Below are 230,686 nucleotides of genomic sequence, written 5' to 3' on the forward strand. Positions count from 1 at the left end.
TTTCATACTCTAGACTAGCCCCTTTTAGGGGCTTGAAATTTGATTTTCACATTAAAATTCAATAGAAAAATCTTGTGAAATAAACCAAGAAAACCAAAACTGTTGCAAAAATTGTAATTTTTTTAACTAACTTCAAATTACTGTCTAGCTTGTTGAGTCTTGAACTTAATTGAGAGTAGACTTCTAAATATTCAGCTCTATAAGTTGAATCATCCTTTTTAATCATCTCTTCTTCTCTTAAATTAATTTCATTCCTTAATGCTGTCAAAGTACTATATTGATTTGATATCTGCATTAATACGAAAGTACCGAATATAGATATCCCAACGACTATTAAGCTATTTTTAATAAAATCACCAAAACCATTAACCAACACAATTTGCCCAGCCGCAAGAACTGTTGCCAGGGGCAGAGTTAACAATTGGTTTTGCATATCAGAGAATACTTTATTAATTTTAATTGTATATTCTCTACGATCTTCTTCTAATTTATTTTTGAAATCATCGAAGGAAAAGTTATCAATATACAATTGAAAATTATTTCTCACCAAAAGATAAAAAGCTTCAAATTTTTTTAAAAAGGTAGAAAACTCAACATCTTTTTCCAAAAACATTCCATTTAATGCATTACGAATAGAAAGTACTCTGTCTTCATGATGCATTTTATTGAACACATAATCATCAACAAAGAGCATGATTTTTTTAAAATCAACATTTAAATCAGATGCTTTAAATTTAAAATTTAGCTTGAGATTAATTTTCCCAAAGAAAATAATATATGGTTCATTGCCTAAATAGCCTTGAAAGTCAGATATTGTGTTCAACGCATCATATAGCTTAGCAATTTTTATAAAATTTGGTAATTCTTCATCTTTATAATCATAATCCGAAATATAATTAAATTTTTCTTCAAATATATAAAAACTGCTTTTCGGTTTCACATCAACTCTTCTTTCAGGATTTGAAAGATAATCATCTAATGAATAAAATATCCCCGTATTAACTATATCGAAAACTATTTTTCTTTGTTCACGATCACTATCACTTGTATCAAGATTTAGTGATTGGCATGTAGCTTCTAATTCATCATAACTAAACTTAAAATCTAAAGGTACATAACCAGTGAATTTACATTCATCTTTTGAATAATCAAGATTATCTAAAGCCACAAGAGTTGTAGCAAAGAACTCTAGAACATTTATACTTTCTTGATCATTCATATTTAATTCAATAATTTAAGTGAGATTAGCGGCGTTTAAGCTCGTCCAATTGTTCTCCAAATTGCCCATTAGGATCAGCGATAAAAACAAAACCATCTTTAGAGCTCACACTTCCCTTTTCGAAGTCTGCCATATCAAATGAAAGCTTAATAGTCCCAGACTTCACAGTTGCCCTTTTCCACCCCCGCACTGTATCAGCATGAGGTTGAAATTCATCACTAATTTCAATATCAGTTTGTGCACGGATAAAATCATAAAAATCATTTTCAGCAGTCGGATCTATAATTGTAGAAAGTACTTTAAGACTAACTGTAGGTTGCTCTGTTGAATCTTTTTTCTTAGTTATAGCATCAGCGAAATACTGTTGCATAGATTTTTTAGCTTCTTTATATTTTTCATCAGACCATTCATTTGCCTTGGCATAAGATTGAAGTAGAGTATTTATGGCAATCGTATATGTTTTTGAATCTGTATAGTCAAGACAGTCAATTGATTTTGCAAAATAATCGGTAATTTTATCTCGAGATCTTTTAGTAAATGAGATATGAGGCTGTTCTAACGCTTCCCATTTCTTTAGATCAATCCTTGCACCTTCATGAAGTTTATCTAAATCGATAGAGAGAATTTCACTTAAACTAATTGCTGACTTATCAAATGTAATTGCTGATTTTTCCTTAATCATTGAAATCAACAAGTACGATTTCCCAGCCTCTTCGTATTCAACAACAACGACGAGCCCTCCTGTAGCCGCTGGTGATGACTTCAATTCAGTATTCAGACGGTCTAAAAGAAGTGTTGTTAATTTTACAAAGTCTAAATTTCCAGCCCTATATTCTTTTAAGTTGTCCGAAAACTTTGAATTTTCTCCACTTTCAACACACCCATATCCACTTATCGATATATTGTACTTTTGTCTTAATTTTTCAACGAAGGATATTGATACTTCTGAATCTACAGGAAACTCAGTATTAGACTCTAAAACAATTTTCGGCTCAGAATTTCCTTTTCTAGTAGCCGATTCTTTTTCAATCTCATGAATAATAAAATGTGTGAGCTTCACATTAACCCCTATTTTTTAAAAATTATTCCAATCTCTTGATAGTAACTAAGTCACTATTTCTTTTCTAGCCTTAATATTTCATTATTCATCATCATTAGTTGAATTATTTTTTACTTTCTCTAATTCTAAAAATTTCTTAGCTTGCCATGGCTTAACCATAGGCTTGAGAATCATTAGCGCTAACAGGAGACAAGCTATAAACAGAATAAATTGAGAGACAAAGAAACTAAATGGAACTTGATTTAGACCAACACCTGCTTTTATGCACATAAAAGCAATATATGCCATAGGTAATAATGAACCAAAACCTATTGAAAAATATATAATTGTTCCAGCAACATTTAAGCTATTAACAAGCCAGTCTTTGCAGAAACTTTTTAACTTAAACTTCTGTGTAGTTTGATCTTTTTCCAAATAGAAACTTGCTTTTTTATAATAAAATATTGCTAAGTTTTTATTTTCACATGAGAGGATATATTCAAGTAAATCTTTATCATGATGAGAATATTTTAGTAATTTATTGAGTTTGGAAACATCCAAATGATATTGAATTTGGTTTTTATATTTTTCAAAAGATGCATCACTAAGTAGTTTTTCTTGATCTTTAATTTCATCATTTATACGTTGGATCTTATGATCTTGGTGCTCTCGTATGCTGCTTAGAATCCCAGACTTAGCGACAAAGAAAACAATCGCTACGACTAACACAAGAAAAAGAACACTACTACAGATAATTACGCCATATGGGTTATCAATTATTCGTTCTAATAGTGGTGTAAGATTCAATTCTGAGTTTAAATTAGCTGACATTTTGCCCCCATAAAAGATAACAAGATTTTAAACTATATCTTTATTATAAATATAAATTATTAAGCATTAAAAAACCCCAAGCCTTTAATACCAGCTTGGGGTCTTTGAATCTTGGTCCCGAGGGTCGGACTCGAACCGACACGTCATCTCTGACAGCGGATTTTGAGTCCGCCGCGTCTACCAATTTCACCACCTCGGGAAGAGTGCGATGCTTTGTGTTGCGTATAATAACCTGTTTGATTTTATTGTCAAACACTTACTCACGCTTATTGCTCACTTTTAAATCATTCAGATATTTTTCTGCTTATAAACACGTGAACTCAGCGAGAAAACGTAAAAAAGACTATACTACGCCCAATTTTTGCAATGTTTTAGATGTATGCAACTCTCCGACTTTTCGTTTGATCTCCCCGATGAACTTATTGCTCGCTACCCACTAGATAGCCGTAGCGCATCTCGCCTGCTGCATATCGATGCGCAAGGTCAATATCACGACCACGCGTTTACCGATATTCTCGACCTGCTCGAAGACGGTGATTTGCTGGTATTGAATGACACCAAAGTCATGAAAGCACGTTTAAAAGGCAAACGTGCTACAGGTGGAGCAATCGAGGTTCTGGTTGAGCGTATGTTGGATACTCATACTGCGCATTGCCATATTAAATCAAGCAACTCACCCAAAGCAGGCGCAGAACTGTATATCGGTGAAGATGCAGTACCTGTCACCGTACAAGGTCGCCATGAAAACCTATTTGTGGTGAAGTTTTCACAACCAATTTTGTCGGTACTGGATCAATACGGTCAGTTGCCGATCCCACCTTATTTCAACCGTGAAGCGGAAGAGATTGATACCGAACGTTATCAAACCGTATTCCACGATCCAGAAAAAATTGCCAGCGTTGCAGCACCAACTGCGAGTCTGCATTTCGACCAAGGCTTATTAGAAAAACTAGCAGCCAAAGGCGTGCAAAAGACCTTTGTCACGCTACATGTCGGTGCAGGGACTTTTATGCCTGTGCGTACCACTGACATTACCAATCACATTATGCACAGTGAATGGTGTGATGTACCGCAAGCCACGATTGACCTGATTTTGGCGACCAAAGCGCGTGGCAATAAAGTCATTGCAGTGGGAACCACGGCGACCCGTGCCTTAGAAAGTGCAGCACAAGCCAATCAAGGCAAAATTGCAGCTTGGACTGGTGATACGCAAATCTTTATCTATCCAGGTTATCAGTTCTGCATCGTGGATCGTTTGATTACCAACTTCCATTTACCAGAATCGACCTTGTTGATGTTGGTTTCAGCGCTATCAAATCGAGACAATATCTTGGCTGCTTATACCCATGCAGTTGAACAACGTTATCGCTTCTTTAGTTATGGCGATGCAATGTTGGTGGATAAGCTTGGCGCTTAAAACAGATTAATCGACTAAATTACGGTTTAGTCGATTTTCTCAATTAAATGTTTTGGTAAAAGTCACTCATTCAAGATAATAAAACTCAACTAGATTCAGATTATAGACTTCTTAGTTTCTGAAATTTAAAGCATAATTCAAACAAGACCAACCTATTATAATGAAACGATTATTTCCATGCCAATCGACACTGTACAACAAGCGCTGCATATCAGACGTAAAAAAAATGCGCAGGTTTTTCACAATATTGCTCGGCTGTGGGAAGCTGGACAAAAGTCTCATAGCGATCAAGCCCTGCTAGATGCTTTGCATCCATGGCGTGACGATCACAGTCTACGGTTTTTTAATGTGCTGCCCTACTTACTGGGGATGATCAGTGTTGGCACCTTGGTGTTTGGTTATTTTCTACATCCTCATATTCAATATATCTGGAGCCTACTTGGGGCATTTCTGACAGGTTTTCTGGCTTATCTGCTCTATGAACCACAAGAGCCATTAACACGCGTCATTCATTATCTTGAAGAACGCATGACGGTCTTGCGCTATGGTTTACAGTTCCAGCAATTGCCTGCTTACCTACCTATTCAAGCACAGCCACTTTTAGTGATCAGTAAGTTAAAGCAACATTTCCCCTTATTCAATCGCGGCAATGAAGCCAACGAAATTACTCAATATGCATCGACCACGTGGGATGATGGCAACACAACCCACCAAGTCCTGCTATTTCAGTATCACTATGTCAGTGAAATGCCGATCCTTCAGGATCAAAGCAGTGAAAAAAAAATCGTTAAAGAAATCCATAAAGATTTGTGGGGCGCATTTATTTTTCAAATGCCAGCCTTGGGTATTGCCGTAAGCAATCAACGTTCTCGTTTTTTTGAACCTTATACCAGTTCATGGCAAAGCAGCGATATTTTGATTAACCAAGAATTGAATATTTTTGGCTTAGATCAACACCGACTCGCAAAAGAAGTGAGTCCTAGTTTGACCTTAAAGTTACATGATTTTTTTCAACATTTTACAGGTGATTTAATTTATCATCATGAAGAGCAAATCATGTGTTACGTCGGCGAACAAAATCTTTTCCAAACCGCCAGTAAACGTAGTGAAATACAGGATATTCCAGCATTACGTGGACATTTAAGAACCATGACCATGCCGCAATATCAAAAGTTTCAACAGCTCATGCTGAATTTAATTAGCTAGTCATCTAGCGATAACAATAAGGGGAATAGCGATGACAGGTTTACTAATCTTTTTGGGGATTTTTGTGGTACTGATCGTATGGGGCGTTTCTATCCGCAACAACATCGTACGATATTTTAATGCCACCAAACGTGCATGGTCAGAAGTAGCTAACTTCGAACGTCAGAAAGTAAAGACCTTAGAAGCTCTGGAAGCGACACTGGATCAATATACCCAGTTTGAAAAATCCACACTGGAAAAAGTCACTGAGTTACGTCAGCAGATTCTTAATCTCAATGTCAATGACACTGATATTTCTCAGTTACAACAGATTGAGAAAATGAGTAAGGAACTGATTCGTAGCTTGAATGTGGTGGTCGAAAATTATCCTGAACTGAAAGCAGATGCGCTGTATAGCAAGATGATGGATGATATTCAGGAACAAAACGAAAATGTCGGTGCGGCAATCACTATCTTTAACCGCAATGTAGAATTATTTAATAACCAAATCGAAGTGTTCCCAAATAATCTGATCAATACACTGACTTTATCTAAGAAAGCCATTCGCCCGTTTAAGGATAATCTGGCGACTGAAAATTTTGACTATAAGCCGAATTTTTAGTGCCTTAGCGGCGATCACTGTAGTCTATTTTATAAGCGGAAAATCATTCAGCTTGATGCTTTAGATTTACTATCTTACCTCGTAAATCCTCCTCCCTTGCGCTGCTACAACCGCAGCCCACCTTTTAAAAGGAGGGGGAATTTGAGTTTATCTTCAGAAATATTGCCTTTTATCCCCCTCTTTTTAAAGAGGGGTTAGGGGAGATTATTATTTTTTGGTTATGGCTACATTTAGTAGTAGAACTACACGCCATAATCGGGGAAAATAGCCGCTTTCGATCAGCGAACTGTTTTTTCGCCTCCTTGCGCTGCAATCAAAGTAGCACTTCGATCTTGCTCAGGTTATTACATGAAATTTGAAAAATTAGGCCAGTCGGGGCGCGCCCGTCGTGGTCGACTTACTTTAGAACATGGTGTGGTTGAAACCCCTGTGTTTATGCCAGTGGGTACTTACGGTACGGTTAAAGGCATGCTCCCGCGTGACATTGAAGAAATTCAGGCACAGATTATCTTAGGAAATACATTCCATCTCTATTTACGTCCAGGCTTGGAAGTGATTAAAGAGCATGGTGGTCTGCATGAGTTTATCCGATGGGATAAACCTATTTTGACTGACTCAGGCGGTTTCCAAGTGTTTAGCTTGGGCGCAATGCGTAAAATCAAAGAAGAAGGTGTGACCTTCCGCTCTCCGATTGATGGCTCAAAGGTGTTCTTGTCTCCAGAAATTTCAATGGAGATTCAACATGTATTGAACTCAGATATCGTGATGATCTTTGATGAATGTACGCCTTACCCTGCCACCCATGAAGAAGCGCAAAAATCATTGCAGCTTTCTTTACGTTGGGCAAAACGTTGTAAAACCCACCACCATGATGAACTCAAGAATAAAAATGCATTATTCGGCATTATTCAAGGTGGCATGTACGAAGACCTTCGTGACGAGTCTCTCACTGGCTTGTTAGAAGTTGGTTTTGATGGTTATGCGATTGGCGGCTTATCAGTCGGTGAACCTAAAGAAGAAATGATCAAAGTACTTGATTATTTACCTAACAAAATGCCACAGGACAAACCGCGTTATTTAATGGGTGTGGGCAAACCAGAGGACATCGTAGAAGCAGTTCGTCGTGGTGTCGATATGTTTGACTGCGTGATGCCAACCCGTAATGCACGTAATGGTCATTATTTTGTCACCGATGGTCTGGTCAGAATTCGTAATAGCCGCTACCGTCATGATCAAGGTCCTTTGGACCCACATTGTGATTGCTACACTTGTAAAAACTTCAGTCGTGCCTATTTATATCATTTAGAGAAGTGTGGTGAGATGCTGGCATCGATGCTCGGCACCATCCACAACTTGCGTTACTACCAACGCCTGACGCAAGGTATGCGTGATGCTTTGGATAACGGCACATTTGATGAGTACGTTCAGGACTTTTATGCCCGTCGTGGATTAGACGTTCCACCATGTCCAGAAGACTAAGCTGAACGATTTGCATCAAGATTTGCGCCTGATCGCAAGACAAGGTACATTGCAAAACGAATTGGGATTTATTGTTAATTTTTTGCCTTTTAATTTTAGGAAATCGAAATGAGTTTTTTCATCTCTACTGCTCATGCTGCTCCTGCTGCAGCACAAGGTCCAAGCCTCATGGCAAACATCTTGATGATTGCTGTCTTTATCGCAATCTTCTATTTCTTGATCTGGAGACCTCAAGCAAAACGTGCTAAAGAACACCGTTCTTTAATCGAAAGCTTGGGTGTAGGCAGTGAAATCGTGTTTGCTGGTGGTTTAATGGGGAGAATTACCAAGCTTGAAGGTGACTTTGCAGTAGTTGAACTCACTCGCGGAGTTGAGGTAAAAATCCAACGTGCGAGTGTCATTTCAGTATTACCTGAAGGCACATTAAATAACCTTTAATCATAAAATAGTCGTGCCTCAGCACGACTTTTTCATTTAAGAAGAAAGCGAATGCGTTACCCTGCATGGAAATATTTACTGATCCTTGTGGTACTTGTGATCAGTACGTTATATGCACTTCCAAGTCTGTATCCAGATGAACCTGCTGTCCAAATTTCTGGGGCAAAAGCAGGCACCAAAATTGATCAGACTATCGTGCAAAAAGCTGAGCAGATTTTAAAAACTGCCAACATTAGCAGTCACGACAATAGCTTTGCCAACAACGCGGCCTTATTACGCTTAAACTCTTCTGAAGAACAGTTAAAAGCCAAAGAAGTGTTACGCCGTGATTTAGGTGATGACTATGTAGTTGCGCTCAACCTTGCACCGACCACGCCAGAGTGGCTGCAAAAGATTGGGGCAAAACCGATGAAACTCGGTTTGGACTTACGTGGCGGTGTACACTTCTTGCTCGAAGTCGACATGGATAAAGCAATTAGTCAGCGCATGGAAACATCTGCGACTGATTTACGTCGTCAATTCCGTGATAACAAAATCAAATTTAACAACCTTGCATTAAACAACAACACCATTACCATTCAGTTTGCAAGCAATGTAGACCGTGATGCAGCGGCAGATTTTTTACGTCGTAATGGTAATGAGTTTACTCAGCAAGCAGTTGCTACTTCATCTGGTGCAACTTTAAGACTGAATTATACCGACACTCGTCGTCAAGAAATTCAATCTTATGCAGTCAACCAAAACTTAACTACCTTACGTAACCGTATCAACGAACTCGGTGTGGCTGAAGCGCTGGTACAAACTCAGGGTAGCAACCGTATTGTAGTTGAATTACCAGGTGTACAAGATACAGCTGAAGCAAAGCGTGTCTTGGGTCGTACAGCAAACTTAGAGTTCCGTTTAGTTGCGGATAGCAATGATCAATATATTGACTCATATACAGGAAAATATAATGGTCAGCCACTCCCTCCAGGTACTGAAGTCTTTGCTTATCAGTCTTTAGACAGTGGTCGTCAATTGCTGTTACAACGTAACCGTATTTTGACAGGTGAACGTGTTCAAAATGCAAGCTCTGGCTTTAGCCAAGACTCTGGTGGTGCAGAAGTAAACATCACTCTAGATTCTTCGGGCGGTAAGCTCATGGCAGATGCAACGCGTGGTGCTGTAGGCAAACGTATGGCTGTCTTGTTTATCGAGAATAAACAAAAAATCTCTTATGTTGCTGATCCAAATACAGGCGTTCAAACTGAAGTTCGTACCCCATATACAGAGTCTGTCGTAATCAATGCTGCGACGATTCAAGCAGTACTCGGTTCACAGTTCCGTATTACTGGCCTAGATTCACCGCAAGAAGCGGCTGAACTTGCCTTGATGCTTCGTGCAGGTGCTTTGGCTGCGCCAATGTACTTCGTAGAAGAACGCGTTGTTGGTCCAAGTCTTGGTCAAGAGAACATTGATAAGGGCGTGTTATCAACCCAAATCGGTTTCTTACTCGTTGCGATCTGGATGGTGGTGTTCTTCCGTTTATTCGGTTTAATTGCAAACTTTGCCTTGGTGTTCAACCTTGCCATGATCCTAACAGTCATGTCTTGGATTGGTGCCTCCCTCACCCTACCGGGTATTGCGGGTATCGTCATTACCATTGGTATGGCGGTCGATGCCAACGTATTGATCTGTGAGCGTATTCGAGAAGAAATGCTCTGGGGTGCCTCGCCCAAACAGGCGATTGTCGCAGGTTATGATCGAGCCTATAACACCATTCTTGACTCCAATTTAACCACTTTCATTGTTGCGTTTATCTTATTCGCGATTGGTACTGGTCCGATCAAAGGCTTCGCAGTCACCTTGATGATTGGTATTGTTTGTTCGATGTTTACTGCAATTACCGTAACACGTGCAATCGTACAGCTCATTTATGGCAAGCGCCGTAATTTGACCAAGTTGAGTATTTAAGGAGATTCACATGACTGATCTGACTCAACAAGACTCAAAACAATACGGTCGCCCAGATGATCTAAAAATCATCCCGTTTATGAAGATTGCCACACCTGCGGCCATCTTCTCGATCCTGATAACCATTGCCAGTATCTTCTTTATTGTGACTAAAGGTCTAAATCTCGGTTTGGACTTTACTGGCGGTATTTCGGCTGAATTGAACTACAAGCAAGGTGTTCAACCTGCTCAAGTGGTTCAAGCACTCGATCGTGCAGGCTTTAAAGATGCTGTGGTACAAACATTAGGAAGCAGTACTGACCTTATCGTACGTATGCCAGTACAAGAAGACCTGAATGTTGAAGACCTGAGCAACAGCATCACGAAAGCAGTTCAATTACCAAATAACACAGTAGAAGTTCACAAAGTGGACTCTGTCGGTGGTGCAGTGGGTAATGAGCTCTATGTACGTTCTGCAGGTGCCGTTGCACTGGCACTGATCTTAATGTTGATCTACGTCACCGTTCGCTTTGAATTTAAAATGGCAGTCGGTGCTGTAATGTCATTATTCCATGACATTATCATCATTTTTGGTGCTTTTGCGCTGTTCCAGTGGCCATTCGACTTAACCGTACTTGCGGCTGTGCTTGCGGTGATTGGTTTCTCACTCAACGATAACATCGTTGTTTCGGACCGTATCCGTGAAAACTTCCGTAAAATTCGTGGTGCAAGTCCTCGTGAAATCGTAGACATCGCACTCACAGAAACTTTACGTCGTACCATTCACACTTCGATGACCTTATTACTCGTGGTACTTGCCATGATGTTCTTAGGCGGTGATGGCTTACACTGGTTCTCTATGGCAATGTTTGTTGGTATCTTTGTTGGTACTTACTCATCAATCTATATCGGTACAGCATTCGCATTATGGCGTGGTCTGAACCGTCAGGACTTTATTGTTCAAGTTAAACCTGAATTTGAAGAAGACCAGATTCCTTAAATCAGTTCTTCTTTAGATTAAAAAATGCCAGCAAAATGCTGGCATTTTTTATGTTGGTACAAGATTATTTATACATATGCTGAATAATCTGAATCTGTGGAAACTGAAAACCACGACAAGATTGCTCAGCTCGCCACGCTACGGTCAGCACAATATTTTGATTGAGAATAAAATTCTGATAAGCAAAACCTCCAATCAAAGGATGAGAACACATTCCCCCATAATTAGATGGATGGACTTGGGTATTTAAACTATTTAAATCAAGGCGGATTCCAAGTCCCGAAGCTTTAAGAATAGCCTCTTTAGTGGTCCAAACCCGTAACCAATATTCATTGTCTTGATCTTGGTGCTGCCAAGTTTGGTATTCCTCAGGATGAAATGCATGTTGTGCCAAGGCATCAAAGCGCACTTTCCGATCGAGTTCTTCGACATCAATCCCAAGATCTTTTACCCGCTCACTCATGGCCAAGGCATAATATTGCTGGCTATGGGTATGATTAAAATGTAAGGCATGCGAACTTAAAAAAGGCTTGCCATGTTCATGTTTGGAAAAACTGAGTTCCTCAGCATTACATTGCAGCCGCTCAGCCAACAGATCATTACGATATTCCTTTATCTGCTGTTTTTTATAATGATTAAAAGCACTTAAATCAGCAAAATCAGTTTTACTTTGTTCGAGGAGTTGAGCCAATACCTGAACATGGATTTCAATTTCACGTGTTGACATTGGCTTTACTCCCTATAAAAAAGCCCAAAGCAAAGTTTGGGCTTTTGGCATCAAGATCAGCTTAACGCTTGAATTTCTTTTCAGCTTTCTTAAACTTCTGTACATAACGACGTTTACGTGCTGCCACGCGTTCATCCACTTGCGACTTACGTCCTTCAAATGGGTTGTCCGATGTTTTAAAATCAACACGAACAGGTGTCCCTTCCAATTTATAAACTTTGCGGAACACATTCTCAAGATAACGGCGATAGTCCGCAGGTGTTTTATCTACTTTATTACCATGGATTACGATCGTTGGTGGGTTCTGTCCACCCATATGCGCATAACGCATTTTAATACGTTTGCCACCAATCATTGGCGGTTGGTGCGCTTCAGTCGCATCATTTAAGATTTGAGTGAGTTTCGCAGGAGACACTTTTAAGTGTGATGAATCATAAGCACGATGGATAGTTGGGTACATTTCCCCTACGCCTGTGCCATGCAATGCTGAGATTAAATGTACTTTCGCCCAAGGAATAAAATCAAAACGACGGTCAACATCCAACTTACATTGCTTGCGATCATACTCGGTCATGTTGTCCCATTTATTGATCGCAATCACCATGGCACGACCAGCCTCAAGTGCATAACCAATCAAATGTAGATCTTGTTCTACTACACCTTCTCGAGCATCCAGTACCACTACGATGACATGGGCATCTTTAATCGCTTGTAGTGTTTTCACAATTGAGAATTTCTCAATCATTTCCTCTACTTTGCCTTTACGACGTACACCAGCTGTATCGATCAAAGTATATTGACGACCATCGCGCTCATAAGGAATATAAATCGAGTCACGCGTTGTGCCAGGTTGGTCAAATGCAACTACACGGTCTTCACCCAATAGACGGTTAACCAAAGTTGATTTACCCACGTTAGGACGACCAATAATGGCTAAACGTAAACCCGTTGCTTTGTCATGTTCTTCTGGATTTTCATCTTCTGGAACTTCAGCCAACACATCTTCAAGCATCTGCTGTACGCCACGTCCGTGACTTGCAGCAACCTGTAGTGGCTCACCCATACCAAGCTTATAGAATTCAACTAAAGCAGCTTCGGCATGTACACCGTCTACTTTATTGGCAACGAGATATACTTTCTTACCTAAAGTACGAAGCTCACGTGCAATTTGCTCATCCGATGCCAACAGACCAGCACGTGCATCCACAACAAAAACAATAATGTCTGCTTCATGGATTGCAGTTTTCGACTGCTCTGCCATGTAAGAGTCGATACCACCTTCGTTCTCACCAATACCGCCCGTATCGACAACAATGAACGATTTATTTTGATAAACCGCATCGCCGTATTTGCGGTCACGAGTTAAACCAGCGAAGTCAGCAACCAAAGCATCACGACTTTTGGTGATTTGGTTAAATAGCGTTGATTTTCCGACGTTTGGACGACCAATGAGCGCAATAACGGGTTTCATAGATTAACCTTAATTCAGACGAGCCATCGTTGATGACATCGTATCAGAAACAGTATGGAAGATTTTGGTGATCAAGTAATCACAATAAAAATTCGGGGTTTTGTTTAGACAAATACCCCGATCATTCTTTTATTAGCAATAGCTAATTGAGCATTTTACCACAAGCTAAGGCAAAATTAACGATTCTGCCAAATGGTTAATGCACCTTTTCGTGTTGCAACATAAAGCTGATTGTCAATCACACGCAATGAACGAACATCACCACTGGTTTTCGCACGGCCAATCAACTTACCCGAAGCAGGATTAATCAAATGGATCACACCATCTAAATCACCCACGACCAGATTTTGCCCTAACATCACAGGATTACTCAGCTTACGATTTAGCAACTCTTCATTTTGCCAAACCAACTCACCTGTTGCCAAGTTATACGCATTCAACTTACCGTCGGTAGTCGCAACAAAGACTTTATCTTCAGCAACTTCTGCGCTATTGGTACTGCTCGCATCTTCGCTCCACACCACACGTTGTGTCGCAAGATCAGTTACAGTCACTTGGCCTTGGAAGCTCGTCGTCACCAGATATTGACCTGAAACAACTGGGTCTCCAACCACATCGACCAAACGTTGAATGTCTGAACGACCTTCACTAATTGCAACACGGCGTTGGAAACGTGGCACACCACTGATGATATCCAAAGCATAGATATAGGCATTTGCAGAACCAATCAACACGGTACGCTCATCTAAACGAACAGGTGCAGGTTGACCACGCAAACTAAACTGAACATTCGGTAGCTTATACGCCCAAACCTGTTGTCCAGTCACTGCATCATGTGCAAATACAGTACCATCATTGGCAATAGTAATCACACGACCAGACTGAATCAATGATGGAGACAAAATTGCACCGGACAATTTCGCAGTCCATTTTTGCTCACCTGTGGCTTGGTCTAAAGCAAATAGCTGTCCTTTACGATTACCACTCACCACAATCCCTTCACCTGCCTCTACACCAGCGGTAAGTTCTTGTTTGGTAATTTTACTTTTCCAAAGACGCTCTTTACCTTTGTAAGCAGACACTTGACCATCAGGATCAATAGCAAAAACTACACCATTGTCGGTATCCAACTGCAGGCGTAAAGCCTCAGCAGCATTGGTCGACGAAACACTTTGTGAAAACACAAGGTTTAAACTTTGTTCTTGCGTGATCTTTGGCAATGGATTTGGTTTTACTTCTTTTACTTTATTGCTTGAACAACCAACGAGTAAAGCTGAAGCAATTGCAATTGCCAAAGGTAGTTTTAGTTTATTCTGCATTAAGACTCATCCACTTTGGTATCTAAGATCGGGCGCTCAAACTCAGGATCATCTACTAAAACGCCAACACTTTCGAGTTTAATTTGTAAAAGCTGACGCTCTTGTTTACGCTCGAGCAAATTATCCCATGCACTTTGATACGCTTTACGAGCAGATTCATTGTCTTTTTTCGCAACAAAAATATCGCCACGAAGTTCATCAGCAGTCGCCTTGAACGCAGGATCTGTCACGCTAGTTAAGGTTTTTAAAGCTTCATCGTATTTGCTTTGCGCCAATTGCGCATCTGCTAAACGTAATTTAACAATTTGAACCAAACCCGCATCTTTAACTTTTGAAGTTTCAACTTTCTTCAACGCTTTTTCAGCAGCAGCATAATCTTGCTTGTCATACGCAAGTTTCGCCATGATAAATTGTGTTTGAATTGCTTGCGCAGAATCCGCATCATCTTTCACAATCTTATCTGCTGTTTCAGATAAGCTGGCAAAGGCATTTGGTTGACCTGATGCAGCTTTTGCCTCATCCATCAACTTTTGCACCTTCGCAGTTTGGTTCTGGGCTTCAGCAAGATTTTTCTTTTGCCAGTATTCCCATCCGAAAAAGGCAATCAAGGCAATGAGAATTCCGCTAATCATTGCAGAACCATATTTTTTGGCAAACGACTTTAACTGGTCGAGTTGTTCATCATCACTTAAACTCATGTGATTGTCCTTTTCCTAAATTGTGCAATTTATTGTTTAAATTTTTCGATAAAAAATGGCGTCAGTTCAGTTAAAGCCACTTGTGCCTGTTCAGCCGTTGCAAGTTCCTTCACCAGTAACTGCTGAGATTCCCACTCACGCTCACCCAAGATGACTGCATAGATCGCACCTGATTGATCCGCCTTTTTCATTTGGCTTTTCATGCTACCTTGAGATCCAGTCTTTAAGCGGATTGAACTGTTCGCAGCTTCCAACTGGTCACGGATTTGTTCAGCCAATACCAAAGCTTTAGCTTGATACGCAGGTTCAGCCAATAAAAACACTTCACAATCACGTACGTCTTTGGCTTGCGCAACTTGCTCAACCAATAACAACAAGCGCTCCATACCCATGGCAAAACCAACCGCTGGTACAGACTGATCCGCTTTCCCTTTAAGCTGTCCAACCAGACCATCGTAGCGACCACCCGCACAAACAGTACCTTGCGAACCCAACATGGTTGTGGTCCATTCAAATACAGTCTTATTGTAGTAATCCAAACCACGAACGAGCTTTTGGTTAATCACAAACTCAACACCAGCATCAGTTAAATATTGCTGTAATTGTTGAAAGTGATTGATTGAATCTTCTTTTAAGAAATCATGTAGCTTCGGTGCATTTTCCAAAATCTTTTGCGTTGATTCAATTTTAGAATCCAATATACGCAATGGATTCGTCGTTAAACGACGTTGCGAATCTTCATCCAAAGCATCTTTATGCTGGTTTAAAAATTCAACCAAGGCTGCACGATATTCTGCACGTTCATCACTTTCACCTAAAGTATTTAACTCTAAGCGCACATTCGCTGCCACACCCATACGTTTCCATAAACGTGCGGTCATTAAAATGATTTCTGCGTCAATATCAGGTGTTGCTACACCAAAGGTTTCCACACCAAATTGATGGAATTGGCGATAACGACCTTTTTGTGGTTTTTCATAGCGGAACATTGGTCCGAGATACCATACACGCGGTGTTGCACCACGTAGTAAGTTATGCTCTAACATCGCACGTACACAACCCGCCGTTCCTTCAGGACGTAAAGTTAGTGATTCTGGCGGATTACCCTTGTCGAAAAAGGTATACATTTCTTTTTCAACAATATCAGTCGCATCGCCAATGGCACGCTTAAATAAACCAGTTTGCTCAACGATTGGCAAACGGATTTGTTGATAACCATAAGCATCCATCAAAGATGCAAGTTGTTGTTCCAGACTTCTCCAAGCCGCAGTTTGCGTTGGAAGGGTGTCATTAAAACCTTTGATAGCGACAATTGAACTCATGATGAACTACGAATAATGACTTTAGATTTTGCTTCTTCAAGCTCTTGAACACGTTGACGAACCATTGTTTCAATTTCATCAACCAACTGATTTGTGTCGATCAAATGGCTCTTTTCACCATTTCGATAGACTAGTGAACGAGGTGATGCACCTACAATCCCGATATCTGCTTCTTTGGCTTCACCTGGACCATTCACCTTACACCCGATGACAGATAAATCCATCGGGGTACGAATATCTTCTAATCGCTCTTCCAACGCCTGCATCACTTGAATTACATTGAATTCTTGACGTGAGCAGCTTGGACAAGCAATAAAGTTAATCCCATTTGAGCGTAAGCCCAGCGATTTTAAAATATCAAAACCGATTTTAATTTCATCTTCTGGTTCAGCCGCAAGCGAGATACGCATGGTATCGCCAATGCCTTCCATCAACAGCCCGCCCAGAGCGATTGCTGACTTGACTGTACCAGTACGATAAATCCCTGCCTCAGTTACACCCAGATGCAGCGGATTATCAATCTGTTGAGACAATAAGCGATAGGCATCCATGGTTAAGAACACATTTGATGCTTTTACGCTGACTTTAAACTCATGAAAATCTAAACGATCCAGAATGTCGATATGACGCATTGCCGATTCAAGCAAAGCCTGCCCTGTTGGCTCGCCATATTTCACCTGTAGGTCTTTTTCCAATGACCCTGCATTGACACCAATACGAATCGAAATGCCGTGATGTTTTGCCGCAGCAACCACTTCACGCACTTTCTGATCCGAACCGATATTGCCCGGATTGATACGTAAACAGTCTGCGCCATAGTCAGCCACAGCTAAAGCAATACGATGATCAAAATGAATATCTGCCACCAGTGGCACAGAAACGCGTTTACGAATCGCGCCAAACGCTTCTGCTGCTTCCATCGATGGTACAGAAACACGCATGATATCCGCGCCTGCATCTGCACAGCGCTGAATTTGCGCCACAGTTGCATCCACATCACAGGTTTCAGTATTGGTCATACTTTGAACACTGATCGGGGCATCACCACCGACATACACCGAACCGACACGGATTTTTCGTGTTGGGCGGCGCTTAATTGGATTCACAATCATCGTATAGCTCTACTCTTTGGCATTAACGAGACAAACGGAATTCTGCTTTTCCATTGACTGTATATGGAGACAAGGAAATTTGCTCTTGATTTAAAGTCAACGCTACAGCTGTTGCATCATCTAAACGAATTTGAAATGGTGATTCACCACTTAAAGTCAAAGTTGATGCTTGACGACCTGTTGCCAACACTTTACCTGTTGCATCGACAATATGCACAGAAGTTGGTCGGTTAAAGTTCAATACCAACTGGTCACCAGATGTTGCTGTGGTGGCATTGCCCATTGGAAGAATCTGAACTTCAGAGTTCTTAATCTTTGGCACATCTTCATCATCTTTATGACTTGATGTCCAATTTTGTACTGCCATCACTGCGAACCAAGCCAAAATAGCCACTGCAGCCACGATCGCAATACGTTTTAACCAAATACGGTTACGTACACTTTTCGAACCTGATAATTTCCCCATGATTTTAATTGGAGAGTTATTCAAGGCATGACTGGCTTTCAGACCAGTATCATTCACATAAATTTCATCAAAGCGTTGAATGATTGCACTGGCATCTGCATTTAAAAATTTTGCATATGCACGGTAGTAACCTTTGATAAATGTCGCTTCTGGCAATGATTTATAATCATCTTGCTCTAATGCTGTCAAGGTTTTGACAGGCATATTCAATACGTTTGCAATCTCTTCAATTTCTTTCTTTTGTGCAATACGAATTTGACGCAAATACTCACCAGGTCGTTGAATATTTCCTAACGTTGACGATGGCGAGGTTGAGCCAGTTGGCTGATGTGAATTTGGATTTATTTCCATACGGCCTCAGTACTGTACTGTAATTGCAAATAACGTTGATATTCTGGACTATCAGGAAATAGCGCACGTAGTTGGTTCACTAACACTTGCATTCCTAATTGATCCGCATTCGCTCGAGCAATGCGTAGACCAATCCAAAGTGCTCTTGCCCCTTGGTTTTTCTGTCCTACATTACGAACATATTGTTCGTATAGTTGCGATGCATCTCTATTATTTTGTTGCAAATAGAAAATTTCCGCCAACTCTAACATTGAAATAGTTGCGTTTCGATTCGCTTGTAGCGCTTGTTTGAACGATTTTTCAGCATTCGCAACATCGCCCAATCTCAAATAGATTCGCCCTAGGTTTTCCAACGATTGAAACCGCTGTTCATAACCTAAGGTTGCACCCGCACGGGTAAATTGCTCAATCGCTTCATTATAGCGTTGCTGTTGATACAAATATGTACCGTAATTATTACGCGCTTGCGCATTATCTGGTTCTGAGGAAATTGCACGCTTAAAATAAGCCTCTGCTTTTTCCATATTGCTGGCACTGCCTTCCTGTTGTAGCAAGATGCCCATCATCATATTGGCATTGGCATCACGGGAATCAACTTTTAAGGCTTGATCCAGCGAGCGCTTGGCTGAATCTAAATCACGATTACGAATATATTCTGCTGCAAGTTGGGTACGGACCTGCACTGCTTTTTCTGGATCTTTTTTTAATGTTGTAGATGTCGATTGACATGCTGTTAAGCCGAATAAAGTAAACCCAACAGCTATCGCCATAATCGTTTTTGGTCGAGTGGTATTCAACGCCTTTTCCCCAAGTATTATCCTTGTGTGCGCAAAATTTCTTGTTGTTGCGCCACTTTCTTTTTCCATTGTTCAGCACGACGGGTACGGTCAGCAACCTGTCCTACCAACTGTCCACACGCAGCATCAATATCATCACCACGTGTCTGACGAATCGTACACACAAATCCGGCATCCGACAAAGTTTTTTGGAAAGCGATAATACGGTTACGACTCGAACGACCATACGGCGCATGCGGGAACGGGTTAAATGGAATAAGATTGATCTTACTCGGTAGATTTTTTAACAGTTTTAATAACTGTTGCGCATGCTCAGGTTTGTCATTGACACCATCGAGCATCACGTATTCGATCGTAACATGTCGACGAGAACTTTCATTGCCATCTTTTGCGAGATAGCGCTGGCAAGCTGCAATCAATTGTTGTAATGGATATTTTTTATTAATCGGGACCAATTCATTACGGAGCTCATCATTTGGTGCGTGTAAAGAAATCGCCAAAGCGACATCAATATCTTGCGCCAATTGATCGATCTTAGGTACAACACCAGATGTTGATAAAGTTACACGGCGCTTCGACATGCCATAAGCGAAGTCGTCCAACATTAACTGCATTGAACTCAGTACAGCATCATAGTTGAGTAAAGGCTCACCCATACCCATCATGACCACATTAGTCACAGTACGCTCACGTTCAGCGACAGGTACATCTTCCATATAGGAATAGTTTGCCATCCACAATTGACCAATAATTTCTGCTGGCGTTAAATCACGCTGGAAACCTTGTTTACCCGTCGAACAGAATGAACAATCCAATGCACAGCCCACTTGTGACGAAATACACAAGGTCTTACGTGCACCTGTTTTATCTTCCGCAGGAATTAAAACAGTTTCAACCAATGAACCTTCACCATCTCCAACACGGAACACCCACTTACGGGTTCCATCTTTAGAGTAGTTGCGGTGCACCACATCAGGGGCTTTAATTTCACAAATTTTTTCTAATTTTTCGCGTAACTTGCCGGAGATATTGCTCATCTCAGCAAAATCAGTCACAAAATATTGATGAATCCATTTCATGACCTGACCTGCACGAAACTTTTTTTCACCCAAATCTTCGAAGAATTTTTCTAATTCAGCTCGAGACATGCCAAGTAAATTTACCTTTTTCTCGGCAGCATGAACGACAGGCATAGAAACAGACTGTTGTTTTTCATCCAAATTTTCTGATGAAACGACCACTGCAGAACTCATGTACATTTACCTAAACAATATCAGCGCTAAAAACCGCTGTGCATAATTCGCACAACGCAATCTATAAAAAATAAAAAACCAGATAAGTAGTATACCACTTATCTGGCCTGAATACTTTGGATTAACGAGTGCGTGGGCAAATCTCGTTATCAGCAAAGAAGTAAGCAATTTCACGCTCAGCAGAAGCAACTGAGTCAGAACCGTGAGCAGCATTTTCGTCGATGCTTACAGCGAAGTCAGCGCGGATTGTGCCAGGAGCAGCTTCTTTAGGGTTAGTCGCACCTAAGATTTCGCGGTGAGCAAGAACTGCGTTTTCGCCTTCAAGAACTGAAACAACAACTGGACCAGAAGTCATGAATGCAACTAGGTCAGCAAAGAAACCACGTTCTTTGTGCTCAGCATAGAAACCTTCAGCATCAGCTTGAGAAAGGTGTTTCATTTTAGTTGCAACGATTTTCAAACCTGACTTTTCGAAACGAGCAAAGATGTCGCCGATGTGGTTTTTAGAAACTGCATCTGGTTTTACGATAGATAAAGTACGTTCAATCGCCATGATTGACTCCTATTATGGTTTAAACTAAAAAATTTGCCGCATTATACCGATGTCATCGCTAATAATCAGCTTCAATATGCAAAACTTAAGCGTTTTCTGACGAATTTTTAACGAACTTCATCTAGCCATGCCATTTGAATGGCTTCGAGCAAACCTTCAGTTGACTTATTTGGGTCATCACTAAAGTCAGGCAAAGCACAAACCCATGCATGTAAATCGGTAAAACGAATCCATTGTGGATCTACATCTGGGTGTGCTTCGGTGAGTTCAATCGCAATATCAATCGTATCTGTCCAACGTAAGCCCATATGACAACCTAAATAAATATGTGTAATTGAGCGTACTTTAACAAATCATGCAATTTAAGGGATAGTGCTCTATTGCGAAATTCAGCATAAAACACATTACAATGCGATATTAAAGCTGGGTGCCAACAAAATAATCGCACTGGCAACTGATGCACCAATCATCGCACCCACAATCACATCACTCGGATAATGCAGACCTAAGACCATACGTGACAAGGCAACCAAAATGGTGAATGGCAACATTAACAGCAATAGTAGAGGTTGAATATAACCCAAAGTGATGGTCACCATCACTGCATGTAAAGTATGACCTGATGGAAAACTAAAATGATCGAGTGCCCGTTCGCCCAAGACAATCACTTGATGCACCTGATAAGGTCTTGGACGTGTGGTTTTATTTTTCAAAAATTTATAGATCAAGGTTCCGACGGAACCCGCAGCAATCACATACAAAATTTGCAGCCCGTATGCCAAACCTTGCATTGCCCAGACTGATAACAACATGACATACCAAAATGGTCCATCCCCCAAACGACTGATCGTTTTAAAAAATAAAGCGACTCGCTGCGAATGGGAGAGATGATTAAGGTAGACACACCCTTTTAAATCTAAATCAAGTATTTTTATTTTTGCATTTTGAAGATTCATACTTTTTCTCCTCTTATGAGAATACTTTAAGTCGTGGTCATGGGAGACTCCTCACGACTTGATATAGTGCTTGTTCTAATTGTTGTACTGGAAACTGCCAGCTGCTTTGCTGCACACTTTCACTGGCTACTAAACCCATCTGTCTTAATTGTGGTAGTGCTGGTAGTTGGCAAATCGATTGAATGAAATGATCTGTTTGTCCCAGTGGACTCAGCCAGCCTGTCACATTGGGTTGAACATGTTGGTGTGCGCAGACATAATCATAGGCCACTACTGCCAAACCACTGGCAATCGCTTCTAAAACCACATTACCGAAGGTGTCCGCTTGGCTGGCAAAGGTAAATACATCAGCACTGGCATAAGCAGCTGAGAGTTCTCGACCACTCAGACTACCCATAAAGATAATGTCATCCGTTTGTGCCATTTTGCCTAGACGACCACGATCTGGGCCATCCCCAACAATCACAAACTTCACATTTTTGCCCTGCTGCGCCTGTAATGCATGAAAGCTCTTGATCAGCACATCGACTTCTTTTTCTGGCGATAAGCGCCCCACATACAACATCACCCGAGTATTCGCATCGACACCCCATTGTTGGCGCAGTTGTTGTGAACGATGTTTGACTGAGAATTTTTCAGTATCCACACCACGTCCGACCACCACCAATGGGCAAGTCACACCGAAACCACGCAAAGCTTGTTCGGTATATTGACTCGGTACACAGGTCACATCAGTACTATTATGAAACCAAGTCAAATAACGTTGAATCGGCTTGACTAAAAACGCCAAGTCAAAGAAGCGGCTAAAATCATGAAAGGCTGAATGGAAACCACTGGATACTGCTATTTTTCTTGATTTTGCTGCTTGTAAGGCAGTTAAACCCAAAGGCCCTTCAGTAACGATATGCACCACATCTGGAGCAAATTTTTCAAAGGCTTTGGATACTTTAATATATTGCGGCCAACCAAACTGAATACTTGGATATTTGGGAATCGGTTGTGACATCACCAGACATTCTTGTTCAGGATGAAATTCGGTACAGACTGCTTTTTGGGTTGGTCGTACCAATAAAATTTTATGCCCTAGTCGCTGCAAACCTTGGCACAATTGCATCATCGACAAGGCCACACCATTGATTTCTGGTGGCCATGTTTCAGTTACAATGGCAATTCGGAGACGAGGACGAACGAGATCACGAAGCTCAGTCAATTCATCTTGTTTATTTTTGAGTTGTTTCCTTTTAAAGTAAAATTTAAAATTTTCAGGAAACTCTTGCTTGAATAGAGATGTCGCGTATGTACTCTGCATATCGCCATCCATTTGTGTCGTTATTTTCATGCTTTCAGCTTAAAAACATTATTTGACACTTTAATGATCAGTAAATGACAGTTTTTTGACAGTCTTAAAATAAAAAATGCCCGATTTTAGTATGAAAATGGGCATTTAAAAAATATCACAGACTGTTCAAGCCAACGGATTATCTACCGCAAAAATCTGCTGATCTTCCAAACGGAATGCCATCAGTTGCTGCCCCCAAACACAGCCACCATCGACATTTTGAATTTGAGCACTAATGCTCTTACCCTGCAAAGCCGCCCAATGCCCAAAAATTAATTGATGGGTTTGTGCTGCCTGACTTTCAAACTCAAACCAAGGTTGGAAACCTGCTGGCATTGGTGCATCAAGCGCATCTTTAAAATCAAATTCCAAACGCCCTACTGCGTCAGTTAAACGCATTCGCGTGAGATAATTGGTAATACAGCGTAACCGTGCCATACCCGTCAGCTCATCAGACCATAGATCAGGTTGTGAACCATACATCTCGGCAAGAAAACTATCTAAAACCGAAAGATCCTCATGACCCACTACCTGCTGTACTTCTTGTGCCAATGCCACAGTTTGTTCGGCATTCCAGATACACGGCACACCTGCATGGGTAATCAAAGTCTGTGCATTTGGAGATAGGCTTAACGGCTGTTTACGCAGCCAATCAATCAGCTCATCGCCATCAATGGCATCAATCACTTCTTGAGTATGATCTTTGTCTTTGGTCTTTTTAAAACCACGGGCGCAGGCAATCAAGGTCAAGTCATGATTACCTAATACCGTTGCGGCAGCACCACGGTCAGCCAGCTTTTTAATAAAGCGTAAAGCACCCACCGAGTTTTCACCACGTGCAACCAGATCACCCGCAAACCATAAAAAGTCTTGATCAGGATCAAAGCGGACTTCTTTCAGCAACGCTTTCAGTGCTTCGAAACAACCTTGCACATCACCAATGACATAGTTATAGCGTTTAGACATTAAGACACCATCTGATCAGAAAGTGCGACAAAATCAGCCAAGCTCAATGTTTCTGGACGAGCCATCGGATCAACGCCTGCTTTTTCAAAGCCGTCTTCAGCCAACATGCCTTTTAAACTATTACGTAAGGTTTTACGGCGCTGGGTAAAGACATGCCCAACCAAACGCGCCAAAGCTTTCTCATCCTTTGCCACGATTGGCTTGGTTTCATAAGGTTCTAAACGAAACACTGCCGATGTGACTTTCGGTGGTGGATTGAACGATCCGGGTGGTACTTCAAATAAGAAGGTTGGCTTGCAGTAATACTGAATCATCACCGATAAACGACCATATTCTTTGGTATTTGGAGTCGCAGTAATACGATCCACGACTTCTTTTTGCAACATGAAATGCATGTCTTTAACTTTGTCACCAAACTCCAAGAGATGGAACAACAAAGGCGTAGAAATGTTATATGGCAAGTTTCCTACCACACGCAGCGGACGGCCGTCTTGAAACAGCTGAGTGAAATCATATTTCAAAGCATCGGCTTCAATAATCGTTAGGCGCTCAGGATGTGGTACACGTCCCGGTAGGCCTGCTGCCAAATCGCGATCCAGCTCAACCACAGTTAAGGCATCACATTCACCAATCAATGGTGACGTTAATGCAGCCAAACCTGGCCCAATTTCAACAATATTCTCGCCTGTGCGTGGATTCACTGAGCGTACAATTTTGGCAATCACACGCTGATCATGTAAAAAGTTTTGACCAAAACGTTTTCGAGCCTGATGCCCTTCATCTTTAGGGTTTAGGGCATTAATTTGATACATACATTTATACTCAATATTTGAAACGTAATCCCCCCTCTTTTATAAAGAGGGGTTGGGGGAGATTCTTGCTAAATCAAGTGCTAAATCCACTGCAACATGCAAGCTCGATGCTTTTGCTTGTCTAGTGCCTGCAAGAGAAAGTGCTGTACCATGATCGACAGAAGTTCGAATAAATGGTAAGCCTAATGTAATGTTTACTGCTTCACCAAAGCCTTGTGATTTTAACACAGGTAAGCCTTGATCGTGATACATCGCTAAAACAGCATCTGTATCCTTCAGATTTTCAGGGGTAAATAAGGTATCTGCTGGCAAACTTAGACTCATATCAACCCCCTGTGTTCGGTAGGTTTCCAACACTGGATTGATCACTTCAATTTCTTCTCGGCCTAAATAGCCATCTTCACCTGCGTGAGGATTCAAACCACACACCAAAATACGTGGAGCTGTGATTTTAAATTTTGTTTTTAAATCATGAATCAAAATATCAATGACTTGCTGCAAGCGCTCTTTAGTAATGGCATCAGGCACATCACGTAAAGGTAAATGGGTCGTTGCCAAGGCAACCCGTAATGTTTTCGTTGCCAGCATCATCACCACACGATCAATAGCTGCGAACTCTTGGTAATATTCAGTATGTCCGCTAAATGCGATTCCAGCCTCGTTGATAATCGACTTCTGCACTGGGGCAGTTGCTACACCAACACTCTGTCCAGAGATCGCATAATCAGCTGAACGACGTAATTGTTCTAATACATAAGCGGCATTAGCTGAATCCAATTGTCCCAACACAACAGACTTAGCTAAAGGCACATGTTCAACAAAAAGTTGCCCCTGCAAACTGGATTCAGTCTGCCCTTGATAAGCAATCAGCTCAACAGCTATACCTAAAAGATTTGCGCGCTGCTGCAACATCTGCATATCAGCTAAAATAACAATAGGTCGCTCATCTACACGCTCTGCCAAACTTAGACAGATGTCAGGGCCAATTCCTGCAGGTTCGCCTGAAGTGACATATAAAGGGAGCATAGGTATCGCCAGTCTTTTTTGATTCCTATCTAGTGTAACCAAAATCTAAAACGAGCTATAGCCCTTCATTTTTATAATTCACTTTACTTCGGGATTTGTTGTCGCTTTCGGTAAATTCTGTGGAACTAGATTTGAAGGCACAAATTCAACCTTTCGTGTCCATGGATTAATCTTTGGCTGTACTTTCTTCTCTGGCTGCACTACCGCCACTTCTTCTTTTTTCTCAATCACAGCAACAGTACTTGCCGCTTTTTCTGCTAATGGATTCACAGCAGCATCTTTCTTCTCAAGCACTTGAGCGACCTGAGACTCTTTTTTTTCTACAGCAGCTGTTGCAACTACAGCACTTGTAGGTCTCGTATAAGGAGCCGCGATTGAACCCTGTTTCACAACCGTTTGTGTCGCTGGTTGCTGAACAGGATGCGCCATTGAATTTGAACCTTGTCCTTGCAAATTCATTTGGTCGACAGGAATTTCAATCACTTTCATCTCAGCCGTCACTGCCATCGCAGGGTCAACATGATCGTTGCCACGACTCTCCAGTACTTCAAGTTTACGACTAGTACCTTCTTTGGGCTGAAATTCTGAATAATTGGTGACGCTGGTCTGATCTACCCATTTATAAAGTCGTCGTGCATTGGTTTGTGATGAACAAACGCCAATTAATAATGTGACTACAACAATTTTTGTAGAAAACGACAACTTCATCAAATTCCCCAAGAGAAGAGGTAAATACTTCTATTTATTTCAAATATTTGCTATAAAAATAATAGGGCAAATCTAGTCCCCCCTCAAGATAAATAATAGATCATTCAGCTCAGCGCATATTAGTTCCCAAATCAGTCACATTGCAGCAATTTATGACGACTCAGGCGAATTTTTCTTGTGTACTTTTACGAACTCATGTAGAATTCGGTCTCCTTTTGTTTGGACAGATTTTACCGTCCAAACCAACTATAATAGGTAGTGGTTTAAATGAAAACTCTCAGCGCTAAGCCAGCTGAAGTTCAACACGACTGGTATGTTGTTGATGCTTCTGGCAAAACTTTAGGTCGCCTTGCGACTGAAATCGCTCGTCGTTTACGCGGTAAGCACAAGACTTCTTATACTCCTCACGTTGACACTGGCGACTACATCGTTGTGATCAATGCTGAACACGTTCAAGTGACTGGTAACAAATCACTTGATAAGAAATATTATCGCCATACTGGTTTCCCTGGTGGTATCCGTGAGACTAACTTCGAGAAGTTAATTGCTCACAAACCTGAAGCAGTTTTAGAAAAAGCTGTTAAAGGTATGTTACCAAAAGGTCCTCTTGGTTATGCAATGATCAAAAAAATGAAAGTGTACGCTGGTACTGAGCATCCTCATACTGCTCAACAGCCACAAGTTTTGGACATCTAAGGGATACAGCACATGGCTACTAATTATGGTACAGGTCGCCGTAAGACCGCAACTGCACGTGTTTTCTTATCAGCTGGTACAGGTAAACTCGTAATTAACAACCGTACACTTGAGCAATATTTCGGTCGTGAAACTGCTCGTATGGTTGTGCGTCAGCCTTTAGAACTTTTAGAAGTTACTGAAAAATTTGACCTTTACATCACTGTTAAAGGTGGTGGTATTGGTGGTCAAGCAGGCGCTATCCGTCACGGTATTACTCGTGCATTGATCGCTTCTGACGAAACTTTAAAACCTGCTCTTCGTCAAGCTGGTTTCGTTACTCGTGATGCTCGTGAAGTTGAACGTAAGAAACTTGGTTTACGTAAAGCTCGTAAACGTCCTCAATTCTCTAAACGTTAATCGTTTTACGGATTGGACAAAAAACCTCGGATTTTCCGAGGTTTTTTTATTTCTGAATTTCAGTTATTTGTTTTTGTTCTTTTTAGAACAGTCCATCACCGCATCAGCTAAACCATCGGCAGCAATTGATTCAGTAATGGTGCAGCCATTTTCTTGATAAGTTCTCGTAGTCTTGGAAAATTGATGATCTTTTGGAATCGGTGCATTGCACGGTTGGTCGGTTTTCTCATTGACCATCTGAACTGGCCCATCATTATAAATTGTCACCTTACAACCTTTGACCACGTACTGTTTTTTGATTCCGCCATATTGAGAATCATCCTGATCAGCACCAGCCGCAATAGCAGCATCTGTAGCCGCACCACCCTCATCTGCAGATGCAATATCCACCTGATTCGAGATAGTTGGCGTGCTAGTACAACCACCGAGTAATAATGCTGCACAAACCGCAGCAAAGTAATATCGCTTCATACTATTTTTCTCTCTTTGAACTTATTGAATCATAAATCTATTCTGTAACAATCATATTGTTCAGCTTTAAGTGATTTCCAACGTTAATTTTAGTATTCTAAACAGTCAACCATAATTTTTTGGACTTATGTCTTTAGAAAATCCCCCAACCCCTGTTCAAGGCATTACGCTTTATAGTCATGCAGATGATTTCCGCTCACACTGGATTCGTTTTTTACTTGCTGAAAAACAGATCAAATATCAACTGATTATCACAGACCATGAAGATGAGGATCTAGCAGATCTTAATCCTTATAATCAGCTTCCGATGCTGATTGAGCAAAACCTAAAACTATTTTCAGCCAATGTCATTGCAGAATATTTGGATGATCGATATCGCCAAAATAAGCTCTATGCTGATGCACCAATGGCACGTGCCGAGCAACGGCAATATATTTGGCGCTTTGAACAAGATTGGTTCAAACTTGCCGACCATATGTTGAGACATGCAGATACGGTAAACCCGCAACAAAAGCAAAAAGCACAAAAAGAACTTCGGGATACCCTAATTTCGCTCACCCCCTTATTTCAGCATTTTCCATTTTTTATGTCAGAAACCTTTTCAATCTTAGATTGTATGCTCGCTCCAATCTTCTTACGTCTAAAAAGTATGGGAATTGAACTACCTGCACAACACTGTCGACCTATATTCTTGTATTGCCATCGTATCTTTAGCCGACCATCTTTCATTAAATCGATGACAGCTCAAGAAAAAAACAGCTACAATGAATTGATTTCTACGATTTAATAAGTTTTTCAATTATGTCTGAGCAAATAACTTTTACGCCTACACGCCCATATCTTGCTCGTGCCATTTATGAATGGATTTGCGATAACCAACTCACTCCTTATTTATTGGTTGATGCAACGCAACCCCATACTGATGTTCCCCTACAATTTGTGAAGGATGGTCAGATTGTCTTGAATCTTGCCCCTCATGCAATTCATCAGCTGCATATGAGTAATGAGGCGATTACCTTCTCTGCTCGTTTCGGAGGCGTTGCAAAAGAAATTTATGTGCCGATTCGCGCTGTCTTAGGTATTTATGCAAGAGAAAATGGTCAAGGCCTGTTTTTCGATCCTTCTGAATACGCAGAAATTGAAGAGTCGACAGCTGCACCAATCAATGAAACAAAGCAAGAAACTGAACCAACGAAAAAGAAACCTTCACTAAGAATTTTAGATTAAGCGAGGATCGTCACGATGGCATTTGACTTAGTTCAATATTTTTCTGAACAAATTAAAATTCAAAAACCACAACTTTTTGGACAATATTCTCCTAAAGAAAAACAAACATATATTGATGAAGTAAACGTGTTGGCTCTTGGACAACTCATTAGTCTGTGGAAACAAAATCCGCAGAAACTCTATCAAGAAGTTCATACAGCCGATCCACTGTATATTCAAGAGATTGCTCGCCATCTCACTACTTCAGCCCATAACCAATCGACCCTTAAAGCAACTGAATTGGAAAAAAACCTCTCAGATGTTCTGGCCTTACAATTAACGGAATTGAAGCAGCTTGATCAGACTGGTAGTTTTGGGCAGACAGGACTCACAGAACTTTTATTGGGTCAGATTGAACATTTATCTGGACAAGCAGAAGACTGGGTTTGGTCAACCAATCAACTCACCGAATTACTTGGCTCCAAGCCAGTTATTCAGCAAGAAGTATCGCTTGAAGCGACTATGCAAGAATTTAATCAAATGGTTCATCAGGCACAACCTCTTGCGCATGACCACGAGCCTGCTATTGAAGTGGAAACTCCAGAAATCCCAACATGGGCCTATATAGTTTCGCCTTTCGTAGCATTGGTCATTTTGATCTTTTTGTATTGCTCATATTGCCAACTCATTTCAGTTTAATCCTCCTCTAAAATGATAAGGAAAGTACGATTGCTTTCTTTATCATAGACTTAACATTAATTTAATTTTATTTAAAATATCAATTTACCCATATTAAAAAAATTTATTTACATTTATTTACAATCAAAGAGTGCATTTAAATCCCTATATTAATGTGAATAAAATCACAATAAAAACCATTTATTATCCTCAATTAATATTTTTAATTGTTTATTTGACAAAAATTGTCAATTATTAGCACTCCTGTGATTTCAATTATTTTAAAGCATGATTGATTTAATAAAAGAGTTTCCTATAATGAGATTAACTGCTTTTGAAAACTAATCATAAAACAGAAGTGGCGAATATAAATTCATAAACAAAGATGTAATTAGTAGAGATAAAATCATGGCTAAAATTTCATTAGAAAGCTTAACAAATATTGATGGATTCGTTGCGGCAGCGTTAGTAGACACTGAAAGTGGTTTAGCGCTAGCAACTCAAGGTGGGGGCGCAATCGACTTAGAACTAGCAGCAGCGGGTAACACCGAAGTTGTTCGAGCAAAACGCCGTGTTGCAAACTCACTTAAACTTAATGATGATATTGAAGATATCCTGATCACACTTGGTAAGGCATACCACTTAATTCGTCCACTTGAAAGCAATGGCAATTTATTCCTCTATCTCGTATTAGATCGTACTAAATCTAACCTCGCGATGGCTCGCCATGAATTAAAAACATTTGAAAAAGAATTAGACTTCGCTTAATTCAAAATTTCAGTTTATGTAATATATTAGACTTCTTGTGTATTCCTTATATTTTATTTACTATAAAGTATAATAAAATATACAAGAGGTCTATTATTAGTCTTTAGTATTAGACTAATTTTGTGCAGTCCAATATTTTACAAAATATTAAAGTGATACTATGAATGGACATTGCATTAATATCGCAATTTCAGGTATAAGTTTAAAAGTTTCAGATGAATTAAAAATAGAACTTAGAAAAACAATACCTCATGAATTTGGCATTAACTGGATCAACATTGCCGATCCAAATATAGACTTATTATTAATAAATGAAAATTTTTTTGAAACTGAAGGCATTCAACGTATTTTAGAACAAAAACAACTTCCCTGCTTAAAAGTTTCAAAAGGAGAAGGCTCACACCATATAGAAGAACACAATACACTTTATTTACCGTTCCAACATACGGATGCATTAAAAGACTGGATTCATCTTCGCCTTTTAAGTTATCTCACTTATCAACAAGCACAACAACCCAAGACTGAAACCGTTTCTACGCACAATGCAATTAATGAAAAGTATTTAACCGATATGTTAAATCCTGATAATGCCCGTCTTCATTTATTTGATGATCACGGGACTTTGGCCATTATCGATACCCGTAGCCAAATTGCCTGGTTAGAGCCAACCCGTACACAAACACAAACCAATCATAGCTTTAAGTATGAGTTCGCTACGACTTCGAACTTCACGAAAGTCTCTCGAAAAGTTGAATATAACTTGCAAGATTGGTTATGGAACTTATTTTGGCATTCGCTGGAGTTCCAGCGCTTAGCCCCGAATGAAAATGAGTACTATAAAATTGAATATTGGCCTCAGCCAGCCCAAAGCACTGACCGTAAAACGGCCTTATTGCTTTCTGCTTGCTTCATACAAGGAGCTCAGCTGTATCAAGTTGCAACACAATTAAAACTCCCTATTCAAACGGTTCAACAATTTATCGCTGCCTGCATTATTTCGGACAACGGCGGCATTATCCCAGCTTCAGAAAGTCATTATTTACGAACAGAAAATTCTGAGCAAACCACTGAACAACAAGGCTTTTTAAATAAATTTTTCGGCAAGGTTAGACGCCGCTTTGGGCTTTAAGGATTGATATGATTCTCCAACAATATAAAATTGTTTTTGCAGGAAGCATGGGCGCAGGAAAAACGGAAGCAATTAAATCGCTTTCAGAAATCCCTGTCCTCGCAACCGAAGCATTCAATACAGATAGTCAGGCCCATAATAAAATGCAAACTACCGTTGGCATTGATTATGGCGAGATTACATTAGATGACGGTGTAAAAATTGGCTTATATGGCACACCTGGACAATCCCGCTTTGATTTTATCTGGCCTGTGATTTGCCAAGGTGCTTTGGGGGTAATTTTACTGGTGGATCACAACAGTAAGGTACCAATCGAAGAACTTGAAGGGTACTTGGATACCTTCAAAGACTATACTAAAAATATTTCCATTGGCATTACCCATGTCGATGAACATAAAGGACAACCGACCACTATTTATCGTGAATGGTTAATCCAAAACGACTATCAATATCCTTTATTTTTCATTGATGCACGTAAACAAGAACATATCTTGCTGATGATTGAATCGCTCATTGCAGCATTAGAAGTCAATTTAAAAGCAACAAATTAATTACTTTATAAAGAGAAGAATTATGTTCAGTATTCCCAGTCAGCAACGTACTGCTCCCAAAGAGCTAATTCAATTTGCTAAAGCGCAGGCCAATGATGTTTTAACCAACATCCGAGGGGTGGATTATATTATGCTCTGCTCTACCGATGGATTCGAGTTGGCCTCGATTTACAAGAAGAACCCATATAACAGCACTAAACTTGCGGCTGTGAGTAGTTCAATCTTGGCCATGGTCACCGCTTTCCTTAATGAAATCCAGCTGACGGGATGTCAAAGTATTACTTTGGATGCTGAAAATGGCAAAGCGATTTTGACCTCTATTCCAGCCCCACATCACCCGATGGTGATGGTAACGCTAAGCAATAAAGATGTCTTGTTAGGACAGCTTTTATATAGCTTAAAACAAGCCAGCAGTGCAATCGTCGACGCAGACCAAGCTTAATCTTTTTCTCATCAAAAATCTGACAGACCTAGCAAGTCTGTCAGATTTTGTCATTTATAACGTCTATAATAATACTGTACTTTTCAATTTTCATTTCTGAATCACTCTCATTTCTAAATTTCACTAATTAACTGCATCTATTTGTTAAAAATCTCCTAAATAAGTCAAAAATTTAGAATAAAATATTGTTTTTAAAAACATCAGATGAATGGTCATTAATTTAAATGATTTAGCAATATTTTTTCATTATTATAATTTTCGAACAAATAATCATCATAAAATTTTCACAAATGAATAATTTTAATAATGAGCGGTTGTATTTGTTCAAACATTATTAAGCACTATGGAGAGATAAAGATGAAGCTGAAGAGCTTAAAACTAGGCGCAGGGGTCGCGCTCTTAATCAGTGGTTTTTCTACCCAACATACATTGGCTGATTCCTACGTGTTCGTGACCAATACCACGCCACAAACTGTATCAATACAAGTCAATCAAACTGGGGCAAGCTTACAGCAAGGCAATGAATGGGCGCAGGAAGCGACTCAACTAGCCCCCTACGAAACCAAACGGGTGTTACGTATCAACCGTTATACGGGGATCAAATCCGGTAAAACTTATAACTTTGATACCGTTCTCAGCAGCGGTAATTCACAAGTCACTTTAAAACAGACCATGACCGGAACTTGGTCGGGCAGCAATATTAAACATGGTATTCAAACGGCGACCACAACATCACCTTGGTATTCAGATCGTGATGTACACCGCATTAGCACAACTTATGCTGGTTTATCTGCACAAGCAGCGGTGAAAGCTGAATACACTGGTGGTTATGATGATTTCCACTACACTATTCATCAAAACACACTTCAAGAGCCTGTCTCAGCCAGTGCCGATGAGTTAAAAGTACTGACTTATAATATTTATGCTCTGCCAATGGTGGCTAGTAAAATCAGCGAGCGCTTAGCTGAATTACCGAATCATTTAAACGGTTATGATGTGATTATGATGCAAGAAGCCTTTGCTTCATCACGTACAGGTATGCTAAATCAACTGGCTCAACAGTACCCATATCAAACGCATATTCCAGTGGGTTCGGGCTACAACTTATTTGATAGTGGATTGGTGATTGTGAGCCGTTATCCAATCGTCAAAACAGCACAATTGATTTATCCAGATTGTACCGGAACGGATTGTTTTGCGGATAAAGGCGTGTTGTACGCTGAAATCATTAAGAATGGTAAGGCTTATCACGTTACCTCTACGCATACAGCCTCTTTTGATACCGATGCTGCACGAGCATTGCGTCAGGTCCAGTTCAAGCAAATTCGCCAATTGGTGAATCAACAAAATATTCCAAGTTTTGATGCGGTACTCATGGGCGGTGATTTCAATGTCAATAAACTGTTATGGCCGCAAGATTATCAAGACATGTTGACCAATCTGAATGCGACAGCTGCACCGAGCACAGGCTATACTGAATCTACCTTTGACCCACGCGTGAATAAGTTGGCTGGAGCAGCAGGTTCAGGTGGTGCAACAGTGGAATATCTAGATTATGTCGTGGCTTCAAACAACCACCGTCAACCGACTCAGTCTCGTAACGATGTTCGCATCTTACGTACCACAGCTGATCCACTGTATATGACTTGGGATCTTTCTGATCACTTCCCTGTGATGGGGCAATTTAATTATGGTCCATAAACGGAATTCGGTATGAATAAAAGACTATTGCTAACAATTATTATTGTTGTCGTGGTCTTGGTTGGGATTGTAGTTTGGAAGAGCACTGCCTCTTCCGCTGCAATTCAGCACACCAAATCCACTGCATCATCTCAAGATTCATCAACACAGGTGAGTAATGAAGGCATGCCAAACAAAACCAAGGATGAAGTTTTCCAAAACTCGCTATTCAAGCAATTAAAAATGTTACAGCAGCAACCTGGAAATATCACCGAGTTTCTCAATAATTTTAAAGCCAACTGCCCTGTATCCGACTGTAATGCCGCTTTAGCAAAAGCTTTAGCTAATTACCCAGATCAAAACTTTGCACATTTGGTGGAAAATCTAATAAAACGTATGCCGCAATATGAACAACGCATGCAAAACACGGTGTTATCGACGTCGTTATCTCCAAAAGAACGCTTTGATGCCGTGTGGAAGCTAAGAGAACAAACCTTGGGACAAGCCGAAGCGATGCTGGGCTTTGGGCAAGAACGAGGCTATGCAGATTATCGGTTTGCCTACAATGATTTAGCGCAGAATCAAAAACTTAGTGCTGAACAACGCTTAAAAGCATTTGAGCAGCTACAAAAACAGTACCCTGATGCAACTCAACAAGAAAATAAAATGGGGCTTTATGAACAAGCACTCGGTTTAATTAATCAAGGACAGTACAGCCCTGCTGAAACACAGCGCTTAAAACAGATGTTACAACAGCGTTATCTGACTGAGCAGCAACGCCAAGACGTACAACAGCGTGAACAACGTGAAGTTCAACAGCAGCAACAGGTCAATCAATATCAACAGGCCGTACAGCAGTTACAACAGGAGATGGAGCCGTTAAAAGCACAACTCTCAAATGAAGAATGGCAAAAGCAATATCAAAGCCGTTTAGAAAGTCTACGTTTAAAAATGTTTTCTTAATTGCTCATCAACATGGATATTGCTGAAGATCTTTTACTAACCTTCAATAACGAATCAGTCGACCATTTAGGCAAACAATGTGTCGGCTGTAAATAAGAATGCTACTTTGAAAATCATCCGTTCACTTATTTGACAAAGAACATTCCTTCCCGCTAAATAAGCCATTCAATCATTTTAAGATGATGATTTGGCATGAACAGCTTAAAAAATGATAACGTTGGTTGGAGTGGTCAAGCAGCAATTGCTTTGGGGATTGGCGCTTTTCTTGGACAATCAGGAAATAATCACCCTCACCACCACTATGCGCATCAAATCACCATATCATTGAATGCAGATCAACCCGTGCAAGTGATTGCTGATGGTCAACTTTATCAAGCACCGACTTTATTCATTCCCGCCAAGCTAAAGCATCAACTTATAACTGGCGACTATCTGTCGCTTTACATTGATACCTGTCATGCACTCACAGCCAAGTTCAATCTAGAATTTCATGTGCCTACACAGGTATGTGAAGTATCAATCGATCTACAACAACAATTGCAACACAGCTTTAGCTCTAAGATGCCTCTCAATCATGGCTTAGCCCATTTCTTAAAAAATACACAGCTGAGCAATTCGGCTCCCCATGGTAATCCCCAGAAAATTGAACATATTCTAGAATTGCTTTATCAGGGCATCTTGCAAGCCAATATTCCTGATCGTCAATATCTAGCAAAAATTGTAGGTTTATCTGAAAGTCGTTTTTCACACTGGTTTCGTGAACAGGCAGGACTACCTTTACGCAGCTATCGCAAATGGTTACGCCTTATTTGTGGATTAACTCAAATGCAAAAAGGACTCGCATTAACAGATACAGCTCATCAAGCTGATTTTGCTGATCAGGCACATTTCACACGAACTTTTGTTGAGCTATTAGGAGTTCGACCATCTGAATTGAGCCAAATGCAGGGGCAAATTTTCTTTATTGACTAAATAGCTGTTTTGTTCAATTCAATACTGCAACCCCACAGGCATAGTGACTGTTCACTCTTTTGGAACAATACACCATGCCTAAGCCAATCCAGTATCTCATTCGCTATACCTGTTATCCCCTGTTGATGGGGCTTAGCGTGTTTTTTTTATTACCTGTTGCAGCAGGTGAACTTGCCTATTGGCCTTATGTGCCTTTAATCGCAGCCATTGCGATTGGAGCGGTTGCCCTGCTTGAACAGGTTCAACCTTATGAACAAACGTGGTTAACCGATCATGAAGATACGGTTGTTGATATTCTGCATGCCAGTTTTAGTATCATCATGATTTTTATGACTGCTGAATGCATTACCTTATTTCGGCAGCTGATTCATATTCCTAGCTTTTGGCCAGCCTCTCTACCAATCTGGCTACAATTACTGATTGTCGGTCTAGTCATTGATTTTGGATTATGGCTGATGCATTACTTAAGTCATCAAAAACGCTTTCTATGGAAATTGCACGCCCTTCATCACAGTTCTGAACGATTATACTGGCTCAATGGTGAACGTCGTCATCCATTAAGTGCCATTCTACTCGCGGCGCCTGGAATTATCTGTATTACCTTAATCGGTGCACCCGCCAATCTGATTGGGACATGGATGGGATTAACTGCAATTCATTTGGCTTTCCAGCATGCCAATCTGGATTATTCTGTAGGTGTGTTTAGACATTTATTAGGGGTTGCTGAAGTCCATCGCTGGCATCATAAATATGGTTTTGGTCGTAAAAACTTTGGCGAATTCTGGATGATCTGGGATCATCTGTTTGGGACATATTACTATGAAAGCAAATCCGTAAAAGCTGGGCAAGTCGGATTAAGGACTGCGCTACCGAAAACTTATCTCAAACAAATACGGTGGCCATTCGCTAGAAAAAATTAATAAGACGCATAAATTGAAGGAAATCGGCAATGCACTATCCACAATATCAACAAGACCTCAACACCGCACTTGAATCAGAAATATTGGGTGAATTGATTTTTTTAAATGCAGCCAAACATGCACGCTCAATTGAGCAGCAACAAAAATGGCAAACGCTGGCCAAACTGGAAACCCAAACCCTACGCAAGTTACAGCAGTTCTTAACCCAACAAGGTCAAACAGCCACAATTCGTTTGCATATTAAGTTACAAGCCAAGGCATCAGGCATTGCGATGGCCAAACTGCCGTGGAAAGTGTCCATGCATTTGCTTAAACAGGGTACTCAACCGTTTATGGCAACTTTTGAACGGATGCAGCAACACGCAGATACCAACTCTCTGGATTTTCTCCAGTATTTGTTGGCACATGAACAAGCCTTAGCTGAGTTTGCAACACAGGAATTACAGGGTAACTCAGAGCATTCTTTAGATGCGGTGCTGCACTTACTAAAAAGCGAGGCATAACACCTCGCTCTTTAATCTCTTGTATTGCCTTCAAGTCGTGCTGAGGTTCAACAACAATTGACGTTTTTTCACCTGCTGCCCGACTTGACCAATCAACTCCTCGACAACACCATCGACATCGGATTTGATTTGTTGCTGAATCTTCATCGCCTCAAGCACCAATAGGGTTTGTCCTTTTGTTACTGAATCTCCGACATTGACCAGCAAATTCACAATCGCACCGTCCATTGGCGCACGAATTTTACCATCACCTACCACCTCTGCCGCTTCTGGTGCTGCATAGGTAGTATTTTCAATCAGCACATTACCATTAGCTACATCTAAATACAGCTGATCTTGATCAAAGACATAGGCGAGCTTGCGTCGAACACCCTCACAGCTATAAACAATCTGCACATCACTGATGCTTACAATCTTGATTGTCGCTTGTTGATCACAAAACTCTACTTTGACCTGCTGCGGATCATTTTGTACATGTAGCAAGATCTGCTGATCGGCATATTTCAGTTTCAGCGGGAACGGCATACCTATACCCGTTTGCCAAGCCACTTGTTTCTGATTTTTCTGGGTAAATAGTGCTGCTGCCACGGCTAAAGTCTCAAGCGGCAAAACTTGCTGGTGCAGGCTGATATCCTCTTGGAAGTGCTGTTGAATAAATGCGGTGTTGGTATCCCCAGCCACAATGATCGGATGGCGCAATAAATTGACAAGAAACTGCTTATTGCTATTCACACCTAGCAATACACAATCATCAACCGCTTTGGCAAGCAGGCGAATCGCATCCTGACGGGTCTTGCCATAGGCAATCACTTTGGCCACCATCGGATCATAGAACGGACTGATTTCACCGTGTTCTAGCATGCCATGATCAATACGGACATTCTGTAGAGTGCCATCAGCACCCGCTGCTTGCCAACGCAGTACTTTGCCTGTTTGTGGCAGAAAGTCCTGACGTGGATCTTCTGCATATAAACGGACTTCGATCGCATGTCCCTTTAAGGTCAACTCATGTTGTTGTAAAGGCAGGGTTTCGCCATTGGCAACACGCAATTGCCATTCCACCAAATCCAAGCCTGTGATCATTTCTGTGACTGGATGTTCGACTTGTAAACGCGTATTCATTTCCAAGAAATAGAACTCACCCGATTGATCCAGCAGAAACTCGACCGTACCTGCACCCACATAATCACACGCCTGTGCTGCCGCAACAGCTGCTTCACCCATTTTCTGACGTAGTTCAGGTGTCATCACTGGACAAGGTGCTTCTTCGACCACCTTTTGATGACGGCGTTGGATCGAACAATCCCGCTCAAATAAATACACATAATGACCATGCGTATCCCCAAAGACCTGAATCTCGACATGCCTTGGGGCAATCACCGCTTTCTCTAAGATCAGCTCCCCCGAACCAAAGGCATTTTCTGCTTCCGAACGTGCTGTTTTTAATGCCTCTAATACATCAGTAGCATCTTGGACTAGACGCATGCCTCGCCCACCACCACCTGCCGAAGCTTTGACCATTAAAGGATAGCCAATCTTCTCAGCTTGTTGTGCTAGATAATCAAGGTCTTGCTGATCGCCTTCATAACCAGGCACACACGGTACGCCTGCTTGGATCATGGCAATTTTAGAAAGACGCTTACTGCCCATTAGCTCGATGGCAGCAGCGGTCGGCCCAATAAAAGTGATGCCATGATCAAGACAAGCCTGAGCAAAGTCAGTATTTTCAGACAAGAAACCATAACCTGGATGTACAGCATCCGCACCTGTCTTTTTGCAGGCTGCAATAATATTGGCAATGGATAAATAGGATTCTGAAACTTTAGATGCACCGATATAAACCGCTTCATCTGCAAGCTGTACATGACGGGCATTGGCATCTGCATCTGAATACACCGCAACCGTTTGATAGCCCATTGCTTTGGCTGTTTGCATCACACGAACAGCAATTTCACCACGGTTTGCCACTAAGACTTTTGAAAAACTCATTGTTTCATCTCTATTATTAAATTCCCCATCCCCCCATCTAAAGGATAAACGCCCTTCTTTTTAAACAGGGATTAGGGAAATTTCAGTCAAACCAACTCGGATTACGTTTTTGAATAAAAGCCATGGTGCCTTCTTGTCCTTCTGCACCACCGACAGCCTGAGCAAACTGTTGTGCCGCATCATCCAGAAGCTGCTCTAAAGGCTCATTCAGTGTCCGATGCAATAAAGCTTTGGTGGTACGGGAAGCCAATGGTGCAGCACGTTTAATCTGCTGAATGATCTCTGTAAGCTGTTGTTTAATCTCAATATCATCTTGTGCAATTTGGTGAACAACACCCAAATCCAAAGCCGTCTTGCCGTCAAAACGTAAACCCAATAACGCCAAACGACGGGCTTGGGTCAGACCAATCCGCTTCACCACAAAAGGCGCAATCTGTGCAGGCAAAATACCTAAGCCTGTTTCAGGTAGGCCAAACTGAGCTGTATCACGGCTAATCGCGATATCTGACACACAGGCCAGACCAAAACCACCACCGAGTACAGCACCTTCTAAAACAACAACCACGGTTTGGGGAGCCTGATCGACTTGTTCAATCATGGCACCAAAACGACGGTTAAAATCGACATAGGGCTGTAAGCTATCTGTATTGGCTGCTTCAACTCTTAATCCCGCCATATCCTTGATATCACCACCAGCACAGAAATGCCCGCCTTGACCGCGTAAAATCACTGCACGAATGGATAGATCATCAACTATCTGGCTAAACACCTGTTGAATGGCAGTGACCATTTTTAAACTCATGGCATTACGGCTTTCAGGACGATTTAGCCATAGCGTTAAAATGCCACCTTGCTGCTCTAACCGAATGCTGTCATCTAACACTAAGCCTGCAAGAGAAGTTGCAACTGTCATGCTTCTGCTCCTATTTTTTCTGTTTTTTCGGCAAAATATCAGTGAGCTTACAAATGATCCCCAACATAATTTCATCTGCACCGCCACCAATCGAACCTAGACGTCCATCACGGAACAATTGTGATGCTGGGTTATCCCACATAAAGCCATTACCACCCCAATATTGCAGGCAACTGTCTGCCACTTCACGGCTTAAGCGTCCTGCTTTCAGCTTCGCCATTGAGGCCATTAAAGTGACATCTTCACCCGCAATATGCTGTTCACAGGCTTGAAGGGTTAAGGCTTTTAATGCTGCAACTTCTGTCATGAGTTCAGCAAAACGAAAATGTACATACTGGTTATGAATTAAAGGTTGACCAAACGTGGTGCGTTCTCTGGTGTAGTCAATGGTTTGCTGAATGACTTTTTCCATGCCCCCCACCGCATTTATACAAGCCCACATGCGTTCTTCTTGGAACTGCATCATTTGCATCATAAAGCCCATGCCTTCCACCCCAACCAAGTTGCGTTGTGGCACACGCACATTATCGAAGTAGACCTGAGCCGTGGTGGTTGAGCGCATCCCCAACTTATTTAAGGGTTCTGAGAAGCTGATCCCTACTGTCTTGGCAGGAACAATAATCATGGATTTATTGACATGTGGTTTGTCATCAGAGGTATTGGCAAGCAAACAAAAGAAATCGGCTTGCAATGAGTTGGTGATCCACATCTTGCTGCCGTTAATCACATAATCATCACCATCTTTTTTTGCTGTGGTTTTGATGGCTGCCACGTCAGAACCGGCATGCACTTCCGAGACCGCAATCGACGCGACATATTCACCACGAATCGCAGGGTTTAGAAATTCATCTCGCAACTCTTTGCTGCCAAAGCGTGCCAGTGCAGGTGTTGCCATATCAGTCTGTACACCAATCGCCAGTGGTACACCACCACAAGCGGCACGGCCTAACTCTTCTGCCACCACAAGGTTGTACGAATAGTCGAGTCCTAAACCACCATTTTCTTCAGGCTTACAAATCCCCAATAAACCCAAGTCTCCCATTTTCTTAAATACGTCATGAATCGGAAAACGGCCCGCTTCTTCCCATTCGGGGATAAATGGATTTAATTCGTTTTCAACAAACTGACGTGTGGTACGGCGTAAAGCATCATGTTCTGCAGTAAATTTCATTGTTTTTGTTCCTTAAAAATTGTTTCCCCCCTCTCCCCAACCCTCTCCCCAAAAGGGTGAGGGGATCCCTTCTCCCTCAGGGAGAAGGCTAGGATGAGGGTGTTAAAAATTAAAATCTCGACACACCAAATCGTGTTGGATTTAACTCACGTTGCTGTGCTTCATAAATGGTTTGTAATAAAAATATCAATACCTTACGGGTATCTCTTGGATCGATGATGCCATCATCATGCAGCATTGCGGTATTGAATAAAGCCGTCGACTGCTGTTCCAATTTCATTGCCGTACTTTGTTCCAAGAAATCCAACATCTGTGGATTCGGCTCCATCCCCGAGGCTTTTTGTTTACCCTCAGCTACAATACGCAAGACTTTGCCTGCTTGCGCAGCACCCATCACTGCTACATGTGAGTTTGGCCATGCAAAGATAAATTGTGGGGACAAACTGCGACCACACATTGCATAGTTACCTGCACCATAAGAGCCTGCCACCACAATCGAAATCTTGGGCACAGTTGCATTGGCAACTGCTTGGATCAGCTTGGAACCATGTTTAATAATCCCGTTCTGCTCTGCATCGGTTCCGACCATAAAACCTGTGGTGTTATGCAGAAATAACAGCGGTCGTTGGGTCTGCTCACACAGATGAATAAACTGCGCTGCTTTCACTGCCCCTTGAGGTGTAATCGGCCCATTATTAGTAATGATGCCAATATGTAAACCACCCATTTTCGCCCAGCCACATACGGTTAAAGCATCATATTCCTGTTTAAATTCTAGAAAATCTGAATCATCAATAATCCGGGCAATGATATCTTTCATATCAAAAGGTTGTTTTGGATCTTGCGGGATAATGCCCAACAACTCCTCCGCTGAATAACGCGGTTCTTTATAATCATGATTCGAATGAGTGGTCTGTTCTTTCCAATTCAGATGCTCGAAAATCTCACGCGCTAAGCGAATACCATCTGCATCATTTTCAGCTAAATATTCCGCCACACCTGAAACTTGAGTATGCATTTCTGCACCACCTAGTTCTTCCGCAGTCGCCACTTCCCCTGTTGCTGCCAATAATAACGGTGGGCCAGCCAACAACATTTCAGTTTGTTTGCGTACTGCAATCACATAGTCAGACAAACCCGGTTGATAAGCACCGCCAGCAGTTGCATTACCATGTACTACTGCAACTTGCGGAATCCCTGCCGCAGATAAGCGCGCCTGATTGGCAAAAGTCATACCACCATAGGTAAATACCTCCGCCGCATAGTTCAGGTTTGCACCGCCACTTTCAGTTAAGGTCACCATCGGCAACTTTTGTTCTAAGGCGATCTTTTGCAGACGTAGCGTTTTATGTACGCCCATTGGGGACATGGTGCCACCTTTGATGGCGCTGTTACTGGCAGAAACCAGTGCACGTACACCATTAACAAAACCAATGCCAGCAATAATGCCACCACCTGCTTCGGAACCATCTTTATCATCATGCATGTTGTAGCCAACTAAGCCGCACAGCTCGATAAAAGGTGAATCCGCATCTAACAGTAAACGAATACGTTCATGTGGCAAGATTTTGCCTTTCTTATCGAACTTAGGTTTTGCTGCATAGGACTTATCAATACTTTTTTGCTGCACCGCCCGAACTTCAGCCAACTGGGTTAATAACGCCTCTCGATTTTGCTCATATTGTTCACTACCCACTGCAATTTCAGATTGAAGAATACTCATGTTTATTCTCCATCACCGTTATTTTTAAAAATATCAGGGATAAAAGCACGATGGAAACCATTAAAAGCATCATTGTTGGTTGCATCAGCTAGCGGATACATACGCGTCCCTTGGGATGCCGCCCCATCAATACGTAACGTTACACCTGAAACAAAAGCCGCTGCATCCGAAAGTAAATAGCAGATGGCTGAGGAAATTTCTGACTCGGTACCCATTCGTTTTAATGGCACATTACTCGCTAAACTTGGAATGATTACTTTGGCAAAATCACCACTATAGTTATCCATGCCCGAAGAAATAATCCAGCCCGGTGCAACTGCATTAACGCGTACCCCAGATTTACCCCATTCTACTGAAGCAGTTTTGGTCAGGTTATCAACACCCGAACGTGCTGCACCTGAATGGCCCATGCCCGGCATACCACCCCACATATCGGCAGTCATATTAACAATGCTACCACCATGCTTTGCCATCCACTGGTTAAAGGCTTCACGCATCAAATAAAAGGTTGAATGTAGGTTATTACGGACCACGGCATCAAAACCATTGGCAGAAATATTCTCTAATGCAGAAGGAAATTGTCCACCTGCGTTATTGACTAAACCATCGAGCTTGCCAAATTTTTCAAGCACTTCCGCAATCATGCTTTTGACTTGTTCTTCATCACGGTTATCACAAACAATGAAATGGACGTTGCCACCATCTTCCAAAATTTCTTGGCTAACCTTTTCCAATTTTTCTACTTTTCGTCCCGTGATTACCACTTGCGCACCTAAAGAAGCAAGCTCATGTGCAGTACAACGGCCAATACCAGAACCCCCACCTGTGACGATAATGACTTTGTCAGCAAATGCATCTGCCCTGAAAATTGATTGATAACCCATGTTTATATCCTTAATATTTTTCTAACAGTTGTGCTGGTACTTTCACTGGCATATCCAATAATTGCTGTGCAAAAGCCTTACCTTGTGGATCAATTCGCAAGCTGGCAATACCACCACCACCTAATGCATTTTCCAACATAAAATTCAGTGCATGCATCTCAGGCAATTCATAACGAATGACTTTGGATTTCTCAGGATCAAGAACATGCTGCATATATGCTGCAACATTGGCTTCGGTTAATGAGGCACGAATCCACGGTAAATATTCAGCTTTACGTGCAATCACCCCGATATTGCTATGATTTCCCTTATCGCCACTGCGTGCATGTGCTACGTCTATCAAAGAGACTTCAACCTCATCGCCTTGATACGCGGCTACTTCACCAACGGGATGCTGCACATAATCCTGTGAAGCTTGTTCGAAGGGGATCTGAACGGGATAACGCTGTCCTGCAAAGTCGACTTCTAGCTTTAATTGATCTTTATCAATCAAGAATGAAAATAATTTCACCACAGCCGATGCTTTAGGACGCCCTCCGACAATTCCTGCCAATGCAGGTGCCATGCCTGTTGAAGCTTGGGCAATCTCAGAAGCAAAGAAGATACAGGCTTCTTTAAACAGATGCTTTACCGCGATCTTAACCACCACTTCACGGCTATCTTTCACTTTCGCATGTGCACCATAAGTACTTTCAATACCTAGAATCTCAACCGATTTTTCACTAAACGGAGGAACGGAACGTAGCGCCAATACACGTTCACATTTATTGATAATGGCATCAGCAATCACTTGGGCTTTTTCTGGCGCTTCACGACCTGCAATCAAGAAACTAACCAAAACACGATAACCATCCGCATAAGTCGCACTGACTTTATATTGCTGAGTTGGCGCACGGCCTGTGGCACCAGTCACTTTGACTCGATGCTCTCCTACCTGTTCTAAATGCACTTGACTAAAATCAGCGCTCACATCAGCTAAAAGATAGGCTTGTGGATTGCCAATCTCATAAACAATCTGCTCTGCTACAGTCGCAGTTGAAACAAGGCCACCTGTCCCTTGAGGCTTGGTCACAATAAATGAAGCATCAGCGCTGACTTCTACGATTGGAAAGCCCATATTGTCAAAGCCTTGAACCAAGCGCCAATCAGTAAAGTTTCCACCTGTACACTGTGCACCGCATTCAATCACATGCCCTGCCAAAGAACCTTGTGCCAACTTGTCATAATCATCGAGTGACCATTTGTATTCATGCAATAATGGGGCAAGCACAACCGCTGAATCGACCACACGGCCTGTAATCACAATATCTGCACCCAAATCTAAAGCATCACGAATTGCAACAGCACCGAGATAGGCATTACTACTTGCCACATGTGCAGGCAAGGCATCGCCATTAAACATTTCCTGAACATTTTGGGTGAGTAATTCAGGATGCTTAGGCAATACATCATCACCTAACACCACTGCAACTTTTAAATTTAAGCCCTTTTCATCAATGATTTTCTGTAGGGCATCACGACAAGCCAGTGGATTCACCCCACCTGCATTACTAATCACTTTTATTTTTTTCTCAGCAATTTTATTGATCAGGGGGGACATCACCCGACTGACAAAATCCAGCGCATAACCATGACTTGGATCCATCATCATCGCCTTCGCCATAATCGACATGGTAATTTCTGACAGATAATCAAAGACCAAATAATCAATATCACTCAGATGCACCAACTGAAATGCAGCGGTGTTGGTATCGCCCCAGAATCCTGATGCACACCCAATTTTGACTACCCTCTGGTCATCCTGTTTGACAGTTGTCATGCGCTTTCTCATTGTTATTGCTAAAAACGCCTTAACATTACCAAGCAAGTGCTTGGTTTGTAAAGTGCATAATGCTATGCTGTATTGGCAAAAATAGTCAAACTCAAGCAAATGCTTGTTATAAAAAGATAAGACAATGCATCAAATGATTTTTGTTACAATAGACTTTAGATTAAACGGGATAGATGAATAGGCATGATCGCAACCTCAATTGAGCAAATACCCAAGATTGTTTGTTTTGATGACAGTCCACGTGGACGTTTACTGCAAGGTGCTGCCTATCTGTTTTATAAGCAAGGTTATGACAAAACCACGGTTCGTCAACTCGGTGAATTTATTGGCATTCAATCGGGTAGTCTGTTTCATCACTTTAAAAGTAAAGATGAAATTCTGGCGACAGTGATGGAACAAACTATTATCTATAACTTTGCCCGTTTAAAAGAAGCTGCTGAACGTTCAACTGATCCTGAACAACAATTACGCCATCTCATCAAAGCTGAATTACTTTCCATTGCTGGTGATACAGGTGCAGCTATGGCGGTACTGGTGCATGAATGGTTTGCCCTTTCTAAAGAAAAACAAGATTACCTTCTGAAAATGCGTAATGAATATGAGCAAGTCTGGTTGGATGTGATTGAAAAATTGCGTGCTCAAGGCAAAGTGAAACATGATGCTTTTATTTGGCGTCGCTTGCTCGGTGGCTCGATTTCTTGGACGGTGACGTGGTATAGACCAGAAGGCAAAGTCAAAATTGATGAATTGACTGAAATGGTTTGGGAAATGGCTGTTAAATGAGTGCGATCTATTTGCGTAAGCCTCAAATCAGCGATTTAGCTGAAATCAAACTTGCCTACCAAAATAGTATTCAACTACATCAACCGTGGACCTATCTACCAACAGATTTTGAACAATATCTCATACAAGAACATCGTTATTTCGTCTGCTTGAAAGAAAATCATGCCATTGTCGGCACTTTTAATATCTCCAATATCGTTCGAGGTCACTTTCATTCTGCCTATTTAGGTTATGAAGCGTTTTATCCTTATGCAGGACATGGTTATATGCGACAAGGGCTACAACAGGTTTTACACGAAGCATTTCAAACTCTGAACCTACATCGACTAGAAGCCAATATCCAACCAGACAATCTACCCTCTATTCGCCTTGTCGCAAATGCAGGTTTTATAAAAGAAGGCTTCTCCCGCCAGTACCTACGCGTCGGAGGAAAAGAATGGAAAGACCATGAGCGATGGGCAATTTTAAATTCGGATTGGACAGATAAGAAATATCAAGCATTTTAATTATTGCGATATCTGACACATTAAGATAAAAATAAACTGATGCCAATTTTTTAGGCGAAAGATATGCAACGCATAATCTTGATTTTACTTTTCAGCCTAATTCTCGGCTGTACCGATGATAAGGTGACAACCAAGTTTACAGATTTGCAGCATGCTAAAGTTGAACATGCGTTTGAACGCGGTTGGTTACCTCCAATTTTGCCACCCAGTACAAAAAATATTATTGAAATAAATGACCTAGATCTAAGTAGAGGTCATGGCTCTTTTACTTTTTCACCAACAGACCTAAACTATTTCAGCGGTCATGGTGCCATCCCAATTAAAATGAATAATGTGACTCAAAGTAAAAAGAAAGAAATGCAGGATCAGGGATTCCAGTTTTTGGTCTATGCTCAGAATTCATCAATTTGGTATATCGCAGTTCATCCTGAGGGAAAAGGAGCTTATTGGGTTGAACCCAAACGGTAAGCTCCTAGCGATCAGTTTAATAGCCCAACTGCTTACTAATTAAATCCTTCATAATTTCTTCTGCACCACCACCAATCATATTCACCTTCACTTCACGATAGATTCGTTCAGACTTAGTGCCACGCATAAAACCCATACCCCCGAGTGTCTGCACCGCAGCATCGGCACAGAATTGCATGGTTTGAGTAGCAACATTCTTCAACATACAGATCTGGGCAATCAGTTCACTACCCTGCAATTCAGGCTTACCTAGGCGATAAGCGGTATCTTCGAGTAAAGCACGGGTTGCCGTTAGTCGCGTGGCCATATCCACTAATTTATGACGCATGACCTGATGATCAACCAGACGCTTACCAAAGGTTTGGCGTTGCTGTGCCCAATCCAATGCTTCCTCATAACACGTCAGGGCAAAGCCATAACTACTGGCAGCAAGGAAAAAACGCTCCATATTGAAGTTATTCATAATCACCAGAAAGCCCATATTCTCAGGGCCCAATAAATGGTTAGCAGGCACTTTGACATTATCAAAATGCAGATGTGCCGTATCTGATGCCCACCATCCCATCTTATCCAGTTTGGTTTTACTGATTCCTGCACTATGCGCATCGATGAGCAGCATTGAAATACCATTTGCTCCTTTGGCATTTGGATCAGTACGTACTGCCACTGAATAATAATCAGCTCGCATCCCCGAAGTGATAAAGGTCTTTTCACCACTCACCAGAAAATAATCACCGTCACGTACAGCTTTAGTTTTAAGCGAAGCCACATCTGAACCACCGCTTGGCTCAGTAATTGCCAATGCCGAGATCTTTTCACCCGATAAAATCTGAGGGAGTACTTGAGCTTTTACCTCTTCGTTGGCAAAGTGCTGAATTGGTGGCGCACCAATGGTATGCGACAGTAAAGAGGCTGCTAAGCCACCTGAAGCACATTTTGCGAGCTCAATCGAAGATAACAATGTATAAAATGCATCAGTTCCCGCAATCCCCCCATACTGCTCTTCAAAACCGAGTCCCAATAAACCTATATCTGCTGCTTTTTTATAAAGTTCTCGCGGAAAAGTTTCACTCTCATCCCATTCATTGATAAAAGGAGAAATTTCTTTTTCAACAAAGCGTCGAATACTCTTGGCAAATTCAAGATGCTGCTCGCTGTAGTACAAAGGATTGAGGTGCATATTCTGCTTCCTAGCAATTATTGATCATTGTTTATTGAATGAGCACTAAAGTAGCAAAACCAGAAAAACCAAGCAAGCGCTTGGCAAAATTAAAAAGTAAAAAACATGTCTAAAAATGCAATAGAATAGCTGAGCTATATTTTTAAGCGTCCACGAAATCCACGGGTCGCATAATAAGATTGAGCGCCATTATGATAGGTAAAAACACGGCCATAACGGCTATCACAAAAAATTGCACCCCCCAATTTACGCACATCCTCTGGGGTTTTTACCCAACTTGAGGTTTTTAAATCAAAATATTCAACCGACTGTAACTGCCTATATTGTTCTTCTGTGAGCAATTCAATACCAATCTCCTCTGCAACCCCAACCGCATTATTTTCGGGTTTATGTTCTTTACGTGCATCCAAAGCAGCACGATCATAACAAAGGCTTCTACGACCTTTTGGCGTTTCTACCGCACAATCATAAAAGACAATTTCCGATGGTGTGAAATCAAATGATACGATATCTGGCTCTCCACCAGTCTCTTCCATTTGATTGAGTGACCATAGCTTTTCAGGTTTTTGTTTTAACTGATCTTCGATATCAACCCAATTCAAACCGTGATGCCGATGCATATTTGCTTCAAAACGCTTTTTTAGGATCTCGAACAACATGATCGTCTGTTCAGCATCTAACTGTTTTTTCTTGGTCATTTTTATTCTCTAAATTTGAGTGTTAAACCGAACGGCCATCAAAATGATTAATTTTAATGTTTTCCAAATCTAAATCTTCGATACATCTGATATTAATGGCGTACATCTTATTCCCTTTCGGATCAATACCTGTTGCATAAGGATGAATACCACAGATCTTACAAAAATGATGATCAATCACATGCTTATTAAATTGGTAACTAGCTAAAGCATCTTCCTGAACTGTAATATCAACTTTATCTGTAGGCAAGAACCACAACAAAGAACCTTTTCTCTGACAAATCGAGCAATTACATGACAATGCTTCAGTCAAATTACCTTGTGCAACAAAGATGATTTTTCCACAATGACAGCTTCCTTTATATTCCATCTTATTGTCCTTTTTATAATGTTCTACCGTATTAAACAAAGCTGGTTAAATGATGTCCACTTAATTTAGTTATTTCTTGGGTGATATGAAAATGCAAGTTGATGCCGCCATTGATATTCCAATCGAGCCAAAGCACCAACAAAGACCGCCTCCCCAGCAATATGGATCACGGCAAAGATTGTCATTTCCTGCTCGAATCGCCAAAGCATAACCAGACAAACCAAGACCCATATGCTATTTGCAACCACTAAGATATTAATGAGGAACATTGAGCGTTTTTTATAATTGGCTAACGTAAATGAATAAATTGCGTATAAGAGATTCACGCAACCCACGAAAACAATAATCCCCTTGGGTAAATGATAGAGTTGACTTAACCATTGTGCAGTCAACAATACAATCAGTCCAGCAAATGCAGCCGCAGTACAATCTACCCATAAAATATTTTTCTGAATATTCATAACTTCAACGCTCTTTTTATTTTAGTTTGAGCATATACAGATCATTCATGATTTAAAAAATCTTGTTGATTTGCTATACGACATTAACTCCAAAAATGTTGGCAGTGCCGACACTTCATTCCATTTTTATAAGAAAATAATGGAAAACCCAGCAATAGAAAAACCACATAAGCGGGGCGTTTACCTTCTGTATAAGGTTGTATATCTGTACTACCACACTTAGGACAGCTTTCATTTACACCAAACTGTTGTTCTAATTCTTGGCTAAAATCTTGAGCAAGTAATGCTTTAGCTTCTTCTGCATAGCTTTCAGGAACTAACAGTCGCACACCACCTAAAGCATTGGAGTAAAGCCAATCCATATTAATGGTATGTTCATTTTCAATTCGTGCTGGAATCTCAGCTGCTTCCAATTGTGTTTTGGCAATTTGAGCTTCATACGGAAATGAAAAGCTTTGTACTACGATCCAAGTCATATTAGAAAGCCCTTAAAATAACCAGTATATAAAATTCCGTACAATAAAAAACACCCCAACCTCTCTCGAGATTGGGGTGTTTAGATTTAAAAGCTGGCGATGACTTACTCTCACATGGCAAGTGCCACACTACCATCAGCGCTAAGAGGTTTCACTTCTGAGTTCGGGAAGGGATCAGGTGGTTCACTCTTGCTATTGTCGCCAGCAAACTGTTTTGGTTTTGGGTGGTCTTACGTTTTTTGCCACTTAGTACCGAAAGAGTTATTAACGGATTAGTTAATTGAGTCGGTATTGTAACTAGATTTCACACTAAATCAAGTTATGTATTGAATTTATCTTGAATACAACAACTGTTTGGGTGTTGTATAGTCAAGCCTCACGAGCAATTAGTATTGGTCAGCTTCACACGTCACCGTGCTTCCACACCCAACCTATCAACGTCCTAGTCTCGAACGGCTCTTTAGAGGAATAAATTCCTAGGGAAATCTTATCTTGAGGTAGGCTTCCCGCTTAGATGCTTTCAGCGGTTATCCCTTCCGAACATAGCTACCCGGCGATGCGACTGGCGTCACAACCGGTACACCAGAGGTTCGTCCACTCTGGTCCTCTCGTACTAGGAGCAGATCCTCTCAAATTTCCAGCGCCCACGGTAGATAGGGACCGAACTGTCTCACGACGTTCTAAACCCAGCTCGCGTACCTCTTTAAATGGCGAACAGCCATACCCTTGGGACCTGCTTCAGCCCCAGGATGAGATGAGCCGACATCGAGGTGCCAAACACCGCCGTCGATATGAACTCTTGGGCGGTATCAGCCTGTTATCCCCAGAGTACCTTTTATCCGTTGAGCGATGGCCCTTCCATACAGAACCACCGGATCACTAAGACCTACTTTCGTACCTGCTCGACTTGTGGGTCTCGCAGTTAAGCGCGCTTTTGCCTTTATACTCTACGCGTGATTTCCGACCACGCTGAGCGCACCTTCGTACTCCTCCGTTACTCTTTAGGAGGAGACCGCCCCAGTCAAACTACCCACCAGACATGGTCCTCGCCCCGGATTACGGGGCAGAGTTAGAACCTCAACATTACCAGGGTGGTATTTCAAGGACGGCTCCATTGGAACTAGCGTTCCAACTTCAAAGCCTCCCACCTATCCTACACAAGTAAGGTCAAAGTTCAATGTCAAGCTGCAGTAAAGGTTCACGGGGTCTTTCCGTCTAGCCGCGGGTACACTGCATCTTCACAGCGATTTCGATTTCACTGAGCCTCTGCTGGAGACAGCGCCGCCATCATTATGCCATTCGTGCAGGTCGGAACTTACCCGACAAGGAATTTCGCTACCTTAGGACCGTTATAGTTACGGCCGCCGTTTACTGGGGCTTCGATCAAGAGCTTCGCTTACGCTAACCCCATCAATTAACCTTCCAGCACCGGGCAGGCATCACACCCTATACGTCCACTTTCGTGTTTGCAGAGTGCTATGTTTTTAATAAACAGTTGCAGCGGCCTGGTTTCTGTGGCTGCCAATAGCTCAGGGAGCAAGTCCCATCACCGTCAGCAGCGTACCTTCTCCCGAAGTTACGGTACCATTTTGCCTAGTTCCTTCAGCAGAGTTCTCTCAAGCGCTTTGGTCTACTCGACCTGACCACCTGTGTCGGTTTCGGGTACGATTCCTGTGTAACTGAAGCTTAGAGACTTTTCCTGGAAGCATGGTATCAGCCACTTCACTGTACAAGTACAGCTTGCTATCAGTTCTCAGCATAGAGTACCCCGGATTTGCCTAAGATACATGCCTACAACCTTCCACCTGGACAACCAACGCCAGGCTGACTTAACCTTCTCCGTCCTCTCATCGCATTACACAGAAGTATTGGAATATTAACCAATTTCCCATCGACTACGCCTCTCGGCCTCGCCTTAGGGGTCGACTCACCCAGCCCCGATTAACGTTGGACTGGAACCCTTGGTCTTTCAGCGAACGGGTTTTTCACCCGTTTTGTCGTTACTCACGTCAGCATTCGCACTTCTGATACCTCCAGCATACTTCTCAATACACCTTCATCGGCTTACAGAACGCTCCCCTACCACTTGACTAATGTCAAATCCGCAGCTTCGGCACATAGTTTTAGCCCCGTTACATCTTCCGCGCAGGCCGACTCGACTAGTGAGCTATTACGCTTTCTTTAAAGGGTGGCTGCTTCTAAGCCAACCTCCTAGCTGTCTATGCCTTCCCACATCGTTTCCCACTTAACTATGATTTTGGGGCCTTAGCTGGCGGTCTGGATTGTTTTCCTCTTGACTACGGACGTTAGCACCCGCAGTCTGTCTCCCGGATAGTACTCATTGGTATTCGGAGTTTGCATCGGTTTGGTAAGTCGGGATGACCCCCTAGCCGAAACAGTGCTCTACCCCCAATGGTATTCGTCCGAGGCGCTACCTAAATAGCTTTCGGGGAGAACCAGCTATCACCAGGCTTGATTAGCCTTTCACCCCTATCCACAAGTCATCCCCTGGCTTTTCAACGACAGTGGGTTCGGTCCTCCAGTTAGTGTTACCCAACCTTCAACCTGCTCATGGATAGATCGCCTGGTTTCGGGTCTATACCCAGCAACTAAACGCCCTATTAAGACTCGATTTCTCTACGGCTCCCCTATGCGGTTAACCTTGCTACTGAATATAAGTCGCTGACCCATTATACAAAAGGTACGCAGTCACCGAACAAGTCGGCTCCCACTGCTTGTATGCATGCGGTTTCAGGATCTATTTCACTCCCCTCACAGGGGTTCTTTTCGCCTTTCCCTCACGGTACTGGTTCACTATCGGTCAGTCAGGAGTATTTAGCCTTGGAGGATGGTCCCCCCATATTCAGACAAGGTTTCACGTGCCTCGCCCTACTCGTCATCATTGTGTGTGCCCTTTCGTGTACGGGAATATCACCCTCTACGTTCGCACTTCCCAGAGCGTTCCACTAGAACACACACAACTTAATGGGCTGCTCCCCGTTCGCTCGCCGCTACTAAGGGAATCTCAATTGATTTCTTTTCCTAAGGGTACTGAGATGTTTCACTTCCCCTCGTTCGCTTCATAAGCCTATGTATTCAGCTTATGATACCCGCCTTATAGCGGGTGGGTTCCCCCATTCAGAAATCTCCGGATCAAAGGATATTTGCCGCCTCCCCGGAGCTTTTCGCAGGCTATCACGTCTTTCATCGCCTCTGACTGCCAAGGCATCCACCACATGCACTTAATTACTTGACTATACAACCCCAAACAGTCGTTAACACATACAAGTGAGTGTTATCGTTGCAAACTTAATTGCTACTGGTTTGTTGTCTGTGAACTTAATCACCATACAGCTTCAATCTAAATTCATATACCAAAACGCTTGATTCAGTGTTTTTGCTAGTTCTCAATTTCATTCTTTCGAATGAATTGAGTGAACAATTTATTTCAGACTCAATTTTCTAATCTGTTAATGATTAACTACCACCTCGTCGGTGAGTAGTAAACTGTGATAAATCACAGAAGTTAATAAACTAAGATCTTTCGATCTTCTTATTTATTAATTTCTATAAGCTATCTTGGAATTTAACTTTCGTTTTCTACATTACTTCGTAATGTATGGTGGAGACTAGGAGAGTCGAACTCCTGACCTCCTGCGTGCAAAGCAGGCGCTCTACCAACTAAGCTAAGTCCCCAGCTTATCATTTAATGAACGACATATCTTTCAATCTAAGCTACTGCAATCAGATTTGGTGGGTCTGACAAGACTTGAACTTGTGACCCCACGCTTATCAAGCGTGTGCTCTAACCAACTGAGCTACAGACCCTCAGATACATCTTCGAAGAACAACTTGTTGTGGATTCTTACCGATCGTCAATCTTTCGTTAAGGAGGTGATCCAGCCGCAGGTTCCCCTACGGCTACCTTGTTACGACTTCACCCCAGTCATCGGCCACACCGTGGTAAGCGTCCTCCTTGCGGTTAGACTACCTACTTCTGGTGCAACAAACTCCCATGGTGTGACGGGCGGTGTGTACAAGGCCCGGGAACGTATTCACCGCGGCATTCTGATCCGCGATTACTAGCGATTCCGACTTCATGGAGTCGAGTTGCAGACTCCAATCCGGACTACGATCGGCTTTTTGAGATTAGCATCCTATCGCTAGGTAGCAACCCTTTGTACCGACCATTGTAGCACGTGTGTAGCCCTGGTCGTAAGGGCCATGATGACTTGACGTCGTCCCCGCCTTCCTCCAGTTTGTCACTGGCAGTATCCTTAAAGTTCCCGGCTTAACCCGCTGGCAAATAAGGAAAAGGGTTGCGCTCGTTGCGGGACTTAACCCAACATCTCACGACACGAGCTGACGACAGCCATGCAGCACCTGTATGTAAGTTCCCGAAGGCACCAATCCATCTCTGGAAAGTTCTTACTATGTCAAGACCAGGTAAGGTTCTTCGCGTTGCATCGAATTAAACCACATGCTCCACCGCTTGTGCGGGCCCCCGTCAATTCATTTGAGTTTTAGTCTTGCGACCGTACTCCCCAGGCGGTCTACTTATCGCGTTAGCTGCGCCACTAAAGCCTCAAAGGCCCCAACGGCTAGTAGACATCGTTTACGGCATGGACTACCAGGGTATCTAATCCTGTTTGCTCCCCATGCTTTCGTACCTCAGCGTCAGTATTAGGCCAGATGGCTGCCTTCGCCATCGGTATTCCTCCAGATCTCTACGCATTTCACCGCTACACCTGGAATTCTACCATCCTCTCCCATACTCTAGCTTCCCAGTATCGAATGCAATTCCCAAGTTAAGCTCGGGGATTTCACATCCGACTTAAAAAGCCGCCTACGCACGCTTTACGCCCAGTAAATCCGATTAACGCTCGCACCCTCTGTATTACCGCGGCTGCTGGCACAGAGTTAGCCGGTGCTTATTCTGCGAGTAACGTCCACTCATCCTAGGTATTAACTAGAAGAGCCTCCTCCTCGCTTAAAGTGCTTTACAACCAAAAGGCCTTCTTCACACACGCGGCATGGCTGGATCAGGCTTCCGCCCATTGTCCAATATTCCCCACTGCTGCCTCCCGTAGGAGTCTGGGCCGTGTCTCAGTCCCAGTGTGGCGGATCATCCTCTCAGACCCGCTACAGATCGTCGCCTTGGTAGGCCTTTACCCCACCAACTAGCTAATCCGACTTAGGCTCATCATTTAGCGCAAGGTCCGAAGATCCCCTGCTTTCTCCCGTAGGACGTATGCGGTATTAGCATTCCTTTCGGAATGTTGTCCCCCACTAAATGGCAGATTCCTAAGCATTACTCACCCGTCCGCCGCTAGGTTAGGTAGCAAGCTACCCTTCCCCGCTCGACTTGCATGTGTTAAGCCTGCCGCCAGCGTTCAATCTGAGCCATGATCAAACTCTTCAGTTTAAAATCATTAGTAGCTTATGGCTACAAATCTTGGCTCATCAATTTTCTGACTAAAAATTCGCTCAAATAAACTTCGAGAAATTTCTACCATTCAATCAATGAAATATTTTCGATCGATCAATCAGTAAAAATCCACACAAGTTGTTCTTCTATTCTCTTAATGATCTTCTCGATGATTCGTCATCATCAAGCTAGGTCGGCTATATTACTCTAAATTTCTTCAAAGTCAACAGGTAATTTAGATATTTAGCAAACTTATCAATCAAACCAAGAATCTAACCTTTCTAGCCAAATCCTTGTTTCTCAACAAGTTTTTATCTGCATCACCGCCGATGGATGTGCATTCTACAGCATTTCAGGGCAGGTGCAAGCGCTTTATTCAAATTTATTTAAATTATTAAATCGAGTGCCTATTTTTTACACAAATAAGACTGAAAATGTGCGATTTGGTCGATTAATTGTTCAGTTTTATTTTTTTCTTGCCAGTGTAAAGGTCGGCAATCAATATATTCACAATACCCAGACCCCTCATAACTCTGGTTATTCCATAATAATTGATAATTAAAACTCCCGACATAACCCGCAGCTAAGCCAAATTTATAATCGCCTCGACTTTGTGCTTGTAGTTGAAATATGACTTTATCTTTTTCTGAATATTGCCAAATAAATTCTCGAGGCAAATACATTTCACGCCCATTCGGTGTCTGAACTTTTGGATAAACACGAGTGACGTCAAAAATCACTTGATGATCATAAAGTATGGAATCTTGTTCATTCGACTGAATTTCAATTCTGGAAAAAATAATGTTATTCCACTGATTTCTTAACTCAGACAGAATGATCTGCAAATCTGCATTGATCTGAATAATTTGATAAGTAAAAAAATGAAAAGCGATAAAAGGTAAATAGATCGCTCTGGCATGTTTTAGAATTCCTTGCGCCTCGATTTGATATTTTTGTTTTTTATAAATGATTTCACCTTCGCACTGACAGCGAACATACCAATAATCGCCAACCCCCCATTGCAAGGCTGAATGGTTTTCTATTTCAGTGCCAATAATCACTTTAAGCTGGCAACTGAGTTCGTCATCATCACGTTTAAAATAATAATTTGGGAAATCAACTTGGATGTGATCCACATCTAAAAACTGATAACGGTCTTGCTCTAATTGACACTGCTCTTTAGCACTATAACTTTTGAGATGCCCGACAGTTGATGCACTACTACTCACCAAAACAGTCGCGGTATCAATTGCTGTCGTAGCAATTGCACTCGCGTTATAACAAATCGGAATACGGGGTTGTCCAATCAGGCTAATGAAATTTAAATAATGAAAAGGTTCAGGCAAATTAGGCAGGATCAACGCCTGATAGACAATTTTAAAAAGACCTTTGGGCGGATGAAAAGTTAAAGCATCTGACTTATTGAGGTTCAGCTGCTTTAATTGATTGTTATTCATCAATATTGGCATACTGAACCTCCGTATTTTAAGTTGTTATTTTTGCATCATTCTTTTTGGCAAACAACGTCGTTACAAATCCTGAAAGTACATAAAGGATACAGACAATCAGTATCCCTACAGGAATGTTGTACGTGATTGCAGCAAAAATCAAGACCACTGGCAACATCACGACAAAAGGTACACGCTTACGATCCATTTGTTTAAATGAATAGTATTTGATGTTTGAAATCATCAGCAAGCCAACTGCAACCATGACAACCGAGTTAATGACTTGAATGACAATATCTTTTAAATCAAAGATAAATGGATAATCACGACCGACCCATACCAATGAAATAACAGTCACTGCCGCAAGTGGGCTGGCGATACCAATAAAGTAGCGCTTATCCACCACACCAATTTGTACATTGAAACGCGCTAGGCGGAAAGCAGCACAAGCGGTATAAATAAAGCAACATGCTAAACCGATACGTCCAAGATCATGCAAACTCCAGCTATACATCAAAATGGCTGGCGCGACACCAAAAGCCAACAAGTCAGAAAGTGAATCGTATTGCTCACCAAATGCACTTTGTGCACCAATAGCACGTGCTACTCGACCATCCAAGCCATCAAGCAATGCCGCCAAGAAGATGGCATAGATCGCTTGATTAAAATTTCCATTCATACTGGCAATAATTGAATAAAAACCAGAAAGAAGTGCGGCTGTTGTAATTAAATTTGGCCACAAATAAATACCACGGCGTTTCACTTTTTGTCCTTCGTGCGTATGTTCTTCTTCTTCTACTTCAAAAGTGATTCCGTCAAAAGAATGATCTTCTTTGTTCAGATCAGAATCAGGTTTAAGAGAATTTGTCATTATTTTCAATTCCTCGAGAATATTTTGACATTGATGGGTTATTCACCCACCAACCAACGCACAGCTGCATGTCCACCATTCTCACTCATGCGCAAATGTGGAAATAACCATTGTAATGCTTGATCCGCATCTTCGGAGAACTTCCAAGGTGGATTAATTACTAGAAGACCACAACCATTCAATCCGACTGGGGTGTCATCTGGCCATACACAAATTTCACAAATGAGCTGACGGCGAATACCCGTTTTCATCATTTTCTTTTCAAAACGTTCAATCATGGCGCGATCTTTGATTGGATACCAAACTGCGAACACACCTGTTGGCCATTTTTTATGTGCAGCTTGAAGTATTTCAACCAATTGAGGGAAATCTTTACGCTCAATTTCGTAAGGTGGGTCAATCATGACCAATCCACGCTTTTCTTTAGGCGGAATTACACCCATCAAGCCTTCATAAAAATCACGTTCATGCAGACCCGCACGTTTATCACGAATATTAAAATACAATTGCTGAAACACATCACGCTGCATTTCAAATATAGTTGCTTTATCAGTATCACGCATGCCTTCAAGGGCAAACCAAGGAGAACCTGGATAAGCGCCCTTACCCGAACCTGCACGCATATCTTCAACAATTTTAAGATATTGTTTTACGCCTTCAGGCGCATTACGCTTAATCGAATCGTCTAGCTTGACCAAACGATGGATACCCGTTAAGAATTCACCTGATTTTTGTGCTTCAGACGTAGATAAATCATATTTACCTGCACCACCATGGGTATCGATATATCGATAAGGTTTATCTTTAGCATTTAAACGAGCGAGCAGTTGAAGCAAAAGTACATGCTTCATAACATCGGCAAAGTTACCCGCATGGAAATGGTGACGGTAATTCATGTTGACAATTATTCCTCAATTCAGCAGGTAGTTTAACATGAAAGAAAAAAGTATTCTTTAGCGTTGATGTGATCGTCTAAAATTGCCTTGTAATCGAACCTAAGTCACTGGAGTGCTATGCAAGCAACAACTCTCCCACCTGCATTAAATCTTCAGTCTTGGAATTTAGATCAAGTACTGGATGATCTAAATGAATTTGGCTTTGCCTTTATTGATGATGTTTACTCACTTGACTATGTACAGGCATTGGTACATGAATGCACATCGCATCTTGCCGAATTTAGAGCAGCTGGCATACAAAATGGTGTGGTCAGCCATATCCGTAGTGATCATATCTTATGGATTGATGGGCAACTACCGATTGCACAACAGCATTTACAGACCTTAGAACATCTATCTCAAGCGTTGAATCAGGCTTTCTATTTAGGCATTAAAGAAGTCGAAGCACATTTTGCCTGTTATAACGCAGGTGAGTTTTATGCTTTGCATCGAGATAATCCACAGCAAAAAAATGACCGCATGATTTCAACCGTGTTCTATTTGCATGAAAGTTGGCAAGAGGATTGGGGTGGTCAATTACGACTACAGGATAAACATGGTCAATGGCATATCATCCAACCACAACCAAATCGTCTGGCGATTTTTCAAAGTGATGTCTTGCACGAAGTATTACTTTCTAAACAGCAGCGTTTATCCATTACTGCATGGTTACGTAGTGGTGGTTCAATTTGGAATGGTTAGGGTCTTGAAATATCAACAGCCCTTATACCTTTAAATTTCGAAAAACAACCTTATATATCACGCATAACAGACGATTTTGGATCAATGATGTCGAATGAAACTCAACAAGTGATTGCTCGAATTGGTGAAACGGACCAACTCTATTTAGAAAGCAATACTCCCGAACTTGCTTTAGAGCGTGCTGACCTACGTTTGCAATTGGTGGTATTGAGCCATATTCGTCAGGAACAATTGCATTTCTTGCAAGAAGCAATCGTGCTCATTGAACAGGCACGTATTGAATACGATGAAATGCCACTCAGTTTATATTTAAATTTGTCCTTGCATCTAGCCAAAGCCTATATGATTTACTTTGAGTTAACCAAAGAAAAACGCTTTGCCTTAATCACCCAACAAATTTTAAAACCTTTAGCACATCACGATCATTTAGATGTTTATTTCTTTTTGGCCTATGCATCAGCAGCTAAACAAGAACAAGCTTTAACACAACACTGGTTAAAGAAATATGTGTCATGTTTAGAGCATGATTTAGAATTATTACAACTCCATCCTGCATTTAACGCCATACGCCAAGAAGATTGGTTTAAAACATTGATTCAAAAAAAAGCTCACTAATGTGAGCTTTTTATATTTGATTATCTTGTACTATCGACATGCAACTGTTGATTTAACTCATCAATCACGATCGCCCACTCATCGTCTTTATCCCAATGACTTTTTAGAAAATCACGCTGTCCTGCACTCCAAAATTCCGCTTCATGTAATTTTTGATCGGCGGGTAACTGATGCGCTTTCACAAAATTTTCAATTGCAGCATCATCAGCCCCAAGCCCGAGTTGCTCAAATAAAAGTTCCAGTGTCGGTTGCTGTTCAAACATTGTTATTCTCCAAATCATGTCTCTTATAAAAATAATTTAACAGTAAATGCCATTATCATGCAGATGTATGTCTATATTTTCTTGTTGTTTTTTGTTCTTTATCCCATAAAAAAAGCACTCTCAAGGAGAGTGCTTTCAATTTATCAAAAAGATAAATTATTTTACCATGTCAGCAATTGCTGCACGTTCTTCTTCAAGCTCGTTAAGCGTGAAGTTGATACGTTCACGGCTGAACTCATCAATTTCTAAACCTTGAACGATTTTGTATTCACCGTTTTCAGTGGTTACAGGGAAACCGAACATTACGCCTTCCGGAATACCATAAGAACCGTCAGATGGAATACCCATAGTTACCCATTTGCCGTTTGTGCCTAACGCCCAGTCACGCATATGGTCGATTGCAGCGTTTGCAGCTGAAGCAGCTGAAGACAAACCACGTGCTTCGATAATCGCAGCACCACGTTTACCAACAGTAGGAAGGAACACATCTTTGTTCCATGCTGCATCGTTGATTTTGTCTTTTAAGCTTACGCCATTTGCAGTTGCAAAACGGTAGTCAGCATACATTGTTGGAGAGTGGTTACCCCAAACAGTCATGTCTTCGATGTCAGAAACTGCAACACCTGCTTTTTGAGCAAGTTGAGTTAATGCACGGTTGTGGTCAAGACGTAACATTGCTGTAAAGTTTTTCGCTGGAAGATCTGGAGCAGATTTCATTGCGATATAAGCATTGGTGTTTGCTGGGTTACCAACAACCAATACTTTAACGTCACGGCTAGCAACTTCGTTGAGTGCTTGGCCTTGACCAATAAAGATTTCGCCATTTACTTTCAACAAGTCAGCACGTTCCATACCAGGACCACGTGGGCGAGAACCAACTAATAACGCATAGTCAGCATCTTTGAATGCAACTTTAGGATCATCAGTCCCGATCATGCCTGCCAATAATGGGAAAGCACAGTCATCAAGTTCCATCATCACGCCTTTAAGCGCTTGTTGAGCTTTCTCAAAAGGAACTTCAAGCAATTGTAAAATTACTGGTTGATCTTTACCTAACATTTCTCCGCTTGCAATACGGAATAATAAGCTATAACCAATTTGACCAGCAGCGCCTGTAACGGCAACACGAACGGGTTGCTTCATGTGATATTCTCCAATGAGATGCGTTTGCACGATTGAACGCTATTATTATTCAATCGAATTATCATAAACGGCAAAGATTGTACTCTAAAGCGAATACAGATGCATGTAAAAGAGAATGAATTTCAACGAAAGTCTAATAGAAAATACAAATCAAACTAGGTAAATACCTAATAACTTCCTTTAATCGTAAATTCGCTTGGGCAGCCTGTCACTATATGGCTTGCGCATTGTTTATATTGACCATTTTTCTGATAGCAGACGCGTATTTCAGTCAAGACCGAATCAAATCTCGATGACTGGCAAGTAAAGCGAATTCCATTCGGTGGTAATGAAGGATTGAGCTTGGTAAATTGCTGTCTTAAATTTTCTTTTTGTACTTCAATCGTATTTGGGCTGGTCAAATCAGCTGGTATTTTCAAACGTTCAGCAAAATTAATAACCGTTCTAAAATATTGACTGGCATTCATTGGCATACATCCACCAACATCCTGCCACAGCTGTACACGTGCATTTTCATCAGGCATAACACGCGCAACGACTTTGGCTTGTAATGGTGATAATTTTGCAGACGTTTTAGTTGAGCAATCTCGATTTAAAGGCACTTCAGGCAATAAGCTTGCAATCGTGAGCGAATAACCTTCCAGACATTTACGTTGTTTTTGTCTTGATGAATCAAAAGAGCACGCAGCAGGTGTCATTTGCACATGCATAACATAGCCTGCAACTTCTGTATTACTCGCAGCATATAATGGCGCACTAAAAGAGAAGACCAAATAACAAGCCACTGCCTGTAGCGATCTCATCAACTGCCCTTTGAGTAATTCGATTGGTTTCATCAAATGCAAAAACTTCATTGTTTCACTTAAACATCTTGGTGTGTCTTTAAGGCCCACTACGTACAGGAATCGTGCTCATCCGTTTTTCTAACGATTGCGATCCCTGCCCTAACACCACACCGTAATGCGTGGCATTGGTCATGACATGTTTTACATAGTCACGTGTTTCCAATAATGGAATGGTTTCCGTGTACTGATCTGCAGCCATAATCTGAACATCAGGCTGCCAACGACGCGCACGATTTGGACCAGCGTTATAGCCTGCGGTTGCCAACACCGCATTACCACTCAACTGACTTTGAATCATTGAAAGATAATAAGTACCGTAACGGATGTTGGTGTTCATTTCACTTAAGGCTGCTGGGTTGTAAGTTTCACCCATTTGTCTTGCAATCAATTTTGCAGTGTTCGGCATGATCTGCATCAAACCACCTGCGCCAACATGAGAACGTGCAGAAGTCACAAAACGACTTTCTTGGCGCATTAAACCATATGCCCACGCAGGATCAATACCTGCATTGTAACTATGACTGGTCACATTACTACGATGTGGTGTCGCGTAGCGATAAGTATCGTTATGACGAGAAGTAGTACGGTCTGCTGCATAGATTGCACGATCATACCAGCCCATATCATGCGCACGTTTCGCCGCTGCTAAAAGTAGACCATCGTCGTGCTGTAAATAAGCTTGGCGAACTGCCCAATTCCACTCACGATTGGTATAGTTTGCTGGTGCATTCACATCTCTTAATGCAAACGCACGTCTAAAATGAATATTTTGATTCAGACGCTGTGTATCTTGAGCACTCGGTTGTTCATTATAAGGCTGATGGTTATAACGTTCACCTAGGCGATCTTTTGCCAACAAATTATGATAATCATCACCAGATTGCGCCAGTTTACGATAGATTTGTTGTGCCGCTTGTTTTGAGCCCCCATCGGAACGCTGTTCTGAAGCACGTGCCAACCAATATTGCCAACGATCTTCCTGCTTTTGTGTCACCGACATCGCATCAATCGCACGAATCAAACTTTCCCAAGCACCAAAGCGAATCGCCTGACGGGCATAAATCTCAGCTTCTTCAGGGCTGAATGGATAGCCATAACTTTGATCATAGGCATTTAATACTTCACGATTAAAGCCATTCTTCATCACGGTGGTACCACCGACATAACCAATGGTGCGATACAAATATTGTTGTACAGGTTGTGGCACATCTTGAACAGCACGCTGTACATTGCCCAAGGCATTAGTCAAATCACTATCGGCAACGCGTCCCAAGGCAAAGATTAAATAGGCGTAATCCGCATCATTCGATTTAGGCGCACTCCACAGATAGCCCAATGGATTGGCTTGGATTTGATTGAACTGTGCTAAAGAAAGGTTCAAGCCCATCGTTTGCGCTGTGGCAATGGCTGGACCAGACTGGCCTGCGCGTAATTGTCCCCATAAACGTTGTTGACGGTCTTGCGCAGTCATCAGCGGGCTAGACAACATCAACCGACCTAGACCATTACATGATTCAGGTTGAGAGTTAGTCGCTAACCAAATGTCTTTATATTCTGCAAAAACCAAACTATCACCTGTTTTTGCACGCACTTGTGCAACGGCACAGCTTTCTTCTTGATCTGGATTGGTCACATAACTCAAAACTGGCTTGGCATCAGCAAAGCTCCCGAGTTTGACTTTTTCTTCCACGTAATCGGCAGAAAGTTTTTCTGCCATTGCTGATTGTGGATAGCGTTGTGCAAAGCTAATAATTGAAGATGCAGGCTGAAAACCCAAATTGGTGTTCAGTTTCCAATATTCAGGATAATAACCGAGCGCATCATTTTGCATGTCATATTGGTATTGATCGAGCAAGGCAATATTGCTGGCATTGGCAGCGCGCAAGGCATCATTAAACTGTTCATCCAAAGCATAGACGGACGAGCATGCGATCATCCCTCCCACTGCGATAAAACAACGGAAGCTCTTCTTGTTATTCAATTTATGACTTACGGTTGTTCTAAAATCACGCTGCTTTTTCATCTTCATCAATATCTATGCCCAATTTTGCCCTGCTATTATAGTGTAATAAGTCTCGCCTTCTACTATTGTTGTGTTATGTAAATTACTGATTCATATTCATTAAAATTCACACAATTTTATTCACAAACTGTCCATTTTTGTCAGTTTTTTATTCTCTGCGTTCCGTTTAAAATACTGCTATAATCCGCCGTTTATTTAAATCCACCTTGTTTAGGAGCCTGCATGACGGTTCAAACATTCATTCCCAGTGCTGTAAAAGCTGCTTCAGAAAACACTGTTACCCAGCCAATGCACACCGCTGATGTTTCAATCAAGAAATTGTTTATTGAAACTCAAGGGTGTCAGATGAATGAGTATGACAGTCATCGTATGGCAGATTTGTTAGGTGATTCACATGGCTATGTGCTCACTGACAACCCGAATGAAGCAGACATCCTGCTCATGAATACCTGTTCGATTCGTGAAAAAGCACAAGAGAAGGTATTTAGTGGTTTAGGTCGCTGGCGTAAACTTAAAGAACAAAACCCTGATCTCATTATTGGTGTGGGTGGGTGTGTTGCATCGCAAGAAGGCGACAATATCCAAAAACGTGCACCTTATGTGGATATGATCTTTGGTCCACAAACACTGCACCGTTTGCCACAAATGCTAGATCAGCATCACGCTCAAATTGAAAAACCAAAGAAAGAAAAAATTAAATTGGTTGATATTTCTTTCCCTGATATTGAAAAGTTCGACTTTTTGCCTGAACCCCGTGTCGAAGGCTTTAAAGCATTCGTTTCAATTATGGAAGGTTGCTCGAAGTACTGTTCATTCTGTGTAGTCCCTTATACCCGTGGCGAAGAAGTGTCTCGTCCCTTAGATGATGTATTGGCTGAAATTGCTGGGTTGGCTGAAAAAGGTGTACGTGAAATTAGCCTACTCGGTCAAAACGTAAATGGCTATCGTGGTGAAACCTTCGAAGGCGAAATTTGTACTTTCCCTGAGTTACTCCGTTTAGTTGCAGAAATTCCGGGCATTGGCCGCTTGCGTTACACGACCTCTCACCCGCTTGAATTCTCTGAAGATCTAATTCAATGCTACCGTGATCTACCACAAATGGTTTCGCATTTGCACTTGCCAGTACAAAGCGGTTCAAATGATGTACTACAAGCCATGAAACGTAATCATACGATTGATGTCTACATCGATAAAATTGCCAAGTTACGTAAAGTCCGTCCAGATATGCATTTATCTAGCGATTTCATCATCGGCTTCCCAGGGGAAACAGATGAACACTTTGCTGAAACCTTACAATTCATTAAAGACCTAGATTTCGATCACTCTTATAGTTTTGTCTATTCTAAACGCCCTGGTACACCTGCATCTGACTTACCAGACAATACCCCTGAGCAGGTGAAAAAAGATCGTTTGGCTCAAGTACAAGAAGTGATTAAACGTTCTAGTATTGATAAGACTGATGCAATGCTCGGTAAAATTGAGCGTGTCTTGATTGAGAAGGTTTCGGATAAAGATCCGAATGTTTTAATCGGTACAGCAGACAATACACGTTTAGTGACATTTATCGGTGATGCCACGTGGATTGGACGTTTCGCAGAGATTGAGATCACTGAAATTAAAACTTTAAATTTAGTTTACGGAGAACTCTTGAATCTTGAACCTGACGTGGCGTAATGTAAGGGTATTCCTACAGAGCAACAAAAAGGGTTTATCTTGACTGCAGCGATTCGACGTACAGTAACGTTCCCTGAGATTCAATTGGAACGTTTGAAAAGCATGCTCGGTGCGTATAACGGGCATTTAAAACAAATCGAACAACGTTTAGATGTCAAAATTACTCACCGTGGCGATGCCTTTTATCTCGATGGTGATATAGAAGCGGTCGAAAGAGCCGAAGCACTACTGCAACGGCTCTATCAAGAATCAGAAATTTCCTCACAAATTAGTGCCGATGTCATTCATTTGATGATCCAAGGTTCACAGACAGATCGTGAACTGATGGATGATTCAGATCAAGAGCATACAGGTTTAGATAGCGTTTGGTTACAGACCCGCAAAGGGCGAATCAATCCACGTGGTGCCAATCAAAAACGCTATGTACAACGTATTTTACAAAGTGATATCTCCTTCGGTATTGGCCCAGCAGGGACAGGTAAAACTTATCTGGCGGTTGCTGCTGCAGTTGATATGCTGGAACGTAACGAAATTCAACGTATCTTGCTGGTTCGTCCAGCAGTTGAAGCCGGTGAAAAGCTCGGTTTCTTACCCGGTGATCTCACCCAAAAAATCGATCCCTACTTGCGTCCGCTTTACGATGCCCTCTATGAAATGCTGGGCTTTGAAAAAGTAGCCAAACTGATTGAACGCCAAGTGATTGAGGTTGCGCCGCTTGCTTATATGCGTGGACGTACGCTAAACCACTCTTTCGTGATTTTAGATGAAGCACAAAACACTACTCCTGAACAGATGAAGATGTTCCTCACCCGTTTAGGTTTTGGTTCACGTGCCGTGATTACTGGTGATGTCACACAGGTTGACTTGCCGCGTGGGCAGCAATCTGGGTTAGCACAAGCATTACGTGTACTTGAAAACGTCCATGAAATTCATATCACCCGTTTCCATTCGCGTGATGTGGTCCGACATCAATTGGTACAAAAAATTGTTGAAGCTTACGAAGGTTGGGACAGTGAACAGCAACGCCTGTCTGCTGAAGCCCGTGCCGAACGCAAAGCTAAACAAGAAGCGCTGATTGCAGAAAATGATTCTGCTGCAGATGCGCAACACATTTAGAAAAATCCCCCTCACTCCCCCTTTCGTTGTGACGCTTTAGTCGCATCTCAGGGGGACGATTTTAAGGATCTACTTTGAAAATCAATTTAAGTCTTCAACAAGACTTTCAAGCTGTGGAATTGCCACTTAAACGTGGTCAAATCAAAAAAAATATCGAAACTGCACTGCGTCATGTCGGTTTTGATGTCAATTGTGAAATTGGAATTGCCTGTGTTGATCTAGCTGAAAGCCATGAGCTCAATCTGCAATACCGCGAAAAAGACAAACCAACCAATGTGCTGTCTTTCCCAAGTGATATTCCTGAGGAAATGCTGAGCTTACTCGATGCAGAGCCTTTAGGTGACTTGGTTATTTGTATTCCTGTGGTTTTACAAGAAGCGGCTGAACAGCAAAAGATACCAAGCGACCATTTCACTCATTTACTGGTCCACGGTGTTCTACATTTGCTTGGTTTCGATCATGAAACCAGTGAAACTGAAGCTGAAGAAATGGAAGCTTTAGAAATTGAGATTCTAAAAAAATTGGGTATCGCCAACCCTTACCAAGCCGATGAAAGCTAATCCAAGGTCCTATGTATATCGTTATTTTTAAAGCCACGATCAAACAACTTGATGCAACTTACTCAGAAATGGCACAAATGCTGAGAAATAAAGCCTTGAGTCAATTTAACTGTGTCAAATTTGAAGCGTGTAGCGAAAATGGTTTTGAAATAGCGCTGTCCTACTGGAACAGCCTAAACGATATTAAACTTTGGCAACGCGATGCAGAACATCTGGTTGCTCAGCGTTTAGGTAAAGAAAAATGGTATCGAGACTTTAGCGTCGAAATCTGCAAAGTTGAACGAGCTTATTCGAATCAAAATGGCTTGTGAATAACTCAAAACTTATCCACATCTTCAATAAAAAAACGGCTGAATTCAGCCGTTTTTTATATCTCAAGAGAATTAGAATTGGTAGCGTAAAGCTAAAGTTGCATTACGTGGCTTTCCCCATGTCGTTTGGCCATATGCTGGGAAAATTCCATAGTACTCTTTATCAAATAAATGAGAGTTAATAAAAACACAGGTTAAATAGTGATCATTTTTATTATCAATTCAAGTTTCAAGAAATAAATTCAACTAACTGTTTTATTTGAGTTTAAATCTTGATTGATAGGAAATATATTTATGATTTTCACCAATATTTAATTCTTATCTTGTACATCATTATTTTATTATAAGAAGTACACCTTAATTAGTGTACTTCAAATTCAGCATCGACAGGATCAAAACGCCATGTACGAATGATGCGTAACTCAGAAATATCCTTTTTCATCTTGGCATCAAAAGGTCCAAATGGTGCACCACGGCGCACTGATGCTTTAGCTGCTTCATCTAAAATTGCATGCCCAGAACTTTCAATTAAACGGATTGCTCGAATTCCACCTTCTGCATTCAAAATCACCATTAGACGCACTTCCCCCGCCAATCGTTGTTGTTTGGCCTCATCAGGATAATAGCGGTTCCCGTATAACTCGACTTTTTGACGAAACTTATCCAGATAAGCAGCTGATGCATCTTGTTTAGCCTGAATACCATCGACCGTTTTAATGCGTTGTTTGCGGCTAAAGTTTTGTTGGCGTTGCAAATATTGTGCTTCTAAGCTTGCGACCATCGCCGCTTTAGCTTGAAATTGGCTTTGTAGGTCATCTAGAGTCTTTTTCCGTTCACTCTGTTCTGCTTGCTTTTGCCAGCTTAAAACAGTCATTAGAACCTTTTCTTCGAATTTTAATTCTCGTTTTTGCTGAATTTTTTCTAGACTATCTAGCTCTTTTTCACCTGTAGTGGCATCTGTCTGCATTGGGGAAGGCATATCACTCGACATCCGATGTGCTTCACGAAACTCACCAGAACCTTGTTGATCAGCTTGTGCCAAAAAATCTGCGTCTTTAACTTTTTCCTGGCTTGGTCGAACAGTGACAGCTATTTCTTTGGTTGAAGTATCAGATGGCGACGGCATGGTAAATTGAATAGCCAGTACAGCGCCATGCAGCAACATCGCTAAAGCTACAGCCCCAACAAAGATAGGGTCTTGCCACCAATAAGGAGGCAGTTCTGAACGAAAATTTATTTTATTCAACATGGCATTTAAGTGACAAAATGTCCCATCCCCAACGGCAGCACCGTATAAAAACCCAACCAATATTCAAATTTTTACAAAAATGTGATCCACTTATAGTTACAGTGTTTCCATACCATCATTTTATGAAAATGTAGCAATTAATTTTGCTACACTGCAAGTCAGAAATTTATTTTTATTTTTTAGTGAATACAAAGATCGTGGCATTGCTTTACTCATCAATTCACTTTCTGGAACAACTTTTATGCAAACGCTAATTTCATCTGTTGTTAAACGTCTACGTAAAGTTTACCAAAAAGCAGAAGAATTCATCGAAGAAGAAAGAGAATTTTCACTTTCACAAGTATTTGTGAATGCCACCATGGAACGTTATGTCACCGAAAATGTTGGCATCATGCAAGACCTGCATGCCGATCTTTATGATGGTTGGTTACGCTTATACACGACCCTCGATGTCAAAGGTCTGCATACCACCTTATCAGTTGATTTAAAATTGATTCAAATGGAAATGAATCAAAATGTACAATTAATGGTATTCGAGCAAATCAGCAACACCCAAGTGATTGAAGCCAAGTTTAAAAACATTTTTCAAAAATGGGGCTTTTATATCGCAATCTGGTATTACCAGAAATTCCGTGAAGAAGATCCACTCGGCAAAATCCTAGAGCATTTTGAAGTGGTCAAAGTCCAAGATGATTTACTTTATCTTGATTTAAACCGCTGGTTGGGAAAAAAGGCCAGCATTATCGAAACTTTGAGTAAAGTGCATGTCAATCGCGCTCGTGTCCGCCCTGCGGAGCTAATTGTTTGGGGCAATGTCAATCTTACTGCAATTTTATCGCCTTCCAATGATGATGACTTTGATGAAGATAATGTTAACGATAGCGCAGTCACGCCAATTCAACAAAAAGACGGTAAAAGATAGCCACTCGCTATTGTGGCCTACCCGTTCTCACGATATATCATTGAAATATATATCTTCATGATTTATACGAAAAATTAACAAGTACCTCATAAAAAGCCTGATCTTTTCTTCATAATCTACGAGCATAATAGATTTATTGAATGGTAAAGATAAATGAGTAATGACTGATTGCATCACTCAAAGGATATAGTGTTATGACAAAGCAATTATTGAAAGTACTAGGTATTACGTCAGCTACGCTTCTAAGCGTTAGCTTATCTAGTCATGCGCTGGCAATGGCACCTTTTCAGGCGAGTTATCAGTTTAGCTACAACAATAAAAACTTAGGTTCTGCCACACGTACCCTTTCCCAACAAGGCAATAACTGGACTTATCAATTCAGTGCCAAAGCGGGTGCAATCGCATCCGCATCTGAAACCAGCCAATTTGAATTTGTGAATAGTAAAATTAACTCACAAAAATTTAGCCGTAGCAGTAAAATTTTGATTCACAACAACACAATGAGTATCGATTTCAACCCAAGCAGTAAAGTTGTGAATACTCAAAAAGATAAGACGTCTAACTCATTTGCATGGCAAGCAGGTGCATTGGATGAACTCAATGCTGAATTGCAAATCCGAGAGGATTTAAAAAACAATTCACTAAAAACCAAATATCTCATTGCAGATGCGAAAGCATTGGATGAACGTCGTTTTGTGAAACAAGGAAACGAAAGTGTCAAAACCCCTTATGGCACATTCAATACGATCAAAGTCGTGATGCAACACGATAAAGCTGAGCGTAATACCGTGTTCTGGTTAGCTCCAAAATTGGATTACTTACCAGTGAAAATGGCACATAATGATGGAAAATCATCATATGGTCTGTTATTAACGGGTTATTCAGGTAAAACAAACTGAGCATCTGGTCAATTTTGGCTTGCATTTTTTTAGATGCTTTTTAAAATATGCCTTTGCTTGAACAAGCATCCGTTTAGAGGATTCTCCCGTGTACGCTTTAGAACAGAAAATCTTAAATGAAGGTATCGTTCTATCTGATCAGGTTTTGAAAGTTGATGCTTTCTTAAACCACCAAATCGATCCTGTGTTAATGCAGCTGATTGGTAAAGAATTTGCCGCTCGCTTTAAAGATGCTGGTATTACTAAAATTATTACCATCGAAGCTTCGGGTATTGCACCTGCAATCATGGCAGGTTTAGAACTTGGCGTTCCTGTTATTTTTGCGCGCAAATATCAGTCATTAACACTGAAAGACGATCTTTATCGTTCTAAAGTGTTCTCGTTTACCAAACAGACTGAAAGTACCATTGCGATTTCAAACAAGCACATTAGTTCAAGTGACAAAGCACTTGTAATTGATGACTTCTTGGCCAATGGTCAAGCTGCGTTAGGTCTAATTGACTTAATTCATCAAGCAAAAGCCGAAGTTGTCGGTGTTGGTATCGTGATTGAAAAATCATTCCAACCTGGCCGTGATGTATTGCTTGAGAAAGGCTACCGCGTTGAGTCGTTAGCGCGTGTTAAATCTTTAGAAGATGGCAAAGTTACTTTTGTTACTGAGTAAGATTTAAAACCTAGAGAAAAGGCGGATGAAAACTCATCCGCCTTTTTTATTTAACAACAGTCCCAGTTATACAACACCTTAGAGAAGTCTCGCTTCTTTAAATCCTCTGGGTGAATAAAGAAATTTCCTACTCCCGAATCGCCCCACATAATCTCGTTTTCAGCATCATCGGTATCCAGTTGAAAAAGTAAAATATAATCCTGCACCTTTTCATTATATTGACGTGGATCTGTCTGAGTAAAATAAGGGTATCCCCCTAAACGATGCCCACTTGCGGAAGCCACTTCATCATATGGCTCGATAAAATCATCTTCGAAATCACCACCTTTAAATTGATCTTCAAAATCATACAGTTCATCGACACCTAAAATCTTCGGTGCAAAGGCAAAATCACCAAGACTAATTGGCTGAGAAGTCCGACTAAATTCAATCGCGTATTGCCCCGTAAATGGCAAATAATCATCTTCACCTAACTGAACTTCAGAGAAGTCCTGTTTTAATTGTGATGCATCTTCAAGCACTTGATCAAAGTACAACACTTTAAAGCCCGATTGCTGCTGTTGGTCATCAAAGTTCATCCCGTACAAATCATCGGCAGCGATATAGAACTGTAGAATCCCCTGATCCGGGAAATTGGGCAAACTTGGAATTTCAGCAAAATTAAACTGTGCTAGCAAAGCTAACGGATTGCCATCAGTGTCGACTGGATAAGTCGCATCTAGCGGTAAGTAAGGTTGTCCCCCAATTTTACTTTGCCATAAAGTTAATTCATCACTGGGAGTCAGTTGCATGGTGATGGTTGGCAGAACAGTCACCGAGATTTTTTCTAAATATGGCTGCACACTGTTCGGCAATGTCTCTGGTTTAAAATTCATTCTACTGCTTATCCCTCTACTTATTTGTAGAATGTAATATAAAACAAGCAGCTAAATTTAAACAGAGAACAAAGTCTGCACTACGACAGCTAATGACGCTTAATTGCCACATTATTTATCACATAAATTCTGATAAGATTAGCCCGATAAAAATTTGCGATTAGGAATCACGATGCGCACTTACTTAGACCTTTTACAACATATCCTCGACAATGGCGGCGACAAAGGCGACCGTACTGGCACAGGTACACGTTCAGTATTTGGTCATCAGATGCGCTTTGATCTTTCTAAAGGCTTTCCGCTGCTCACCACCAAGAAAGTCCATTTTCGCTCTATTGCCATAGAATTACTTTGGTTTCTTAAAGGTGATACCAACGTTCAATATCTCAAAGACAATAAAGTTTCGATTTGGGATGAGTGGGCAACCGCAGAACAAACAGCCCGTTTTGGCCGTCCTGAAAGTGAGCTTGGTCCAGTTTATGGTCATCAATGGCGTAACTTTGGCGCAACTAAAAATGAAGATGGTAGCTACCAACAGGATGGATTTGACCAGATCAAATGGTTGATCAATGAAATTAAAACCAATCCCAACTCACGTCGCTTGATTGTGTCAGGCTGGAACCCAAATGAAGCAGGTAAAGTGGCATTACCACCTTGCCATACCCTGTTCCAGTTTTTTGTACAAGACAACAAACTGTCATGCCAGTTATATCAACGCAGTGCCGATGTATTTTTGGGTGTACCTTTTAATATTGCGAGTTATGCCCTACTTACACACATGATTGCTCAGGTCTGTGGTTTAGGCGTAGGTGATTTTGTCTGGACAGGTGGAGATACGCATTTATATGCCAATCACTTTGAACAGGCGCAATTACAGCTTAGTCGTGAGCCGCTAACGTTGTGTCAATTAAAACTAAATCCTGAGATCACTGATATTTTCGACTTTAAATTTGAAGATATTGAAATTGTTGGGTATGAATCACACCCAGCAATCAAAGCACCTGTTGCAGTTTAAATCGATTAGTTAGAGAGAATATAAAATGGCATGGCAAGGCACTGAAGTTGTCCACGTAGTTGCAATGGATAAAAAGCACTGTATCGGTAAAGGTAATGCGTTGCCGTGGCATATCTCTGCTGACCTGAAACATTTTAAAGCCATTACCCAAGGTGGTGTGGTGATTATGGGGCGTAAAACCCTTGAATCTATGGGACGTACCCTACCGAATCGTGTCAATTGGGTGATTACACGTGACCCTGAATGGCATTTTGACGGGGTTAAAGTCGCTCTCAGTATTGAAGATGCACTCAATGGTGCACTTACAGACGCACAACACGCCGAAAAAGCATCCTTATTTATTATTGGTGGTGGGGAGATTTTTACCCAAACGCTCGCTATTGCTGATCGCTTAGAACTAACTCACGTTGATCTCGATGTTCAAGGCGATGCGCATTACCCAAAAATCTCCGCTGACTTTCGCAAAATACACTCGGAACAACATACTGATGAGAAATCAGGGGTTAGTTTTGAGTTTGCGACCTACCAGAAATAAAAATGGATCGCACTTGTCATGCAGAATATTGGATCACGTGAGTTTTTCATCGCTTTAGGCATCGGGCTTTTACACAGTCTGTTTGCCTTGTGCGTGATCCTTTCAAGTATCTGGCTCTGTCTGGCTTTATGGATTCAGCAACCCTTAGGTAGTTTTTTTAGTCGTGCAGCCATTGTGCTATGGATCTTATTTGCACTCAGCTTAATTGGCGTCTATGTCAGTGGCCATCTTTTTAGCCGCCGCACAGATATCATGATTTACTGTGTTGCCTTTGCCTGCTCCTTAGTCTGGTATTTTTCCTTAGATGCAAGACAAGATCGAGATTGGAACCCAGAAGTTGCAGAACAGCTCCATTACGAAAAGAATGGGGATATTGTACAGCTACATAATGTACGGAATTTTGACTGGCATGCTGATGGAAGTTACGACATTCATTGGGAAGATCGCAGCATTGATCTCAATAAAATTACGGGCATCAATGTCATCACTTCTTATTGGATGGGCCCACAAATTGCGCATACGCTGGTCAGCTTCAATTTTTCAGATCAAAAGCCACTCGTATTCTCCATTGAAATTCGTAAGGAAAAAGGCGAAGATTTTTCTGCGATTGGTGGCTTTTTCCGTAAATACGAACTCAGTTTAGTCGCTTCAGATGAAAAAGATTTGATCTATACGCGCAGCAATATTCGTCATGAGCAAGTCTATTTATTCCCGATCAGAATGCCTGCACCTGAACGTAAAGCCCTATTTATTGAATATCTACACAAGGCTGATGAACTCCGTGCAGAAGCCAAATGGTACAACACGCTTACCAGTAACTGCACCACACTGGTCTTTGACATGGTTCAAGCGATTAATCCGCAACGTTTACCCAAAGATTACCGTTTATTGGCCTCAGGTTATTTACCCAATTACCTCTACGATTTGAAAGCGCTCAATCAAAATTACAGTATGAAAGAATGGTATCGCTTGGCACATATCAATCCACGTGCTGAGCAATATGAACAACAACCGAACCAAAGCAGTGAATATTTTTCGGATGTCATTCGTACAGGGCTTCCTAAAACTGAGTGATTTTTCCACTAATTTCATTAAAAACATCTGAACATTTACAAAAGGATACCGAATATCCTGCTCAGCTCCACGTTGTTTTATTTTAATACTAAGCATAGAAACACAATGATTCGGATTTAAAATCTTATGTTAAAGCCTTTTTTAGCTTCTTGTACTTTGGCAGTTGCCGTAGCAATGACGGGTTGTGCAACCACAGAATCTCTCCAAACCTCACCGAATGCATCTCAGAAAGAAAGCACGGGGCTGTATAACCGCAACTGGATCGCAACACAGATCAATGGTGTGGAGATTAAAAGTAATGATCTTTCTGGCAAGCGCCCTGCGATTCAATTTGATGCGAAAGGCAAACGCTTCTTCGGTGCCGATGGTTGTAACCAGATTCAAGGCAGCTTTGAAAGCCAAGGCTCTGTCTTACGTTTAGGTCCAATTGCCTCAACAATGATGGCATGTATCGGTAAAGACAACAGCGCACTCTCTCGTCAATATGCAAGCGCATTGGCAAGCACAACCAGCTACGAACTTAAAGGCCATGAACTGAAGTTATTAGACACCTCTGGTAAAGTTGTAGTGAGTTTTGTGACTGTGATTCAACCACTTCCTTAATTCCTTATCGTAAAAAAGTAAAAGCTCGTTTCGAACACGGGCTTTTACTTTTTCAATACTTCGTTTACTTTAGTAGCATTCTTAAAATTAAAAATTGGGGAATCTCATGCAACAAGCACTCGTTGGTGGTGGATGTTTTTGGTGTGTAGAAGCGGTATTTCTACAGCTTAAAGGTGTAGAAAAAGTCGTTAGTGGTTATGCCGGTGGAATTAGCCAAAACCCAACCTATGAACAGGTATGCCAAGGTAATACTCAACACGCTGAAGTTGTCCTCATCGATTTTGATGAACAGCAGATCAGCTATACGCAATTGTTAAATGTGTTCTTTACCACGCATGATCCAACCACTTTAAATCGCCAAGGTAATGATATTGGCACGCAGTATCGCTCTGTTATTTATTATTTTAATGAAGATCAAAAGCAACAAGCAGAACAGATTATTCATGATCTGGACGATGAAGGTCTAAATATTGTGACTGAACTGAGTCCAGTACCCACCTTCTACCCTGCTGAGGAATATCATCAAAACTTCTTTGCACGCAATCCATCACAAGGTTACTGCAACTTTAGCATTCCTCCGAAGCTTTCTAAATTACGTGCTAAATATCTCGACCTCCTCAAAACAGACTAGGCGTAAAAAAAGCAACTCTGAGAGTTGCTTTTTTCTTTCTAACACGTTGTTTTAGTTTTCACTCACAAACGCAATATCACTTAAGCCTGCTTCGCTGGCACGAGACATCACTTGTGCAACCGTGTCGTATCTTGATTCTTTATCTGCACGTAGCTGTACAGTCGGTTTAGTCGCAGCCTGTCCCGCCTCTTGGAAGCGCTTCTCTAGCTCTTCCAAGCTAATAATCTGTGCATCCCAAGCCACTTCACCTTTGTCATTAATACTAATGGTGATCGCTTTTGGTGGTGGATCTACAATTTCAGCAGTGGTTTTTGGTAAACTTAATGGAATTGATGGGTTAGCAACCGTTGCTGTGACTAAAAAGATAATCATCAATACCAACATAATGTCGATCAGAGGAATGAGGTTCATCTCATTCATGCCACTGTCGTGGTCTTCACCCAATTGAAAGCCCATTTTAAGCTTGACCTCCAACTAAACTTTGTTGAGTCGCTTTAGTTTCAGTCTTTGCTGCGCTGTCTTGCTGCAACATGGTATCGATTAACAAGCTATGTGCTTGATCTTGTAAATCATGCGCCAAGCCACGATTGAAACGTACACAGATGTTATACGCCATAACCGCAGGAATCGCGACTGCCAGACCAAGACCGGTCATGATTAGTGCCTCACCCACTGGGGTTGCGACTTGAGCTAAACCAGCTTGACCACTTTTACCTACTGCTACAAGTGCGTGGAAAATCCCCCATACTGTACCGAATAAACCCACAAACGGTGCAAGTGAAGCAATTGTTCCAAGAACGGATACACCTTTTTCTGCTTGTGATTTTTCAGCAGAGATTTGGCGAAGCAATGCTTGCTCAGCGACAGCTTTACGTTGTTCAAACGATAAAGGCTGTAGCTTTGATTTAAGTGCAGCCAAAGCTTGAACAAGTTGAGTATAAGCTTGTTGTTTTAATTGGCGTGTTCCTAATAGGCGCAGAATGAAAATAGTCCACGTCGCAATCGACATTGCTAAAAGGATGAAATACAGTGTTTTACTTACTGCATCTGCATGTTGCCAATAAACTGAAAAGTTCATATACGAACTCCTGATTTAATCTGTCGCAAGGACTCAAATTTATTAAGGACTAAGATCAAACGGCTGCTCTGCTCGAATCGGGTAAGCAACACCATTTTCCATATACGGTTTAAATTTCGCACTTCTTACAGCGCGTAAAACTTTTTCATCGAGATTCGGTATGCCGCTACTACGTGTAACACGTGCATTGGTAATTTTACCTTTCTCATCAGCTTCAATCAGTACCATCACTGAGCGTGTTTGGTTATCTAAATCTTTTGCTGTAACAGATAATTTCGGTGAACGACTCCACTGAACCCCTGAACCCCCAATCGATACACGTTTTGGTGATGGATCAGCAGCAGGTTGAGGTTTCGTTACTTCCTGAACAGGTTGTGGTTTTTCAACCACTTTTTCAGTGACTGTAGTAACGACTTTGGTCTCAACTTTAGGTTCAATCTTTTGTTCAGTTTTTTGAAGAACAGGTTTTGGTGCCTCTTTTACCTGTTGAACCTTTTCAATCTTTTTCGGTGGAGGTAAAGGTTTTTCAACGACTTTAACTTCCTTCACTTCTTTTTTAGGTTCAGGTTTCGGCTGTTCTTTTGGTTTAGGTGGCTCTGGTTTAGGTGGTTCTTTAATTTTAACGAACTTCACCTTAAGCGGTTCTTTTTCGATTGGTCTTAACTCAATCGTTTTCATGTGGCTAACCGCCCACAAAACTCCTACATGTCCAATCACAACGGCAACTAATGCAGTGATGATTTTCTTTTTCATCGGGTGTGGCGTATTGAATGTGGCAGGAGATTGACTCATAAGAATCTAAGTACCAATATAGATGGTCAAACCTTTAAAAAAACGATTTCACTCATCGGATAGAACAATGAAAGTGCCGTAATAATAAATGAGAAGTGTTTTCATTTGCAACTGTTTTTTTATTGTATATTCACTAACCATTGAAAAATAAATATAAAAAAACATGCCTTTCGACATGTTCTCTTTACATACTGAAACAAAGTGATGGATTAGAACACCACTGTTTTGTTTCCATCAACAATAATACGGTCTTCTAAATGCCATTTTACTGCACGTGCCAATACGTTACGTTCAACGTCTTCGCCTAACTCGCGTAACTGTTCCACATTATAATCATGGCTAACACGTTCAACATCTTGCTCAATGATTGGGCCTTGATCGAGATCAGCTGTCACATAGTGTGCTGTTGCACCAATCAGTTTCACCCCTTTCTCATAGGCTTGCTTATATGGATTTGCGCCAACGAAAGCAGGCAGGAAAGAATGATGGATATTGATGATCTTCATTTCCCACTTGGCAACAAAGTCTTCACTCAAAATCTGCATATAACGCGCCAAGATCAATAGATCATTGCCCTGCATCATTTCATCAATTTGAGCATAAGCCTCAACTTTATTGTCTTTATTGACTGGAACAACATGGAATGGGATACCAAAGTTTTCAACCGATTCACGCAAATCTGGATGGTTTGAGATAACTTGGGTAATTTCACATGGCAATGAACCACGCGCATGACGCCATAACAATTCCAATAAAGCGTGGTCCACTTTAGAAACTAAAATACCGACCTTTTTCAACTCACCAACAAAAGTAAGCTTCCATTGCATCTCATAACGTTCAGCAACATTGGCAGCAAAGGTCTGCATCAGCGCTTCTTTACGAGATTGCAAATGATCAATCTCAAACTCAACACGCATGAAATAACGCCCGCCCTGAGCTTCTGTTGCGTACTGATCAAGTGCGGTAATGTTTGCTCCCTGATGATACAAAAAGCTCGATACGGCTTGCACGATCCCAGGCTTGTCTTCACAAGTAATCAGTAATCGCGCTGTGTGGGCTGTAGTCGTGTTCATTTGGTTAATATCACTTATTCGAATCAAATTAAAATCAAGCCGAGCATTCTAACCCTTTTTTGCTATTGACTAAATAGCTGCTGACGATCTATTCGTCATCATTTTTAAGATTAGACAAACTCGCGAACAAGTCTGATGGTCCAAGTGATTTCAGTAACTGTTCATAGGTTTGGCGACTTTCACCCATTAAATATGGACCTTCTAGGAACACCATTTGGCGCAATGCTTGCCAAACCCATTTTTCTTCCAGACGATTGTTATCGCTGATATGACCTGACATATATAAGAAATTGGTCCAGTTAGTCAGCACAATCCACAAGTTGATGATCAAGGCTTCAATCTCTGAATCGGTCATTTTCATCAAGCCAGCATCTACAAAGGCACGATAGATTTTTTGCCCCTGCTGCATCACCTGTCCAGCAAAACGTGGATAAATTTTTCTAAAGTCTTCATTATTTTCAACTAGATGATAGACATCGCGATGAATAAAACGATATGCCCACAACTGATTGCTGAGTACTTGAAAATAGCTAATTTTATCATTTGCATTCAATGGACGATCCGTTGGCAAAGCCAACATCTCCAAAGTTTCTGCCTGATATTGCTGTGCCAGTTCTTTAATAATTTCCTGTTTATTACGGAAATGATAATACAAGTTGCCTGGGCTAATCCCGAGTTCAGCCGCGATGTGATTGGTTGTGACCGAACGCTCTCCACGCTCATTAAACAACTGCAAACTGATTTGCAGAATTCGATCTTTTGTTTTATTCGGTTTAGCGTGCGACATTGATTTTAACCATCTATAACATAATCAATAGGTTATAAAACAAACCTATAAAGCGACTTGACACTTTAGAGTATTTACTCTAAAAATTAAAAAATAATAAGCTTTCTTTTGGTCCACTCCTATGAACAGTCAAACAAAAACAACCGCTATGACACCTCATGTTGATGTGAAACGGCTACATGATTTGCTTGAGCAGCAAAAAGCAGCTTACCAGCGCCATCCTGTGCCAAGCGCCAAAGAACGTATTGAACGCTTAGCTCGACTTAAAAACATCTTGATAAAGTATCAAGATCAATTTGCTAACGCAATTAGTCAAGATTATGGCAACCGCGCCATTATGGAAACCAAAATTGGCGAAGTTCTGACTTGTCTAGAACATATCAAATACTATAGCAAGAACTTAACTGAATGGATGAAACCATCTAAACGCCATATCAGCATGTTACACCAACCAGCAAAAGGCTGGGTAGAATATCAACCATTAGGTGTAATCGGGGTGATTGCACCATGGAACTACCCTTTATTACTTTCAGTCGGCCCATTGATCTGTGCTTTGGCTGCAGGTAACCATACCATGATCAAAATTTCGAGTGCTTCTTCAAATTTTGGTTATGTGCTTGAAAATGCCCTTTCGGAAGCATTTCCACAAGAATTGGTTGCTGTCGTGAATGGTGGTGGCGTCATTTCAGATGCATTCAGTCATCTTGCTTTTGATAAAATGATCTTCACAGGCTCAACCTCTGTCGGTAAAACGGTGATGGCAGCGGCAGCAGAGAATCTCGTTCCAGTAATTTTAGAATTAGGTGGCAAATCGCCTGCGCTGGTTCATTCAGCCATGAATATTCGCGATGTGGCACAACGTATTGCCGTGGGTAAACTCTGGAATGCGGGGCAAACCTGTGTTGCGCCAGACTATATGTTCTTGCCTAAAGGTAAAACAGCCGAGTTCACCAAGCACTACAATGACTTTGTGACCACGATGTACCCAAGCTTGCGTGACAATAACGACTACACCTCTATTGTGAATGACAAGCAATACAACCGCCTACAAGGTTATTTAGAAGATGCTCGTGACCAAGGTGCCACGATTGTTGAATTGAATGCCAAACATGAGTCTTTAACTGAAGTTCGTAAGATTGCACCGACCCTATTAACGGGCGTGACCACTGAAATGGAAATTATGAAGAATGAGATCTTTGGTCCAATTTTGCCTATTTTAGAATACGATCATATCGACGATGCGCTGCAATTCATTAATAGTCGTCCACGTCCATTGGCTTTCTATTACTTCGATATCGATAGTGCACGTGCTGACTATGTCGCAGGACGTACCCATTCAGGGCACTTTGGTATCAATCAAGTGTTAACGCATGTGGCACAAGATGACCTACCATTTGGGGGCATTGGTGCATCGGGTATGGGCAAATATCATGGTAAAGAGGGCTTCTTTAGCTTCTCACATGAACGGTCAATGATGTCAAATCCTGTCAGCCCTAAACTTTACAGTTTAAAATTCATCCTACCGCCTTATAATAAAGCAACGCACAAACTGCTTTTAAAAACACTATTTCGTTAAGCTGGTTAAGGCATGAGCTATCACACCAGTTCATGCCTTGTTTTTACTAAATTCGCTTGTCTTTTAATCGTATTTTTGGTATAAAACGCCCCTTGAATGATTTCATCCGTTTACTTGAATGGCTAGTTGCACGAAACAGTGCTATATAAACTAGCAATGGAGTTCACCATGTCTAAGGTTTGCCAAGTTACCGGCAAGCGTCCAATCGTTGGTAACAACGTATCGCACGCAAACAACAAAACCAAACGCCGGTTCGAGCCGAACCTGCACCACCACCGTTTTTGGTTAGAAAGCGAAAAGCGTTTTGTACGTCTTCGTCTAACTACTAAAGGTATGCGTATTATTGATAAATTGGGTATCGAGAAAGTTGTTGCTGATCTCCGTGCTCAAGGTCAAAAGATCTAAGGAGTCTGAACAATGCGTGATAAGATTCGCCTCGTTTCTACAGCTGGTACTGGTTATTTCTATACCACTACTAAGAACAAACGTACTATGCCGGAAAAAATGGAAATCAAAAAATTTGATCCAAAAATCCGTCAACACGTAATCTTCAAAGAAGCTAAAATTAAATAATTTTAGTTCTTTAAAAAAAGCGACTTCTTTTGAAGTCGTTTTTTTTGCCTAAAAAAAAGGTCATAATGCAAAAGAAATGAAACTGTGGTTTACATGATTTTTTTTGATAAATAAAAAAATTGTCATCAACAAATTCGATTTTACTTGTTACAATTTATTCGCTGTTTTCTTGGCATGTTTTATGCTCATTTATTTCTACCTTAACCGCAACGATTAAGGAACCGCAATGCCACATGATGTTGATTTAATTATATTACTTGCTGTTGGTTTTGGTATGGCCCTTATTTTTGGCTATATCGCAGCACGTCTACGTCTACCTCCTTTGATTGGTTATTTAGTTGCAGGCATTATTATTAGTCCAAATACGCCTGGCGTGGTCGGCGATATGCAACTTGCCAATCAGTTGGCTGAACTCGGGGTAATGTTCCTCATGTTCGGTGTGGGAATGCATTTCTCCCTCAAAGATTTACTGCAAGTACGTCGTATTGCTGTACCTGGAGCAATTTTACAGATTGCGGTAGCAACCTTACTCGGGATTGCAGTTTCTATGTTTTGGGGATGGAGCTTTGGCTCGGCACTCATCTTCGGCTTAAGCCTGTCTTGTGCCAGTACTGTTGTTCTGCTCAAGGCATTGGGTGATCGTGGCTTACTCGATTCCGTAAATGGAAAAATTGCTGTCGGCTGGCTCTTGGTTGAAGACCTTGTGATGGTTTTAGCCTTGGTACTTTTACCCGCAACAGCAGTATTACTCGGTGGACAAGCGCTGCCGGGGACAGATACATCACAAAGTATCTGGATGACCATTGGCATTACCCTACTTAAAGTCACAGGTTTTATCGCCTTCATGCTGATTATTGGTAAACGACTTGTGCCAATGATCATGCAATTCGTGGCACGTCTGGGCTCTCGTGAGCTGTTTACACTGACTGTCGTTGCAGCTGCGGTTTCGATTGCATACGGCTCTTATGCCGTGTTTGGCGTATCAATGGCACTTGGTGCATTCTTTGCGGGGATGGTGGTAAAAGAATCTGACTTTAGCCATCGTGCTGAAGAAGAAACCCTCCCCTTACGTGAAATCTTCTCGATTTTATTCTTTGTTTCAGTCGGTATGCTGTTTGATCCAAGCATCTTGCTTGAAGAGCCGTTACGTATTTTAGCCGTCGTTGCTATTATCATGATTGGCAAAACGCTAGCTGCAATGGCTTTAGTCCTGTTCTTCCGCTACCCAGTCAATACCGCCTTAACCGTAGGCGCCAGTTTGGCGCAAATTGGTGAGTTCTCCTTCATTTTGGCGACACTTGGCTTATCATTAGGTTTATTGACACCTGATGCACAAAACCTGATTCTTGCTGGTGCATTATTCTCAATTACCCTGAACTCTTTCGTGTTCTCTGCGATTGAACCTGTACAACGCTGGATTCGTGAGCGTTCGCATTTGGCACGGTTATTAGAGCGTAGTGGTGATCCACTGGCAATGTTACCAGATGAGGTAGATCAAGCTTATCTACGCGATCAGGTGGTAATTATCGGTTATGGGGGCGTCGGTCGTCGGATCAGTGAAAACCTGATGGAGCAGAATATCAAAGTGGTGATTGCTGAAGAAAATCGTGAAATTGTTGAGAAGTTACGCGCTCAGGGCATTGCTGCTGTCAGCGGTGAAGCAACTGAACCCAATGTTCTGATTCAAGCTCATATTCAACATGCACGTCTATTGGTGATTTCACCGATGGATATTTTGGATATTCACCGCATTGTAGATATTTCTAAACAACTCAATCCTGAGATTCAGGTACTCATCTGCGCAGAAAGCAAAGAAGAAGCCGTGGTGATTCGCGAAGAAAATATTGGTGAAGTGTTCTATGCCAAAGAGGAAATGGCCAAGAACATGAGTCATCACATTCTCAACCAGATTGAACTTGCACATCAATCCGAAGCCCATTAAATTATTTTAAAGGCACAAAAAAGCGTACCTGAAGTACGCTTTTTTTCTTGGGAGATTAGCTCAAATGAGTGGGTTGCTCGTCAATCACTTCAGCTTGCCATTGATTCATTTGCTTTTCTAGCAAACCAAACAATGCCGCCTGAATCATATGCTGTGCGACAGTTGGTGTTTGGTCTCCGAGTATAGCTTTTACCTCGTCACTAAACTGTATTTTGACTAAAGGCTCACCATCAGAACCCGCATTACGCAAAGCAAGCTCACCACCTTCGAGTTGAACCAGTTCAAGCACTGCTTCCTGATTACCAAATAATTCTTTTAACTGTTGCATTGACATAAATTTTCTCCATGTTTCAACATGGTGGCAAAGTATTTTGCGCTCACGTCCTATTTATATAAGTACTGTTAGCAAAGATTTCAAGTCATGTTTAAGATTTGACTTAGAACTCCACCATTTCATTACGAAAACCATCAATTAAATGACTCAGTTCACGGTGCCACTCTCGTAGGATTTTAGCATCGGGCAACCAAGCCTGCGGGCTTTGCGTCACTTTAATAATCAGATTTGAAGAAGTCTCATTTTCAGGCTCTGGTGCTGTTGGCTCTGGTGCATATTGACACATACGGTATGCACGTTTTAGCTCTGCCACAAACCCATCTTTTGCCAGTTGCTGCAAGACTAAAACTTCGGGTGAGACCTGCCCTTTATCCGCCATGTGCTCTTCAATTGATTTAAAGGTCGGCTGTAAATCATTCAAACGGTAATAACGTACTAGTTCCTGCAAAAAAGCTAAAATTGCACCATGCAAATGGAAAACAGCAGCTTCGCGATAAGCCTGTGCCTGTTGAATATGTTCAGTTTTCTCAGCTTGTTGACATGCGAGACGAGCAAAATACAGTTTTTGATTGGTACGATCAGCATGATAACGAGCAACACGGGACATAATATTTTCCTTCAAGATCCTTTCGCTTGGATAGCTTAAGATTAAATGCTTTAATGATAAAATCAATATCTTTTGAGCCTACCCATGCGTCATATTCAACAAGCCATACTGAGCTTAATATGTTGTATGGTCATTCCCATCGCTTATAGCTGCGAACCTGCTGGATTAGACTGGGAAAAGCTCTATGCCGATTATGATCTCAACCGAGATCAAATGATTGATCAAAATGAATGGAAAAAACTGATCCTGTTACAAGGCCAACCCGTTACTTGGCAAAAACAGGTCCTCACAATCGACTCCAAAAGAATAAAAATCTTTAAAGCCTTAGATCTTAATCACAATGGCCTGATCGACCAGCAAGAAATGATCAATATTTATCAATATTTTACGAACCCTTGTCAGGGTTGGGGTTCAACTTGGGGTAAATAACAGTAGGATAAGTTATCAGATATCCAACTCAAGTAGATAGAGTTTTCGCTTGGCAATGGCTTGAACCGTTGGATCAATCGGACGAATATTGCGAATAACCCAAGCAAAATATCCTTCAACCCAATACGTCGCACAAGCTGCGTCAACTTCATCAAATTGCCACTGATCTACCTGATTCAATATCCACCAGTGTAACTGCAAAAACTAACGCCTTCACCCCATCATTCAAAAGAATTTTTTGATTCTCTACAATCATCAAATCCTTCAGCGGCAACATTTCAGGTTGCCATGAGCGAACTTCAAGAGTTTTAATTTTCTTCGCTATTCGCTCAGCATTTGGCGCAACAATTGATAAAGCCGTATATTGCTTTAGCATTGATAATTAAGCTTTATCATCCGCAGCTTTGACACGGATGCCTTGGCTTTTTACTTTCAAGGTATTTAAACCTTTAATTGCTTTAATCGCTTCACGTGGATTTGGCATTTCAACAAAACCAAAACCTTTCGATTTACCCGTTGCTTCGTCTTTGACCACGACACAAGACTCAACTTTTCCATATGCTTTGAATAAGTCGAGAATTTCCACATCAGTTACATTACGGTCTAAATTACGAACTAAAATTTTCATGCTAAAACCTAAAAGATGATTCATTGTTTAATCAATGAATCAAAAGAAATTGAATCTGCCTAGTTTAATCGAAATCAATCCCAAAACCTAAATTGATTGCGGTAGTACGAGAACGATTGCTTTGGCCATAGGCACGTGGAATATCCCGATGAATCTGAACATCGACTAAATGTTGAGGTAAATCATTGAGGAAGTAACTTTCTATTTTTCTTCCTAACTCGTCATATTGATCTTGTGACCATAAATTTAAATTCTGTTTGGTCAAAATCAATTCATCTTCTGCACGAGTTAAGGCCACATACAGTACACGACGCTCTTCCTCCACATCATCAAAATCACCTTGTGCACGGGCATGTGGATATTGATTCGGAGAAACATGTGGGACATAACAGACTTTTTGTTCAGCACCCTTAGCAGAATGGATGGTAATCAGCGTTACTAAATCTTGGTCAGGCGTTTTATCAATTTCTGAGATAGAAATTGGATCCAGTACATATTCCTCTAAGAACTCCCCAAGAGCACTGTATTTACGTGCCAATTGCTTGACCAAATCAAAGTCTTTGACACGACGTGACCAATCTTTAGTTTTATAGTTATTTTCCAGCTGTTCATTCAGTGCATCCAGTGCGAGGCCAATACAAGCTTCGACATGCTGCTGTAATACATCGAGTTGCATCAAAATTAAAATCGCCTGTTGTGGTACTTTGCCATGCCGCTCTAAACGTTGGCAACGGGCTTCGATATCAGGCAGTTGAATCAGTTCTTGCGCCAACTTACTGGCACCTACATCGCCCACGCCATCCCAAAGCGTCAGGAAACGCATCCAGGCTAAATCATCCTGTGGGTTAACGCTGACCCGAAGTAAGCTCAATACGTCTTTAACATGTGCCGATTCAAGCAGTTTTACCCCACCAACAAAACGATAGGGGATATTGGCTGCAATCAAAGCACCTTCCAAATAGCGTCCACTAAAACCTGAGCGCAGCAACACCATATGTTCTGCCCAAGCTGCACCTTGCATATGACGACGATTCAAATCCTGAATAATCCAATTGGCTTCTTCAAACTCATTGCTCAAGATATGCAATTGTGGCTTTAAACCTTTGCCCCGATAAGCTCGTAGATGCTTGTCATATCCAATTTGGCTCTGCTCTAGCAGCCAATTGGATAAATCTAAAATACCTTGGGTCGAACGATAATTCATTTCCAAAGTCATTACTTCGGCATCAGGTACACGTTCTTTAAAGTGATGAATATTTTCAAAGTCTGCGCCACGGAAGCCGTAAATGGATTGTGCATCATCTCCGACACAAAACAGTTTTACTTTGCCAACTAATGGCTGAAGCAAAGCCCACTGCAAAGGGTTAGTATCTTGCATTTCATCAACTAACAAAGCAGAGCAGAAACCTGTCACCCATTTCACCAACTCTGGTGAACTTTGCAAATGCACTGCAACAATAGATAGGATGTCATCATAATCAAGAAAATTACGCTCTTGTTTGCGTTGCTCATAGGCTTTCATCAATTCAGCAATTTGAGCTTTATACTCAACCGCTTGGGGTAACTGCTCAACCAATGCATCTGACAATTTGGTTTTGGTATTCCGCGCATAAGAATACAGATCACACAACTCCGCAGCCTTCGGCAATACATTGCCCTTATCTTTGCCGCGCAATAAGCGGAACATCAGCAATTGATCATCTCGATCAATAATACTGAACTGACTTAGCCCAAAAGCACGTGGATTGCGACGTAGTAAATACATACAAAAAGTATGGAAGGTTGAAGCGCGTAAGCCCTTGGCCTGTGCACCCATATGCTGTTCAACACGAGTCACGATTTCACTTGCTGAACGTCGAGTAAAGGTCAAAATCTGAATTTGTTGTGCTGGCATACCTTGGTCAATTAAGTATGCTGCTCTTGCCACGATGGTTTTGGTTTTGCCACAGCCCGCCCCTGCCAAGACTAGACAATTCTGTGCTGTCGTTGTGGCTGCTTGTTTTTGTTGTGGATTCAGTTCATCAATTAGCTTGGCAAGCGTCATACAATCGGTCAATTAGAAGCGAAGTGTTATTTTAGCAGACTCAAGCCATTGAAATGTTTCCGACTGCAAAAACAAAAAGAGCATGTAAAATACATGCCCTTGCTCTCAGGCTAACCCGTTAGACTGTGGTTGAACTATGTGGTAACTGTTTAATGGCACCAGCAAAAGTCAGGTAATTAATTCCTTGAAATAGAATATCAATCGCAAGGAACATACCAAGTACCCAGAAAGGTGAATCTGGTGATGATAAAATGAGAATACCTGTTAGTAGTGTCAAGATACCTGAAAACAGTACCCAGCCCCAACCTGAAATAGGTCTGAGAATAAACGCGTTTACTGTACGAATAATCCCAGCAATGATTAATGCCACGGCTAAGAAACTGGTGAGCACCACCGCGGTAATCACGGGTGTGGTAAATGCAAAATAACCTGCGGCCAGATATAACACGCCAAACAAGGCCCATAACCACCGTGTGCCGCCTTTAAACACCATAAATGCAGCAACAAAATGCAAAATACCACCCAACATCATTAATACACCAAACAGCAATACTGCTGATAATGTAGCAAATGGTAAGGCGGCCAAAAGAACTAAGCCAAAAACAACCAATAATACGCCCAATAACAGATACCATTTACGATCAGCATGCAGCTGATTGCGAATCAGATCGTTACCCACTGTTTTCATCATTATTTACTCTTTTATCATCAATGTTATATCTCTATATTGATCGTGTTTTTCGCTGAGTTCTGTATAAGGCATGTTGAGAATTAATGACGGAATGTCAGAAAATTGATGTTTAAACTGATCTTTTTTCAGTTGAATTATTATTTTTAGAGATATGGATAAGTCGAAACTTATCCACAATTTATTTGACCCAACCTATTTCTTGTGCGGTGAGTACACTTATTACCGTCTGCTCTAAACCGTTTGGCATTTTACTTTTGTGCTCCGAGAGAGGAATACGCCCCCCCATAATTTCAGCTTCGGTTTGTGGATAGAGCGGCTGTTTATCTGCCTGTGCATAGCCAATCGGGAAAATAGGTTGACCATTGCTTAAATTATATTTATCGGTCGCGCCAAAACCATGCAATAACTCATGTACCAGTACCACATTGTTCTGTTCTGCTTGTTTTGCTGATGCAAATAAATTGACTGAACCAATACGTCCACGCTCCAATGCAGTCGAGTGTTTTAACTCACGTGTTTGCTTCGGATCATAGAAATTCAGATATAGAGTTAAGCTCGGTGAACCATCTGAAGATTGATGCTGCTGCCATGCATAAAAGCGAAACTTTAGACTCCACAGAATATTCTTCAGAATACTCGGCTGTTCAGACATCTTCGGTGGTGCTTGCTGCAATTCCCGTCCGATTTGAACCATAAAGTAGCTGCTTTGCCCTCGATATTGCTGGCTGTTTTTTTCCAGATACTGCTTCACCTCAGCAAAATCATCTTGCTGCAATTGTTGAATATATTGCTGTGTTGTAGGCAACCCATCGGCGTTAATCGGATGCAACAATACATTAATCGGCTGATTCCAATCCTGATTTTGATCACGATAAGCATTGATCGCAACGATCAACAATACCAGTAGTAAGCAAGCGACTCGGATATTTTTCCACATGAACTTCTTCCCCAACCCAAAGTCATTATTATTTTTCTTTACTCAATAAAAAATGCCAGCAATTGCCAGCATTCTCTTAACACTTAAATAACTAAGCTTCTACCCATTTTCCATTTTGGAAAACTAGACTCCACTTGGTTTGTTTCCCTTCCACTGTCTCAGAACCTACATACTGTGCTTGGTTCTTACGGCTAAATTTCACCACCGTCGGATTGCCTTCAGGATCGACATCTGGCGCTTCCAACAAAAATTGGTACTTCGGATCAAGTTGCTCAGCCACACTGCGTAATTCAGCCACTTTCGGTGCACGTGTTTCACGAATTTTCGGGAATTTGCTGGCTGCTAGGAACAGACCTGCCGCGCCATCGCGTAACACGAAGAAATCATCATGCTTGGCTGAACGTAAGTGTTCCATTTTGATTGGATCAACACGCGGTGGCGCTGGTTGACCGCTCTTTAATACTTTACGGGTATTGTCACAGCTTGAGCAGGCAAAGTAAGGTCCAAAACGACCTGTCTTTAACTGCATTTCACCATCACATTTATCACATGGAATGGTTGGACCATCATAGCCCTTAATCTTGAATTCGCCTTCCTCGACTTCGTAACCATCACAATCTGGGTTATTACCACAGACATGCAATTTACGACCACCATCGACCACATAGCTGTCCATTGCTGTACCGCATTTAGGACAACGGTGTTTCGACATCAAATCAGCAGTTTCAGCACCATCATCATCCGACAAAGCTGCTAAAGACTCGACTGGTGTTAAGTTGAGTGTGCCTTTACAGCGCTCTTTCGGCGGCAAGTTATAACCTGAGCAACCCAAGAATACACCTGTTGTTCCGGTACGAACTTGCATTGGACGCGAACATTCAGGACATGATACATCGGCAACTTCGACTGGCTGATTACGGCGCATGCCACTTTCACCCTGTGCATTGGTCAAACGTTTCTTGAAATCACCGTAGAAGGTATCCAGTAACTCTTTCCAATTACGCTCACCCATTGCAACACGGTCTAATTGACCTTCTAAATCAGCGGTAAAAGCATAATTCATCAGGTTATTAAAACTTTCATCCAAACGGTCTGTAACGATCTCACCCATCTTCTCTGCAAAGAGACGACGATTTTCCAGTTTTACATAACCGCGTTCTTGAATAGTCGAAATAATCGCAGCATAAGTCGATGGACGACCAATCCCTTTTTTCTCTAATTCTTTCACCAAAGATGCTTCAGTAAAGCGTGCAGGTGGCTTGGTAAAATGCTGACTCGGATCAAGTTTTTCTAACTTAAGTACTTCACCGACTTTCACCGCAGGCAATAAAATATCATCATCAGATTTATTGGCACCACGAACACGGGTAAAACCATCAAATACCAGTGTACGACCTTTCGCCTTTAACTCAACATTTGATGCTTCAACAGTCAATGTTGAAGATAAATATTCTGCTGGTGTCATTTGACAGGCAACAAATTGACGCCAAATCAAATCATATAAACGCTGTGCATCACGCTCTACGCCCGCCAGTTTATCGCCAGTCAGACCTACATCAGAAGGACGAATTGCTTCGTGGGCTTCTTGTGCACCCGCTTTATTGCCATAGCGATTTGGCTTGGCAGGGACATATTTTTCACCAAAATTTTGTTGTATATGGTTACGCACCATATTCACAGCGTCATCACTCAAAAAGGTGGAGTCTGTACGCATATAGGTAATAAAACCACCTTCATACAAGCGCTGCGCCAGCATCATGGTTTTCTTCACAGAAAAACCTAAACGCGTACTCGCTGCTTGTTGTAAAGTTGAAGTGATATACGGAGCGCTCGGATTAACTTTGGTTGGTTTATCTTCACGCAACGCCACTTTATATTCAGCATCTTTTAATACGCTGAGTAAGGCATCCGTTTCAGCTTTATTTTTAAGCTTGAGTGTTTTACCCGCTTGCTTAACCGCTTCAAGACGAATGTCTTCTTTCTTTGAAATGGTATCTGCAAAAACTTGCCAGTATTCTTCTGGAATAAATGCACGGATTTCACGTTCACGTTCAACCACCAGTTTCACAGCAACGGATTGCACACGTCCTGCTGATAAACCACGGGCAATTTTTTCCCACAGTAATGGCGACACCATAAAGCCCACTACACGGTCGAGAAAACGACGCGCCTGTTGAGCATTAACACGGTTTAAATCAAGTCGTGTTGGCTGTTTAAAGGCTTCCTGAATGGCATTTTTGGTAATTTCATTAAAGACCACACGATGGTAGCGACTATCATCGCCACCAATGACTTCTCTTAAATGCCAAGCAATTGCTTCCCCTTCTCTATCCAAATCCGTTGCGAGATAGATTGCATCTGCATCTTTGGCGAGTTTTTTTAGTTCGGCAACCACATGTTCTTTGCCTGGGAGCACTTCATAATGTGCGATCCAGTCATGCTCGGGATCGACACCCATACGATTGATCAGTGCAGACTGTGCTTTTTCGGCTTTCTGTTGATCCGTTAATTTGGCACGGGTTGCAGGCTTCTTTTCAGTGGATTTCGCCCCGCCTCCTGTCGGTAAATCACGCACATGACCGACCGATGACTTCACCACATATTGTGAACCCAAATATTTATTAATTGTTTTCGCTTTTGCAGGCGACTCCACAATCACTAAGGCACGTTTCTTTGCAGCAGATGCGGAAGCTGCTGTGCTTTCTGAAGCAGAGCGTGGAGTATTCGCCATAATAAATCGTTTTTCCTATGATCAATCAGAGAGTTAGCGCTGTGCTAACTCATGTAAATAAGCTTTCATATCTTCAAGCTGTGTGGCTCTTAGGTCAGTTTCTTCATCCCAATACAGTCCGACACAGTTTGCCTGCATATCAATAGCATAAACTCCTTTTAATGCAATGGTTAAATCATTAAATTTCTGATCACCCTGCACAACCTGAAGCTTGCCATCAACCACCCGTGCGCGCATCAAAGCTAAACGAGCATCTGGAATCAGCACACTATAATAAGCCACCATACTGGCACGTTTTTCCGATGCCATTGGAATCTTGGTCCATTCTGGCGCAGCGATTAAGCGTGGATGCAACCCCATTTTACGCGCCTGATCACGCATCATACCCAATGCTTTTTCTCGTGGACTGACACGCAAGCCAAAAATCGAGCCAAGTACAAACAGTACAATCGCAACGGTGATCCAAATTCCAATATTACTCATAAAGTAGCCCAAAACTTTCTTTTATTAGCGTTACATAAGTTGAATCCAAAAGGCAAGTTACAACGTAAAAAATAATCTTGTATTCAATTGCACTCTTTAAAGCATCCTTTTTCAGGCTGCCATAAACCCAAAGTAAAAATGCTTCTAACGCGCTTACTTTAATCGACTAAGGTTAATTTTCCGAATTGATCAAGATGTGCATCGCCCCAATTCTTTAATGCAACAATAATATGCTCCAGACTACGACCTAAATCAGTTAAACAATATTCAACTTTTGGAGGAACCTGAGGATAGACCTCTCGATGCAAAATGCCATCTTGTTCTAATTCACGTAACTGATTGGTCAGCATTCTCTGAGTAATACTCGGTACGCGCTTACGAATTTCATTAAAGCGCAAAGTACCTTCGTTAAATAAATGCCAGAGAATGACACATTTCCATTTACCATCAATCAAACTGATGGCGGCTTCAACGGAACAGCCTGGGGAACAATCAAAACTCGAATGTCGCATTTTAGCCATTTTACAGTATCCTTTTTGACACTATGAGCGTTATTTGTCTGTAGTCACTAAAATTAAGCTTAAGTTATGCTGAGATTCCAATCAAGTGGAAGCAAAACCATGAAAGCTGTGGCATATCAAAATGCAGGTGCAATTACATTAGACGATGCGCTTGTAGACATTGAAATCGACTCACCAATTGCACAGGGATACGATTTACTCGTTCGTGTACAGGCGATTTCTGTTAATCCAGTCGATACCAAGATTAGGAACAATAAAAATGCAGAAGCTCATCAATGGAAAGTTTTAGGCTGGGATGCAGTGGGTGTTGTTGAGGCGATTGGCGAACAAGTCACTCAATTCAAAATTGGTGACCTAGTCTGGTATGCAGGCGCACTCAACCGACAAGGCAGTAATAGTGAATTACAATTGGTTGACGAGCGTATTGTTGGGCATAAACCCAAGTCACTCGATGCAAGTGAAGCAGCAGCACTACCTTTAACCGCAATTACCGCATGGGAAATGCTGTTTGATCGCTTACAAGTTCCACAAACTGCCGCTGAGAACACTTCGATCCTCGTCATTGGCGGTGCTGGTGGGGTGGGTTCAATTACCATTCAATTGCTCAAACAATTAACCAATCTCACTGTGATCAGTACCGCATCTCGACCAGAACCGTCTGAATGGGTAAAACAGTTGGGTGCAGATTATGTGTTAGACCATCGTCAAGCTTTAGCCCCACAAATTCAACAGCTTGGCTTAAATGCCCCTTTATATGTATTTTCAACCACACAAACTGATCAGCATCTGGCTGATATTGCAGAACTGATCGCAGCACAAGGCCATTTCGGTTTAATTGATGATCCTGAGCAACTCGATATTAAGCTCTTTAAATCAAAGTCAGTTTCGGTTCACTGGGAGTTTATGTTCACACGCTCTATGTATCAGACTGATGATATGATCCAACAGAGCCAACTTTTGAATCAAGTTGCAAGCTTAGTTGATGAAGGAAAGATTAAAACCACAGTGAGTCAGGTATTTTCGCCAATCAATGCAGAAAACCTAAAACGTGCACACCAACAAATCGAAAGTGGCACGACCAAAGGAAAAATAGTCCTGCATGGTTTTTAAACGCGATCATTCAACGTAAATCTTCCAGCAATACAATTCAGCATTGCTGGATGCTTTATTAATAATGTGGTGGTTTATCACTCACTGGGTCAAAAGCAGCAATTCCTTCCGATAAATCTGAAGATTCAACTCGACGATATAAAAGCTGCATTTGTTTTTTTAAATCAGCAATTTCTTGCGTTTGAATTGCGAGCTGTTGATTTAATTGCTCAACTAAATCATCCAAAAATGCAATTCGGACTTGCAAATCTTCAATGGGTGCGGAAAATGACGCGTGATCATCAAAATTTTGTGGTTTAGTCATTTCAGACCTCATCTGAACTCTTAGGAAACATTATGGCCTATATTACTTTAAGGGATGTCCATCTCGCATTTGGCGGACCTGCCTTACTCGACGGCGCGAACTTTAACCTAGAACGTGGCGAGCGAGTCTGTTTAATTGGTCGTAATGGAGAAGGTAAGTCTACTTTATTAAAACTAATTGAGGGAAGCTTGTTACCCGATAACGGTGAAGTTTCGATTCAAAATGGTTTAACTGTTTCAATGTTAGCCCAAGACGTTCCGATGGACTCAGGCAAAGTTGCAGACATCGTTGCCGATGGCGCAGGCGAAGCATCTATTGTATTGAAAGAATATCATGAAGCCAGTGATGCCTGCGTCTTAGGTGATATGGAAGCCTGTGACCGCATGGGCATGCTACAGCACAAACTGGATCAGTTGGATGGCTGGGCATTAGAAAATAAGGTCAACTCGATTCTCAGTAAAATGGGACTTGATCCAAATGCGGATCTAGCTGATTTATCAGGTGGTCGTAAACGTCGTGTACTCTTAGCACGTGCCCTGCTCACTCAACCAGATGTGTTGTTACTCGACGAACCGACCAACCATTTAGATGTCGAAAGTATCGAATGGTTAGAAAAGTTTTTATTGGATCAAAATAATCTGACCCTACTATTCATTTCGCATGACCGTTCATTTGTTGACAGCATTGCAACTCGTATCGTTGAGCTTGATCGTGGAGTTTTGCGTAGTTACGAAGGTAACTATTCACGCTATCTCGATCTAAAAGCACAACAAATGGAAGCTGAAGAAAAACAAAATGCTTTATTTGATAAAAAGTTAGCTGAAGAAGAGGCTTGGATTCGTCAAGGTATTAAGGCCCGTCGTACTCGTAACGAAGGTCGTGTCCGTGCATTAAAAGACTTACGTGAGCAATCTAAGGCACGCCGTTCACAGCAAGGCAAAGTCAGCATGGCAACCCAAGAAGCACATCGCTCTGGTAAATTGGTGTTTGAGATTGAGAATCTCAGCGTCAGCTACGGTGAACAGCCATTAATTAAAGATTTCTCGGCCATTGTCCTACGTGGCGACCGTATCGGTTTAGTCGGTGACAACGGTGTCGGTAAAACCACTTTGATTAAAGCGATTCTAGGTGAGATTGAGCATGGTGGTTCTGTGAAAACAGGAACACAGCTCGAAGTCGCTTATTTTGACCAGTTGCGTAATGCCTTAGACCTTGAAAAAACCGTGATGGCCAACGTGTCGGAAGGTTCTGACTTTGTCGATGTGAATGGTAACCGCCGCCATATCTATAGTTATTTACAAGACTTTTTATTCTCTCCAGAACGTGCCCGCACACCAGTTAAAGCGCTTTCAGGAGGTGAAAGAAACCGTATCTTATTGGCAAAACTGTTACTCAAGCCATCGAATTTAATCGTGATGGATGAGCCAACCAATGACTTGGATATGGTGACACTTGAGCTACTTGAGGAAATGCTGTCTGACTATAAGGGTACTTTGCTGTTGATCTCGCATGACCGTGCCTTTATGGACAATGTCGTGACCTCGACATGGGTATTTGATGGTAAGGGTAACATTGATGAATATATCGGTGGCTATCAAGACTATTTGGAACAGCGCCCAGATCAGAAAGTGGTGGATCAAAAAAGTGATGTGAAAAAGGCACAAGCCAAAGCTGAGGCAGCGGCTGCCGCAGCATCAGCTCCGAAGAAGGTGAAGCTCAGTTATAAAGACCAGCGTGAGCTGGAACAACTCCCTGCTGAAATTGAAAAACTGGAAACTGAACAAGCAGAATTATCAGAAAAGTTAGCTGATGGTTCATGGTTTGTTTCAGATGCCAATGCAGCAACTGCAGCGAGTCAACGTCTGGCTGAAATTGAAGAAGTATTGCTTGAGAAATTGGAACGTTGGGACATTTTAGAAAATATGTCTAAAGGCAACTAAGCCTATGAAGCATTTACCCTATCGAGGGTAAATGCTTCACTTCTTCCGATTGAATTTATAGCAAATCAAAATCTTGTTGTAGTGATTGATAAATATTAAAATTTTCATCATCAAAACAAACAAAAATGACCTGTTGTACAAGCACTGCCTTACTTAATTCTTCAGCAATGGTTTTTAGTGCGATCTGTGCAGCAAACAGTTTGGGAAAGCGATAAATCCCTGTTGAAATATTGGGAAATGCAAGGCTTTGTAGCTTCATCTCTTCTGCTAACTTAAAACTATTGCGATAGGCACTTTCCAATAGCTTCTCTTCCTGATGTTGCCCATCTACCCAAGTCGGTCCAACCGTATGGATGACATATTTAGCAGGCAGATTTCCTGCTGTGGTCACGACCGCTTCGCCAACTGCACAACCACCTTGCTTGGCACGAATCTTTTGACAATCTGCCAAAATCGATACACCACCACGACGATGAATTGCACCATCTACACCTCCACCACCTAATAGCGAAGTATTGGCCGCATTAACAATTGCATCTACCGTGATTTGGGTAATATCTCCTTTCATTATTTTTATACTTTTCAAAATCTTCTCCTCTTTATCAGAGCTGTTTAATGGCTGATTTACGCTACAACAACTGCGGTTTTATTTAACATTTAAATTACTAAACCGACTTCATGCTACACTGCTTCAAAATTCAACGTTATTCATATTTCGAGTTTATGAGTCAAAAGCAGTCTTATATCCCTGGCGAGTTTCAATGGGAATTTCTATTACCTAAATATTGGAAGATTTGGATCGCCATCACTTTTCTGATGCTATTGGCTATTCTTCCATGGGCAATTCAATGGCGCTTGGCGCATGGCTTAGCCAGTTTATGCTGGCATTTGCTCAAGTCACGCCGTAAAACCACACTGCGAAATTTAGAACTGTGTTTCCCTGAGTGGTCACCTGCTGAGGTTGAGGCACAAGCTAAACAAGTGTTTGTCGATATGATGCTCGGTGTGTTTGAAACACTGAATGCGTGGTACTGCCCCAAATGGTTTAAAGGTCGCCATAGCATTGAAGGCTTAGAGCATCTCAATGATGCAAAAGCACAAGGTAAAGGCATATTGCTACTTGGTACACACAGTACTCTACTCGATGCTGGTGGTTATATTTGTGCTCAATATTTCGAGCCTGATGTGGTTTATCGCCCACAGAATAATCCTATGCTGGACATGCTGATTTATCGTTGTCGTGCCACGATTTATCAACATCAAATTGACCATGATGATATGCGTGGTTTGATTCGTCGACTGAAAGAAGGCGGCGCAATTTGGTATAGTCCAGATCAAGATTTTGGTTTAAAACAAGGGGTGATGGCCCCCTTCTTTGGTGTACCTGCGGCAACCGTTACCGCGCATCGCCGTTTACTCAAAATATCGAAAGCCGTTGCGATTCCCTTATATTTCTATCGTTATGGCGATATCCGCAATCCACAATATAAAGTACTGATCGAACCGATTGTGGACAATATGCCAAGTGAAGATGAAGTTGATGATGCGATTCGAGTAAATCAAATTATCGAAGCCCAATTGCGTATTGCACCAACACAATGGATGTGGTTCCACCGTCGCTTCAAAACCCGTGCTGAAGGTTACGATAAAATTTATTAATACAAAAAAAGCCGCTTCATTCAACCATGGAGCGGCTCTTTACTAAAACAAGAACAACAATTAGTTAGGGAAAATGACGCCCGTATTTAAATCAAAATAAGTCGATGTATTGCTATACACTGAGCCCAGTTTGACATTAATAAACCAACCTAAATTACCTTGATCTTGTAAGCGATTCTGAATTTCGCTCGGTAGATCAAGTTTATAAATTGCATCTTCTTTAAATACTTTGGATTCAATCGTGGCTGTACTTGCACTATCACGTTCAAATAAATAGCCTTTAGTATTATAGAATTCAACCGCATTGTCTTTATCAATCAAGTGATAACCTTCAGCTGCTTGTTGTTTAAGTAATAAATCAAGTTTGGTTGGATTATCCTCATAAAAGCCTGCGGGTGTGGTTGGCATTTCAAAATAACGATAACTATAAGTACCATTATGAGTACTACTGTTTACGCAGGTAGGGACATAAAACATATCATTGGTTGTGCCATTATTAGTATACGTGCTCCCAGCAAAAACTAGCTTACAACCCTGTGCCCCTAAAGTATTAAAAGCCTCTAAAATAACAGATCGGGTCGCCTGACTGGCGAATATGAACCGATTATCATAAGTATAGATTGCTGGTTTTTTTATCATTTTTGACAAATAAATGTTTATAGGTATTGCTTGGATCTTCTCTCAGGTATGACTTATACGCAAAACCTAATGCACCTTGTTTTTTCATTTCTGCCAAACGCAGTAAATACCTATCTGCAACAACTTTGGTGGTTACATCTACAATTTTATAACTATAGGTATCCGTTGAAGCATTGTTTTTAACATACAAGTTTTTAGGTTCAGGGAAATCACTATTTGCTTTTTTCACATCCAAAGAAGTACCTGCCAAAGCAAAACCTTGTGTACCCTGCTCATTGGCTTGAGCCAAGAAGTTCGACCATGAACTTTGGTTATCTAACAAACGATAGCTTGCCGTTGCCTTTTTCGCTGTCGGTTTGAATAAACTATAACCTTCAACATTGGTGCGCGTATAGCAAGTAACAACTTTTGAAGGATCTATTGCATCCATAATGGTTTGGATGTCTTTGATCGTTGCGGTTGCTGGAACATCACACATTCCATCACCTTTAAAAGCATAAGCAGAAGCAATAGCATTGCGGTATCTATCAGTATATTTCACCCGATTCGCTGTAGTTGTACCACTGGTTTCAGTCGGTGCGATATCAGTAATTAACGCGTCATCTGAAGCAACAGCATAGTTTTTAATGACTGCACCCGTACAATCCTCTTTTTCAAACTGACGAGTTTCAATAGTAAAACGAACACTGTTTTCGGATGCTTTATGTACCGTTAAATTGGTTCGTGCGCCTTTATTGCAGAAACCACCCAACCAAGATCCCACAAAACGATCAGCTACGACTGGAGTTGGTGTAGGGGTTGGTGTCGGCGTCGGAGTCGGTGTAGGCGTTGGCGTCGGTGTAGGCGTTGGGCTTGAATCCGAATCATTATCCGATCCACAACCCACCAGGATTGCACAAGTTACGCTGAGTGCTAGTTGTGTCCATATATTTTTCATTGCATCACCCTCTGTGTGATTTTTTCACATATTTGTGTATGTGAAAATTTAACACTTTTATGCTTGAGTGCAAATATGTTTATGCGTAAATTAATAACGAAAGGTCAAAATTATTTTTTATTGATGGTTCGAAAGTATGGATGCTCAAGAAAACCTAGCAAGACAATTTAGTGAGTTACCTGAAGCATGGCGTGCGTGGTTAGAGGAAAATTTAGAACGCGGCTGTGCTCCAATTGATTTGGCCAATATTCTGTTGCGTGAAGGTTTGATTGACCTGAATAAGGATTTTTCTGCTCCAATACATGTTGAAGAGCAACACTACCGCGAACTTGAACAGGCAGCTGCTGCTAGACAAACTCAATTCAGCAGTGTGTTTGCGCCTGAACAAAAGAAATGGTTGGCTCAGGCGGTACTTGATAACGTAAGCAAAGCAAATATTTATCAGTCATTAAGCGCACAAGGATTGAGTGAAATTGATATTGCCCTCGAATGGGTGCAACTCAAACAAGATCCTTATTTTCAAATTGCCCAAGAGCAGCATTTTTTAGTTAGAAAGCGCAATTGGCTACTGCATACCCTAGATCGTTTTGCCCGTTTAAATCCTGAATATCGGCAAATTACTCGAATTTCAAAGCCTGAATTTACAGATTTTATTCAACATTATTACAGTCGAAATTTGCCTGTGATTTTGACCGATGCCATTCAACATTGGCCTGCTTTACATAAATGGTCACCGCAATATTTCAAACAGACTATAGGCACTCAAGAAATTGAAGTGCAGTTTAATCGTGAACAGGATCCTTTATTTGAACGCAACTCAATTCAACATAAAACCCAAATGCGAATGGATGAATATGTCGATCTAATTGAACAAACCCGACATTCCAATAATTTTTACATGACGGCAAATAATGCCAAGGCCAGTCAGTCCAGTCTGGCAGTATTGTTTCAAGATATCGGTCATTTTCATGGTTATACAGACCACTCGCAGGTCTATGATCGTAGCTTCATTTGGTTTGGACCCAAAGGGGCATTTACCCCTCTACATCATGATTTGACTAATAACCTACTGGTACAAATTTACGGACGAAAAAAAGTCACCCTGATCCCTGCACTACAAACGCCACATCTCTATAATGATGTCGCAGTATTTAGTAAAATTGCCAATCCTCATCTTCCCAATACAGTTGAGTTATTTCCAGATTTTGCTCAGAGCAGCAAAATCGAATGTATCCTGAATGAGGGGGAGGCTTTGTTTATCCCTCTCGGCTGGTGGCATTGTGTCGAAAGTTTGGATATTTCCATGAGTGTTTCTTTTACTCATTTTAGTATCGATAATACTGGGGCTGAATCATTTCCATCTCCAGCCTAATGTTTAAATAAAGTCAGTTTGTGGCTCATAACGAATCCGTTCTTAAGGTGATTTAATGGTAAAACCAACAACCCAAGTCATGATGAACAATGAACAATCTACACTGAATACACAAGGTGTGATTCCGCAAGAAGCAGAAACAACATTGGAGAGTATCTTTCCAATGATGCAGCATATTGCACGTTGGCTCATCCATTCGGGTGTTGGCTATACTGATTTCGTAGCTGCACTTAAACCCATTTTTTATCAACAAGCATTAGTAGAATTAGAACGAATCCAACAAAATAAAACCGACTCAGCCGTGAGTTTGTTATCTGGTCTACATCGCAAAGATGTCAGTGCGTTTAGATTACAGGCCAATCAAACATCAACTGAAGCCCCCAATTTTGCCATTAGTGTGCCTGCCCGCGTCATTGCCCGCTGGATTGCACTCGACCTACCCCATCAAATTCCTGTTTCTGGTGAAGACAACAGCTTCGAGGCTTTGGTTAAGCATATTTCAACCGAGAAACATCCACGGTCAATCTTATTTGAGTTACAACGTCTAGGCGTGGTTGAGCAAATAGGCCAAGATGTACTGTTGCAACAAAATAGCTTTACCCCAGATAACCAAATGCAAGAAAGTAAAGCCCTCTTCTCAGCCAATCTCACAGACCATTTGGCTGCTGGTGTGGATAACTTTATTAGTGAGAAACCTTTTACTCATCTTGAGCAAGCTGTACATGCCGAAAATTTAACACCCCAATCGGTTGAAGCACTTCGACAGTTAAGTATCGAACTTTGGCAAGACATGGCAAAACAACTCTTAAATGCCGCGATCCAACATTGTGAACAAGACCAAGAAAAAGATGATGCACATTATCAATTTCGATTTGGCGTTTACCAATACGATAGTCAGATAAAACTACAAGTGCCTTATATCTTTAAGGAAAAATAAAAAATGCGAAGCTTACTGCTCCCTCTCGTTTCTCTCATTCCAGTGCTTAGCCTTACGGCTTGTGGAGAAAATTTTTCTGTCGCCAATGTCAGTCTGGGTGGAAGTGGATCTGGTACCCAAAAGCCACTTCCTGGTGGTGACACTGGGGGAATTTCAAACCCATCTACGGGTGACAAGGATGAAGTCTATGAATATGTGGTCACTGTTCCACAGGAAACACAAGACACCTGTATGGGCATACAACGCAATATGCGCTTGATCGATTGGGAAACCAAACAGGCTTTGCCAATAGGTCTCACTCAGCCGATTAACATCACACCATTACAAATTGAGATTAAAAACACCACCCCGAATTATGTCTATCAACTGGTTCCACTATGCAGCCCTATCGAGTTTCAGCTTGACCAAACACCTATGGCCTTTGGGCAATCGTTAAGATGTGGCGCCGATCAAGATGAACTGCAATTACTTCGGCCATACGAAACACGTACCTACGAGCTGAGCTTAAGCTTTGCAGAAACTGAACTTCCGTTCATCGTAAGTTACAACGCCTTTTATCAGACAGAATTACCAAAGGCTGACACGGTATGGAAAAAATGTGATGCCGTAAAAATGGTCGTCCCTATTCATAAACGTCGTGTTCCAAAAGTGATTGGAACAGAAGAGCCACCGATCACTAACCCAGAGATACCTACAGGTGAACATCCTGAAATACCTGCTGGGGAAACTGCGGATTAATATTTACTAAGACCAAAAATTAAAACCCGAGTTTTGCATCCTGCAAAACTCGGGCAAATGAGGTTGTGCTTTCAAACTTTTTATTATCCTGCGTCCATCGCATGCATCATATCCATGATGACTTTTCCATCTCAGCGTCTCTATCCCTAAGCGGAAGTCCATTCCTGCGTCCTTGTGCTGATGTATTTAGAATAAACCTTTTATCAAGGTCCGGCTATTCGTTGCAGACTTAAATCCATGTACGAAATAACGTACATTAATTAGTTAAACTTTAAAATCAGTCGATTGCACGAGTACTCCAGACATTGTGTCAATTTTGCATTTGTTGCTTATGTGGTTGAGCTAAAGAATCTGTCACCTGCTTTTCCTCTTGTTCCGCCTTTTCGATTCCGTCTTGTATTGCTTGTTGAGCTTCTTTTTCATCCTCTGCTGTCTGTTCCAATGCCTCTTGCTGCTGTTCAAAGACACGCCCTGTTTGTAATACCACATAGACTGGAAAATGATCAGAACCGATATGTGGCAGGCGCTTCATCTCAACTAAACCAAAATCGGTACTATGAAAGATATGATCAAGCGACCATCTCAATAAAGGATAATCTGCATGAAAGGTATTCATAAAATAGCGTCCGACTCGAGGATCAAGCAAACCACTAATACGCTGAAATAAACGCGTTGTTCTCGACCAAGCCACATCGTTTAAATCCCCCATCACAATACAACTCTGATCCAAATCTTTAATTTGATCACCAACAATTAACAATTCTGCATCTCTTAGTGTTGAATCTTTTGCTTCTGTTGGACTTGGTGGTTTTGGATGCAAACAATACAACTGCACCTGCACGCCCGATGGCAAAGTCAAACATGTATGAATAGAAGGAATTTCATCACTTAAGATAAATTTAACTTCAGTATTATTTAAAGGTAAACGGCTATACAGATGCATTCCGTACAAATTTTCTAAGGGAACAGGTACTCGAAATGGATAATCTTGCTCAATCTTACTCAAGGCTTGTTGCCAAGCTGAATTAGATTCAAGTGTAAGAACAAGATCAGGTTTTAACGTTTCAATATGCTCGATCAGCAGATGATATTTATGATTTGGTGTCAGGACATTTGCAACCAGTAGTGAAATTTGTTGCTCAGGATTGAATTGTTCCTTTTTCACTTTCTGGACTTGTTTTCGCCATAACGGGGTATAAGGCAGAACCATTTTTAATTGATAAGCAAGCGCAGCCACTAGACCAATAAACAGTAATTCTGTACTCAAAGTCCAATCAGAAAGCACAAATAACATTGCAAAAAATGTGATGATGCCGAGTGCCAATATTTGTAATCTGGGAAAGTCTGCCCCACGAAACCACCATTCATCTCTGGGGATCAAAGACCAAAATGAAAGCCATATCACCAGTGCTGCACAAATCTGAATCCATATCATGTTCATTTTTCTCTTTGGGGTAGCATAGATTTACAATAAAGTTTCCGCTTTATCAATTTTCTATCTAATATAAACAAGTTATTCCACTCAATAAACGCACTGTTTTATTTCAGTAAAGCTTGCAGTTGTGGGCACTTTTGATACACTCAAACCCCTTTAAATTTTTTTACATACCGAGGCACAATGACATGAAAGTAGGTCTGGTCGGTTGGCGTGGGATGGTTGGTTCTGTCCTGATGCAACGTATGGTTGAAGAGAATGATTTTGCTCATATTGAGCCATTCTATTTCTCTACCAGTAATGCAGGTGGCGAAGCACCTTCATTTGGTGGTAAGACTGCCCCAGCACTTATGGATGCAACAGACATTAACAGTCTGAAGCAAATGGATGTCATTTTAACCTGCCAAGGTGGTGATTATACTTCAGAAGTTTTCCCTAAGCTTAAAGCTGAAGGTTGGGATGGCTATTGGATTGATGCAGCCTCTACTCTTCGTATGGCAGATGACGCAATCATCGTTCTTGATCCAGTTAACTTGAATGTGATCAAAGATGGTTTGGTCAATGGCACTAAGACTTTTGTTGGCGGTAACTGTACCGTTTCATTGATGTTGATGGGCTTAGGTTCACTATTCCAAAATAACTTGGTGGAATGGGCAACTTCAATGACCTATCAGGCAGCGTCTGGTGCAGGTGCGCAGAACATGCGTGAACTAATCACTGGTATGGGCTATTTGTATAACAATACTAAGACATTATTGGATGACCCTAAATCTGCAATTCTTGATATTGACCGTCAAATCGCAGAGTTACAACGTGGCGAAGGCTTCCCGAAAGCAAACTTTGGTGTGCCATTAGCGGGTTCATTGATCCCGTATATCGACAAACAACTCGAAAGTGGTCAATCAAAAGAAGAATGGAAAGGTCAAGTTGAAACCAACAAGATCTTGGGTAACCAGCAAATCGTTCCGATTGATGGTCACTGTGTCCGTATTGGTGCAATGCGTTGCCATTCTCAAGCGATTACTTTGAAACTGAAAAAAGATGTCCCGCTTGATGAAATCGAAGATATGATTCGTAACTCTAGCCAATGGGCAAAAGTGGTTCCAAACACCCGCGAAGCATCAATGACTGATCTAACCCCTGTTGCTGTAACTGGTACCTTAACTGTTCCTGTAGGCCGTTTACGTAAACTAAATATGGGTAAAGAATACCTCGGTGCATTTACTGTAGGTGACCAACTGCTTTGGGGTGCTGCTGAGCCATTACGTCGTATGCTTCGTATTCTCGTAGAATACAAGAACGCTTAAGCAAAAATTCCTAAAAATCAAAAGCCGATCACATTTGATCGGCTTTTTTCTTGCGATGAAAGATGAATAATTTACAATTCATTTACATCACGGTAATGTATACTTTTTCCTGACTATAACATCACTTTTTCATGGATCGAGATGACTGTTTATAACAAATTAAAAATTGCCATTTTAGCCATCATTTCTTCGCAACACCTTTATGCAATTACGCTTGATCCAATTCAAATCCAGTCTGCACCTGGTGAACTTCTCTATGCAGAAATGAGTTTCCACCAAGCAGATGCCAACTCCAAATTAGACGTCAGTTTGGCAACACCTGAAGATTTACTGATGATTGGTGCTGCACATCAGCCGCCCTCTAGTCTCAATTTTTTTACGCGTCGCAATAATCAAGGCGAAGGTGTGATTGTGATCACCTCTACACGCCCAATGACCGATGCGGAATTGAATATTATTTTAAAAATTCAAGAAGGTGGTGCATCTCATTTAAAACATATTCGCCAACCGATGCGCCAAGTCGCGAAAGCACCTTTAGCAAAGAATGCCAATGAAAAATCACTGACGCCCAAATTTATTGTTAGTGAAAAAGATATTGCTTTAAACCTTCCTGAAAGTACACGCTTTAATGTTGCGAACTCAAATCCGCAGGTGCAAAGTTTAAAACAAGAAAAACTCCTGAATGCACCATTTACCCTTCCACCGGTATTAGAAACACCGAAAGCAACGGCTACAGCAGCAGTTAGTGCCAGCGCTGTTTCGATTGTTCCACCTGTAAAAGTAGAAACAACAACAGCAGCCATTACTTCGCCAATGCCACAACCAGCGAAACCTATCGCAGAAAAAGCACAACAGCAACCGAAAGCAGCGCCGCTCAAGCAGGAAATGAACCAAACTGCAAATGCGGCGACCACCGCCAAGCAAAATGCGGCAGTGGATCAGGAACAGAAAGCAGCAGACCTAAAAACAATCGAAACCAAAGAGAAAAATAAAGCTGCTGATCCAGTTAAACAAACTGTACAAGCAACTAAGAAAAAAACGCCATCTACTACACCAAGCAACGACAAAGCCCAGCAACATGTGGTGCAGCGTAATGAGTCGTTATGGAGTATTGCACAACATGTTGCAGCACAAACACAGCAACCTGTTGCTCAGGTCATGAATCAAATCAAAGCACAAAATGAACATGCCTTTATTGGTGGTAATGCCAACCGCCTTAGACAGGGCTCACATTTAAACTTTAATCTCGCTGCAACATCTACACAGCAAAATAAAAACACCAATCAAATTGCAACACAAACACAGCGTCCTACCTCTGGAAAAGCCAAATATCGCTTACAACAAGCTGAAATGTCTCTGCTGGCTGAGAGTAATCAAGATTCCAGTACTGGAAGTGCCAAAAAAGACACATTACAGCAAAAAACCAGTGCTGATTTATCATTAAAAGTTATGACAGCACGAGAAAAAACCGTTACATTACAAAGAAACGTAACACAGTTAGAATTGGCACTACGTCAGAAGGAACAACGTATTCAGCTGTTAAATGCTCGGCTTGCCGAACTGCAAGATCAGTTGAAAGCGCAACAGGACACTAAAAAGCCAACACGCTAGGTTACGAGATTATTCTCATAAATTTGCACAAAAGCGGCTCTATCTTTAAGGGGTATAGATCATGTCAACTATAATCATTGTACTGCTCGTCATTGTACTGATTGTAGCTATCGTTTTAAAAAAACGTGAAAGCAATCAAGCCAATACTGCACCTAAAAAAGGTGCAAGTAAAACGACAAAAAAAACAGCGACACGATCTGCTTCACGAACCACACTGGTACGTGAAGAGCAAGAGCCAGCAGCACTACCAACGACTACAGCCATCTCTGAAAGCTTACGCCAAAAACTTGAACAACAAATTCAAAGTGGTAACTTTCAATCTGCCGAGGCACAAATTAATCAAGCCTTAAAACAAGACAATTCTCAACATGAACTGTATTTGTTTTTACTTGATATTCACTTAAAGCAAAAAGATGATTTGGCAATTGATCAGTTGATCAAGCATATTCATGCCTTAAAACTTGAAGATATTGCGCAAGCAGCTGAAGCGAAGTACCGTGAATATGAGCAGAATAAACAACCTGACTCAATTGAATTTAACTTAGCATCGCATAGCTTTCAGCAAACACCTGCATCTGAACCACAGGTTCAAAGCAACATCGCTGACTTTGATGCTTTAGTCCAAACACCAGCAGCACAATCATTTGATGACCTACAATCAGAATATGTTGCTCCTGCGGAAGAAACCAAGCCAACTGAACCTGTACCAGACGTACAACCTTTAGACTTCAACTTTTCTTTTGAACAAAAACAAGCAGTTGAATCGGTGCCTGCACCCGTTGAAGCATCTGAAAGCAAAGAACAGCAACCACTTGAGTTTTCTTTTAACTTAGAATCAACAACACCAAGCGTTGAAGAACCGAAAGTTGAAGAAATAAAGCCAGAGTTAGATTTTGACTTCGCCAACTTAGAAGTAGCGTCAAATCAAACCGGAGAAAAAACACCTGTTGAAGAAGCTGCACCAAGTTTAGATTTTAATTTTGAACCAACAATTGAGAAAACTGAGCAGCCTGCATCGCTAGAGACAGCAGAATTTTCATTTGAAGTTGAAAAACCTGTAGCAGTCGTTGAACCTCAACCTGAGTTTATCGCCCCTGTAGCTCCAACTCCTACTGTTGCTATCCATGATCCATTGGCACAATCTTTCCCAGACCTACAACAGCTTGACGAAGCCCAACTGAATTTAGAGCTTGCAGAGCAGTATATTGAATTAGGTGCATATGATTCTGCGCGTGAATTGTTAAAAAACAACTCGTCGTTTAACGCAGAACAACAGCAACGTTCAGAAAATTTACTGAATAAAATAGCTTCCTGAATTTGATCAGTCTAATATAAGCAGTCTCTCAGACTGCTTTTTTTATGATGAAAACAATCGCTTTAATTTATATGGGTGGGACGTTTGGTTGTATTGGTGAGCCATTAATGCCAATGCCTGAACAGGATTTTTTGCCTTTATTGAGTCAGGTCATTCCCCCTCATTTACAAGTCGAATGTTTTGCGGCACCCAGTATTAAAGACAGTAGTGCCTGTACTGCAATAGACTGGTTAAAGCTGGTACAGCAAATCCAACAATTACAGCTCAATGGCTTCCAGCATTTTGTCATTATTCATGGAACAGATACCCTGAGTTATGCTGCAGCAACATTAGCACGTTTTTTAGGGCATTCTTGCCACGCGATTATTACTGGTAGTCAATATCCATTACTGAATACCGATGGTAACAATACCCGAGAATTTACCGATGCGATTGCTAATCTTTATTTAGCACTGGAACAGGTTCTCTCCCTACCAAGTGGTGTCTATCTTGCGTTTCATCAGCAAGTCTTCCATGCTCAAACCACGTTAAAAGCACATACCACAGAATTAGATGCATTCGTCGGAGTCAAGGCAGAACAAAGCTGTGCAACCACCACTGACTATTTTATTGTACAGAACGAGCAGATTGAAAAAGCAGCTCAGCTCAGTGTGCTTAACCTAATGCTGCAACCGATTGCAAAAGAGCAGTTGATTGTACAGTTAAAAAATCTTCTATTTGCACCTCCAAACTTTTTAGTTCTACAGGGCTTCGGCACAGGCAATATTGCTGTGAATGATGAAGTTCTAGCATTATTTGAGCAACTCTATCAGCAGCGGTGTTTACCCATTATCAGCACCCAAGTGACTTTTGGGCACATCGATCAACGCTATGCTGTCAGCTCATGGATTCATTCTGCCAAAGTTTTAGTCAATGATTGCCATAGCCATGCCGATTTATATGCAAAAGTCTTGCAAATGTATTTAAAATACCCGACCCACGAACAATGGTTCGCGCATTGGCATCAACATTAATTCTGAGGTTAGAACATGCAACGTTATGCAATCGGTATTGAATTTTGCGGTACTCAATACCGTGGTTGGCAAACCCAGCAGGCTGGCGTGATCACTGTTCAGGAAACCATAGAAAAAGTTCTCAGCACCATTGCCAATGAACCCATCATTTTGCATGGTGCTGGACGAACCGATGCAGGCGTGCATGCAACCAATATGGTGGCGCATTTCGATACCGAAGCCATTCGCCCAGAACAAGGCTGGATTCGTGGTGCAAACAGTCAACTACCTAAAGATATTTCAATCCAATGGATTAAATCTATGGATGAAGATTTCCATGCGCGTTTCAAAGCAGTGGCGCGTCGTTATCGCTATGTAGTGTATAACGCTCCGACTCGCCCTGCCTTGTTATATAAACAGGTCACCCATCTTTATCAAACGCTTGATGTGCAAAAGATGATTGCGGCAGCAGCAAAATTTGAGGGTACCCATAATTTCGAGACTTTCCGCGCTGCAGCCTGTCAATCCAACCAACCAGTACGCCATGTAAAACACTGTCGTTTATTCGAACATGGTCGTTATCTGGTCTTAGATATTCAAGCAGATGGCTTCTTGCACCATATGGTGCGTAATATTATGGGATGCCTGCTTGAAATTGGGCAAGGTATGTATGAGATTGATCATATTGATACTATGTTTGCAGCAGAAGACCGCACCGCTGCAGGCATAACCGCTCCACCTGATGGTTTATATTTTATTCAGTCTTACTATCCTGATGAGTTTGATTTACCACAGCTACCCTTAGGTCCACACTGGTTAAATTTAGCTGAATAACAAAAAAGCCTTATCACAATGATAAGGCTTTTTATTTAGAATCAATTAACGTTGTTTGCGCTTGCGATATTCGACTGGGGTTTCATTGGTCCAACGCTTAAAGGCACGATAGAAAGTACTTGGTTCAGAGAAACCTGTTAAATATACGATACGCTCGACGCTTTCATTGGTATTTGCTAATAATTTTTTCGCTAAACGACAACGATAATCAGAAAGAATCTGCTGGAAGCTGGTATTGGCTTCACTCAATTGTGTTCTTAAACGACGAGGAGTGATATTCAACTGAGCTGCCACCGTTTCCAAAGTGGTTTCACCACTTTCAAGAGTTGATCCAATCGCTCGACGAACTTCACCCACCAGATCATACCGCGCCAGTTCTTGTAATTTCTCAATCGCTAATTGTTCATGCAATTGTAGCAATTCAGGCTCTGCTTGCCAGAGTGGATAATCAAGTACGGCAGCATCAAAATAAAGACGGGTTTCTTTTTGCCCTAAACTAACAGGACAGCCATACACTCTAAAGTATTCATCATCAGCAGCACCCTCATTGAAGTTAAAATCAATGTAAATTGGATGAAACTGACCTTCAGTAATAAATTTAAAGAAACGTAAAATGCCTGACATAGCACATTCAGAAAAATGGCGATTCACCAAATTATCTGGCCAATACTGTTCACCATTACTCAGATAACAACGACCATCTTCGATCACCAATTTGGCATCGAAAGCATCACTAATCAGGCGTTGATAAGCCAAAGCTCGCTTTAAGCCTTCGCCAAAGGTTTCACTACTAATAAATAGATGTTCAATCACTTGCCCACGATAAAGAGGTAAGTGTTCACCAAGGTGAAGTCCGATATCAGGATCGTTACTGACATCCTGTGCAGCGATCCAAAACGCATTTTGTGCACTGAGTGGCGTTCTTGCATTGGTATCCACCTGATTTAATGCCACACCAGCCTTTGTTAAAATCTCTTCAGTTGGTAATCCTGCTTTACGAATTGCCTGATAACCAAAGCGCAATACAACTGATGCATCTGTTAGCTGACCCACGCTGTGCCCTTCCCTGTAGATACGTTATTATGACAATGAACAACAATTTTAGATTAACGTTGATTGACCAAACTGACAACAATATTCTGCTTATTTTGTTAAAAAAAATCATAGATTGTCTGACAGTTCCTTTCGGTTAATAACTGACAGCCTCTCACAGACTTGATCTTGTAAATTTTAAATAAATTGTCTATAATTTGCGCCTTCCCAATTTGATCTCAGGTAGGCTATGGCCAATAAAGAGGAACTCATTGAGTTCGAAGGCGTTGTCACCGAAACGCTTCCTAATACGATGTTCCGTGTACGTTTAGAAAACGGTCACGAAGTTATTGCTCACATTTCTGGTAAAATGCGTAAACACTATATTCGTATTTTGACAGGTGACAGTGTTAAAGTTGAAATGACACCTTATGATTTAACTAAGGGTCGTATCACTTATCGTGCGCGCTAAGTCAGATTAGTGAATGCAAAAAAGCCACATCATGTGGCTTTTTTTATACCAATTATTTGAGTTTATTCACTTAGGCGTGTGGTTTTACAGCCCACCGTCTGGCATTCACGTATACGTTCTTGCAACCAATTATTACGCTCTTGGGTCGTGGTTAAACGGCACTGAACATTAACTGAACTTTGTACATCATCAGTACATTCTGCATCACGATGGCGAATCCAGGCCAGTTGCGATTTTTTCAAAATTTTTTGTTGTGTGTCGTTCAGTTGCTTACGCAATTGCTGATAGTTTTTATTTAAATCGGCATCAGCACTGGCATAAATTTTATTGGTACAGTAGATATCATCATAAGTGTTGCGAGCATTGTCGCAATTATCTGCATAGCTCAATGTCGCCATTGCCCCACAGATCAAGCCAAATATTATTTTGCGCATGAAATTGTCCAAATCGCTTAATTATCATTGCTATCTAAGCATATTTTACTGAGCTTGAACATTGCCCAAAAGTAGGTAGCTTTATACATTTTTGTCTTTGCATTGTTCTGTCGTTAGAATAGTTAAATTGACTATACATTAAGGAAAATAAGATGGCGAATTATAAAATATACCTAGCTTCTCTCATTTTAGGACTACAAGGATGTGCAACTTCTGGATGGCAATCATTTCGACTTCAAGACTATTTACAGCCTTATATTGGACAATCAGCAGATCAAATTCAGCAGAATCTCAATCTGAGAACTTTAGGTTTTCAAACCTTAAAACAACCTCAAAGAAGCGATGAAAATTTAGTCTTTACGGTGCTTCGCCCAATCAATATTCCAGTCCCTATTGCACAGTCTTATGGTGATGCCAGTTCACCTATGAGCGGTTCAGTCCGTTTAGGCTCCATTTCAACCAGCCAACAGTCCTATGACGTTAATTTTTATTGCCACATTATCTTTGAACTGGATCAACAACAAATTGCGCGCTCCATTCGTTATGAAGGTAAAGCCTGCTAATCCATTCAATAAAAAACGCAGCTATAGCTGCGTTTTTTATTGGCTTTAATGCTTCTTAGTTCAATGCTTTCACTACAGCTTCGCCCATCGCATCAGTACCGACCTTGCTCATACCTTCTGACATGATATCGGCAGTACGTACGCCTTGATCTAAAACCTGACCGACTGCATCTTCAATCGCTTTCGCAGCAGCTTCCTCACGGAAGGTATAACGCAACATCATCGCTACTGAAAGCACTGTTGCGAGTGGGTTAGCAATATTTTGACCTGCGATATCTGGCGCAGAACCATGACATGGTTCGTACATCCCTTTGCCATTTTCATCTAAAGACGCAGATGGCAACATACCGATTGAACCGGTTAACATCGCGGCTTCATCAGACAAGATATCGCCAAACAAATTGCCTGTGACGATCACGTCAAATTGCTTTGGAGCACGAACCAATTGCATCGCAGCATTATCCACATACATATGCGACAACTGAATATTTGAATACTGTGCTTGCTGTATATCCGTAACCGTTTGCTTCCACAACTCCGTCACTTCAAGTACGTTAGCTTTATCTACTGAACATACTTTACCACCACGTAATCCAGCCAGTTCAAAAGCAACTTTAGCGATGCGCTTGATTTCACTTTCTGAATAAACGTCAGTGTTATAACCCTGCTTTTCACCATTTTCAAGTTCTCGAATACCACGTGGTTGACCAAAGTAGATCCCACCTGTTAATTCACGAACAATCAAAATATCAAGGCCTGCAACAATTTCTGGCTTCAAGCTTGAAGCATCTGCCAATTGCGGGTACAGAATTGCAGGACGTAAATTAGCAAATAAGTTTAATTCGCTACGAATTTTTAATAAGCCACGTTCAGGGCGGATTGAGCGTTCGATGGTATCCCACTTAGGCCCACCAACAGCACCAAGTAAAATCGCATCCGCTTTTTTTGCCTGTTCACTGGTCACAGTTGGGTACGGTTCCCCATGTGCATCAATTGCTGAGCCACCCAGTAAACCATGTTCCCATGTCAAACCTAGATTAAATTTATCATTGACCTTGGTTAAAACCTTTTCAGCAGCAGCTACGATTTCAGGACCAATGCCATCACCCGCTAAAATTAAAATATGCTTAGACATCTATTTTTCCAGTTTCCTATGTGCAGCTTTGACACTGCGAGCCGATTAAATCTTTTTCTCAACAAACTCACCTAGTCCCGTACTCACGTCAAACGGACGGCAAAAACGGCGAATGGTGTGTTGCTCTTGTTGTAAATCCACGCACAACGGATCAGGTACAGAAACATTAAGTAAGCTGCCTGAACGACGTGTTCGGTCTCGGTACATTTTAAAGGTATAGCGCACATGCGGTTTAAATGCATGAATCACATGGAAAGTCTCAGCACGATCAGGTGAGATTGGGTAAAAACGAATCACAACTTCATATTGCTTGGCAGGCACACTTAAGTAGACCTGCTGTTTACGACTAAATACTGAGCCATGTAATCGTACAATGCCACGTTCCATTGCCTGTTGGCTAATTCGGTGGGTCTTTGCATCAATGACCGCAATATCACCGATTCGTTCAAACTCACAATTCTCAACGCCTGAACAATATAAAGTTGTGTTGTCCGCCTTACTTTCTAACGTGTTTTGTGCGATACGAACTTGATCCACCACATTGGGTGCATTTTGACACGCGGTCAATGTCGTAACAGCGCATAGACACAGTAAAATACTGCGAGCGAGTCTTCTTTTCATTATTCAAGCCCAGTCCTCATGTCTTGTTAACATGTAAGCAAAATATTATCCGCTAGCATGTTAACAAGAGTTCAATCTCTGCGCTATGCCTATGTTAAAAATGTCTAAAACCCAGTTTTGTTTGTTGCCCCAAAACTTAGGCTTGAATATCCTGAAATACCCAAGGACGTGCTTGTTTTGCTTTCTCTTCAAAAGCACGAATATCATCTGCAACCTGTAAAGTTAAACCAATATCATCCAAACCATTCAATAAGCAATGTTTACGGAATGGATCGATTTCAAACTTAAATGCTTCACCTGCGGGCGTACGAACTTCCTGTGCTTCTAAATCAATCGTAAGTTGATAACCTTCTGTTTCGGCACACTCTTTAAATAACTGATCCACAGTCTGTTCAGATAAGATCACAGGTAACATGCCATTTTTAAAGCAGTTATTAAAGAAAATATCGGCAAAGCTAGGCGCAATTACGGTACGGAATCCGTATTCATTCAATGCCCATGGCGCATGCTCACGGCTTGAACCACAACCAAAATTGGTGCGCGCCAATAAAATACTTGAACCTTGATAGCGCGGTTGATTTAACACGAAATCAGGATTCTTTGGACGTTTACTAATGTCTTGGCCTAAATAACCTTCATCCAAATAACGCAATTCATCAAATAAGTTGTCGCCAAAACCTGTCCGCTTAATCGACTTCAAAAACTGTTTTGGAATGATTAAATCCGTATCAACATTGGCACGATCTAAAGGCCCAACAACACCTTGCTCTACAGTGTATTTTTCCATGATTTTGCTCCCTTAGAATGAACGAACGTCAACAAAATGGCCTGCAATCGCTGCAGCTGCCGCCATTGCTGGACTCACTAAATGGGTACGCCCGCCATTGCCTTGACGACCTTCAAAGTTACGATTAGAGGTCGAAGCACAATGTTCACCTGGTTGCAACTTATCAGCATTCATCGCCAAACACATTGAACAACCTGGTTCACGCCATTCAAAACCTGCTGCCAAGAAAATTTGATCTAAACCTTCTTGTTCAGCTTGCTGTTTCACCAAACCAGAACCTGGCACAATCATCGCTTGCTTAATGCTAGATGCTACTTTGCGCCCTTTTACCACATCCGCAGCTGCACGAATATCTTCAATACGTGAGTTAGTACATGAGCCAATGAAAACACGATCTAACTGAATATCAGCCAAAGCTTGACCAGCAGTTAAACCCATATATTGATAAGCACGGGTCCAGTCATTGCGTTGGACATCATCTTTGGCTTGTTCTAAGGTTGGTACTGCCTGCGAAACAGGAATCACCATTTCTGGAGAAGTTCCCCAAGACACTTGCGGCTCAATCTCTGCACCGTTCAATACCACTACGGCATCAAATATGGCATCATCATCCGAATGCAAGGTATTCCAATATTCTACCGCCTGATCCCATTGCTCGCCTTTTGGTGCATAGTTACGGTCTTTTACATAGGCAATGGTTTTGTCATCGACTGCAACCATACCAACACGAGCACCCGCTTCGATCGCCATATTACATACGGTCATACGACCTTCAATCGACATATCACGGAATACTTGGCCACCAAACTCGATGGCATAACCTGTACCACCCGCAGTGCCTATCTTGCCAATAATTGCTAACACAACATCTTTCGAAGTCACGCCTTTGCCTAATACACCATCAACACGAACCAACATGTTTTTCGACTTTTTCTGTACCAAGCATTGGGTTGCCAATACATGTTCAACTTCTGAAGTCCCAATACCATGTGCTAAACATCCGAAAGCACCATGCGTTGCTGTATGCGAATCACCACAGACTACGGTCATACCAGGTAAAGTCAAACCTTGCTCTGGGCCAACCACATGGGCAATCCCTTGACGGATATCATTGATACCAAACTCAACGATATTAAAGGTTTTGCAATTGTCATCTAAGGTTTGTACTTGAATACGCGAGGTATCGTCCTCAATCCCTGCAATCCCCTGTTCACGTTCTTTTTTAGAGGTGGGTACATTATGGTCAGGTGTTGCAACGTTGGCACTTAAACGCCAAGGTTGACGATCAGCAAGCTGTAAGCCTTCGAAAGCTTGAGGACTGGTCACTTCATGTAATAAATGGCGATCGATATAAATTAAGCTCGAACCATCATCACGTTGTTTTACTAAATGGTCATCCCATAACTTGTCATACAAGGTTTTGCCTGTTTGGGTCTTGCCTGCCATGTCCTCGCCTCCATCGTGCTTGCCATTGGTCTGGGTATTTTCATCTTGAATTAATTATAGCAACCACTTCACATAAATCTAATTTATCATTTTTATAAATTAACAAACTTTTAGGAATGATAAATTGGAATTTTATATCTTGATCATCTCATTTTAAATTAAAAATTTAAATCATCTTGGCTTAGTGCATTTCATACACACCATAGCTTTGAGTGGCTTATTTTAAATGAATCATCTCACGATTTATAAATCCAATCGTCCTAAATTGAAATTTCTTTTTTACATTTTATTCGATAATGATTATTATTTACATATATAGAGATTCTTAAGGGCATCCCCATGACTCGTATTAAAAAATTTGTACATAACAATCGTCGAACTTTTAAAAAAACTTTAAGTTATTATATTGTGCATATCAGTGTTGCAATGATGGTTGCTTATGTGATTACAGGAAACTTTTGGATTGCAGCGACCTTAAGTTTGCTTGAACCAACGGTACAAGCCTTTGCTTTTTTCTTTCATGAGAAGATTTGGAATCATTTCGAATTTAAATTAAATAAAGATACTCAACAGCTTTAAAATTTCTTTGGATACTCTTGTATGAATCTCGCTGCTTTTGAAGCATTTGTAAAAGTCATGGAAACTGGTTCAATTTCCATTGCAGCAGAACAATTATTTATTACCCAACCCGCAGTCACCAAACGGATTCATAGCTTAGAAGACTACTTCGGGGTCAAGCTGTTTGAATCTGCAGGTCGGGGAATTCAGCCCACCCATGCAGCGCATTCTCTATTACCTAAAGTTCGTACTTGGTTAAATGAATTAGGGGAAATTCACCATACCTTAAGTCATGAACAAGCTCAGGTCCAAGGCCGCTTAAAAATAGGTACCAGCCACCATATTGGCTTACATCATCTAGCGGAACCACTTAAAAACTTTGTTCAGCATTATCCTCAAGTGACCTTAGATGTGCATTTTGTCGACTCTGAGCAAGCGCATGAACAAGTTTTGGCAGGTGAACTGGAACTGGCTTTTTTAACCTTACCACCCGTTGGAGATGATCGCCTTAAATACGTCACCATCTGGAATGACCCATTGGTTTTTGTTACTGCTCCGTTTCATCCTTTGGCTCAGCAAGCACAACTAAAACTCGAAGACCTGATTGCCTACCCAAGCCTTTTACCAGCAGCACAAACCTATACCAGTCAAATTACCCTTTCAGAATTTGAAAAAAACAACTTAAAACCGAAAATTACCATGAGCAATAATCCTCTTGAGTCAATCAGAATGCTGGTGTCGATTGGTTTAGGTTGGTCAGTTTTACCCAAAACTTTGGTCAATCAAGATTTAAAACAACTCGATTTAAAGCTGGATATGCAGCGTCAGCTCGGTATGGTTTGGCATCCTGCACGGATTCAATCTAAAGCGGCTGAGGAATTAATTCGAATGATGCATGTTGGCTAGCGAAATCTTTAATCGCCACCGCCACCACCACAGCTGCTGCAACTACTACAGCTACTGCTACTTCCGCAACTCGAAGAGGATGACGAAGACTGAGCTTGCAGATACTGTGCATAATCCTTGGTCATCAACTCTAAATTAAAATATTGCCCATCCTGCCAATTTAAGGCCTGATCAATCGCAAACAGTCTAGGTAACAGTGTGGTATTTCTTGGCTGATAGGCATGTAAACTACAGCTATTTCGCCATGCTTCAAATAGCTGTTGGGCTTGTTGCTTAGACGTGATGTTGCCGTCATAAGGATTATGCTGTAGTTGACGACCAATCGTTTGTTGACATAACTGCTGATATTGTTTTGGAAACTCCAACATCACATGCCATAAAGAATCAACCGCATGTGAAGGCATGGCATACGCTTGTTTTTGCATAACATGCAAAGCCAAGTAATCCTTAAATCCTACTTCGATCAATTGTCGTTGTTTTAGCTCTAATTCTGGGTAGTAATATCTAAATTGACTCCAGAACATTGGATCAAATTTGAGTTGCTCAATCTTTTCTAGTTTCTTGAACTTGGAACGCGCAATCAAGGCAAGATTTAGCACAATCACAGTCCAAAGCAAAGGTAAGATTACCCAAGCAGTAAAAAGCTGTTGCTGCCAACTGTACATAACTATCAATAGCAAGATCGGGAGAGCGATCCATCGCTTTTTGATCATCGGTTGTTGTCGTTTTAATTGCAGTAATGCATCAATTGAAATAGAAGTCGGTACTTCCTGATTTATTTTTATTTTCATAAAATGATATTAAAAATAAATGATGACATTAATATGACAAAAAAATCCACCTTTGAGGAGACCCTCTTCAAGTTAAGTAAGCGATCGAGTCATTTATTTTGTTGATGCTAACACCTGCCTATTATTAAAGAGCATCCTCTCCAGCGAGCTGAATTTTAGCATCCGCAATCGCATGCATAAATTGCTGATAGTCATTTAAGTTACGAGCCTCATACTGTAATGCATACTCCTGCAGTACCTTGATAATGGTATCACCCTCACCTAAATACCCTCTCAAGACATCAGCATTACCTGCTTTGGCGTGTGCATGGGCCAAAGCCAGACCACAACTATCCGCATATTCTTGAAAAAAAGCATCATCCATGCCAGCCAAATCAATAGACACTTTCATATCACGCAGTTGGCGAACCAAATAATCTTGTTGTTGCGCACTTGAATATCCTAAGAAAATATCACTGGCTGCTTGCATCAATTGCTGACCATGAACCACTCGCTCACCTTCATGTGAAACTTTCTGTAAAAAAAGTGGAGTTAAAATCGAAGGATTGGCTTCTTTCATCTGTAAAATAAGAGGTTCACGATCCGCATCTTCAAACAAGGCAATGGCTGAGCGCGTCCCGACACTCCCCACGCCAACAACTTTCAAAGCCACATCAGTACATTGATAGCGGTCAAATAAAACTTGGCGATCATATTTCAGTGTGCTGCGATATTTCTCAAAAAAAGCATCCACACCTTCAGCAAAGGGCTCATCTGTTTGAGGATGCCAAAGTAAAGGTTCATCATCAATAAAATGGCGAAACCCTGTGGCTTCATCCTGTTGCGTCAATTTTGGTAAAATCGAAGAACTATCCCGACGTGATGCTGTACTGACTTTTTTTTCTAATTTTTTACGGACTTTCTGGTTTTCAGTTTTTTCCAATAAGGTTGTGGCATCAATTTTTTCATACCAAATTTGTAAAGGAGATAATACGATTTGTTGTTCTAAATGAGTGATATATGCATTTAGCATCCGTTGAATTGCCTTTAAACCAGCCTCCTCTCCCAAACCTATATCTTTCGCGGCAATCACAAAGCTGGTCACCAAGCGCTTTAGATCCCATTCAAACGGCGCAACCAATGTTTCATCAAAGTCATTAATACCAAATAACAGATTACGCTCTGGACTGGCAAATCCCCCAAAGTTGCTCAAATGGCAATCGCCACAAATTTGCTGAAACAGGCCTGAATTGCTCTGCTCCCAAACTTGGTCAAATAGCATCAGAGCTGGCATCCCTCGATAGAAAGTAAATGGCGAAACGCTCATCCGCTTGGCACGAATTGGTTTTAGCCGCTCCAAGCGCCCCTCATTACTCCAATCATAGAGGGTTAAAGCTGTAATCTCTTTTGGGCGTTCTGATAACTGTGCCAGTTGTTCACGTGAAATTCTTTTCCGTTGCGATTTCCCCAAAGCAAAACCTTCACTTTTGGTCAGCAACTTACCTTGATAGCGGTGTCGTGTCAGATCAATGCTTTGTTCTGTCCACAGTTGTTTTGGTAATTTAATATGTGGTTTTGACATAACACCCCCGAATCACTTCAATAGTGTTATAGCAATAAACTTAAGCGATCGGCTTAGTATTTTTGTTTTTAATTATTCTTGATTAAAGGCCAAACATTTCCAATTCCCATTAGACGTCTTTGGCCTTTGAGACTCAAACTAGATTGACCAATCTTGAATATCCCAAGCTTGTTGTTGTGCCAGTTTTTCTAAACGATCATCTGGATTCACTGCAATCGCATGCGTGGCATACTCAAGCAAGAAACGATCATTAATTGAATCAGAATAAGCCCATGACTCGTTCACGCTTCGCCCAGCCAGCCATTGATCTAAACGTGCGAGCTTGCCTTTTTGATAACACGGAATCCCAGTCACTTTGCCTGTATATTGACCATCCACCACTTCAGCATTGGTTGCAATAATTTCAGTAATGCCAAATTCACGGAAAATCGGTGCGGTAATAAAGTCACTTGTTGCGGTAATTCCAACCAGCACATGTCCTAGATCCTGATGTCTTTTAATCGCATCAAAACCCTGAGGACGCATTTGTGGACGGATTACTTTTTGCATAAACAACTGATGTAACTCAGTTAAATAATTATTATCGTGTTTAGTCAGAAATTCAAAAACAAATTCGTTATAGGCAATTGGGTCAAGTTGCCCTGCTTTATAATCCTCATAGAACTTGTCATTCATTTGACGATGATGAACTGGATCAACCAAACCTTCATTGACCAAAAATTCACCCCAAGAGTGATCAGAGTCAGTATTTAACAGGGTGTGATCTAAATCAAACAAAGCCAATTGCATAGAATTTCTCGTTTAAACTGAAAATTAAGAAAAAAAATGTAAATCTATCTCCGCTAGTCGATAGAAATTCGTTAAGATCATAGCAATTTTTAAACATTTTACTTTGACCTTTTTCGAGTTGGGCAAAAGAGTGACTGTCCCCGAGATCAAAGTCAACGATATAGACAAAATTTAGGTAGCCAAATGATCGACTCAGAAGGTTTCCGACCCAACGTCGGGATCATTTTGGCAAACGATGACGGACAAGTTTTATGGGCAAAGCGCATTGGTCACAATGCTTGGCAATTTCCACAAGGAGGTATCCAATTTGGAGAAACCCCTGAACAGGCACTTTTTCGTGAACTGAGAGAAGAAGTCGGTTTATTGCCCGAACACGTCCAAATTATAGCGCAAACAAAAGGCTGGCTGCGTTATCGTTTGCCACATCGGTACATTCGGTCAGATTCAGATCCGGTATGTATTGGTCAAAAGCAAAAATGGTTTTTACTGAAATTAACGGCATCGCCTCATCATATTCAGTTAAACCTCTCAGACCCACCCGAATTCGATGAGTGGCAATGGGTGAGTTATTGGTATCCATTAGGTCAAGTGGTCAACTTCAAACGAGATGTTTACCGAAAAGCCATGATGGAGTTATGTTTACAACTACCTCAGCGACAATAAGCTTCAGTTGATATTTCAACCACTCTCGTTGCAGCAAACATCTGTAAAAAATCAATAGTGTCTCTTGTTAAATCATCATTTTAAGCAATGATTTTTAGCAAGAGAGCTGTTATAACTAGGCCTATAATGATTCAATAAATTGGAGTAAACATCCATGTCAAACATGCAACTCGACACGCTTAGACGCATTGTGCAAGAAATAAATGCGTCCGTCAGTTTGCATGATTCTTTGGATATTATGGTCAATCATGTGGCCGATGCCATGCATGTCGATGTTTGTTCAATCTACTTGTTGGACGAGCGTAATCGTCGTTATGTGCTCATGGCCTCTAAAGGCTTAAAACCTGAAGCTGTGGGTACCGTCTCACTCAGTGTTGGTGAAGGTCTGGTGGGACTGGTCGGTCAACGAGAAGAAATCGTTAACTTAGACAATGCACCCAAACACGAACGTTTCGCTTATTTACCCGAAACAGGTGAAGAGCTATTTAACTCTTTCCTTGGTGTGCCTGTCATGTACCGCCGTAAGGTGATGGGTGTTTTAGTCGTTCAAAACAAAGAGTCTCAAGATTTTAGTGAAGCTGCTGAATCCTTTTTAGTGACGCTTTGCGCGCAGCTTTCAGGTGTTATTGCCCATGCACATGCGGTAGGAAATATTGATGTATTCCGCAAACCCAGCAATGGTCCTAGCTATAAAACCTTCCAAGGTGTTTCAGGTGCTGGCGGTGTCGCTTTAGGTCGTGCCATCGTGTTGTACCCTCCTGCTGACCTTGCTGCGATTCCAGATCGTGAAGCAGAAGACATTAGCGATGAATTAGAATTATTGGATCAAGCTATTGCTGCGGTACGTTTAGAGATTCAGTCCTTAGACGAGAAAATGCAAGACTCACTGATGTCCGAAGAACGTGCCTTATTTAGCGTGTTCTTGCGCATGTTGGATGAAAATGCTTTACCAAGTGAAATTAAAGACCATATTCGTGTCGGTAGTTGGGCTCAAGGTGCTGTACGCAAAGTCATCGATAAACATGTTGCGCTGTTTGCACAAATGGAAGATGACTACCTGCGTGAACGCGTCTCTGATCTGAAAGACCTCGGTCGTCGAATTTTGGCTTGCTTGCAAGAAAATGATACCAGCCACCGTGAACTCAGCCCTGACAGTATTTTGATTGGAGAAGAAATCAGTACTGCAGCCTTAGTTGAGCTCCCTGTAGATAATATTGCTGCGATAGTGACCTCAGAAGGTGCCGCCAACTCTCATATGGTGATCGTGGCACGTGCTCTCGGTATTCCAACTGTAGTCGGCGTGACTGAATTACCCATCACCACACTTGATGATATCGAGATGATTGTCGATGCCTATCAAGGACGTGTCTTCGTCAATCCACCGCGTCGCCTACGTCAACGTTATAAAGAAGTACAAAAAGAAGAAGAGCAAATTGCTAAAGATTTGAAACAATACGAAACCAAAGATGCGATTACGCCTGATGGTGTATCAATTCCTTTATTCGTCAATACAGGCTTGATGATTGACGTTGTTCGTGGTGTACAACGTGGTGCCAAAGGTGTCGGTTTATATCGCAGTGAAATTCCTTTCATGCTACGTGAACGTTTCCCTGGTGAAGAAGAACAACGTGCTATCTACCGTCAACAGTTGAGTCATTTTGCGAACAAACCTGTGATTATGCGTACCCTCGATATTGGTGCGGATAAAGATTTGCCTTACTTTAGCATTGAAGAGGAAAACTCAGCATTGGGCTGGCGTGGCTTACGCTTTACCCTAGATCATCCTGAAATTTTCTCTGCGCAAATTCGTGCGATGCTGAAAGCCAGCATTGGTCTAAATAATTTGCATATCCTATTGCCGATGGTGACCAGCGTCAGTGAAGTCGAAGAAGTACTGTATCTGTTAGAACGTGACTGGATTGCGGTACAAGAAGAAGAGCAAGTCAAAATCACCAAACCAAAAATCGGGATTATGGTTGAAGTACCAAGCGTACTTTTACAGATCGATGAATTTGCTGAATTAGTCGACTTTTTCTCGGTGGGTTCTAACGATTTGACCCAGTATTTACTGGCTGTGGATCGTAATAACCCACATGTTGCCAACGTCTATTCGCACTTCCATCCATCCGTACTACGTGCCTTAAAACGTTTGGTTCAAGACTGTCATATCCATCAAAAACCAGTTAGCGTTTGTGGTGAAATGGCGGGGGATCCATTATCAGCAATTCTACTCATGGCAATGGGCTTTAATACCCTTTCAATGAGTTCGAGCAATATTCTCAGAGTACGCAAAGCGATTTGCCATGTACCAATGACTGATGCAAAGAAACTATTGGATGATGTGTTACAAATGAATAATCCACTGGTGATTAAAAGCTGGCTTGAACATTATTTTAAAACACATGGTCTTGCCGACATGGTCAAATCTAATCGTATGTTGAATGTCTAAAACAGACTTCAACTGGTAAAAAATGCAAACATAAAAAAGGCGACTTTCTATAAAGTCGCCTTTTTTATTACAGTATTTATTTAGCTGAACGCAGGTAAATCTGCTGTTTACCGCCATTCAAAGTCACGCTTGGAAATTTACGATCGTAATCAATCACAATCGCATCTTTACCAGTTAGATTCTTGGCATCCGATTCCCAAGTCACATAGTACTTGATTTGAGCATCATCTCGAACTGAAGGTTGAATAAGCTTGCGGTGATCTGCTGGGACAGTAAAATCAACTGCAAATGGTACTTGAGAAATCTGGACTTTTTTCTGCTGAATCAAAGTCGCTGGAACATCTGCGATCTGACTGTCCACTGCATATAAACTTACAGTACCCTGCTGTTGCGTAACCGTATAATTACCTTGTCCAACAAACTCAACATTCAATGAATTTGCTTTAGTCTCATCTTTTTGTGGCATGGAAGTACAACCTGCTAAAACAGTTAAAGACAACCCGAAACTCAATGCTAACTTCTTCATTTTTTTAATCTCTTAAAAGATAAGCACAAAATAACATAGCGCACATTAAAATCCTGAGGATTTACATATCTCCTACCGAGCATATCGTTTCAGACAGTCGAATCGTTTGAATAAAGTGCAATCGTTTAAAATACGGCAGTTAAAGCCAGTCTAAATTCAACCGAGGTAAAAGGATTACGGAAATGTCCTAACTTACTTTTACATAACTCCAACATGTAAAAGTAGCTGCTCCTCATGCACGTTAAGCCATTTTTGTTTCTTCTAACCAAGTCTTATATTGATACTCGATCAAAACCAAGTAATACAGTAAGTCTTTATTTTTTATTTATCTTTTATCTTTTTTTAACAAATCTAACATTCAAAAAAACCCAGTTCATGTTTAAGATTTAGACAGCTTCAATCGAATAAAGCATTTATGACATCAACTTTAATCCATTGGAAAAAAAGCTTTCATCAACCTAGAGTAAAAATACAAAGGATGTGAACTTGATCATGATAAATCGCACTTAGGCATCTGAAATTTCGATACCCAATTTGCACATGAAATAGTTAAACATTCATATCTTTGAACGGTCCAATAGTTGAGATGATCTCACTCACAGGTCATCTTGATGGAGATAGAACATGAGCCAAGACGATAAAAAATGTCCTTATAGCCACTTAACCACTGATTTTGGTGCCCCTGTCGTTGATAACCAAAACAGTATGACCGCAGGAGCTAGAGGACCATTATTAGCCCAGGATTTATGGCTGAATGAAAAACTTGCCAACTTTGTCCGTGAAGTCATTCCTGAGCGTCGTATGCATGCCAAAGGTTCTGGTGCATTTGGCACATTCACCGTAACCCATGACATTACCCAATATACTCGCGCTAAAATTTTTAGCGAAATCGGTAAAAAAACTGAGATGTTTGCACGTTTTACTACGGTTGCAGGGGAACGTGGTGCAGCGGATGCAGAACGAGATATCCGAGGTTTTGCCTTAAAGTTTTACACTGAAGAAGGTAACTGGGACATGGTCGGGAACAATACTCCTGTGTTCTTCTTACGTGATCCACGTAAGTTCCCAGATTTAAACAAAGCGGTAAAACGCGATCCTAAAACCAACATGCGTAGTGCAACCAACAACTGGGATTTCTGGACATTACTTCCAGAAGCCTTGCACCAAGTGACGATCGTGATGTCTGATCGCGGTATTCCTTCAAGCTACCGCCATATGCATGGATTTAGTAGCCATACCTATAGTTTTATTAATGCAGACAATGAACGTTTCTGGGTGAAATTCCATTTTAGAACACAGCAAGGTATTAAAAACCTAACTGATGCTGAAGCTGGCGAATTAGTTGGTCAAGATCGTGAAAGTCATCAACGAGATTTATTTGATGCAATTGAGCGCCAAGATTATCCAAAATGGACGCTTTTTGTACAAATTATGCCAGAGCAAGATGCAGAAAAAGTTCCTTACCACCCATTCGACTTAACCAAAGTGTGGCCTCACGGCGACTATCCATTGATTGAAGTTGGTGAGTTTGAATTAAACCGCAATTCAGAGAACTTCTTCTTGGATGTGGAACAATCTGCTTTTGCACCAAGCAACTTGGTGCCAGGTATCAGTGTTTCACCAGACCGTATGTTACAAGCACGTTTGTTTAACTATGCGGATGCTCAACGCTACCGTCTCGGTGTGAACTACCAACAAATTCCAGTCAATGCAGCGCGTTGCCCTGTGCACAGTAATCACCGCGATGGTCAAGGTCGTACGGATGCAAACTATGGTGGCTTACCACACTATGAGCCAAATAGCTTCGGTCAATGGCAAGAGCAGCCTCAGTACAAAGAGCCACCATTGAAAATTAATGGTGATGCTGATTTCTGGGACTATCGTGAAGATGACAGCGACTACTTCAGTCAACCACGTGCCTTGTTTGAATTGATGACACCAGAGCAACAACAAGCATTGTTTGGCAATACTGCACGTGCGATGGGCGATGCTTTAGACTTCATCAAGTATCGTCATATCCGTAACTGCTATGCTTGCCATCCAGCTTATGGTGAAGGTGTTGCAGCAGCACTAGGGCTTAGCGTTGCCGATGCTCAGGCAGCACGTGAAACTGATCCAGCACGTCATTTGCCAAGTTTTCTCTAAACTTTAAACCTCGAAAACAAAAAGCCATCTTCGGATGGCTTTTTTTATGGAACTGGGTGACAATTTATTCAAAACAACATCAGAAAAATAACCATGCAAAATCGATTAGAACAACTGATTCAAACTCATAACATCATCCTATTTGATGCCGAATGTGTGTTGTGCTCAGCATGGGCTGACTTTATGATCAAACATGATTTGAGTACCTGTTCAAACTGGTTTCTGTTCAATCCAATATTGGGCAGCAACTCCTTACCTATTGCCATCTTCCTACTGATCATTTTGAAACAATGGTCTTACTGGAAAATGGTCAATGCTATACCGAATCGACCGCATTTCTACGCATCATTCAACGGCTAGACTCCCCCTACACCAGTTTAAAATATGCACGTGTTATCCCTAAAGTCATCCGTGATTTTGCTTATCGTCGTATTGCACTCAATCGTTATCGCTTATTTGGTCAAAATGAACAATGCTATCGAGTGACACCTGAAACTCAGCAACATTTTCTCTTGGATGAGGTCTTCACATGAATCACGAGAACCTGACCCTTCAACGGATTTTGAAGTTTTGTCAGTTGATTATTGCAAGTCTCTGGATTTATCAAGGACTCATTCCGAAACTGATTTTTCAAGTCGAAGGTGAACAATATGTTTGGCAGCAACTTCATGTGCCTGCGCCTTATATTGCATGGATGATTTCACTGTCCGGCATTGCCGAGATCATTTTTGGTAGTCTGTTTTTATTTTTAACTCATAAATATTTGCATTGGCTCAGCATTATCAGCCTGATTGGGCTATTTATTTTCGTTTTGTTTATTTATCCCAATCAGATCTATCAAGCCTTTAATCCTGTAGTCATGAATATTGCGCTGGCAAGTCTTTCGATGATTTCAATTTAGTGTCTTGAGACCCTTCAAGATACTAAGCACGAATAAAGTGCCCTTCGCGGATACAATAGAAGGGATTCACCAATTTCGAGGATGATTTCATTGCTTGTTGAAGTTCATGCTCAGGAGCATCTCGATCTTCGTCAGTCAGTTGAAAAGTTCGATAATGAATCGCCAGAGAACGGTGAGCGTGTAAGTCTAAATGGGCATGGAATGCATCTTGAGGGTTCATATGGACATATCGCATCAACATCCGCGGTTCATAAGCCCCTATCGGCAATAATGCCACCCGAACATCGCCATAACGCTCATGGATTTGTTTGAAGTGTGTGGAATAACCCGTATCCCCAGCAAAGAAACAATGTCCTGTTTTAGCAAGTAAGGAAAAACCACCCCACAATGCTCTGTTCTGATCACGCACCCCACGTCCAGAAGTATGCTGTGCAGGTGTATAGGCAATCTTCAACTCATCATGAAACGGGATTTCCTGCCACCAATCCATTTCAATCACATGCAAATGTTTAGGTAGGTAATAACCATTGCCTAAGCCTGTATAAATCGGCATTTCAAATTTTTGGTGCAACCACTCTAAAGTTGCCAAATCCATATGATCATAATGGTTATGACTGAGTAGCACTCCATGAATGGTCGGCAAGTGCTCTAAGGCAATCCCTGCTGGGCAAACACGCTGTGGGCCATTGCCCTGTTTCGGGCTAACATACTCACACCAGACTGGATCGGTCAGAAAATTATAGGGCCCGATTTGAATTAACACCGTCGCATGACCGACAAACCAAATTTGCCAATCATTCATATCGGCATGTGGGCGATTCTGTGGAAGTTCCAGCATGTGATTACGCATGTTCCATTCATGCGAACGATCTACAGTCCAAGTCGATGATTTACGTGTTGCCAACCATTTGAGTAAGCCTTTACGATCAAATGGTGTTAAGGGTTTCTGTAAATTATAGAAACGATCAATCCCACAATGATCAGAGGCTTCATGTGGAAAAGGAGGTTTCCCCCAAGTATGGCTCAAGCAAGATTGTGTCGGCAATTGGTAGGTTAATGTCGGCTTATCTTTCATGTACGTCTTCTTTGGTGGAATCTCATCGCATGAGGTGAATGGTTTGGTATCCCGTTTAGGTCATGGATTATTTTTTAACGCGATAGCCTTTCAAATCATGATGATTTTTTTAGGATTCTCGTCTTATTCCAAATCACTATAATCGGTCTTTGATCCTAACATAAGCTTGTTAGTTATGCTGATTTTCTCTGGTAGAGTCAACACAATTTTACCGAACTAATAACGCATAATCACAATTTAGGTCACAGCCTAAATTTCATCTTTTACTCTATTTCTTTTATTTTATAAAAAAGCATATTGTATATAAAACCACCTCAGATATAATGCGGCAACAACATGATGTTCTCATCACGATAACTAAAATAATAGTAAGACACTCTTGGACCAGTCTTATGGAATTACGTCATTTACGCTATTTCATTACCGTTGCTGAAGAGCTAAGTTTCAGTAAAGCAGCGCTTAAATTACACACGTCTCAGCCTTCACTCAGTCAGCAAATTAAAGATCTCGAAGATGATGTTGGTGTGCAACTGTTGCATCGTACCAAACGCAAAGTGGAGTTAACCGACGAAGGTCAAGTTTTTCTGGAACAAGCACGTTTAACCCTCACTCAAGCAGACAAAGCTGTCACCATGGCGCGACAGGTTGCTGCGGCCAAAGTACAGTGCTTAAAAATCGGCTTTGTTCCTTCTGCGGAAATTCGTATTTTCCCTTATATTTTGCCGCGCTTAAGAGTTCGACTACCCAAATTGCAGATTCGTACACTTAATCTCAAAGAAAGCGATCAAATCACCAAGCTTAAAAAAGGTGAGCTGGACATTATTTTTATTAATCAGAAATTTGAAAATGAAGCTTTTGCCAGTCAATTGGTGTTAAGAGAACCTTTGATGTTTATGCTTCCCAAGCAGCATCCTTTAGCACAATATTCAGAAATCACTACAGCCCAACTCAAAGATTTTCCATTAACGATTCTGACCCATAAGCTCTCCCAGCCTTTAGCTCGAACAATTACACAGTTCATTAAACAACAGCAAATTCATTTTCAAAGTATCGATGAAGCCAATAGTATTGCCGAAGCGCTCCAAGCCGTACATTCGGGGCATGGTTGCGCCATTTTACCCGCCTATATCCAAGCCTTAGCCACTGACCAGATCGTTGTCAGATCATTGCATCACCCATTGCCCTGTCTCGATGTTTTTATGAGTTATCCAAAAAATCAATTGAACCTTGCCACACAGCAATTCCTAGAAGAAATTCGGCATATATTTGGCTTAGATGGCTCCCATTTGAATTCGCACTAAATTTTTCATAAATAAAAAAGCCGAATCAATCGGCTTCGTTATTCTTTAAGCAAAGCCAATTGGCCTAGGCATTACTAAAAAATGCAGCGAATTTTTGGTAACTTGGTCGCTGTTTAATATTTTCTAAATAATGTTCAATCGCTGGATGAGACTGTACCTCTCCCATCTTAAGCTGCCAAAATAACATCGCAGCAACCGTCACATCTGCAGCCGTAAACTGTTTGCCACATAAATAGGGATCAACTTCACTGAGTCCTTGCACAAAGGCGTTATAGGCATCTTGATAATCACCATATCCTACAGAACCTTTCTGATCGGGTTTCACTTCAACGCCCAGCATTTTATTAGTTGAAGCTGCTTCCCAAGGCCCAGAGATGAAGAATAACCAACGATAATACACGCCACGTTTTGGATCATTCAATGCGGGCGCCAAGCCTTTATCCGCAAATTTATCGGCCAAATAAGCACAAATTGCATCTAGCTCATACACCACCACATCACCATCGACAAGCACAGGTACTTTGCCAAAAGGATTAATTTTTAGGTATTCAGGGGCTTTCATTTCCGTTTGGAAAGCCACCTCAATGCGTTCACATTGCACACCCAACTCGATGAGTAACCAGTCGACAACGACGCCACGTGAAAAACTATTGGTATAAAGTTTAAGTGCCATTTTGATATTTCCTTGGTGAGTTATTCTTATTTCAATGTAATTGTTTTGATTGTCAGTTTTTGTCAGTAGTCGAACGACAAACTTCTTGTGTCCACCATTGTTGAAATAATTGTTGTTTAAATTGTGGGTAAAGCTCCTGACTCAGGCTCAATGCTCGAATCCGATCAATACGGAAGTGACGAAAACTTTTACGTAGCTCACACCATGCAGCCAATACGATTCGATCATTAAAATAACCTAGCGCAAATGGCCACAAAATACGAGAACTTATCCGTTGTTGTTCGTCGGCGTAATCCACCGTAATTTTTAACTGCTGACGGATCGCCAAACGCACTTGCTCCACCAAAGTTTCATCAACAGGCAACCAAACATTGATGGATCTTAAAGTGGTTTGTTTAAGTTGCTGCTGACAATGTTCAGGCAGTACCGCATTGAGCTTTGCCAACACCGAAGTCGAGGCTGATTTCAACGCCAGATCAGGAATATCATTCAACCAATTTAAAGCTAAAAAAATTGCTTCGATCTCAGTTTCATTCAGCGTCATGGGTGGCAATAAGAAATCTTGTTTCAGTTGAAACCCTAGTCCAGCGGCAGCATCAATACAAACGCCCTGCTCACGCAAGGTTTCAATATCACGATAAACACTGCGCTGACTGATTTGCAAACGCTCTGCCAACACCTGCGCGGTCACAGGATAGCGATATTCTCTGAGCAACTGTAATAGATTGAGCAAACGGATTGAACGACTCATACGATCCCTATTGTTATTATGGATGATGGGAGTGTGAACACTCCCATCATTGTCGTTTCATATGATGTGGATGGATTAACTCTCGGTCAAGGCAGCAACATTTAGCACACTTTTCAAATAAGCATGCAAATCATGCACATTGTGCGCGATGGTGAGTGGCTGAAATTGCTGCAAGGTTTCAATGCTATGCACACCATAACTCACCCCAATACGCGGCATATTCAGATTTCGAGCCATTTCTAGATCATAACTGGTATCACCCACCATAACAGCACGATCAGCAGCGACATCCATTTCAGTCAAAATTTCCTGCAACATCAATGGATCAGGTTTAGATTTAGTTTCACTGGCTGCACGGGTAATATCAAAGATCTCATCACTATTGGTTTGTGCTAAAACTCGATCTAAACCCTTACGACTTTTGCCTGTTGCCACAGCGAGCTTTAAGCCTTGCTGTTTTAGATCAGCCAGTAACTCTGCAACACCGCTAAACCATGCGTCCTCTTTGGAGTTCGCGACATAATGATCTGCATAACACTGCAAAATGTCTTGCTGTAAATGCGGCACTTGTGGAAACAAGATCTGCATGACTTCGGGTAAACCTAAGCCAATAATGCTTTTTGCTGCTTCATCTGTCAGCGGTTGTTCAAATTGTTGTGCTGCATATTGCAGGCTTGCCACGATTTGCCCAACCGAATCGAATAAAGTGCCATCCCAGTCGAAAATCACTAACTCGATATTTTGATTCATTTCTGCTTTCTCAACTGATCGATCACCTGTTGCATATCTTCAGGCATTGGCGCTTCAATGGTTGGATAGTTTGGAATCTCTAAACGCATTGCATGTAGACACAAACGACGCGCTTCAGGGCCTGTATATGCCGTATTGTGCCCATATTTATCATCCCCGACTAAAGGATGACCAATACTTAAACCATGCACACGAATTTGATGGGTCCGCCCCGATAACGGTGACGCATGTACCAAAGTAGCTGATTTAAAGCGTTCAACTACTTTCCAATCGGTCTTACTCGGCTTACCTTCTTTGGTCACACGAACGCGACGTTCACCATTGGCGAGTTCATAACGCAACAATGGTGCATCAATCAATTGCTGATCCAGACTGACTTGTCCTTTGACGATCGCAGCATAGGTTTTTTGAATTTTATGCTCACGCAATAGATCTTGCAGCAGCTTTAAAGTACTACGCTTTTTACTGATCATGACCAAGCCTGAAGTATCTCGGTCAATCCGATGGATCAGCTCCAGATATTTTTTACCTGTCGCGGCACGTAAAGCTTCGATTAAGCCATAAGCCACACCACTACCCCCATGTACGGCAATCCCTGAAGGTTTATTCACAATCAATAGCCCTTCGTCCTCATACACCACACGGCTGAGTAGGCTTTGTGCCACGCCATCACTCACCGGTGCAGCAGTTTCATCCTTTTGTTCATAGCGGATTGGTGCGACACGAATCTGGTCGCCAATATTCAAACGTGTTTCTGCTTTTATTCTTTTTTTATTAACGCGTACTTGCCCTTCACGAATCAAACGGTAGATTCGACTTTTTGGAACACCTTTTAATCGGGTAAATAAAAAATTATCTATTCGCTGCCCGTCTTGATGCTCATCCACGTCAAACCAAGTGACACTTTGCCATTGTTGTGTAGAATTCATACGCTCAATTAATCCAAGATTTGCTAAATATGATTAAAAAATGATCATTTAGCTAAGTTATTTCACAAGAAACCTAAACTTAGCCCATAGGCAGATGCTGCAAGGTTTGGTATATTCAGCGCACGGATACCACCGTAAGTGAGCATCAAATCAGAAATTTTATTTAGATAAAATTTTCAATCGATGAGATATTCACCAACAACTCGGATAGGTCCTAAAGAATTATGCCGACGCCGAAGGCTTATTATATCGGCAAAATGGCAAACTGTTGCGTTTAATTGTGCATATGCACATACAGTTTGTTCAGAAAAAATATGTCGCCAGCAATTTGCTGGTTATTAAACGTAAACTGATCCACATCAGACAATTTGCTCCCTGATGTCGCATTCAGGCTAAAGCGTTGATGCATTGGAACTGCTAAGCAGAGATACGATGATCATTCCGTATCAAGACTTCCAGATGGATCGACTTCAATGCTTAATGACAGTGAAAGTCACCATCCAATGCACCGCTCACCCGCCAGTGAAGCGTACAGGAAACTTTGATTATGTCGGATCTAGTGATATTTCACAGATGTAAGACATACATGAAATATCAACGGATTCAAGATTGAAGCAGTATTGCCGACATCAAAATAACCGTATCAAAACCCCAGCTGGATATTTACAGTCAGTGGTTTCAGAACTTCCTACACAAAGTTGCTTCTGAGTCTTGATCGCGCCAATTTGATGTTTGCTCAAAAATATTGAGCTTGTTGTTTGTGTGCATCACTATTAGGTGTCACACCCATGAAACGTATGTTGATTAATGCAACCCACGCCGAAGAAGTTCGCGTTGCACTTATCACTGGTAATCGTCTTTACGATTTCGATTTAGAGAATCGTACTCGCGAACAAAAAAAATCAAATATCTATAAAGGTCACGTCACTCGCGTTGAACCATCTTTAGAAGCGGTTTTCGTTGAGTACGGCGCACAGCGTCAAGGCTTTTTGTCTATGCGAGAAATTGCAAACTCGTATTTCAAAGCTGACCCTCGTCAAACTTCAAATATTCGTGAACTCATCACTGAAGGCACTGAATTACTGGTTCAAGTTGAGAAAGAAGAGCGTGGCAATAAAGGTGCTGCCCTTTCTACTTTTATCTCACTTGCTGGTCGTTATTTAGTTCTCATGCCAAATAACCCGAAAGGTGGTGGCATCAGCCGTCAAATTTCGGGTTCAGTACGTGAAGAACTAAAAGAAATTTTAGCCTCTTTAAATGTACCGCGTGGCATGAGTGTGATCGTTCGTACTGCGGGTATTGGTCGCACACAGGAAGAGTTACAACTCGACTTGCAACATTTGCTTGACCTTTGGGCGCAAATCCAAGGTTCTGCAAGCACTGGTCCATCACCAATGCTGGTTCATCAAGAAGCTGGTGTGGTGACACGTGCCATCCGTGATTATTTACGTGATGATGTGGCTGAAATCCTGATTGATAGCGAGCAAGCCTATAACGAAGCCTATAACTTCGTAAAAGCAGTCATGCCGCGTCAGCTCGACAAATTAAAAACCTATACCTTGAACGAGCCATTATTTGCTCATTTTGGTATCGAAAGCCAAATCCAGACTGCCTATGAACGTGAAGTAAAACTTCCTTCAGGTGGTTCAATCGTGATTGACCAAACAGAAGCATTGGTATCGATCGATATCAACTCTGCGAAATCAACCCGCGGTCATGATGTTGAAGAAACTGCTTTAAATACCAATTTAGAAGCTGCTGAAGAAATCGCACGTCAACTTCGTTTACGCGATATTGGTGGCTTAGTCGTAATCGACTTCATCGACATGACTAAAGACCGCAACCAGCGTATGGTTGAAGCGAAATTACGTGAAGCAACGCAAAGCGATCGCGCACGTATTCAATTCGGTCAACTGTCACGTTTTGGTCTGATGGAAATGAGCCGTCAACGTTTACGTCCTTCTTTAGAAGAAGCGACTGGCTACGTTTGCCCACGCTGTCATGGCACAGGTATGGTACGTGACTTACGCTCACTATCACTTTCGATTATGCGTAAGGTTGAAGAAATTGCACTACGCGAGCGTCAAGGTGAAGTTCAAGTCGAAGTCCCTGTAGAAATTGCAGCATTCTTATTGAATGAAAAGCGTCACAGCTTGGTTTACTTAGAACAAACCTCGAATGTACGTGTTACCGTGTTGCCTCACCCGCACTTAGAAACACCACACTACCAAATCCAGTTCAATCCAGATGGTTTCGCGCCTTCTAGCTATGAACGTACAGAAGCAACCCGTTCAAGCGAAAAAGAACTTGGTTATGAGTCTTCTGACTGGCATTTAGAAGATGCAGAGCATCATCATGCTGCACCTGCACAAAATCAAGCAGCTGCACCACAGAAGAAAGCAAACCAGCAACACGCTGCGCAAGCAAAACAGACTCAAGCAACGACACAAAAGTCAGCGAGTCCTTGTGCTTGGTTAGAGAACCTATTTGTTCAAAAACAAGCGCAAACCACTGATCAATCTCGTTCTGCACAAAATGCAGCAGCCGCGATTGAACAAATGGTGAACAATGGTGCGGTGAGCCGTGGTCAATTTGGTCAAGTGACTACACCTGTTGTCGCTGAAGTTGCTGCTCCAGCTGCAAACAATGCTTATATTTCACAAAATCCTGTGAAACAAGAAGCGCGTGAAACATTTGAGAAAGACGAAAAATCACATCGTCCAAATCAAAACCAGAAGAAACGCAAACACAAAGAGCAACGTGAACAACATGTTCATGCGCATGAACAACAAAATCAAGTGCATGAAGAAGTCGTTCAACTGTCACGTCAAGAACAGCGCCAAGAGCAACGTGAGCTAAAACGTCAACAAAAACGTCAGCAGCCACAAGAATCTCAAAACCAGCAACAGCATCATGATGCTGCTCAAGGCAATGAGTCTGCGCCTTTACCACGTCGTGACCGTAACCAGCAACGTCCAAATCGACCGAACCGCCACCGTGATCAAAGTGTTTTAAACGAAACACCTGCTGCACCTGAAACTGCAGTAAATTCACAGCAAGTGAAAGTTGATGTCATTGATACACCACGCGTAGAGCCAATGAACACTGCGTTGATCGTGAATCTTGATCAAGGTCAAAGTGAAATTGTTGCATTGAATCCACAACAGGCACCAACACCGGCTGCTAAAGCAGAAAAGGTAAAACCTGTAGTCGAGAAAGTTGAAACGCCAGCACCAGCTCAAGTAGAACAAGCAGCTACTGAAAAGGCAGCAGACGAAGAAACTGTACAAGCACCTGCACAACGTGCCAGCAATGATCCTCGTTCACGTCGTCGTCAGCGCAATAATCAAACTGCACCGAAAACGGCTACAGTCAAAGTTGCTCTATCACAGACGCCTACACTTGGTCAGTACACAATGGGTAGCTTAATCCGCCATGTCTATGGTGATGATTGCACAATCCTGATTGAGCAATTTGGCTTAGTTACAACCTTCAACCGTGCTTTACAAAAGTTCGCTGAACAACATGCAAGTAGCTTAGTGACGGAAACTGTAGTTGAGCAAGAAAAGCGTCCTGTAACACGCGATGCTGAACTTCCGACGCAAAAACCAACTGAAGAAGCTGAACCAGCGCCAGTGTTAGCATTAACACCACCAGACGCAGCGGCAGTTCGTGTTGCCAATGACCCTCGTGAGCGCCGTCGTTTAGCGAAACTTGCTGCGGAACAAGCGAAAGAAGCACATGTTGCCTCAAATGCAACGCCAGCTGCTGTAGAAAGCACTGAATCGAAAGAAGAAGTGAAACAAGCAGACGATGCAGTCGTCACAGAAGCAACCGTAATTGCACCTGAGCAACAACCTTTAGAACTTGCCAGTACAGATGCTGTAGCTGATGTTGCACCAGTTGAGGCTGAAGTAGTTGAACCTGCTGTAACTGCTGAAGTTGAAACCGTAAGCGAGACTGTTGCAGAAGTTACTGAATCTACTCAAGCTGTTGAAAAAGCTGAATCTACGGCTGAAACGGAAGCAGAAGATGAAGCAGCGAAAGCGGAAAAAGAGAAATCAAACCGCCCTCGCCGCCCTCGCGGACGCCCACCGAAAAAGACCACCGCTGAGTGAGTAATTTGCTAAATTGCACTCAATAAGGCTAAGCCTAGTCATTTCGATGACTAGGCTTTTTTGTTATTTTGTCAAATTAGGTTGATTGCTCTAGGCACTTACCATTACAAAACAGCATTAACAAAATGGTGTGAATGGTTGTGTTCTAACGGATAGCCATTTCTTGGATTGATCGAAAAATAAATAGGATTGATATGAGCCAAACTACGCAGACCGATATTATTACCCTTGGTGATGTCGCTACTCGACTTCCTAACTTCATCACTAAAGTACCTCATATCCTCAATGGTCTTAAACAAGCATATTTGCGAACGCCAACATCTCCTGCTGGTTTAGGTATTGCCTTTGAAAAAGCAGTCAAGCGTAACCCTCAAGGCATCGCACTGTTATTTGAAGATCAAAGCTATAGCTATCAAGCACTCAATGAATGGGCAAACCAGATTGCACATTACTACTTATCACTTGGGGCAAAGAAAGGCGACGTGATTGCAGTGATGGTTGAAAACCGTCCAGAACTGATCGCTTCTATTGTTGCTTTGGCAAAAATTGGCGTCACCATTGCACTCGTCAACACCTCGCAAGTCGGTAAAGTGCTTGCACACAGTATCAACTTGGTGAACCCAATTGCAGTCATTGCAGGGGAAGAAGTCCGTGCTGCGATTGATGAAGCACGCCAAGACTTAAAAGTTGCTCAAGATCGATTCCACTGGTTTGCCGATCAAGAAACGCGTAAAAATGCAGGAATTGCACCACAAGGTTACGTGAACCTTGCGCAACAAATTGACCAATTTCCAAAATTCAATCCATCGACTACCCGCACCGTGACAGGTAAAGATGGTTTGTTCTACATCTATACCTCTGGTACAACAGGCTTACCAAAAGCCGTGATTTTCACCCATAGCCGCTGGACACTTGCCTATGGCACCTATGGTCATATCCTGAATTTAGGTAAAGATGATGTGATGTACGTGACCCTCCCGCTTTACCATGCAACAGGTGTAGTCGTGTGCTGGTGTGGTGTGATTGCAGGCAGTGCAACACTTGCCGTACGCCGCAAGTATTCAACCAGTGCATTCTGGAAAGATGTACAGAAATTCAATGCCTCTGCAATTGGTTATGTCGGTGAACTGTGTCGTTACCTGATTGATGCACCTGTCACAGAACAAGATCGTGCCCATCGCGTGACTAAGATGATTGGTAATGGCATGCGTCCAAATATCTGGGGCAAGTTTAAAGAACGTTTTGGTGTTGAAGAAGTACTTGAACTTTACGCATCTAGCGAAGGTAACGTTGGTTTTAGCAACATCTTCAACTTTGACAACACTGTAGGCTTCTCTCCAACACCATACGCGATCGTTGAATTTGACAAAGAAAAGAATGAATTAGTTCGCGATAAGAAAGGTTACTGCAAGAAAGTGAAAACAGGCGAAGTGGGCTTACTGATTGGTAAAATCACCAGCCGTTCACCATTTGATGGCTACACCGATCCAGAAAAGAACAAATCTGTGATTTTGAAAGATGTGTTTACCCAAGGTGACTCATACTTTAATACTGGAGATTTGGTCCGTGATATTGGTTTCCGCCATGCACAGTTTGTTGACCGTCTAGGTGATACATTCCGCTGGAAAGGTGAAAACGTTTCTACAACAGAAGTAGAAAACATGGTCTGCGAATATGAAAAGATTGCCGAAGCAGTGGTATACGGTGTTGAAATTCCAAATACCAATGGTCGTGCAGGTATGGCTGCGATTACCTTGATCGACGGTGCAGAACTGAATGAAGCGGATTTAAGCGACATGGTTAATGTGTTTAAAAAATGCTTACCATCTTATGCCATTCCTGTTTTCTTACGTGTTCAAGAGAAAGTGGAAACGACTGGGACATTTAAATACCAGAAGAATAAACTGAAAGAAGACTCATTTAATCCGAGCAAAACTTCTGAACGTTTACTGGTTTTATTACCTGGTGCAAGCAGCTATAGTGATGTAAATACTGAGATCTTTGATAATATTCAAAGCTATCAATACCGTTTCTAGTTTATTTTTTAGCTAAATAAGAGGAAATCGTGCTTTTTATAAACAATCATGCACATGTTTTTGAATTTCCTCTTGTGTTAGCTGAATAAGTTGCTAGAATACGCAACATCAAAACGAAGACGCATTTAGAACAAATTAGTTTTTCTTGCGAAGCTTGTTGAAACACTTGCTTAGGGTCGTTAGCTCAGCTGGTAGAGCAGCGGACTTTTAATCCGTTGGTCCCGCGTTCGAATCGCGGACGACCCACCATCTAATGTTTTGATATTCCTGAAAAGGATTGATAACCGAAAGTTATCGAGATTTGTAAGACTACGCGCTTTGCTTGTCTTGCAAAAATTTTAGAGTGTTACTCTAAAATTCTTTCAGGGTCGTTAGCTCAGCTGGTAGAGCAGCGGACTTTTAATCCGTTGGTCCCGCGTTCGAATCGCGGACGACCCACCAAATTCTAAAAAGCCTCATCATTGATGAGGCTTTTTTATTTTCTATTTAAGTTCTTTCTAAAAGATGACAACAGAACTGGTTTCACTCTAAGCATCCTTGCTCAAAGTCATCATGTGTTGAAATTATAAAAACGCTTCTAATACCGAATTTAAAAAGATATGCCCCTGCTCAGTACAGGCAATTCGATCCTGATCAGCAATGAGCAGTTTTTTCTCACGCAACTGATGCAACGTCTCATTCAAATCTTCCAACGCCAGCCCTGTACGTTGAACATAAGATGCTGCAGCAACACCATCATTTAAACGCAAAGCATTCATCATAAATTCAAAAGGTAATTCCTCAGCTTCAATACGCTTCATTTGCACATGCTCTGCTGGAACTTTGGCTAAATAATCTTTCGGCAAGCGGGTTTTCTGGAACCGATAAACCCCATCTGCTCGGGTAACTTTGCCATGTGCACCTGCACCAATCGCCAGATAATCACCAAATTGCCAATAATTCAAATTATGTGCAGATGGTTGTTCTTTACGCCATGCTGAAACTTCATAATTCACATAACCATTGGCTTTTAAGTACGCCTCACCCTTCTCTTGAATATGTTCTAAAACCTCATCTCGAGGCAATACAGGCTGGGTGCGGAAGAAAACCGTGTTTGGCTCAATGGTCAGTTGATACCAGCTAATATGTGTTGCACCCTGCTCCACAGCCAATCTCAGGTCGGTTAAGGCCTGCTCCTCAGTCTGTTGAGGTAAACCATGCATCAGATCGACATTGACGCGCTCAAAGCCTGCCTGACGCGCCTGCTGAATGGCATCCAATGCATTATTGGCTGAGTGGATACGACCTAAGCGCTGTAAATGTTCAGGATCAAAACTTTGAACACCCAATGACAAACGATTAATCCCCACCGCCAGATAATCAGCAAATGGATCATGCTCAACCGTCCCAGGATTAGCTTCCAGTGTAATTTCACAGCCAACTTCAAAGTCTAAACGTGCTTTGAGTTGATCAAACAACCATTGATAACCTTGTGCAGAAATCAGTGACGGTGTCCCGCCACCAATAAACACACTATGAATGGATCTGCCTTGCGCCATTTCAACCTGAGTCTCAAAGTCAGCCACCAGTGCAGCAAGATATTGCTGTTCCAAATCCAACGACAATTGCCCATCAGGTACAGCGTGCGAATTAAAGTCACAATAAGGACATTTACGTACACACCATGGCATATGGATATACAAGGACAGTGGGATATTTGCTGGATTTAACGGACTCAAAATACAAGCTCAATGACAGAACCTGATTATTTTAACATGACTCGACTCGGCACGGTTGCAGCATCAATACGCATACGGCTTATCATCCCCTATGTATTCAGTTAGACTGAAAGCATAAAGAACAATTAGACCGATAATATGATGAAAATTTCCAGCCAATTGCTATTTATACTGCCCCTCGCTTTAGGGATTGGCATAGCAATGGCATTTCAAACGGCGATCAATGCACAACTTCGAGAGTATCTGAACTCACCACTACAAGCCGCGTTGCTTTCCTTCTTGATTGGGACGATTATTCTAGCCTTGCTGGTTTATTTTCAAGGTGCAGACAAACCCAGTTTAGTTGAACTTTCACAAATTCCTTGGTATCTGTGGTTAGGCGGTTGTCTTGGGGTTTATGCAATTAGCATGAGCATTTATACTGCACCTAAACTCGGATTTTTAACTTTTTCAGGTTTAGTGATTTTTGGACAATTGGTGATTTCCATGTTGATTGATCACTTTGGCTGGTTAGGTACAGACAAAACACCGATCAATTGGCAACGTCTACTGGGTAGCATTGTGATTTTTATTGGTGTGTTATTAACACTACAACGCTAATTCCCCCCATTTTAATAAGAGTATTTTTTGTGTCCCATGCCACAACCAAGCGCTTTGAACTCAAACAGCTATTTCATTTGATGTTTCCAATTCTAATTACACAGTTTGCCCAAGCTGGATTAGGTTTAATCGATACCATTATGGCAGGTCATCTTTCTGCTACGGATTTGGCAGCGATTGCAGTCGGTGTTGGACTATGGATTCCAGTCATGCTGCTCTTTGCAGGAATCATGTTGGCAACAACACCTTTGGTTGCTGAGGCACGTGGTGCAAGAACACCCGAAAAAATTCCAACCATTGCCCGCCAGTCTTTATGGGTTGCTGTCATTCTCGGTATCGTTGCGATGTTAATTCTGCAATGTATGCCAATGTTCCTGCCCCTGTTTGGTGTGCCTGAAAGCTTAATACCGAAAGCAAGCCTGTTCTTACATGCAATTGGCTTTGGTATGCCTGCAGTGATGATGTATGCAGCTCTACGTAGTTATTCAGAAGCGTTGGGACATCCACGTCCTGTCACAGCCATTAGCTTGATTGCCTTACTGGTATTGATTCCACTGAACTTTATCTTTATGTATGGCTTTGGGCCAATTCCAGCATTGGGCAGCGCAGGTTGTGGTTTTGCAACAGCGATCTTGCAATGGCTGATGTTTATCACTTTGGCCATTTATATTTCCAAAGCCAAAGCCTATAAACAGGCACCAGTCTTCACAAAATGGGAAAGAATTGATCCAGTTTGGATTAAACGCATTTTAAAACTGGGTTTACCCATTGGGCTTGCTGTATTTTTTGAAGTCAGTATTTTCAGTACAGGTGCGATTGTACTGGGTCCGCTTGGTGAAAATGCGATTGCAGCTCATCAGATTGCGATCTCAGTCACTTCTCAGCTGTTTATGATCCCACTGTCTTTAGCCATTGCATTAACCATTCGTGTTGGCATGTATTACGGTGAACAAAACTGGCATGCAATGCGCCAAGTACAAATCGTGGGATTGATTACGGCCACGATCTTTGCAGCCTTGACCATGACATTGATTGCGCTTGCCCGCCCCTATATCGTTGCGATCTATACCACGGATATTAATGTCATTCCTGTGGCGATGTACCTACTCTGGTTTGCGATGGCCTATCAGCTAATGGATGCATGGCAAGTTAGTGCGGCAGGTTGTTTACGTGGTATGCAAGACACTCAAGCCCCGATGTGGATCACCTTAATGGCGTATTGGATCGTCGCCTTCCCGATTGGTTTATACCTTGCTCGCTATACAGTTTGGGGCGCTGCTGGTGTCTGGCTCGGTCTGATTATTGGTTTAACTATTGCCTGTGTACTACTGATCGGCCGTTTATATTTGAACAATAAACGTTTGGCACAACGAGCAGGTTTCAATACATAAAATTTTACACGTATTTAGTGTTATTGATTAAGGGTAGTAAGGATGCTGCTCTTAATCTCATCCCCTCATCGATACATCTTTTATATCCGCTCTTCGCTGCATGCTTACATCACTTAACATTTTGGTATAGGCAATTTAAGTTTTGTCGCCTATGATCAAAGAATCTCTTTAAAACTGGATCGCCCGAGGTCAAGTACATATGGCAAAACATGCAAGCTCTCCCAGTAAGCGTTTTTTAAAACTGGCTGGTATGACCGCAAGTATTGCCAGCAAAAGTGTTGCCAACACCATTCGTAATCTAACTGCAGATGAGGAACAAAAAAATGCTGCACGTAGCAAACTGTTCCAAGACATTGGCTTACAGATCGCAGACACTTTAGGTGAAATGAAAGGCGCAGTGATGAAAGTCGGACAAATCGCCTCGCAATATAAAGATATCTTCCCACCAGAAGTGGCAAAGGCAATTGCCAAACTACAACGCCAAGCACCTGCAATGCCATTTACAGCGATTCAGCAACAAGTCGAAAAAGAGTTGGGCAAACCTTTAGACCAGATTTTTAGTTCTTTTGAAGCAGAACCTTTTGCCGCAGCTTCAATTGGACAAGTACACCGTGCAGTACTGCCAAATGGTCAGGCTGTCGTAGTGAAAGTGCAATATCCAGGTGTTGACCAAGCTTGTGAAAGCGACTTAAAACAAGTCCGTCTGGCTTTGCGATTGATGGGTGTTTTAAAGATTGATAAGAAGCTGCAAGATCAACTGTTTCAGGAGATTCAGGACAGTTTGTCTGCCGAGCTCAACTACGAAATTGAAGCACAAAACCTAGAAGTATTTAAAACCTTCCATGAAAAGCTCGATGATCAAATCATTATCCCAACCGTATACAAAGATTACTCTTCTCGTCGCGTACTGACACTCAGCCTTGAACAAGGCGAGTCAATTGAAACGGCAAGCACATGGTCAGTTGAAACCCGCAATCAAATTGGTCGTCGTCTGATTCGTGCTTTAGGACAGGAAATGTTTTTCTTGAAGCGTTTCCATTGTGACCCACATCCAGGCAACTTTGCTTTCCGTGAAGATGGCAGTGTCATTATTTATGATTATGGCAGCGTTAAGACCCTTTCGCCTGAAATCATTCAACATTTCAAAGCACTGGTGAATGCTGCTCGCCAAGAAGATATTGCTCAGGTCGAAGATCTGTTGGTGGAATTACATTCGATTGCTGAAAAGCAGAAATTCCCAAGCGAGCTATATACACAATGGATTGAAATCCTGTTGCGTCCTTTAAGCACGCATTATGATTTTGCTGAAAATTCATCGCATCATGATGGTATGCGCTTAGTGAAACAATCATTGAAATACTGGGATGTGTTTAAACCCTCTCCTGATACTTTAATGGTCAATCGGACTATTTCAGGACATTACTGGAACCTGATTCACCTCAAAGTACATGACAATCTTAATGATTTATTTGAAGAATTAGTCCCGAACTAAACTTCATAAAAAATGCCAATCATCTGATTGGCATTTTTTATTTCACTCATATTCAAGCCTCTAACAAATCAAATGGCTTGAAAAAAGTTCCATATCCCATGCTCACTGATTCATTGTTTACAAATAAATTTCAATAAAACTTGAAATGAATAAGATTGACTGCACATATTGTTATGTTATAACATTTCCATAAACAATAGGAGCCATTCCAAATGCGTAAAGATATCCACCCTGCTTATCAACAAGTCTTGTTCCATGATACCAATGCAGATGCCTACTTCTTAATTGGTAGTACACTGCAAACGAAACAAACTAAAGAATATCAAGGTCAAGTCTACCCTTACGTCACCCTTGATATTTCTAGTGCATCACACCCGTTTTATACAGGTGAAGTACGCCAAGCAAGCAATGAAGGCCGTGTTGCAAGCTTTAACAAACGCTTTGCACGTTTTAACCGCAAAGGTTAATTTTCATTTAAGTTTCACACATTAGGCTGTAAGCATTAGGAGTCTAAGCTTATCTCTCCTCCACTTAGACTTCTTTTTTTATACCTAACATTTACCCTCTAAGAATCTAGCGTTGCCTGTCCAACCACACCAAACTCAATCGGTGTTTTGACATAAAACAAAGAGATTTCTTTGCTATTCAAATAATTCATCAATTCGACTGCCTGTTCATTTGTTACTGCGAACTGGATCTGTACAGGTCGATCAGCCAACTCAAAGAAACTGGCTGAATGAAACAAACCATGATGATCAACACCTTCCAGTCCAGCGAGCACCGTCGCGCCGCGCAAGTTCATTTGTTTTGCGACAGACAATAACCATTCGCTGATCAGTTGTCCCTGATAGTTACGATTTTGCGCGGTATAAAAAGTTATTAAAAACCCATTCATTATCACCACTCCCACACTATGCGGCACTTAGCCATTGATGCAAACTCATACCCAAAATCGTAAACAACAATGACCCAATCACATGAATCAAAATTGCTGCACAGGCATAACCCAACTTACCACTTTGCAATAAGGCAATAATCTCGGCAGAAAAGGTCGAAAATGTGGTTAATGCACCACAGAAGCCAGTAATCACAAACAGTTTGTAATTTGGACTCAGTGAACTTTGAGAAAAATAAGAAATTGCAAAACCGATAATAAAGCCACCAACAAAGTTGACTGTGACCGTACCCAAAGGAATATTGGGAAAAATTGGATTGAGCTTTAAACCCAGGAACCAACGCAACCATGCGCCTAATACAGAACCTAAAGCGATTGAAAGTAATGGATAGTACATGACTTACTCCAAAGGCAGTGTTGGAGTGAAAGAATAATGTGACATTGATTTATAGCTATTGTTCTGAATAATTTTCATTGCGAACTCCAAAATGGGAACAGAGCACGCACGAACCTACGCCCCCTGTTCAGGGTAACGTAGGCATCATTAGCCATTATGGCGGTTTGTGACAGGAGGAATGCCATCTCCTTTGCTCTAAAATAACATATTTTTTGGGCAACTCAACCCATGTTTTTGATGCTGAATGACGCTGTGTATAAACATGAACTTATCCACAATTTATTCCGATGTTGCTAAAACTTTTTCCCCAACCACATAGAAATCTAATGCAGGTACGACAAAAGCGAAGGCTTCTGTCTCATCGCCTAAACCAAATTGTTGCAATAATTTGGGTGCTTGTAATGCACGAACCTGAGCAGCTTGAATCTGTTGAAACTGAAACGGCATCTGAATATCCCCTTGTGATATTCGACTCGGTTGATCAACCCATTCAGCCCATGCCTGATCTTGATCGACCAAAAACTCAACAGCCTTTTCCCAAGATGGAAATAACGACTGCCATGCATCAGGTAATTGTTTATCTGTGGTAATTTCTACGTCACTACTTAGAGAATAATCGGCATCAACACGCATTTCGGTATGAATCACTTGCTTATCCCGTTGATGTTGAAAAGTCGATGCATATTGTGCTGGCATCACATCACTGGCAAAACGGCCAGCAATGACATATAAAGCCTGATCAACGATTACCTGCTCAAAAATCACGGTCTTTGGATGTGACTCATCCAAATAAAAGCGCCAGTTACTTTGTCGAGGTGAGGGCATTAACTGACGTAATTTTCCCAAGAAACTGAAGCCAAAATGATGATGCTGATAAGTCAAAATCGTAAAAATGGTTTTTCCGTCTTTTTCCCATAACGGTACATCTTTGGGATAGCGCTGACGTACCTGTTCAACATCTACCAGCCACGACAAATACACAATATTGCTGACCTGACTCTGCAAAGGCATAAACGGCAGTAGACGCATCATCAAACGGCGCAGTTGCAATAGGAAGTGGCAACTAAAAACGGGAGCGAGAAAGCGCAATAAACGTTTGGATGGTGGTAATTTAAAGCAATGTCGATTCATTATTATTCAACACATTCATAAGCGTTCTGAGCATAAACCGACAATACTATAACGTCTAGCTCATATACCGATCGACTTCTATTCTACATTTTCAATGTTATGATGCGGACATTGATTCAATAAACATGGAATTTTGAAATGGCTCAAAGCTTATTGGCACAACTTAAAGATGGCTCAGCAAAATTTGCTGATGTATTGGCATTTATCGAAGCACGTTATCAACATACTCCAACAGCGTTTCAAAATGGCGCACAATTCAATGCAGCCACTGAAAACCAAGGCAGTGCTAAAGTACTGAGCTTCGCAAAAATTGAAGGTTTAAGCCAAGCAGACACTTTAAGTTTATTTGCAGAACATTATGCTTCTGTACTTGCGACGCCAGAAGCCACCGACCATCAAAATATCCGCCAGTTTATGCAACATGGCTGGGATGGGATAAAGTTTGAAGGCGAAGCCTTAATTGCAAAATAAGAAAAAGGAGGTTTAACCTCCTTTTTTTATATCTGCGTTTGTATTCAGAATCGGTCTAGCCAGTTTCCGCAAGTCGGTGCTTAAACTATAAAAATCACCACCCATTTTGCCCACACTCTGAAGTTGCTGTTGATCAATCATCTGCCCATCCCATAGGTGATCATCAACATAAATCGATTTCACATCCAGCAATGCCACTGTACCACCCGATGGAAGCGTACTGAGTTGCAGAACCTCCCTTAACTGGCATTCATAACGAATAGGTGCATCTTTGACAGATAAAGCTGCGACCGCATGGCTCGGTTCAGCCTCGATATTGGCAAACTCAAATTCACTCTGTTCTGGTGGCAACAAAGCACAAGATAAATTCATCTTTTCCAGCAACGCTGAATTCACAATATGCACCACACATTCTCGTGTATCGATCAAATTGCGAATGGTATCTTTATCCTGCCCATTTCTTGGATTGACTTGCGAATACCATAGAATAGGCGGATTACAACTAGCCACATTAAAGAAGGAATAAGGGGCAATATTGGCAATCCCATCCGCCGACAGAGTACTGATCCATGCGATGGGTCGAGGCGTAATCCCTCCAACCAACAAGCGATAGATTTCATTGGCATCTAAATCAGAAGTTTCAAAAATCATGATAACAACACGGCCAATTTAGGGACGTTCAGCGTATTGCGGTAGATCATCGGCAATACAATCCCATTCGGCTTTAGAAGCCGCAAAAATATGCATACTTGGCTTTTGCCGCAAAGGCGTATCCAACGTCCCTATTCTTAATCGATAAAGCTCGGGCTGTGCATCCCGTGAACTGATCAATGGAGAGCCACATTCGCCACAAAACCAGCGATACACACCAGATGCAGCAAACTTTTTAACCAACTCTTCACCCTGTACGATTTTAAACGCTGAACTGCTAATCGGTGCATTGGTTGCATAGGCCGTACCATTGGCCTTACGGCAACGCTGGCAATGGCATTGTATGATCTCACCAATTTCACCATGAATCTCATAATGAATACCATCACATAAACAACTGCCACGATAGACCGATGAAGCTTGAGACATATCCCTATTCCTGATGAACATTTACTCAAAACTAGCATTTTTAAATGCTGAATCACAAGGCAAATCTGCTCAAGAAATACGATGACATTTTAATGCGTGTTGCTCAAACTGAACCGACGACCTTACCGCCTCACTCAACTGATCAAGGCAGTAAATGCGCCAATGATTAAAATATAGAACAGGATCGGTAAGCCTAAAAACCAAAATTTTGCCCATCCATTAGTAGGAAACACTTGGGTAGCCCCACGGTAACTCACCCAACATGACAAGAATAAAAATGGAACGGGAATAAAGCCTAAAAAGGTAGAATAATTATAGGCTTCCAAATAATTTGGATATAAAAACGTTTGGATCACCGTTGTAATCACAATCGGCAATACAAAGACCAAGGATTGCAATACATACACGTGTCGGGCAAGTTGTGGATCAGCCTCTTTTGCACCTGAAAACTGCAATCTTTTTTTATACCACCAGCCTTGTACCAACCACGCAATCGCTGCTGAAATAATTCCTATACCCAACACCCATAACCAGTAACTCAACCAGGATGCGGTAATCCAGTCGATCAATGGCCTAATGCCTCTTGTTTCTGCACTTAATAATTTTTGATCGACTCGATCCATGACCGCAACGATACCAATCAGATAAGCAGCAAAAATAATACTTCTATGATGGTAAACCGTAGACTGAGAAAAAAACTTTTTCGGTTGGAAAAACAAGCGAAATAAGTTGTTCAGTTGAAATGGTTTGATGATCTCATTGTTTTGTGTTTCCAAAGTCGGCTCAATATTCATATACCCTCTTCATCAATTGATTTAGATTATTTTTATTTAAGTATTTTAGCTTATTTATCATTTGATAAATATATTAACCCCTTCTGCTGCCGCTCTTCCAGTTGCGAAACAAGCTGTCAATAAATAGCCACCTGTCGGTGCATCCCAATCTAGCATTTCACCACAACAAAACACATAAGGATTAGACTGCAATTGCAGTTGTGCGGATACAGCAGTTTGCTTCACACCTCCAGCACAGCTGATGGCCTCTTCGATTGGACGGAAACCATCCAAAGGAATACTCAACTGCTTAATTTGCTGAGCCATTTGCTTAGGATCTGACCATAAGCTTTTTCCGACAATTTCTCGGAGTAGATTCATTTTGACAGTGTCCAAACCTGCTTTACGCCAGAGATTGGTCAAAGACTGCTTTTTGTTGCCCTGTAATTTCTGCTCTAATTGATCAATACTGACATCAGGCAGTAGGTCCAGATGTAATTGTAAACGCTTTTTTTGGGCAAGCTGTGCTCTGAGATCACGACCCAATTTATAAATCACGCCACTCTCAAAGCCGTAGTGAGTAATGATGATATCGCCATGGGTTTGCTGTTCGGATTGCACCCACGCATTAACGCGCTTCAACGGCTGACCAAAACACTCCTGCATGAACGGTGACCATGTTTTAAGTACACCTGCATTACTGGCTTGGAAAGGCTCAATTTCATTTTTTGAGAGCCATTGCTGCCAAGTACCATCACTGCCCAATTGTGACCATGACACTGCACCACAGGCTAAGATGATTGCATCATAAGTTGCTGTAAAACACTGGGTTTGATTTTCAATCGTCAATTGATTTTCAGATAAATCAATACAACGATGACGATAATGAAAACGCACACCATCATTCATTAATCGTTTTAACCATGCACGAAGTAAGGGGGCAGCTTTCATTTCAATCGGGAAAATTCGACCAGAGCTCCCCACATAGGACTCAATACCAAGCCCTTGCATCCAGCTCTGAATCCACTGTGCATCCCATTGCTTCACCCAAGGTCCCAACCATGCAGCATGGTCATAACGTTGTATAAACGTATCCACAGGCTCAGCATGTGAAATGTTTAAACCTGTTTTACCTGCCATTAAAAACTTGCGTGCTGCCGAAGGTTTTTGTTCAAACACATCAATTTCGTAGTCATATTGGCTTAGAACCTCAGCAGCCATCAACCCTGCTGGGCCTGCACCAATAATTGCAACACGCTTAGGCATCAGCTTGCTCTTGAACGTTTTGACCTTGTAACGGTTCAAAATCATCAAAGCGGGTTGCATAGTCTTCTGGTTTTCGAATGATCAACTGTTGGCACAACTCGCCACGCTCTAAATATTTGATTTCGAAATGCGTTCGAGCAGAATCTGCTGCAATTTTTTGCTTTTCATGCGGCAGCTTCCACAATTCAATCAATTGTTGTTCTGCTTCATCTATATATTCAGGAATATTACTCGCCAACGTAATTGTGCCATTCGGCTGAAGGCGAGACAGTAGAAACTCAAAGAACGGCATATTCAGCCAACGCTGTGCAGGATTATGCGGTTCTGGATTCGGATAGAGAATAAAAAATTGTTCGACTTGCGCAGGGAATAAGGCATGCACCACCCAAGGAAGTGCATCCGCATGAATCGGATTTAAATGTTCACGTGGTTCTAATTGATGCTGTTTCTGCATTGCCACAAATTTTTCTTTGGTTCGTTCAATCGCAAACAACGTGGTGTGCGGATTTTGACCCGTAAACAATAAGGCATGTTTGCCTTTTCCGGCCCCAATTTCAACGCAGATTGGCGTATTGGGAATGGCAATAAAATCACGAGGGGCTTGCATACGTTGCGCTTGAAATTGACGAATCGACATAATCTCATCAAACTATCTAGAAATCGGCATAAGTCTAACAACTCACCTTACTTTTGCCTAATCTATTTGCTCTTTGTTTTAGGAGTTTTCTATGTCACGTACATTCCCCTGCCCGCGTTGCGGTGAAGCCAGCATTTGGGAAGGTAATCAATTTCGTCCTTTCTGTTCAGAACGCTGTAAGTTGATCGATCTCGGTGCTTGGGCCAGTGATGAATACAAACTTCCGACTCAGGACGCACCACAAGCAGATCAAAAACGCAATGAAGATGATTATGAAGATTAACCATCTTCATTTTTTAAGCTCTTAGAAAACTTTTTTCCAATCCATATTTATATATTTTAATAAAAATTTACACATTTTAGATGTGTGATTTACATCACGGTAATTTACTTTTTTTTGACCTTGTGCAAATCTTAATCCAAACATTGTAATGAATAAAAATAGCAAATAACTCACTACAACTGATATCTCATACTGATCCAACCTTAATCAAAATTTTATAGGGATCAGTTTGTTTAATAAAAATATTTAGACTTACCAGGATGTAATAATGAATCAATCAATTCCTTACCAGCTCAGGGTTCTAGCGACTCAAATTGATCCAAATCTAGATACAAATTGGCAGCTTAGTTTACACATGCTTTTTTCCATATGCGCTGCTGAAGACCGTGAGAATATCTGCCAGCAGATTTTGCAACTTAAAAAGATTCACTGGAACCGAAAAGAGCACAGTTTTTCTTATCTTGCCAAGCATGACATCCACCTATTCGCAGAAAAAATCCAAGATGCACCCATGAAGGCGCTCGTCAGAACCATTGCCAACTCTTTGGAAAAACTAAAACAATACCAAGAGATCTATGCCATTTCCGACTATTTAGAAAATATGCTCAGTCAGCTTAACCGCATCAATGTAGAAGATGATTTTGATTTACAAGAACAGAAAAAACAGGTTTTAAAAGAATTCATCTATGCCTCTGCACAGATCATTTTGCAGAAAGAAGTCATTCAATTGCCTGCCAATCAAAGGCACATCAATACTGATGTCATCAAAACATTTATTACTGAAGTGTTTTTAAAACAACAGCTACTCAAATATTCCTTTAACATTATTCGTTCTCATCAATTAAGAGAAGAAAAACCACATATTCTTAAATATTTTTTGTACCAACAACAAAAAACCAAACAGCTCGATATTGTTAAAACATCTAAGTATATTTTTGCACTCGCGCCAAGCAAAGAAGGTATCGCGAATACTTTTTCGATTCGACGCTTTTTGCAGGAAGAAAAATTTGAAGCCTGTGAAAATATTTACTTCAATGCTGCTTTTTTAGCTTTAGATCAAATCGAAGATGAATCACAGCATGAACAATTCCGATGGCAGATGGATCACATCATTACCATTGATAAACAGGTCAATCACTATGTCTCTGATATTGTTCGTCATATCGAGCTTTATGCCAATAAGACCCTAATTCCTTTTTTGATGGAACCACTCAATCCACATGGTATCTTTATTGAAAAGTTGGTTGAACAACGGCTGATTGATTTCGAACAAAAACTCTGTCGCAATATCCTTGAACCGATCGCAGACGCTTTAAAACATGCAGTGCATCATAGCGATGAATGTCACTATCTCTACATTAGCGTCAAACAGACTCTAGATGATCTGATTAGCCATTTTATTGCCTTTCAATCACAACCTTTGATCATGTTAAATAAACAAGTCAATCTGTTTATCGCACGGCTGAAATCCTATGCCACCTTGTTGCAAAAACGCCATAGTGATGTCTTTACTGTATTTTCTTATGAGGATTGGAAAAAGCATCATGCCGCTGCCTTGGAGCCCACTAATATTCTCAAAGACCTGAGCATTAATTCTTTGCAAGAATATAAAGATGCATTTTCAGAGCTTAAGGAAAATCAGCGTCAACTGAAACAAAGCGCATCTTTTCTTAGCAAGCTATTAAATAAACCTCAGAAAATTAAAGACAATATTATTAAGCTCAAAGAAAAAACCTCACAAATCAAAAAACATGCGCATCAGGAAATTATCCGCATTCAACGGCGCTTCCCATCACTGATTGTGTATTTAGAGTTTGAGTCACTGATTTCAATTAATCATAAAGAACGACATTATGCCTTCCCGACCGGAGACAATGGTATTACCCGTTTACCGATTTTGATTCAGATTCCAGAAGATAAAGCTTCTTTTGATTTACAGAGCATTTGTAATAGTTTGAATTTTGATTTGAACTTGGCCAATCAGAAATGGCTGGAAACGATTTAGAAAACATCTCAAAACGAAAAGCTTCTGTAGCAATCAAATTGATACAGAAGCTTGAATCACTCAATTAACCTGCTTTGCTTGCTACAAAGGGGTTAAATTGCTTTTCATAACCAATGGTACTCATTGGTCCATGTCCAGAGATAAATTGCGTTTCATCTGGCAAGCTAAAACATTCACGTTTGATTGAATCCAACAACTGTTGATGATTACCTTTCGGAAAATCTGTGCGCCCAATTGAACCTTTAAACAAAACATCACCTGTCCATAATAAGCCATGCTTGGCGTTATAGAACATCACATGCCCTGGGGTGTGGCCTGGAGCAAAACGCACCTCAAACTCATCCTCACCCAATTTCAATACTTCTCCACCCTCTAACCATTGATCAACTTTTACAGGTTGTGGGATTGGGAAACCATAACGAGCAGAGACTTCCTGAATCATATCCAGCCAAAATTGATCTTCTTTATGCGGACCAATCACAGGAATCTTCCATGTGTCAGCTAACTCACCGACTGCACCTGCATGATCAAGGTGTCCATGAGTCAACCATAATGCTTTCACCTTTAAGCCTAAGGTTTCCACTTCTTTTTTTAGTACCGCAGCATCACCGCCCGCATCAATCAAAATCGCTTCTTTGCTTTCACTGTCCCACAAGATTGAGCAGTTTTGGGCAAATGCGGTAACAGGGACAATTTTGACTTGTAGCATAGAAACCTCTGGCGAAATAAAGCGTCGATTCAACGATGGGCTAAGGTATGAGTGAGTGCGTCAAGATTAGCCTGAACCAGACTGGCAAGCAAATCTATATGCGCCTGATCTGCATTCAAGGCAGGAATATAGGCATAGTCTCCACCACCGGCATGCTGGAAAATCTCTTTATTTTGCATTGCCAATTCTTCCAGTGTTTCCAGACAATCTGCTGAAAATGCAGGACTAATCACCTGTACCGACTGTACTTTTTGCTCGCCCCATTGTTGCAATAGCTGATCAGTATATGGTTTGACCCACTCTTGCTTACCAAATCTTGACTGGAAGCTAATCGCCCATTCATGCTCTTGTAAATGTAGCGCATCTGCAACCAGACGTGCAGTCATTCGACAACGATCCGCATAGGGATCACCTTTATCTGCATAAGGCTGAGGAATACCGTGGAATGACATCAGTAATTTTTCGGGTTTCCCATGCTGCAATTGATAGTTTAATACGCTATCTACCAAGGCCTGAATGAACATCGGATGCTGATAATAATCCTTAATCAGGGTAATGCCAGGCAAATGACGCTGCTGTGGAATCCATTTAGCAAAGGCATCATATAAAGGCGCAGTTGAGGTCGCAGAATATTGTGGGAACAGTGGTAATAAAATGACATGCTCTTGTGGTGTTTGCGCCAGTTGATCAAGTACTTCATAAATACTGGGTTGACCATAGGTCATAGCAGGGACAACGCTAAGATCAAACTGATGATTTTCTTCTTGTAGACGCTGCTTAATTAGCAGTGTTTGTTCCAATACGATTTCACGCATTGGCGAATCTTTTGACCAGACCGAAGCATAAGCTTCAGCCACACGTTTTGGACGAAAGGTCAACACAAACAAGTGCAGGATAATCCACCAAAGCAGTTTGGGAATCTCGATCACACGTGTATCAGATAAAAATTGCTTCAGAAAGCGTCGAACCGCTGGCACAGTGGCTGCATCAGGCGTCCCTAAATTTGCCAGAACCACCGTCACTTTAGGTTTTTGTGTCGCTAACATAGACCGCATCCGCTTTTCATTGAATTCATTCAATTACTTTAGCAGTTTTAGCGCTTTTTTTTAAATTGGATTTAGGGTCTGTTGATATTTCACAAATGCTTGCGACAGAGGATATTTGTAGACGGTACAAGGCATGGATTATGAAATTTAGAATTATAAATGAATAAGGCATAACGCAGTAGCGGCAAAAATATCCCTGTCCCACAGGGTTATGACTAAAACTGCCCCAAACTTCGTTATGAAACTTGATAACGGGATCGCCATTGCCTACGTTTCATGCCTTGTCTGTGTGGTTTTAGTCGATAACGCAAGACATGGCTGAAACATCAGCAGCCCCTAGTGCATGGTCTTAAACTGAAAAACCCGATTACTATCAAGTACATTACTTTCTAGCAATTTCTGCCCTTTTGCCGTCAGTTGCCACAGCATACGCTGACGATCATCGCGTCCTGTTGGCATAATCCATTCATTTTGGCGCATCTGCAATTTGATCTCATGCAAAGCACGAATATTCACCTGTGCACGTGATACGGCATGCGCTCTCGGCATTTCCTTACGCGCATCATCCAAACCCGTTTCATTTAAATATTCATTCATGCGTTTAGAGAAGTATTCTTCTGGCGTCGGAATCACAAAAGCCGAACCCAATACATTCAGCAATTGTGCCCAAGTCATTTTACGATGTGGTTTCACTTCTTTGAAGTTACCATCTTGATAAGCATGCATACGGTATTCAAATGAATAAAGTTCATGCATTGAAACTTTAGGTACATTGGTCAGCGGGTCTGCTTCACGGTTGCCCAATTCTGTTTCTAGCTGCTTTACTTTGGCACGTAATGCATCAATTTCATCACGTAACACCTGTGTATTTTGTGGACGTACCCAACCGACTACAGGATAACGCTCTAACATCTGCGGCATACTGGAACGTACTGCCAACTCTAAATCTCTTAATGTGCGATAACAAAAAACTTGATCGACTTCATGTTGCAACTGCTTTCTGAACTCTTTAAATTTTTCTTTTAGTTCAGCTTTATGATCATGTAATTTGGCATCCCGTGACTCAGGATCTTCATGCATAAATACAATGACTGGCTTCTGTTTAGTCATGGCATAAATGTATTCCAGATGCATATAGCCCACACCTGAAACCGACTGTTCGCCATACTGGCTACCCAATAAAATCACCACATAGTCACAATCATCAATTTGACGACGTGCAATCGATGTACTTAAGGGCGTTCGTTGCTCCAAGCCCCAAGACAGGAACCCCATGCCCACTAAGGTTTGTGCCAAAACCGCTCGCTCTGGTTGCATTTCATTGCCAGAGGTAGAAATAAAGACTTGATAACGAGTATCTTGCATAGGCGAAGCCCCAATTCATTTATCAATAACATCAAGTATGCATCTTGATTTTTATTAACAGCTAACCCCAATAAAATATATAAAATTGGCTCAATTTAAGTATCAGAAACACCCAAATCGTCCAGATTTTGAATCTTCCATGTTAATTGTTCTGGTATAAGGTGCTGAAGAACCGGTTGCAGCGCTACAGCATTGTTACCACTGACATAACATTCAATACGTGTAATATTATGACGCAATTTGTCACATAATAACCCATTTTTAATTAAAATATACGCGGTTTGTCGCGCAACTGCTTGTCCAGAATCAATTAATTTTAACTTTTCATCAAAAACCTGACGAATCGCTTCTTTTAAGAATGGATAATGGGTACAGCCCAGCACTAAAAAATCAGCACCCTGCTCCACTGCGGGTCGTAGAATCTTTCGCAACACATCTAGACAAGCCTGAGTCATCTGTTGTCCTGACTCGACAAAAGGCACTAACTCCAGATTGGTCACTGTCAATACTTTAACCCCAGCAGGTTGCGCAAAATTTGCCATCACATCTTTAATCAACTGTCCACGAAAAGTTGCAGGTGTTGCCAGTACAGCCACAACCTTGGACTGCGTCTGAATCACAGCAGGCTTTAAAGCAGGAACTAAACCTACGATTGGAAATCGCTCGCCATAATGGTCACGCAAATAATCTAAGCTAAATGCTGAAGCGGTATTACATGCAACCACTGCAATTTTACAGCCTTGACGATATAGCCATTCAATCGCTTGAGCCGTGAGTTGACGGATTTCCTGATCTGAACGTGCGCCATAAGGCACATGTTCGGTATCCGCATAGTAAAGAATACGCTCATTGGGTAAATGTCGTGCAATCTCTTGCGCGACCGATAATCCACCTACCCCTGAATCAAAAACGCCTATCGGTGCATCAGCAGATGCATGAGGCATTGGATTAAGTAAATGAGGCATTGATTGAACGGCTGTCATACACACGGGCATTAGTTTATTTACTCTTTTAAGCTTAAACCTCAGGTGCTCAAATGCAAGACCAAATCGCCACTTTTTAGTGTTAAAACCGTCTCACCTTGCGCGTTTTCAGACAAACTGCCGTAGTTCACAAGATGATAAAAACTCTGACGCTGAATCAAAGCATTAATCCCAAAACGGACATGCACATAAGGACGTAATTCACCAGCATATTCACGCATAAAAATCGGATGTGCCTCATCGACAATGATTACATCCTGATTGCTAGTGGTGAGCTGCAAATAACGCTTGCCTTCAATCTCAACCTGATCGACCTGATTGATCAGTAATGGTTCATCTTCAACCTCGATTTCAATTTGCTCAACAGGCGTTTTCAGATAGAATTTGCCATCTTCTTTCCAAAGCACCTTGGTGAATAGGTCTAAAAGGGCTTGGCGTTTAACCAATTGACCTTCGTGCCACCATTCTCCATTGGCTTTTACGCGCAGATCCATTTTGCCACAATGCTTTGGATGCCATTGCTCTAAAGGTGGAATTGACCTTTTGTGACTTTGCTGTACATCTTTTATGTATTGTGCAATGTCGATTAAGTTTTTATCATCAGAAAACATGATTTTTCCCTGATTTTCTAAAGGGTTTTGTGGAGAATCATTTTCATTTATCATAGTTTATGCCTTGATGACGAGAAAATATGACCGCTCAGCCAATTGGCGAGACCAAGGTTTAAAACTATACTAGCCCAAACGTTTGCGAGCACATACTATCATTTGTGTTCGGCAATTCAGAACACTCATGGCAGCACCGAATCGCAATATTACGGTTGCCACCCTTAAAAATATGAGGAGTCCTACATGGAACACATCGAACGTGAAGCGATGGAGTTTGACGTAGTGATCGTTGGCGCAGGACCTTCGGGTTTATCTGCTGCGATTAAAATTCGTCAATTAGCAATTGAAAACAACCTGCCTGATCTTTCTGTATGTGTTGTTGAAAAAGGCTCTGAAGTAGGTGCGCATATCCTTTCTGGTGCTGTACTTGAACCACGTGCCATGAACGAATTATTTCCAGACTGGAAAGAAGAAGGTGCGCCACTGAATGTCCCTGTAACGGGCGACGAAACATATTTCTTACTGTCTGATAGCAAAGCACAAAAAATGCCGCATTGGATGGTGCCGAAATCAATGCACAACGATGGAAACTATGTCGTTTCTCTTGGTAACGTTGTTCGTTGGTTAGGTCAAAAAGCGGAAGAACTTGAAGTTTCAATCTTCCCTGGTTTTGCTGCTGCTGAAGTACTTTATCATGAAGACGGTACAGTAAAAGGCATCCAAACAGGTGATATGGGTATTGGCAAAAATGGTGAGCCAACACATAACTTCACGCCTGGCTATGAGCTGCATGCAAAATATACATTATTTGCTGAAGGTTGCCGCGGCCACCTTGGTAAGCGCCTGATTGCCAAATACAATCTAGATAAAGATGCTGATCCGCAACATTACGGTATCGGGATTAAAGAACTTTGGGAAATCGACCCTGCAAAACACAAACTAGGTTTAGTGATGCATGGCGCTGGTTGGCCTTTGTCTGAAACAGGCTCTACTGGTGGTTGGTGGTTATATCACGCAGAGAACAATCAAGTTACCATGGGCATGATCGTAGATTTATCTTATGAAAATCCACACATGTACCCATTCATGGAAATGCAACGTTGGAAAACGCACCCAACCATCAAGCAATTCCTTGAAGGCGGCAAACGTATTTCTTATGGCGCACGTGCTGTTGTGAAAGGTGGCTTCAATGCTTTACCTAAGCTTACCTTCCCAGGCGGTTGCTTGATTGGTGATGATGCTGGTTTCTTGAACTTCTCAAAAATCAAAGGCTCACACACTGCAATGAAATCAGGCATGTTGTGTGGTGAGGCAGTATTTGAAGCGATTGCTGCGGGTGTTGCAAAAGGTGGTGATCTTGCGATTGCTCGTGTGCTTGAAGGCGAAGACCACTTCGATAAAGAATTAACTGCTTACACTGATAAATATAACAATTCTTGGTTAAAAGAAGAGTTATATAGCTCACGTAACTTTGGTCCAGCGATGCATAAGTTCGGTCAATGGATTGGTGGTGCATTTAACTTTATCGATCAAAACATCTTTAAAGTGCCATTCACTTTGCACGATCTTAAACAAGACTTTGCAGTGCTTAAAACTGTAGATGCTTCAACGTTTAAACCAAACTATCCAAAACCAGATGGTAAGTTGACCTTTGACCGTTTATCTTCTGTATTCGTATCAAATACCGTACATGAAGAAAATCAGCCAGCCCATTTGAAGTTGACTGATCCATCTATTCCAGTAGATGTAAACCTACCAAAATGGGATGAGCCAGCTCAACGCTACTGCCCTGCTGGTGTTTATGAAATCATGGAAAATGATGATGGTTCTAAACGCTTCCAGATCAATGCTGCGAACTGTGTACACTGTAAGACTTGTGATATCAAAGACCCATCACAAAACATTACGTGGGTAACGCCTGAAGGCGGCGGTGGTCCGAACTACCCGAACATGTAATTCAAAATAAAAAAATCCGAGTTTAGACTCGGATTTTTTTATGCTTTCGTTTTATTTGGCTGAAACGGCACTTAACCCTTCTGCACCAAATAACGATATTCCGTATTGCTGTTTTCATCTTGGCTTTCTTCTTTGAGCAACAACTCATGCCCAAGATGCATACAGAATTTTGGAATATCCCATGATGTTGACGGATCTGTAGCCAAGACTTCGACAATATCGCCCGACTTGGCTTTGCGAATGGCTTGATGCAACATCATTACTGGTTCAGGGCAACGTAAACCTCGCGTATTGATTTGAACAGCAGCAAGTTTTGGTTGTTCAGACATCATAAAACTCAAATATTCGAATTTTCACATTTTAGCATAAACTACTGATATGAAAATCATCAGCAGCTTTTTGAAAAACTGTACGTTTTTTACATAGTTTTATTGATGCATATCCGCTTTATCTTCGGTATGATGAAAATCATCTAATTGATATAGAGAGTCTTTAGGAAAGATCATGGTCGAGGAATCCAGTCCATCGTGGGGTATGCGTGGCTTAAGAAAATGGTTAGGTACCGCACCTGAAACCCGCGATGAATTACTCAAGTTAGTTCAAGACTCACGTCGCTTTTTAGAGCCAGATACTGTTGCTATGCTTGAGGGTGTTCTCGATCTGCCAGCAACCAAGATTCGAGAAGTCATGACGCCGCGTACAGCCATTATCAGCTTACAGGAAGATGATCAATTACTTGATATTCTGCATGTACTGATTGATTCAGCACATTCGCGCTTCCCAGTATTCTCTGCGGATCAAACGGATAATGTCGTTGGTATCTTATTAGCGAAAGATCTTTTGCCATTTTTAACCGAGCGCAATGTCAAAGTCGATATTCGTTCATTGATGCGTCAGCCCGTCTTCGTACCTGAAAGTGCACGTTCAGACCAAGTACTACGCATGTTAAAAAATACCCAGACCCATATTGCCATCGTGATTGATGAATATGGCTCAACCTCAGGTTTGGTTACCCTCGAAGACATTCTTGAAGAGATTGTGGGTGAAATTGAAGATGAGCACGATATTGCAGATGAAGAAGCCCTGTATATTGTTCCTGACAATGATCCGACCACAGCCAATACCTGGATTGTGCAAGCACTTACACCAATCGAACACTTCAACACTATTTTAGATGCAGATTTTTCTGACGATGAAGTTGAAACTATGGGCGGTTTACTGCTGCAAGAGATTGGTTTAGTGAGCGATTTACAAGGTCAAACCATTGAGCTTGGCGATTGGCAATTTACCATTATTGAAGCAGATGCACGCACTATCCATCTGATTCGAGCTGTCCGTCAATGAGAACCTATTTTGAGAAGCTGTTAAATCCATCTCAAACCCAAACGCAGCTTCCTTTTATTTTTCCCCTATTGATTGCACTGATTTCAGGTGCAATCTTTAGTTTGGCTTTAGCCCCATATTACTTTTGGTGGCTTGCGATTCTATCGCCTGCGCTATTGTATGCGGTATTACGTCAACGTAGCCCACGCCAAGCCTTTGCGCTCGGTTGGGCTTATGGTTTTGGTTTATGGTTTGTCGGCGCGTTCTGGCTATATACCTCAATCCATACCTATGGCGATACCAATGCCTTTCTAAGCATTTTGATGATTGTCTTTATGGCAGCCGCAATGGGCTTATTTACGGCGTTTCAAACTTGGTTGTATCGTCGCTTCTTCCCAGAAACACCGTTAACCTTCGCCCCACTTTGGGTATTATTTGAGTGGGCCAAAACTTGGGTCTTTACTGGTTTCCCATGGTTGTTTGCAGGTTATGCCTTCACTGAACGCCTACTTGATGGCTATGCTCCGTTATTCGGTGTCTATGCTGTTTCTTTCGTCGTCATTGTATTGGCTTGTGCATTGGTCGAAATTTTAAATCGTCGCTGGTTTTGGGCGATTCCTTCAGCACTCTTGGTATTAGGTGCTTGGGGTGCTGGATTTATTCAATTTGTACAGCCTAAAGCAGCGAAGCCGCTGAGTGTTTCACTGATTCAAGGGAATATTCCGCAAGACCTGAAATGGTTGACTGAATATCAGATTAAAACTTTAGAAATCTATGCCACCCTGACACGTGCAGAATGGGGCCGAGATCTGATCGTTTGGCCTGAATCATCGATTCCAATGTTCCAGACCGATATTCAAGAATTTTTGGATGCAATGGCGGCGCAGGCGAAGAAAACCGATAGCGCTTGGGTCACAGGTATTCCTTATTGGGACCTAGCTAAATCGCAGCAAGTGGGTGAACCGTTGTATTACAACAGCATTATGGCATCGGGTAGCGATTCCTTTGGCTTGTATAAGAAACAACGTTTAGTACCGTTTGGCGAATATATTCCATTGTCAGGCCTGTTGAAATGGGTACTGCCTGCGATGCAGAACGATGTCAGCATGAGTGGCTTTTCACGTGGTGAAGCCAATCAAAAACCGCTCACTGTGAAAGGACATGCGCTTGCTGCTGCTATTTGTTATGAAGTGGCCTATCCCAACCTAACCCGTCGTAATGCCTCTAATAGTGACTTCTTAATTACGGTGTCAAATGATGCATGGTTCACGGGGACGGCTGGACCTTGGCAACATCTGCAAATGGTACAGATGCGAGCCAAAGAAAATGGTCGTTGGTTTATTCGTGCCACCAATACAGGTGTGACCGCATTTATTGATCAGCATGGTCATATCGTTAAACAAGCACCAATAGATCAAGAAGCCGTGTTACGTGGCGAATTACCTGCCATGCAAGGGCAAACACTCTACAATCGTTTAAGTGATTACCCGATCTTGATTTTCTCATTGCTTTTATTGATCGTAGGCTGGATCTATCGTCCACGTAAAGTTGATATTAGCTTCAAATCCCGTCGATAAATTACAGTAACTTTGTGCCCAGAGGAACATCAAACTCTGGGACACAAAGCGCAACATCCCCTTCCGCATTATGAAAGCCCGTCACCAAACATTCTGACTGAATCGGCCCAATCTGCTTTTTCGGAAAATTCACGACAGCAACCACCAATTTTCCAATCAAATTCTTAGGCTGATATAGCTTGGTAATTTGCGCACTGGATTTTCTGATCCCAAGTTCTTCACCAAAATCCACCTGCAAAATATAAGCGGGTTTTCGCGCTTGTTGAAACACTTCCGCTTGAATGATTCTGCCCACACGTAATTCTACCTTGGTAAAATCATTCCACTCGATCTGTTGCATGCTTTTTCCTTTTCTCTCTTTTAAGCACAGTTTCAGCATAGCGAATCTACCCAATTCAATAAATACGCTTATTTTTATTTTCAATTGAGCAACTTCATGCTAAATTAATTTTGCTGATCATAAAGCCGTAAACGTTTACGTCAATCAACGTGCCAACATATCTCCAACAAGGCTTGGAGCTATTTCATCAAGATATTTTTATCTTTGATAAGGCACTGGCGTTTGTTGGTTTACGGAGTAAAAAATGCAGAGTTCAAAATCTTCTACTTTTAATTTTCAAAAAATTCCAAATCGTTACGCATCCATTGTTTTACCCTTCTTCTTGTCCATTATTATGACTTTTATCGTGTCTTGTATTAGTACGCTGAGAAGTATGGGCTTTGAACAATTTTCTTTTGCAACATGGATGTCAGCATGGGGAATTTCTTGGCTAATCGCATTTCCTGTGCTGCTCTTGGTATTACCTATCGTGCGTAAAATGACAATGCTCTTGGTTCGCCCTGCTTAAATTAAGACCATAAAAAAACGTAGATCTTGGTCTACGTTTTTTAGTCAAAATACTTAACTTAGAAATTAATCGACAATTGCACCGATAAATAAGCCACGAGACTAGATAAAAATAGCATCGGAACATATCGATAGGCTTTAAATAAAAGCTGCTCATATTTAGAGATTAGCTCATGATTATCCCAGACACTGGTTTTTAAGGCACTTAGAAAACACAATACAAACCATGCACTCAACATACTCAATGCAAAAAAACCAATCATGATTTGACTGCTTCCTTCCGCAGCTTGCCACAAGCTTAAAGCCCCTTCACTAAAAGGCAATAGGCTTAAGATGAGCAATACAGATTTAAGCATTGCCCAATGAAACTGATTCAGTTCATCCAATACAAAAAATGCTTTCATCTGATCTCCACATCTTATTTCAATGGCTTGAATTTATTATGCAAAGCTTTTGCCTCAAGAAATAGCCTATTTTTCTGCATAATTTGTTTTTCTTGTAACTATTAAATATGGGAATAATTCTTATTATAACTCTCACATATTCAACATTTTATTCATTTTATATTTTTCAAACAGTTAGTTTATTATTTCTAATTAAGAAACATTATCACTTCACTCTCTATTTATTTAATCCAAAAGTGAAGTGATATTTTATTCAAGTATTATGGTTGATAATAAATATCAGCATCGTTGCCTTCGCCACCTTCTTTACCATCCGCACCAAACGAATATAAATCAAAAGCCCGACCTTCACGACCTGGGATCACATACTGTAAATCATTTTCCCAACTGTCTTTTGGATAGCCGCCTTTGACATAACCACCCGGTAACCAATTTTTCGCAGACGCGGGCTGATTCACCAACGCATCTAAACCACCATCTTGCATCGATGGATAACGACCATTATCTAATTTATATTGATCTAAAGCACCCGCGACACCTTTTAAGGTAATACTGGTGGTATCCACTTTGGCTTTTTCACCACGGCCCATCACGTTTGGAACGATCAGTGCAGCAAGAACGCCTAAAATTACAATAACAACCATCACCTCAATGAGTGTAAATCCTGAGGCACGATTCATTCGAGCAACGCTCGAACGTGCCGCAAGAGGAGAAGCTATGCTTCGAGTGGCAGGATTAAGATTATACTCGGACTCTGAGTTGCAAGATTCCGCAACAGGAGAAGCATTCAAGCTACGTCCAACATTTTGTTTATCCATTGAATTATTCATATTCATCTCTTACATGTCACTCATTAGATCATATTGTTCATATTAATAATTGGCAACATTACCGCAATCACAATCACCAATACAATTGCTGCCATAAAAATCAGCATCAAGGGTTCGAGTAACGCCAGTAAAGTGGAAATAAAGGTAGTCACCTCACGATCTTGCATGGTCGATGCACGATCTAACATACGATCCAACTCACCCGACGCTTCACCACTTCGAATCATTTGTACCATCATTGGTGGGAAATAACCGCAACGCTCCAATTGTGTTGCCAAATTACCACCTTCTGTTACACGCTCCATCGCCACTTCAATCGCATCACGAATCACCCAGTTATTACTGACTTCGGCACCAATACGCAATGCTTCAACCAAAGGCACACCAGAACGGGTCAAAATCGACAAGGTACTAGCAAAACGTGCCGCATTTATACCACGCGAAAGTTTACCAAATAGTGGCAATCTGAGCGTTAAGCGGTCAAATGCATAATGCCCTGCCGTGGTTCTTAAAAAACGGGTAAATAGGATAATGGCAATAAAGGCTAAAATGAGCATACCCAGCCAAGTATGTCGAATAAAAGCACTGGCTTTCATCAAGGCAACCGTAATCCAAGGCAAGGCTTCTTTGCTTTGTTCAAAGGTCTTGACGATTTCAGGTACGACATAGGTCATCAAACCCATCACGATCCCGAAAGACATCAGCATCAGTACTATCGGATAGATCATCGCACCCTGTACTTTCTTCTGCATGGCAAAACGATTTTCGGTGTAATCCGACAACTGATCTAAGATTAAATCAAGATGACCTGAGCGCTCGCCTGCAGCAACGGTGGCAATATACAACTCAGGAAATCGCCCCGATTGCTGCATACTTTTTGCCAGTGAATGTCCTTCCAAGACCTTAGACCGTACAGCGATTAATAGGTTTTGCACATGGCTCTTCTCACTTTGCTTACTCACTGCACGCAAGGCTTCTTCCAATGGAATACCTGCTGCAACTAGCACAGAAAGCTGGCGGGTCATTAATGCCAAATCATAGGCACTAAAGCTTTTTTTAAACCATGAGCGTTGTTGCTGTTTGTCCTTTTGCTCAACTGCATCGACCGCAATGGGTGTCCATGCTTTATCGCGTAACTGTTGACGAATTTGGCGTGCAGAATCCCCTTCCAGCACACCTTTATGTTGCTTTCCAGAGGCATCAAGCGCAGTAAATTGATAAGCAGGCATGGTTCTGTTCTAATTGTCCCAAAATAGTTGTTGTTACAGTTGCATCCGTGTTTGAAATGAAACCTGAGAGTTTCACAAGAAATTCATCGACATAACACTTCGCACTTTAGCATAATTCCATGACATGCAGTCATGCCATTTTACCCATGAATGAAGCCTATATGCCTACCGAAAATTCTAACGCTATTTTGTACCGTATTCGAGTTGCAATACCCGTTTATGTATACGACACGTTTGACTATACGGTCAGTGCTGAACAGTACGCCCAAGCTCAAATCGGTGCACGTGTCGCGATTTCTTTTGGTCGGCAGAATCTTGTTGGGATCATTACAGAGAAAGTTGATCCTAACGAAGTATTTACAGGACAATTCAAACTTAAGGCCATCACAGAATTACTCGATCAGGAAACAATTCTAGACCAACAAGTTTTAACTTTGTTGACATGGTCAGCACAATATTATCAATTCCCGATTGGCGAGGTAATGCAAAGTGCCCTACCTACCTTATTAAGACAAGGGCGTGCCTTAGATATCCTGTTTCATTTATGGAAAATCACACCGCATCAAGACCCAGCCTCTTTATTAAAACGATCTCAGAAGCAATATGATGCTTATCAAGTTTTAAAACTTCATCCACACGGCGCCACTGAAAATGTTTTAAACCTGAGTGGTGTAGAAACTTCAACCCTGAAAGCACTGGAAAAGAAGGGCTTGGTTGAGTGCTGTCTGGAACCCCATGATTTCACACCAACGCCTGTGCAACTGGCTCAAGTACCATTAACTCCCAATGAGGATCAGAAAAAAGCCATTCAACAGATCCTTAAAGCACAACATCACTATCAAGCATTCTTACTTGATGGTTTGACTGGTAGTGGTAAAACTGAAGTCTATTTGCAAGTCATGCATGAAGTATTAAAACAAGGCAAGCAGGTCTTGGTGCTGGTCCCTGAAATTGGTCTAACTCCACAAACGGTGGCTCGTTTTAAGTCACGTTTTCATTGTGATGTTGCCTTACTGCATTCGGGCTTAAATGACTCGAAACGCCTACAAGCTTGGCAACATGCGCAAACAGGCAAAGCTTCCATTATTATTGGCACACGTTCCGCAATTTATACCCCACTTCCTCAGCTTGGTTTAATCATCTTGGATGAGGAACATGATCTTTCCTTTAAGCAGCAAGAAGGTTTCCGTTATCACACCCGCGATGTCGCTTTATATCGTGGTCATTTGCAAAACTGCCCTGTCATCCTCGGCTCTGCCACACCCAGCATCGACAGTTATCACTTGGTAGAATCGGGCAAATTACATTTGCTTGAATTGAATCAACGCGCAGGCGTAGCGGTACTACCGAAGATGTATGTGGTGGACTTAAAGATTGCAAAAAAGAAGCATGGTCTAAGCCAAACCCTTATTGAACAGATCAAGCATACTTTAGAACGTAAAGAACAAGTGCTGATCTTTTTGAATCGACGTGGTTATGCACCGATTCTGATGTGTGAAAGCTGTGGCTGGCAAGCCAACTGCCCGCATTGTGATGCGCATTTTACCTTGCACTCTCAACCTTATCATTATTTACATTGTCATCATTGCGGCACAATCAATCGTCTTCCAGATCATTGCCCCGCATGCCAAAAACAAAGCTTAAAAACGATTGGTGCAGGCACAGCAAAACTTGAAGAACACTTACAAGAACTATTCCCTCACAATGAAGTTATTCGGGTCGATCGTGACAGTACCAGCCGAGTGGGTAGCTGGCAGAAAATTTATGATCGTATTCAGCAAAATAAGCCAAGTATTTTGTTGGGTACACAGATGCTGGCCAAAGGACATCATTTCCCGCATGTGACACTCGTCGCGATTTTAGATATTGATGCAGGACTACTCAGTGTCGACCCACGTGCGCCTGAGCGAACCGCACAACTGATTGTACAGGTGGCTGGCCGTGCTGGTCGCGGTGAGCATAAAGGCAGTGTCTATTTACAAAGTCTGCGCCCTGATCACCCGATGTTAACCACCCTGATTGAGCATGACTATCGTACTGTCGCCAAGCAAATGCTGGCTGACCGCAAAATCGCGATGTTACCACCCTATCGTTATGCAGTATTGGTTCGGGTCGAATCTAAAGATCGCGACTATAGCCAACAATTCTTAGCAGATATTGCCCAACAACTGAGAGCAATGGCGGGCGAGATCGTCGATATTTGGGGACCGATTCCCGCACCGATGGAACGTAAAGCAGGCCGATATCGTGCACATATGGTGATTTTGTCTAGTGATCGAGCAAAACTGCATTTTTATTTACGCCAGTGGTGGCAACACGTCGTACACTTACCTCGTCAGCATCTACTGAGACTCTCGATTGATGTTGATCCACAAGAGTTTAGTTAAAAGCTGAATCTGAGCTTATTCAAGTTATCGAACGTTATCCAATATCATATTTTTACAGACGACTCATTTGAGTTAGTCTAGATAAAATAGAAAAATTTGAGGCATTCAATGTCTTTACTGCTACCGATTATTTTATTACTGGCTGCAACTTTAATTTTTGCTCCATTGGCAAAACGCTATGCCTCCACCACTGTTTTGGGTTACCTCATTGCAGGGCTGTTACTTGGCTCCAGTGTTTCTGGCTTGATCGAAGATCCTCAACTGATCGAGCAATTGCTAAATTTTGGTATGATTGCAGTCATGTTCTTTGTCGGTTTTGCTTTTCGACCACAACAACTTTGGCTCGAGCGTAGAGGCATTTTAAAAAACAGCGGATTACAACTTAGTATTATCACAGCTCTTCTGATTGTCATGTGTTTTTTACTGTTGAATGATGTACTAACCAGTCTGATGCTCGGATTTGCTTTAGCGCTTTCCGCTGTCATCTTACCGCAGCAACTTTTACAACAAAAACAGCAACTCAACAGCAAACTAGGACAAGCAACTTTAGCTACCTTACAGTTTCAAGCCTTTGTTGCCGTCATCTTAATTGTGTTATTCCCATTACTCGAAGACACGACTTCTACACGGCACGGTATAGCCTATTTTGCAGCAATTATAGCGACGTTTTCAGGGCTATTTTTAGCCAGCCGTTATTTAGTTCGTCCAGCATTTCGTTTCTTAGCACAGAAAAATAGTATCCATCTCATTCCTGTGCTCAGTTTATTGGTGCTACTTACGGTCATCTTAATTATGGATATTTTAAATATCCATATTCTAATTGGTGCATTTCTGGGGGGCTTATTACTCGCAGAGACAGAATTTAAAAGTGAAGTTGAGCGTATTCTTGAACCATTTAAAGATGCAACAACAGGTGTATTTTTTCTGGCCATTGGCTTGGGTCTTTCACTGCAACCCCTTATCCAAACACCATTATTAATCATCGCATCAATCTTTGGTTTAGTTGTGATCAAGGCTGCTGTTGTTACAGCGATCAGCTATTACCAACAACGCCATGCCAAGCTCAGTACCCTGTTTGCAATCACATTGGCTCAAAGTGGTGAACTCAGTTTTATTTTACTCAAGCTGGCAGAAAGTGAAAATTTACTGGCAAAAAACCTATTGGAAGCCACCTTCCTCATCATATTGGGTTCAATGTTATTCACCCCGTTATTGTATTGGTTATTTGATTCAAAAATCTTTCCGATGCTACAAAACAATAAAGTTGCTGTGACTGAAGCAGAGGTTCCACAACATCCAATTCTTATCGTCGGTTTTGGCCGCTTTGGACAAGTCATCGCGCGGGCATTACATGCGCAAGGCAAGCAATTTAGTGTGATTGACAGCAATCAAACTGATGCTGATTTTATTGAGCAATATGGACATCGTTTTATTGATGCCGATGTCACCCAAGTCGAAAACTTACGTGCTGCTGGCATCGAATATTGCAAATTACTGATGATTGCAATTGATGATGTAGAAGACAGTATGAATCTGACCCGACATCTGCGTTTGAATTATCCAGATTTGACCTTGTTTGTACGAGCACGTGATCGCCATCATGCCCATCTACTCAATGGTTTAGGGGTTGAATATATTTGGCGTGAAACCTATGCCTCATCTTTGAATATGGCACAACAAGCATTGATTGAAACGGGTTTGTCAGTTGAAGATGCGCATATTCAAATTGAACGATTTAAGCAAGAAGATGAAAAGCTTTTGACCCAACAACATTGGGCATATGATCAACAAGATGTCCTTGAAAACTATCCAAGTGCGATTGCAGAACTTGAGTATTTATTTGCAAATACAAAAACTTTAGCTGTCGATCGTGCGAGCAATAATCAAAACACACAAAGTGATGCAAATTCACTCAATGAAACATCTTGAGTTTTGGCAAACTGACACCATTATTGACTGCATAACCATGCACCTTTTTATAAAGCCCAAAGTGCTTTTCAAAGCAATCTATTGCTTTGTTTCCCCTTAGGGGGTACTGGAGAAAAATATGTCTGATTTACGCCAACGCTTTTTTATCGAAGACTGTCCTGTTCGCGGTGAAGTAGTTCATTTGGAAGAAGCACTACAAACTATTTTGGCGCAACGTGAATATATGCCTGCGGTACAAAGTCTCTTGGGTGAAATGTTAAGTGCAACTGCCTTACTTGCCAGCACATTGAAGATTCGTGGCCGTATTAGTTTACAGATTCAAGCTACAGGCACATTCAAATGGGCCATGGCTGAATGTAACCATTTAGGTGAAGTTCGTGCCTTGGCAGATTATGAAGAAGATCCTCGCTTTGTCGAAGGATCAGACAGTCGCACCGTGCTTGCTGCGCTTACCAATCCAGTATTATTCATCAATATTGAACCTGAGCACGGCGAACGCTATCAAGGGATCGTACCACTTGAGCAACCTACTTTAGCAGGTTGCTTAACACAATATTATGATCTGTCTGCACAGATTCCAACGCATATTGTATTGGCAACTAATAAGCAACGTTCGGGTGGTCTATTGATTCAACTTCTTCCTCGTAATGATGAAGAAGAGCAAAAGCTTGTAGATGAAGATCTATGGCCACGTTTAACCATGCTCACTGAAACTCTAAAACCAGAAGAGCTAACCGATCTGCCTGCAAATGAAATCCTCTACCGCTTGTATAACGAAGAAGAAGTGCGTTTGCCTGAGGTTGAGCAGTTAAAGTTCGGCTGTACTTGCTCTAAAGAACGTTGTGCCAACGCATTGATTCAAATCGGTGTTGACGCAGTACATGAAACTTTAGAAGCACAAAACCCAATCCAGATGGACTGCCAATTCTGTAATACACGTTATGAATTTACTGCAGAAGAAGCTTTAGGTTTGTTCGGTGAACATTTAAGTTAATTGACTAAATGTTAAAAAATAAAAAAGACGGGCTTCCGTCTTTTTTTATTTTGTATTAAGGTCTATGCGATAAAACAATGTTCAAATCTCCCAATAACATAGACCCTAACTTTGCCATATGAATTACTTCGAATATTTGCTGTTTATCATTAGTGTGGTGGTGCTGATTGCGACCCCTGGTCCTGTGATGATTTTGGTGGCCAGTGCAGGCCTAAAAGGCGGCTATAAAAAAGCATTACAAACCATTTTTGGAACCAATTTTGCGTCTTTAATTCTGATTTTTATTTCAGTATTAATATTAAAAGGCTTTCTCACTATTGATGAGAATTACCTAAAAGCCATTCGGGTATTGGGCTGCCTCTATATCGCCTATCTGGGTTACAGCATCATTAAAGAAGTGCTTCAGGCTCCCCATCCAACCGCCATTCAAACAGTATCGGCTCAAAGCGGTGGCTTTAAAAAAGGTTTTCTTGTCGGGATTTCAAATCCGAAAGACATTATTTTCTTTTCGGCTTTTTTCCCACAGTTCATTCATATCTCACCGAACATCAACTTCAGTTTAAGCTTACTTACAATCACATGGATTATCTTGGATTTCCTGACCCTGTCTTTGGTGTATTTATTCTTCCGCCGCCTCTCTCAAAGCAGTGTCTATCCGAAGATTTTGGGACTGTGTGGTATCTTGTTGGTATTAATTGCAGTCTATGGTCTGATTGATACTTTCTAAACCGAGCAAATCATGAACTGGGGAACTCACTTTCGACACGTTGCCTTAAACTTTCATTCATCAAGTGGAAGTTTTGCTCAGTTTTCTTCAGTTCTTTGCCCAAAAACCTCACGAGAAAGCCATTAAAGGTCTCACTATGCTTGAACAAGGTTTTTTTCTCTGCAACTTCAATGAGTTCAAAACAATGAATACCATTAAACAGCTGCTTGAAAAGTAATGTGCCATGCCATGCAAATTTTTCGGCTTGTTTATTCTCAACAACTAAAGGCACGAAGTTCATCGTACTTTCACCAGCGCTTTGCAGCACAATTTTCAGTTCACCACCCAGTTCTTTATGACCTTCTATTCGAATGATAAATGGGTTCCACTCGGGATAACGGTCAAAATCCATGAGAACATTCCAGATTTCCTTGGCTGAAGCATGAATCAATATCTCTGTATTTATTTCTTTTTTCATTATTTTTCCACTTATGTATGAACATACACGTATTGATAGATATGTGAGCAATACAATAACTACTCATTATGCACGCCATCAGATCAATACTTAAAAAACCAAAATTGTATTAGAACTTAGCATTCATTAATTTCAATTTTATTGCGATATTTGTGCAATCAATCTCCGTACGTAAAAACAAGTCTTATACAATCGAATCTATTGAAATCTCTTGGATTCGTTTCATAATGAAATAAACACATAATTATCTTTATTACAGATCATGGCAAAAAATTATTATGAAGAGCTAGGTGTTTCAAGAGATGCCTCAGCAGATGAAATCAAAAAAGCCTATCGAAAACTGGCGCGTAAATACCATCCTGACATTAGCAAAGAAGCCGATGCAGAAACCAAAATGCAGGCCATCAATGTTGCCTATGACACCCTAAGTGATAGCACCAAGAAAGCAGAATATGACCAAATGCTGGATCATCCTCAAGGCTTTTCTCATACTGGTCAAGGTAACCATAGTGGTGGTTTTGATGGCTCACAGTTCTATCGTCAAAGCTCAGGTGAAGGTGCCGACTTTAGTGGCTTTGAAGATTTATTTGGTCGCTTTGGTTCAGGCTTTGGTGGTGGACAACAACGTTCACAGCGCCAGCAACGTAGTTATCGTGGTGAAGATCAACACGCCAGTATTCAAATTGACGTAGATATTGCCTATCACGGCTCAACCCAACAAATTACCTTACAGATCCCAACTTATAACGTCTATGGTGAACCTGAGGTACAACGTAAAACCTTGGAAGTTAAAATTCCAAAAGGCATGAAAGAAGGTCAACAAATCCGCCTCAATGGTCAAGGTCAAACTGGTGTTAACGGCGGTGAAAATGGTGATCTGTATATCGAGATTCAATATAAAGACACTGATCGAATTCGTGTTGAAGGTGCTGATGTCTATCAAACGATTGATGTCAGTCCTTGGGAAGCAGGTATAGGGCAAAGTATCGAACTCAACACCCCTGCTGGACAGCTCAAAGTAAATTTACCCAAAAATGCAAAAAATGGGCAACAACTACGTTTAAAAGACAAAGGAATTCCAAACAAAACTGCAGGACATTTGTACCTAATCATTAATATTGTTTTACCGCCAGTACACAATGAGCAAGATCAGCAAGCTTATCAACAATTTGCCGATGCATTTGCTTCATTCCGACCTCGCGCCTCATAAGGAGTAAGATCATGACAACCATTCAATACAAAGAAATTCAATATGACGGTCACAGCCAAGTTGAAATCATTGATGAACAATTGGCTCTTGATCTTGAACACTTTGCCGAGGCATGTGGTCAAAGCATCGACTGGGTATTAAAACTGATTGATTATGATATTTTACAAATTTCTGTAGAACCTCAAAGCTATCAGTTTATCGGCGAAGATGTCAGTCGGGCTAGACGTGCTTATCGTTTACAACGTGACTTTGATGCAAGCCTATCGGCTGTGGCTGTGATGTTGGACTTAATTGATGAAGTGCAACAGCTACGTAAACAGCTCAAGCATTTTCATTAACCAATAGTCTTAATTTAACGAACAACTAGATAAAACCTGATACTCGAGAGGGTCATCCACAACCTGAGCGAAGATAAACAAAGCACTGCTTTGTCTGAAGCGCAAGACGAACAGCTATGCTGTGAGTATGGTATCAAAAGTGAACCTTGCTGAGCTTTAGTCGCTCCTCATGTGGATGACGATGCCTTTGCTTACTTTGGGCGAAACCAAAGTAAGGCGAGCCTGAACGAACCAAAGCGATTAAAGCTTTGGTGAAGTGCAAGACGAAGTAGTTAATCCAGAGAATAGATGAGAACTCAGTATGACTCCGCTAAAAATTACTTTTTAACAATGAGATATTTGAACGAAATCTGTTATTTCAGCTTGGTCATTTTCTCCACTTCTTTCAGCGTTTGCTTAATCGGTTCATAATCCAAAAACCAGAGCAGATTAAAATTACGCTGCCGATGCTGCTGGGCCAACAAATCAATCACACTTCGTTCACCACGCCCAACCAAATGTTGTCGATAAAAATAATACAGCAGGAATATGGTACTCATCAGCATCACACCCAGCATGATCCAAAAGCCAACAGGTGACTTCAGCCCTGGAATAAACTCAAAGTTCATACCATACACGCCTGTTAGCAACGTCAGTGGCGCAAATATCGCGGTAATGATTGCCAAGATACGCATGTTTTCATTGGTTTGATTGGCAATCGCAGAGAAGTGTAAATCGATAGCTGATTGAATGGCATTTCTTAAGCGCAAGGTATGCTTTTGTACACGCTCGACATGGCTCATTAAATCATTCAGACGCACCAATAAGATGTCTTGTGCTTTATGCTTATGCTCACCCACAACATGATGATAATTATCGACCAGTTCATCTCTAAACTCTTGTAGAGTCTCGATCTGCTCTTCACAGAGATTTTCAATTTGCTGGAAAGCCATATCTTCGTGAAACAATTGATGCCACTGCTTAAAACGGCGATTGCCCTGTAAGAGTTGCTGTTGCCAATATTCGACACGGCGAGTTAAGGGCGTGCGTAAATTCAGATAGCCATCAATCATGCTATTCAGTAAACGCAAGCATAAATCCGCAGGTGTACTGGCTAACTTACGTGGTTTATTCTGCTCGGCAATCGGTCGCGCCATAATCGTTTGAATACGTTGAATATAGCTTTCTACTGCCTGATTGCCCTGCTCTCTCACACTCACCAAGACGGTTGGCGTTAAGATAAAACTCATCGGTGTGGTCGCTAAACCAAAAACACTTTCATGTGATTCTGAAGCATTCTCATTTGCCAAAATCTGGTCATCTGGGCTGATTAGTTTGCGGAACACCAACAGGTCATATTCCTCCACCGTATCAAATGCACAAGGATGCTCGATATTGAGTAAATCCCGCAGATGGAATTCATTCAATACCAGCCCTGTATATTCATAAATATTCTTCTGCCAAGACTCAGTATGATTGACTAAATCTTGTCTTAAGCTATCCACCCATAAAAACTCAAGCGTATGTTCTGTTTGTTGTTCCGCACTAATAAAAACTGTATTTTCACTGTTATGACGATAAAAATAATAAAGTTGCATAAGACAATAAGAGTTGCGATCGCTAAAGAAATGCTGCCACGAAGCCAGATAAAAAGCTACGGCTATTACTGAGTAAAAACGATATCCAATAAAAAAGCCCCACATGCGCGAAGCATGGAGGCTTTTTCTAATCTCAGGAAGATTACACTTCTTTCTTCTCAACCACACCATATTTAAGGGCTTGATCAAGTTGTTCTTTGTCCAAAGCATTATCCCATTTTGCCACAACGATTGTTGCACAAGCATTGCCGACCAAGTTAGTCAATGCACGGCATTCTGACATGAAACGGTCAATACCAAGGATCAGTGCCATACCCGCGACTGGAATTGCAGGAACAACCGACAGTGTTGCAGCCAAGGTAATAAAGCCTGCACCTGTAATCCCTGCAGCACCTTTAGAACTGAGCATAGCCACCAATAGAATCGTGATTTGCTGAGTAAGAGTTAATTCAATATTACAAGCCTGAGCGATAAACAATGCCGCCAATGTCATGTAGATATTAGTACCATCAAGGTTAAATGAATAACCTGTTGGGATGACTAAACCAACAACCGACTTTTCACAGCCTGCTTTTTCCATCTTCGCCATCAATGACGGTAATGCCGCTTCAGATGAGCTCGTTCCGAGCACCAACCAAAGTTCGTCTTTAATATAACGAATCAGATCAATAATCGAGAAACCATTATAGCGCGCCACTGCACCCAAAATGATAATCACGAACAGTAAAGCGGTAATGTAGAAGGTTGCAATCAATAACATCAAATTACCGATTGAACTAATGCCATAAGCACCAATGGTAAATGCCATTGCACCGAATGCACCAATTGGCGCAAACTTCATCAACATACCGACCAAGGTAAATACTGGCGTGGTGAGCTGCTGTAGAAAATCAGTGACTGGACGACCTAAATCACCTGATTTTGCCAAAGCCAAACCAAACAACACCGCTACAAAGAGGACTTGAAGAATTTGACCTGATACAAATGGACTGACCAATGTATCTGGAATAATATTCATCAAGAAGCCCGTAATCGTTGACTCGTGCGCTTTTGCTGCATATTCATCAACTTTGGTACTGTGCAAGGTACTTGGATCAATATTCAAACCATGACCAGGCTCAATCACGTTTCCGACGATCAGACCGACAATCAACGCCAAGGTTGAAAACGTCAGGAAGTAGATCATCGCCTTCCCTGTCACTCGACCAACGCTGCCGAGGTTTTTCATGCCTGCAATCCCCGTCACAACAGTCAGGAAAATTACAGGAGCAATAATCATTTTAACTAATTTAATGAACGCTTCGCCTAGTGGCTTTAAGCTTTCACCCAATTCTGGGAAGAAATGACCTAACAATATCCCCGCGACAATCGCGAAGATCACTTGCACATAGAGTATCTGATAAAACTTTGGTTTCTTGGGAGGCTGTTGGTCATCTTGACCTGTGGCGACATGATCGACAAGCATGTGCGATATTCCTTCATATTGAGATGAACAAATAGACTTCCGACTGTCTATTTAAAACCACATAAACACAGGCAGGCACGGAAATTTGGGGAATTCTACGTTAATTGCAGCACGCACAATTAAAGCCTTAGACTAATGTCTAATATAAATAAATTTTATGCTTATAGTTTCTGTTTTTTATATCTTTAACAATCATTCACTTAATAAAAAAGCGCATTGTTAAAACAATGCGCTTTTTTTAAGCAAAATGCTTGCTAGCATTAAGCCTGTTCAATGTCTTTCATTGTCAACTTGATACGACCACGGTTGTCGACATCAGCAACTTGTACTTTAACGTCCTGACCTTCTTTTAATACGTCAGTCACATTCGCAATACGCTCATTTGAGATTTGTGAAATGTGAAGTAAACCATCAGTACCTGGCATGATATTGACGAATGCACCGAATTCAACGATACGAATCACTTTACCTGCGTAGATTGTACCTGGTTCAACTTCTGCAGTAAGTGCTTGGATTTTCGCAATCGCAGCTTTTGCAGCTGCTTTAGTTTCACCAAATACACGTACAGTACCGTTATCTTCGATATCAATCGCAGCTTTAGTTTCTTCTGTAATTGCACGGATCGTTGCACCACCCTTACCAATTACATCACGGATCTTGTCTGGGTTGATGTTGATCACTTCAAACGTTGGCGCATGTGCATTGATTTCTGAACGAGCACGAGAAATGACTTTGTTCATTTCATTTAAGATGTGCATACGGCCAGCAAATGCTTGGTTTAATGCAACTTCCATGATCTCTTCAGTAATCCCTTCGATCTTGATGTCCATTTGAAGTGCAGTAATACCGTTTGCAGAACCTGCCACTTTAAAGTCCATATCACCTAAGTGATCTTCATCACCCAAGATGTCAGAAAGAACTGCGAAACGCTCACCTTCTTTTACTAAGCCCATTGCGATACCCGCAACTGGTGCTTTCAATGGTACACCTGCATCCATAAGTGACAATGAAGCACCACATACAGAAGCCATAGAAGATGAACCGTTAGATTCAGTAATATCAGATACGATACGGATCACGTACGGGAAGCGGTCAGCAGCAGGAAGAACTGCTTGAACACCACGACGCGCTAAACGACCATGACCGATTTCACGACGCTTAGGACCTGATTCACGACCAGTTTCACCTACAGAATATGCAGGGAAGTTGTAGTGCAACATAAAGTTGTCAGTTTTGGTACCAGAAAGCGTATCAACCATCAATGCATCACGTGTATTACCCAAAGTCGTTGTCACTAAGGCCTGAGTTTCACCACGTGTGAATAGTGCTGAACCGTGCGCACGGCCTAATACACCTACTTGTACATCGATACCGCGAACAGTTTTGGTATCACGACCATCAATACGTGGCTTACCTGACAAAATGTTGTCACGTACAGTACGGTACTTAAGGTCTTCAAATAATTCGTTTACTTCATCAGCAATACCAGTTTCGTCATTTTCAGGAACAAACTGTGCAACTGCTTCTGCATAAAGTGCATCAAGTGCTGCATAACGATCTTGTTTAACTGCAATCGTATATGCTTCAGAAATTTTCGCTTCGAAAGCAGTTTTCAATTGCTCAAGAAGTGCTTCGTTTTTGCTTGGAGCAACCCAAGTCGATTCAACTGCACCCGCAGCTGCAGCAAACTCTTTAATTGCTTGAATTGCAATTTGCATTTCGTCATGACCGAAAAGAACTGCACCCAACATTTGGTCTTCTGAAAGTTCTTTCGCTTCAGATTCAACCATCAGCACAGCAGATTCTGTACCTGCAACCACAAGGTCAAGATCAGATTGTGCAAGTTGTTCAAAGTTCGGGTTAAGAACATATTCACCATTGATTAAACCAACACGCGCACCACCAATTGGGCCACGGAATGGTGTACCAGCAATCGACAAGGCAGCTGAAGTACCTAGCATTGCAGCGATATCGGCATCCATAGTTTTATCAGAAGAAACAACAGTTGCTGTAACTTGGATTTCGTTGAAATAACCTTCTGGGAACAATGGACGGATTGGACGGTCAATTAGACGTGAGATTAAAGTTTCAGCTTCTGACGCACGACCTTCGCGCTTACCGTAACCACCAGGGATACGACCAGCTGCATATTGTTTTTCTTGATAGTTAACAGTTAACGGGAAAAAATCTTGACCCGCTTTTGCTTTAGGCTGAGCCACAACCGCAACGAGTACAGTCACGCCACCCATGGTAACTAAAACTGTATTTGCTTGACGTGCAACACGACCCGTTTCTAAAACAACTTGGTATTGACCAAATTGGAATTCTTTACGAACGATATTAAACATTGACATGTATTATATTTTCCTAGTTTTATTCTAGTGAGACCCCTAAGGTTTGGCATTCAGACTACAACTGCTGTGTAGATAAATGACAAAGCTTAGAAGCCATCGCACTAGATCAAAATTTTAAATAAATTTAAACACAAAGAAGGAGCGAACAAGCGCCCCTTCTAAAGTCATCTAAGATAAATTAGATGAAACTCTCTTTTCAGCGATAAAGCATAGCAACATGCGAAATAGCGAAAACAAAGTAAAATCGAATTAACGACGTAAACCTAATGCGCCGATCAAAGCAACATAACGACCGTGATCTTTACCGTTTAAGTAGTCAAGTAATTTACGACGTTGGTTAACCATACGAATCAAACCACGACGGCTGTGATGGTCGTGTTTGTGTTCTTTAAAGTGACCTTGCAAATCATTGATTTGAGCAGTCAATAAAGCAACTTGTACTTCAGGTGAACCAGTGTCGTTTTCAGCACGAGCAAATTTAGCGATGATCTCTGCGCGATCAGTGTTAGTTAAAGCCATTCGATTTCTCCGAGATGCTTACAAAAATAAAATGATAATGATCAGTTGAAACCAACCGACTGCCGTGCATCACTACAGCAAGGCGCTTATTTTAAGTGATCTATCGCTATATTGCAAAAATGTTTTCTATTTGCTGGCATTTCGGCAGCTGACAGCATTAAACAAAATAGGCACACTACCCTTGTTCTGTTTTCAATTTATGACAGAGAAGAAAGAAAACGAAAATATTGCGAGGGAATCGTGAAAATTTTATCAACCAATACCTGTTATGTACCACAAGACTTGAATCAAGTGATTCGCAGTAAAGATGAAGTTGCGACTGAATCGGGGGGCATGACTGAAAGACAAATTCAAAAGATATGGAACAGCGTTGAAGGTCTATATAAAACAGGCAATTACCCCCTCATTACTTTATGTTTACGCCGCCAAGGGCAAATTCTTTTAAATCGCAGCATTGGCTATGCGCAAGGCAATTCCCCGGATGGTCTAGCGACCGATGCCAAAATTGGTAGCCCAGATACACCTGTCTGCCTGTTCTCGGCATCCAAAATGGTCACAGCGATGTTGATTCATATGCTGGATGAACGTGGTGACCTCAATTTACTTGATCCAATTAGTTATTACATTCCTGAATATGGCGTCAATGGTAAACGTCGTGCCACGATATTTCATCTACTCTCCCATCGTGGTGGTATTCCTCGTATCGACACTGAAGTCACACCTGAGCTTTTATTTAACCAAGAAGATATATTAAAACTGCTCTGTGCAGCCAAACCCGTTTCTCCTTCTGGTACACATCTTGCCTACCATGCTGTCACTGCGGGTTATATTCTCGGTGAAATCGTGCAACGTGTAACAGGTCAAAGCGTTCGTGAGTTTTTAGCTGAAAATATTGAAAAGCCAATGGGCCTGGACTATTTCAACTATGGTTTAAAACCTGAATATCGTGCTGATGTTGCCCTAAACTATGCCACAGGGATTCATCCAAGTTTAGGAACGGATCATTATCTCAATCATGTACTCGGTGGTGGTCTACAACTTGCAGTCGATGTCACCAATGATAGCCGTTTCATGGATACCATTTGCCCAGCTGGCAACATCTATACCAGTGCAGAACAAGCAGGTCGCTTCTTTGAAATGCTCCTCAGTGGCGGAGAATATCAGGGCAAACAAATTATGAGTGCTCAAACGGTATTCCGCTCAACCCTTCCAACCTCTGGTGTTAGCTTAGATCGTACCTTGTTAGCACCAATGCGCTATGCCTTGGGTCCAATGCTTGGCAGTAATCCTGTCGGCTTATTTGGTCCAATGACAGGACAAGCTTTTGGGCATATTGGCTTTTCAAATATTCTATGTTGGGCTGACCCTGAACGTGATATTAGTGTATCGCTATTGACCACAGGCAAATCGGTAGTGGGCACTCACTTACCTGCCTTGGCAAAAACACTTTATCAAATCTCGACCAACTGCCCAAAGATTCCAAGAAATCAACGTCGTTCATTGTTCGCAACTGACCGTACCGAAACAGATTTGGTCTAAGGTCTCTACTCCAAAATCACACGCACAAAAAAGCCCAAGTTGAACTTGGGCTTTTGCGCTTGAACTTATCATTCTTCTTCATTTTTATTATGTTTTATTCTTTTTTCCTATACCATTCAAACCCTCTGAATGCAGACTCCACGTCCTTCTCTTTTATTATTCTTTCTCTTGCTATTCGTTCTCCCTATACCGACTATTCTGTCAGATTAGATTATGGAGAAAAATAGCATTTCTCTTATCTCTGTGTAAGAAAAAACGTACAAGTCTGTATAACATTTAACTTAATAATAACAAAAAATTGTCAGACAATAAGTTTTATATTTCTTCCTTTTATTTGATCCTTTAATTGAAGCGAAATAGACTTGTATTCTGAAAGCATGAATTTTCATCTTTTCTCAGAATACCTTAATAAGTATATGGATTATGTTGATTTGATAGTAAATTTTGATATAAAAATAAAAAAGCCCTGTAGTCTCTCCCAAAACTACAAGGCTTAGCGGCTGTAAGTTTCCTCTTTTATCACTTACTTCACTGTAAGTTCGCTGTCATACGACGTTATTATTATATTTTTGCGATTTACCTAGCTTTCCGTGCTAGGCTCTTTGTGTGTACATAATCTCAAAAACCTTGCGCTTGCTCTAGCGACAATATCTCGAATCCTTGTAAGCCTTTACTTACAAAATAGTGAATTCTAAAGAATAAGTTCACAATCTGTTCAAATTGATCTTTTGCACTAAACCACTCCGACGAACAGTCCGTATCGTCAATGCCTGTTGCAAGGCCTTAGGATCCGCCAAAATAGTCACTGCTTTTTTAGCACGGGTAACTGCGGTATAGATCAACTCTTGACTCAATAATTTTTCGGCTTGAGCATCTAATACGATCGCCGTATGGGTAAATTCCGAACCTTGCGATTTATGAATCGTTAAAACAAATGCCGTTTGCATACTGCGCGGTAGTCGATGCGCTGCAATCCATTTATTTAAGCTTGGAAAAAATACTTCAAATTGCTGAGCTTGACTACGGTGTTTAAAACAAATGCCAATATCACCATTAGAAATTCCAAGCTGATAGTCATTATACGTCATCATTACAGGTCGCCCGATATACCAATCACCCACCGTAATTTGTTTCAGTTGCTGATTGAGCCAATGCTCTGCAAAACGATTGAGTTGTTCAAGGCCCAATTGTCCATGTCGAACTGCAGTTAATATTCGATAGTCATCAAAAGCGTGGATTACCTGCTCAATATATGCTGCTGGCTCATCTGCATCGCGATAACCTTTTAAGGCATCAACATAGCTTTGAAATCCTTCCATTAATTTCTGTTGATAGGACTCGATATCAACGTGCTGCTGATCTGGTAAGTACTCCAACTGAATCAGGTCTGGCATATCTTTACTGAGCGTAATCGCCTGTAAAGATTCAGCTTTAACGATTTCCATCTCTAGCTTTGATAGCACTAAATCAGGTTCACTTGAATGCGACTGAGCCTGAATAAATCGAGCCAATTGCCCAATCTTCGCGTCACCAGAGAAACGGCGACTGGTTTGCAGTTGTACTCGGTTATCAGCTAATTCAGGCACTTGCTGTAGATCAGCAAGCACTGAACCGACATCAACCGAAGCCAATTGATTGGCATCACCGAGCAAAATAATTCGACATTGTTCAGGTACAGCTTCAAATAATAAAGTCGCAAGATTTAAATCCAGCATCGATGCTTCATCAACCACAATCACGTCATAAGGCAAAGGTTGTTTTTGATTAAAGCGTGGTATTTGTCGGTTGCCCATACCCAATAAACGATGCAAGGTCTGGGTAGTTTGATTACGTAACTCTTCGGTGATAAGTCCTGAATCTAATAATTTCGGATCGTTAAAAGAGTTTTGTAGCGCTTCCTGCATCCGTTGTGCAGCTTTGCCTGTTGGTGCCGCCATGGCAATACGAATATCAGGAATGGTCTGGTTAAGGGCTGCAATAATACGCGCCAAAGTATAGGTCTTTCCTGTACCAGGTCCACCGGTAATAATACTCAGCCATTGTTGCAGTACCATTTTTAACGCAGCCTGTTGGTACTCGTCACTGAGTAAGTCCTGATAATTTTCTGAATCAACAACCTGAATCGTTTGTCGCTTTAATCGGCAAATCTGTTGAGCGAGGCGTTGCTCTAAAGACCAATATCGGTATAATGCCAAGCCCTGCTGATCATAGACACATGCTGCAACCTGAGTCACTGCAATTTCACTAGAAACTGCTAAATCAGCCAGTGCTTCGATCTGTGTCGTATCTGCTGCAATACAACTGTCGCCTTGCAAACTGGCTTCAACCAGTTGCTGCAACACTTGTGCAGCGTTAACTGATTGAGTAGTTTGAGAAAATGGTGCTTGTGAGAGATAGTTACTCCACATATTTAACCATGTCATTTGCGCTGACTGATCACCAACTTGTTTGTCCACAGAGTTATCCTCAAACTTACCCACACGCTTGTCCACAAGGTTATAAACAGAGTTATTCACAAGCTAAGCTTTTGTTTAATTTAAATTCAATCACTTTATCTACACCATTTTCCCTGTTTTATCCTCAGAGAAATATCCAAGAATCGCATCTAGACGTAAGATAAACTCATCTTCAGGTTTCCAATAGAAATAGCCCTGCTGAGCTTGTCCATTCATCCCGCGCAAATACAGATACGATGCGCCTCCTAAATGTTGCTGCATATCGTAATTTTGCAGTTTTACCATCAGATAACGATGCAATGCCACCAAATATAAAGCTGCTTGCAGCCAATAACTCGACAGCGACATACTTTCAGCAATCTGAGCCTGCTGATAATCCAATTGCTCTGCACCCAGATAATTACTCTTGTAATCGGCAATATGATAACGCTGCCCATCGAAGTAAACCAAATCGATTGAACCATTCAGATATCGAGCCGACTTTGCTTCCAACAGTTCAGGCATTTCGATGTCATATTCCACAAAAAGCTGCTGTACACGTTGCATTGCCAGTACTCGATCAGATAAAGCCAGATAGAATGGACATTCGGATAAATATTGCCCTGCTAGTAGCTGCTGTAACTGAAAATCCTGATTGAGCGGTGTCTTTAGAACTTCGGCTAACCATGCAGCAATCCATTGATACAGTTGCTGCTCTTCATTCTCCTGTTCAGGAAAATGCTGCTGATATTGTTGCAACAGCTCTACCCATAAACTTTGATAGGTATTTTTAAAACGACGACGAATTTCTTCAATCCATGTTTGGGGTTGTTGAAAATCAATCTGTTCAAAAATTTCATGCAGGAAATTGCCTGCCAAAGTGCCTTTGGGGAAAAATTGTTTAATCCAAGCAATCGGCTGAGCACCTGCTGTCTGATCCATTTCAACAAGATTTAATTCATCTTCTGCCTGCTCAAAATCTGCATCGATATTCGCCAAACGATCAGACCGAGTAGCCTTATGTTTCAAATGCTGGGCCAAATAACTAAAACTGGTTTTACCGCGCGCATAAAAACGCTGTGTAGGTAAAGGCTGAGCCAAGAGTGCAAGCTGTTGTTGAGCTTGCTGTGCCTGTAATGCCAGTGGTCGCTCTAAGATCAAAGCAGCGTCTGTGCTGTACAGATGCTGAAAATTTTCACCATGATTCTTCCAAAAAGCCAAACCTGAAAACTTATTTTTTTCGCCTTTTTCAGGTTCAAACACTGCATATACACGATGGCTAGCACGCGTCAATGCCACATACCACAAACGATTTTGTTCAGCCAAAGCACGTTGTTGGTGTTGATCCAATTCAGTTTGCTGTAAAAAGTTTTTATCGGCCACAGCCACTACACGTTGAGTCCGTATTTGACCTGTCTCTGGTAATTGAACTTCAGTGGTAGAAAAATTCAGTGTTTTCTGCACTTCGGCAAAAGCCTTATTCGCCCCCAGTAAAAAGACAATTTTAAACTCCAAGCCTTTGGACTGATGAATGGTCATCAGTTGCACACCAGCTTCACTGGACAGCTTGTGTTCAAGCTCCCAATCACGATCACTTGGCGAATTTAATTGTTTTAAATACCAGTGATACAGATTTTGCATCCCTTGTATATGTTCACTGTGCTGACTCAAGAGATCAGTGAGGTGGCGTAAATTTACCACAGCACGTTCATTGTCTTTACTTTGTGTGGCAACCAGTTGCTGCCAAAGGCCAAACTGATTTAAGCAACGCTGCCATGCCGATAAAAATCCTTGATTCAGCCACATTTCACGAATGTCATCAAACTGCTGAATGTAATAACTCAAGCCTTCTGCACTTTGCTCTAATGCCAATAGTCGAGTGAGATCAAATCCAAATAAACGGCTCAGTAAAGCCCGCTTGAGTTTGGCTTCATCATATGGATGAAGCAATGCCGTCAATAAAGCTCCGACATCCTGAGCAATCACGGAATCAAACACACTGCGTTTCGATGGCCGATTAACCCGAACCCCCATACGTTCTAACACATATTGCACTTCATCCAGCTGACGATGGCTACGGGAAAGAATCGCAATATCATCTTCATCAATGGCAATCGGGACATCACCCGCTAAATACAATTGTTTTAAATATGATTGGTTGAGTAAGTTCTGAATCTGCCATGCCACCTGTGTGGCCTGCTCATTGCCTTCTTGTAGTTGTAACCAACGTAAAGGTTGCGGATTAAATTGTGCATTTTCAATCAAAGCAGGATGTGGACGTGAACCCGCTTGAATCGGGTCATACATAACCTGCTCACCAAAATCCATCTGACGCTGAAACAGCACATCCACCACTTCAACCAGTTCTTTCACCGAACGGTGGTTATGCACCAACTTATACTCACGACCCTGTTTGGCCATAATATCCTGATAAGCATTCAGAAAGGTCAGCATATCTCCACCGCGGAAACCATAAATCGCCTGCTTACGGTCGCCGACCATAATCATGCAGCCTTTTTGGTAACGCTGTGGATGGCGCCAGATACTGGCCAACATATCATCTTGATCTTGGTTGGTATCCTGAAATTCATCCACCAGAATCAATGGATATCGAGCTTGGACAAAAACAGCAAAACGTTGTCCTTGCTCTCCTTTTAATGCTTCTGACAAAGTTTTGATTTGCTGGGCAAAGGTGGTTTCGCCTTTTTGCTGTAATACTTGTGGCAGTCGCTTTTTGACTTCAATACACAAATAAGCTTTTAGATAAACTTGCAGCTGCTCAAATTCTTGCTGAGTCTGCTGCACAGCTTGAAACAGCTTTTGCAGTTGCAAAATGCTCGGATGTTGGTAAAAGCCCTCAGCAATTTCCGCAGGACATTTCTTAAAAATCTTTTGCCCTTCAAACTTGTCTAAAAACTTGAATACTGCATCACGTGCGTCGGCAAAGTAAGCATCAAAAACCTGTACATTGTCAGGACTGTTGAGTGCTTTTAATAACAGCGGCAGTGACTCTGTAAACAGTTTATGAAAGGCATTGTTACGGAAAGAAGCGCCATTAATATGCACATAATATGCACCGTCTAACTGAAAGTATTCAACCAAGCTGCTCAGGTCAATCTGCTGTGCTTGTTGTTGCCACTGCTGTAATTGTGCCAACTCAATTTCAGGCATGGCAGGTAATTTAAACTGGGCTGAACTAAAGTTCAGTGAGCTTTCCACCATCCCAACAAAATGATCAACACTTTTTAGTCCCCCCACACTATATAAGGCATTAATCACTTGCTGCGGCTGGGTTTGAATCCATTCACGCAACACGTCATGAATCAATTGACGGGTATAGCTTTTGGCATCCTCAGTAATTTCTGCCCGTTCGATTTTGCCACTTTCAAAGGCAAACTCGCGCAATAGCTTTTGGCTAAAGCTATCCAGTGTCCCGACAAACAATTCATCTAACTGGTCGATGACCAGTTTTAGCCGTTCACAGGCATAGGCAATTCGTGGTGCAAAGTTTTTTAAGACCTGCTGTTTTAACGGATCAGACTCTTGTAGTGCTCGTGCCTGAATGTCCTGTTCCAGTACATCACGAAAGGGTTCTAAATACTCAAGTATCTCGACCAGACGCAAACGGATACGGCTTTTGAGTTCTGCCGCTGCGGCACGGGTAAAAGTGGTGGCAATCACTTGATTGGGCAGATATTTTTCTAAGAAAATCCGCACCATCAAGCTCGAAAGTGTATAGGTTTTCCCCGTCCCTGCTGAGGCTTCAATTAAATGCAAGCCTTCAAATTGAATATCACCAATCGGCTGATAAGACACTGGATACTGTGGGTTCATGTCTTACTCCACCCGTAAAAATTCAAAAATCGGTTGATATAAGGCATAAGAGTAATGGTTGCAGGCATACTGCAATAAAGCTGTTGTATCTTGCTCCTGCAAAATAAACTGCCAATCTCGATGCAATTTGCAGGCCTCATTTTGAGTCATGTCAAAGCCAGAGAAATCACCCGTATCATTCCAGTCCTTCAATACTTGCTTTTGACTCTCTTCAGTTAACACCTGAGTTGAATCCAACTCAATCCACTCATATTGCTTGCCCTTTTCTAAAGGCTTTAACACTAAGGCAGCAGGCAAGACTACAGGTTGCTGTTGTGCATCTTGCCAAAGCTGTAACCATGCATCTAAATAGTGTTTCGCTTGTTGAGAACTTAGTCCTTCACAAATCACGGTCTGATCACTAAACACCACAATACGCCGCTTATCCGTGGCAGTATCACTATTCAATACCGTCAGCCAAAGCAGATATTCCAACCAGACTTTGGCAAAGCGTTTCGCACGCGCACTGGAAGCATCAAGACTGACCCAGTCTTGTGTGAGTTGCTTCGGTGTCACACAAGCAATTTGTAGCTGCTTAGACACACGCCAAATACGTTGTGTAGTTTCAGTTGGTACTGGTGCATAGTACTGCAGACGCTCTAACAGTCGTTGTTGCTCTAAGCGACTCTGCTGCCATGCACTGTGCTGGACTTTTCCAACGGGTAACTGGTCCTGCAAGACACTTGGAGAGAGCTTTTCATCATGCTGTTGTAAAAAATGACGAATTGCATATTTACCCAAACCATCCAGCAATAAAGGTTCGGATTGATCGACCAATTCAGTGGCTGTTAAATTTTCGACCCCTAAAGTTTTTAAATACAATCGTGCTGGGAAACTGACATCTTGAATCCATTGCTGACTATCCAAAATGGTCATTTCATTCTGTTCAATAGCAACTGTCGTATTAACCCATGCTTGTCGATCACCTTTGGTTTGCTGAATCTGTGAGGCGACCTTAAACCATTGGTCTTGAAAGCGCACAGGGCGATCTGAAACAAAACCAAGTGGATCAAAAGGTTGTAGACGATGTAAGTGATATAGCGGATAAAGCTGTGCTGGGACTTGCAAAGCATCCAACCCGGCTAAATCGGCTTCTGATAAAGGAAAACTTTCTTCAAATGAAGTATCTCCTTCAGGGAGAGATTTAGAGAGGGTTGGCTTTACAATCAAAGCCAAATGCTCGCGGAACCCTTGCAACACACTGGATGGCTCTCTAACCTCACCATCATTGATATCAAAGCCATTATAAAACAGCCAAACCTGCTCTTGCGCCAACAAGATTGCATCTAAAAATGCCCCCTGATCATCTTCCAAACGAGAACGATCACCTAATTGCTGCCGTAACACATCCATCAAATCAAAGGGGATATGGCTGTCCCGATTCGGGAATTTACCCGTATCTAAATTCAATAACACAATGAGGCGATACGGAATCGGGCGAATTTGACCAATCTGACTAAAAGTGATTTGTCCCGTGGGTTCAACTTGTGCAGACTGGCTTTCTAGTGTGCGTTGAATTTCCTCAACAATATAAGGTAAAGGCAAAGATATTTGCCCTAACTGCGTATCAGCATCGCCATAATAGTTGGCTAAGGTCAGCATACGTTCTTGTTTTTGAATAATTTCTCGTACAGCTTTTAATGCAACAACGTCAGTTTGTTCGAACTCTTGCACATCCTGTTTAATTCGTTGCAACCAGACTTCAACTGGCAAACGCTGTCCTTGCTCATGTACTACCAACCAGTCACGCCGTGCAGACAGCTCCTGATAAATCTGAATCAAAATCCCGATCAGTTCAAAATCACTCGGTTGAACTGAGGCATAACTTAAAATGTCCTGCACCATCACATGGGCTGGCACGGCAATGCCGAGCGCCAAACGATCTAAGGCAAATTTAAAACTATAGCGGTAGTCTTGGTCCTCAGCGCTGAGACTCTGTTTTAAATGTTCAGCATCTAAACCACGCTTAAAACCAGCCTCATTCAGTAATGCTAAAATCCGCTGTACCTGTGTGTAATCCAGCCCATAGCGTTGTTGAGTTGCAGCAAGATTGAGCCAATCTGCAAAATCATCTTGACTGAATCGTCCTTGGGTCAATTGCAAACGTCCAAGTACTGCACGCCAAGCATTTAAGGCATCTAGCTGTGCCACCCCTGCAATTTTAACTGGCAGAAAAACCTCATGTTCATTTGCCACAGCTGGAAAAACACTTCGAATCAAAGGTTCCAGTTCAGCTAAATTCGGGGTCAAAATCAGCACATCACTTGGGCGACGCGGTGTAGCATCTGCTTGAGACAACCAATGTACCAACTGCTCTTTTAATACTTCAAGCTGTCGCACACTAGAGTGGCAAACATGAATCTGAATTGACTCATCCTCAGGTGCAAGTTCATATTGCTGAGATTGAGGTTCAGCTAAGTAGAAAATATCAGATTGGACCTTTCCAAGTAACGTTTCGGGAAACTGCTCTACAAAGGCATCGACCCACTTTCCCTCTTCTCCCGTTGCCAGTTGTGACAATAAGGAAAAATGATCCCGCGCCTGTTTACCTAGACGTGTCAGTAAAGGATGTCGAGATTCACGATTTAAAGCATTAAAACCTAAACTGAAACTGTCAAAGAATGCCGCAATCTCTGTATCGCTGGCATTGGGATGTTTGGCGATGTATCGCTCTTTCACCCCCAAGTCATAACGCTTTTTCCAGAGTGGATCGACACTGTCAGCCCAATATTCTTGCGATGGGTTATAGTGCAAAATCACCACATCTAGATACTGTCCTAAACGACGTAAAAATTGCAGCTGACTCGGCGGTAAGTCTAAAATCGTAAATACAATTACCTGATTAGGTAATTGGGCCAAGGCCTGCTGACGTGTTTTTTCACTCTCTAAATGTTGCCAAAAGTCAGCATCAATACGTTGTATTTCGACAAAATCATCATGGAAATAATGTTGCCATAACCAACGTTGCCAAGCTTCCAACTGTTCAGTTTGCTGTAAGCTAAATGCCGAGGTTTGCTGGTCTGTTTTAGAAATCAGTTGTTCAATATCTAAAGTACGATTTTGTCCCCAAGCCGATAGCCAGTTACCTGCACATGTACAATTGCCTTGACAGGCGCGCTGACAGTGACCACGGTAAATCATATAGTTGCTGAAAAGTTGCGAAACCTGCTCAGCGATCCAATACAACATGCTCTGCTTTTTAAGCTGTTTTTCTGTGCCTTGTTGTAATTGGTCTGCGCTGTCATAAATCCGTTGCACAATCGAATATAAGGGGTGCTCATTCGCAACAGTATTCTGTTCAGGTTGAATGAAAGGCTGTAACGCTTGATGAATACGCCACTTTAAAATCAAGCGTGGAATATTGGCTTTACGGACTTGCTCCTTATTTTCCAAAACTTGCTGGTAGGCATACCATTGAAAACCGCGAATGCGCTGATGGAATTGGTAATTCGCAGTCATGCCTTGTTGTTCTGCAATTTTTTGGGTCAGCCATTGTTCTTGTGCTGGACTCGGGACAATAAAATGCTGGGTTTTAAATACCTGAAAGGGCGAGCTACTCGGCTGAGTGATTGATGCCATCACACCTTGCAATAATACGTCAAGGCGTTGACTTTGAATAACATGAATACCCATGCGTTAATTTAACCCCATTAATAAATCACCATTTTGCTCTACCAAAATGCCCATCATCATCACTATACAACTTCAGATCACTATGTCACGCTAAACACACAATCCAATAAAAAAATTGTTTTGAATTTCACCATTCAATACGATTGAATGTACTATCAAGGGATAGACTTTAGGTATAACTTTATGAAAATTGAAAAAATTCCTGATTCAATTGACCCAAGTTTAAACTTGGAACAGATTCGCGATGAATGTTTGGAACTCGCCAAGAAGCGTGCCTATTGGTCAGCAGGTGCAGCCATTGTACCCATTCCATTTTTTGATGTTGTCGTCGACTTGGGCATGCTGACACAAATCATTCCAGATATTAATGCACGTTTTGGCTTAGCACCCGAACATATCAGTGTTTATGATCCTGAAACCAAAAAAATTCACTGGGATGAGTTGCGTAAACGTGGTTTTGAGTTTTCAGGTTTTGTGGTGGCACGCACTGCCATGAAAAAATCATTTAATGGTTTCTTTACCAAAATCGCGACCAAGCAAGTGACTAAATTTATTCCTTTAGGCGGGCAACTTGTTGCGGCCAGTTTAGGCTACTTCATGATGCGTAAAATCACGGAAGCACATGTGCAAGATTGCTATAACCTTGCCAAACGTATTCAGCAGAAAAGCCGTAGTACCATTGTGGCTTAAAATTAAAATGCTTGACTCAACTTGGCTCGTTTACACATCACTGTAAAATGCAGATGTTTACAGTGATGCAACAGATCAATAAAAAAACCACACAAATACGTTAATATTCACTTAATTTTTTAAGCTTTGATAAAGATTGTATTTTTAACCTCCACATCTCGATGATAAATAGATGATGGAGCGTCATTGTGCAAAATAGCCAATCCCCTTCTCGGGTCCGTTCAATTTTTAACGTGACCAGCGGGAACTTCCTTGAACAATACGACTTCTTTCTGTTCGGACTCTATGCACAAGCCATAGGTGAAACCTTTTTTCATTCAGACAGTAGCTATGCCGCACTGATGAAAACCTTTCTGGTGTTTGCCGTCAGTTTTCTCATGCGTCCAATCGGTGCACTGGTGCTTGGCCCTTATGTCGATCGTATTGGTCGTCGTCGTGGTCTGATGGTGACCTTGAGCATCATGGCTTTCGGTTCATTAATCATCGCTTTCACCCCCAGTTATGCCAGTATCGGCTTTGCCGCGACTGTGCTTATTTTCGTTGGTCGCCTAGCTCAAGGCTTCTCCGCAGGAGTTGAGTTAGGAGGTGTTTCGGTTTATTTAGCTGAGATTGCGGAACCACATAACCGCGGTTTTATTACCAGTTGGCAATCGGCAAGTCAGCAAGTTGCCGTCATTTTTGCAGCCATTTTAGGTTATATCGTCAGTGTGGTGTTCACTAAAGCGCAGGTGGATGCTTGGGCTTGGCGCATTCCATTCTTTGTCGGCTGTGCCATCATTCCCTTTATTTTTTGGTTGCGTAAATCCTTAGTTGAAACAGAAGCTTTCGCTTCTAGAAAAGAACATCCAACGACACGACAGATTCTTAGCACCTTAGCTGCAAACTGGAAAATTGTGTTGGCAGGTGTATGTATGGTGGCAACCACCACTACCATGTTCTACTTCATTACGGTCTATACCCCAACCTATAGTAAAGAGGTTTTGAATTTAACGCGTAGCGAAAGTTTAATTGCTACAATTATGGTAGGGCTGAGTAATTTTATCTTATTGCCGATCGGTGGGCATCTCTCCGATAAATTTGGCCGTAAGCCCTTATTAGTCGCGACCACGATACTCATCTTTATTAGTGCTTATCCATTACTGACTTGGCTCACCCATACCATTAGCCTGTCACATATGTTGATGGTGTTATTGTGGTTCTCATTGTTATATAGCTTCTATAATGGTGCATTGGTGGTTTCATTGGCTGAAATGATGCCAAGCTCGGTTCGCATTGCTGGTTTCTCAGTTGCCTATAGTTTTGCCACTTCGATTTTTGGTGGGCTGACCCCAATGATTGCCACTTTTCTGGTGCAAACATCAGGCAATAAAAGCATGCCCGCCTTTTGGCTGATGTTTGCCGCGATCACCAGTTTGATTGCCACTTTAATCATTTTCCGCCAACAGCGTAGCTATAACGCACAACTGGCCAATAACAATTAATTTAAATACAGTAGCAACTCAAGGTGGATTAATCCGCCTTGAGTTGTTTTAGAATCGCTTTTAATACTTCAATTCGTGCGGAATACTTATCATCCGTCGCAATCACATACCACGGCGCATAGTCAGTATTGGTTCGTTTAAACATATCTGCTGCCGCATTGAGATAGTCATCCCATTTATCGCGGTTACGCCAATCTTCTTCAGTAATCTTAAAACGTTTATGTGGTGTTTGTTCACGTTCTTTAAAGCGTAGTGCTTGCTCATCCTTACTAATTGCCAGCCAGATTTTAACAATCACCGTTTGGCTATCTACCAGGTTTTCTTCAAAACGATTAATTTCATTATAAGCACGTTGCCACTCAACCGTAGAAGCAAAACCTTCAATCCGCTCAACCAATACTCGACCATACCAAGTACGGTCAAATATGGTGATCTTGCCACCGTCATTCAATTTGCTCCAGAAACGCCACAAATAAGGACGGCGTAACTCATAGCGCTCAGGCGCTGCAATAGTATGAATTTCATATTCTCTCGGATCGAGTTTTTTCACGATTCGCTTAATCGCACCGCCTTTACCTGCCGCATCCATCCCTTCAAAGGCAATCACTACTTTCCGTTCATCGTAGCGTAAAGTATCGGCCACTTTCTTGGTCAGCTTACTCAGCTCATCTTTATAATCTTGTTTTTCTAAACTGGCTTTTTCAGGTTCAAGTAACGCTTTTGGTATCGCAGCTTGTTGCCATTTCTGTGTGACTTTGGTTTGATGCTCAGGCAGCTCTTGTAAAGTCTGTAGTAAATACTGCGCAAAGCATTGATCACGTAACTTTTCATCTTCACCATCGACAATATACCAGTCATCGGTAAAGCGCTGACTCAAGCCTTGCAAAGTATCGTACTGTTTTTTGTTACGCCAATCTAAACCATGTAACTTATGCCAACGCTGCTCAGATGCATCAATCTGATCCAAACGTTTTTGTAGCGATTTCCACGATAAATCAAACCAAACTTTGACGATATGAACGTGATTATTTTGCAAGTCATGTTCAAATGCCCGCATTTGCTCAACATAAGCATCAAACAGGTTTTCATCCAAAGGTTTGGACACATGCATCGCGGTGGTTAAAAGATCGCTATACCAGTTACCAAACATTACCACGATTTGCCCTTCTGCAGGAATAAAACGGGTATAGGACTGCCAAAAAGTTTGATTATTTGACAATAACTGTGGTGCATCTGCTTTAACACGTAAATAGCGAGGATCTAACCATTCTCGTAATTGTTTAACCGCTTCCCCCTTTCCTGCGAGTTCAATTCCACTGACTAAAACCAACACACTTTTGGCATTTTTCTTATCACGGCTATTTTTTAAGGCGTATTGTGCTTCAATCAGCTCTAAAGAAAGTTCATCTTCATCACGTAATTCAAATATTGGCTGTTGTTTACTCATCTGTTGCTCTAAGCGGCTCATTATTAATATTAAAAATCAGTATAGCCAAAACTGAATTGATCCCAGAATAACCCTTGTACAGTTTGTGTAGATTGCTGTAGTCATCGCAGCATAGTGACCAATTGTTAAACATTTAGAGTTTATGCTGTCATGGTTCTCCGTTATGATGCAGCCTATGATTTTATGGTTTTATTTTCTTTGAGTTCGAACATGTCAAAACTCGCTGCATTTGATAATCTTTTATTACAATATCAAACTTTGAATTATCACCAAGATCCTGTGCTTGCACAGAGATTGCATGAAGTACAGGCATGGATGAAAGAGCGTATTGCACAGACTCATGCTGAGTTTTTTGCCCAAACTCAAAATCAACTCATGGCCCAGTATTTTTTAAATCGTTTGTATGGTGGACCAGACTTTGATTCAATGGCACAGCAAATCGAACGGCTACTGAAATACGCCCACAAAGCAGAAAATCTTTTGCCAGAAAATGCCATCAAGACAGGCACAAAATCAGTCAGTTTAGCTGTTCTGGCGACACGACTGGATGAACAAGTCGCGGTACAGCTCTTGCAAGATTACCCTCCTGAAACACCCTTAACTGATGAAATCATGCGTCAAACCTTAATCAAACTTGATCAAGGCGATGCACGTTATGAACAGTTACAGTTGCTTGATGAGCTCGGTCTTACGCTTGATAAATATATGCGCTCAACCATGATGTACGCTGCTTTTAAAATGTGTAAGGGCATTGCACATAAGTATCAATTTGATCGTATGTATGAGTTTATCCAAGAAGGTTTTGCAGCCATGAAACCGATGAAGTCTGCTGCAACCTTTATCAACACCTTTAGCGAAAAAGAGCGTGAGATCATTGAAAAAGTCCACGCAGGACACCCAAATCCATTCCGCAACTAAGGCTGAGCTGATTTCTCTGCAATCCTGACACTTTAGGTTGCAGAGAAAAATGAGTCTTTTCAAATCTTAAGAAAAATTAAAACACTTTTGAGAAAGTGACTTTCTGTATATTATTCATAACAATTGCATGCGAAAGCCTGTAAAAAAATACAAAATCTGTCATCATGCTTGCTGATTCGTGCCGCTAGAGCGAAAGTTTAGGAGAAAACTATGTCTAACGAAAACCAACAGCCTACCCCAGAAGTTGAGCAAAACCCAAGTTCAGACAAAGTCAGCCCTTTCTTAAACACGCCCCTTCCACAAGGCACGCCACAAGGTCAGCAGCAGCCGATCCAACAAGGTGCAGCGCAGACCTCAACAGGTTCAATCCCAAAATATAACTTACCCCGCGGTGCCAATACTGGCAACGTCGGTGCAACGACACACTTTGGTTACCAAACCGTAAGTAGTGATGATAAAGCACAAAAAGTTGCAGAAGTTTTCCATTCGGTTGCCAGCAAATACGACATCATGAATGACTTGATGTCATTTGGTATCCATCGTATTTGGAAACGTTTTGCCATTAATATGTCAGGTGTTCGTCGTGGCCAACATGTGCTTGATATTGCGGGTGGTACAGGTGATTTGGCAAAAGTATTTAGCCGTGAAGTAGGCCCACAAGGTCATGTCGTTTTGTCAGACATCAACGAATCAATGTTAAATGTCGGCCGTGATCGTCTGATTGATGCAGGCTGTACTAACGTTGATTTCGTACTTGCCAATGCTGAAACGTTAGAACCATTTGCAGATAATAGTTTTGATTTAGTGACCATCAGCTTTGGCTTACGTAATGTGACCGATAAAGATGCTGCGTTACAAGCGATGTATCGTGTACTTAAACCAGGTGGTCGCTTATTGATTCTTGAGTTTTCTAAGCCAGTGTTTGAGCCTTTCTCAAAACTATATGATCTTTACTCATTCACCGCATTACCAATCATGGGTAAACTGGTTGCTAATGATTCTGAAAGCTATAAATATCTTGCTGAATCGATTCGTATGCATCCAGACCAACGTACCCTTAAAGGGATGATGGAAAATGCAGGTTTCCAAAGCTGTGATTACCATAACTTAACGGGTGGTATTGTTGCTGTTCACCGTGGATTCAAACTTTAAGGTTTAAGATATGTGGTCGATTTTAGCACTCGGTGCAGTCGAACGTATCATTCATCATATGATTGATTTGGATGCGATTACTCGCATTCAGCTCAATCAATTACAAGGTCAATTATTACGTGTTGTGATCGACAGCCCACAACTCTCAGTTGATGTTTTTTTTGATGAAAATAGAGTTCGTCTAGAACCGACCGTGACGGGACAAAGTCAAACCCCTTCTATTTTTGAACAGCGTCCTTTTGATCCTCAGCATAAACTCACGGATGCAACTGCAACTTTGCATGTTGAAAATACGGTTGAGCTGGTTAAATTACTGCTCAGTGATATGGATCAAATTGGTAATATCCCACTGCAAGGTGATTATCACTTATTGCAAGACATTCAAAGAATTATGCAGCAAGCTGAGCCTGACTTGGCAGCGCATTTATCACCGTGGATTGGTCCACAATTGGCACATGAATTGGGCAAAATTCAACTTGCACCGAAGCAATTGAAACACTCTTTACAAAGCCATTTATTTTTTGTTGAAGATGCCTTAAAAGAAGATAGCGGTTTATTTGCCCCACGTTGGCAGATGGATGATCTCAATCGAGAGACCCGCCAACTCAATCAAGAAATTGACCGCCTAGAAGCCAAGCTTCAGCAACTCAATGCTCAATTCAACCCACAAAAGCATTCCACTCAAGACTAGGTAAGACTTTATATGATTCCGCATGTTACACGGTTACTCGAACTCTGGCGTATTGCAGCACACTATCGCCTTGACACCTTGTTCCCTGCGGAAGAGTTACCAGTAAAAGCACGTCATGCATTAAATATCATTAAAATGCATCCAGCCGCATGGTCAAGTCGTGAGAAAAAAAATCCACTGAAGCTAAAAGAAGCCTTAGAGGACATGGGTCCGTTAGCAATTAAGCTCGGTCAATTGCTGTCTACGCGTCGTGATCTAATTCCACCAGAAGTCTTAACACAACTGGTGTTATTGCAAGATCGCGTCAAACCGTATGACACTCAGCTAGCCAAACAGCGCATTCAAGAATCACTCAAAGCAGATGTATCAACCTTATTCTCACGCTTTGATGAGCAACCGCTTGCCGCAGCCTCGATTGCACAAGTGCATACAGCAGCTTTGCATGATGGTCGTGAAGTGGTGGTTAAAGTCACTCGCCCCGATATTCGCAGTCAAATTTTACAAGATTTTGAGATTCTAGCTTGGCTTGGCGATTGGTTGGAAAATCGTTTGGAAGCGGCCCGTGCCCTACACCTCACTGAAATTATTCAAGACTATCGTCAAATCATCTTAAATGAGCTTGATTTAAGTTTAGAGGCGGATAATACCCGCCGTATGCGTCACTACTTTACTGGCTCAAGTATGATGTACGTGCCAGAAATCTATATGGACAGTAAAGACGTGATGGTGGCGGAACGCATCACAGGTGTCCCGATTTCGGATATTGCTACCTTTGATCGTTTGGGTATGGATCGTGCGGATCTGGCGGAAAAAGGCTTAACCATTTTCTTCACCCAAGTGTTCCGTGACAATTTCTTCCATGCTGACATGCATCCTGGCAATGTCTTTGTCGAGACCATTAATCCAAGCAATCCACGCTTTATCGCGTTGGACTGTGCGATTATGGGTGAATTGTCTAAGCACGATCAAATGACGATTGCACGTATGCTACTGGCGGTGATGAACAGTAACTTCATGCAATTGATTCAAATTGTGCATCAAGCAGGCTGGATTCCACCGGGTACAGATCAAGATGCCCTATCCCGTGAAATGCGTCGTACCGTTGGCCCGATGGTTTCAAAACCAATGGATCAACTTGATTTTGCAGGAATTTTGATTCAAGTGATGGATATTGCCCGTCGTTTCCATTTAGAAATTCCACCACAATTGATGTTGTTACTCAAAACACTGGTGCATGTTGAAGGTCTAGGGACTGACCTCTACCCTCAATTAGATATCTGGAAACTGGCAAAACCTATTCTAACCGAATGGGTCAAAGCCAATATGAACCCAGTCAAAAATGTGAAAGAACTGGGACAGCAAATTCCTGACCTATTACTTGGCGCTCAGGATATTCCAGGCTTATTGATTGACAGCTTAAATGGTTTAAAAAACCAATCAGCTTGGCATGACAAACAACTGCGTGAAATCCAGCAAATGCGCTTACAAATGCAACAGCAGCAACGTCGTAGCTGGATGTTTGGTAGCACGATGCTGATTTTGTTGACCATCGCGATTATTACACCATGGTTTATCTCAATTATTCTGATTGTACTGAGCAGCATAATTGCATTGTGGCGTATTGCTAAATAAACAGATATACACATCAAAGGCCGTATCTCATGGATACGGCCTTTGTTTTAAGCTTCAACATTTGCCTGATGAATCTTAATAAAATCTTCGAGATCAGTTAAGATCATAGCTGACTGATCGATAAACATCTTAAAAGAACAAATAATGAAAACACCTCATTTTGCAATTGTTGGTGCTGGCACAGCTGGACTGGCAACGGCGATTCTGCTTGCCCGTGAAGGCAATCACGTCACGATTTTTGAACAAGTTGATGAACTCTCGCCTGTCGGTGCGGGTTTGCTATTGCAACCTGCAGGTTTAGCGGTATTTGAACATTTGGGTGTCCTTGAGCATGCCTTAAAATTAGGCGCTAAAGTGACAGGTCTGGAAGGTCAACTTCCTGATAAGCGTCTCTTGGTGAATAGCCACTATCATCAGGCAGGTAGTAATCTCTATGGTCTCGGTATTCATCGTGCCACTTTATGTCACGTTCTCACCCACAAACTGGCTGAATATTCTAGTCATGTGACTTGGCGCATGAGCCATAGCATTGAACAGATTGAAGAACGACCGAGCGAAGTCCGATTATTAGGTACTTATCAGCAACACAAATTTGATGACTGTTTTGATGCTGTACTGATTGCCAATGGTGCACGCAGTCAATTACGCCCTCAAGCATGGGTGAAAGTTGACCAGGCTTATCCTTGGGGCGCAGTATGGACTATCGTGCCTGAATGTCCAACACTCAATCCTGAAATCCTACATCAATTTTATGACCGCTCTAAGATCATGATGGGCGTATTACCTACGGGTGCTATACCAACAGTGCCTCAGCAACGACTCTCTAGTGTATTCTGGAGTTTACCGACCTCACAATTGCACACATTCCTAGACAACGAATCCGAAAAGCAAAAATGGTTAAAACAAGTAGCGGATCGCTGGCCTGATGTGGCGGAATGGCTCAAACAACTATTGTCGAATCAACAACATCAACCGCAATGGTTGTCAGCGCAATATCGCGATGTGGTGATGTCTCAATTTGGACAAGGGCGAATTGGGGTAATCGGTGATGCTGCCCATGCCATGAGTCCACAACTCGGGCAAGGTGCCAATATGGCTTTGTTGGATGCATGGGCTTTTTCACAATCATTACAGAATGCGCAGAAGAATCAGCAAATAGATTGGTCAGCACTGTGGCAACATTATCATCAACAGCGTCGTTCCCCGACCCAGTTCTATCAATTTTTAAGTCGCCTACTCACCCCGCTGTACCAATCTGATCATTGGTGGGCGGGCGGTCTACGTGACCTAACCTTTCCGTGGATGTATCAAATCCCTTATTTGCGTAAAGAAATGGCAATCACTATTTCAGGTTTAAAAACAGGTCTGTTTCAGCAACTTGATTATCAACAAGTAGCGCAATATGCTGAGAAAAATCATATATTCGATACCAAAACCGAATCTTTAGCTGAATATGAATAAGAGCGACTGAATATGAAAATTAGTCATTTAGATCATTTGGTATTAACAGTGGCAGATATTGAAGTCACTTGTCAGTTTTATCAATCTGCCCTGAATTTTGAAGTCATTAGCTTCGGTGAAAATCGCAAAGCACTACAATTTGGCAATCAAAAAATCAATCTACATCAAGTAGGCAAAGAATTTGAACCCAAAGCACTTCACCCGACTGCGGGCTCAGCGGATCTGTGCTTTATTGCTGAAACGCCACTGAATGAAGTGATTGCGCATCTCCAAGCACAGCAAATTGAAATCATTGAAGGTCCAATCGAAAGAACGGGTGCGATGGGGAAAATTTTATCAGTTTATTTAAGAGATCCTGATCAAAATTTGATTGAAATTTCAAACTACTAAGAAACCACCTTTATTTATAATCTATCGGGATATTTTGCAGTTGCAGATGAATATCCCAATGATCCGGCTTATTTTTTATTTCCCACCAATTTGCACCAGTATCTAGCCATTTTGTACGATGAACTTTTACTGATTCTTTTGTGCAGTCCTCATACCCAAACTCAGCACCACAGCAAGCACATATCATAAAGTTAGGTGTTTTCCCACCGCCCCCCATGGTGCTTCGAATTGAATAAGTCCACACACTCTACAAGCCAGATTTTCATGATTTTTCAATACTGAACCCCAAAATTTTACCCAACACTCAATTAGTACGGATTGAAAAAGTTTTACTTAAAACAAGTAAGTTAACTCCTATTTATAACAATATAAACTTCACTCTATCAATCTCATGCAAAAATCGCATAACCGATTTTTTACCCAACAAGCATAGCCAACCCTTGCCACAACCGCTACACTAGCTGCTCTCCACTCAATGGATTTCCACTCATGTCAAACTGGTTAGATGAAGTTAAATTTGATTCCAATGGTCTTGTTCCTGCCATTGCACAACATCATCAAACTGGTCGAGTGCTCATGGTTGCGTGGATGAATCGTGAAGCTTTACAGCTGACTTCTGAAAAAAATCAGGCGGTGTATTACTCACGTTCACGTCAAAAACTCTGGCATAAAGGCGAAGAATCAGGGCACTTTCAAACCGTGCATGAAATTCGTCTGGATTGCGATGCCGATGTCATTATTTTACAAATTGAACAACATGGTGGCATTGCCTGCCATACAGGTCGTGAGTCTTGTTTCTACCGCAAACTGACACCTCAAGGCTGGGAAATTGTTGATGCACAGCTCAAAGATCCGACAGCAATTTATGGTGCATCAGCTAAAGTTGAAACACACGATCATGGTCAAAGTGAACAAGTTGATGTGCTCAGCTATTTAGGTCGTTTAATGCAAGAGCGTAAAACCGCTGAAGCGGATAGCTCTTATATTGCCAGCCTATATAAAAAAGGCATCAATAAAATCTTGGAAAAAGTTGGCGAAGAAAGTGTAGAAAGTATTATCGCTGCGAAAGATTATGCCGTGCTTGCTTCTTTAGAAAATAAACACGACTTGATCTATGAAGTGGCGGACCTATGGTTCCACAGCATTGTGATGTTAGGTTATTTCGATCTTGAGCCACGAGTGGTGCTGGATGAGTTGGCGCGTCGCCAAGGCTTATCCGGTTTAGTTGAAAAAGCCAACCGTAGTCAAGAAGTGTAACCAGAACCTGTGTCAAATATAGAGAAACCCAAAGCCACCTACGAGCAAGCAATTGCCATAGACAATGCTCGTTTAGGTCAATCCTTTAAAGTGATTGCCTATGCTGGCACAGGTAAAACCACGACTTTACAAATGATTAGTGATGCCATGCCTGAACGGCGTGGTATGTACTTGGCGTTTAACAAAGCCATTGCTGCTGAAGCTCAAAATAAGTTTCATGGCAATGTAAACTGCCGTACCTTTCACTCGCTGGCATTTCGTAGTGCGCCACGAGGCGTAACCGACAAATTACGCTTACCGCGCTTAAGCCCAAGCTTTATTGCCAAAGAATATCGTCTAGAGCCCATTACACTACGTCGCCTTATGGGCGGACGTTACGAAAAGTATGTACTCATGCCGAGTCGTCTAGCCAGTCTGGTTGCAAATGCAGTCAGTTACTTCTGTTCAACCAGTTCACAGTATCCAGCACCTCGGCATATTCAAGCGCCAAGTTGGTTACATCTGGATGATATCGACGCCTTGCAACAGCATCTTTACCCTGCGGTGGAACGACGCTGGCTCGAATCAATTGATCCAAATCATCAAGCAGGTATTGGACACGATATCTACTTAAAACTTTGGGCCTTATCAGAACCAAATATTCCTGCCGATTATGTGTTGTTTGATGAAGCACAAGATGCCGACCCATTAATGCTTGGTATTTTACTGCGTCAGAAAAGCACCCAAGTCATTTATGTCGGTGATGCACACCAGCAAATTTACGCATGGCGTGGCGCAATCAATGCCATGCAGCAAATGCCATTACCTGAAAGTCGCCTTACCACGTCGTTCCGTTTTGGTGAAGCGATTGCAGATGTTGCCAACAGCTTACTCGGTGCACTGAATGAAACGGTGCCTCTGCTAGGGAATCCAAACCAGAAATCCAGTGTGGTGAATAAGCCACATACCAAGATGCGTGATGCAATCCTGTGCCGTACTAATGCACGAGCAATGGAACTACTGCTGTCAGGCTTAGTTCATGGAGACAAAGTCAGCCTACAAGCTGATCATCAAAAACTCAGTCGCTTTGTCGATGCTGCCAGCTTACTCAAACAAGGCAAGCGAATTACCGATGTTCCTGAACTGGCTTGGTTTAACTCTTGGCATGATGTACATGAATATTGTGAAACCAATGATGGCAGTGATATCAAGCCATTGGTTAAGTTAGTTGATGATCATGGCACTGACCCACTGAAAAAAGCACTGGCAAAAATCACACCAATTGAACAAGCGGATTACGTGATTTCAACCGCCCACAAAGCCAAAGGGCTTGAATGGAATCGCGTGCATATCGAAGATGATTACAAATTTAAAATAAATGGGCTAGAACATAAAATTACAGATGAAGAGCTAAGACTACTTTACGTAGCCTGCACGCGTGCTAAAGTAAGTTTAAACATTCATCACTTATATGACTTAATACAACAATTAAAACGGTGCGCTCCCTCAAGTCTTCGTCAGTCCGCAGGTTAAAGCGCTCTTGATTGAGGTCAGCTCATGCAACTTGAAGCGGTTCAATTTAAACATATCGGGATGTTTCGGGATTTAAATCTTGAATTTGATCCTGAGCAACGCCCCATTACGTTGATCCTTGGCGACCAAGCCACAGGAAAAAGTACCATTTTAAAAAATATCTACCAAAGCCTGACTTGGTTTTCCGCACGCTACAAAGATATTCGTACCGCAGGCGTGGTGATTGCTGATCAAGACATTATGCTGAATCGCCTGCAAGCAAAGATCCAAATTCAGGTGCGTATGAGCAGTGAGCTTGCTGGCGTATTAACTGAAAGCAGCTCAACCCAACAGACAGATACTCAGACTTGCTCATGGAAACTGTATAAAACATTTAATAGTCAAAGTGTTGGCATCAGTCAAGTCGAAACTCAGCAACTTGATCAAATGGTCACGCTATATCAAAAAACGGGGCTGCAAGACCCTTTATTTGGGCTACCACTGATTGCTTACTACCCTGCTGAGCGTTTTGTCCAAGACATCAATTTACAAAGTAAAAATACTCCAGGGACATTGCAGGAAATTTCTGCCTACGATTTAACTGCTGTGCCATATACAACCTTTGCACGTTTTTTTGAATGGCTGCGTGAAATCAGCGATGTCGAAAATGCACACTCAGCGCATATCGTTAGACGTTTAATGGGCAATGACTTTAACCAGCAAAATCAGTCTGAGATATTGCAGGAATTACAACAAGAACTGATTAATCATCCAAAGCAGCTCTCTGCACCAAATCTTTACGCCTTGAAAAATAGCTTAAATACCGTTTTCCCTGAATTGAACGATATTTATATTCAGTATGTGCCAAAGTTACAATTGATGGTGCGTTACCACGATCAGTTGATCCCCTTTCAGCAGTTGTCTGCTTCCCTCAAAAGCTGGATTGCATTGGTTGGAGACATTAGTCGTCGGCTGTGCTTACTCAATCAGCATTGCTTTAACCCTTGTTTAGAGGGCGAAGGGATTTTGATGATTGATCAAATTGACCATCAACTCGACCAAAATCACTGTGCAGAAATTTTGGAACGTCTCCATCAGGCTTTTCCTCGCCTGCAAATCATCGTCACAGGCAATCGAGATGCACTGCTTGAGCATGCATTACATTACCAATGTTTAAAGCTCGATCAGGCCGGTGTCTATCAACTCAATCTGGAAGCATCTCAACAACAGCTTTCAAATTTATATCTGGGTCTTACCCAGACCGAAACAGCAGATTCCATTCAAACCCAAACTTTGCTACAAGCCGATCCATTGACCAGTAAAGTCGATGATTTATTCCAACAAATTCAGGACTTAAACGAGCAAGAAAAGAACAATTTACTCCATCTACTCAAGATTGATGATACACCTCAAGAAACTCCATTATAAAGGCGTATCAAAAGACAGAAATTGAAACATTATCAATAAAATGATGTTGTTTGTTTCATGTAATAACATCAGATTTTTACTGATATTTTATAGTAAAATAAACCGCATTTTTTATTTTCAAGTTGTGCAATACAACTTGCTGCCTCCGTTAACTTGATTGGGCTTCAAGATTTAAAGTTTTTGGTATTCTCTTTGAGTGCCTGTAAGTCTTGAAAGAAAATTCACCCCTTAGGTCTTCGACCTAAATCATCGACATGGATACCAGTGTGCTACCGATTATTATCTTATTACCGCTCATACTCGGCACCACCCTTGTCTCACAATTACAGCGTATTTCGCGTGGCGTGACGGCACTTGGGGCGATTGGCATCAGCCTTAGTTGTTTTATTTTACTTTTGACTCAGGCAGAAACGGTTCTACAGGGCAATACCCTGCAACAAAGCTGGGACTGGCTTCCACAGCTTGGAATTAATCTGAGTTTTCGCCTAGATGCATTAGGCTTATTGTTTGGTCTGCTGATTAGCGGTATCGGCACCCTGATTTATATTTATGCCTATTACTATCTCAGCCCCAAAAACTCTCTGAGCAAACTCTACCAGTTATTAATGCTGTTTATGGCAGCTATGCTGGGGATTTCTCTCTCAAACAACCTGATTATTCTGTTGGTGTTTTGGGAACTGACCAGTATCTCTTCTTTCCTATTAGTAGGTTATTGGAGTCAATATGAGGCAGCCCAACGCGGTGCCCGTATGGCTCTCACCATTACAGGTATGGGCGGCTTAGCAATGCTGGGTGGCTTTGTGTTGATTGGACAAATCACAGGCACTTATCAAATTGATGAGTTGGTGTTGATGAAGGATACCATTCAGCAACATGCGCTATTTGTTCCTGCATTATTGCTGATCCTGTTAGGTGCATTCACCAAAAGCGCCCAGTTCCCATTCCATTTTTGGTTACCAAATGCAATGGCGGCACCAACGCCTGTGTCCGCTTATCTGCATTCAGCAACGATGGTAAAAGCAGGGATTTTCTTGCTAGCGCGTTTAGCACCTATCTTTATTGGTGCTGCGCTGTATCACAACATCGTAACTTTTGTTGGTTTATTCACTTTGTGTATGGCCGCAGGTTTTGCCATTTTCAAAGAGGATCTAAAAGGCCTTCTCGCTTATTCGACTATCAGTCATTTAGGTTTGATTGTCTGTCTACTCGGTATTGGCTCGCCACTGGCAGTTGCAGCTGCAATTTTCCACATCATTAACCATGCAACTTTTAAAGCTGCACTGTTCATGATTGCAGGGATTATTGACCATGAAACTGGTACACGTGATTTACGCAAGCTCAGTGGTATTTGGCAACTACTTCCATTTACGGGCACCCTCACCATGATCACCGCTGCCTCAATGGCGGGTGTACCACTGACCAATGGCTTTATTTCTAAAGAAATGTTCTTTACCGAGCTATTGGCAAACTTGTCTGGTCCAGTGATGGTGATTTCAGCCATTGTCGCTACGCTGGCAGGTATTTTTGCAGTCAGCTATTCGATTCGCTTGGTACATGGTGTGTTCTTTGATGGTGCTGTTGGTAAACACGTACCGAATAAAGATGCACACGAACCACATTTCGGTATGCGTTTACCGGCCATTATTTTGGCAACCTTATGTATTTTGGTGGGCATTCTCCCAGCCCTATTTGCAGGGACAATGGTCAACAGTGTCACTCGTGCAAGTTTGGCACAGCCTGAATTTGAGGGGGTTCATCTTGCGATTTGGCATGGTGTTAACGCCCCACTGATCATGAGTTTGATTGCACTGATTGGCGGATCAATTTTCTATTTTGCATTGGCAAAAGATGGTCGTATTCGCAAAATCGACTTAGATCCTTATCTTGGAAAATTCCAAGGCAAGATCTTGTTCGATCTATTCTTGAAAAATTTATTACTCATCAGCCGCAGGATTAAGCAAAAGACTGAAAATGGTTCTTTGCAAAGCTATATCCTCTGGATTGTTTTGTTTAGCATCATCATGGTGGGCTTACCGCTATTCAACCAAGGCTTAACCACAGGCACACGTGAGCTGACCCATGCACCTTGGGTGGCGATCGTACTCTGGCTGACACTGTTCTCAGGGTGCTGGATGATGCTTTGGTTCCATCATGAACGTATCAAAGCAGTCTTGATTAGTGGTGCAGTCGGTCTAGTCGTCACGATGGTGTTTGTGACTTTATCAGCACCTGATTTGGCATTAACCCAGATTACAGTTGATGTGGTGACCACTGTTTTATTATTAATGAGCCTGTCATTATTACCACAACTCACCCCATATGAATCAAGTCGTTCACGTCGTTGGAGAGATGCCAGCCTTGCCATTGCAGGTGGTTTAGGTATTGGCTGGATTACTTGGTTATTGCTAACCCGCGATCACAATTCCATCTCGTGGTTCTTTATGCAACAAGCGATTCCACTGGGTGGTGGTTCAAACGTTGTTAACGTGATCTTGGTTGACTTCCGTGGTTTCGATACCTTTGGTGAGATTACCGTATTAGGTATTGCTGCGATTGGTGCGCTATGTCTGATGGATGGTATGCGTGCGCATGGTACCACCATGACACAAGGCCTTTCTTACCGTTTTAATCCCTCACCGTTGATGTTGCGTATTACAGCATCTTGGATATTGCCACTGGCCTTGGTCGTGAGTGTCTATATCTTTATGCGTGGACATAACTTACCTGGTGGTGGCTTTATTGCGGGTTTAATCACCTCAATGGCATTAATCATTCAATACATCGTATTGGGACAAGACCAAACTGAACAAATGATTAAAGCCAAATCTGGTCGTCTTTATGAGTTGTGGATTGGCGCGGGTTTAACCATCGCAGGTCTAACTGGCATCGCCGCTTGGTTCTGGACTCGCCCATTCTTGACCAGTGCGCATATCTATGTTGAAGCACCCTTGCTTGGAAAAATGCATCTTGCCTCAGCAGTCGCATTTGACACTGGTGTCTACATTACCGTTGTTGGTGCTGCCATGTTGCTGATCTCTGTACTCGGAGACTCACGCCACTCAAGTATGGCTGGCCCAATCCCAAGTGGAGATAAAGAAAATGGTTAGTATTGAATTTTTACTCGCTTCGGGGATTGGCTTACTTACCGCAACAGGCATTTATTTGATTCTACGTGCCAGAACATTTCCTGTCGTTCTTGGCTTAGCCATGATTGGCTATGCCGTGAATCTGTTCCTCTTCGCCATGGGACGCTTACAAATCAATGCACCAGCTGTTTTGACCCAAGCGACCAAAGTCACTGATCCATTGCCTCAAGCACTGGTATTAACAGCGATTGTGATTGGCTTCGCAACCACTGCCTTTATCGTGCAACTTGCATTACGTAGTCGTTATGAATCGGGTACAGATCATGTCGACTCTAAAGAAGAACCAACCTTGACTTATGACCCACGTGAGGATGAGCCATAATGTTTGATTTTTACAGTTTTTGGCACGCTCATGCTCCAATTATCAGTATCTTAATCCCAGCATTTACCAGTTTTATCTTGGTATTATTGGGCAATCCAGGTTCAGGTTCTTTAAAACAAGATTGGCGCCAACCTTGGCGTCGTGGAATTAGCCTTACTTCAGCTGTTTTAGGTTTAATCACCGCGATCAGTTATGTCAGCATTGCCAGCACAGGACAAATCACAGTTTATCAACTCAGTGAATGGTCTGCTCCTTTTGGTATTGTGCTGGTTCTTGACCGTTTGTCTGCATTCATGCTGCTGCTCACCTACGTACTTGCAGTTCCTGTGATTTGGTATGCAAGCGACAATTGGGACACACGTGGACGTTATTTCCATACGATGGTGCATTTCTTGCTCATGGGAATCACAGGTGCATTCCTTACTGGGGATTTATTCAACTTATTCGTATTCTTCGAAATTTTGTTGATGGCTTCTTATGTATTGTTATTGCATGGTCAAGGCCGCCCACGTTTTCAACTTGGTGTTCATTACGTCACCATCAATTTACTTGCTTCTGCCCTCTTCCTGATTGGTTTAGGTATGATCTATGGCAGCGTGGGTAGCTTAAACATGGCTGATGTTGGCCGTTTGGTTTCTACTCTGGATGGTGATCAGCATAAGCTTGCGATTGCAGGTGGCTTACTCCTGTTTGTCGTGTTTGGTATTAAAGCTGCAATGCTTCCAGTTGGCTTCTGGTTACCAAAAACCTATGCGGTTGCAAGTACACCTGTTGCTGCGATTTTTACCATTATGACCAAAGTGGGGATTTACGCCATTTTACGTGTCAATGGTACAGTCTTTGATGATGCGATGGCACAGAGCATTTTCAAAAACTGCTTATTGATTATTGGTTTGGTGACATCGCTCTATGGCGTGATTGGTGCGATTGGCGCAGAACGCTTACGCCGCTTCGTTGGTTTTATGGTGTTGTCATCGATTGGTACATTATTGATTGCAATTGCCATGTTCAATACTCAAGCATGGGCCGCAGCACTGTATTATTTAGTTCATAGTACCTTAATCGCAGCAGCTTTCTATTTATTCTGTGGCTGGATGACTTCACAACGTGGTGCTTTCAAAGACCATTTAAAAGTCGCACCAAAGATCAAACAGGAAAAAGCGGCTGCTTTCACATATTTTACCATTGCACTTATGCTGGCAGGTTTACCACCATTTAGTGGCTTCTTAGGTAAAGTCTTTATTCTGCAAGCCACGGCTGAAACACCGTATCAAGGCTTGATCATTGCAGTCATCCTGATTGTCAGCTTACTCAGTATCATTGCCCTGACCCGTGTTGGTTTTATTCTATTTTGGCGTGCAACACCACCAGAAGAAGATCAAAAAGAAGCGGCTTATACAGAATATCAAGCACTGCCTGAGGTTGCGCCTAAGCGCAATGATACCGCAATCTATGCATTACTTGCTGGCTTGATGGCTTATGTCGTTTTTGCTGCACCTATTCAAAGCTATACCGTTGCAACAGCACAGCAAATTCAAAATCATGCACTCTACAATCAAAGTATTTTGAAACATGATGCACAAGGTCGTCCGATTAGCGTACAACCTTATGATCCAGGTTATTTACCTGAAACCAAATATGGCGGTGAGGTTGAGGATCATAATGCGCTACTTATTCCAGATATTATCTCGAAGCCAACACTTCAAGGTGAACATATTTCTGAATATAAGCAACGTCAAATTGCTGGGCAGATTTTAGAAGCACCAACTATTCCAAATAGCACGCAATTAAAACCAATGGAGGATCACTAATGCAAAAACCATCTTTGCTTGACCGTTGGTTCCCACATCCATTTGTGTCTGTCCTGATTTTTTTGAGCTGGCTGATGCTGGCACATAGTCTGGATGTGACCGATATTTTAATTGCCGTGATTCTAGCAATCGGGATTGCACGTTTGGTCAGCCCATTTATTGCCAGAACACCACATATTCACTGGATGCCTGCTATTAAACTGGTTTTTGTGGTGCTTTGGGATATCGTGATTTCTAATTTTCGTGTTGCCAAAATGGTACTCGGACCTATGGATGCACTTCATCCCAAATGGTATCGCGTTCCATTAGAAACTGAACATGAACAGGTCAATACCCTACTCGCAATGATTATTACCACCACACCTGGTACGGTTTCAGCAGGAATTGATCAGGAGCGTGGAGATATTCTGGTGCATGCGCTCAGTTCTGATAATACTGAGCTAGATATTCAGGACATTAAAAAGCGTTATGAAATGCCTTTAATCGAAATCTTTGATGTCAAGATTGCAGAAGGAGCGACTAAATGACCATTTTACCTTATGCATTGGGTATCGGTTTAATTGCCATCACGATCTCCATGTTTCTATGTTTGATTCGCCTAGTTGCAGGCCCTTCAGTGATTGATCGACTCTTGGCACTCGACACCCTATTTCTAAATGCGACCTGCTTGATCGTGGTCTTAGGGATTTATTGGGTCAGCACCAATCTATTTGAAGGTGCATTATTGGTTGCAATGCTCGGCTTTGTTTCTACTGCCGCGCTTGCTCGTTACTTCACTACAGGTCATGTAATTGACTAAGGAGCAATGCCATGCAACTGATTCTTGAGATTGTCGTTTCATTTTTTGTGGTGTTTGGTGCATTCTTTATGCTGATCGGTTCGATCGGCATGATTCGTCTACCCGACTTGTTTATGCGTCTGCATGCACCAACCAAATCAAGTACCTTAGGTTTAGGCAGCTTTCTGATTGCTGCCATGATCTTTGCTGCAATGCATGGCCGATTTGGTTTTGCTGAGCTACTGATTACTTTGTTTGCGTTTATTACGGCGCCTGTATCGGCTAATTTGATGGCACAGGCTGCGATTCATCTACGCTTACGTTCAACCAGTGGTGATGTACCAGAAGCGTTAAATCGTCCGCTTCCTTGGCAACGCTATCGTCGTCATCCTTTGAAGAAAGATTAATACTTTTATTCAGCGCATTAAAAAAGCCACCCGAAGGTGGCTTTTTTAATCACTCATAATTTTAAAACTATAAAAAATAATTTTTATTATTTTAAATTTCTATGAGCCACCTATCATAAACCCCACTAGTAAACTCATGGCTTCAACCAGATTAGTATTTCTTTATAAAGCTAAATTACGTAGATATATAACAAACCTACTTATAATTTACTAATATGGCATGACGATAAAAGTCATGTTTGCAACACCAGCATTATCGCTGTAGTAATTAAAGTTATCGTTCATATACCAATAATAATTTCTCGTTGTTCCACTGTCATTTATGTAATACCAAGTTCCACCTTTAGACTGATCAAATTTCTCCTCATAACCAACCGCTAAGGACTTTCCATTGCCCAAGCTACACAACCCCATAAGTTGCGCACGTCGAAGCCAAGTGACAACTTGTTCATTTGGCTCAAAGTCCCAACCATAAAGAGGACGATTAGAGGAGGTATCCTTATTATCAGTCCAAAGCGAGGAGGTGGCCGAGGCCCAATAGAAGATATGACCAGGTGGAACCACCAGAGGTGGATGAGTCGGATTAGTGAAGAACGGCTTATCTGTAGCTACGGCCTGCAAAAAGATGCTTTGCGCATTTTTTGGAGTGATTACTGCTTTTGCATCAACCTGTGTCGTCTCATTTGGAATGACCTTATCTTTATGCTTATCTATGTCTTTATCTTTATCAAGACTAGGGCTTGGTTCTTTCCACTTTCTTGTATCATTCATTTCACAATCTCCGTTAAGTCAAATAATTAGAATTTATTATTAATAGTAGCGAGTCAGAAAACCAAAGATTCTACAAGACAACCAACTCATCTTATTTGTCACCACCAACACAAGATTCTAAATATTGATATAGAAGTCAGATTTAAATTCATCTAAAAATAATGCAATATTTTGTTTATTTTTTAACCACAACTTAACACTAATACCCCATTCAAATAGAGTCAAGAATCCAATATATCAATCCGACAAGCAGTGTTTCTTGAACAAACAAGACCATTTATTTTTATAAAAAATTAAATATTTTCACTATTGGTATGCCAAGACATAAAAAAGCCACCCGAAGGTGGCTTTTTTATATCTATTTACTTTTGTTCATCTTGCTCTTGTTCAGGCAGATCCTTAACCGCTTCAGCAATCAGACCAAACATATAGTTACCATAGGCATTGGTCTTATCGTAATGGAAACGCAATCTTGGCGTAATACGTGTCTTGATACGACGGCTCAATTCATGACGCAGGAAACCAGACGCTTTATTCAACACATCTAAAGTTTCTTTATTTGCTGCTTCACTTTGATCATCACCAAGTTCACGACCCATTACAGTGACATATACTTCAGCATATCCCATATCTGCACTGACTTTCACGGCTGAGATGGTCACAAGACCACCCAGACGTGGATCTTTAAGCTCCTGACGGATAAGTTCAGACAACTCGCGCTGTACTGAATCCGCCATGCGCTTTAAGCGTTGGCTACCCGCCATTAAAGACTCCGTTTAATCAATTGAACATCATACACTTCGATCTTATCTTGTGCTTTGATGTCTTTATAACCTTTAACTGCAAGACCACATTCCATACCGGCACGAACTTCTTCAACCACTTCTTTATAACGACGAAGAGATTCAAGCTCACCTTGGAACACAACCACATCATCACGTAATACGCGAATTGGCTTGTTACGGTGTAATACACCTTCAAGGACCATACAGCCTGCTGCTGCACCAAATTTACTTGAGTGGAAGACTTCACGTACTTCAGCAACACCCAAGATCGTTTCACGATGTTCTGGCGCAAGCTTACCGCTCATTGCAGCTTTAACATCATCAATCAAATGATAAATGACGCTGTAGTAACGAATATCGATACCATCTTGATCAGATTTTTGACGAGCAGAGTTATCCGCACGTACGTTGAAACCTAATAATACCGCTTCTGAAGACTCAGCCAAAGTAACATCTGACTCAGTGATCGCACCAACACCAGAACCAATTACACGGACTTTAACTTCATCTGTAGAAAGCTCGTCAAGTGCAACATGTAACGCTTCCAAAGTACCACGTACATCAGTTTTGAGTACGACATTCACATAAGGAATATCTTTTTTACCCATAGATGCCATGATGTTTTCAAGACGCATTGCACTCGCACGCTCTAAACGTTTATGACGTTCACGGTCAGAACGAGCATCAGCAACTTCACGTGCTTTCTTCTCATCATTCACCACAAGAACTTCATCACCCGCCATTGGCGCATCAGGTAAACCTAGAATCTCAACTGGAATCGAAGGACCTGCAGAAGTAATACGTTGACCATTTTCATCAACCATGGCACGAACACGACCATAAGATGAACCAGCAAGTACTAAGTCACCGATGTTCAATGTACCGTTTTGTACCAGAATCGACGTTACTGCACCACGACCTTTGTCTACACGTGCTTCGATTACAACACCTTGTGCCGCACCTTCAGCTGAAGCTTTAAGCTCCATCAATTCAGCTTGGATCAAGATTAAATCAAGTAAGCCGTCGATACCCGCACCAGAGTGTGCTGATACTTTTGCAATTGGAACATCACCGCCCCACTCTTCAGGTACGATACCTTTAGTAGTCAATTCGTTTAATACACGGTCTACATCAGCCGACTCTTTATCCATCTTGTTGATGGCAACAATAATCGGAGTACCAGCAGCGCGTGCATGGTCAATTGCTTCCGCTGTTTGTGGCATAACACCATCATCAGCAGCAACAACAAGTACCACGATATCAGTCGCTTTTGCACCACGTGAACGCATAGAAGTAAATGCTGCGTGTCCCGGTGTATCTAGGAAAGTAATAATACCTTTCTCAGTTTCAACGTGATAAGCACCAATATGCTGAGTAATACCACCCGCTTCACCCGCTGCCACTTTAGAGCGACGGATACGATCCAGTAACGATGTTTTACCATGGTCAACGTGACCCATGATTGTCACGACTGGTGGACGAGTTGTTTGCTCACCACGTGCTTCTTCAGCCGCAACCAATAAGTTATCTTCTGCTTGCGTATCAGAAACTAAAACTGGATTGTGACCCAATTCTTCAACTACAAGTACAGCAGTATCTTGATCAATCGCTTGGTTCTGAGTTACAAGCTCACCCATCTTCATGAGGGTCTTGATTACTTCACGAACTTTTACAGCCATTTTTTGTGCAAGATCAGCAACGATGATTTTTTCACCGATCTCAACATCATAAATTTGCTTTTTAACTGGTTTTTCAAAGCCATGTTTATTTGCTTGGCTAGTTTTTAAGCCGCGCTTATGATGGCTTTTACTGAAGCTTTGCTCTGATTGAGCATCGCCACCACGACCGCCTTTCTTACCAGCACGTGGATTTGCAGTTGCACCACCACGTTTGATTTCACGGTCTTCCTTATTGAAGGAATCTTCATACGCTTGACCAACAAGACCAGCGGCTAAAGGTGAATCATCAATCACACGAATCGTTGCAGTCGCATCATCATTTGAATATTTTGATGCCATCTGACGCATTTGCTCAAGTGTACGTTGCTGCGCTTCTTCAGCTGCTTTACGACGTACTGCTTCTTCAGTCGCTTTCAACTGAGCAGTTTGCTCTTCACGTGCTCTTTTTTGCTCTGGTGTTTCTGTCGGGCGAATAACAGGGGCTTTAATCACCTTGTCGCTATTACGCTTTTTCACCACAACAGCAGTTTTTGCTGGCGCTTGAGCTGAATTATCAGAAGTATGCGCTGCACGCATTGCTTCTAAAGTTGCATTGGCTTTTTGTTCAGCCGTATGACGTGCAGTTTGCTCAGCATCATTACGTACTTTTTGCTCAGCACGTACTTTTGCATCAGCTTCTACACGCGCTTTTGCTTCAGCTGCAAGTAATTCTGGATTTGGTTTAGCAAAAACTTGTTTCTTGCGAACTTCAACATTAATGCTTTTTGCTTTACCTGAAGTACTTGTAACTTTAGCAGTACTCGTTGTTTTACGTTTCAACGCAATCTTTCCTGTGTTACCACTTTCCTGACCATGTACTTTTTTCAAGTGATTGACCAAAGTATCTTGCTGTTCAGTGGTAATAATGTCATCTGCTTTACGCTGTGGTAGACCTGCTTCGCGAACCTGCTCTAGGAGTTTCTCTACAGGACGTTCTACGCTGAGCGCTAACTCTTGAATCGACTTGTCCGTCATCTATTATCTCCTAGTTAAACCATGATTCACGTGCTTTCATGATTAACTGACCCGCTTTGTCATGACCTAAACCTTCGATATCAGAGATATCATCAGTTGCTTGGTCTGCCAAATCATCAACAGTAACCACACCACGCGCCGCCAAAGCATATGCAATCTCAGTCGTCATACCTTCCATACCGAGAAGTTCTGCACTTGGCTCTTGAATATTTTCTTGCTGTTTCAATGCATCCGTCAAAGCAGCTTCTTTCGCACGACTTTGTAACAGTTCAACTAAATCAGCCTCAAGCTCGATTTCGTCGAATGTTTCAGCTGGCACATAAGCAATCTCTTCTAGTGAAGTGAAGCCCATTTCTACCAATGCCATTGCCAAGTCTTCTTCAATATCAAGACGTGTAACAAACATATCTAAATATTGTTGTGCTTCATTTTGCTGACGAGCACGATACTCTTCTTCTAACATCATGTCGAGTTTATAACCCGTCAATTCCGATGCTAAACGAACATTTTGTCCTTGCGAACCAATTGCACGCGCTAACTGATCATTGGTCGCAAAGATAATATCTGCACTACGTGCATCTTCATCTAAAACGATACCTGATACATCAGCTGGCTCTAGTGCACTTGCAATATATTGTGCTGGATCATCAGACCACACCACGACATCAATACGCTCACCGTTCAACTCTTGTTGTACCGCTTGGATACGCGTACCACGCATACCAATACATGCACCCACAGGGTCAATACGATGGTCATTGGTTTTCACTGCAATTTTAGCACGAACACCTGGTTGACGAGCAGCCGCTTTAATTTCAATGATTTCTTCAGAAATTTCTGGAATTTCTTTTTTCATCAATGCAATCAGCATTTCAGGACGCGCACGAGACAATAATAATTGTGCGCCACGGCCTTCACGATTTACGTTATACAAAATCGCATTGATACGCTGTTTAGGACGTAAAATTTCTTTATGAATGGTTTCTTCACGCGCTAAATAAGCTTCAGCGTTGTCACCAAGATCAATGATAAAGCCATCTTTAGTTTGCTTTTTCACTTCACCGTAAATCAACTCACCCACTTTAGACTCATAAGCATCCGCAACCAGTGCGCGCTCAGCTTCACGAATCTTTTGTACGATTACTTGTTTTGCAATTTGTGCAGCAATACGGCCGAATTCAATCGATTCAACTTCCAACTCACGTACGTCACCAATTGACCACTGAGCAGGGTCTAAATCAGAAATCGCGTCTTGGCATGCTGGCATTTCATGATCTTCATCCGCAACTACAGTCCACTGACGGAAAGTACGGTAATCACCCGTTTTACGATCAATCTCAACACGTAGTTGAGCTTCTTCTGAACGTGTACCTTCGTAAAACTTTTTCTTCGTTGCCGCAACAAGTGCTTGCTCTAACGCTTGGAAGATCGCTTCACGACTAACACCTTTTTCATTACTAACCGTTTCTGCAACGGTAAGAATTTCGCGGCCCATAAGTCACCTACCGATTTCTTATAAAATTAAGTTAATATTAGTCTTGATAGATTAAATTTGCTTTATCAATATTATGACTATCAATTTCAAGCACATGATTACCTTCAACTTCGACTTGAATCATTTCATTTTCTAAGTCTACAGAAAGTAATTTCGCTTGGAATTTGCGACGGTTCTCGACAGCAGCAATTAATCGTAAAGCCACTTGTTGCCCGATATAGGCAGGCAGTTGGTTCAATTGGAAAAATGGACGATCCCAACCTGGTGAAGAAACTTCTAAAGCATATTCACCTGAAATTGGATCATGAACATCAAGCATTGCACCCACTTGTTGCGTCACGAGGACACAATCTTGAACGCCAATACCACGCCCGAGTTCAACTTCACCATCTTCTGTTAAGACAGGTTCAACATTCTCATCGACCGCTTTATCAATATAAATGCGTAATAAAGAACGTTTCCCTTGTGGGAGGAATTCAATTCCCCACAAATCTACACCACACGCAGCTACAGCTGGTGCAATTAGATCATGCAATGCTTGAGATTTATTTGATAATTTCATTTACTCTCGTCGCTCTCATACGAGCCAATCAATCTTAACCGTATAGTGAAGCACGACTATTTGACCAATTGATGTCGAACAACTACACGATATAGCTAAACAACCAATAAAAAAGGGCGTAAATCGCCCCTATGTTACACAGAAAAGCAAAGCCCACTGTGCAAAAAGGCCCACCTTATTGTGAGCCTCTTTTTAGAAACTTGGTAGCGGGAGCTGGATTTGAACCAACGACCTTCGGGTTATGAGCCCGACGAGCTACCAGACTGCTCCATCCCGCATCAACGTGCAAAAATTATATACAAATATGAAAAAAAGTCAATTTAAGTTTTCTTCATACTCGCTTGATTAAGTTGCACCTTAATCAAATGGTAGCGGGAGCTGGATTTGAACCAACGACCTTCGGGTTATGAGCCCGACGAGCTACCAGACTGCTCCATCCCGCAACAATACAAACACTGCACACACCAAACTTACTGGTTATTAAGCTTGGTGCGGAAGGGGGGACTTGAACCCCCACGCCCGAAAGCACTACCACCTCAAGGTAGCGTGTCTACCAATTCCACCACCACCGCAGTATTGTGGGACGCATTCTATTCCCTTAAATGCAAAAAGGAAAGTGCTAATTCAACTTATTCAGTTGTTTTTGGTGCATTTGGTGAAGTTTCAGGCGATGTCGCTGGTGCAGATGTCGTTGTTTGAACAGTTTTTAAACTATACGCATCTGTCGTCTGTTTTTTAGCAAATACAGCGAGCGTTAAACTGGTGACAAAGAACAATGCAGTAAAAATCGCAGTTAAACGAGTTAAAAAGTTACCTGCACCTGAAGCACCAAATACAGTAGCAGCACCGCCACCACCAAATGATGCGCCTGCTTCTGCGCCTTTACCTTGTTGTACCAGAACCAAAGCAATAATTAAAATTGCTAAAATGATATGTACAACGAGTATAAAACTATACATTTCAATTCCTCGTTATTTGCTTTGTGCAAATGCTTTTGCGATTTGGTAAAACGATTGCGCATTTAAAGATGCACCACCCACCAAAGCACCATTAATATCTGGACATGCTGCCAATTCAACTGCATTTTCAGCTTTTACGCTGCCGCCATAAAGAATCGCCATATCAGCACCAAATGCTGTGATTTGCTTTAGACCTTCACGAATTTTTGCGTGCATTGCTTGAGCGTCAGCAGGAGAAGCTGTCTTCCCTGTTCCAATCGCCCAAATAGGTTCATACGCTACCACAATATTTTGCCATTGTTCAGTTTTTACAACAGCAGCCATATCACAAATTTGTTGTAATACCACTTGTTCAGCTGCGCCCTGCTCACGCTGCTCTAAGCTTTCGCCCACACAATAGATAACAGTCAAACCAGCATTCAATGCATTTTGTAATTTAGCTTTTAAGATTTCGACATCATCACCAAACAACTCACGGCGTTCAGAATGCCCAATTAAAACGAATTCAATACCACTGTCTTTTAACAGTTCGGCACTGACTTCACCTGTATAAGCGCCTGTTCCTGCAACACGAGAAACATCTTGAGCAACAGTGTAAATCGCTCTCGCAGCATCTTTAAATTGCGCTTGAATACCAGTCAAAGCGATTGCCACTGGGGCAACACCAATATGGCATTGCTCAGCAGCAATATTGTCCTGTTGTAATAACTGTTTAAATTCTTCTACTAATTGGAAAGCATTCGCATGCATTGGATTCATTTTCCAATTGCCAACAACCCAAGGAGTAATGCTCGAGTTCGACATACTTCGCCCACCCACTGTTAATTTCTCAAAAATGCTGCATATTTTACACGGATTTTTATAAAATTCAGTTTTTTCTTTTACTGCCATATAAATGAATCAAAAATCATAAAGTTCAATAGAATTAGCGATACAACCACCGCAATATAATGGTGATTCATTCGAAAATTAAAAGCTTACTGAAATCGAATTGATTTGATTATTGACAAGATTTATTTCAATAAAAGAAAATTAATTTGCAAAAAACTCGATCAGTTCAAAGTTTTCACCATGAATCAAGGCAAAAACAACACTTTCTGTAGTAGTATTTTTGCATAACAAAAGTATAATTTTTAAAATACATATTATAAACATTTATTGTCATAAGGCGGACAGATGTCAGGATTACATACGTCTCCAAAGTTTTCGGGGTTTATTCGACGGTTAGTTGAAGATGGACACATGTCCACCACAACCATGCAAACCGCAATTGATGCGGCTAAAAAAGCACAGCAAGATATTGTTGCACACCTGATTGAACAACATCGTTTATCACCACTGACCATTGCTGAAACGATTGCTGCGGAGTTTGGCGAACCACTCTTCGATCTGGCTGTATATGACACGGCTTTGCTGCCGCGTGATCTGGCAGACAACAAATTAATTCAAAAACATAAAGTTGCCCCATTACTACAGCGCGGGCAGATTTTATATGTCGCGACTAGTAATCCAACCAATATTGAAGCGTTGGATGCGATTCGCTTCAACACCAAACTCAATATTGAACCAATTATTGTTGAGCACACTAAACTCGAAAAACTGATTGAACAACAATTCGGTGATTCTGGCAGTTTCGATTTTGGCGACAGCGAAGAATTTGATCTAGACATTGATGTTAGCCAAGACCCTACGAAAGAAGAGGATGATACGCCACAAGGCGATGAGTCTCCGATTGTAAAATATATTAATAAGTTATTGATTGATGCCATTCGTATGGGTGCATCTGACTTACATTTTGAGCCTTATGAAAAAATGTACCGTGTCCGTTATCGTGTCGATGGTGTACTCCGTCAGATTGCTAACCCACCATTACAAATGGCAACACGTCTCGCCTCGCGTTTAAAAGTCATGTCGCAAATGGATATTTCCGAGAAACGTATGCCACAAGATGGGCGTATTAAACTCAAACTATCCAAGACCAAAGCAATTGATTTCCGTGTTAACTCACTTCCTACACTATTTGGTGAGAAACTGGTACTTCGTATTCTAGATCCGTCTAGTGCCATGCTTGGCATTGAAGCGCTCGGTTATGAAGATGAGCAAAAAGCCTTATTTATGGATGCGCTGGATAAGCCTCAAGGCATGCTACTGATTACAGGTCCAACAGGTTCTGGTAAAACAGTTTCGTTGTATACGGGTTTAAATATACTGAATACCGAAGACACCAATATTTCTACCGCCGAAGATCCTGTTGAAATTAACTTGGAAGGGATTAATCAGGTCAATGTGAATCCCAAAACTGGACTCACCTTCTCCGCTGCACTCAAAGCTTTCTTACGCCAAGATCCGGATGTAATCATGGTCGGGGAGATTCGTGATCTGGAAACCGCTGAAATTGCCATTAAAGCCGCACAAACGGGTCATATGGTGATGTCAACCCTACACACCAACAGTGCACCAGAAACCTTGACCCGATTACGCAATATGGGGGTCCCTTCGTTCAACATCGCAACCTCAGTCAATCTGGTCATTGCGCAACGCTTAGCGCGTCGCCTCTGTGGTCAATGCAAGGAAGAAATTAGTATTCCTAAACAAAGCCTGTTAGAACTCGGCTTTACTGAACAAGATTTAAATGACCCTGAATTCAAAATTTTTCAACCTATTGGTTGTGCTGAGTGCCGTGAAGGCTATAAAGGTCGTGTGGGGATTTACGAGGTTATGAAGGTCACTCCAGAAATTTCCAGACTAATTATGGAAGATGGTAATGCCTTACAAATTGCGGCAGCATCAGAACAAGCAGGTTTTAATAATCTACGTCGTTCAGGTTTGAAAAAGGTCATGCAGGGAATTACCTCTTTGCAAGAAGTCAACCGAGTAACAAGTGAATAAAATCAATAAAAAGGATTAATAATCATGGCAGCTAAAAAAGCGCAAATGATGCCAACTTTTGCTTATGAAGGGGTCGACCGGAAAGGGGCAAAAATTAAAGGGGAATTACCAGCACGTAATATGGCTTTGGCTAAAGTTACTCTGCGTAAACAAGGGGTGACCATTAAGAATATTCGAGAAAAACGTAAAAATATTCTCGAAGGTTTGATGAAGAAAAAAGTGACAACACTGGATATCACCATTTTCACCCGTCAATTGGCAACCATGATGAAAGCAGGTGTTCCTTTGGTTCAAGGCTTTGAAATCGTAGCCGAGGGACTTGAAAATCCATCTATGCGTGAAGTGGTACTCGGTATTAAAGGTGAGGTCGAAGGGGGTAATACCTTTGCTGGTGCTTTGAAAAAATATCCACAGTATTTTGACAACCTATTTTGCTCTTTGGTTGAATCGGGTGAACAGTCTGGTGCACTTGAAACCATGCTTGATCGCGTCGCTATCTATAAAGAAAAGAGTGAGTTACTCAAGCAAAAAATTAAAAAAGCCATGAAATATCCAATCACAGTCGTTGTGGTTGCAGTGATTGTCACCATTATTTTGATGGTCAAAGTAGTCCCAGTTTTCCAAGACTTGTTTAGCTCATTTGGCGCAGACCTCCCCGCTTTTACCAAAATGGTCGTAGAAATGTCCAAGTGGATGCAAGAATATTGGTTTATTCTGATTATTGTGATTGGTGCAATTATTGCTTCCTTCCTTGAAGCTAAAAAACGCAGTAAGAAATTCCGTGATTTGTTAGATAAAATGGCACTCAAAGCACCTATTTTTGGGGACTTGGTCTATAAAGCGATTATTGCACGTTATAGTCGCACACTTGCGACCACCTTTGCAGCTGGTGTACCACTGATTGATGCACTTGAATCGACTGCTGGCGCAACCAATAACGTCATTTATGAAGAAGCAGTGATGAAAATTCGTGAAGACGTCGCCACTGGTCAACAACTACAATTTGCAATGCGTATTTCTAACCGTTTTCCTTCTATGGCAATCCAAATGGTCGCGATTGGTGAAGAATCTGGTGCTTTAGACAGTATGCTTGATAAAGTTGCCACTCATTATGAAAATGAAGTGGACAATGCAGTGGATGGCTTAACGTCTATGATGGAACCTTTAATCATGGCGATTCTTGGTGTGCTAGTGGGTGGCCTGGTGATTGCGATGTATTTACCAATCTTCCAAATGGGCTCAGTTGTTGGATAATTTGGTACTTAAATGCAATCTTTATTTTCTTATTTTATCGAAAACCCAACTGCACTTTATTTTGCAGTTGGGCTTTTTAGTTTATGTATTGGCAGCTTTTTAAATGTTGTCATTTTTCGCACACCTCGAATGATGGAACAGGAATGGCAGCAAGAATGCCAGATGTTGCTCCATCCTGAGCAAACGATTATAGATCAAAGCAAACTCAGCTTAAGCCAACCTGCCTCCACCTGCCCTAAATGTGATTCAACCATTCGTTGGTATCAAAATATCCCTGTGATCAGTTGGATATTGCTTCGTGGTAAATGTGGGGCTTGTCAGAATTCAATTAGTATCCGTTATCCACTGATTGAATTACTCACCATGACCTGTTCGTTGATTGTGGTAGCTGTATTTGGTGCAACCGTACAAATGCTATTTGGCTTAATCTTAACTTGGGTTTTGATCACACTAACCTTTATTGATTTTGATACACAGTTGCTGCCTGATCGTTTTACCCTGCCCCTAGCCGCTTTAGGTTTAGGGATTAATAGCTATGCCATTTACACCACAGCCAGTGCGGCAATCTGGGGTTATTTGATTGGCTTCCTTTGTCTCTGGACTGTTTATTACATCTTTAAGCTAATTACAGGCAAGGAAGGTATGGGGTATGGCGACTTCAAACTACTTGCCGCATTAGGCGCTTGGATGGGTCCAATGCTACTGCCTTTAATTGTACTACTCTCTTCAATGCTTGGTGCAATTATTGGTATTATCTTGATGAAAATGCGCGGTGAAAATCAACCTTTTGCATTTGGTCCTTATATTGCGATTGCAGGTTGGGTTGCATTTTTATGGGGTGATCAGATTATGAAAGTTTATCTTGGTGGTTAATATGAGTTTTATCTTGGGTATTACAGGCGGTATTGGAAGTGGCAAATCTGCAGCCACACAATGGTTTGAATCCCAAGGAATTGCGGTGATTGATGCTGATGTCGTAGCTCGGGAAGTGGTACAACCTGACCAACCTGCATTAAAATCAATTCAAGAAGCTTTTGGGGATTGGGTCTTATTAGCCGACGGTAATCTCGATCGACGCGCGCTACGAGAACATATCTTCCAGTTTCCACAAGCACGTCAGGACTTAGAGAAAATTACCCACCCAGCCATTCGCCAGTCAATTATTCAGCAATTGCAACAGGCTGAAAGCCCATATGTAATTTTAGTCTCACCTCTTTTGTTTGAAACCAACCAACATGAACTGGTTCAACATACCTTACTGGTCGATGCAGACGAACAAACTCAGCTACAACGCGCCACTCAAAGAGATGGGCAAAGTGAAGAACAGATCCGAAAAATTATTGCAGCTCAAATGTCACGTGCCCAGAAACAGCAATTAGCGGATGATATTGTACTCAATGACGGATTACTAGAACATCTCCATCAACAACTCGTACCATTGCATTTAAGCTATTTACAGCGTGCCGAACAAACCTATTAATTTTGTTTCTGTTGTGCCAGTTTTGCGGCTAAAGTATCTTTACGAAACCATCGCCATGGTTGCAATGCACCAATTCCCATGCCGATAAGTCCGCATACAATCGCGGCATTTAGCGGCTCATTTAGCAAAGGGACTGCCACAATAGCTGCAATAAATGGTGCCAATGTAACAATACTACCTGTCTTAAATGCACCTAAGCGCTCAATTGCTGCCACATACGTCAACGTTGCCACGATCACCACCAAGACGCCATGGAACAGCCCTTGAATTAGTAAATGTATAGGCGCTGCATCCTGAAAATGCTTAGGAATAAATAAAATATAAATCGGTAAATAAATAATAGCCGACCAAATCACCACACCCGCTGTCGCATGCCAAGCAGATAATTTCCACTGCTTCAACAATACCGTGAAAATCCCCCACCACACCGCACTGATAAAAAGTAGTAAATCTCCTACACCCAATCCTGAAGATTGATCATGCAGCATGAGATAACTCATTAACATCAAAGCAGCCATCATAATGATCAGACTAAACCACGTATGTTTATCAAAAGGCTGCCTAAACAATACATAAGCAGCTACAGCAGTACACAAGGGAATACAGCCATTGAGAAATATAGCGGCATGCGCAGCTGGAGCATACAGAAAAGCGTTATAGACCGTTAGACAATAAACCAAACCACCAATCAGTGCCAAAATGATTGGTCTTGGATGCCACAGAAATGTGAAATCCTTTTTATAAATCAAGACTGGGAGTAGAATCAAAGAGGCAATCGTAAAACGCATTGCCACCAGATCCCAAACACTGACATGCCAATGTGCATTTAGGCGGGAGAAAATGGTGAATCCTCCCCAAATGCACATGGTAATAAAGACAAAGAAATAGCCTTGGGTACGAGTAGTCATTTTAAATTACACGAACCAGAATGACGAAATTATACACCACGTTGGCGGCAGGCTTCATAAAGCGCCATACCTGTTGCAACACTGACATTCAAACTCTGCAAATCACCTGACATTGGAATATAAACCGTATGATCACACTGTGACTGTGTGATTGGTCTCAAACCTGTATCTTCTGCACCCATCACAATCACCACAGGGCCATTGAAATCACACTGATGTATCGGTAATGCTTTTTCATCTAACATCGTACCAATCACACGGGTATGGGTAGTGTCTTTTAAGTGCGCTAGGGTTCGGGCAAGATTTGTGACTTGAATGAATTTCACTTTTTCAGCGCCACCAGCTGCAACTTTACGTGCGGTCGGTGTCAAACTGGCTGAACGATCACGGGGAACAATCACTGCTTGAACGCCCATTGCAGCCGCAGTACGAATACATGCACCCAGATTATGCGGATCAGTCACTTGATCAAGTGCCAACAGCAATGCATCTGGCGACTGCTGCATGAGCTCATCCAAATCTTTTTCATTTAAAGTTGGATGTGGGCGAACAGCTGCCACTACACCCTGATGAAAGGGTAAGCCCGCAAGCTTTTCCAAACTATCACGGCTGGCTTTTTGTACACTGATACCGAAAGGCTCTGCCAGCTGCAAAATTTTTTGCAAACGCTGATCATCGCGACCTTTTAAGGTAAATAAAGTCAAAACGCGTTCAGGCTCCAACTCCAATAATGACTCCACAGAATGAACGCCATAATAATATTCAGGTTTTGCCATGAACAACCTCTTGCAGTATTCCCTCATGTATAAAGAAGGATAATTAGAATGGGGATTTTGAAAAAATAAAAATCCTGCAAAGCAACTTTACAGGTGAGGAGCGATTATAGCTCAGCAAGAGTACTTAATAAAAAAATCCTGCAAAATGACTTCACAGGATTTCTATTGAGTCTAGTGTACTCGATTTAAGAAGGAATAGGTTAGCCTTCTAAATGACAGACATAATCAAGTACTTCGTCTGCTTCAATGTGGAACATGCTATTGCCAGGTACATAAAAAGATTGACCTGCGCGAAATAATTCACTTTCAGTGCTATCTGCTATTTTGACACGGCATTCACCAGAAATAATTTCCATACGCTCTGGAACATGTGTTTCAAACGTTAAAGCTTGTTCAGTAGGTAAAATAACCCCTAAAGTCTTTTTTGTACCATCTTCAAATTGTACAGTATGGCTAATACATGCCCCACCAAAATACACATTCGATTTCTTAATGACCGTTACATGATCAAATTGCACTGAACTCATGCGTACTCTCCAAATAATGCCGCATTTATATTAGGTTATGCTGGACGTAGTTTAATTGCGCTGCGGCAACTAATCAATCCATTTTCTAGGCTAAACATAGCAATTTTCATACCTGAGCCCAGATTAACAAAGCAACGCTTTGTCTGGGTGCAAGTCGAACAGCTAGGCTGTGAGTGAAGAGGAAAAGTAAAGCGAAGCTTTGTCCTGAGGAACGTTCAAGTTCCGCAAGAAGACGAGTAGCTCTGCTACAAGTGACGAGGATTAACAAAGTAACGCTTTGTCTCGGCGCAAGTCGAACAGCTAGGCTGTGAGTAAAGTAGAAAGCAACCCAAGAGACGCATCGCTTCACAAGGTCTGAGTGCAAGACCTTACGCCATACATGGCTCATATACTGCGAGTGGCGGGGAATAATAAACATTAATAATCATTACCTTTACTCCCCCTTATAAATGTTGAAGAAAAAGCCAAGAGATTAAACACATAACAAAATAACCTCCTATCTATCCAGTAAATCAGGAAAATCCTACATTCAACTCTTGTCGTCACTTTAAAACTTCTCTATCTTTAAGCAAAAGATTCTGTGCATTGGATGCT

General features: G+C 41.6%; 216 protein-coding genes, 8 tRNA genes, 3 rRNA genes, 4 pseudogenes and 1 riboswitch. Of the genes and pseudogenes, 108 read left to right on the forward strand and 123 right to left on the reverse strand.

Going from position 1 to position 230,686, the window contains the following annotated elements; all coding sequences use genetic code 11:
• Positions 1-58 precede the first annotated feature (58 nt).
• From NDN11_RS15290 to NDN11_RS15305, 4 genes are all read right to left on the reverse strand, one after another.
• Entirely contained in the window at positions 59-1,219 is a 1,161-nt protein-coding gene (locus NDN11_RS15290) for a hypothetical protein (protein WP_251110125.1), read from the reverse strand.
• Between the two features lie 25 nt (positions 1,220-1,244).
• Complete coding sequence (locus tag NDN11_RS15295) at positions 1,245-2,279, reverse strand: nucleoid-associated protein (protein WP_251110126.1); 1,035 nt, start codon at positions 2,277-2,279, stop codon at positions 1,245-1,247.
• A gap of 81 nt (positions 2,280-2,360) precedes the next feature.
• Positions 2,361-3,089, reverse strand: coding sequence for a hypothetical protein (locus tag NDN11_RS15300; protein WP_241287243.1), 729 nt, complete (start codon positions 3,087-3,089; stop codon positions 2,361-2,363).
• Positions 3,090-3,201: 112 nt separating this feature from the next.
• Positions 3,202-3,288, reverse strand: a tRNA-Leu gene (locus NDN11_RS15305).
• 180 nt (positions 3,289-3,468) lie between these two features.
• Here NDN11_RS15305 and queA point away from each other — a divergent pair.
• The 7 genes from queA to secF all read left to right on the forward strand — a co-directional run bounded on the left by queA (position 3,469) and on the right by secF (position 11,162).
• The gene (gene queA, locus NDN11_RS15310; protein ID WP_251110127.1) at positions 3,469-4,506 is read left to right on the forward strand and encodes a tRNA preQ1(34) S-adenosylmethionine ribosyltransferase-isomerase QueA; all 1,038 of its coding nucleotides are present in this window, start codon (positions 3,469-3,471) and stop codon (positions 4,504-4,506) included.
• A gap of 177 nt (positions 4,507-4,683) precedes the next feature.
• Positions 4,684-5,712: a hypothetical protein gene (locus NDN11_RS15315; protein WP_251110128.1), complete on the forward strand. Its 1,029-nt coding sequence runs from the start codon at positions 4,684-4,686 to the stop codon at positions 5,710-5,712.
• 31 nt (positions 5,713-5,743) lie between these two features.
• Positions 5,744-6,313 (forward strand): LemA family protein, encoded by a 570-nt coding sequence (locus tag NDN11_RS15320; protein ID WP_005193124.1) that lies wholly within the window; start codon positions 5,744-5,746, stop codon positions 6,311-6,313.
• Between the two features lie 348 nt (positions 6,314-6,661).
• A complete protein-coding gene (gene tgt, locus NDN11_RS15325) occupies positions 6,662-7,792 on the forward strand; it encodes a tRNA guanosine(34) transglycosylase Tgt (protein ID WP_005193126.1) in 1,131 nt (376 codons plus the stop codon).
• 108 nt (positions 7,793-7,900) lie between these two features.
• Entirely contained in the window at positions 7,901-8,230 is a 330-nt protein-coding gene (gene yajC, locus NDN11_RS15330) for a preprotein translocase subunit YajC (protein ID WP_167250013.1), read from the forward strand.
• Positions 8,231-8,281: 51 nt separating this feature from the next.
• Positions 8,282-10,183, forward strand: a complete 1,902-nt coding sequence (gene secD / locus NDN11_RS15335; RefSeq protein WP_251110129.1) for a protein translocase subunit SecD — start codon at positions 8,282-8,284, stop codon at positions 10,181-10,183.
• Between the two features lie 10 nt (positions 10,184-10,193).
• Positions 10,194-11,162 carry a protein translocase subunit SecF gene (gene secF, locus NDN11_RS15340; RefSeq protein ID WP_167250017.1) on the forward strand — a complete coding sequence of 323 codons (969 nt, stop codon included), beginning with the start codon at positions 10,194-10,196 and terminating at the stop codon, positions 11,160-11,162.
• A gap of 64 nt (positions 11,163-11,226) precedes the next feature.
• On the opposite strand, the gene NDN11_RS15345 is transcribed toward secF, so the two are convergent.
• The 17 genes from NDN11_RS15345 to NDN11_RS15425 all read right to left on the reverse strand — a co-directional run bounded on the left by NDN11_RS15345 (position 11,227) and on the right by NDN11_RS15425 (position 27,038).
• The gene (locus NDN11_RS15345) at positions 11,227-11,889 is read right to left on the reverse strand and encodes a 4'-phosphopantetheinyl transferase family protein (protein ID WP_251110130.1); all 663 of its coding nucleotides are present in this window, start codon (positions 11,887-11,889) and stop codon (positions 11,227-11,229) included.
• 61 nt (positions 11,890-11,950) lie between these two features.
• Positions 11,951-13,360: a ribosome biogenesis GTPase Der gene (gene der, locus NDN11_RS15350; RefSeq protein ID WP_004802653.1), complete on the reverse strand. Its 1,410-nt coding sequence runs from the start codon at positions 13,358-13,360 to the stop codon at positions 11,951-11,953.
• A 176-nt stretch (positions 13,361-13,536) separates the two neighbouring features.
• Positions 13,537-14,679, reverse strand: coding sequence for an outer membrane protein assembly factor BamB (gene bamB / locus NDN11_RS15355; RefSeq protein WP_167250021.1), 1,143 nt, complete (start codon positions 14,677-14,679; stop codon positions 13,537-13,539).
• Positions 14,679-15,377 (reverse strand): YfgM family protein, encoded by a 699-nt coding sequence (locus NDN11_RS15360; RefSeq protein ID WP_167250023.1) that lies wholly within the window; start codon positions 15,375-15,377, stop codon positions 14,679-14,681. The genes bamB and NDN11_RS15360 overlap by 1 nt, the downstream gene beginning before the upstream one ends.
• Before the next feature lie 29 nt (positions 15,378-15,406).
• Entirely contained in the window at positions 15,407-16,699 is a 1,293-nt protein-coding gene (gene hisS / locus NDN11_RS15365) for a histidine--tRNA ligase (protein ID WP_167250025.1), read from the reverse strand.
• Positions 16,696-17,811, reverse strand: a complete 1,116-nt coding sequence (gene ispG / locus NDN11_RS15370) for a flavodoxin-dependent (E)-4-hydroxy-3-methylbut-2-enyl-diphosphate synthase (RefSeq protein WP_004802647.1) — start codon at positions 17,809-17,811, stop codon at positions 16,696-16,698. The genes hisS and ispG overlap by 4 nt, the downstream gene beginning before the upstream one ends.
• A 22-nt stretch (positions 17,812-17,833) precedes the next feature.
• Positions 17,834-18,628: a helix-turn-helix domain-containing protein gene (locus NDN11_RS15375; protein WP_167250027.1), complete on the reverse strand. Its 795-nt coding sequence runs from the start codon at positions 18,626-18,628 to the stop codon at positions 17,834-17,836.
• Positions 18,619-19,425 carry a type IV pilus biogenesis/stability protein PilW gene (gene pilW, locus NDN11_RS15380; RefSeq protein ID WP_251110131.1) on the reverse strand — a complete coding sequence of 269 codons (807 nt, stop codon included), beginning with the start codon at positions 19,423-19,425 and terminating at the stop codon, positions 18,619-18,621. The genes NDN11_RS15375 and pilW overlap by 10 nt, the downstream gene beginning before the upstream one ends.
• 17 nt (positions 19,426-19,442) lie before the next feature.
• Positions 19,443-20,678, reverse strand: a complete 1,236-nt coding sequence (gene rlmN / locus NDN11_RS15385) for a dual-specificity RNA methyltransferase RlmN (protein WP_251110132.1) — start codon at positions 20,676-20,678, stop codon at positions 19,443-19,445.
• 121 nt (positions 20,679-20,799) lie between these two features.
• The gene (gene ndk / locus NDN11_RS15390; RefSeq protein ID WP_004652531.1) at positions 20,800-21,231 is read right to left on the reverse strand and encodes a nucleoside-diphosphate kinase; all 432 of its coding nucleotides are present in this window, start codon (positions 21,229-21,231) and stop codon (positions 20,800-20,802) included.
• Positions 21,232-21,338: 107 nt separating this feature from the next.
• Positions 21,339-21,539 (reverse strand): Fe-S cluster assembly protein IscX, encoded by a 201-nt coding sequence (gene iscX / locus NDN11_RS15395; protein WP_004652532.1) that lies wholly within the window; start codon positions 21,537-21,539, stop codon positions 21,339-21,341.
• A gap of 96 nt (positions 21,540-21,635) precedes the next feature.
• Positions 21,636-22,187 carry a phosphatase PAP2 family protein gene (locus NDN11_RS15400; protein WP_167250033.1) on the reverse strand — a complete coding sequence of 184 codons (552 nt, stop codon included), beginning with the start codon at positions 22,185-22,187 and terminating at the stop codon, positions 21,636-21,638.
• Between the two features lie 37 nt (positions 22,188-22,224).
• The gene (locus tag NDN11_RS15405) at positions 22,225-23,496 is read right to left on the reverse strand and encodes a glycosyltransferase family 4 protein (RefSeq protein WP_251111558.1); all 1,272 of its coding nucleotides are present in this window, start codon (positions 23,494-23,496) and stop codon (positions 22,225-22,227) included.
• Positions 23,497-23,652: 156 nt separating this feature from the next.
• Positions 23,653-24,492: a symmetrical bis(5'-nucleosyl)-tetraphosphatase gene (locus tag NDN11_RS15410; RefSeq protein ID WP_251110133.1), complete on the reverse strand. Its 840-nt coding sequence runs from the start codon at positions 24,490-24,492 to the stop codon at positions 23,653-23,655.
• Positions 24,492-25,304: a 16S rRNA (adenine(1518)-N(6)/adenine(1519)-N(6))-dimethyltransferase RsmA gene (gene rsmA / locus NDN11_RS15415; protein WP_167250037.1), complete on the reverse strand. Its 813-nt coding sequence runs from the start codon at positions 25,302-25,304 to the stop codon at positions 24,492-24,494. The genes NDN11_RS15410 and rsmA overlap by 1 nt, the downstream gene beginning before the upstream one ends.
• A 39-nt stretch (positions 25,305-25,343) precedes the next feature.
• Positions 25,344-26,330, reverse strand: coding sequence for a 4-hydroxythreonine-4-phosphate dehydrogenase PdxA (pdxA, locus tag NDN11_RS15420; protein ID WP_251110134.1), 987 nt, complete (start codon positions 26,328-26,330; stop codon positions 25,344-25,346).
• Between the two features lie 78 nt (positions 26,331-26,408).
• Positions 26,409-27,038, reverse strand: a complete 630-nt coding sequence (locus NDN11_RS15425; RefSeq protein ID WP_251110135.1) for a hypothetical protein — start codon at positions 27,036-27,038, stop codon at positions 26,409-26,411.
• A gap of 267 nt (positions 27,039-27,305) precedes the next feature.
• Between NDN11_RS15425 and rplM the strand changes: the two genes are divergently transcribed.
• Together rplM and rpsI are read left to right on the forward strand one after the other, a co-directional pair.
• On the forward strand, positions 27,306-27,734 hold the full coding sequence (rplM, locus tag NDN11_RS15430; RefSeq protein ID WP_004652543.1) for a 50S ribosomal protein L13: 429 nt from the start codon (positions 27,306-27,308) through the stop codon (positions 27,732-27,734).
• A 12-nt stretch (positions 27,735-27,746) separates the two neighbouring features.
• The gene (gene rpsI, locus NDN11_RS15435; protein WP_004652544.1) at positions 27,747-28,133 is read left to right on the forward strand and encodes a 30S ribosomal protein S9; all 387 of its coding nucleotides are present in this window, start codon (positions 27,747-27,749) and stop codon (positions 28,131-28,133) included.
• A 63-nt stretch (positions 28,134-28,196) separates the two neighbouring features.
• Here the strand turns inward: rpsI and NDN11_RS15440 are convergent, their stop codons facing one another.
• A complete protein-coding gene (locus NDN11_RS15440; RefSeq protein ID WP_167250041.1) occupies positions 28,197-28,604 on the reverse strand; it encodes a hypothetical protein in 408 nt (135 codons plus the stop codon).
• A 127-nt stretch (positions 28,605-28,731) separates the two neighbouring features.
• Between NDN11_RS15440 and NDN11_RS15445 the strand changes: the two genes are divergently transcribed.
• The 12 genes from NDN11_RS15445 to NDN11_RS15500 all read left to right on the forward strand — a co-directional run bounded on the left by NDN11_RS15445 (position 28,732) and on the right by NDN11_RS15500 (position 38,416).
• Positions 28,732-29,391 carry a glutathione S-transferase N-terminal domain-containing protein gene (locus NDN11_RS15445; RefSeq protein ID WP_167250042.1) on the forward strand — a complete coding sequence of 220 codons (660 nt, stop codon included), beginning with the start codon at positions 28,732-28,734 and terminating at the stop codon, positions 29,389-29,391.
• Positions 29,392-29,405: 14 nt separating this feature from the next.
• Positions 29,406-29,831 carry a ClpXP protease specificity-enhancing factor gene (locus NDN11_RS15450; protein ID WP_167250043.1) on the forward strand — a complete coding sequence of 142 codons (426 nt, stop codon included), beginning with the start codon at positions 29,406-29,408 and terminating at the stop codon, positions 29,829-29,831.
• Between the two features lie 15 nt (positions 29,832-29,846).
• Positions 29,847-30,509 carry a hypothetical protein gene (locus NDN11_RS15455; RefSeq protein ID WP_251110136.1) on the forward strand — a complete coding sequence of 221 codons (663 nt, stop codon included), beginning with the start codon at positions 29,847-29,849 and terminating at the stop codon, positions 30,507-30,509.
• A gap of 387 nt (positions 30,510-30,896) precedes the next feature.
• On the forward strand, positions 30,897-31,256 hold the full coding sequence (locus NDN11_RS15460) for a roadblock/LC7 domain-containing protein (protein WP_251110137.1): 360 nt from the start codon (positions 30,897-30,899) through the stop codon (positions 31,254-31,256).
• Between the two features lie 160 nt (positions 31,257-31,416).
• Positions 31,417-32,385 (forward strand): hypothetical protein, encoded by a 969-nt coding sequence (locus NDN11_RS15465; protein WP_251110138.1) that lies wholly within the window; start codon positions 31,417-31,419, stop codon positions 32,383-32,385.
• Positions 32,386-32,393: 8 nt separating this feature from the next.
• Positions 32,394-32,936, forward strand: a complete 543-nt coding sequence (locus NDN11_RS15470) for a GTP-binding protein (RefSeq protein WP_167250046.1) — start codon at positions 32,394-32,396, stop codon at positions 32,934-32,936.
• A 22-nt stretch (positions 32,937-32,958) separates the two neighbouring features.
• Positions 32,959-33,378, forward strand: coding sequence for a roadblock/LC7 domain-containing protein (locus tag NDN11_RS15475; RefSeq protein ID WP_167250047.1), 420 nt, complete (start codon positions 32,959-32,961; stop codon positions 33,376-33,378).
• 357 nt (positions 33,379-33,735) lie between these two features.
• On the forward strand, positions 33,736-35,079 hold the full coding sequence (locus tag NDN11_RS15480; protein ID WP_251110139.1) for a sphingomyelin phosphodiesterase: 1,344 nt from the start codon (positions 33,736-33,738) through the stop codon (positions 35,077-35,079).
• Positions 35,080-35,091: 12 nt separating this feature from the next.
• On the forward strand, positions 35,092-36,021 hold the full coding sequence (locus NDN11_RS15485; protein ID WP_251110140.1) for a lipase secretion chaperone: 930 nt from the start codon (positions 35,092-35,094) through the stop codon (positions 36,019-36,021).
• 192 nt (positions 36,022-36,213) lie between these two features.
• Positions 36,214-36,993, forward strand: a complete 780-nt coding sequence (locus NDN11_RS15490; protein WP_251110141.1) for an AraC family transcriptional regulator — start codon at positions 36,214-36,216, stop codon at positions 36,991-36,993.
• A gap of 74 nt (positions 36,994-37,067) precedes the next feature.
• Positions 37,068-37,913 carry a sterol desaturase family protein gene (locus tag NDN11_RS15495; protein WP_251110142.1) on the forward strand — a complete coding sequence of 282 codons (846 nt, stop codon included), beginning with the start codon at positions 37,068-37,070 and terminating at the stop codon, positions 37,911-37,913.
• A 29-nt stretch (positions 37,914-37,942) separates the two neighbouring features.
• A complete protein-coding gene (locus NDN11_RS15500) occupies positions 37,943-38,416 on the forward strand; it encodes a hypothetical protein (RefSeq protein ID WP_251110143.1) in 474 nt (157 codons plus the stop codon).
• Between the two features lie 30 nt (positions 38,417-38,446).
• Here NDN11_RS15500 and NDN11_RS15505 read toward each other — a convergent pair whose 3' ends face one another.
• The 6 genes from NDN11_RS15505 to NDN11_RS15530 all read right to left on the reverse strand — a co-directional run bounded on the left by NDN11_RS15505 (position 38,447) and on the right by NDN11_RS15530 (position 46,915).
• Positions 38,447-40,405 carry an acetyl/propionyl/methylcrotonyl-CoA carboxylase subunit alpha gene (locus NDN11_RS15505; RefSeq protein ID WP_251110144.1) on the reverse strand — a complete coding sequence of 653 codons (1,959 nt, stop codon included), beginning with the start codon at positions 40,403-40,405 and terminating at the stop codon, positions 38,447-38,449.
• Positions 40,406-40,487: 82 nt separating this feature from the next.
• Positions 40,488-41,318: an enoyl-CoA hydratase/isomerase family protein gene (locus NDN11_RS15510; RefSeq protein WP_251110145.1), complete on the reverse strand. Its 831-nt coding sequence runs from the start codon at positions 41,316-41,318 to the stop codon at positions 40,488-40,490.
• Positions 41,319-41,328: 10 nt separating this feature from the next.
• Positions 41,329-42,489, reverse strand: coding sequence for an acyl-CoA dehydrogenase family protein (locus NDN11_RS15515; RefSeq protein ID WP_251110146.1), 1,161 nt, complete (start codon positions 42,487-42,489; stop codon positions 41,329-41,331).
• 109 nt (positions 42,490-42,598) lie between these two features.
• A complete protein-coding gene (locus NDN11_RS15520; RefSeq protein ID WP_251110147.1) occupies positions 42,599-44,212 on the reverse strand; it encodes an acyl-CoA carboxylase subunit beta in 1,614 nt (537 codons plus the stop codon).
• A gap of 2 nt (positions 44,213-44,214) precedes the next feature.
• Complete coding sequence (locus NDN11_RS15525; protein WP_251110148.1) at positions 44,215-45,096, reverse strand: SDR family oxidoreductase; 882 nt, start codon at positions 45,094-45,096, stop codon at positions 44,215-44,217.
• Positions 45,097-45,106: 10 nt separating this feature from the next.
• On the reverse strand, positions 45,107-46,915 hold the full coding sequence (locus tag NDN11_RS15530; RefSeq protein ID WP_251110149.1) for an acyclic terpene utilization AtuA family protein: 1,809 nt from the start codon (positions 46,913-46,915) through the stop codon (positions 45,107-45,109).
• A gap of 195 nt (positions 46,916-47,110) precedes the next feature.
• On the opposite strand from NDN11_RS15530, the gene NDN11_RS15535 reads away from it, so the two are divergent.
• The 3 genes from NDN11_RS15535 (at position 47,111) to NDN11_RS15545 (ending at position 48,684) form a co-directional block, all read left to right on the forward strand.
• A complete protein-coding gene (locus tag NDN11_RS15535; protein WP_004652564.1) occupies positions 47,111-47,710 on the forward strand; it encodes a TetR/AcrR family transcriptional regulator in 600 nt (199 codons plus the stop codon).
• Positions 47,707-48,216 (forward strand): GNAT family N-acetyltransferase, encoded by a 510-nt coding sequence (locus tag NDN11_RS15540; RefSeq protein WP_251110150.1) that lies wholly within the window; start codon positions 47,707-47,709, stop codon positions 48,214-48,216. The genes NDN11_RS15535 and NDN11_RS15540 overlap by 4 nt, the downstream gene beginning before the upstream one ends.
• 63 nt (positions 48,217-48,279) lie before the next feature.
• Positions 48,280-48,684: a YbbD-related protein gene (locus NDN11_RS15545; RefSeq protein ID WP_251110151.1), complete on the forward strand. Its 405-nt coding sequence runs from the start codon at positions 48,280-48,282 to the stop codon at positions 48,682-48,684.
• A gap of 16 nt (positions 48,685-48,700) precedes the next feature.
• Here the strand turns inward: NDN11_RS15545 and NDN11_RS15550 are convergent, their stop codons facing one another.
• The 13 genes from NDN11_RS15550 to NDN11_RS15610 form a co-directional block, all read right to left on the reverse strand.
• Positions 48,701-49,864 (reverse strand): acyl-CoA dehydrogenase family protein, encoded by a 1,164-nt coding sequence (locus tag NDN11_RS15550; RefSeq protein WP_251110152.1) that lies wholly within the window; start codon positions 49,862-49,864, stop codon positions 48,701-48,703.
• A 134-nt stretch (positions 49,865-49,998) separates the two neighbouring features.
• Positions 49,999-50,562 carry a DUF4256 domain-containing protein gene (locus tag NDN11_RS15555; protein WP_251110153.1) on the reverse strand — a complete coding sequence of 188 codons (564 nt, stop codon included), beginning with the start codon at positions 50,560-50,562 and terminating at the stop codon, positions 49,999-50,001.
• Between the two features lie 22 nt (positions 50,563-50,584).
• A complete protein-coding gene (locus NDN11_RS15560; RefSeq protein WP_251110154.1) occupies positions 50,585-50,932 on the reverse strand; it encodes a GFA family protein in 348 nt (115 codons plus the stop codon).
• 65 nt (positions 50,933-50,997) lie between these two features.
• Positions 50,998-51,393, reverse strand: coding sequence for a hypothetical protein (locus NDN11_RS15565; RefSeq protein ID WP_251110155.1), 396 nt, complete (start codon positions 51,391-51,393; stop codon positions 50,998-51,000).
• Between the two features lie 83 nt (positions 51,394-51,476).
• Positions 51,477-51,869 carry a putative signal transducing protein gene (locus NDN11_RS15570; RefSeq protein ID WP_251110156.1) on the reverse strand — a complete coding sequence of 131 codons (393 nt, stop codon included), beginning with the start codon at positions 51,867-51,869 and terminating at the stop codon, positions 51,477-51,479.
• A 91-nt stretch (positions 51,870-51,960) separates the two neighbouring features.
• Positions 51,961-52,075: ribosomal RNA gene (gene rrf, locus NDN11_RS15575) — 5S ribosomal RNA — on the reverse strand.
• A gap of 159 nt (positions 52,076-52,234) precedes the next feature.
• Positions 52,235-55,125 (reverse strand): 23S ribosomal RNA (locus tag NDN11_RS15580).
• 364 nt (positions 55,126-55,489) lie between these two features.
• Positions 55,490-55,565, reverse strand: a tRNA-Ala gene (locus tag NDN11_RS15585).
• Positions 55,566-55,620: 55 nt separating this feature from the next.
• A tRNA-Ile gene (locus NDN11_RS15590) sits at positions 55,621-55,697 on the reverse strand.
• A 59-nt stretch (positions 55,698-55,756) separates the two neighbouring features.
• Positions 55,757-57,294 (reverse strand): 16S ribosomal RNA (locus NDN11_RS15595).
• Together the 16S, 23S and 5S rRNA genes with 2 tRNA genes alongside form the textbook arrangement of a ribosomal RNA operon.
• A 410-nt stretch (positions 57,295-57,704) precedes the next feature.
• Positions 57,705-58,766: a DUF6670 family protein gene (locus NDN11_RS15600; protein WP_251110157.1), complete on the reverse strand. Its 1,062-nt coding sequence runs from the start codon at positions 58,764-58,766 to the stop codon at positions 57,705-57,707.
• A gap of 16 nt (positions 58,767-58,782) precedes the next feature.
• Positions 58,783-59,616 (reverse strand): CDP-diacylglycerol--serine O-phosphatidyltransferase, encoded by an 834-nt coding sequence (gene pssA / locus NDN11_RS15605; protein ID WP_005155209.1) that lies wholly within the window; start codon positions 59,614-59,616, stop codon positions 58,783-58,785.
• A 38-nt stretch (positions 59,617-59,654) separates the two neighbouring features.
• A complete protein-coding gene (locus NDN11_RS15610) occupies positions 59,655-60,512 on the reverse strand; it encodes a 23S rRNA (adenine(2030)-N(6))-methyltransferase RlmJ (protein WP_167250570.1) in 858 nt (285 codons plus the stop codon).
• Positions 60,513-60,629: 117 nt separating this feature from the next.
• On the opposite strand from NDN11_RS15610, the gene NDN11_RS15615 reads away from it, so the two are divergent.
• Together NDN11_RS15615 and NDN11_RS15620 are read left to right on the forward strand one after the other, a co-directional pair.
• Positions 60,630-61,253 carry a 2OG-Fe(II) oxygenase gene (locus NDN11_RS15615; protein WP_251110158.1) on the forward strand — a complete coding sequence of 208 codons (624 nt, stop codon included), beginning with the start codon at positions 60,630-60,632 and terminating at the stop codon, positions 61,251-61,253.
• An 87-nt stretch (positions 61,254-61,340) separates the two neighbouring features.
• Positions 61,341-61,868, forward strand: coding sequence for a hypothetical protein (locus NDN11_RS15620; RefSeq protein WP_251110159.1), 528 nt, complete (start codon positions 61,341-61,343; stop codon positions 61,866-61,868).
• Between the two features lie 20 nt (positions 61,869-61,888).
• Here the strand turns inward: NDN11_RS15620 and NDN11_RS15625 are convergent, their stop codons facing one another.
• The 4 genes from NDN11_RS15625 to NDN11_RS15640 all read right to left on the reverse strand — a co-directional run bounded on the left by NDN11_RS15625 (position 61,889) and on the right by NDN11_RS15640 (position 66,055).
• On the reverse strand, positions 61,889-62,131 hold the full coding sequence (locus NDN11_RS15625) for a DUF2789 family protein (protein WP_167250564.1): 243 nt from the start codon (positions 62,129-62,131) through the stop codon (positions 61,889-61,891).
• Between the two features lie 156 nt (positions 62,132-62,287).
• Positions 62,288-63,274, reverse strand: coding sequence for a malate dehydrogenase (locus NDN11_RS15630; RefSeq protein WP_004655942.1), 987 nt, complete (start codon positions 63,272-63,274; stop codon positions 62,288-62,290).
• A 167-nt stretch (positions 63,275-63,441) separates the two neighbouring features.
• Positions 63,442-64,110, reverse strand: a complete 669-nt coding sequence (locus NDN11_RS15635) for a ribonuclease T2 family protein (protein ID WP_251111559.1) — start codon at positions 64,108-64,110, stop codon at positions 63,442-63,444.
• 46 nt (positions 64,111-64,156) lie between these two features.
• A complete protein-coding gene (locus NDN11_RS15640; RefSeq protein ID WP_251111560.1) occupies positions 64,157-66,055 on the reverse strand; it encodes a lytic transglycosylase domain-containing protein in 1,899 nt (632 codons plus the stop codon).
• A 309-nt stretch (positions 66,056-66,364) separates the two neighbouring features.
• Here NDN11_RS15640 and miaB point away from each other — a divergent pair, with 309 nt between their 5' ends.
• From miaB to NDN11_RS15660, 4 genes are all read left to right on the forward strand, one after another.
• A complete protein-coding gene (gene miaB, locus NDN11_RS15645; protein WP_167250560.1) occupies positions 66,365-67,816 on the forward strand; it encodes a tRNA (N6-isopentenyl adenosine(37)-C2)-methylthiotransferase MiaB in 1,452 nt (483 codons plus the stop codon).
• Between the two features lie 39 nt (positions 67,817-67,855).
• Positions 67,856-68,932 (forward strand): PhoH family protein, encoded by a 1,077-nt coding sequence (locus NDN11_RS15650; RefSeq protein ID WP_004655946.1) that lies wholly within the window; start codon positions 67,856-67,858, stop codon positions 68,930-68,932.
• A gap of 74 nt (positions 68,933-69,006) precedes the next feature.
• Positions 69,007-69,492 carry an rRNA maturation RNase YbeY gene (ybeY, locus tag NDN11_RS15655; RefSeq protein ID WP_251110160.1) on the forward strand — a complete coding sequence of 162 codons (486 nt, stop codon included), beginning with the start codon at positions 69,007-69,009 and terminating at the stop codon, positions 69,490-69,492.
• An 11-nt stretch (positions 69,493-69,503) separates the two neighbouring features.
• Complete coding sequence (locus NDN11_RS15660) at positions 69,504-69,803, forward strand: antibiotic biosynthesis monooxygenase family protein (protein ID WP_251110161.1); 300 nt, start codon at positions 69,504-69,506, stop codon at positions 69,801-69,803.
• 361 nt (positions 69,804-70,164) lie between these two features.
• On the opposite strand, the gene NDN11_RS15665 is transcribed toward NDN11_RS15660, so the two are convergent.
• Positions 70,165-71,052 (reverse strand): energy transducer TonB, encoded by an 888-nt coding sequence (locus tag NDN11_RS15665; protein ID WP_167250601.1) that lies wholly within the window; start codon positions 71,050-71,052, stop codon positions 70,165-70,167.
• Between the two features lie 241 nt (positions 71,053-71,293).
• On the opposite strand from NDN11_RS15665, the gene NDN11_RS15670 reads away from it, so the two are divergent.
• The 3 genes from NDN11_RS15670 to NDN11_RS15680 all read left to right on the forward strand — a co-directional run bounded on the left by NDN11_RS15670 (position 71,294) and on the right by NDN11_RS15680 (position 73,537).
• Complete coding sequence (locus tag NDN11_RS15670; RefSeq protein ID WP_251110162.1) at positions 71,294-71,974, forward strand: hypothetical protein; 681 nt, start codon at positions 71,294-71,296, stop codon at positions 71,972-71,974.
• A gap of 194 nt (positions 71,975-72,168) precedes the next feature.
• Complete coding sequence (locus tag NDN11_RS15675) at positions 72,169-72,873, forward strand: DUF3108 domain-containing protein (RefSeq protein WP_251110163.1); 705 nt, start codon at positions 72,169-72,171, stop codon at positions 72,871-72,873.
• 88 nt (positions 72,874-72,961) lie between these two features.
• Positions 72,962-73,537 (forward strand): xanthine phosphoribosyltransferase, encoded by a 576-nt coding sequence (locus NDN11_RS15680; RefSeq protein WP_004655958.1) that lies wholly within the window; start codon positions 72,962-72,964, stop codon positions 73,535-73,537.
• A 50-nt stretch (positions 73,538-73,587) separates the two neighbouring features.
• On the opposite strand, the gene NDN11_RS15685 is transcribed toward NDN11_RS15680, so the two are convergent.
• Positions 73,588-74,412, reverse strand: coding sequence for a YwqG family protein (locus NDN11_RS15685; protein WP_251110164.1), 825 nt, complete (start codon positions 74,410-74,412; stop codon positions 73,588-73,590).
• Positions 74,413-74,584: 172 nt separating this feature from the next.
• Between NDN11_RS15685 and thyA the strand changes: the two genes are divergently transcribed.
• From thyA to msrA, 5 genes are all read left to right on the forward strand, one after another.
• Positions 74,585-75,427, forward strand: coding sequence for a thymidylate synthase (gene thyA / locus NDN11_RS15690; protein WP_251110165.1), 843 nt, complete (start codon positions 74,585-74,587; stop codon positions 75,425-75,427).
• A 25-nt stretch (positions 75,428-75,452) separates the two neighbouring features.
• Positions 75,453-75,962 carry a dihydrofolate reductase gene (locus NDN11_RS15695; RefSeq protein WP_167250546.1) on the forward strand — a complete coding sequence of 170 codons (510 nt, stop codon included), beginning with the start codon at positions 75,453-75,455 and terminating at the stop codon, positions 75,960-75,962.
• An 18-nt stretch (positions 75,963-75,980) separates the two neighbouring features.
• Positions 75,981-77,036 carry an Lnb N-terminal periplasmic domain-containing protein gene (locus tag NDN11_RS15700; RefSeq protein ID WP_251110166.1) on the forward strand — a complete coding sequence of 352 codons (1,056 nt, stop codon included), beginning with the start codon at positions 75,981-75,983 and terminating at the stop codon, positions 77,034-77,036.
• Positions 77,037-77,162: 126 nt separating this feature from the next.
• Positions 77,163-77,639, forward strand: coding sequence for an META domain-containing protein (locus NDN11_RS15705; protein ID WP_167250542.1), 477 nt, complete (start codon positions 77,163-77,165; stop codon positions 77,637-77,639).
• A gap of 106 nt (positions 77,640-77,745) precedes the next feature.
• Positions 77,746-78,270 (forward strand): peptide-methionine (S)-S-oxide reductase MsrA, encoded by a 525-nt coding sequence (gene msrA, locus NDN11_RS15710; protein ID WP_167250541.1) that lies wholly within the window; start codon positions 77,746-77,748, stop codon positions 78,268-78,270.
• A gap of 51 nt (positions 78,271-78,321) precedes the next feature.
• Here msrA and NDN11_RS15715 read toward each other — a convergent pair whose 3' ends face one another.
• From NDN11_RS15715 to NDN11_RS15735, 5 genes are all read right to left on the reverse strand, one after another.
• Positions 78,322-78,726 carry an ExbD/TolR family protein gene (locus tag NDN11_RS15715; protein WP_167250539.1) on the reverse strand — a complete coding sequence of 135 codons (405 nt, stop codon included), beginning with the start codon at positions 78,724-78,726 and terminating at the stop codon, positions 78,322-78,324.
• Between the two features lies 1 nt (position 78,727).
• Positions 78,728-79,348, reverse strand: coding sequence for a MotA/TolQ/ExbB proton channel family protein (locus tag NDN11_RS15720; RefSeq protein WP_167250538.1), 621 nt, complete (start codon positions 79,346-79,348; stop codon positions 78,728-78,730).
• Positions 79,349-79,390: 42 nt separating this feature from the next.
• The gene (locus NDN11_RS15725; protein WP_216076284.1) at positions 79,391-80,140 is read right to left on the reverse strand and encodes an energy transducer TonB; all 750 of its coding nucleotides are present in this window, start codon (positions 80,138-80,140) and stop codon (positions 79,391-79,393) included.
• Between the two features lie 209 nt (positions 80,141-80,349).
• On the reverse strand, positions 80,350-81,213 hold the full coding sequence (gene purU, locus NDN11_RS15730; RefSeq protein WP_004802565.1) for a formyltetrahydrofolate deformylase: 864 nt from the start codon (positions 81,211-81,213) through the stop codon (positions 80,350-80,352).
• Between the two features lie 88 nt (positions 81,214-81,301).
• A complete protein-coding gene (locus tag NDN11_RS15735) occupies positions 81,302-82,000 on the reverse strand; it encodes a TetR/AcrR family transcriptional regulator (protein ID WP_004655980.1) in 699 nt (232 codons plus the stop codon).
• Between the two features lie 121 nt (positions 82,001-82,121).
• Between NDN11_RS15735 and NDN11_RS15740 the strand changes: the two genes are divergently transcribed.
• The 4 genes from NDN11_RS15740 (at position 82,122) to NDN11_RS15755 (ending at position 86,091) form a co-directional block, all read left to right on the forward strand.
• Entirely contained in the window at positions 82,122-83,576 is a 1,455-nt protein-coding gene (locus NDN11_RS15740) for a coniferyl aldehyde dehydrogenase (RefSeq protein WP_251110167.1), read from the forward strand.
• A gap of 168 nt (positions 83,577-83,744) precedes the next feature.
• Positions 83,745-83,981 carry a 50S ribosomal protein L28 gene (gene rpmB, locus NDN11_RS15745; RefSeq protein ID WP_004649871.1) on the forward strand — a complete coding sequence of 79 codons (237 nt, stop codon included), beginning with the start codon at positions 83,745-83,747 and terminating at the stop codon, positions 83,979-83,981.
• Positions 83,982-83,993: 12 nt separating this feature from the next.
• Positions 83,994-84,149, forward strand: a complete 156-nt coding sequence (gene rpmG / locus NDN11_RS15750) for a 50S ribosomal protein L33 (protein WP_003654787.1) — start codon at positions 83,994-83,996, stop codon at positions 84,147-84,149.
• A gap of 226 nt (positions 84,150-84,375) precedes the next feature.
• Positions 84,376-86,091 (forward strand): cation:proton antiporter, encoded by a 1,716-nt coding sequence (locus tag NDN11_RS15755; protein WP_251110168.1) that lies wholly within the window; start codon positions 84,376-84,378, stop codon positions 86,089-86,091.
• A 55-nt stretch (positions 86,092-86,146) separates the two neighbouring features.
• Here the strand turns inward: NDN11_RS15755 and NDN11_RS15760 are convergent, their stop codons facing one another.
• Both NDN11_RS15760 and NDN11_RS15765 read right to left on the reverse strand, forming a co-directional pair.
• Positions 86,147-86,425 (reverse strand): hypothetical protein, encoded by a 279-nt coding sequence (locus tag NDN11_RS15760; protein ID WP_167250532.1) that lies wholly within the window; start codon positions 86,423-86,425, stop codon positions 86,147-86,149.
• A 103-nt stretch (positions 86,426-86,528) separates the two neighbouring features.
• On the reverse strand, positions 86,529-87,032 hold the full coding sequence (locus tag NDN11_RS15765) for a DUF6586 family protein (protein ID WP_251110169.1): 504 nt from the start codon (positions 87,030-87,032) through the stop codon (positions 86,529-86,531).
• A gap of 84 nt (positions 87,033-87,116) precedes the next feature.
• Here NDN11_RS15765 and NDN11_RS15770 point away from each other — a divergent pair, with 84 nt between their 5' ends.
• Positions 87,117-87,461: an EF-hand domain-containing protein gene (locus NDN11_RS15770; RefSeq protein ID WP_251110170.1), complete on the forward strand. Its 345-nt coding sequence runs from the start codon at positions 87,117-87,119 to the stop codon at positions 87,459-87,461.
• 15 nt (positions 87,462-87,476) lie between these two features.
• Here NDN11_RS15770 and NDN11_RS15775 read toward each other — a convergent pair.
• The 8 genes and pseudogenes from NDN11_RS15775 to NDN11_RS15810 form a co-directional block, all read right to left on the reverse strand.
• Positions 87,477-87,837, reverse strand: a pseudogene (locus NDN11_RS15775) (ASCH domain-containing protein).
• A 6-nt stretch (positions 87,838-87,843) separates the two neighbouring features.
• A complete protein-coding gene (locus NDN11_RS15780) occupies positions 87,844-88,089 on the reverse strand; it encodes an RNA recognition motif domain-containing protein (RefSeq protein WP_251110171.1) in 246 nt (81 codons plus the stop codon).
• A gap of 64 nt (positions 88,090-88,153) precedes the next feature.
• Complete coding sequence (locus NDN11_RS15785; protein ID WP_251110172.1) at positions 88,154-90,133, reverse strand: ATP-dependent helicase; 1,980 nt, start codon at positions 90,131-90,133, stop codon at positions 88,154-88,156.
• Between the two features lie 118 nt (positions 90,134-90,251).
• Positions 90,252-90,824 carry an HdeD family acid-resistance protein gene (locus NDN11_RS15790; protein ID WP_032864881.1) on the reverse strand — a complete coding sequence of 191 codons (573 nt, stop codon included), beginning with the start codon at positions 90,822-90,824 and terminating at the stop codon, positions 90,252-90,254.
• 178 nt (positions 90,825-91,002) lie between these two features.
• Positions 91,003-91,761, reverse strand: a complete 759-nt coding sequence (locus NDN11_RS15795; RefSeq protein WP_251110173.1) for a hypothetical protein — start codon at positions 91,759-91,761, stop codon at positions 91,003-91,005.
• 91 nt (positions 91,762-91,852) lie between these two features.
• Positions 91,853-94,492, reverse strand: coding sequence for a type I DNA topoisomerase (gene topA / locus NDN11_RS15800; RefSeq protein WP_251110174.1), 2,640 nt, complete (start codon positions 94,490-94,492; stop codon positions 91,853-91,855).
• Between the two features lie 33 nt (positions 94,493-94,525).
• Positions 94,526-94,975 (reverse strand): ammonium transporter, encoded by a 450-nt coding sequence (locus NDN11_RS15805; RefSeq protein WP_251110175.1) that lies wholly within the window; start codon positions 94,973-94,975, stop codon positions 94,526-94,528.
• Between the two features lie 158 nt (positions 94,976-95,133).
• On the reverse strand, positions 95,134-95,496 hold the full coding sequence (locus NDN11_RS15810; RefSeq protein WP_167250520.1) for a winged helix-turn-helix transcriptional regulator: 363 nt from the start codon (positions 95,494-95,496) through the stop codon (positions 95,134-95,136).
• 99 nt (positions 95,497-95,595) lie between these two features.
• On the opposite strand from NDN11_RS15810, the gene NDN11_RS15815 reads away from it, so the two are divergent.
• Positions 95,596-96,606, forward strand: a complete 1,011-nt coding sequence (locus NDN11_RS15815) for a zinc-binding alcohol dehydrogenase family protein (protein WP_251110176.1) — start codon at positions 95,596-95,598, stop codon at positions 96,604-96,606.
• A gap of 58 nt (positions 96,607-96,664) precedes the next feature.
• On the opposite strand, the gene NDN11_RS15820 is transcribed toward NDN11_RS15815, so the two are convergent.
• Positions 96,665-96,910 (reverse strand): SlyX family protein, encoded by a 246-nt coding sequence (locus NDN11_RS15820; protein ID WP_167250516.1) that lies wholly within the window; start codon positions 96,908-96,910, stop codon positions 96,665-96,667.
• Positions 96,911-96,942: 32 nt separating this feature from the next.
• Here NDN11_RS15820 and NDN11_RS15825 point away from each other — a divergent pair, with 32 nt between their 5' ends.
• On the forward strand, positions 96,943-98,850 hold the full coding sequence (locus NDN11_RS15825) for an ATP-binding cassette domain-containing protein (RefSeq protein WP_167250514.1): 1,908 nt from the start codon (positions 96,943-96,945) through the stop codon (positions 98,848-98,850).
• A gap of 55 nt (positions 98,851-98,905) precedes the next feature.
• Here the strand turns inward: NDN11_RS15825 and NDN11_RS15830 are convergent, their stop codons facing one another.
• A complete protein-coding gene (locus tag NDN11_RS15830; RefSeq protein ID WP_251110177.1) occupies positions 98,906-99,436 on the reverse strand; it encodes an O-acetyl-ADP-ribose deacetylase in 531 nt (176 codons plus the stop codon).
• A gap of 137 nt (positions 99,437-99,573) precedes the next feature.
• Between NDN11_RS15830 and NDN11_RS15835 the strand changes: the two genes are divergently transcribed.
• Positions 99,574-100,509 carry an LpxL/LpxP family acyltransferase gene (locus NDN11_RS15835; RefSeq protein WP_251110178.1) on the forward strand — a complete coding sequence of 312 codons (936 nt, stop codon included), beginning with the start codon at positions 99,574-99,576 and terminating at the stop codon, positions 100,507-100,509.
• 60 nt (positions 100,510-100,569) lie between these two features.
• Here the strand turns inward: NDN11_RS15835 and NDN11_RS15840 are convergent.
• Positions 100,570-102,085: pseudogene (locus NDN11_RS15840) on the reverse strand (PT dipeptide repeat lipoprotein).
• Between the two features lie 136 nt (positions 102,086-102,221).
• Between NDN11_RS15840 and NDN11_RS15845 the strand changes: the two are divergent.
• The 3 genes from NDN11_RS15845 to NDN11_RS15855 are packed head-to-tail and all read left to right on the forward strand — an operon-like array spanning position 102,222 to position 105,132.
• A complete protein-coding gene (locus NDN11_RS15845) occupies positions 102,222-103,457 on the forward strand; it encodes a cupin-like domain-containing protein (protein WP_251110179.1) in 1,236 nt (411 codons plus the stop codon).
• A 55-nt stretch (positions 103,458-103,512) separates the two neighbouring features.
• Positions 103,513-104,394 (forward strand): DUF6502 family protein, encoded by an 882-nt coding sequence (locus tag NDN11_RS15850; RefSeq protein ID WP_251110180.1) that lies wholly within the window; start codon positions 103,513-103,515, stop codon positions 104,392-104,394.
• Between the two features lie 3 nt (positions 104,395-104,397).
• Positions 104,398-105,132, forward strand: a complete 735-nt coding sequence (locus NDN11_RS15855; RefSeq protein WP_251110181.1) for a hypothetical protein — start codon at positions 104,398-104,400, stop codon at positions 105,130-105,132.
• 310 nt (positions 105,133-105,442) lie between these two features.
• Here NDN11_RS15855 and NDN11_RS15860 read toward each other — a convergent pair whose 3' ends face one another.
• Positions 105,443-106,567 (reverse strand): endonuclease/exonuclease/phosphatase family protein, encoded by a 1,125-nt coding sequence (locus tag NDN11_RS15860; protein ID WP_251111561.1) that lies wholly within the window; start codon positions 106,565-106,567, stop codon positions 105,443-105,445.
• 188 nt (positions 106,568-106,755) lie between these two features.
• Between NDN11_RS15860 and asd the strand changes: the two genes are divergently transcribed.
• From asd to truA, 5 genes are all read left to right on the forward strand, one after another.
• Positions 106,756-107,874 (forward strand): aspartate-semialdehyde dehydrogenase, encoded by a 1,119-nt coding sequence (asd, locus tag NDN11_RS15865; protein ID WP_004802505.1) that lies wholly within the window; start codon positions 106,756-106,758, stop codon positions 107,872-107,874.
• 141 nt (positions 107,875-108,015) lie between these two features.
• Entirely contained in the window at positions 108,016-109,485 is a 1,470-nt protein-coding gene (locus NDN11_RS15870; RefSeq protein WP_251110182.1) for a type IV pilus assembly protein FimV, read from the forward strand.
• Between the two features lie 61 nt (positions 109,486-109,546).
• Positions 109,547-110,800 (forward strand): T4P machinery localization factor FimV, encoded by a 1,254-nt coding sequence (fimV, locus tag NDN11_RS15875; RefSeq protein WP_251110183.1) that lies wholly within the window; start codon positions 109,547-109,549, stop codon positions 110,798-110,800.
• 44 nt (positions 110,801-110,844) lie between these two features.
• Positions 110,845-111,813: an asparaginase domain-containing protein gene (locus NDN11_RS15880; protein WP_251110184.1), complete on the forward strand. Its 969-nt coding sequence runs from the start codon at positions 110,845-110,847 to the stop codon at positions 111,811-111,813.
• Positions 111,814-111,828: 15 nt separating this feature from the next.
• Positions 111,829-112,626 (forward strand): tRNA pseudouridine(38-40) synthase TruA, encoded by a 798-nt coding sequence (truA, locus tag NDN11_RS15885; protein WP_167250496.1) that lies wholly within the window; start codon positions 111,829-111,831, stop codon positions 112,624-112,626.
• Positions 112,627-112,671: 45 nt separating this feature from the next.
• Here the strand turns inward: truA and NDN11_RS15890 are convergent, their stop codons facing one another.
• Positions 112,672-113,679, reverse strand: coding sequence for an AraC family transcriptional regulator (locus NDN11_RS15890; RefSeq protein ID WP_004656037.1), 1,008 nt, complete (start codon positions 113,677-113,679; stop codon positions 112,672-112,674).
• 229 nt (positions 113,680-113,908) lie between these two features.
• Between NDN11_RS15890 and infA the strand changes: the two genes are divergently transcribed.
• Positions 113,909-114,130 (forward strand): translation initiation factor IF-1, encoded by a 222-nt coding sequence (gene infA / locus NDN11_RS15895; protein WP_001284370.1) that lies wholly within the window; start codon positions 113,909-113,911, stop codon positions 114,128-114,130.
• A 62-nt stretch (positions 114,131-114,192) separates the two neighbouring features.
• Here infA and NDN11_RS15900 read toward each other — a convergent pair whose 3' ends face one another.
• Positions 114,193-114,564, reverse strand: coding sequence for a lysozyme inhibitor LprI family protein (locus NDN11_RS15900; protein WP_167250492.1), 372 nt, complete (start codon positions 114,562-114,564; stop codon positions 114,193-114,195).
• 152 nt (positions 114,565-114,716) lie between these two features.
• Between NDN11_RS15900 and NDN11_RS15905 the strand changes: the two genes are divergently transcribed.
• Entirely contained in the window at positions 114,717-115,127 is a 411-nt protein-coding gene (locus tag NDN11_RS15905) for a hypothetical protein (RefSeq protein WP_251110185.1), read from the forward strand.
• A gap of 55 nt (positions 115,128-115,182) precedes the next feature.
• Here the strand turns inward: NDN11_RS15905 and leuB are convergent, their stop codons facing one another.
• From leuB to leuC, 4 genes are all read right to left on the reverse strand, one after another.
• Entirely contained in the window at positions 115,183-116,262 is a 1,080-nt protein-coding gene (gene leuB / locus NDN11_RS15910) for a 3-isopropylmalate dehydrogenase (RefSeq protein ID WP_251110186.1), read from the reverse strand.
• A 45-nt stretch (positions 116,263-116,307) separates the two neighbouring features.
• Positions 116,308-116,883 (reverse strand): hypothetical protein, encoded by a 576-nt coding sequence (locus NDN11_RS15915; protein WP_251110187.1) that lies wholly within the window; start codon positions 116,881-116,883, stop codon positions 116,308-116,310.
• Between the two features lie 136 nt (positions 116,884-117,019).
• Positions 117,020-117,670, reverse strand: coding sequence for a 3-isopropylmalate dehydratase small subunit (gene leuD, locus NDN11_RS15920; protein ID WP_251110188.1), 651 nt, complete (start codon positions 117,668-117,670; stop codon positions 117,020-117,022).
• Between the two features lie 12 nt (positions 117,671-117,682).
• Positions 117,683-119,116, reverse strand: coding sequence for a 3-isopropylmalate dehydratase large subunit (leuC, locus tag NDN11_RS15925; protein WP_251110189.1), 1,434 nt, complete (start codon positions 119,114-119,116; stop codon positions 117,683-117,685).
• A gap of 339 nt (positions 119,117-119,455) precedes the next feature.
• Between leuC and NDN11_RS15930 the strand changes: the two genes are divergently transcribed.
• Both NDN11_RS15930 and NDN11_RS15935 read left to right on the forward strand, forming a co-directional pair.
• Positions 119,456-119,695, forward strand: coding sequence for a DUF2061 domain-containing protein (locus NDN11_RS15930; RefSeq protein ID WP_005192174.1), 240 nt, complete (start codon positions 119,456-119,458; stop codon positions 119,693-119,695).
• A 21-nt stretch (positions 119,696-119,716) separates the two neighbouring features.
• Positions 119,717-120,580: a LysR family transcriptional regulator gene (locus NDN11_RS15935; RefSeq protein WP_251110190.1), complete on the forward strand. Its 864-nt coding sequence runs from the start codon at positions 119,717-119,719 to the stop codon at positions 120,578-120,580.
• Between the two features lie 8 nt (positions 120,581-120,588).
• On the opposite strand, the gene NDN11_RS15940 is transcribed toward NDN11_RS15935, so the two are convergent.
• The 3 genes from NDN11_RS15940 to NDN11_RS15950 all read right to left on the reverse strand — a co-directional run bounded on the left by NDN11_RS15940 (position 120,589) and on the right by NDN11_RS15950 (position 123,721).
• Positions 120,589-121,371 (reverse strand): UCP032817 domain-containing protein, encoded by a 783-nt coding sequence (locus tag NDN11_RS15940; protein ID WP_251110191.1) that lies wholly within the window; start codon positions 121,369-121,371, stop codon positions 120,589-120,591.
• Between the two features lie 124 nt (positions 121,372-121,495).
• Positions 121,496-122,932, reverse strand: a complete 1,437-nt coding sequence (locus NDN11_RS15945; protein ID WP_251110192.1) for a DUF2252 domain-containing protein — start codon at positions 122,930-122,932, stop codon at positions 121,496-121,498.
• Between the two features lie 138 nt (positions 122,933-123,070).
• Positions 123,071-123,721: an HAD family hydrolase gene (locus NDN11_RS15950; RefSeq protein ID WP_251110193.1), complete on the reverse strand. Its 651-nt coding sequence runs from the start codon at positions 123,719-123,721 to the stop codon at positions 123,071-123,073.
• A 183-nt stretch (positions 123,722-123,904) separates the two neighbouring features.
• Between NDN11_RS15950 and NDN11_RS15955 the strand changes: the two genes are divergently transcribed.
• Together NDN11_RS15955 and ptsP are read left to right on the forward strand one after the other, a co-directional pair.
• Positions 123,905-124,384, forward strand: a complete 480-nt coding sequence (locus tag NDN11_RS15955) for an RNA pyrophosphohydrolase (protein WP_167250473.1) — start codon at positions 123,905-123,907, stop codon at positions 124,382-124,384.
• Positions 124,385-124,538: 154 nt separating this feature from the next.
• Positions 124,539-126,833 carry a phosphoenolpyruvate--protein phosphotransferase gene (gene ptsP, locus NDN11_RS15960; RefSeq protein ID WP_251110194.1) on the forward strand — a complete coding sequence of 765 codons (2,295 nt, stop codon included), beginning with the start codon at positions 124,539-124,541 and terminating at the stop codon, positions 126,831-126,833.
• A 76-nt stretch (positions 126,834-126,909) separates the two neighbouring features.
• Here the strand turns inward: ptsP and NDN11_RS15965 are convergent, their stop codons facing one another.
• Positions 126,910-127,359 carry a hypothetical protein gene (locus tag NDN11_RS15965; RefSeq protein ID WP_167250469.1) on the reverse strand — a complete coding sequence of 150 codons (450 nt, stop codon included), beginning with the start codon at positions 127,357-127,359 and terminating at the stop codon, positions 126,910-126,912.
• Between the two features lie 624 nt (positions 127,360-127,983).
• Here NDN11_RS15965 and NDN11_RS15970 point away from each other — a divergent pair.
• From NDN11_RS15970 to NDN11_RS15980, 3 genes and pseudogenes are all read left to right on the forward strand, one after another.
• Positions 127,984-129,504 (forward strand): catalase, encoded by a 1,521-nt coding sequence (locus NDN11_RS15970; RefSeq protein WP_167250467.1) that lies wholly within the window; start codon positions 127,984-127,986, stop codon positions 129,502-129,504.
• Positions 129,505-129,597: 93 nt separating this feature from the next.
• A pseudogene (locus NDN11_RS15975) lies at positions 129,598-130,037 on the forward strand (thiol-disulfide oxidoreductase DCC family protein).
• The gene (locus tag NDN11_RS15980; protein WP_251110195.1) at positions 130,034-130,405 is read left to right on the forward strand and encodes a DoxX-like family protein; all 372 of its coding nucleotides are present in this window, start codon (positions 130,034-130,036) and stop codon (positions 130,403-130,405) included. Before NDN11_RS15975 ends, NDN11_RS15980 begins: the two are co-directional and overlap by 4 nt.
• 22 nt (positions 130,406-130,427) lie before the next feature.
• Here NDN11_RS15980 and NDN11_RS15985 read toward each other — a convergent pair whose 3' ends face one another.
• A complete protein-coding gene (locus NDN11_RS15985) occupies positions 130,428-131,480 on the reverse strand; it encodes an MBL fold metallo-hydrolase (RefSeq protein WP_167250461.1) in 1,053 nt (350 codons plus the stop codon).
• Between the two features lie 392 nt (positions 131,481-131,872).
• On the opposite strand from NDN11_RS15985, the gene hcaR reads away from it, so the two are divergent.
• Complete coding sequence (gene hcaR, locus NDN11_RS15990) at positions 131,873-132,781, forward strand: DNA-binding transcriptional regulator HcaR (RefSeq protein WP_251110196.1); 909 nt, start codon at positions 131,873-131,875, stop codon at positions 132,779-132,781.
• A 64-nt stretch (positions 132,782-132,845) separates the two neighbouring features.
• Here hcaR and NDN11_RS15995 read toward each other — a convergent pair whose 3' ends face one another.
• The 4 genes from NDN11_RS15995 to NDN11_RS16010 all read right to left on the reverse strand — a co-directional run bounded on the left by NDN11_RS15995 (position 132,846) and on the right by NDN11_RS16010 (position 135,884).
• Positions 132,846-133,454, reverse strand: a complete 609-nt coding sequence (locus tag NDN11_RS15995; RefSeq protein ID WP_167250457.1) for a glutathione S-transferase family protein — start codon at positions 133,452-133,454, stop codon at positions 132,846-132,848.
• Between the two features lie 52 nt (positions 133,455-133,506).
• Entirely contained in the window at positions 133,507-134,205 is a 699-nt protein-coding gene (locus NDN11_RS16000) for a helix-turn-helix transcriptional regulator (protein WP_251110197.1), read from the reverse strand.
• Between the two features lie 75 nt (positions 134,206-134,280).
• Complete coding sequence (locus NDN11_RS16005) at positions 134,281-134,955, reverse strand: HAD family hydrolase (RefSeq protein ID WP_251110198.1); 675 nt, start codon at positions 134,953-134,955, stop codon at positions 134,281-134,283.
• Positions 134,952-135,884 (reverse strand): RluA family pseudouridine synthase, encoded by a 933-nt coding sequence (locus NDN11_RS16010; RefSeq protein WP_251110199.1) that lies wholly within the window; start codon positions 135,882-135,884, stop codon positions 134,952-134,954. The genes NDN11_RS16005 and NDN11_RS16010 overlap by 4 nt, the downstream gene beginning before the upstream one ends.
• Before the next feature lie 432 nt (positions 135,885-136,316).
• Here NDN11_RS16010 and NDN11_RS16015 point away from each other — a divergent pair, with 432 nt between their 5' ends.
• From NDN11_RS16015 to NDN11_RS16035, 5 genes are all read left to right on the forward strand, one after another.
• On the forward strand, positions 136,317-136,463 hold the full coding sequence (locus NDN11_RS16015) for a hypothetical protein (RefSeq protein WP_004637771.1): 147 nt from the start codon (positions 136,317-136,319) through the stop codon (positions 136,461-136,463).
• Positions 136,464-136,672: 209 nt separating this feature from the next.
• Positions 136,673-140,002 carry an Rne/Rng family ribonuclease gene (locus NDN11_RS16020; protein WP_251110200.1) on the forward strand — a complete coding sequence of 1,110 codons (3,330 nt, stop codon included), beginning with the start codon at positions 136,673-136,675 and terminating at the stop codon, positions 140,000-140,002.
• 194 nt (positions 140,003-140,196) lie between these two features.
• The gene (locus tag NDN11_RS16025) at positions 140,197-142,038 is read left to right on the forward strand and encodes a long-chain-acyl-CoA synthetase (protein WP_251110201.1); all 1,842 of its coding nucleotides are present in this window, start codon (positions 140,197-140,199) and stop codon (positions 142,036-142,038) included.
• A 173-nt stretch (positions 142,039-142,211) separates the two neighbouring features.
• A tRNA-Lys gene (locus NDN11_RS16030) sits at positions 142,212-142,287 on the forward strand.
• 116 nt (positions 142,288-142,403) lie between these two features.
• Positions 142,404-142,479, forward strand: a tRNA-Lys gene (locus NDN11_RS16035).
• Between the two features lie 122 nt (positions 142,480-142,601).
• Here the strand turns inward: NDN11_RS16035 and hemW are convergent.
• On the reverse strand, positions 142,602-143,756 hold the full coding sequence (gene hemW / locus NDN11_RS16040; protein ID WP_251110202.1) for a radical SAM family heme chaperone HemW: 1,155 nt from the start codon (positions 143,754-143,756) through the stop codon (positions 142,602-142,604).
• Between the two features lie 138 nt (positions 143,757-143,894).
• Between hemW and NDN11_RS16045 the strand changes: the two genes are divergently transcribed.
• The 4 genes from NDN11_RS16045 (at position 143,895) to NDN11_RS16060 (ending at position 147,706) form a co-directional block, all read left to right on the forward strand.
• The gene (locus NDN11_RS16045; RefSeq protein ID WP_167250444.1) at positions 143,895-144,356 is read left to right on the forward strand and encodes a DMT family transporter; all 462 of its coding nucleotides are present in this window, start codon (positions 143,895-143,897) and stop codon (positions 144,354-144,356) included.
• A 29-nt stretch (positions 144,357-144,385) separates the two neighbouring features.
• Complete coding sequence (locus NDN11_RS16050; RefSeq protein ID WP_251110203.1) at positions 144,386-145,747, forward strand: MATE family efflux transporter; 1,362 nt, start codon at positions 144,386-144,388, stop codon at positions 145,745-145,747.
• Positions 145,748-145,946: 199 nt separating this feature from the next.
• Positions 145,947-147,239, forward strand: a complete 1,293-nt coding sequence (locus NDN11_RS16055) for an ABC1 kinase family protein (protein ID WP_167250442.1) — start codon at positions 145,947-145,949, stop codon at positions 147,237-147,239.
• Positions 147,240-147,451: 212 nt separating this feature from the next.
• On the forward strand, positions 147,452-147,706 hold the full coding sequence (locus NDN11_RS16060) for a type B 50S ribosomal protein L31 (protein WP_005239968.1): 255 nt from the start codon (positions 147,452-147,454) through the stop codon (positions 147,704-147,706).
• 98 nt (positions 147,707-147,804) lie between these two features.
• Here the strand turns inward: NDN11_RS16060 and NDN11_RS16065 are convergent, their stop codons facing one another.
• The 3 genes from NDN11_RS16065 to NDN11_RS16075 all read right to left on the reverse strand — a co-directional run bounded on the left by NDN11_RS16065 (position 147,805) and on the right by NDN11_RS16075 (position 149,662).
• On the reverse strand, positions 147,805-148,134 hold the full coding sequence (locus NDN11_RS16065) for a DUF190 domain-containing protein (protein WP_167250440.1): 330 nt from the start codon (positions 148,132-148,134) through the stop codon (positions 147,805-147,807).
• Positions 148,135-148,150: 16 nt separating this feature from the next.
• Positions 148,151-148,531 (reverse strand): fluoride efflux transporter CrcB, encoded by a 381-nt coding sequence (crcB, locus tag NDN11_RS16070; RefSeq protein WP_004802433.1) that lies wholly within the window; start codon positions 148,529-148,531, stop codon positions 148,151-148,153.
• 131 nt (positions 148,532-148,662) lie between these two features.
• A riboswitch (Fluoride riboswitch) is annotated at positions 148,663-148,729 on the reverse strand.
• 81 nt (positions 148,730-148,810) lie between these two features.
• On the reverse strand, positions 148,811-149,662 hold the full coding sequence (locus NDN11_RS16075; protein ID WP_251110204.1) for a DUF2071 domain-containing protein: 852 nt from the start codon (positions 149,660-149,662) through the stop codon (positions 148,811-148,813).
• Positions 149,663-149,800: 138 nt separating this feature from the next.
• Between NDN11_RS16075 and NDN11_RS16080 the strand changes: the two genes are divergently transcribed.
• Positions 149,801-150,133, forward strand: coding sequence for a HopJ type III effector protein (locus NDN11_RS16080; protein WP_167250436.1), 333 nt, complete (start codon positions 149,801-149,803; stop codon positions 150,131-150,133).
• 12 nt (positions 150,134-150,145) lie between these two features.
• On the opposite strand, the gene NDN11_RS16085 is transcribed toward NDN11_RS16080, so the two are convergent.
• The 5 genes from NDN11_RS16085 to NDN11_RS16105 all read right to left on the reverse strand — a co-directional run bounded on the left by NDN11_RS16085 (position 150,146) and on the right by NDN11_RS16105 (position 153,889).
• A complete protein-coding gene (locus NDN11_RS16085) occupies positions 150,146-150,784 on the reverse strand; it encodes a flavin reductase family protein (RefSeq protein WP_251110205.1) in 639 nt (212 codons plus the stop codon).
• 18 nt (positions 150,785-150,802) lie between these two features.
• Positions 150,803-151,213, reverse strand: coding sequence for a GFA family protein (locus NDN11_RS16090; protein WP_251110206.1), 411 nt, complete (start codon positions 151,211-151,213; stop codon positions 150,803-150,805).
• A 134-nt stretch (positions 151,214-151,347) separates the two neighbouring features.
• Complete coding sequence (locus NDN11_RS16095; protein WP_251110207.1) at positions 151,348-152,007, reverse strand: hypothetical protein; 660 nt, start codon at positions 152,005-152,007, stop codon at positions 151,348-151,350.
• A gap of 57 nt (positions 152,008-152,064) precedes the next feature.
• Positions 152,065-153,252, reverse strand: a complete 1,188-nt coding sequence (locus NDN11_RS16100; RefSeq protein ID WP_251110208.1) for a TIGR03862 family flavoprotein — start codon at positions 153,250-153,252, stop codon at positions 152,065-152,067.
• Positions 153,245-153,889, reverse strand: coding sequence for a class I SAM-dependent methyltransferase (locus tag NDN11_RS16105; RefSeq protein ID WP_251110209.1), 645 nt, complete (start codon positions 153,887-153,889; stop codon positions 153,245-153,247). The genes NDN11_RS16100 and NDN11_RS16105 overlap by 8 nt, the downstream gene beginning before the upstream one ends.
• Before the next feature lie 91 nt (positions 153,890-153,980).
• Between NDN11_RS16105 and NDN11_RS16110 the strand changes: the two genes are divergently transcribed.
• Both NDN11_RS16110 and NDN11_RS16115 read left to right on the forward strand, forming a co-directional pair.
• The gene (locus NDN11_RS16110) at positions 153,981-154,172 is read left to right on the forward strand and encodes a DNA gyrase inhibitor YacG (protein WP_167250426.1); all 192 of its coding nucleotides are present in this window, start codon (positions 153,981-153,983) and stop codon (positions 154,170-154,172) included.
• 268 nt (positions 154,173-154,440) lie between these two features.
• Positions 154,441-156,177 (forward strand): hypothetical protein, encoded by a 1,737-nt coding sequence (locus NDN11_RS16115; protein ID WP_251110210.1) that lies wholly within the window; start codon positions 154,441-154,443, stop codon positions 156,175-156,177.
• A gap of 64 nt (positions 156,178-156,241) precedes the next feature.
• Here NDN11_RS16115 and NDN11_RS16120 read toward each other — a convergent pair whose 3' ends face one another.
• From NDN11_RS16120 to NDN11_RS16140, 5 genes are all read right to left on the reverse strand, one after another.
• Positions 156,242-156,886: an MBL fold metallo-hydrolase gene (locus NDN11_RS16120; protein WP_167250422.1), complete on the reverse strand. Its 645-nt coding sequence runs from the start codon at positions 156,884-156,886 to the stop codon at positions 156,242-156,244.
• Between the two features lie 29 nt (positions 156,887-156,915).
• Positions 156,916-157,932 (reverse strand): ferrochelatase, encoded by a 1,017-nt coding sequence (gene hemH, locus NDN11_RS16125; protein WP_251110211.1) that lies wholly within the window; start codon positions 157,930-157,932, stop codon positions 156,916-156,918.
• Positions 157,933-158,268: 336 nt separating this feature from the next.
• The gene (locus NDN11_RS16130) at positions 158,269-159,297 is read right to left on the reverse strand and encodes a DUF4062 domain-containing protein (RefSeq protein ID WP_167250418.1); all 1,029 of its coding nucleotides are present in this window, start codon (positions 159,295-159,297) and stop codon (positions 158,269-158,271) included.
• A gap of 95 nt (positions 159,298-159,392) precedes the next feature.
• Positions 159,393-160,280, reverse strand: coding sequence for a glutamate racemase (murI, locus tag NDN11_RS16135; RefSeq protein WP_251110212.1), 888 nt, complete (start codon positions 160,278-160,280; stop codon positions 159,393-159,395).
• Positions 160,281-160,321: 41 nt separating this feature from the next.
• Positions 160,322-160,945: a DUF1285 domain-containing protein gene (locus tag NDN11_RS16140; RefSeq protein ID WP_167250414.1), complete on the reverse strand. Its 624-nt coding sequence runs from the start codon at positions 160,943-160,945 to the stop codon at positions 160,322-160,324.
• Between the two features lie 186 nt (positions 160,946-161,131).
• Between NDN11_RS16140 and NDN11_RS16145 the strand changes: the two genes are divergently transcribed.
• Positions 161,132-162,844, forward strand: coding sequence for an electron transfer flavoprotein-ubiquinone oxidoreductase (locus NDN11_RS16145; protein WP_251110213.1), 1,713 nt, complete (start codon positions 161,132-161,134; stop codon positions 162,842-162,844).
• 71 nt (positions 162,845-162,915) lie between these two features.
• Here NDN11_RS16145 and tusA read toward each other — a convergent pair whose 3' ends face one another.
• Positions 162,916-163,173, reverse strand: a complete 258-nt coding sequence (gene tusA, locus NDN11_RS16150) for a sulfurtransferase TusA (RefSeq protein ID WP_167250412.1) — start codon at positions 163,171-163,173, stop codon at positions 162,916-162,918.
• A gap of 175 nt (positions 163,174-163,348) precedes the next feature.
• Here tusA and NDN11_RS16155 point away from each other — a divergent pair, with 175 nt between their 5' ends.
• Positions 163,349-164,188, forward strand: a complete 840-nt coding sequence (locus NDN11_RS16155; protein ID WP_004802396.1) for a CorC family transporter — start codon at positions 163,349-163,351, stop codon at positions 164,186-164,188.
• Positions 164,185-165,744, forward strand: coding sequence for an apolipoprotein N-acyltransferase (gene lnt, locus NDN11_RS16160; RefSeq protein WP_167250410.1), 1,560 nt, complete (start codon positions 164,185-164,187; stop codon positions 165,742-165,744). The genes NDN11_RS16155 and lnt overlap by 4 nt, the downstream gene beginning before the upstream one ends.
• A 1-nt stretch (position 165,745) precedes the next feature.
• Here lnt and NDN11_RS16165 read toward each other — a convergent pair whose 3' ends face one another.
• Positions 165,746-166,084: a tRNA-binding protein gene (locus tag NDN11_RS16165; protein ID WP_251110214.1), complete on the reverse strand. Its 339-nt coding sequence runs from the start codon at positions 166,082-166,084 to the stop codon at positions 165,746-165,748.
• Positions 166,085-166,328: 244 nt separating this feature from the next.
• On the opposite strand from NDN11_RS16165, the gene NDN11_RS16170 reads away from it, so the two are divergent.
• On the forward strand, positions 166,329-166,592 hold the full coding sequence (locus NDN11_RS16170) for a DUF2798 domain-containing protein (protein ID WP_167250406.1): 264 nt from the start codon (positions 166,329-166,331) through the stop codon (positions 166,590-166,592).
• 58 nt (positions 166,593-166,650) lie between these two features.
• On the opposite strand, the gene NDN11_RS16175 is transcribed toward NDN11_RS16170, so the two are convergent.
• The 3 genes from NDN11_RS16175 to gspF all read right to left on the reverse strand — a co-directional run bounded on the left by NDN11_RS16175 (position 166,651) and on the right by gspF (position 169,054).
• On the reverse strand, positions 166,651-166,995 hold the full coding sequence (locus tag NDN11_RS16175; protein WP_167250404.1) for a hypothetical protein: 345 nt from the start codon (positions 166,993-166,995) through the stop codon (positions 166,651-166,653).
• 260 nt (positions 166,996-167,255) lie between these two features.
• Entirely contained in the window at positions 167,256-167,825 is a 570-nt protein-coding gene (gene gspG / locus NDN11_RS16180; protein ID WP_502801324.1) for a type II secretion system major pseudopilin GspG, read from the reverse strand.
• 23 nt (positions 167,826-167,848) lie between these two features.
• Positions 167,849-169,054 (reverse strand): type II secretion system inner membrane protein GspF, encoded by a 1,206-nt coding sequence (gene gspF, locus NDN11_RS16185; RefSeq protein ID WP_167250400.1) that lies wholly within the window; start codon positions 169,052-169,054, stop codon positions 167,849-167,851.
• Positions 169,055-169,215: 161 nt separating this feature from the next.
• Between gspF and NDN11_RS16190 the strand changes: the two genes are divergently transcribed.
• The 4 genes from NDN11_RS16190 (at position 169,216) to NDN11_RS16205 (ending at position 175,091) form a co-directional block, all read left to right on the forward strand.
• Positions 169,216-171,441, forward strand: coding sequence for a primosomal protein N' (locus tag NDN11_RS16190; RefSeq protein WP_416224653.1), 2,226 nt, complete (start codon positions 169,216-169,218; stop codon positions 171,439-171,441).
• A 108-nt stretch (positions 171,442-171,549) separates the two neighbouring features.
• Positions 171,550-173,370: a cation:proton antiporter domain-containing protein gene (locus tag NDN11_RS16195; protein WP_251110215.1), complete on the forward strand. Its 1,821-nt coding sequence runs from the start codon at positions 171,550-171,552 to the stop codon at positions 173,368-173,370.
• A 118-nt stretch (positions 173,371-173,488) separates the two neighbouring features.
• Complete coding sequence (hslO, locus tag NDN11_RS16200) at positions 173,489-174,364, forward strand: Hsp33 family molecular chaperone HslO (protein ID WP_251110216.1); 876 nt, start codon at positions 173,489-173,491, stop codon at positions 174,362-174,364.
• 118 nt (positions 174,365-174,482) lie between these two features.
• On the forward strand, positions 174,483-175,091 hold the full coding sequence (locus tag NDN11_RS16205; protein ID WP_251110217.1) for a LysE family translocator: 609 nt from the start codon (positions 174,483-174,485) through the stop codon (positions 175,089-175,091).
• 10 nt (positions 175,092-175,101) lie between these two features.
• On the opposite strand, the gene NDN11_RS16210 is transcribed toward NDN11_RS16205, so the two are convergent.
• Positions 175,102-175,548, reverse strand: a complete 447-nt coding sequence (locus NDN11_RS16210) for an SRPBCC domain-containing protein (protein ID WP_251110218.1) — start codon at positions 175,546-175,548, stop codon at positions 175,102-175,104.
• Positions 175,549-175,810: 262 nt separating this feature from the next.
• Between NDN11_RS16210 and NDN11_RS16215 the strand changes: the two genes are divergently transcribed.
• Together NDN11_RS16215 and NDN11_RS16220 are read left to right on the forward strand one after the other, a co-directional pair.
• Positions 175,811-176,758 carry a DnaJ C-terminal domain-containing protein gene (locus tag NDN11_RS16215; protein WP_251110219.1) on the forward strand — a complete coding sequence of 316 codons (948 nt, stop codon included), beginning with the start codon at positions 175,811-175,813 and terminating at the stop codon, positions 176,756-176,758.
• A gap of 11 nt (positions 176,759-176,769) precedes the next feature.
• Complete coding sequence (locus tag NDN11_RS16220) at positions 176,770-177,096, forward strand: chaperone modulator CbpM (protein ID WP_251110220.1); 327 nt, start codon at positions 176,770-176,772, stop codon at positions 177,094-177,096.
• Between the two features lie 353 nt (positions 177,097-177,449).
• On the opposite strand, the gene NDN11_RS16225 is transcribed toward NDN11_RS16220, so the two are convergent.
• From NDN11_RS16225 to rpsO, 4 genes are all read right to left on the reverse strand, one after another.
• A complete protein-coding gene (locus tag NDN11_RS16225) occupies positions 177,450-178,673 on the reverse strand; it encodes a magnesium transporter CorA family protein (protein ID WP_251110221.1) in 1,224 nt (407 codons plus the stop codon).
• Between the two features lie 142 nt (positions 178,674-178,815).
• Entirely contained in the window at positions 178,816-180,138 is a 1,323-nt protein-coding gene (locus NDN11_RS16230; RefSeq protein WP_167250386.1) for a dicarboxylate/amino acid:cation symporter, read from the reverse strand.
• Between the two features lie 260 nt (positions 180,139-180,398).
• Positions 180,399-182,486 carry a polyribonucleotide nucleotidyltransferase gene (gene pnp / locus NDN11_RS16235; RefSeq protein WP_171526146.1) on the reverse strand — a complete coding sequence of 696 codons (2,088 nt, stop codon included), beginning with the start codon at positions 182,484-182,486 and terminating at the stop codon, positions 180,399-180,401.
• Positions 182,487-182,741: 255 nt separating this feature from the next.
• The gene (gene rpsO, locus NDN11_RS16240; RefSeq protein ID WP_004656162.1) at positions 182,742-183,011 is read right to left on the reverse strand and encodes a 30S ribosomal protein S15; all 270 of its coding nucleotides are present in this window, start codon (positions 183,009-183,011) and stop codon (positions 182,742-182,744) included.
• A gap of 240 nt (positions 183,012-183,251) precedes the next feature.
• Here rpsO and NDN11_RS16245 point away from each other — a divergent pair, with 240 nt between their 5' ends.
• Positions 183,252-184,550, forward strand: a complete 1,299-nt coding sequence (locus NDN11_RS16245; protein ID WP_251110222.1) for a serine hydrolase domain-containing protein — start codon at positions 183,252-183,254, stop codon at positions 184,548-184,550.
• A 704-nt stretch (positions 184,551-185,254) separates the two neighbouring features.
• Here the strand turns inward: NDN11_RS16245 and recD are convergent.
• From recD to NDN11_RS16260, 3 genes are all read right to left on the reverse strand, one after another.
• Positions 185,255-187,006 (reverse strand): exodeoxyribonuclease V subunit alpha, encoded by a 1,752-nt coding sequence (recD, locus tag NDN11_RS16250; protein WP_251110223.1) that lies wholly within the window; start codon positions 187,004-187,006, stop codon positions 185,255-185,257.
• 99 nt (positions 187,007-187,105) lie between these two features.
• Complete coding sequence (locus NDN11_RS16255) at positions 187,106-190,819, reverse strand: UvrD-helicase domain-containing protein (protein ID WP_251110224.1); 3,714 nt, start codon at positions 190,817-190,819, stop codon at positions 187,106-187,108.
• 3 nt (positions 190,820-190,822) lie between these two features.
• Positions 190,823-194,491, reverse strand: coding sequence for an exodeoxyribonuclease V subunit gamma (locus NDN11_RS16260; protein ID WP_251110225.1), 3,669 nt, complete (start codon positions 194,489-194,491; stop codon positions 190,823-190,825).
• A gap of 183 nt (positions 194,492-194,674) precedes the next feature.
• Between NDN11_RS16260 and NDN11_RS16265 the strand changes: the two genes are divergently transcribed.
• Together NDN11_RS16265 and NDN11_RS16270 are read left to right on the forward strand one after the other, a co-directional pair.
• A complete protein-coding gene (locus NDN11_RS16265) occupies positions 194,675-195,181 on the forward strand; it encodes a hypothetical protein (protein WP_251110226.1) in 507 nt (168 codons plus the stop codon).
• A gap of 233 nt (positions 195,182-195,414) precedes the next feature.
• A complete protein-coding gene (locus tag NDN11_RS16270; protein WP_502801378.1) occupies positions 195,415-196,662 on the forward strand; it encodes an MFS transporter in 1,248 nt (415 codons plus the stop codon).
• Positions 196,663-196,690: 28 nt separating this feature from the next.
• On the opposite strand, the gene pap is transcribed toward NDN11_RS16270, so the two are convergent.
• Positions 196,691-198,109, reverse strand: a complete 1,419-nt coding sequence (pap, locus tag NDN11_RS16275; RefSeq protein WP_167250370.1) for a polyphosphate:AMP phosphotransferase — start codon at positions 198,107-198,109, stop codon at positions 196,691-196,693.
• 210 nt (positions 198,110-198,319) lie between these two features.
• On the opposite strand from pap, the gene NDN11_RS16280 reads away from it, so the two are divergent.
• From NDN11_RS16280 to NDN11_RS16305, 6 genes are all read left to right on the forward strand, one after another.
• A complete protein-coding gene (locus NDN11_RS16280) occupies positions 198,320-199,027 on the forward strand; it encodes a DUF8198 family protein (RefSeq protein ID WP_216076283.1) in 708 nt (235 codons plus the stop codon).
• Positions 199,028-199,237: 210 nt separating this feature from the next.
• Complete coding sequence (ubiE, locus tag NDN11_RS16285; protein ID WP_167250366.1) at positions 199,238-200,179, forward strand: bifunctional demethylmenaquinone methyltransferase/2-methoxy-6-polyprenyl-1,4-benzoquinol methylase UbiE; 942 nt, start codon at positions 199,238-199,240, stop codon at positions 200,177-200,179.
• Positions 200,180-200,189: 10 nt separating this feature from the next.
• Complete coding sequence (locus NDN11_RS16290; protein ID WP_251110228.1) at positions 200,190-200,870, forward strand: ubiquinone biosynthesis accessory factor UbiJ; 681 nt, start codon at positions 200,190-200,192, stop codon at positions 200,868-200,870.
• 12 nt (positions 200,871-200,882) lie between these two features.
• A complete protein-coding gene (locus NDN11_RS16295) occupies positions 200,883-202,502 on the forward strand; it encodes an ABC1 kinase family protein (RefSeq protein ID WP_251110229.1) in 1,620 nt (539 codons plus the stop codon).
• Between the two features lie 144 nt (positions 202,503-202,646).
• On the forward strand, positions 202,647-203,963 hold the full coding sequence (locus NDN11_RS16300) for an FAD-dependent oxidoreductase (RefSeq protein WP_251110230.1): 1,317 nt from the start codon (positions 202,647-202,649) through the stop codon (positions 203,961-203,963).
• 12 nt (positions 203,964-203,975) lie between these two features.
• Positions 203,976-204,353, forward strand: a complete 378-nt coding sequence (locus NDN11_RS16305; protein ID WP_251110231.1) for a VOC family protein — start codon at positions 203,976-203,978, stop codon at positions 204,351-204,353.
• Positions 204,354-204,363: 10 nt separating this feature from the next.
• On the opposite strand, the pseudogene NDN11_RS16310 reads toward NDN11_RS16305, so the two are convergent.
• A pseudogene (locus NDN11_RS16310) lies at positions 204,364-204,629 on the reverse strand (hypothetical protein).
• A gap of 213 nt (positions 204,630-204,842) precedes the next feature.
• Here NDN11_RS16310 and hisIE point away from each other — a divergent pair.
• From hisIE to NDN11_RS16355, 9 genes are all read left to right on the forward strand, one after another.
• Positions 204,843-205,610 carry a bifunctional phosphoribosyl-AMP cyclohydrolase/phosphoribosyl-ATP diphosphatase HisIE gene (gene hisIE / locus NDN11_RS16315; RefSeq protein ID WP_167250354.1) on the forward strand — a complete coding sequence of 256 codons (768 nt, stop codon included), beginning with the start codon at positions 204,843-204,845 and terminating at the stop codon, positions 205,608-205,610.
• Positions 205,611-205,619: 9 nt separating this feature from the next.
• On the forward strand, positions 205,620-207,122 hold the full coding sequence (locus NDN11_RS16320) for a UvrD-helicase domain-containing protein (RefSeq protein WP_251110232.1): 1,503 nt from the start codon (positions 205,620-205,622) through the stop codon (positions 207,120-207,122).
• A gap of 24 nt (positions 207,123-207,146) precedes the next feature.
• The gene (locus NDN11_RS16325; protein WP_167250350.1) at positions 207,147-208,529 is read left to right on the forward strand and encodes an ATP-binding protein; all 1,383 of its coding nucleotides are present in this window, start codon (positions 207,147-207,149) and stop codon (positions 208,527-208,529) included.
• 254 nt (positions 208,530-208,783) lie between these two features.
• Positions 208,784-211,636: a monovalent cation/H+ antiporter subunit A gene (locus tag NDN11_RS16330; RefSeq protein WP_251110233.1), complete on the forward strand. Its 2,853-nt coding sequence runs from the start codon at positions 208,784-208,786 to the stop codon at positions 211,634-211,636.
• Positions 211,629-211,997: a Na+/H+ antiporter subunit C gene (locus tag NDN11_RS16335; protein ID WP_004774108.1), complete on the forward strand. Its 369-nt coding sequence runs from the start codon at positions 211,629-211,631 to the stop codon at positions 211,995-211,997. Before NDN11_RS16330 ends, NDN11_RS16335 begins: the two co-directional genes overlap by 8 nt.
• Entirely contained in the window at positions 211,997-213,808 is a 1,812-nt protein-coding gene (locus NDN11_RS16340; protein WP_251110234.1) for a monovalent cation/H+ antiporter subunit D, read from the forward strand. Before NDN11_RS16335 ends, NDN11_RS16340 begins: the two co-directional genes overlap by 1 nt.
• Positions 213,808-214,335, forward strand: a complete 528-nt coding sequence (locus NDN11_RS16345; protein WP_167250343.1) for a Na+/H+ antiporter subunit E — start codon at positions 213,808-213,810, stop codon at positions 214,333-214,335. The genes NDN11_RS16340 and NDN11_RS16345 overlap by 1 nt, the downstream gene beginning before the upstream one ends.
• The gene (locus NDN11_RS16350; protein ID WP_167250341.1) at positions 214,332-214,607 is read left to right on the forward strand and encodes a monovalent cation/H+ antiporter subunit F; all 276 of its coding nucleotides are present in this window, start codon (positions 214,332-214,334) and stop codon (positions 214,605-214,607) included. The genes NDN11_RS16345 and NDN11_RS16350 overlap by 4 nt, the downstream gene beginning before the upstream one ends.
• 11 nt (positions 214,608-214,618) lie before the next feature.
• Positions 214,619-214,993, forward strand: a complete 375-nt coding sequence (locus tag NDN11_RS16355) for a Na+/H+ antiporter subunit G (protein WP_004802326.1) — start codon at positions 214,619-214,621, stop codon at positions 214,991-214,993.
• A gap of 210 nt (positions 214,994-215,203) precedes the next feature.
• Here the strand turns inward: NDN11_RS16355 and NDN11_RS16360 are convergent, their stop codons facing one another.
• From NDN11_RS16360 to tpiA, 10 genes are all read right to left on the reverse strand, one after another.
• Positions 215,204-215,764 (reverse strand): hypothetical protein, encoded by a 561-nt coding sequence (locus tag NDN11_RS16360; RefSeq protein WP_251110235.1) that lies wholly within the window; start codon positions 215,762-215,764, stop codon positions 215,204-215,206.
• A 362-nt stretch (positions 215,765-216,126) separates the two neighbouring features.
• Positions 216,127-216,528: a ribosome-binding factor A gene (locus tag NDN11_RS16365; RefSeq protein ID WP_004774100.1), complete on the reverse strand. Its 402-nt coding sequence runs from the start codon at positions 216,526-216,528 to the stop codon at positions 216,127-216,129.
• A complete protein-coding gene (infB, locus tag NDN11_RS16370; RefSeq protein WP_167250337.1) occupies positions 216,528-219,242 on the reverse strand; it encodes a translation initiation factor IF-2 in 2,715 nt (904 codons plus the stop codon). The genes NDN11_RS16365 and infB overlap by 1 nt, the downstream gene beginning before the upstream one ends.
• Positions 219,243-219,252: 10 nt before the next feature.
• Positions 219,253-220,737, reverse strand: coding sequence for a transcription termination factor NusA (nusA, locus tag NDN11_RS16375; RefSeq protein ID WP_004802322.1), 1,485 nt, complete (start codon positions 220,735-220,737; stop codon positions 219,253-219,255).
• 37 nt (positions 220,738-220,774) lie between these two features.
• Entirely contained in the window at positions 220,775-221,299 is a 525-nt protein-coding gene (gene rimP, locus NDN11_RS16380; protein ID WP_005154900.1) for a ribosome maturation factor RimP, read from the reverse strand.
• A gap of 201 nt (positions 221,300-221,500) precedes the next feature.
• Positions 221,501-221,577 (reverse strand) — tRNA-Met (locus NDN11_RS16385).
• Positions 221,578-221,665: 88 nt separating this feature from the next.
• Positions 221,666-221,742, reverse strand: a tRNA-Met gene (locus NDN11_RS16390).
• A 44-nt stretch (positions 221,743-221,786) separates the two neighbouring features.
• Positions 221,787-221,871 (reverse strand) — tRNA-Leu (locus NDN11_RS16395).
• Positions 221,872-221,928: 57 nt separating this feature from the next.
• The gene (gene secG / locus NDN11_RS16400; RefSeq protein ID WP_167250335.1) at positions 221,929-222,258 is read right to left on the reverse strand and encodes a preprotein translocase subunit SecG; all 330 of its coding nucleotides are present in this window, start codon (positions 222,256-222,258) and stop codon (positions 221,929-221,931) included.
• 12 nt (positions 222,259-222,270) lie between these two features.
• Entirely contained in the window at positions 222,271-223,062 is a 792-nt protein-coding gene (tpiA, locus tag NDN11_RS16405; protein WP_251110236.1) for a triose-phosphate isomerase, read from the reverse strand.
• 372 nt (positions 223,063-223,434) lie between these two features.
• Here tpiA and pilB point away from each other — a divergent pair, with 372 nt between their 5' ends.
• The 4 genes from pilB to coaE are packed head-to-tail and all read left to right on the forward strand — an operon-like array spanning position 223,435 to position 227,881.
• Positions 223,435-225,147 (forward strand): type IV-A pilus assembly ATPase PilB, encoded by a 1,713-nt coding sequence (pilB, locus tag NDN11_RS16410; RefSeq protein WP_251110237.1) that lies wholly within the window; start codon positions 223,435-223,437, stop codon positions 225,145-225,147.
• Between the two features lie 24 nt (positions 225,148-225,171).
• Entirely contained in the window at positions 225,172-226,401 is a 1,230-nt protein-coding gene (locus tag NDN11_RS16415) for a type II secretion system F family protein (RefSeq protein ID WP_251110238.1), read from the forward strand.
• 12 nt (positions 226,402-226,413) lie between these two features.
• Positions 226,414-227,274: a prepilin peptidase gene (locus NDN11_RS16420; RefSeq protein ID WP_251110239.1), complete on the forward strand. Its 861-nt coding sequence runs from the start codon at positions 226,414-226,416 to the stop codon at positions 227,272-227,274.
• 1 nt (position 227,275) lies between these two features.
• Positions 227,276-227,881: a dephospho-CoA kinase gene (gene coaE / locus NDN11_RS16425; protein WP_251110240.1), complete on the forward strand. Its 606-nt coding sequence runs from the start codon at positions 227,276-227,278 to the stop codon at positions 227,879-227,881.
• On the opposite strand, the gene NDN11_RS16430 is transcribed toward coaE, so the two are convergent.
• From NDN11_RS16430 to ppnP, 3 genes are all read right to left on the reverse strand, one after another.
• On the reverse strand, positions 227,878-228,789 hold the full coding sequence (locus NDN11_RS16430) for a DMT family transporter (protein WP_251110241.1): 912 nt from the start codon (positions 228,787-228,789) through the stop codon (positions 227,878-227,880). The genes coaE and NDN11_RS16430 overlap by 4 nt on opposite strands.
• 29 nt (positions 228,790-228,818) lie before the next feature.
• Positions 228,819-229,565 carry a 23S rRNA (guanosine(2251)-2'-O)-methyltransferase RlmB gene (gene rlmB / locus NDN11_RS16435; protein WP_004656224.1) on the reverse strand — a complete coding sequence of 249 codons (747 nt, stop codon included), beginning with the start codon at positions 229,563-229,565 and terminating at the stop codon, positions 228,819-228,821.
• 200 nt (positions 229,566-229,765) lie between these two features.
• Entirely contained in the window at positions 229,766-230,092 is a 327-nt protein-coding gene (gene ppnP / locus NDN11_RS16440) for a pyrimidine/purine nucleoside phosphorylase (RefSeq protein WP_004802302.1), read from the reverse strand.
• Positions 230,093-230,686 lie beyond the last annotated feature (594 nt).

Source organism: Acinetobacter sp. C26M, assembly GCF_023702675.1.
Classification (GTDB): domain Bacteria; phylum Pseudomonadota; class Gammaproteobacteria; order Pseudomonadales; family Moraxellaceae; genus Acinetobacter.

Bases quoted from the DNA above. Each gene is read 5' to 3' on its own strand.
- ubiE (WP_167250366.1), top strand. From the start codon at position 199,238: ATGTCTAACGAAAACCAACAGCCTACCCCAGAAGTTGAGCAAAACCCA.
- rpsI (WP_004652544.1), top strand. From the start codon at position 27,747: ATGGCTACTAATTATGGTACAGGTCGCCGTAAGACCGCAACTGCACGT.
- NDN11_RS16075 (WP_251110204.1), bottom strand. From the start codon at position 149,662: ATGAATCGACATTGCTTTAAATTACCACCATCCAAACGTTTATTGCGC.
- NDN11_RS15405 (WP_251111558.1), bottom strand. From the start codon at position 23,496: ATGCAGAGTACATACGCGACATCTCTATTCAAGCAAGAGTTTCCTGAA.
- NDN11_RS15470 (WP_167250046.1), top strand. From the start codon at position 32,394: ATGATTCTCCAACAATATAAAATTGTTTTTGCAGGAAGCATGGGCGCA.
- NDN11_RS15375 (WP_167250027.1), bottom strand. From the start codon at position 18,628: ATGGAAATAAATCCAAATTCACATCAGCCAACTGGCTCAACCTCGCCA.
- ispG (WP_004802647.1), bottom strand. From the start codon at position 17,811: ATGATTGTGAATCCAATTAAGCGCCGCCCAACACGAAAAATCCGTGTC.
- NDN11_RS16420 (WP_251110239.1), top strand. From the start codon at position 226,414: ATGCAATCTTTATTTTCTTATTTTATCGAAAACCCAACTGCACTTTAT.
- NDN11_RS16130 (WP_167250418.1), bottom strand. From the start codon at position 159,297: ATGCAAGATACTCGTTATCAAGTCTTTATTTCTACCTCTGGCAATGAA.
- NDN11_RS15870 (WP_251110182.1), top strand. From the start codon at position 108,016: ATGACTGTTTATAACAAATTAAAAATTGCCATTTTAGCCATCATTTCT.
- NDN11_RS15515 (WP_251110146.1), bottom strand. From the start codon at position 42,489: ATGAAATTTACTGCAGAACATGATGCTTTACGCCGTACCACACGTCAG.
- lnt (WP_167250410.1), top strand. From the start codon at position 164,185: ATGAGAACCTATTTTGAGAAGCTGTTAAATCCATCTCAAACCCAAACG.
- NDN11_RS16230 (WP_167250386.1), bottom strand. From the start codon at position 180,138: ATGCTTGTCGATCATGTCGCCACAGGTCAAGATGACCAACAGCCTCCC.
- miaB (WP_167250560.1), top strand. From the start codon at position 66,365: ATGACGGTTCAAACATTCATTCCCAGTGCTGTAAAAGCTGCTTCAGAA.
- NDN11_RS15760 (WP_167250532.1), bottom strand. From the start codon at position 86,425: ATGTCAATGCAACAGTTAAAAGAATTATTTGGTAATCAGGAAGCAGTG.
- queA (WP_251110127.1), top strand. From the start codon at position 3,469: ATGCAACTCTCCGACTTTTCGTTTGATCTCCCCGATGAACTTATTGCT.
- NDN11_RS16010 (WP_251110199.1), bottom strand. From the start codon at position 135,884: ATGAATTCTACACAACAATGGCAAAGTGTCACTTGGTTTGACGTGGAT.
- hisS (WP_167250025.1), bottom strand. From the start codon at position 16,699: ATGAGTTCAATTGTCGCTATCAAAGGTTTTAATGACACCCTTCCAACG.
- ppnP (WP_004802302.1), bottom strand. From the start codon at position 230,092: ATGAGTTCAGTGCAATTTGATCATGTAACGGTCATTAAGAAATCGAAT.
- NDN11_RS15790 (WP_032864881.1), bottom strand. From the start codon at position 90,824: ATGATGAAAACAGTGGGTAACGATCTGATTCGCAATCAGCTGCATGCT.
- NDN11_RS15700 (WP_251110166.1), top strand. From the start codon at position 75,981: ATGCAGAATATTGGATCACGTGAGTTTTTCATCGCTTTAGGCATCGGG.
- NDN11_RS15810 (WP_167250520.1), bottom strand. From the start codon at position 95,496: ATGGCTAAAATGCGACATTCGAGTTTTGATTGTTCCCCAGGCTGTTCC.
- NDN11_RS16295 (WP_251110229.1), top strand. From the start codon at position 200,883: ATGATTCCGCATGTTACACGGTTACTCGAACTCTGGCGTATTGCAGCA.
- NDN11_RS16095 (WP_251110207.1), bottom strand. From the start codon at position 152,007: ATGAATATTGAGCCGACTTTGGAAACACAAAACAATGAGATCATCAAA.
- der (WP_004802653.1), bottom strand. From the start codon at position 13,360: ATGAAACCCGTTATTGCGCTCATTGGTCGTCCAAACGTCGGAAAATCA.
- NDN11_RS16025 (WP_251110201.1), top strand. From the start codon at position 140,197: ATGAGCCAAACTACGCAGACCGATATTATTACCCTTGGTGATGTCGCT.
- NDN11_RS16110 (WP_167250426.1), top strand. From the start codon at position 153,981: ATGTCACGTACATTCCCCTGCCCGCGTTGCGGTGAAGCCAGCATTTGG.
- thyA (WP_251110165.1), top strand. From the start codon at position 74,585: ATGCGCACTTACTTAGACCTTTTACAACATATCCTCGACAATGGCGGC.
- pilB (WP_251110237.1), top strand. From the start codon at position 223,435: ATGTCAGGATTACATACGTCTCCAAAGTTTTCGGGGTTTATTCGACGG.
- NDN11_RS15860 (WP_251111561.1), bottom strand. From the start codon at position 106,567: ATGATATGGATTCAGATTTGTGCAGCACTGGTGATATGGCTTTCATTT.
- rpsO (WP_004656162.1), bottom strand. From the start codon at position 183,011: ATGGCTTTAACTAACACTGATCGCGCAGAGATCATCGCTAAATTTGCT.
- NDN11_RS16195 (WP_251110215.1), top strand. From the start codon at position 171,550: ATGTCTTTACTGCTACCGATTATTTTATTACTGGCTGCAACTTTAATT.
- NDN11_RS16080 (WP_167250436.1), top strand. From the start codon at position 149,801: ATGGCTCAAAGCTTATTGGCACAACTTAAAGATGGCTCAGCAAAATTT.
- NDN11_RS16090 (WP_251110206.1), bottom strand. From the start codon at position 151,213: ATGTCTCAAGCTTCATCGGTCTATCGTGGCAGTTGTTTATGTGATGGT.
- rsmA (WP_167250037.1), bottom strand. From the start codon at position 25,304: ATGTATCAAATTAATGCCCTAAACCCTAAAGATGAAGGGCATCAGGCT.
- NDN11_RS15740 (WP_251110167.1), top strand. From the start codon at position 82,122: ATGAACAGTCAAACAAAAACAACCGCTATGACACCTCATGTTGATGTG.
- NDN11_RS16205 (WP_251110217.1), top strand. From the start codon at position 174,483: ATGAATTACTTCGAATATTTGCTGTTTATCATTAGTGTGGTGGTGCTG.
- NDN11_RS16105 (WP_251110209.1), bottom strand. From the start codon at position 153,889: ATGTCGATTCGTCAATTTCAAGCGCAACGTATGCAAGCCCCTCGTGAT.
- NDN11_RS15850 (WP_251110180.1), top strand. From the start codon at position 103,513: ATGGTAAAACCAACAACCCAAGTCATGATGAACAATGAACAATCTACA.
- NDN11_RS15445 (WP_167250042.1), top strand. From the start codon at position 28,732: ATGTCTTTAGAAAATCCCCCAACCCCTGTTCAAGGCATTACGCTTTAT.
- NDN11_RS15725 (WP_216076284.1), bottom strand. From the start codon at position 80,140: ATGAGTCAATCTCCTGCCACATTCAATACGCCACACCCGATGAAAAAG.
- fimV (WP_251110183.1), top strand. From the start codon at position 109,547: ATGTCAACTATAATCATTGTACTGCTCGTCATTGTACTGATTGTAGCT.
- NDN11_RS16365 (WP_004774100.1), bottom strand. From the start codon at position 216,528: ATGGCGGGTAGCCAACGCTTAAAGCGCATGGCGGATTCAGTACAGCGC.
- tusA (WP_167250412.1), bottom strand. From the start codon at position 163,173: ATGTCTGAACAACCAAAACTTGCTGCTGTTCAAATCAATACGCGAGGT.
- NDN11_RS16355 (WP_004802326.1), top strand. From the start codon at position 214,619: ATGCAACTGATTCTTGAGATTGTCGTTTCATTTTTTGTGGTGTTTGGT.
- NDN11_RS15450 (WP_167250043.1), top strand. From the start codon at position 29,406: ATGTCTGAGCAAATAACTTTTACGCCTACACGCCCATATCTTGCTCGT.
- NDN11_RS15805 (WP_251110175.1), bottom strand. From the start codon at position 94,975: ATGAGTAATATTGGAATTTGGATCACCGTTGCGATTGTACTGTTTGTA.
- nusA (WP_004802322.1), bottom strand. From the start codon at position 220,737: ATGGGCCGCGAAATTCTTACCGTTGCAGAAACGGTTAGTAATGAAAAA.
- rpmG (WP_003654787.1), top strand. From the start codon at position 83,994: ATGCGTGATAAGATTCGCCTCGTTTCTACAGCTGGTACTGGTTATTTC.
- NDN11_RS15995 (WP_167250457.1), bottom strand. From the start codon at position 133,454: ATGGCACTTAAACTTTATACCAATAGTTTTTCACGTGGCGTCGTTGTC.
- NDN11_RS16045 (WP_167250444.1), top strand. From the start codon at position 143,895: ATGATGAAAATTTCCAGCCAATTGCTATTTATACTGCCCCTCGCTTTA.
- NDN11_RS15630 (WP_004655942.1), bottom strand. From the start codon at position 63,274: ATGAAGCAACCCGTTCGTGTTGCCGTTACAGGCGCTGCTGGTCAAATT.
- NDN11_RS15540 (WP_251110150.1), top strand. From the start codon at position 47,707: ATGAGTGCGATCTATTTGCGTAAGCCTCAAATCAGCGATTTAGCTGAA.
- NDN11_RS16260 (WP_251110225.1), bottom strand. From the start codon at position 194,491: ATGGGTATTCATGTTATTCAAAGTCAACGCCTTGACGTATTATTGCAA.
- NDN11_RS16300 (WP_251110230.1), top strand. From the start codon at position 202,647: ATGAAAACACCTCATTTTGCAATTGTTGGTGCTGGCACAGCTGGACTG.
- NDN11_RS15315 (WP_251110128.1), top strand. From the start codon at position 4,684: ATGCCAATCGACACTGTACAACAAGCGCTGCATATCAGACGTAAAAAA.
- NDN11_RS16020 (WP_251110200.1), top strand. From the start codon at position 136,673: ATGAAACGTATGTTGATTAATGCAACCCACGCCGAAGAAGTTCGCGTT.
- NDN11_RS15785 (WP_251110172.1), bottom strand. From the start codon at position 90,133: ATGACGCTTGCCAAGCTAATTGATGAACTGAATCCACAACAAAAACAA.
- secF (WP_167250017.1), top strand. From the start codon at position 10,194: ATGACTGATCTGACTCAACAAGACTCAAAACAATACGGTCGCCCAGAT.
- asd (WP_004802505.1), top strand. From the start codon at position 106,756: ATGAAAGTAGGTCTGGTCGGTTGGCGTGGGATGGTTGGTTCTGTCCTG.
- leuC (WP_251110189.1), bottom strand. From the start codon at position 119,116: ATGGCAGGCAAGACCCAAACAGGCAAAACCTTGTATGACAAGTTATGG.
- rlmB (WP_004656224.1), bottom strand. From the start codon at position 229,565: ATGGCAAAACCTGAATATTATTATGGCGTTCATTCTGTGGAGTCATTA.
- NDN11_RS15835 (WP_251110178.1), top strand. From the start codon at position 99,574: ATGAGTCAAAAGCAGTCTTATATCCCTGGCGAGTTTCAATGGGAATTT.
- NDN11_RS16170 (WP_167250406.1), top strand. From the start codon at position 166,329: ATGCAGAGTTCAAAATCTTCTACTTTTAATTTTCAAAAAATTCCAAAT.
- NDN11_RS16155 (WP_004802396.1), top strand. From the start codon at position 163,349: ATGGTCGAGGAATCCAGTCCATCGTGGGGTATGCGTGGCTTAAGAAAA.
- NDN11_RS15505 (WP_251110144.1), bottom strand. From the start codon at position 40,405: ATGAGTTTTTCAAAAGTCTTAGTGGCAAACCGTGGTGAAATTGCTGTT.
- NDN11_RS16100 (WP_251110208.1), bottom strand. From the start codon at position 153,252: ATGCCTAAGCGTGTTGCAATTATTGGTGCAGGCCCAGCAGGGTTGATG.
- NDN11_RS15665 (WP_167250601.1), bottom strand. From the start codon at position 71,052: ATGTTGAATAAAATAAATTTTCGTTCAGAACTGCCTCCTTATTGGTGG.
- NDN11_RS15765 (WP_251110169.1), bottom strand. From the start codon at position 87,032: ATGTCCCGTGTTGCTCGTTATCATGCTGATCGTACCAATCAAAAACTG.
- NDN11_RS15360 (WP_167250023.1), bottom strand. From the start codon at position 15,377: ATGAGTTTAAGTGATGATGAACAACTCGACCAGTTAAAGTCGTTTGCC.
- NDN11_RS15290 (WP_251110125.1), bottom strand. From the start codon at position 1,219: ATGAATGATCAAGAAAGTATAAATGTTCTAGAGTTCTTTGCTACAACT.
- NDN11_RS16065 (WP_167250440.1), bottom strand. From the start codon at position 148,134: ATGAATGGGTTTTTAATAACTTTTTATACCGCGCAAAATCGTAACTAT.
- pdxA (WP_251110134.1), bottom strand. From the start codon at position 26,330: ATGCTCCCTTTATATGTCACTTCAGGCGAACCTGCAGGAATTGGCCCT.
- NDN11_RS16015 (WP_004637771.1), top strand. From the start codon at position 136,317: ATGATCATTCCGTATCAAGACTTCCAGATGGATCGACTTCAATGCTTA.
- NDN11_RS15500 (WP_251110143.1), top strand. From the start codon at position 37,943: ATGCACTATCCACAATATCAACAAGACCTCAACACCGCACTTGAATCA.
- NDN11_RS15600 (WP_251110157.1), bottom strand. From the start codon at position 58,766: ATGCCAATATTGATGAATAACAATCAATTAAAGCAGCTGAACCTCAAT.
- NDN11_RS15570 (WP_251110156.1), bottom strand. From the start codon at position 51,869: ATGACTTGGATCGTAGTACAAAGCTTTTCATTTCCGTATGAAGCTCAA.
- topA (WP_251110174.1), bottom strand. From the start codon at position 94,492: ATGGCGAATACTCCACGCTCTGCTTCAGAAAGCACAGCAGCTTCCGCA.
- NDN11_RS15915 (WP_251110187.1), bottom strand. From the start codon at position 116,883: ATGAAAAGAAGACTCGCTCGCAGTATTTTACTGTGTCTATGCGCTGTT.
- NDN11_RS15930 (WP_005192174.1), top strand. From the start codon at position 119,456: ATGACTCGTATTAAAAAATTTGTACATAACAATCGTCGAACTTTTAAA.
- crcB (WP_004802433.1), bottom strand. From the start codon at position 148,531: ATGTACTATCCATTACTTTCAATCGCTTTAGGTTCTGTATTAGGCGCA.
- NDN11_RS15635 (WP_251111559.1), bottom strand. From the start codon at position 64,110: ATGAAACCAATCGAATTACTCAAAGGGCAGTTGATGAGATCGCTACAG.
- secD (WP_251110129.1), top strand. From the start codon at position 8,282: ATGCGTTACCCTGCATGGAAATATTTACTGATCCTTGTGGTACTTGTG.
- NDN11_RS16190 (WP_416224653.1), top strand. From the start codon at position 169,216: ATGCCTACCGAAAATTCTAACGCTATTTTGTACCGTATTCGAGTTGCA.
- NDN11_RS15955 (WP_167250473.1), top strand. From the start codon at position 123,905: ATGATCGACTCAGAAGGTTTCCGACCCAACGTCGGGATCATTTTGGCA.
- ptsP (WP_251110194.1), top strand. From the start codon at position 124,539: ATGTCAAACATGCAACTCGACACGCTTAGACGCATTGTGCAAGAAATA.
- NDN11_RS15465 (WP_251110138.1), top strand. From the start codon at position 31,417: ATGAATGGACATTGCATTAATATCGCAATTTCAGGTATAAGTTTAAAA.
- NDN11_RS15480 (WP_251110139.1), top strand. From the start codon at position 33,736: ATGAAGCTGAAGAGCTTAAAACTAGGCGCAGGGGTCGCGCTCTTAATC.
- NDN11_RS15485 (WP_251110140.1), top strand. From the start codon at position 35,092: ATGAATAAAAGACTATTGCTAACAATTATTATTGTTGTCGTGGTCTTG.
- rpmB (WP_004649871.1), top strand. From the start codon at position 83,745: ATGTCTAAGGTTTGCCAAGTTACCGGCAAGCGTCCAATCGTTGGTAAC.
- NDN11_RS15795 (WP_251110173.1), bottom strand. From the start codon at position 91,761: ATGTGGAAAAATATCCGAGTCGCTTGCTTACTACTGGTATTGTTGATC.
- NDN11_RS16430 (WP_251110241.1), bottom strand. From the start codon at position 228,789: ATGACTACTCGTACCCAAGGCTATTTCTTTGTCTTTATTACCATGTGC.
- NDN11_RS15685 (WP_251110164.1), bottom strand. From the start codon at position 74,412: ATGAATTTTAAACCAGAGACATTGCCGAACAGTGTGCAGCCATATTTA.
- NDN11_RS16265 (WP_251110226.1), top strand. From the start codon at position 194,675: ATGAAAATTGAAAAAATTCCTGATTCAATTGACCCAAGTTTAAACTTG.
- NDN11_RS15980 (WP_251110195.1), top strand. From the start codon at position 130,034: ATGAATCACGAGAACCTGACCCTTCAACGGATTTTGAAGTTTTGTCAG.
- NDN11_RS15625 (WP_167250564.1), bottom strand. From the start codon at position 62,131: ATGTTTGAACAGCAACCGACACTGGAACTTTTATTTGAGCAACTCGGG.
- NDN11_RS15825 (WP_167250514.1), top strand. From the start codon at position 96,943: ATGGCCTATATTACTTTAAGGGATGTCCATCTCGCATTTGGCGGACCT.
- NDN11_RS15535 (WP_004652564.1), top strand. From the start codon at position 47,111: ATGATCGCAACCTCAATTGAGCAAATACCCAAGATTGTTTGTTTTGAT.
- NDN11_RS15460 (WP_251110137.1), top strand. From the start codon at position 30,897: ATGGCTAAAATTTCATTAGAAAGCTTAACAAATATTGATGGATTCGTT.
- NDN11_RS15345 (WP_251110130.1), bottom strand. From the start codon at position 11,889: ATGTCAACACGTGAAATTGAAATCCATGTTCAGGTATTGGCTCAACTC.
- NDN11_RS15820 (WP_167250516.1), bottom strand. From the start codon at position 96,910: ATGACTAAACCACAAAATTTTGATGATCACGCGTCATTTTCCGCACCC.
- NDN11_RS15495 (WP_251110142.1), top strand. From the start codon at position 37,068: ATGCCTAAGCCAATCCAGTATCTCATTCGCTATACCTGTTATCCCCTG.
- NDN11_RS15545 (WP_251110151.1), top strand. From the start codon at position 48,280: ATGCAACGCATAATCTTGATTTTACTTTTCAGCCTAATTCTCGGCTGT.
- NDN11_RS15300 (WP_241287243.1), bottom strand. From the start codon at position 3,089: ATGTCAGCTAATTTAAACTCAGAATTGAATCTTACACCACTATTAGAA.
- NDN11_RS15490 (WP_251110141.1), top strand. From the start codon at position 36,214: ATGAACAGCTTAAAAAATGATAACGTTGGTTGGAGTGGTCAAGCAGCA.
- NDN11_RS15670 (WP_251110162.1), top strand. From the start codon at position 71,294: ATGCAAACGCTAATTTCATCTGTTGTTAAACGTCTACGTAAAGTTTAC.
- NDN11_RS16415 (WP_251110238.1), top strand. From the start codon at position 225,172: ATGGCAGCTAAAAAAGCGCAAATGATGCCAACTTTTGCTTATGAAGGG.
- NDN11_RS15845 (WP_251110179.1), top strand. From the start codon at position 102,222: ATGGATGCTCAAGAAAACCTAGCAAGACAATTTAGTGAGTTACCTGAA.
- NDN11_RS16060 (WP_005239968.1), top strand. From the start codon at position 147,452: ATGCGTAAAGATATCCACCCTGCTTATCAACAAGTCTTGTTCCATGAT.
- NDN11_RS15620 (WP_251110159.1), top strand. From the start codon at position 61,341: ATGTCGAATGAAACTCAACAAGTGATTGCTCGAATTGGTGAAACGGAC.
- tpiA (WP_251110236.1), bottom strand. From the start codon at position 223,062: ATGTCGAACTCGAGCATTACTCCTTGGGTTGTTGGCAATTGGAAAATG.
- NDN11_RS16360 (WP_251110235.1), bottom strand. From the start codon at position 215,764: ATGAATGATACAAGAAAGTGGAAAGAACCAAGCCCTAGTCTTGATAAA.
- NDN11_RS15720 (WP_167250538.1), bottom strand. From the start codon at position 79,348: ATGAACTTTTCAGTTTATTGGCAACATGCAGATGCAGTAAGTAAAACA.
- NDN11_RS15770 (WP_251110170.1), top strand. From the start codon at position 87,117: ATGCGTCATATTCAACAAGCCATACTGAGCTTAATATGTTGTATGGTC.
- NDN11_RS16005 (WP_251110198.1), bottom strand. From the start codon at position 134,955: ATGAATCAAAATATCGAGTTAGTGATTTTCGACTGGGATGGCACTTTA.
- NDN11_RS15880 (WP_251110184.1), top strand. From the start codon at position 110,845: ATGATGAAAACAATCGCTTTAATTTATATGGGTGGGACGTTTGGTTGT.
- NDN11_RS16055 (WP_167250442.1), top strand. From the start codon at position 145,947: ATGGCAAAACATGCAAGCTCTCCCAGTAAGCGTTTTTTAAAACTGGCT.
- NDN11_RS15510 (WP_251110145.1), bottom strand. From the start codon at position 41,318: ATGACAGTTGCAACTTCTCTTGCAGGCTTAGTGTTAGATGACAGCATT.
- NDN11_RS16140 (WP_167250414.1), bottom strand. From the start codon at position 160,945: ATGATAAATGAAAATGATTCTCCACAAAACCCTTTAGAAAATCAGGGA.
- coaE (WP_251110240.1), top strand. From the start codon at position 227,276: ATGAGTTTTATCTTGGGTATTACAGGCGGTATTGGAAGTGGCAAATCT.
- NDN11_RS16120 (WP_167250422.1), bottom strand. From the start codon at position 156,886: ATGCTACAAGTCAAAATTGTCCCTGTTACCGCATTTGCCCAAAACTGC.
- infB (WP_167250337.1), bottom strand. From the start codon at position 219,242: ATGACGGACAAGTCGATTCAAGAGTTAGCGCTCAGCGTAGAACGTCCT.
- hcaR (WP_251110196.1), top strand. From the start codon at position 131,873: ATGGAATTACGTCATTTACGCTATTTCATTACCGTTGCTGAAGAGCTA.
- tgt (WP_005193126.1), top strand. From the start codon at position 6,662: ATGAAATTTGAAAAATTAGGCCAGTCGGGGCGCGCCCGTCGTGGTCGA.
- NDN11_RS15950 (WP_251110193.1), bottom strand. From the start codon at position 123,721: ATGCAATTGGCTTTGTTTGATTTAGATCACACCCTGTTAAATACTGAC.
- NDN11_RS16335 (WP_004774108.1), top strand. From the start codon at position 211,629: ATGGTTAGTATTGAATTTTTACTCGCTTCGGGGATTGGCTTACTTACC.
- NDN11_RS16345 (WP_167250343.1), top strand. From the start codon at position 213,808: ATGCAAAAACCATCTTTGCTTGACCGTTGGTTCCCACATCCATTTGTG.
- bamB (WP_167250021.1), bottom strand. From the start codon at position 14,679: ATGCAGAATAAACTAAAACTACCTTTGGCAATTGCAATTGCTTCAGCT.
- NDN11_RS15675 (WP_251110163.1), top strand. From the start codon at position 72,169: ATGACAAAGCAATTATTGAAAGTACTAGGTATTACGTCAGCTACGCTT.
- hslO (WP_251110216.1), top strand. From the start codon at position 173,489: ATGTCTGATTTACGCCAACGCTTTTTTATCGAAGACTGTCCTGTTCGC.
- NDN11_RS15965 (WP_167250469.1), bottom strand. From the start codon at position 127,359: ATGAAGAAGTTAGCATTGAGTTTCGGGTTGTCTTTAACTGTTTTAGCA.
- pap (WP_167250370.1), bottom strand. From the start codon at position 198,109: ATGAGTAAACAACAGCCAATATTTGAATTACGTGATGAAGATGAACTT.
- NDN11_RS16330 (WP_251110233.1), top strand. From the start codon at position 208,784: ATGGATACCAGTGTGCTACCGATTATTATCTTATTACCGCTCATACTC.
- NDN11_RS16255 (WP_251110224.1), bottom strand. From the start codon at position 190,819: ATGAACCCACAGTATCCAGTGTCTTATCAGCCGATTGGTGATATTCAA.
- NDN11_RS15735 (WP_004655980.1), bottom strand. From the start codon at position 82,000: ATGTCGCACGCTAAACCGAATAAAACAAAAGATCGAATTCTGCAAATC.
- NDN11_RS15550 (WP_251110152.1), bottom strand. From the start codon at position 49,864: ATGCACCTCAATCCTTTGTACTACAGCGAGCAGCATCTTGAATTTGCC.
- rlmN (WP_251110132.1), bottom strand. From the start codon at position 20,678: ATGAGTTCTGCAGTGGTCGTTTCATCAGAAAATTTGGATGAAAAACAA.
- NDN11_RS16305 (WP_251110231.1), top strand. From the start codon at position 203,976: ATGAAAATTAGTCATTTAGATCATTTGGTATTAACAGTGGCAGATATT.
- NDN11_RS16340 (WP_251110234.1), top strand. From the start codon at position 211,997: ATGTTTGATTTTTACAGTTTTTGGCACGCTCATGCTCCAATTATCAGT.
- NDN11_RS15610 (WP_167250570.1), bottom strand. From the start codon at position 60,512: ATGAATTACCGTCACCATTTCCATGCGGGTAACTTTGCCGATGTTATG.
- NDN11_RS16175 (WP_167250404.1), bottom strand. From the start codon at position 166,995: ATGAAAGCATTTTTTGTATTGGATGAACTGAATCAGTTTCATTGGGCA.
- msrA (WP_167250541.1), top strand. From the start codon at position 77,746: ATGCAACAAGCACTCGTTGGTGGTGGATGTTTTTGGTGTGTAGAAGCG.
- NDN11_RS15320 (WP_005193124.1), top strand. From the start codon at position 5,744: ATGACAGGTTTACTAATCTTTTTGGGGATTTTTGTGGTACTGATCGTA.
- NDN11_RS16350 (WP_167250341.1), top strand. From the start codon at position 214,332: ATGACCATTTTACCTTATGCATTGGGTATCGGTTTAATTGCCATCACG.
- NDN11_RS16215 (WP_251110219.1), top strand. From the start codon at position 175,811: ATGGCAAAAAATTATTATGAAGAGCTAGGTGTTTCAAGAGATGCCTCA.
- purU (WP_004802565.1), bottom strand. From the start codon at position 81,213: ATGAACACGACTACAGCCCACACAGCGCGATTACTGATTACTTGTGAA.
- NDN11_RS15530 (WP_251110149.1), bottom strand. From the start codon at position 46,915: ATGACAACTGTCAAACAGGATGACCAGAGGGTAGTCAAAATTGGGTGT.
- NDN11_RS15945 (WP_251110192.1), bottom strand. From the start codon at position 122,932: ATGTCAAAACCACATATTAAATTACCAAAACAACTGTGGACAGAACAA.
- NDN11_RS15755 (WP_251110168.1), top strand. From the start codon at position 84,376: ATGCCACATGATGTTGATTTAATTATATTACTTGCTGTTGGTTTTGGT.
- murI (WP_251110212.1), bottom strand. From the start codon at position 160,280: ATGACAGCCGTTCAATCAATGCCTCATTTACTTAATCCAATGCCTCAT.
- secG (WP_167250335.1), bottom strand. From the start codon at position 222,258: ATGTATAGTTTTATACTCGTTGTACATATCATTTTAGCAATTTTAATT.
- NDN11_RS15525 (WP_251110148.1), bottom strand. From the start codon at position 45,096: ATGGGTTATCAATCAATTTTCAGGGCAGATGCATTTGCTGACAAAGTC.
- NDN11_RS15940 (WP_251110191.1), bottom strand. From the start codon at position 121,371: ATGAAAATAAAAATAAATCAGGAAGTACCGACTTCTATTTCAATTGAT.
- NDN11_RS15935 (WP_251110190.1), top strand. From the start codon at position 119,717: ATGAATCTCGCTGCTTTTGAAGCATTTGTAAAAGTCATGGAAACTGGT.
- NDN11_RS15780 (WP_251110171.1), bottom strand. From the start codon at position 88,089: ATGAAAATTTTAGTTCGTAATTTAGACCGTAATGTAACTGATGTGGAA.
- NDN11_RS15455 (WP_251110136.1), top strand. From the start codon at position 29,847: ATGGCATTTGACTTAGTTCAATATTTTTCTGAACAAATTAAAATTCAA.
- truA (WP_167250496.1), top strand. From the start codon at position 111,829: ATGCAACGTTATGCAATCGGTATTGAATTTTGCGGTACTCAATACCGT.
- ndk (WP_004652531.1), bottom strand. From the start codon at position 21,231: ATGGCGATTGAACGTACTTTATCTATCGTAAAACCAGATGCAGTTTCT.
- NDN11_RS15660 (WP_251110161.1), top strand. From the start codon at position 69,504: ATGTATATCGTTATTTTTAAAGCCACGATCAAACAACTTGATGCAACT.
- NDN11_RS15695 (WP_167250546.1), top strand. From the start codon at position 75,453: ATGGCATGGCAAGGCACTGAAGTTGTCCACGTAGTTGCAATGGATAAA.
- NDN11_RS15855 (WP_251110181.1), top strand. From the start codon at position 104,398: ATGCGAAGCTTACTGCTCCCTCTCGTTTCTCTCATTCCAGTGCTTAGC.
- pssA (WP_005155209.1), bottom strand. From the start codon at position 59,616: ATGACAAATTCTCTTAAACCTGATTCTGATCTGAACAAAGAAGATCAT.
- NDN11_RS15565 (WP_251110155.1), bottom strand. From the start codon at position 51,393: ATGAATATTCAGAAAAATATTTTATGGGTAGATTGTACTGCGGCTGCA.
- NDN11_RS16115 (WP_251110210.1), top strand. From the start codon at position 154,441: ATGAATCAATCAATTCCTTACCAGCTCAGGGTTCTAGCGACTCAAATT.
- NDN11_RS15900 (WP_167250492.1), bottom strand. From the start codon at position 114,564: ATGCGCAAAATAATATTTGGCTTGATCTGTGGGGCAATGGCGACATTG.
- NDN11_RS16220 (WP_251110220.1), top strand. From the start codon at position 176,770: ATGACAACCATTCAATACAAAGAAATTCAATATGACGGTCACAGCCAA.
- NDN11_RS15400 (WP_167250033.1), bottom strand. From the start codon at position 22,187: ATGAATCTTCAAAATGCAAAAATAAAAATACTTGATTTAGATTTAAAA.
- NDN11_RS15985 (WP_167250461.1), bottom strand. From the start codon at position 131,480: ATGAAAGATAAGCCGACATTAACCTACCAATTGCCGACACAATCTTGC.
- NDN11_RS16280 (WP_216076283.1), top strand. From the start codon at position 198,320: ATGTCAAAACTCGCTGCATTTGATAATCTTTTATTACAATATCAAACT.
- NDN11_RS15905 (WP_251110185.1), top strand. From the start codon at position 114,717: ATGGCGAATTATAAAATATACCTAGCTTCTCTCATTTTAGGACTACAA.
- NDN11_RS15520 (WP_251110147.1), bottom strand. From the start codon at position 44,212: ATGAGTATTCTTCAATCTGAAATTGCAGTGGGTAGTGAACAATATGAG.
- iscX (WP_004652532.1), bottom strand. From the start codon at position 21,539: ATGGGCTTACGTTGGACAGATACGATTGATATTGCGATTGAACTCACC.
- NDN11_RS16325 (WP_167250350.1), top strand. From the start codon at position 207,147: ATGCAACTTGAAGCGGTTCAATTTAAACATATCGGGATGTTTCGGGAT.
- NDN11_RS16000 (WP_251110197.1), bottom strand. From the start codon at position 134,205: ATGAGTCGTTCAATCCGTTTGCTCAATCTATTACAGTTGCTCAGAGAA.
- hisIE (WP_167250354.1), top strand. From the start codon at position 204,843: ATGTCAAACTGGTTAGATGAAGTTAAATTTGATTCCAATGGTCTTGTT.
- NDN11_RS15555 (WP_251110153.1), bottom strand. From the start codon at position 50,562: ATGACCAAGAAAAAACAGTTAGATGCTGAACAGACGATCATGTTGTTC.
- NDN11_RS15440 (WP_167250041.1), bottom strand. From the start codon at position 28,604: ATGAAGCGATATTACTTTGCTGCGGTTTGTGCAGCATTATTACTCGGT.
- gspF (WP_167250400.1), bottom strand. From the start codon at position 169,054: ATGCCTGCTTATCAATTTACTGCGCTTGATGCCTCTGGAAAGCAACAT.
- leuB (WP_251110186.1), bottom strand. From the start codon at position 116,262: ATGTCTAAGCATATTTTAATTTTAGCGGGTGATGGCATTGGTCCTGAA.
- NDN11_RS16145 (WP_251110213.1), top strand. From the start codon at position 161,132: ATGGAACACATCGAACGTGAAGCGATGGAGTTTGACGTAGTGATCGTT.
- NDN11_RS15560 (WP_251110154.1), bottom strand. From the start codon at position 50,932: ATGGAATATAAAGGAAGCTGTCATTGTGGAAAAATCATCTTTGTTGCA.
- NDN11_RS15815 (WP_251110176.1), top strand. From the start codon at position 95,596: ATGAAAGCTGTGGCATATCAAAATGCAGGTGCAATTACATTAGACGAT.
- rplM (WP_004652543.1), top strand. From the start codon at position 27,306: ATGAAAACTCTCAGCGCTAAGCCAGCTGAAGTTCAACACGACTGGTAT.
- NDN11_RS16225 (WP_251110221.1), bottom strand. From the start codon at position 178,673: ATGCAACTTTATTATTTTTATCGTCATAACAGTGAAAATACAGTTTTT.
- leuD (WP_251110188.1), bottom strand. From the start codon at position 117,670: ATGGAAAAATACACTGTAGAGCAAGGTGTTGTTGGGCCTTTAGATCGT.
- NDN11_RS16165 (WP_251110214.1), bottom strand. From the start codon at position 166,084: ATGCAACAGATCGAGTGGAATGATTTTACCAAGGTAGAATTACGTGTG.
- NDN11_RS15425 (WP_251110135.1), bottom strand. From the start codon at position 27,038: ATGAAGTTGTCGTTTTCTACAAAAATTGTTGTAGTCACATTATTAATT.
- yajC (WP_167250013.1), top strand. From the start codon at position 7,901: ATGAGTTTTTTCATCTCTACTGCTCATGCTGCTCCTGCTGCAGCACAA.
- NDN11_RS15640 (WP_251111560.1), bottom strand. From the start codon at position 66,055: ATGATCGCATGCTCGTCCGTCTATGCTTTGGATGAACAGTTTAATGAT.
- pnp (WP_171526146.1), bottom strand. From the start codon at position 182,486: ATGTTTAATATCGTTCGTAAAGAATTCCAATTTGGTCAATACCAAGTT.
- infA (WP_001284370.1), top strand. From the start codon at position 113,909: ATGGCCAATAAAGAGGAACTCATTGAGTTCGAAGGCGTTGTCACCGAA.
- gspG (WP_502801324.1), bottom strand. From the start codon at position 167,825: ATGAATAATTCAATGGATAAACAAAATGTTGGACGTAGCTTGAATGCT.
- NDN11_RS16085 (WP_251110205.1), bottom strand. From the start codon at position 150,784: ATGATTTTTGAAACTTCTGATTTAGATGCCAATGAAATCTATCGCTTG.
- NDN11_RS15970 (WP_167250467.1), top strand. From the start codon at position 127,984: ATGAGCCAAGACGATAAAAAATGTCCTTATAGCCACTTAACCACTGAT.
- rimP (WP_005154900.1), bottom strand. From the start codon at position 221,299: ATGAAATTATCAAATAAATCTCAAGCATTGCATGATCTAATTGCACCA.
- NDN11_RS15475 (WP_167250047.1), top strand. From the start codon at position 32,959: ATGTTCAGTATTCCCAGTCAGCAACGTACTGCTCCCAAAGAGCTAATT.
- NDN11_RS16210 (WP_251110218.1), bottom strand. From the start codon at position 175,548: ATGAAAAAAGAAATAAATACAGAGATATTGATTCATGCTTCAGCCAAG.
- NDN11_RS16290 (WP_251110228.1), top strand. From the start codon at position 200,190: ATGTGGTCGATTTTAGCACTCGGTGCAGTCGAACGTATCATTCATCAT.
- NDN11_RS15715 (WP_167250539.1), bottom strand. From the start codon at position 78,726: ATGGGCTTTCAATTGGGTGAAGACCACGACAGTGGCATGAATGAGATG.
- NDN11_RS15410 (WP_251110133.1), bottom strand. From the start codon at position 24,492: ATGTCTAAACGCTATAACTATGTCATTGGTGATGTGCAAGGTTGTTTC.
- hemH (WP_251110211.1), bottom strand. From the start codon at position 157,932: ATGTTAGCGACACAAAAACCTAAAGTGACGGTGGTTCTGGCAAATTTA.
- NDN11_RS15615 (WP_251110158.1), top strand. From the start codon at position 60,630: ATGCAAGCAACAACTCTCCCACCTGCATTAAATCTTCAGTCTTGGAAT.
- NDN11_RS15705 (WP_167250542.1), top strand. From the start codon at position 77,163: ATGTTAAAGCCTTTTTTAGCTTCTTGTACTTTGGCAGTTGCCGTAGCA.